Annotated in this window: 209 protein-coding genes, 3 tRNA genes, 3 pseudogenes, 1 CRISPR repeat array and 3 riboswitches (2 of these 219 running past the window's edge); of the genes and pseudogenes, 138 read left to right on the top strand and 77 right to left on the bottom strand. The window is 58.7% G+C overall.

Annotated elements, in window-relative coordinates; translation table 11 throughout:
* On the bottom strand, positions 1–1,338 hold the 5' portion of the coding sequence (locus ACR2R1_RS05490) for a sigma 54-interacting transcriptional regulator (RefSeq protein WP_077732159.1). Its footprint begins 579 nt before the window's first position; 1,338 of the gene's 1,917 nt are visible here — the first part of the coding sequence; it begins with the start codon at positions 1,336–1,338; its stop codon lies off the left edge, out of view.
* 417 nt (positions 1,339–1,755) lie between these two features.
* Here ACR2R1_RS05490 and ACR2R1_RS05485 point away from each other — a divergent pair, with 417 nt between their 5' ends.
* The 8 genes and pseudogenes from ACR2R1_RS05485 to ACR2R1_RS05450 all read left to right on the top strand — a co-directional run bounded on the left by ACR2R1_RS05485 (position 1,756) and on the right by ACR2R1_RS05450 (position 7,756).
* The gene (locus tag ACR2R1_RS05485; RefSeq protein WP_240502631.1) at positions 1,756–2,955 is read left to right on the top strand and encodes a lactonase family protein; all 1,200 of its coding nucleotides are present in this window, start codon (positions 1,756–1,758) and stop codon (positions 2,953–2,955) included.
* Between the two features lie 112 nt (positions 2,956–3,067).
* Complete coding sequence (locus ACR2R1_RS05480; RefSeq protein WP_077732158.1) at positions 3,068–3,613, top strand: cytochrome P460 family protein; 546 nt, start codon at positions 3,068–3,070, stop codon at positions 3,611–3,613.
* 36 nt (positions 3,614–3,649) lie between these two features.
* Positions 3,650–3,772: pseudogene (locus ACR2R1_RS05475) on the top strand (protein-methionine-sulfoxide reductase catalytic subunit MsrP); the annotation flags it as partial.
* 43 nt (positions 3,773–3,815) lie between these two features.
* Complete coding sequence (locus ACR2R1_RS05470; protein WP_205780863.1) at positions 3,816–3,980, top strand: hypothetical protein; 165 nt, start codon at positions 3,816–3,818, stop codon at positions 3,978–3,980.
* Entirely contained in the window at positions 3,977–4,324 is a 348-nt protein-coding gene (locus ACR2R1_RS05465; protein WP_077732157.1) for a ferric reductase-like transmembrane domain-containing protein, read from the top strand. Before ACR2R1_RS05470 ends, ACR2R1_RS05465 begins: the two co-directional genes overlap by 4 nt.
* 456 nt (positions 4,325–4,780) lie before the next feature.
* Positions 4,781–5,689: a spondin domain-containing protein gene (locus ACR2R1_RS05460; protein ID WP_434113014.1), complete on the top strand. Its 909-nt coding sequence runs from the start codon at positions 4,781–4,783 to the stop codon at positions 5,687–5,689.
* 67 nt (positions 5,690–5,756) lie between these two features.
* On the top strand, positions 5,757–7,397 hold the full coding sequence (locus ACR2R1_RS05455) for a CRTAC1 family protein (RefSeq protein WP_434113012.1): 1,641 nt from the start codon (positions 5,757–5,759) through the stop codon (positions 7,395–7,397).
* Between the two features lie 32 nt (positions 7,398–7,429).
* Entirely contained in the window at positions 7,430–7,756 is a 327-nt protein-coding gene (locus ACR2R1_RS05450; protein ID WP_086132892.1) for a hypothetical protein, read from the top strand.
* Positions 7,757–7,791: 35 nt separating this feature from the next.
* Here ACR2R1_RS05450 and ACR2R1_RS05445 read toward each other — a convergent pair whose 3' ends face one another.
* The 10 genes from ACR2R1_RS05445 to ACR2R1_RS05400 form a co-directional block, all read right to left on the bottom strand.
* Positions 7,792–8,667, bottom strand: a complete 876-nt coding sequence (locus ACR2R1_RS05445) for a transposase (RefSeq protein ID WP_434113010.1) — start codon at positions 8,665–8,667, stop codon at positions 7,792–7,794.
* A gap of 122 nt (positions 8,668–8,789) precedes the next feature.
* Complete coding sequence (locus tag ACR2R1_RS05440) at positions 8,790–10,490, bottom strand: c-type cytochrome (protein WP_434113008.1); 1,701 nt, start codon at positions 10,488–10,490, stop codon at positions 8,790–8,792.
* Entirely contained in the window at positions 10,490–11,101 is a 612-nt protein-coding gene (locus tag ACR2R1_RS05435; RefSeq protein ID WP_434113006.1) for an SCO family protein, read from the bottom strand. Before ACR2R1_RS05435 ends, ACR2R1_RS05440 begins: the two co-directional genes overlap by 1 nt.
* A gap of 13 nt (positions 11,102–11,114) precedes the next feature.
* Positions 11,115–13,346 (bottom strand): Ig-like domain-containing protein, encoded by a 2,232-nt coding sequence (locus ACR2R1_RS05430; RefSeq protein WP_434113004.1) that lies wholly within the window; start codon positions 13,344–13,346, stop codon positions 11,115–11,117.
* 5 nt (positions 13,347–13,351) lie between these two features.
* Entirely contained in the window at positions 13,352–13,855 is a 504-nt protein-coding gene (locus tag ACR2R1_RS05425; RefSeq protein ID WP_139840968.1) for a hypothetical protein, read from the bottom strand.
* Positions 13,856–13,879: 24 nt separating this feature from the next.
* Positions 13,880–15,763 (bottom strand): Ig-like domain-containing protein, encoded by a 1,884-nt coding sequence (locus ACR2R1_RS05420; RefSeq protein ID WP_434113002.1) that lies wholly within the window; start codon positions 15,761–15,763, stop codon positions 13,880–13,882.
* A gap of 16 nt (positions 15,764–15,779) precedes the next feature.
* The gene (locus tag ACR2R1_RS05415; protein ID WP_086132898.1) at positions 15,780–17,093 is read right to left on the bottom strand and encodes a multicopper oxidase domain-containing protein; all 1,314 of its coding nucleotides are present in this window, start codon (positions 17,091–17,093) and stop codon (positions 15,780–15,782) included.
* 10 nt (positions 17,094–17,103) lie between these two features.
* On the bottom strand, positions 17,104–18,327 hold the full coding sequence (locus ACR2R1_RS05410; RefSeq protein ID WP_168183691.1) for a multicopper oxidase domain-containing protein: 1,224 nt from the start codon (positions 18,325–18,327) through the stop codon (positions 17,104–17,106).
* Between the two features lie 66 nt (positions 18,328–18,393).
* On the bottom strand, positions 18,394–23,391 hold the full coding sequence (locus ACR2R1_RS05405; RefSeq protein ID WP_434112999.1) for a hypothetical protein: 4,998 nt from the start codon (positions 23,389–23,391) through the stop codon (positions 18,394–18,396).
* A 367-nt stretch (positions 23,392–23,758) separates the two neighbouring features.
* On the bottom strand, positions 23,759–24,145 hold the full coding sequence (locus ACR2R1_RS05400; protein ID WP_168183692.1) for a response regulator: 387 nt from the start codon (positions 24,143–24,145) through the stop codon (positions 23,759–23,761).
* Between the two features lie 201 nt (positions 24,146–24,346).
* On the opposite strand from ACR2R1_RS05400, the gene ACR2R1_RS05395 reads away from it, so the two are divergent.
* The gene (locus ACR2R1_RS05395; protein ID WP_077732144.1) at positions 24,347–25,006 is read left to right on the top strand and encodes a response regulator; all 660 of its coding nucleotides are present in this window, start codon (positions 24,347–24,349) and stop codon (positions 25,004–25,006) included.
* 67 nt (positions 25,007–25,073) lie between these two features.
* On the opposite strand, the gene ACR2R1_RS05390 is transcribed toward ACR2R1_RS05395, so the two are convergent.
* The 4 genes and pseudogenes from ACR2R1_RS05390 to tnpA form a co-directional block, all read right to left on the bottom strand.
* A complete protein-coding gene (locus ACR2R1_RS05390) occupies positions 25,074–26,291 on the bottom strand; it encodes a PAS domain-containing sensor histidine kinase (RefSeq protein WP_434112996.1) in 1,218 nt (405 codons plus the stop codon).
* A 315-nt stretch (positions 26,292–26,606) separates the two neighbouring features.
* Positions 26,607–27,821, bottom strand: a pseudogene (tnpC, locus tag ACR2R1_RS05385) (IS66 family transposase); the annotation flags it as partial.
* Between the two features lie 23 nt (positions 27,822–27,844).
* On the bottom strand, positions 27,845–28,189 hold the full coding sequence (tnpB, locus tag ACR2R1_RS05380; RefSeq protein WP_077732713.1) for an IS66 family insertion sequence element accessory protein TnpB: 345 nt from the start codon (positions 28,187–28,189) through the stop codon (positions 27,845–27,847).
* Positions 28,186–28,584 (bottom strand): IS66-like element accessory protein TnpA, encoded by a 399-nt coding sequence (tnpA, locus tag ACR2R1_RS05375; RefSeq protein WP_077732813.1) that lies wholly within the window; start codon positions 28,582–28,584, stop codon positions 28,186–28,188. Before tnpA ends, tnpB begins: the two co-directional genes overlap by 4 nt.
* Positions 28,585–28,780: 196 nt before the next feature.
* Between tnpA and ACR2R1_RS05370 the strand changes: the two genes are divergently transcribed.
* Positions 28,781–29,629 (top strand): class I SAM-dependent methyltransferase, encoded by an 849-nt coding sequence (locus ACR2R1_RS05370; RefSeq protein WP_434112994.1) that lies wholly within the window; start codon positions 28,781–28,783, stop codon positions 29,627–29,629.
* Between the two features lie 169 nt (positions 29,630–29,798).
* On the opposite strand, the gene ACR2R1_RS05365 is transcribed toward ACR2R1_RS05370, so the two are convergent.
* Positions 29,799–30,434: a ParA family protein gene (locus ACR2R1_RS05365; protein ID WP_434112992.1), complete on the bottom strand. Its 636-nt coding sequence runs from the start codon at positions 30,432–30,434 to the stop codon at positions 29,799–29,801.
* Positions 30,435–30,745: 311 nt separating this feature from the next.
* Between ACR2R1_RS05365 and ACR2R1_RS05360 the strand changes: the two genes are divergently transcribed.
* The 12 genes from ACR2R1_RS05360 (at position 30,746) to ACR2R1_RS05305 (ending at position 40,767) form a co-directional block, all read left to right on the top strand.
* Positions 30,746–31,951 carry a tyrosine-type recombinase/integrase gene (locus tag ACR2R1_RS05360; protein ID WP_434112990.1) on the top strand — a complete coding sequence of 402 codons (1,206 nt, stop codon included), beginning with the start codon at positions 30,746–30,748 and terminating at the stop codon, positions 31,949–31,951.
* Positions 31,948–32,385, top strand: coding sequence for a hypothetical protein (locus ACR2R1_RS05355; RefSeq protein WP_434112988.1), 438 nt, complete (start codon positions 31,948–31,950; stop codon positions 32,383–32,385). The genes ACR2R1_RS05360 and ACR2R1_RS05355 overlap by 4 nt, the downstream gene beginning before the upstream one ends.
* 84 nt (positions 32,386–32,469) lie before the next feature.
* Positions 32,470–32,721 carry a helix-turn-helix domain-containing protein gene (locus ACR2R1_RS05350; RefSeq protein WP_434112986.1) on the top strand — a complete coding sequence of 84 codons (252 nt, stop codon included), beginning with the start codon at positions 32,470–32,472 and terminating at the stop codon, positions 32,719–32,721.
* 77 nt (positions 32,722–32,798) lie between these two features.
* Positions 32,799–33,221 carry a hypothetical protein gene (locus ACR2R1_RS05345; protein ID WP_434112984.1) on the top strand — a complete coding sequence of 141 codons (423 nt, stop codon included), beginning with the start codon at positions 32,799–32,801 and terminating at the stop codon, positions 33,219–33,221.
* Positions 33,206–34,414: an AAA family ATPase gene (locus tag ACR2R1_RS05340; protein WP_434112981.1), complete on the top strand. Its 1,209-nt coding sequence runs from the start codon at positions 33,206–33,208 to the stop codon at positions 34,412–34,414. The genes ACR2R1_RS05345 and ACR2R1_RS05340 overlap by 16 nt, the downstream gene beginning before the upstream one ends.
* Positions 34,411–34,689, top strand: a complete 279-nt coding sequence (locus tag ACR2R1_RS05335) for a hypothetical protein (protein ID WP_434112978.1) — start codon at positions 34,411–34,413, stop codon at positions 34,687–34,689. Before ACR2R1_RS05340 ends, ACR2R1_RS05335 begins: the two co-directional genes overlap by 4 nt.
* Before the next feature lie 146 nt (positions 34,690–34,835).
* Positions 34,836–35,161: direct repeats of the CRISPR family, unit length 23 nt; unit sequence ACGGCACCCACACGCGCGCGGGG.
* Between the two features lie 87 nt (positions 35,162–35,248).
* Positions 35,249–35,527 (top strand): hypothetical protein, encoded by a 279-nt coding sequence (locus ACR2R1_RS05330; RefSeq protein WP_347258978.1) that lies wholly within the window; start codon positions 35,249–35,251, stop codon positions 35,525–35,527.
* A gap of 159 nt (positions 35,528–35,686) precedes the next feature.
* On the top strand, positions 35,687–37,111 hold the full coding sequence (locus ACR2R1_RS05325) for a phage major capsid protein (protein ID WP_434112976.1): 1,425 nt from the start codon (positions 35,687–35,689) through the stop codon (positions 37,109–37,111).
* Between the two features lie 230 nt (positions 37,112–37,341).
* Positions 37,342–37,614, top strand: a complete 273-nt coding sequence (locus ACR2R1_RS05320; RefSeq protein WP_434112974.1) for a hypothetical protein — start codon at positions 37,342–37,344, stop codon at positions 37,612–37,614.
* 399 nt (positions 37,615–38,013) lie between these two features.
* Positions 38,014–39,990 (top strand): tape measure protein, encoded by a 1,977-nt coding sequence (locus tag ACR2R1_RS05315; protein ID WP_434112972.1) that lies wholly within the window; start codon positions 38,014–38,016, stop codon positions 39,988–39,990.
* A gap of 260 nt (positions 39,991–40,250) precedes the next feature.
* A complete protein-coding gene (locus ACR2R1_RS05310) occupies positions 40,251–40,538 on the top strand; it encodes a hypothetical protein (RefSeq protein WP_086132729.1) in 288 nt (95 codons plus the stop codon).
* Positions 40,531–40,767: a hypothetical protein gene (locus ACR2R1_RS05305; protein ID WP_156881965.1), complete on the top strand. Its 237-nt coding sequence runs from the start codon at positions 40,531–40,533 to the stop codon at positions 40,765–40,767. The genes ACR2R1_RS05310 and ACR2R1_RS05305 overlap by 8 nt, the downstream gene beginning before the upstream one ends.
* A gap of 110 nt (positions 40,768–40,877) precedes the next feature.
* On the opposite strand, the gene ACR2R1_RS05300 is transcribed toward ACR2R1_RS05305, so the two are convergent.
* Positions 40,878–40,953, bottom strand: a tRNA-Thr gene (locus ACR2R1_RS05300).
* A 283-nt stretch (positions 40,954–41,236) separates the two neighbouring features.
* On the opposite strand from ACR2R1_RS05300, the gene ACR2R1_RS05295 reads away from it, so the two are divergent.
* Both ACR2R1_RS05295 and ACR2R1_RS05290 read left to right on the top strand, forming a co-directional pair.
* Positions 41,237–41,422: a hypothetical protein gene (locus tag ACR2R1_RS05295; protein ID WP_139840956.1), complete on the top strand. Its 186-nt coding sequence runs from the start codon at positions 41,237–41,239 to the stop codon at positions 41,420–41,422.
* A 134-nt stretch (positions 41,423–41,556) separates the two neighbouring features.
* Positions 41,557–42,735, top strand: a complete 1,179-nt coding sequence (locus tag ACR2R1_RS05290; protein ID WP_347258760.1) for a glycoside hydrolase family 57 — start codon at positions 41,557–41,559, stop codon at positions 42,733–42,735.
* Between the two features lie 173 nt (positions 42,736–42,908).
* Here ACR2R1_RS05290 and ACR2R1_RS05285 read toward each other — a convergent pair whose 3' ends face one another.
* Genes ACR2R1_RS05285 through glyQ form a run of 4 tightly spaced genes read right to left on the bottom strand, consistent with a single transcriptional unit; the run spans position 42,909 to position 47,225 of the window.
* A complete protein-coding gene (locus ACR2R1_RS05285) occupies positions 42,909–43,661 on the bottom strand; it encodes a lysophospholipid acyltransferase family protein (protein WP_434101677.1) in 753 nt (250 codons plus the stop codon).
* A gap of 7 nt (positions 43,662–43,668) precedes the next feature.
* A complete protein-coding gene (gene gmhB / locus ACR2R1_RS05280; protein WP_156881967.1) occupies positions 43,669–44,211 on the bottom strand; it encodes a D-glycero-beta-D-manno-heptose 1,7-bisphosphate 7-phosphatase in 543 nt (180 codons plus the stop codon).
* 13 nt (positions 44,212–44,224) lie between these two features.
* Complete coding sequence (glyS, locus tag ACR2R1_RS05275) at positions 44,225–46,300, bottom strand: glycine--tRNA ligase subunit beta (RefSeq protein ID WP_434112968.1); 2,076 nt, start codon at positions 46,298–46,300, stop codon at positions 44,225–44,227.
* Positions 46,293–47,225 (bottom strand): glycine--tRNA ligase subunit alpha, encoded by a 933-nt coding sequence (gene glyQ / locus ACR2R1_RS05270; protein WP_434112966.1) that lies wholly within the window; start codon positions 47,223–47,225, stop codon positions 46,293–46,295. Before glyQ ends, glyS begins: the two co-directional genes overlap by 8 nt.
* Positions 47,226–47,370: 145 nt before the next feature.
* Here glyQ and ACR2R1_RS05265 point away from each other — a divergent pair, with 145 nt between their 5' ends.
* The 8 genes from ACR2R1_RS05265 (at position 47,371) to ACR2R1_RS05230 (ending at position 56,320) form a co-directional block, all read left to right on the top strand.
* On the top strand, positions 47,371–47,745 hold the full coding sequence (locus ACR2R1_RS05265; protein WP_077732723.1) for a VOC family protein: 375 nt from the start codon (positions 47,371–47,373) through the stop codon (positions 47,743–47,745).
* 278 nt (positions 47,746–48,023) lie between these two features.
* Complete coding sequence (locus ACR2R1_RS05260) at positions 48,024–49,022, top strand: UbiA family prenyltransferase (protein WP_434112964.1); 999 nt, start codon at positions 48,024–48,026, stop codon at positions 49,020–49,022.
* A 12-nt stretch (positions 49,023–49,034) separates the two neighbouring features.
* Entirely contained in the window at positions 49,035–49,685 is a 651-nt protein-coding gene (locus tag ACR2R1_RS05255; RefSeq protein ID WP_077732726.1) for a hypothetical protein, read from the top strand.
* Positions 49,686–50,150: 465 nt separating this feature from the next.
* Positions 50,151–52,913: an endonuclease/exonuclease/phosphatase family protein gene (locus ACR2R1_RS05250; RefSeq protein WP_434112962.1), complete on the top strand. Its 2,763-nt coding sequence runs from the start codon at positions 50,151–50,153 to the stop codon at positions 52,911–52,913.
* Positions 52,914–53,143: 230 nt separating this feature from the next.
* Positions 53,144–53,707 carry a DUF1566 domain-containing protein gene (locus tag ACR2R1_RS05245; RefSeq protein ID WP_210024166.1) on the top strand — a complete coding sequence of 188 codons (564 nt, stop codon included), beginning with the start codon at positions 53,144–53,146 and terminating at the stop codon, positions 53,705–53,707.
* An 11-nt stretch (positions 53,708–53,718) separates the two neighbouring features.
* Positions 53,719–54,510, top strand: a complete 792-nt coding sequence (locus ACR2R1_RS05240; RefSeq protein WP_434112960.1) for a diguanylate cyclase domain-containing protein — start codon at positions 53,719–53,721, stop codon at positions 54,508–54,510.
* Between the two features lie 347 nt (positions 54,511–54,857).
* A complete protein-coding gene (locus tag ACR2R1_RS05235; RefSeq protein WP_077732730.1) occupies positions 54,858–55,361 on the top strand; it encodes a hypothetical protein in 504 nt (167 codons plus the stop codon).
* 164 nt (positions 55,362–55,525) lie between these two features.
* Positions 55,526–56,320, top strand: a complete 795-nt coding sequence (locus ACR2R1_RS05230; protein ID WP_086132738.1) for a PEP-CTERM sorting domain-containing protein — start codon at positions 55,526–55,528, stop codon at positions 56,318–56,320.
* Positions 56,321–56,641: 321 nt separating this feature from the next.
* On the opposite strand, the gene ACR2R1_RS05225 is transcribed toward ACR2R1_RS05230, so the two are convergent.
* The 4 genes from ACR2R1_RS05225 to ACR2R1_RS05210 all read right to left on the bottom strand — a co-directional run bounded on the left by ACR2R1_RS05225 (position 56,642) and on the right by ACR2R1_RS05210 (position 62,459).
* Positions 56,642–57,559 (bottom strand): TorF family putative porin, encoded by a 918-nt coding sequence (locus ACR2R1_RS05225; protein WP_434112957.1) that lies wholly within the window; start codon positions 57,557–57,559, stop codon positions 56,642–56,644.
* Positions 57,560–57,678: 119 nt separating this feature from the next.
* On the bottom strand, positions 57,679–60,504 hold the full coding sequence (locus tag ACR2R1_RS05220) for an ATP-binding protein (RefSeq protein WP_347258693.1): 2,826 nt from the start codon (positions 60,502–60,504) through the stop codon (positions 57,679–57,681).
* Positions 60,505–60,558: 54 nt separating this feature from the next.
* Positions 60,559–61,278 carry a response regulator gene (locus ACR2R1_RS05215; protein WP_347258694.1) on the bottom strand — a complete coding sequence of 240 codons (720 nt, stop codon included), beginning with the start codon at positions 61,276–61,278 and terminating at the stop codon, positions 60,559–60,561.
* Positions 61,279–61,625: 347 nt separating this feature from the next.
* On the bottom strand, positions 61,626–62,459 hold the full coding sequence (locus ACR2R1_RS05210) for a DUF5765 domain-containing protein (protein WP_434112954.1): 834 nt from the start codon (positions 62,457–62,459) through the stop codon (positions 61,626–61,628).
* A gap of 955 nt (positions 62,460–63,414) precedes the next feature.
* Between ACR2R1_RS05210 and ACR2R1_RS05205 the strand changes: the two genes are divergently transcribed.
* A complete protein-coding gene (locus tag ACR2R1_RS05205; protein ID WP_434112952.1) occupies positions 63,415–64,425 on the top strand; it encodes a zinc-dependent alcohol dehydrogenase family protein in 1,011 nt (336 codons plus the stop codon).
* 14 nt (positions 64,426–64,439) lie between these two features.
* Positions 64,440–65,132 (top strand): type 1 glutamine amidotransferase domain-containing protein, encoded by a 693-nt coding sequence (locus ACR2R1_RS05200; protein WP_434112950.1) that lies wholly within the window; start codon positions 64,440–64,442, stop codon positions 65,130–65,132.
* 99 nt (positions 65,133–65,231) lie between these two features.
* Here the strand turns inward: ACR2R1_RS05200 and ACR2R1_RS05195 are convergent, their stop codons facing one another.
* The 3 genes from ACR2R1_RS05195 to ACR2R1_RS05185 form a co-directional block, all read right to left on the bottom strand.
* Positions 65,232–65,390 carry a hypothetical protein gene (locus ACR2R1_RS05195; RefSeq protein WP_166642704.1) on the bottom strand — a complete coding sequence of 53 codons (159 nt, stop codon included), beginning with the start codon at positions 65,388–65,390 and terminating at the stop codon, positions 65,232–65,234.
* Between the two features lie 165 nt (positions 65,391–65,555).
* Entirely contained in the window at positions 65,556–66,239 is a 684-nt protein-coding gene (locus ACR2R1_RS05190; RefSeq protein WP_434112948.1) for a hypothetical protein, read from the bottom strand.
* Between the two features lie 188 nt (positions 66,240–66,427).
* Positions 66,428–66,841 (bottom strand): DUF1326 domain-containing protein, encoded by a 414-nt coding sequence (locus ACR2R1_RS05185; protein WP_434112946.1) that lies wholly within the window; start codon positions 66,839–66,841, stop codon positions 66,428–66,430.
* 371 nt (positions 66,842–67,212) lie between these two features.
* On the opposite strand from ACR2R1_RS05185, the gene ACR2R1_RS05180 reads away from it, so the two are divergent.
* From ACR2R1_RS05180 to ACR2R1_RS05165, 4 genes are all read left to right on the top strand, one after another.
* Entirely contained in the window at positions 67,213–67,824 is a 612-nt protein-coding gene (locus ACR2R1_RS05180) for a DUF308 domain-containing protein (protein WP_086132746.1), read from the top strand.
* Between the two features lie 44 nt (positions 67,825–67,868).
* Positions 67,869–68,189 carry a hypothetical protein gene (locus ACR2R1_RS05175; protein WP_434112944.1) on the top strand — a complete coding sequence of 107 codons (321 nt, stop codon included), beginning with the start codon at positions 67,869–67,871 and terminating at the stop codon, positions 68,187–68,189.
* Between the two features lie 581 nt (positions 68,190–68,770).
* Positions 68,771–69,118, top strand: coding sequence for a hypothetical protein (locus ACR2R1_RS05170; RefSeq protein WP_434112943.1), 348 nt, complete (start codon positions 68,771–68,773; stop codon positions 69,116–69,118).
* A gap of 16 nt (positions 69,119–69,134) precedes the next feature.
* On the top strand, positions 69,135–69,266 hold the full coding sequence (locus ACR2R1_RS05165; protein WP_276205407.1) for a hypothetical protein: 132 nt from the start codon (positions 69,135–69,137) through the stop codon (positions 69,264–69,266).
* Here the strand turns inward: ACR2R1_RS05165 and ACR2R1_RS05160 are convergent.
* On the bottom strand, positions 69,239–69,463 hold the full coding sequence (locus tag ACR2R1_RS05160) for a hypothetical protein (protein WP_077731397.1): 225 nt from the start codon (positions 69,461–69,463) through the stop codon (positions 69,239–69,241). The genes ACR2R1_RS05165 and ACR2R1_RS05160 overlap by 28 nt on opposite strands.
* A gap of 204 nt (positions 69,464–69,667) precedes the next feature.
* Here ACR2R1_RS05160 and ACR2R1_RS05155 point away from each other — a divergent pair, with 204 nt between their 5' ends.
* Positions 69,668–70,087, top strand: a complete 420-nt coding sequence (locus ACR2R1_RS05155) for a hypothetical protein (RefSeq protein WP_434112941.1) — start codon at positions 69,668–69,670, stop codon at positions 70,085–70,087.
* Positions 70,088–70,156: 69 nt separating this feature from the next.
* On the opposite strand, the gene ACR2R1_RS05150 is transcribed toward ACR2R1_RS05155, so the two are convergent.
* On the bottom strand, positions 70,157–70,291 hold the full coding sequence (locus tag ACR2R1_RS05150) for a hypothetical protein (RefSeq protein ID WP_276205406.1): 135 nt from the start codon (positions 70,289–70,291) through the stop codon (positions 70,157–70,159).
* A 257-nt stretch (positions 70,292–70,548) separates the two neighbouring features.
* Between ACR2R1_RS05150 and ACR2R1_RS05145 the strand changes: the two genes are divergently transcribed.
* Together ACR2R1_RS05145 and ACR2R1_RS05140 are read left to right on the top strand one after the other, a co-directional pair.
* Positions 70,549–70,764 (top strand): hypothetical protein, encoded by a 216-nt coding sequence (locus tag ACR2R1_RS05145; protein ID WP_434112939.1) that lies wholly within the window; start codon positions 70,549–70,551, stop codon positions 70,762–70,764.
* An 11-nt stretch (positions 70,765–70,775) separates the two neighbouring features.
* Positions 70,776–70,937 (top strand): hypothetical protein, encoded by a 162-nt coding sequence (locus tag ACR2R1_RS05140; protein ID WP_156881934.1) that lies wholly within the window; start codon positions 70,776–70,778, stop codon positions 70,935–70,937.
* Positions 70,938–71,399: 462 nt separating this feature from the next.
* Here ACR2R1_RS05140 and ACR2R1_RS05135 read toward each other — a convergent pair.
* Positions 71,400–71,474: transfer RNA gene (locus ACR2R1_RS05135), tRNA-Val, on the bottom strand.
* A gap of 238 nt (positions 71,475–71,712) precedes the next feature.
* On the opposite strand from ACR2R1_RS05135, the gene ACR2R1_RS05130 reads away from it, so the two are divergent.
* The 19 genes from ACR2R1_RS05130 to ACR2R1_RS05040 all read left to right on the top strand — a co-directional run bounded on the left by ACR2R1_RS05130 (position 71,713) and on the right by ACR2R1_RS05040 (position 89,365).
* Positions 71,713–72,507, top strand: a complete 795-nt coding sequence (locus ACR2R1_RS05130) for a DNA/RNA non-specific endonuclease (protein ID WP_077731379.1) — start codon at positions 71,713–71,715, stop codon at positions 72,505–72,507.
* 266 nt (positions 72,508–72,773) lie between these two features.
* Positions 72,774–72,998: riboswitch (cobalamin riboswitch) on the top strand.
* A gap of 247 nt (positions 72,999–73,245) precedes the next feature.
* Positions 73,246–75,105 (top strand): TonB-dependent vitamin B12 receptor, encoded by a 1,860-nt coding sequence (gene btuB / locus ACR2R1_RS05125; protein WP_434112937.1) that lies wholly within the window; start codon positions 73,246–73,248, stop codon positions 75,103–75,105.
* A gap of 194 nt (positions 75,106–75,299) precedes the next feature.
* Positions 75,300–75,887: a hypothetical protein gene (locus tag ACR2R1_RS05120; protein WP_434112935.1), complete on the top strand. Its 588-nt coding sequence runs from the start codon at positions 75,300–75,302 to the stop codon at positions 75,885–75,887.
* Between the two features lie 12 nt (positions 75,888–75,899).
* The gene (cobO, locus tag ACR2R1_RS05115; RefSeq protein ID WP_077731376.1) at positions 75,900–76,505 is read left to right on the top strand and encodes a cob(I)yrinic acid a,c-diamide adenosyltransferase; all 606 of its coding nucleotides are present in this window, start codon (positions 75,900–75,902) and stop codon (positions 76,503–76,505) included.
* Positions 76,506–76,518: 13 nt separating this feature from the next.
* Entirely contained in the window at positions 76,519–77,259 is a 741-nt protein-coding gene (gene bluB / locus ACR2R1_RS05110; protein WP_347259104.1) for a 5,6-dimethylbenzimidazole synthase, read from the top strand.
* Between the two features lie 66 nt (positions 77,260–77,325).
* Entirely contained in the window at positions 77,326–78,612 is a 1,287-nt protein-coding gene (locus tag ACR2R1_RS05105; protein ID WP_434112932.1) for a cobyrinate a,c-diamide synthase, read from the top strand.
* Positions 78,609–79,415 (top strand): cobalamin-binding protein, encoded by an 807-nt coding sequence (locus tag ACR2R1_RS05100; RefSeq protein ID WP_434112929.1) that lies wholly within the window; start codon positions 78,609–78,611, stop codon positions 79,413–79,415. Before ACR2R1_RS05105 ends, ACR2R1_RS05100 begins: the two co-directional genes overlap by 4 nt.
* Positions 79,412–80,329 (top strand): adenosylcobinamide-phosphate synthase CbiB, encoded by a 918-nt coding sequence (gene cbiB, locus ACR2R1_RS05095; protein ID WP_434112928.1) that lies wholly within the window; start codon positions 79,412–79,414, stop codon positions 80,327–80,329. The genes ACR2R1_RS05100 and cbiB overlap by 4 nt, the downstream gene beginning before the upstream one ends.
* The gene (cobD, locus tag ACR2R1_RS05090; RefSeq protein WP_434112927.1) at positions 80,322–81,305 is read left to right on the top strand and encodes a threonine-phosphate decarboxylase CobD; all 984 of its coding nucleotides are present in this window, start codon (positions 80,322–80,324) and stop codon (positions 81,303–81,305) included. Before cbiB ends, cobD begins: the two co-directional genes overlap by 8 nt.
* A gap of 5 nt (positions 81,306–81,310) precedes the next feature.
* Entirely contained in the window at positions 81,311–81,982 is a 672-nt protein-coding gene (locus ACR2R1_RS05085) for an adenosylcobinamide amidohydrolase (protein ID WP_434112925.1), read from the top strand.
* Positions 81,979–83,454, top strand: coding sequence for a cobyric acid synthase (locus ACR2R1_RS05080; RefSeq protein WP_434112923.1), 1,476 nt, complete (start codon positions 81,979–81,981; stop codon positions 83,452–83,454). Before ACR2R1_RS05085 ends, ACR2R1_RS05080 begins: the two co-directional genes overlap by 4 nt.
* Positions 83,451–83,972 (top strand): bifunctional adenosylcobinamide kinase/adenosylcobinamide-phosphate guanylyltransferase, encoded by a 522-nt coding sequence (cobU, locus tag ACR2R1_RS05075; RefSeq protein ID WP_434112921.1) that lies wholly within the window; start codon positions 83,451–83,453, stop codon positions 83,970–83,972. The genes ACR2R1_RS05080 and cobU overlap by 4 nt, the downstream gene beginning before the upstream one ends.
* A complete protein-coding gene (gene cobT, locus ACR2R1_RS05070) occupies positions 83,969–85,030 on the top strand; it encodes a nicotinate-nucleotide--dimethylbenzimidazole phosphoribosyltransferase (RefSeq protein WP_434112919.1) in 1,062 nt (353 codons plus the stop codon). Before cobU ends, cobT begins: the two co-directional genes overlap by 4 nt.
* Positions 85,027–85,614 (top strand): histidine phosphatase family protein, encoded by a 588-nt coding sequence (locus ACR2R1_RS05065; RefSeq protein WP_077731366.1) that lies wholly within the window; start codon positions 85,027–85,029, stop codon positions 85,612–85,614. Before cobT ends, ACR2R1_RS05065 begins: the two co-directional genes overlap by 4 nt.
* Entirely contained in the window at positions 85,611–86,357 is a 747-nt protein-coding gene (locus tag ACR2R1_RS05060) for an adenosylcobinamide-GDP ribazoletransferase (protein WP_347258907.1), read from the top strand. Before ACR2R1_RS05065 ends, ACR2R1_RS05060 begins: the two co-directional genes overlap by 4 nt.
* Positions 86,358–86,456: 99 nt before the next feature.
* Positions 86,457–87,686, top strand: a complete 1,230-nt coding sequence (locus ACR2R1_RS05055; protein WP_434112917.1) for a PQQ-dependent sugar dehydrogenase — start codon at positions 86,457–86,459, stop codon at positions 87,684–87,686.
* 262 nt (positions 87,687–87,948) lie between these two features.
* Positions 87,949–88,224, top strand: a complete 276-nt coding sequence (locus ACR2R1_RS05050) for a cupin domain-containing protein (protein WP_240506759.1) — start codon at positions 87,949–87,951, stop codon at positions 88,222–88,224.
* 118 nt (positions 88,225–88,342) lie between these two features.
* Positions 88,343–88,543, top strand: a complete 201-nt coding sequence (locus ACR2R1_RS05045) for a glycosyl hydrolase family 65 protein (RefSeq protein ID WP_086132992.1) — start codon at positions 88,343–88,345, stop codon at positions 88,541–88,543.
* 81 nt (positions 88,544–88,624) lie between these two features.
* Positions 88,625–89,365: a hypothetical protein gene (locus ACR2R1_RS05040; protein ID WP_156881889.1), complete on the top strand. Its 741-nt coding sequence runs from the start codon at positions 88,625–88,627 to the stop codon at positions 89,363–89,365.
* A gap of 11 nt (positions 89,366–89,376) precedes the next feature.
* Here ACR2R1_RS05040 and ACR2R1_RS05035 read toward each other — a convergent pair whose 3' ends face one another.
* Positions 89,377–90,399 carry an HlyD family secretion protein gene (locus tag ACR2R1_RS05035; protein ID WP_086132990.1) on the bottom strand — a complete coding sequence of 341 codons (1,023 nt, stop codon included), beginning with the start codon at positions 90,397–90,399 and terminating at the stop codon, positions 89,377–89,379.
* An 80-nt stretch (positions 90,400–90,479) separates the two neighbouring features.
* Here ACR2R1_RS05035 and ACR2R1_RS05030 point away from each other — a divergent pair, with 80 nt between their 5' ends.
* The 5 genes from ACR2R1_RS05030 to ACR2R1_RS05010 are packed head-to-tail and all read left to right on the top strand — an operon-like array spanning position 90,480 to position 97,443.
* The gene (locus ACR2R1_RS05030; protein ID WP_077731361.1) at positions 90,480–91,088 is read left to right on the top strand and encodes a TetR/AcrR family transcriptional regulator; all 609 of its coding nucleotides are present in this window, start codon (positions 90,480–90,482) and stop codon (positions 91,086–91,088) included.
* Positions 91,078–92,514, top strand: a complete 1,437-nt coding sequence (locus ACR2R1_RS05025; protein ID WP_434112914.1) for an efflux transporter outer membrane subunit — start codon at positions 91,078–91,080, stop codon at positions 92,512–92,514. Before ACR2R1_RS05030 ends, ACR2R1_RS05025 begins: the two co-directional genes overlap by 11 nt.
* A complete protein-coding gene (locus tag ACR2R1_RS05020; protein ID WP_077731359.1) occupies positions 92,511–93,572 on the top strand; it encodes an HlyD family secretion protein in 1,062 nt (353 codons plus the stop codon). Before ACR2R1_RS05025 ends, ACR2R1_RS05020 begins: the two co-directional genes overlap by 4 nt.
* Positions 93,569–96,316: a ribosome-associated ATPase/putative transporter RbbA gene (rbbA, locus tag ACR2R1_RS05015; RefSeq protein WP_077731358.1), complete on the top strand. Its 2,748-nt coding sequence runs from the start codon at positions 93,569–93,571 to the stop codon at positions 96,314–96,316. Before ACR2R1_RS05020 ends, rbbA begins: the two co-directional genes overlap by 4 nt.
* 2 nt (positions 96,317–96,318) lie before the next feature.
* Complete coding sequence (locus tag ACR2R1_RS05010) at positions 96,319–97,443, top strand: ABC transporter permease (protein WP_077731357.1); 1,125 nt, start codon at positions 96,319–96,321, stop codon at positions 97,441–97,443.
* A gap of 175 nt (positions 97,444–97,618) precedes the next feature.
* Here ACR2R1_RS05010 and ACR2R1_RS05005 read toward each other — a convergent pair whose 3' ends face one another.
* Positions 97,619–98,128: a hypothetical protein gene (locus ACR2R1_RS05005; protein WP_077731356.1), complete on the bottom strand. Its 510-nt coding sequence runs from the start codon at positions 98,126–98,128 to the stop codon at positions 97,619–97,621.
* A 154-nt stretch (positions 98,129–98,282) separates the two neighbouring features.
* Complete coding sequence (locus ACR2R1_RS05000; RefSeq protein ID WP_240502578.1) at positions 98,283–99,485, bottom strand: patatin-like phospholipase family protein; 1,203 nt, start codon at positions 99,483–99,485, stop codon at positions 98,283–98,285.
* Between the two features lie 949 nt (positions 99,486–100,434).
* Between ACR2R1_RS05000 and ACR2R1_RS04995 the strand changes: the two genes are divergently transcribed.
* The gene (locus tag ACR2R1_RS04995; RefSeq protein ID WP_166642705.1) at positions 100,435–100,788 is read left to right on the top strand and encodes a TRL domain-containing protein; all 354 of its coding nucleotides are present in this window, start codon (positions 100,435–100,437) and stop codon (positions 100,786–100,788) included.
* 69 nt (positions 100,789–100,857) lie between these two features.
* Here ACR2R1_RS04995 and ACR2R1_RS04990 read toward each other — a convergent pair whose 3' ends face one another.
* From ACR2R1_RS04990 to ACR2R1_RS04965, 6 genes are all read right to left on the bottom strand, one after another.
* On the bottom strand, positions 100,858–101,922 hold the full coding sequence (locus tag ACR2R1_RS04990) for a tetratricopeptide repeat protein (protein ID WP_086134597.1): 1,065 nt from the start codon (positions 101,920–101,922) through the stop codon (positions 100,858–100,860).
* Positions 101,923–102,076: 154 nt separating this feature from the next.
* Positions 102,077–102,436: a hypothetical protein gene (locus ACR2R1_RS04985; RefSeq protein ID WP_133718976.1), complete on the bottom strand. Its 360-nt coding sequence runs from the start codon at positions 102,434–102,436 to the stop codon at positions 102,077–102,079.
* Between the two features lie 318 nt (positions 102,437–102,754).
* Positions 102,755–103,072: a hypothetical protein gene (locus tag ACR2R1_RS04980; RefSeq protein ID WP_133718977.1), complete on the bottom strand. Its 318-nt coding sequence runs from the start codon at positions 103,070–103,072 to the stop codon at positions 102,755–102,757.
* A gap of 250 nt (positions 103,073–103,322) precedes the next feature.
* Positions 103,323–104,741 carry a PhoH family protein gene (locus ACR2R1_RS04975; RefSeq protein ID WP_077731351.1) on the bottom strand — a complete coding sequence of 473 codons (1,419 nt, stop codon included), beginning with the start codon at positions 104,739–104,741 and terminating at the stop codon, positions 103,323–103,325.
* A gap of 46 nt (positions 104,742–104,787) precedes the next feature.
* Positions 104,788–105,264 (bottom strand): peroxiredoxin, encoded by a 477-nt coding sequence (locus tag ACR2R1_RS04970; protein WP_347257945.1) that lies wholly within the window; start codon positions 105,262–105,264, stop codon positions 104,788–104,790.
* A 13-nt stretch (positions 105,265–105,277) separates the two neighbouring features.
* Positions 105,278–105,826 (bottom strand): glycine cleavage system protein R, encoded by a 549-nt coding sequence (locus ACR2R1_RS04965; protein WP_240502577.1) that lies wholly within the window; start codon positions 105,824–105,826, stop codon positions 105,278–105,280.
* A gap of 158 nt (positions 105,827–105,984) precedes the next feature.
* Here ACR2R1_RS04965 and dapA point away from each other — a divergent pair, with 158 nt between their 5' ends.
* From dapA to ACR2R1_RS04945, 4 genes are all read left to right on the top strand, one after another.
* Complete coding sequence (gene dapA / locus ACR2R1_RS04960; RefSeq protein ID WP_077731349.1) at positions 105,985–106,860, top strand: 4-hydroxy-tetrahydrodipicolinate synthase; 876 nt, start codon at positions 105,985–105,987, stop codon at positions 106,858–106,860.
* Positions 106,861–106,873: 13 nt separating this feature from the next.
* Positions 106,874–107,548: an outer membrane protein assembly factor BamC gene (gene bamC / locus ACR2R1_RS04955; protein WP_077731348.1), complete on the top strand. Its 675-nt coding sequence runs from the start codon at positions 106,874–106,876 to the stop codon at positions 107,546–107,548.
* 63 nt (positions 107,549–107,611) lie between these two features.
* Positions 107,612–111,490, top strand: a complete 3,879-nt coding sequence (purL, locus tag ACR2R1_RS04950; protein WP_434112909.1) for a phosphoribosylformylglycinamidine synthase — start codon at positions 107,612–107,614, stop codon at positions 111,488–111,490.
* A 75-nt stretch (positions 111,491–111,565) separates the two neighbouring features.
* Complete coding sequence (locus tag ACR2R1_RS04945) at positions 111,566–112,006, top strand: Hsp20/alpha crystallin family protein (RefSeq protein WP_086134600.1); 441 nt, start codon at positions 111,566–111,568, stop codon at positions 112,004–112,006.
* A 226-nt stretch (positions 112,007–112,232) separates the two neighbouring features.
* Here ACR2R1_RS04945 and ACR2R1_RS04940 read toward each other — a convergent pair whose 3' ends face one another.
* The 5 genes from ACR2R1_RS04940 to ACR2R1_RS04920 all read right to left on the bottom strand — a co-directional run bounded on the left by ACR2R1_RS04940 (position 112,233) and on the right by ACR2R1_RS04920 (position 115,144).
* Positions 112,233–112,658 (bottom strand): hypothetical protein, encoded by a 426-nt coding sequence (locus tag ACR2R1_RS04940; protein WP_434112907.1) that lies wholly within the window; start codon positions 112,656–112,658, stop codon positions 112,233–112,235.
* Positions 112,655–112,810 carry a hypothetical protein gene (locus ACR2R1_RS04935; protein WP_156881766.1) on the bottom strand — a complete coding sequence of 52 codons (156 nt, stop codon included), beginning with the start codon at positions 112,808–112,810 and terminating at the stop codon, positions 112,655–112,657. The genes ACR2R1_RS04940 and ACR2R1_RS04935 overlap by 4 nt, the downstream gene beginning before the upstream one ends.
* 83 nt (positions 112,811–112,893) lie before the next feature.
* Positions 112,894–113,145: a hypothetical protein gene (locus ACR2R1_RS04930; RefSeq protein WP_077731344.1), complete on the bottom strand. Its 252-nt coding sequence runs from the start codon at positions 113,143–113,145 to the stop codon at positions 112,894–112,896.
* Positions 113,146–113,229: 84 nt separating this feature from the next.
* On the bottom strand, positions 113,230–113,490 hold the full coding sequence (locus ACR2R1_RS04925; RefSeq protein ID WP_077731343.1) for a hypothetical protein: 261 nt from the start codon (positions 113,488–113,490) through the stop codon (positions 113,230–113,232).
* 304 nt (positions 113,491–113,794) lie between these two features.
* The gene (locus ACR2R1_RS04920; protein ID WP_434112904.1) at positions 113,795–115,144 is read right to left on the bottom strand and encodes a GH1 family beta-glucosidase; all 1,350 of its coding nucleotides are present in this window, start codon (positions 115,142–115,144) and stop codon (positions 113,795–113,797) included.
* Between the two features lie 220 nt (positions 115,145–115,364).
* On the opposite strand from ACR2R1_RS04920, the gene ACR2R1_RS04915 reads away from it, so the two are divergent.
* From ACR2R1_RS04915 to ACR2R1_RS04870, 10 genes are all read left to right on the top strand, one after another.
* Positions 115,365–116,315, top strand: coding sequence for an IS1595 family transposase (locus ACR2R1_RS04915; protein WP_434112902.1), 951 nt, complete (start codon positions 115,365–115,367; stop codon positions 116,313–116,315).
* 137 nt (positions 116,316–116,452) lie between these two features.
* Positions 116,453–116,851, top strand: coding sequence for a F0F1 ATP synthase subunit epsilon (locus ACR2R1_RS04910; protein WP_077731342.1), 399 nt, complete (start codon positions 116,453–116,455; stop codon positions 116,849–116,851).
* A gap of 1 nt (position 116,852) precedes the next feature.
* Entirely contained in the window at positions 116,853–117,125 is a 273-nt protein-coding gene (locus ACR2R1_RS04905; protein ID WP_077731341.1) for an AtpZ/AtpI family protein, read from the top strand.
* Between the two features lie 2 nt (positions 117,126–117,127).
* Entirely contained in the window at positions 117,128–117,808 is a 681-nt protein-coding gene (locus tag ACR2R1_RS04900) for a F0F1 ATP synthase subunit A (protein ID WP_077731340.1), read from the top strand.
* 3 nt (positions 117,809–117,811) lie between these two features.
* The gene (locus ACR2R1_RS04895; RefSeq protein WP_077731339.1) at positions 117,812–118,078 is read left to right on the top strand and encodes a F0F1 ATP synthase subunit C; all 267 of its coding nucleotides are present in this window, start codon (positions 117,812–117,814) and stop codon (positions 118,076–118,078) included.
* Positions 118,079–118,087: 9 nt separating this feature from the next.
* Entirely contained in the window at positions 118,088–118,834 is a 747-nt protein-coding gene (locus ACR2R1_RS04890; protein WP_086134603.1) for a F0F1 ATP synthase subunit delta, read from the top strand.
* Positions 118,809–120,296, top strand: a complete 1,488-nt coding sequence (locus ACR2R1_RS04885; protein WP_434112899.1) for a F0F1 ATP synthase subunit alpha — start codon at positions 118,809–118,811, stop codon at positions 120,294–120,296. Before ACR2R1_RS04890 ends, ACR2R1_RS04885 begins: the two co-directional genes overlap by 26 nt.
* Before the next feature lie 4 nt (positions 120,297–120,300).
* Positions 120,301–121,140 carry a F0F1 ATP synthase subunit gamma gene (locus ACR2R1_RS04880; RefSeq protein ID WP_347258867.1) on the top strand — a complete coding sequence of 280 codons (840 nt, stop codon included), beginning with the start codon at positions 120,301–120,303 and terminating at the stop codon, positions 121,138–121,140.
* Between the two features lie 36 nt (positions 121,141–121,176).
* A complete protein-coding gene (locus tag ACR2R1_RS04875; RefSeq protein WP_077731335.1) occupies positions 121,177–122,010 on the top strand; it encodes an SDR family oxidoreductase in 834 nt (277 codons plus the stop codon).
* 70 nt (positions 122,011–122,080) lie between these two features.
* Entirely contained in the window at positions 122,081–122,515 is a 435-nt protein-coding gene (locus ACR2R1_RS04870) for a bis(5'-nucleosyl)-tetraphosphatase (RefSeq protein ID WP_086134606.1), read from the top strand.
* A gap of 18 nt (positions 122,516–122,533) precedes the next feature.
* Here the strand turns inward: ACR2R1_RS04870 and cysG are convergent, their stop codons facing one another.
* Complete coding sequence (gene cysG, locus ACR2R1_RS04865) at positions 122,534–123,928, bottom strand: siroheme synthase CysG (protein ID WP_434112897.1); 1,395 nt, start codon at positions 123,926–123,928, stop codon at positions 122,534–122,536.
* A gap of 59 nt (positions 123,929–123,987) precedes the next feature.
* Here cysG and ACR2R1_RS04860 point away from each other — a divergent pair, with 59 nt between their 5' ends.
* Positions 123,988–124,218, top strand: a complete 231-nt coding sequence (locus tag ACR2R1_RS04860; protein WP_077731333.1) for a sulfurtransferase TusA family protein — start codon at positions 123,988–123,990, stop codon at positions 124,216–124,218.
* Here ACR2R1_RS04860 and ACR2R1_RS04855 read toward each other — a convergent pair.
* On the bottom strand, positions 124,197–124,916 hold the full coding sequence (locus tag ACR2R1_RS04855) for an HAD family hydrolase (RefSeq protein WP_077731332.1): 720 nt from the start codon (positions 124,914–124,916) through the stop codon (positions 124,197–124,199). The two genes, ACR2R1_RS04860 and ACR2R1_RS04855, sit on opposite strands and share 22 nt — an antisense overlap.
* Positions 124,917–125,088: 172 nt before the next feature.
* On the opposite strand from ACR2R1_RS04855, the gene ACR2R1_RS04850 reads away from it, so the two are divergent.
* From ACR2R1_RS04850 to ACR2R1_RS04840, 3 genes are read left to right on the top strand one after another with little or no spacing between them, the layout of a single operon-like run.
* The gene (locus tag ACR2R1_RS04850; protein ID WP_077731331.1) at positions 125,089–125,613 is read left to right on the top strand and encodes an RNA pyrophosphohydrolase; all 525 of its coding nucleotides are present in this window, start codon (positions 125,089–125,091) and stop codon (positions 125,611–125,613) included.
* Between the two features lie 17 nt (positions 125,614–125,630).
* Positions 125,631–126,095, top strand: a complete 465-nt coding sequence (locus tag ACR2R1_RS04845; RefSeq protein WP_086134609.1) for a hypothetical protein — start codon at positions 125,631–125,633, stop codon at positions 126,093–126,095.
* On the top strand, positions 126,092–127,285 hold the full coding sequence (locus ACR2R1_RS04840; protein ID WP_208110240.1) for a hypothetical protein: 1,194 nt from the start codon (positions 126,092–126,094) through the stop codon (positions 127,283–127,285). Before ACR2R1_RS04845 ends, ACR2R1_RS04840 begins: the two co-directional genes overlap by 4 nt.
* Before the next feature lie 26 nt (positions 127,286–127,311).
* Here the strand turns inward: ACR2R1_RS04840 and cpdA are convergent, their stop codons facing one another.
* From cpdA to ACR2R1_RS04795, 9 genes are all read right to left on the bottom strand, one after another.
* Positions 127,312–128,154, bottom strand: coding sequence for a 3',5'-cyclic-AMP phosphodiesterase (cpdA, locus tag ACR2R1_RS04835; protein ID WP_133718987.1), 843 nt, complete (start codon positions 128,152–128,154; stop codon positions 127,312–127,314).
* A 144-nt stretch (positions 128,155–128,298) separates the two neighbouring features.
* Positions 128,299–128,814 carry an adenine phosphoribosyltransferase gene (locus ACR2R1_RS04830; RefSeq protein ID WP_434112895.1) on the bottom strand — a complete coding sequence of 172 codons (516 nt, stop codon included), beginning with the start codon at positions 128,812–128,814 and terminating at the stop codon, positions 128,299–128,301.
* 1 nt (position 128,815) lies between these two features.
* Positions 128,816–130,735, bottom strand: a complete 1,920-nt coding sequence (dxs, locus tag ACR2R1_RS04825; RefSeq protein ID WP_156881760.1) for a 1-deoxy-D-xylulose-5-phosphate synthase — start codon at positions 130,733–130,735, stop codon at positions 128,816–128,818.
* Between the two features lie 160 nt (positions 130,736–130,895).
* Positions 130,896–131,798, bottom strand: a complete 903-nt coding sequence (gene ispA / locus ACR2R1_RS04820; protein WP_077731326.1) for a (2E,6E)-farnesyl diphosphate synthase — start codon at positions 131,796–131,798, stop codon at positions 130,896–130,898.
* Complete coding sequence (locus ACR2R1_RS04815) at positions 131,788–132,018, bottom strand: exodeoxyribonuclease VII small subunit (protein ID WP_086134612.1); 231 nt, start codon at positions 132,016–132,018, stop codon at positions 131,788–131,790. Before ACR2R1_RS04815 ends, ispA begins: the two co-directional genes overlap by 11 nt.
* A 182-nt stretch (positions 132,019–132,200) precedes the next feature.
* Positions 132,201–133,055 carry a 3-mercaptopyruvate sulfurtransferase gene (gene sseA / locus ACR2R1_RS04810; protein WP_156881759.1) on the bottom strand — a complete coding sequence of 285 codons (855 nt, stop codon included), beginning with the start codon at positions 133,053–133,055 and terminating at the stop codon, positions 132,201–132,203.
* 17 nt (positions 133,056–133,072) lie between these two features.
* Positions 133,073–134,203 (bottom strand): succinyl-diaminopimelate desuccinylase, encoded by a 1,131-nt coding sequence (gene dapE, locus ACR2R1_RS04805; protein ID WP_156881758.1) that lies wholly within the window; start codon positions 134,201–134,203, stop codon positions 133,073–133,075.
* Positions 134,200–134,541 carry an ArsC family reductase gene (locus tag ACR2R1_RS04800; RefSeq protein ID WP_077731322.1) on the bottom strand — a complete coding sequence of 114 codons (342 nt, stop codon included), beginning with the start codon at positions 134,539–134,541 and terminating at the stop codon, positions 134,200–134,202. The genes dapE and ACR2R1_RS04800 overlap by 4 nt, the downstream gene beginning before the upstream one ends.
* Positions 134,538–135,116, bottom strand: coding sequence for a DUF2726 domain-containing protein (locus ACR2R1_RS04795; RefSeq protein ID WP_086134614.1), 579 nt, complete (start codon positions 135,114–135,116; stop codon positions 134,538–134,540). The genes ACR2R1_RS04800 and ACR2R1_RS04795 overlap by 4 nt, the downstream gene beginning before the upstream one ends.
* A 636-nt stretch (positions 135,117–135,752) precedes the next feature.
* Between ACR2R1_RS04795 and ACR2R1_RS04790 the strand changes: the two genes are divergently transcribed.
* Positions 135,753–136,295: a hypothetical protein gene (locus tag ACR2R1_RS04790; RefSeq protein ID WP_434112891.1), complete on the top strand. Its 543-nt coding sequence runs from the start codon at positions 135,753–135,755 to the stop codon at positions 136,293–136,295.
* Between the two features lie 478 nt (positions 136,296–136,773).
* Here the strand turns inward: ACR2R1_RS04790 and ACR2R1_RS04785 are convergent, their stop codons facing one another.
* The 4 genes from ACR2R1_RS04785 to ACR2R1_RS04770 form a co-directional block, all read right to left on the bottom strand.
* Positions 136,774–137,547, bottom strand: a complete 774-nt coding sequence (locus ACR2R1_RS04785; protein WP_240502682.1) for a CpsD/CapB family tyrosine-protein kinase — start codon at positions 137,545–137,547, stop codon at positions 136,774–136,776.
* A 32-nt stretch (positions 137,548–137,579) separates the two neighbouring features.
* A complete protein-coding gene (locus tag ACR2R1_RS04780) occupies positions 137,580–139,331 on the bottom strand; it encodes a GumC family protein (RefSeq protein ID WP_434111408.1) in 1,752 nt (583 codons plus the stop codon).
* A 17-nt stretch (positions 139,332–139,348) separates the two neighbouring features.
* On the bottom strand, positions 139,349–140,608 hold the full coding sequence (locus tag ACR2R1_RS04775; protein ID WP_086135646.1) for a hypothetical protein: 1,260 nt from the start codon (positions 140,606–140,608) through the stop codon (positions 139,349–139,351).
* 61 nt (positions 140,609–140,669) lie between these two features.
* Positions 140,670–141,245, bottom strand: a complete 576-nt coding sequence (locus ACR2R1_RS04770) for a polysaccharide biosynthesis/export family protein (RefSeq protein ID WP_434101670.1) — start codon at positions 141,243–141,245, stop codon at positions 140,670–140,672.
* Positions 141,246–141,359: 114 nt separating this feature from the next.
* On the opposite strand from ACR2R1_RS04770, the gene ACR2R1_RS04765 reads away from it, so the two are divergent.
* Entirely contained in the window at positions 141,360–143,750 is a 2,391-nt protein-coding gene (locus tag ACR2R1_RS04765) for a tetratricopeptide repeat protein (protein WP_434112889.1), read from the top strand.
* Positions 143,747–145,276 carry a sulfotransferase family protein gene (locus ACR2R1_RS04760; RefSeq protein WP_240506874.1) on the top strand — a complete coding sequence of 510 codons (1,530 nt, stop codon included), beginning with the start codon at positions 143,747–143,749 and terminating at the stop codon, positions 145,274–145,276. The genes ACR2R1_RS04765 and ACR2R1_RS04760 overlap by 4 nt, the downstream gene beginning before the upstream one ends.
* A gap of 339 nt (positions 145,277–145,615) precedes the next feature.
* On the opposite strand, the gene ACR2R1_RS04755 is transcribed toward ACR2R1_RS04760, so the two are convergent.
* The 3 genes from ACR2R1_RS04755 to ACR2R1_RS04745 form a co-directional block, all read right to left on the bottom strand.
* A complete protein-coding gene (locus ACR2R1_RS04755; RefSeq protein WP_434112887.1) occupies positions 145,616–146,383 on the bottom strand; it encodes a VPLPA-CTERM sorting domain-containing protein in 768 nt (255 codons plus the stop codon).
* 98 nt (positions 146,384–146,481) lie between these two features.
* Positions 146,482–148,737 (bottom strand): cytochrome c peroxidase, encoded by a 2,256-nt coding sequence (locus ACR2R1_RS04750; protein WP_434112885.1) that lies wholly within the window; start codon positions 148,735–148,737, stop codon positions 146,482–146,484.
* 207 nt (positions 148,738–148,944) lie between these two features.
* Complete coding sequence (locus ACR2R1_RS04745) at positions 148,945–149,703, bottom strand: VPLPA-CTERM sorting domain-containing protein (RefSeq protein ID WP_434112883.1); 759 nt, start codon at positions 149,701–149,703, stop codon at positions 148,945–148,947.
* Between the two features lie 586 nt (positions 149,704–150,289).
* On the opposite strand from ACR2R1_RS04745, the gene ACR2R1_RS04740 reads away from it, so the two are divergent.
* The 22 genes from ACR2R1_RS04740 to ACR2R1_RS04635 all read left to right on the top strand — a co-directional run bounded on the left by ACR2R1_RS04740 (position 150,290) and on the right by ACR2R1_RS04635 (position 181,381).
* Complete coding sequence (locus ACR2R1_RS04740; protein WP_133716216.1) at positions 150,290–150,781, top strand: TlpA disulfide reductase family protein; 492 nt, start codon at positions 150,290–150,292, stop codon at positions 150,779–150,781.
* Position 150,782: 1 nt separating this feature from the next.
* On the top strand, positions 150,783–151,022 hold the full coding sequence (locus tag ACR2R1_RS04735) for a DUF4266 domain-containing protein (RefSeq protein WP_077731886.1): 240 nt from the start codon (positions 150,783–150,785) through the stop codon (positions 151,020–151,022).
* 502 nt (positions 151,023–151,524) lie between these two features.
* A complete protein-coding gene (locus ACR2R1_RS04730) occupies positions 151,525–154,776 on the top strand; it encodes a DUF3570 domain-containing protein (protein ID WP_434112881.1) in 3,252 nt (1,083 codons plus the stop codon).
* A gap of 262 nt (positions 154,777–155,038) precedes the next feature.
* Complete coding sequence (locus ACR2R1_RS04725) at positions 155,039–155,992, top strand: FAD:protein FMN transferase (protein ID WP_208110031.1); 954 nt, start codon at positions 155,039–155,041, stop codon at positions 155,990–155,992.
* A gap of 635 nt (positions 155,993–156,627) precedes the next feature.
* Positions 156,628–157,488, top strand: coding sequence for a VPLPA-CTERM sorting domain-containing protein (locus ACR2R1_RS04720; protein ID WP_434112878.1), 861 nt, complete (start codon positions 156,628–156,630; stop codon positions 157,486–157,488).
* Positions 157,485–157,613 (top strand): hypothetical protein, encoded by a 129-nt coding sequence (locus tag ACR2R1_RS04715; RefSeq protein ID WP_276205413.1) that lies wholly within the window; start codon positions 157,485–157,487, stop codon positions 157,611–157,613. Before ACR2R1_RS04720 ends, ACR2R1_RS04715 begins: the two co-directional genes overlap by 4 nt.
* A 265-nt stretch (positions 157,614–157,878) precedes the next feature.
* A riboswitch (cyclic di-GMP riboswitch) is annotated at positions 157,879–157,964 on the top strand.
* 112 nt (positions 157,965–158,076) lie between these two features.
* Positions 158,077–158,985: a hypothetical protein gene (locus tag ACR2R1_RS04710; RefSeq protein ID WP_133716213.1), complete on the top strand. Its 909-nt coding sequence runs from the start codon at positions 158,077–158,079 to the stop codon at positions 158,983–158,985.
* Between the two features lie 286 nt (positions 158,986–159,271).
* Positions 159,272–159,360, top strand: a riboswitch (cyclic di-GMP riboswitch).
* 114 nt (positions 159,361–159,474) lie between these two features.
* A complete protein-coding gene (locus ACR2R1_RS04705) occupies positions 159,475–160,371 on the top strand; it encodes a hypothetical protein (protein ID WP_434112877.1) in 897 nt (298 codons plus the stop codon).
* Between the two features lie 363 nt (positions 160,372–160,734).
* On the top strand, positions 160,735–162,894 hold the full coding sequence (locus ACR2R1_RS04700; protein ID WP_434112875.1) for a hypothetical protein: 2,160 nt from the start codon (positions 160,735–160,737) through the stop codon (positions 162,892–162,894).
* A gap of 980 nt (positions 162,895–163,874) precedes the next feature.
* Positions 163,875–164,963, top strand: a complete 1,089-nt coding sequence (gene gmd, locus ACR2R1_RS04695; RefSeq protein WP_077731879.1) for a GDP-mannose 4,6-dehydratase — start codon at positions 163,875–163,877, stop codon at positions 164,961–164,963.
* Positions 164,956–165,897 (top strand): GDP-L-fucose synthase, encoded by a 942-nt coding sequence (gene fcl / locus ACR2R1_RS04690; RefSeq protein ID WP_156881273.1) that lies wholly within the window; start codon positions 164,956–164,958, stop codon positions 165,895–165,897. Before gmd ends, fcl begins: the two co-directional genes overlap by 8 nt.
* A gap of 526 nt (positions 165,898–166,423) precedes the next feature.
* On the top strand, positions 166,424–167,254 hold the full coding sequence (locus ACR2R1_RS04685; RefSeq protein ID WP_434112874.1) for an FkbM family methyltransferase: 831 nt from the start codon (positions 166,424–166,426) through the stop codon (positions 167,252–167,254).
* Positions 167,255–167,623: 369 nt separating this feature from the next.
* Entirely contained in the window at positions 167,624–169,297 is a 1,674-nt protein-coding gene (locus ACR2R1_RS04680; protein ID WP_086133784.1) for a hypothetical protein, read from the top strand.
* Positions 169,298–169,310: 13 nt separating this feature from the next.
* Complete coding sequence (locus tag ACR2R1_RS04675; RefSeq protein WP_086133785.1) at positions 169,311–170,633, top strand: oligosaccharide flippase family protein; 1,323 nt, start codon at positions 169,311–169,313, stop codon at positions 170,631–170,633.
* Positions 170,634–171,002: 369 nt separating this feature from the next.
* Positions 171,003–172,091 (top strand): glycosyltransferase, encoded by a 1,089-nt coding sequence (locus tag ACR2R1_RS04670; protein ID WP_168183775.1) that lies wholly within the window; start codon positions 171,003–171,005, stop codon positions 172,089–172,091.
* Positions 172,088–173,584 carry an O-antigen ligase family protein gene (locus ACR2R1_RS04665; RefSeq protein WP_086133787.1) on the top strand — a complete coding sequence of 499 codons (1,497 nt, stop codon included), beginning with the start codon at positions 172,088–172,090 and terminating at the stop codon, positions 173,582–173,584. The genes ACR2R1_RS04670 and ACR2R1_RS04665 overlap by 4 nt, the downstream gene beginning before the upstream one ends.
* Entirely contained in the window at positions 173,581–174,723 is a 1,143-nt protein-coding gene (locus tag ACR2R1_RS04660; RefSeq protein ID WP_086133788.1) for a glycosyltransferase, read from the top strand. Before ACR2R1_RS04665 ends, ACR2R1_RS04660 begins: the two co-directional genes overlap by 4 nt.
* Positions 174,724–175,033: 310 nt before the next feature.
* Complete coding sequence (locus ACR2R1_RS04655) at positions 175,034–175,363, top strand: putative colanic acid biosynthesis acetyltransferase (RefSeq protein ID WP_240506877.1); 330 nt, start codon at positions 175,034–175,036, stop codon at positions 175,361–175,363.
* Between the two features lie 156 nt (positions 175,364–175,519).
* Entirely contained in the window at positions 175,520–176,788 is a 1,269-nt protein-coding gene (locus tag ACR2R1_RS04650; RefSeq protein WP_434112870.1) for a glycosyltransferase family 4 protein, read from the top strand.
* A gap of 114 nt (positions 176,789–176,902) precedes the next feature.
* Complete coding sequence (locus ACR2R1_RS04645) at positions 176,903–177,457, top strand: YdcF family protein (protein WP_168175487.1); 555 nt, start codon at positions 176,903–176,905, stop codon at positions 177,455–177,457.
* A 517-nt stretch (positions 177,458–177,974) separates the two neighbouring features.
* Complete coding sequence (gene xrtD / locus ACR2R1_RS04640) at positions 177,975–179,555, top strand: VPLPA-CTERM-specific exosortase XrtD (RefSeq protein WP_156881279.1); 1,581 nt, start codon at positions 177,975–177,977, stop codon at positions 179,553–179,555.
* A 203-nt stretch (positions 179,556–179,758) separates the two neighbouring features.
* Positions 179,759–181,381 (top strand): MraY family glycosyltransferase, encoded by a 1,623-nt coding sequence (locus tag ACR2R1_RS04635; protein ID WP_434112867.1) that lies wholly within the window; start codon positions 179,759–179,761, stop codon positions 181,379–181,381.
* Positions 181,382–181,720: 339 nt separating this feature from the next.
* Here ACR2R1_RS04635 and ACR2R1_RS04630 read toward each other — a convergent pair whose 3' ends face one another.
* Both ACR2R1_RS04630 and ACR2R1_RS04625 read right to left on the bottom strand, forming a co-directional pair.
* Positions 181,721–183,109: a class II fumarate hydratase gene (locus ACR2R1_RS04630; RefSeq protein WP_077731864.1), complete on the bottom strand. Its 1,389-nt coding sequence runs from the start codon at positions 183,107–183,109 to the stop codon at positions 181,721–181,723.
* Positions 183,110–183,172: 63 nt separating this feature from the next.
* On the bottom strand, positions 183,173–183,424 hold the full coding sequence (locus ACR2R1_RS04625) for a glutaredoxin family protein (RefSeq protein WP_077731863.1): 252 nt from the start codon (positions 183,422–183,424) through the stop codon (positions 183,173–183,175).
* Between the two features lie 844 nt (positions 183,425–184,268).
* On the opposite strand from ACR2R1_RS04625, the gene ACR2R1_RS04620 reads away from it, so the two are divergent.
* The gene (locus ACR2R1_RS04620; protein WP_434112865.1) at positions 184,269–187,310 is read left to right on the top strand and encodes an AAA family ATPase; all 3,042 of its coding nucleotides are present in this window, start codon (positions 184,269–184,271) and stop codon (positions 187,308–187,310) included.
* 7 nt (positions 187,311–187,317) lie between these two features.
* On the opposite strand, the gene ACR2R1_RS04615 is transcribed toward ACR2R1_RS04620, so the two are convergent.
* Positions 187,318–189,141 carry a TonB-dependent receptor gene (locus ACR2R1_RS04615; RefSeq protein ID WP_168175485.1) on the bottom strand — a complete coding sequence of 608 codons (1,824 nt, stop codon included), beginning with the start codon at positions 189,139–189,141 and terminating at the stop codon, positions 187,318–187,320.
* A 113-nt stretch (positions 189,142–189,254) separates the two neighbouring features.
* The gene (gene metH, locus ACR2R1_RS04610; protein ID WP_434112862.1) at positions 189,255–192,956 is read right to left on the bottom strand and encodes a methionine synthase; all 3,702 of its coding nucleotides are present in this window, start codon (positions 192,954–192,956) and stop codon (positions 189,255–189,257) included.
* 249 nt (positions 192,957–193,205) lie between these two features.
* On the opposite strand from metH, the gene ACR2R1_RS04605 reads away from it, so the two are divergent.
* The 6 genes from ACR2R1_RS04605 (at position 193,206) to ACR2R1_RS04580 (ending at position 198,815) form a co-directional block, all read left to right on the top strand.
* A complete protein-coding gene (locus ACR2R1_RS04605; protein WP_077731893.1) occupies positions 193,206–193,601 on the top strand; it encodes a hypothetical protein in 396 nt (131 codons plus the stop codon).
* A 16-nt stretch (positions 193,602–193,617) separates the two neighbouring features.
* The gene (locus ACR2R1_RS04600; RefSeq protein ID WP_077731858.1) at positions 193,618–194,046 is read left to right on the top strand and encodes a hypothetical protein; all 429 of its coding nucleotides are present in this window, start codon (positions 193,618–193,620) and stop codon (positions 194,044–194,046) included.
* Between the two features lie 79 nt (positions 194,047–194,125).
* Positions 194,126–194,302, top strand: a complete 177-nt coding sequence (locus ACR2R1_RS04595) for a DUF2970 domain-containing protein (protein ID WP_240502611.1) — start codon at positions 194,126–194,128, stop codon at positions 194,300–194,302.
* A gap of 222 nt (positions 194,303–194,524) precedes the next feature.
* Entirely contained in the window at positions 194,525–196,039 is a 1,515-nt protein-coding gene (locus tag ACR2R1_RS04590; RefSeq protein WP_434112860.1) for an FAD-dependent oxidoreductase, read from the top strand.
* A gap of 354 nt (positions 196,040–196,393) precedes the next feature.
* Positions 196,394–198,049: a peroxidase family protein gene (locus ACR2R1_RS04585; RefSeq protein WP_434112858.1), complete on the top strand. Its 1,656-nt coding sequence runs from the start codon at positions 196,394–196,396 to the stop codon at positions 198,047–198,049.
* 313 nt (positions 198,050–198,362) lie between these two features.
* Positions 198,363–198,815 carry a YaiI/YqxD family protein gene (locus ACR2R1_RS04580; protein ID WP_077731854.1) on the top strand — a complete coding sequence of 151 codons (453 nt, stop codon included), beginning with the start codon at positions 198,363–198,365 and terminating at the stop codon, positions 198,813–198,815.
* Positions 198,816–198,866: 51 nt separating this feature from the next.
* Here ACR2R1_RS04580 and ACR2R1_RS04575 read toward each other — a convergent pair whose 3' ends face one another.
* Entirely contained in the window at positions 198,867–200,528 is a 1,662-nt protein-coding gene (locus tag ACR2R1_RS04575) for a hypothetical protein (RefSeq protein WP_156881285.1), read from the bottom strand.
* Positions 200,529–200,761: 233 nt separating this feature from the next.
* On the opposite strand from ACR2R1_RS04575, the gene ACR2R1_RS04570 reads away from it, so the two are divergent.
* A complete protein-coding gene (locus ACR2R1_RS04570; protein ID WP_434112854.1) occupies positions 200,762–201,604 on the top strand; it encodes a class I SAM-dependent methyltransferase in 843 nt (280 codons plus the stop codon).
* Between the two features lie 32 nt (positions 201,605–201,636).
* Here ACR2R1_RS04570 and ACR2R1_RS04565 read toward each other — a convergent pair whose 3' ends face one another.
* From ACR2R1_RS04565 to ACR2R1_RS04555, 3 genes are all read right to left on the bottom strand, one after another.
* Positions 201,637–201,801, bottom strand: coding sequence for a hypothetical protein (locus ACR2R1_RS04565; RefSeq protein ID WP_166642439.1), 165 nt, complete (start codon positions 201,799–201,801; stop codon positions 201,637–201,639).
* A gap of 212 nt (positions 201,802–202,013) precedes the next feature.
* Positions 202,014–202,745, bottom strand: a complete 732-nt coding sequence (locus tag ACR2R1_RS04560; RefSeq protein ID WP_156881286.1) for an SDR family NAD(P)-dependent oxidoreductase — start codon at positions 202,743–202,745, stop codon at positions 202,014–202,016.
* Between the two features lie 22 nt (positions 202,746–202,767).
* Positions 202,768–203,418 (bottom strand): DUF938 domain-containing protein, encoded by a 651-nt coding sequence (locus ACR2R1_RS04555; protein ID WP_077731851.1) that lies wholly within the window; start codon positions 203,416–203,418, stop codon positions 202,768–202,770.
* Between the two features lie 252 nt (positions 203,419–203,670).
* On the opposite strand from ACR2R1_RS04555, the gene ACR2R1_RS04550 reads away from it, so the two are divergent.
* From ACR2R1_RS04550 to ACR2R1_RS04515, 8 genes are all read left to right on the top strand, one after another.
* Positions 203,671–205,263: a sigma 54-interacting transcriptional regulator gene (locus tag ACR2R1_RS04550; protein WP_210024180.1), complete on the top strand. Its 1,593-nt coding sequence runs from the start codon at positions 203,671–203,673 to the stop codon at positions 205,261–205,263.
* Positions 205,264–205,329: 66 nt separating this feature from the next.
* Positions 205,330–205,938: a DUF1326 domain-containing protein gene (locus ACR2R1_RS04545; protein WP_086133797.1), complete on the top strand. Its 609-nt coding sequence runs from the start codon at positions 205,330–205,332 to the stop codon at positions 205,936–205,938.
* Between the two features lie 45 nt (positions 205,939–205,983).
* Positions 205,984–206,715: a DUF2182 domain-containing protein gene (locus tag ACR2R1_RS04540; RefSeq protein ID WP_166642438.1), complete on the top strand. Its 732-nt coding sequence runs from the start codon at positions 205,984–205,986 to the stop codon at positions 206,713–206,715.
* A 532-nt stretch (positions 206,716–207,247) separates the two neighbouring features.
* Positions 207,248–207,451, top strand: coding sequence for a cytochrome oxidase putative small subunit CydP (gene cydP, locus ACR2R1_RS04535; protein WP_077731847.1), 204 nt, complete (start codon positions 207,248–207,250; stop codon positions 207,449–207,451).
* Positions 207,451–209,019, top strand: coding sequence for a cytochrome ubiquinol oxidase subunit I (locus ACR2R1_RS04530; protein ID WP_086133805.1), 1,569 nt, complete (start codon positions 207,451–207,453; stop codon positions 209,017–209,019). Before cydP ends, ACR2R1_RS04530 begins: the two co-directional genes overlap by 1 nt.
* Positions 209,020–209,035: 16 nt before the next feature.
* Positions 209,036–210,172: a cytochrome d ubiquinol oxidase subunit II gene (gene cydB / locus ACR2R1_RS04525; RefSeq protein ID WP_077731846.1), complete on the top strand. Its 1,137-nt coding sequence runs from the start codon at positions 209,036–209,038 to the stop codon at positions 210,170–210,172.
* A 9-nt stretch (positions 210,173–210,181) separates the two neighbouring features.
* Complete coding sequence (cydX, locus tag ACR2R1_RS04520) at positions 210,182–210,313, top strand: cytochrome bd-I oxidase subunit CydX (protein WP_077731845.1); 132 nt, start codon at positions 210,182–210,184, stop codon at positions 210,311–210,313.
* Positions 210,314–210,358: 45 nt separating this feature from the next.
* Positions 210,359–211,633 (top strand): FAD-dependent oxidoreductase, encoded by a 1,275-nt coding sequence (locus ACR2R1_RS04515; protein ID WP_086133799.1) that lies wholly within the window; start codon positions 210,359–210,361, stop codon positions 211,631–211,633.
* 372 nt (positions 211,634–212,005) lie between these two features.
* Here the strand turns inward: ACR2R1_RS04515 and ACR2R1_RS04510 are convergent, their stop codons facing one another.
* A complete protein-coding gene (locus tag ACR2R1_RS04510; protein ID WP_434112850.1) occupies positions 212,006–212,758 on the bottom strand; it encodes a hypothetical protein in 753 nt (250 codons plus the stop codon).
* Positions 212,759–213,122: 364 nt separating this feature from the next.
* On the opposite strand from ACR2R1_RS04510, the gene ACR2R1_RS04505 reads away from it, so the two are divergent.
* Together ACR2R1_RS04505 and ACR2R1_RS04500 are read left to right on the top strand one after the other, a co-directional pair.
* Positions 213,123–213,198: transfer RNA gene (locus tag ACR2R1_RS04505), tRNA-Lys, on the top strand.
* 483 nt (positions 213,199–213,681) lie between these two features.
* Positions 213,682–213,852, top strand: a pseudogene (locus ACR2R1_RS04500) (hypothetical protein); the annotation flags it as partial.
* 377 nt (positions 213,853–214,229) lie between these two features.
* Here ACR2R1_RS04500 and ACR2R1_RS04495 read toward each other — a convergent pair.
* Complete coding sequence (locus tag ACR2R1_RS04495; RefSeq protein WP_434112848.1) at positions 214,230–214,532, bottom strand: hypothetical protein; 303 nt, start codon at positions 214,530–214,532, stop codon at positions 214,230–214,232.
* Positions 214,533–215,097: 565 nt separating this feature from the next.
* Here ACR2R1_RS04495 and ACR2R1_RS04490 point away from each other — a divergent pair.
* Entirely contained in the window at positions 215,098–215,547 is a 450-nt protein-coding gene (locus ACR2R1_RS04490) for a phosphate-starvation-inducible PsiE family protein (RefSeq protein WP_434112846.1), read from the top strand.
* A gap of 35 nt (positions 215,548–215,582) precedes the next feature.
* On the opposite strand, the gene ACR2R1_RS04485 is transcribed toward ACR2R1_RS04490, so the two are convergent.
* Positions 215,583–215,960: a hypothetical protein gene (locus tag ACR2R1_RS04485; protein WP_133716179.1), complete on the bottom strand. Its 378-nt coding sequence runs from the start codon at positions 215,958–215,960 to the stop codon at positions 215,583–215,585.
* Between the two features lie 899 nt (positions 215,961–216,859).
* Between ACR2R1_RS04485 and ACR2R1_RS04480 the strand changes: the two genes are divergently transcribed.
* Together ACR2R1_RS04480 and ACR2R1_RS04475 are read left to right on the top strand one after the other, a co-directional pair.
* Complete coding sequence (locus tag ACR2R1_RS04480) at positions 216,860–217,108, top strand: WGR domain-containing protein (protein ID WP_434112844.1); 249 nt, start codon at positions 216,860–216,862, stop codon at positions 217,106–217,108.
* Positions 217,109–217,197: 89 nt separating this feature from the next.
* The gene (locus ACR2R1_RS04475; protein ID WP_434114202.1) at positions 217,198–217,368 is read left to right on the top strand and encodes a rubredoxin; all 171 of its coding nucleotides are present in this window, start codon (positions 217,198–217,200) and stop codon (positions 217,366–217,368) included.
* Positions 217,369–218,083: 715 nt separating this feature from the next.
* Here ACR2R1_RS04475 and ACR2R1_RS04470 read toward each other — a convergent pair.
* Entirely contained in the window at positions 218,084–219,178 is a 1,095-nt protein-coding gene (locus ACR2R1_RS04470) for a triose-phosphate isomerase family protein (RefSeq protein WP_168175508.1), read from the bottom strand.
* A 1,109-nt stretch (positions 219,179–220,287) separates the two neighbouring features.
* On the opposite strand from ACR2R1_RS04470, the gene ACR2R1_RS04465 reads away from it, so the two are divergent.
* Positions 220,288–220,818: an HMA2 domain-containing protein gene (locus ACR2R1_RS04465; protein WP_077732092.1), complete on the top strand. Its 531-nt coding sequence runs from the start codon at positions 220,288–220,290 to the stop codon at positions 220,816–220,818.
* Positions 220,819–220,948: 130 nt separating this feature from the next.
* Here ACR2R1_RS04465 and cmoA read toward each other — a convergent pair whose 3' ends face one another.
* Entirely contained in the window at positions 220,949–221,674 is a 726-nt protein-coding gene (gene cmoA, locus ACR2R1_RS04460; protein ID WP_077732139.1) for a carboxy-S-adenosyl-L-methionine synthase CmoA, read from the bottom strand.
* Between the two features lie 5 nt (positions 221,675–221,679).
* Positions 221,680–222,570 (bottom strand): CPBP family intramembrane glutamic endopeptidase, encoded by an 891-nt coding sequence (locus ACR2R1_RS04455; RefSeq protein ID WP_168175509.1) that lies wholly within the window; start codon positions 222,568–222,570, stop codon positions 221,680–221,682.
* Positions 222,571–223,105: 535 nt separating this feature from the next.
* Here ACR2R1_RS04455 and ACR2R1_RS04450 point away from each other — a divergent pair.
* From ACR2R1_RS04450 to ACR2R1_RS04420, 7 genes are all read left to right on the top strand, one after another.
* Positions 223,106–223,606, top strand: coding sequence for an ElyC/SanA/YdcF family protein (locus ACR2R1_RS04450; RefSeq protein ID WP_166642435.1), 501 nt, complete (start codon positions 223,106–223,108; stop codon positions 223,604–223,606).
* 371 nt (positions 223,607–223,977) lie between these two features.
* Entirely contained in the window at positions 223,978–224,829 is an 852-nt protein-coding gene (locus ACR2R1_RS04445) for a hypothetical protein (protein ID WP_434112841.1), read from the top strand.
* A 671-nt stretch (positions 224,830–225,500) separates the two neighbouring features.
* On the top strand, positions 225,501–226,094 hold the full coding sequence (locus ACR2R1_RS04440) for a hypothetical protein (RefSeq protein ID WP_168175510.1): 594 nt from the start codon (positions 225,501–225,503) through the stop codon (positions 226,092–226,094).
* A gap of 23 nt (positions 226,095–226,117) precedes the next feature.
* Entirely contained in the window at positions 226,118–226,252 is a 135-nt protein-coding gene (locus ACR2R1_RS04435; protein WP_276205414.1) for a hypothetical protein, read from the top strand.
* A 26-nt stretch (positions 226,253–226,278) separates the two neighbouring features.
* Entirely contained in the window at positions 226,279–227,376 is a 1,098-nt protein-coding gene (locus ACR2R1_RS04430; protein WP_168183786.1) for a glycosyltransferase, read from the top strand.
* 115 nt (positions 227,377–227,491) lie between these two features.
* Positions 227,492–228,661: a GNAT family N-acetyltransferase gene (locus ACR2R1_RS04425; RefSeq protein ID WP_166642432.1), complete on the top strand. Its 1,170-nt coding sequence runs from the start codon at positions 227,492–227,494 to the stop codon at positions 228,659–228,661.
* A 167-nt stretch (positions 228,662–228,828) separates the two neighbouring features.
* Positions 228,829–228,859 carry the 5' portion of a glycosyltransferase family 2 protein gene (locus tag ACR2R1_RS04420; protein ID WP_133716169.1) on the top strand. Its footprint extends 1,127 nt past the window's final position, so only the first 31 of its 1,158 coding nucleotides appear in the window; it begins with the start codon at positions 228,829–228,831; its stop codon lies beyond the right edge, outside the window.

The raw sequence follows: 228,859 nt of genomic DNA, 5'->3' as shown, positions 1-228,859 counted from the left end.
GAACTCCTGCTCCTGAAGGACTCGCAGCAATTTGACCTGGACTTCCAGCGGGATTTCGCCGATTTCATCCAGAAAAATGGTGCCGCCGTCGGCGAGTTCGAATCGCCCGATGCGCCTGGCGATGGCGCCGGTGAAGGCGCCCTTTTCGTGGCCGAACAACTCGCTCTCCACGAGGCCCGTCGGCAAGGCCGCGCAATTGACTTTGACTAAGGGCTTGTCGCGCCGATGGCTGGCGGAATGAATCGCGCGGGCGATCAGTTCCTTCCCCGTACCCGATTCGCCCTGGATCAGCACCGACGCGTCCGTAGGCGCCACGCGGCGGACGTTGGACAACACCGACTGAATCGCCGCGCTTCTCCCGACGATCTCCTCGAAGTTGTGGTCCGATTTGATTTCCTCCTGCAGATACAGGTTCTGCGCCTTCAGCTGGGCCTGTTCCCGCTCCATCAATACGCGATCAGTGATGTCCAGGAACATGGTACGGGTAAACTGTCCACTGGGGTCCGGCCGCGACCACCACTGAATCCAGATTGGCTGATTGTTGTCCCGACGGCGGAGTTCGAGCACCACGCCGCTGGTATCCGTTCCCCGGCCGATCGACGCGAAGGCCTCTTTCACCCGGCGCTGGGCTTCCGGGGTATTAGGCACGAACGACATACCCAGGGTGCCGGGTACTTGCTCGGGCGTGATGCCGAGTATGCGCATGGCGGTTCGGTTCGCCCGGATGAATCTGGACTGCAAATCTTCGTGGACATAGGCGATCGGCGCTTCATCGAACAGATCGCGGAAACGTTCCTCGCTCTGGCGAAGCTGCTTCAGCAGCCTTATGCGGTCCAGCTCCGCCGCGGCTCTGGCCGCGAAGATCTGGAACGTGAATAACAGCCGTGGTTCCGGCAGCATGGGCCGGTGATCGAAGATCGCCAGATGGCCAAGAATGCCGCCGTCAGCGTCCCGGAGCGGCACACCGAGGTAGCTCTCGACTCCCTCCTCCTTCGGAAACCGTTGCGAGACCCCTGCGGGGTAATGGCATAGCCCACCGCGAAGCACGTCCTCGCAAGGCGTGCCTGCCAGCTCCCATTCTTGGGTTTCGATCCATCGGCCGTTCTTCCAGAATGCCAACGAGCGGACCCGAGTCTCGGAATCGGCGAATTCCGCGACGAAGGCATTGGTGACTCCGGTGGCGAGGCAGAGGTTCCGCACCAGCGCGCGGAAGAACGCCTCCCCCGTGGCATGAGCGGTCCCTTCCACGATGGCGCGCAACGCCGCCAGTTCCAACGCATCGGTCGGTCCTGGCGGTTCTGAGGGGGAGAGTGTCGTAGGCGTGGAATTCTTCGGCATCCGGAAGTAAGGCCCCTGTCATTTCCCAAGGGAGGTACGACCCCAGCTCGATGCGCAGCACCTAAGCCGAGCGACCCAATCTACCTCGCGTAGTACCCGGCTTCAAGGGCCAGTCGATGCCGAAGGCCCAATCATCGCCCGACGGCATCCGGAGCATGCGGATCGCATGTCGATTGGCGAATGAAGACCGCGGTAGCCACCATATCTTGCGACCCCCACCAGATGTTGCGGCTTTCTCTGGAGATCTGCGGCGGTCCTGACCGGTAGCCCTTCTTATCCAGAGCTTTGATTTCTGCGGCTTACACGGGTTAACAGAGGTCGGCACGATTCTTGTGAAGGAAAAAGGGCGATATCCGTTCATCATCCCGATGACGGGAAAGCGCTCGATTCAACCCATTGCAAGAGGAGGGTAGCGACATGTCATTCACAAGATCTATTCGGGCCTGTGGGCTGGGGAGGGCGGTGAAACCCTTCTTATCATCCGACCTGGCCACTGCGTTATTGATGCCACAGCTTACGCTCATCATGCTCTGTTTCACATCGTTCATCCCGGCCATCGGCTTGGCCGATTCGGACGAGCGCCCCGACCATGAACGGAACGATGCCCAGGAAACAGTGTATACCCTGTCTAACGACGCTATCCAGAATGAAGTGCTCGCCTTTCGGCGCTACGGCAACGGCCACATGGAACCGGCAGGTCGTTTTACCACGGGCGGAACGGGAACCGGTTCCGGCCTAGGCAATCAGGGTGCGCTCGCACTGAGTCACAACGAGCACTATTTGTTTGCTGTAAACGCGGGCAGCAACGACGTTTCGGTGTTCCGGGTGAAACGCGACGGTCTAGTGCTCGTCGACCGCGTTGCCGAGGAAGGATCGACCCCAATCAGCATAACCGTTAACCGCAATCGGGTATATGTGGTCAACGCCGGGGACGATTCCATCTACGGTTTCCGGTTCGATCCCCGCGCCGGGAAGCTGCATCCCTTGCCCGGGTCCCATTGGAATCTCAGCGGGGAGGGCACAGCGCCGGCTCAAATCAGTTTCGGCCAGGAGGGCGACGCCTTGGTTGTCACGGAAAAAGTGACCAACAAAATCACCACATTCTCCCTGAGCGAAGACGGCACACCGGCGAACCGCCATGTTATCGATTCAGCCGGAACCACGCCGTTCGGTTTCGCCTTCGGCAAGCGCGAGCAATTCTTTGTCTCCGAGGCCCAGGGTGGTGCTGTCGGCGGGGCAACGGTCTCCTCTTATCAATTGCTGGAGGATGGAAGGGTGCAAGTGATCGATGGAGAAGTTGCGGTCGGTCAAACCGCCGCTTGCTGGCTGGCCATTACACCCAATGGGCGTGTCGCATTCACTGCGGACACGCCTGCCAATGCCATTTCCGCGTTCGCCTTCGACTCTGCGGGGCGCTTGTCGCTGCTGCAAACGAGAGCGGCCGAAGAAAACCGGCCGACCGACCTCGCTGTTTCTACGGATGGCACGGTGTTGTACACCCTCAGCGGCGGCGATCACAGCATTGGCATTTACCGCATCCGCAGGGGCGGTGCGCTCGAGAAACTGGAAAGCCTCGACTCCCTGCCCGCCGGCGTCACCGGACTAGTCGTTCGCTGAAGTGGTTGCTTTTGGTCAGCAAGCAAGCGCTGGGGCTTTCAACCCAGTGCTTGCCGACAGTTGATGACAACAGATTCGAACGAATGCAAGCCGCTCACTAGAGAGTCACGCCATGAAACACCTGTTTACGATCCCGCTTGCCCTGATGGTCGCCGTTCCGGCAATGGCAGACATGTCCGGAGAGACTTACAGTCGCTGGGTCGACGACAAAGGCGAAACCCGTCTGCCGGAAAATTACCGCACGACCTGGACCCACCTTGGATCCTGGGTGGTCGCCGACGAGAAGGCGCCAGGCAAGGGTTTTCATGATGTCTACACGCAACCAGAAGCCGCCGCCTACTATCGCCAGCACGGTCGCTTCCCGGATGGAGCCGTGTTGGTCAAGGAAATCCGCACACTGCAAACCGGGTTCAAGACCACCGGTCCGGCGCAATGGGCCGGGGAAAACGCAGTCTGGTTTGTCATGATCAAGGACGACAAGCGTCGTTTTAAGAACCACCCGCATTGGGCAGAGGGCTGGGGCTGGGCGATGTACGAAGCGAGCAACCCGGCGCTAAATACGTCAAAGAGCTTCACCGAGACCTGTCAGAGCTGTCATATTCCTGCCAGGGCGACGGACTGGGTGTTCGTCGAAGGTTATCCCACCCTGAAGCCTTGAGCTGATTCGTGGAAATCGGGTCATACACACTGCCGGAAGTACGGCTTCTATGCCAACGTGAATCCCGGAGTGGATCATCCGCGCTGGAGCCGGAGGCGCGAGTGGCGCCTCTTCGAGCTCTTCAAGCGCGAGACGCTGATGTTCAACGCTTGCTCTGAAGTGGCGTCCCTTACACCGGCATGGACCTCGGGATCGACTTCTGATGTCTGCGACGTTCAAGCTCTGGCTTTGGCGGCTCGCCGCATGGACGCTCGCATTCGCCATCCAGTGGACGATCGCCAGTAGGCGCGGGCCCATTTCCGCCGAATTCCTCGAGCACTACACGGGCGACTGGACCCTGCGGCTGCTGCTCGTGACGCTGGGATGACGCCGCTGCGCAGGCTCACGGGGTTGACCGAGCCGATTCGCGTACACCGCGCGCTGGGCCTGTGGGCGTACGCCTACCTGTGCCTGGATTTTCCCATCTACCTCGTCTTCGATCTTGAGTTCTCGCTTCGGCAACTCGGAGATGACTTGATCAAGCGCGCCCCCATCACGCTCGGCTTCGCCGCGTGGCTGATGCTGCTGCCGCTCGCGATCACCTCGATAATGGCTGGCAACGCCGCCTCAAGCACGATTGGAAGCCCTTGCACAAGCCGATCTATCCCGCGGCGCTTCTGGACGCGATCGACTATTTGTGGCTGGTCGAGGCCGATACGCAAACACCGGTGATCTATTTTTTTGGATTCCGCTGGTTTTGCCGGCGGTCCGTCTGCCAAAGGCCAGTGTCTTGCGGGCTGCTGATCCAAAGGCGCGTCCGCGTGATGGCCGGACAAGGGATGGGTAGAAGCTGCCGGCGGGATAATTGCCTACCCACAGCGTCCTTGGGTACCACACGAGTGGTGAAATCTCATGCCTGGATTGCACGCGACTTTCGTCTTTTTCACCTCCGCGAACATCACGTTCTCCTTAACCCTTGGATCTCAGTCCTGGAGGCGTGTCTGCACAAAAGACCACAGGGTTGTAGCCGTGAAGTGGACGACCAGAGTGGCCAATCACGCGGGTTGGTACCCATCACCAAGGCTACGCTGGATATGCCCGATCAGGTCCACGAATAGTTGAGGTTTCCCTGCAAATGGCAGTGGGGACGATGGCCGAGAATTATGGCCGTATCTCCGTGTAGTGCATATGTCATGGATTTTATTGGTTGTTTTTACCCTTATCCAATACTGGCACGTTGATTGTTTTAACAGTTTCACGATCCGCCGGAGTTTGGTTCCGGAAGCGATCGCAGCAACCACAACACATCACTGCACTAGGAGACACACCATGAAATCGACCATGCGCTTCCCTAATTCAGTTCCGGCCCAATCCCGTCATCTGGCCCCCCGCCAGCACATCGGAACCCCTGTGTCCTCGCGGATTTCCGCCATTCGCGGCCAGCGCTGGATCAGCGGCACGGCCCTCGCGGCGGCAGTTCTATCCTGTAGCGCTGCCCATGCGGAACCCGCGCCCGCGCGCTACCAGGTCGCTTTCGAGCGGACTTGGAGTTCCAAGACGCATCCAAAGGATTTCCCGTTGCTCGCGCACTTTTCTCCGGTCATCGGCGTAACTCACAACGCCGATTACTCGCCGTTCAAGGCCGGCGGCACAGCATCGCCGGGCGTTGAGCATCTGTGCGAGGAAGGAAAGCACCAGCCGCTTGATGACGAAATCCGCTCGGCCATTGCGGCCGGTGCCGCCGGGGTATTGATCGAAACGCCGGATCCGATACGGGACGTCCCGGGCAAGGCCGTTGCGAATTTTGAGATCAACCCAAGTCATCCAATGGTGTCGATCGGCGCGATGATCGCGCCCAGCCCGGACTGGTGCGGCTTTGCCGCCGACGTCATGCTGATGGAGAACGGCCAATGGGTCGGCAAAAAGTCCGTCACGCTTTACGCCTGGGACACGGGCACGGACTCGGGCACCAGCTATCGGGCTTTCGATAGCGACGCCGAGCCACGCGGAACTGTCCAGCCGAGCGACGCAGCGTATTTCTTGAAAAAGGACGGCAAGCGTAATCCGGTCGGCCAGGTCACCTTTGTCCGTCAGTAGCGCGGTTAACAATTTTCCACACCTGCCCGCCACGTTCACTGCGGCGGGCTACCTGGAGGATACTACCGTGAAAAATTCACTCAGAATCGCGGCCTGTGTGCTTGCCGGCCTGGCCTTTCCGGGCTGCGTGTGGATCTACCCCAGCGAACCGCTGCGCGCCCTGCCCAAGGGCGTGGCGCTGCCTCGCTACGAGGAGATCGCTGTCGACTTCTCGCATCGCTGGAACCGCGAGACATCCCACCACCTCACGGGAGCCGCCGTGCTGGATTTGGACGGCGACGGCCGCGAGGAGATTTTCGTGGGCGGCGGCGCCGGCCAACCGGACGCGCTGCTTGCGCTGCAAGATGGGCGGCTGGTGGACCGCATCGCCGGCACGGGAATTTCGTCTCCGGACCCGAAACCTGCGACCTACGGGTCCTGCGCAATTGATCTCGACGGCGATGGAGACGTGGACTTGATCGTGGCACGCGATGATGGTGTCACACTCTATGTAAACCAGAACCAAAAATTCCAGCCGCAACCCCTGCCGGTCGCATTACCCATCAATTCAGTCCCGCTGGCGATCGCCGTGTCCGATATCGATCATGACGGTGACGGTGACCTCTACATCAGTGATTTCGTCGACCGCCCTCACTTCGTCTCGGCCACGTTCAACGTGCCCGAGCACGCCAAGACGAACCGCCTGCTGCGCAACGACGGCAATCTCCGATTCACGGACATCACGACACCAGTCACCGCCTCGAAGCAGAACACCTTCACCTCGATTTTCGTCGATCTGGATGGCGACGGTTATCAAGACTTGGTCCTCGCGCAAAACACCGGCCAGGTCGAAATCCTGCGCAACCTCCGCGATGGCCGCTTCGAGGCCGTGCCGCTCGCGTCGGGTTATGGCTTCTGGATGGGCGTCGCGGCGGGCGACATGGACGGCGACGGCGACCAGGATCTCGTGTTCTCCAACGTCGGCGATTCGTTCCCTGCTTTTGCTGCCAAAGGCGACCGCCATGATGACCAGCCTTACGCTGGCGGCTGGTTGTTGCTGCGCAACGAGGGCGGGTTCCGCTTCAGCAATGTCACGAAGGCGGCGGGACTCGGAGGACTTGGTTTTGCCTGGGGACCGGTATTCGAGGACGTCAATTTCGACGGGACGCTGGACCTCCTCGTATCCCAAAACTACGTCAAGTGGCCGGTCCACCACCTGTTCAAGTTTCCCGGGAAAGTGCTCCTCGGTGTCGGCACGACGCCGGATTTCTACCCTGCGCCGGTAGCCGAGAACCCTGCGTTCAGCAACTCGCCCGTCATCGCCGATTTCGACGGTGATGGCCGTCCGGACCTGTTCTGGCTCAACAATGACAGCCCGAGCCGGGCCTACTTGAACCGCAGCGACGACAACCGGGTCACGGTGATCCTGCCGGATACCGTTCGCTCGCTTGGCGCCCGCGCGTCGTTGGAAGGCTCGGGGGCCAAATACACCCGCGAGGTCGCTTCTGCTTCGGGGCTGGGCACCGATCAGACCTCAGCTCTTGTTTTTGGCCTGGGTCGAGGCACGCATGCCGAGCGGCTTGTGATCGCATGGGCAGACGGGAGCCAGACGGTCTTCGATCATCCGCCCGTGAACCGGCCGTTCCGGATTGACGGTCCCGTCACAGGCGCTACCTTGGACTCCGAAACCCACTCCGCTGCCAAATCGGCCAAGGGGCATCCGCACTGAAACGAAATCGACTCTCGATCGGTAGCCTGACGTTGCTGCTGTTCCTGCTGGATCGGCGTTTTCGCATTCTGTACCCTGAAGTCAATCTGGTGCGCGCCAGCTTGGTCGGCCTGACTGGATTTGCGTTTCTCGCTCCGCTCTGGCTGCTGCGCCGCCGCCCGTTCGATCCCTTGACCGGCGCATTATCGATTTTTGCATCGGCCTTCCTGAGCGTGCTGCTTATCCAATCCGGGCTCCTCGTTTCAAGGTCCAATATCTCCGGATTCATCCATGTCTTGATCCTCGCGGGGGCTTTTCTGATTTTGGACCGGATCAGCCGACGATTGCGGATTATCCATCGCAGTGACGGGGTCACGTGAGAAAGGTCGGACAATGACACTCGCTTAAATGCGAATTAAGGGCTGTCCGGCCACTGGTTCAACAGGAACGTGGCAGCCGCGAGGCGGCCGAAGACGTGAACGAGGAGTCCCCGCGAGGAGCGGACTTTGCTGGCCGCCTCGATACCGGTTTTCGCCTGAATCCAGTTAAACAGCGCTTCAATGGGTTGGCGAACCCGCGACACGGCCGTGGAATACAACCGGTCGGCGGCATCGAGATGCGCCTGTCCCGGCGTCTTTCGCACCGGCGTGAAGACCGTGAACGGGAGCGAGGTCTGGCGCGACAGGTATTCGTAAGCCTTATCGGCAAACAGATTTCGATAGCCCAGGCTCGGGGCAATCTGTTCGAGCACCGGGCCGTCGTCCAGGTTCGCCGCCGTCAGAGCGATATAGCGGGGCCGGGGTAAGGTGCCCGGCCGCTCATCGCCGATCACGTGGATTTTCACCCCGTGGTAGTAGAGCTTCTTGGTCGGACAATAGCCACTCGCCGCCAGGTCCTTGGCAACCTTGGCGGTATACCGCCGGGCCTGCTGGGCCAGCACCACCTTGAAGGAATCGGCGACCCCGATCGGGGTGGCGGGCGCGCCAGCTGGACTCCAGCGTTCCAACAGCGCGGGAAACACGTCGGCGAGCCGATTCAGGCGCTGGACGAAGCCGCCGTAGCTGGGCAGATGCGGAAACCAGTCGCGCCAATAGCGGTCGGCATGAGTGTAGAGAGTTTTGATTTCGCGCTGCTTCTGCAGGATGCCAAACAGATAGAGGGTGATGACCTCTTCATCCGTAAAGCGCAGATCGGCATACGGTGCGAAGCGTTGGATATGGATCCAGAGCTCGCGGCGATAGAGATCACACACCGTCAGATACACCGTAATAAGTTGAGTTTGCCAGTCCATGGTCGTGTCTCCAAGGGGTGTTGCAGAACCCTCCTCAAGAGACACCAATGGGCTGGCATCTTCTCTCCGTTAGCTCTTAATTCGCGTTTAAGTGAGCCTGCGTTCGACTACAGAACCTCGGATCAAGGAACGATCCAGCGGCTGACGGGTACCAGTGTCTCGTTCCTTTCCACATCAGGCTCGACCAGATAAGCGCCGTTCGATGCGAAGCGCCGGCCGGTGCCGAGGCTCAAATGCGGGTAAACCGACGTGGCTATGGTCGTATCCACTTCATGTTCGATCTTTTCCACGAAATAGTCACGTGAAAAATGATCGACCATATGCATCAACGCGGCTCCCGCCTTGGTCACGGCAAAATAAGTGTTCGCCTGAACGCGTTCGTCGATGAGCTCGAGCTTCCTACGCTTCAGCCACGCCGTGAGTCGCAACAACCGCCGATCAAGCGCCTCCGGTAATTCGAACGGATAAACGAAGCGAATTTTGGTTCTCGAATCGGCCGCAAGGAAGGAGGACGCTTTGTTCGACAGGGTTGAAGAAAGATAGATCCGGTCGGGGGCCAGTACAGACGCGGCCAGGCTCTCCAGGCCGCTCAAATCCGAATCTCGGAGCCAGAGGACGAGCAGAGCAGGCTGCTCGCGTTTCAGAAAAGTGCGCCAAAAATCCGCGGTCGGTTTGGCGGCTGGGTCGAGACCGACATCCCGGACCCTAGCGTTTCCGTTAGCTTTCATCGCCCTCCGAAAGGCGTCGGCGGGGATTCTGCCGGTTTTGTCGTTGCGGAAAATCTGGACGATAGGACCGGGCAGGGATCTCTCGGATGCTTCGCTGAGATGCCTGGCCAGTACGTCCGCCTCGAGGGTCACGCCGCGAGAAAAGTAGAAAGCGTAATAGCCGTTTTCGGAGAAGACGGGAAAGTCCACGTTCGGGAACAGGCAGGGAACTTCGTGCCGCTCGCAAAAATCATGGACCGGCTGCCAAGCCCCCGCCCCGATCCCGCTGAGCAGCGCAAAGACCGGCTGTGTGCGGTAATAGGCCACGAGTTGAGCGCGCCAGGTTTCCGGACGCCCCGTCAACGTCCACAGGTGTAGCCGCCACTTTCGGTAGGCCTTGTATTCACGCTCCATATCCCATGGGGCACGCTCGGCCCGCAGGGTCTCGCGTCGTGTTTCGGCATTCTTGTTCCGAAAGAAAGCCTCCAAGACATCTAGCATTGCCTTTTGTTTCGTCGGCTCCGCATCCTGGGTCGCTACCGTCGCAAAATGAATCGTTTGATCGTTGACTCCGGGAGATGGGGCCGCCGACAGCGTTTTCAAATAAGCGATCAGAGCGTCGGACTCGGTCCGGGTCAACGTATAACGCGGCATGGGCGGGTTGAGTCGGCGTCCCGTCATGTCGATGCCGGTTCGGAGGGCTGTGGCGAGCGTTTCGTCCGTGTACGCGGGGCGGCTCAGTGCGCTTTGAGACCCGGAGCCATGCATCTTCGGGTGAGGGGGGTACGCAGGGTTATAAAGCGAAGGTCCGGTGATCGGCCGCGCGACGGCTTGTCCCTCGCCGGAGCCGAACCCGCTGCGTCCATGGCAACTGACGCACGCGGCGCGGCTCCCCGTCAGCGTCACATCGTCCTGAACCAAGGCACGCAGGGGACGCCCGGAAGGAAGAACTCCTTCGCGATAGATTCGCTTGCCCCATTCGACCATCCCCAAGTTTATCCCAATGGTCTGCGTTGGTGTGGCAGCCGCAGATGCGACACATGAATGGACCGCAAGAAGCGTCAGCAAGCTTCCTTTCATGGCGTCGATCAGGCGGCGTTGCCGTAGCGTGAACATCACTTGGCCGCGACGTTGTCCGGAGCGAGGGTCAAGAAGTGATGGAGCAGGGTGTCGGCGCTCACCAACCCTTCGAAACGGAGCCATCGCGGGTCGTGGGGAAAGCGCATGAACGTCAACGCAGGGTGATAGGTTTTGCCGCCCCGGTAGGCGTCGAAAGCCTTCTGAACGGCGAGAACGCTGGCCGCATCGCCGGTAAGAAAACGCCAATCCGGACCCGCGCCGAACTCTTGGGCATACTGCCTAAGCGCTTCCGGCGTATCGTGCTCCGGATCGATGGAGATCGAAATCAGGCGGAATTTTGCTCGCTGGCGGGTCAGCTGCGCCTGAAGCTTGGACAGGCGCGCCGTGGATATCGGGCAGACCGTCGTGCAGCTGGTGAAGACGAAATCGAGGACGACCGGCCTATCGATATCGAGCTGGGAAGATAAGGAAACGCGCCGGCCGCCCTGATCGACCAGCGTGATTTCCGGAATCACGTACGATAAGCCGGTCTGAAAGGAAATGGAAGCAGCCCTATCGTAAGAGCCCGCATCGCAGGGAGCAAACGCCGTCCCCGCCGTGAGAAGGAGGCAAACCGAAACGAGGCGGCGACAATCTGTTCCGTTCATGTCCTTTGCCTCCTCACCGGGTGACGTTCACCGTAACGGTAGCCGCATTGGATTCGGCGCCCCGGTTGTCGTTGACCGTGTACCTGAAAACCTCCGTGCCCGTGAAGCGCAGCCTCGGCCTGTAGGTGATCGTGCCATCGCCATTGGCGACGGCAGACCCGCCTTTATCGGGTTTCGCGGAGATCGTTACCGTCGCGGGATCGAGGCTGCCGTCCGGATCGGAATCGTTGGCCAGTACGGCAATGAGCTTGCCGGTGTTTCTGCGCGTGGTTGCCGAGTCGTTCGCCGCCACCGGGGGTTTATTGGCGGCCACGGTGATGGATACCGTCGCCGGCGTGCTCGACGATGTGCCGTCATTGGCTCGATAGGTAAAGCCGTCGGTGCCGGTGAAGCCGACGGCCGGCGTATAACTGAAGCTGCCATTGGCATTCAGGTTCAGGCTTCCATGGGCAACGCCGCCGGCCGGAACAGCGTTGAGCGAGTCGCCGTCGGGGTCGCTATCGTTGCCGAGCACGCCGGGCGCGGCGGTCGAGAGGGTCCCGCCCTCGACCGTGCTGTAGGCATCGTTTGACGCGACGGGCGGATCATTAACGTCGGCCACGTTGATCGTAAAGGTCTGAGTCGTGGATAGCCCGCCGAAATCGGCGACCTTCACGGTCACGTTGTTGGCGCCCACTTGATCGGCGTTCGGAATCCAGGAGATAAGCCCCGTCCCGCCATCGATGCTCATGCCCGTCGGCGCGCTGTCGAGCGAAAAAATCAACGTGTCGCCATCGGGGTCGCTGGCCGTTACGGTATAGGTGTATCGTTGCCCTTGGGTGGCCGTCGTCACCGGGGTCGAGGTAATTGCAGGCGCGTGGCCGCCGCCGGGCGGATGATCGAGCAGGTAATCATGCGCGGCCTTGGCATCAATCAGCCCGTAGCCGTAGCTGTTGTCGGCGCCGGACTCGCCCAGGTCTTGGGCGGATTGCCGCAGGGTCGATTCCAGGACCGCTATGCCCGTATTCGGAAACGCTTCGAGCAGCAAGGCCATCGTGCCCGCGGCATGAGCAGCGGCGTAGGACGTGCCGGAGACGGTGGCGTAAATAGGCAGCCCGCCGAACGACAAATCGCTGGTGTTGACGTCGACACCGGGAGCGCTCAATTGAGGATAGATGCCGCCATCGCAGGCCGAAGCCCCACGGCTGCTGAAATTCGCCACGACCGATGTGTCGTCCACCGCACCGCTCGAAAAGGCTTCGGGATTATTGGCCGGACTCACGCTGCTCGAAGAGATCGGACCTTCGTTCCCGGCCGAGAACACGAGGCCGATACCCGCCTCCCTGAAGACCTGGATGTCGTTCGCGAATTCGAGGACACACCGGTCCGTGGTGCCTTGCAAGCCCCACGAGGCAGCGACGACGTCGGGCGCGTCGGACGTATCCGGGTTGCCGTCCGGATCGAGCAGCCACTGAAAGCTCAGGTGGATATCGCTGAATTGCGCCTGTCCGGCATCGTCGAACAGTTTGGCCGCGATCCATTCGGCCCCTGGAGCGACGCCTATGGCCGTGCCGCCGGCGCTCCCTCCGACCATGATGCCCATGGTCTGGGTGCCGTGTCCGTGGCCATCGTAGGGGGTGGCGTGCTCGCCGTGCGGGTCGTACCAACTGTTCGCGCCGCCCCGCCAGCGACTGCCGAGGTCTGGATGATTCGCATCCACTCCGGTATCCATGTTGGCGACCACGATCCCACGTCCGGTGTGCTGCATCGCCCATAGTTCCGGAACATGGATGACGTTTAGGTTCCATTCGGGAGCGGCCTGAGTGCCGGCGCTTGCCGTCGGCGCTTCCAGCGTCTGGTCGAGACTCATGCGCTCGACCTCCGGCCGCCTGGCCACTTCTAGAACCGCTCTCCCTTTGGCGGCAAACGACATCCCGTTGATCAACCAAAGCTGCCGGACGCGCTGAGCCCCCTGGCTTTGCAAAAAGGCTTTCAGCGATTTCTGGCTTTGGTTCGCCTTGGCCTTGAGCGCTTTGGTGATTTTACTTCTGCGGAGCCGTTTGTCCTTGTCCTTGAAGTCGCCTAACTCGACTCGGTCGGACAGTGTAACGATCACGGCGATGGACTCATTCGGCTTTGCCGTTCGCAAGACCGCATCGAGCCGGGGATCGATGGCGCCGGCGTGCGTGACCGGGCCGGCAAAGGTCGCGAGCAGTAGAATCGAGACGGTGCGATTGACTGGTCTGCGGAGATTTGAAACACGCATCGCGATCACTCCACGACCAGATTTTCTGCTCTGAAGTCACCAATCACCACCGTGACTTTATCGCCGGCTTCGATTTGTCTGCCGGGATTCGCGAACAAGGCGAAGTAGGTTCGGTTCTCCAGGGGAGCTGCGCTGGTCTGGCGCAGAAAGCCGACTGTCGGCGCGGTGGGCACCAAAAGCCGGCTGCCGGTCTTCTGATCCACCACGTAGGGGTTAAGCGTCCGGTCAGCCATCGGAGCGGCCTTTCCGGCATCGATGATACGGTAGCGGAAATCGAGCATATTGCCCGCCGCCGAAAGTCTGATGCCCAAGAGCCGGATGCCCCACCGTTTCTCCAGCTCAGTCGGAATCTCTGCAACCGGTTTGAGCCCCCGACCGGCGACCCCCGGCGCGGAATCGCCCGGCCATCGGGCAGCGATGACGGCGGCACAACTCATGACGACCAGCATTCCCGAAGCGAGATAGCCGATCCGATAGCGACGCACAGAAACACGCCCCTGTGTTCTCATGACACTCCTCCCATGAATCATTTCCTACCGCGTGACATTCACCCGAACCGTCGCGACGTTGGACGTTGTGTCCAGGTTGTCCCTGACCGTGTAGGTAAACGCGTCGGTACCCCTGAAATTGAGTCTCGGCGTGTAGGTCACCGTGCCATTGGCGTTGGGTGTTGCCGTGCCGCGCCGGTTGGGCTGGGTCACGATGGTGACCGTGCTCGGGTTGATACTGCCGTCCGGGTCGGTATCGTTGGCGATGACATTGATAAGCACCGTCGTATTCGTTCTGGTGGTCGCCGTATCGTCGCGCGCCAACGGCGCCTGATTGGGATTGACCGTGATCGAGACGGTCGCCGGGGCGCTCGTGCTGTTGGCGGCCCCGCTGCTGTCCCGCGCCTGATAAGCGAACGTCGCCGTACCCGTGAAAGCGGCGGTCGGGGTGTAGGTAAAACCGCCGTTCGTGTTGCCGGTGACCGTGCCGTTCGACGCCGTGCCGAAATTCACCGCCGTGAGCGTATCGCCCGCATCCGGATCGCTGTCGTTAGCCAGCACCCCGGGGGCCGCGATATTCAGCGTTCCACCCTGAATCATGCTGTACGCGTCGTTCCGCGCCAGCGGCGGATCGTTCACGGGGGTCACGCTGATGCTCACCATCGCTACATTGCTGCTTATGCTCCCGCTGATGGCTTTATAGCTGAAGCTGTCGATGCCCGAGGTATCGGCGGTCGGCGTATAGGTGAACGAGCCGTCGGCCGAGAGGCTCAAAGTGCCCTTGCTGGTGGTGCTCACCAGCGCGGCGGCGAGCGGCGATGGCCCGGTATCGTTGCCCAGTACGCCCGGGGCGGCGATCGAAAGAGGCGTATCCTCATTCGTCGTATAGGGTCCGTCGTTAGCGGCAACCGGCGCGCCCGGCGCAGCCGCGCCCACCGTCAGGTAAGCCAGCATGCCGCCGCCGGGCTGCATGCCGTTGGTCAGATTCAGCCTGCGGTCGTAGATCGCATATTGGCCGTCCTGGCCCGGGGTCGGAGTAAGCATGGCGTCCAGCGTCTTGGCGGCGGGCAGCATCGCCGAGTACTGAGTCTTGACATAAGGGTAAGGATGGCCGTCCTCGGCCACCAGTTGCATGTCGAGTCCCTGGAGTACGGGAACATGCGTCTGCAAGCCGGCGTTCAGGAATCGGATCAGAGTCCTTTCTCCCGCTGCCCCGGCTGAAAACGGCGGCGGGCTGTTCGCGTCGTACGGCTCGCCATTGATCAGGAAGTATTTTGGCTTGTAATCGATCGTGCTGGGATAGGCGGGACCGCCATAGGTGCCGCCGGCAACGGCGGCATGCAGCGCCGGGTCGATTTCGCTGTAGAGCAGCATGATTTCGTTGTCGTAGTCGACGTTGGGATAAGCCCGTCCGCCCGCATCGTCTTTTTTCAGCCCCCCGTACAGCCCCATCTGCACCTGCACCTGTGGGTGGGTGCCGCTGTGATAGAGATAAGTCCCCGGCCTGAGATTGGTCCAGCGATAGGTCTTGGTTTCGCCGGCCGAAGTCTGGTCCGTGAACGAACGGACGCGCGGCCTGCCGTTGGCGTCGTTGACCTTGACCGGCGTCATGCTCGCGATTTGCCCCGGTATGATGATCGAGACCGGCTCGGGCAATCCATCGTTCTTTAAGTGAACGGTGAGGGTGCCATCGCCCGGCGGGACCGTCAGCGTCGGTCCCGGCACGGTCGCGGGGTTGCCCGAATCGAATGTTTCGTTGTCGAGCGCGAATCCCCACATGGGTATCGTCGCACCATCCGGCATCATCACGTCGACCGTGTCCGCTCGCAGCCAGTATTCCGCGCCGAACGCCGAACTCCAGGCGATCGCCAGCACCGATAACGGCGGGAGACGCATACCGGATACCAGTTTCCATTTTTTGCTGCTCATGATTTCGTTCCCTCGATCAAGGAATCGGCACGCCGGGTGGCTCGATGATCACCATGGTCATCATCCCCCCCGGGAATATGTCGTCATTGGTAAGCTCCCGCTCGGTATGGGAGTGCCACATGTGGAAATAGCCGGCATTGAGGTTCTTGCCGCCCGCACCGGGAGGCAATATTCCGAACTGTCCCAGATATGGGCTGCCGCTCCAGAATTCGCCAATCGTCACGGCGAGTTGGGGATCCGGCAACGCGACCGGAAGCGGCTTGCCGTGGTCGGGCGCGTATTCGTTCGGCTGCAGGGGATCGCCCGGCTGGTGCCCGTAAATGTCCCAGCCGAGCCCTTTTCCGGTCCATTCGAAGATCGCGTCGTAGGTTTCCCCGGGCGCCGTCGTAATGGTGTAGTCCGAAACCGCGAGATCGGGCCCCGTCCCGGACGCGCTTTCCAGCAGCCTGCCGTCGCGGGCGATCAACCATGAGTTGTTGCCGTGATGATGGAACGGATGGAGGTCGCGGCCGCCATTGATGATGCGAAGCAAGAGTTTTTCGCCGGGATGCATCCTGGGCAAGCAGTTATAAGGCTGCGTCGGTAGCCAGGGCGTTTCGTTGCCCGCTTTCAGCATCGTGTCGGGATTATTGCGTCCGTTAATGAACCAATGCACCGGGTGGTAAGCCGCGGTGTCGATCTCGGACCGACGGCCGGCCTCGACCAGCCTGTGAATGGTCGGATCCATCTCGCTCAGCAGGAACAGGTATTCCTGATCGAAAGCGCTGTCCGGGTGTCCGTAGGCCTGGTTGTTCGAATTGGGCCGAACGATGAGCGCGCCCATCAGCCCCATCTCGACCTCCAGGTCCATCCTGGTGCCGGCGTGATAGAGATAGGTTCCGGGGCGGGATGCGGTGAAGGTGTAGGTCACGACCGCTTCGTTTTCCGGTGTGGCCGGGTTGTCCGCGATATCGGCCTCACGGGTCAACAATCCCTCCTTTCCGCCGCCGGCCGTGACGCCCTCCTGTCCCGGAAACACGATGGACACCGGCAGGGGCGCGTCGGCGCCATGCGGCGGCAGCGCGTTGTGCAGCGTCACGGTGACGACGTCGCCCTGGTTAACGATCAGAGTCGGTCCCGGATATTGCATGGTCCCGTTCCCGTTGGCGTAGCCCCAGGCGAGGATGGTATTGCCGTCGGCGGTGCTGATGTAGTCTTCCTTGGCGGTGAGGTCGAAGGTCGGCCCGGTAATGCCGTCGATCTGGGCGATCGCCGGATGCCCGAAGATGCCGAGCAATAGCGCCACGGAGGCCACGGAGAGTCGTTCGAGTATGCAAGCTGACTGGTTCATGGTCCTGCTCCTAATTGATCACGATCTCGGTCATCATCCCGCCGTAATCCTCGGTGTTGTTGCTCAAATAATTGAGATTGGTGGTGTAGAGGAAGTAGGTTCCGGGTGCGATTCCGCGAGTATCGATCAGAACGTCAACGGCCTCGCCCCCGCCCAAGGTGATGGAGCTGGTATCGTAGTAGAGCGTCTTGCCGGTCGGACCGCGCAGGATGTGGGCGCCGGTTCCCACCACGGTCATCGGGAGCCCCAGCGCCGCCACGGTGTAGAAATTGGTGACATTGAGATTGGAGATGCGCAGCAGGATGCGTTGCCCGGCGCTCGCCGTGACCAGCGAGGAAACCTTCTGCGACTGATTCCCGTTGTTGGCGCTTTCCCCGGTTTCCGGATCGATGGGCGTCGGCAACTGGGCAGGGTTGACGGTGTCCGGATAGCCGCGCCCGTTGATCATGGGATAGGTGTCCTTCATGTTTGCGAAAGGCAGCGGCTGTATTTTCAGGTGGAGATCGTGGAAGACGGGGTCGAATGAACCGAGTTGCAGCGGAAATTCCACGTCGTACCCGGTCGAGCCGTCGCCGTCGTTGTAGACGAATTTGGTGTAAGTCTTTCCGTCGTAGGTCTTGGAAGTGCCGTCCTGGCTCGGGTGCACGTATAGATTGCCGAGCATCCCCATCTGCATGTGTTCCGCCGCCTCGACGTGACAGTGATAGATGAAGGTGCCGGGTTCCACGATGTTGTAGTAGTAGGTGAGCGATTCGCCCTGGTTGACGGCGATCGAGCCTTCGGGAACGCCGTCGAACACGGACGCGGCATTGGGAAACCCGTGGAAATGGACGGAATGGGGATCGAACAGGTCGGGGCGTATCGCCAGGGCAACGTTGGTGAGCGTGAGGTAAAACTCGTCGCCTTCCCTTAGCGAGATGGTCGGTGCCGGAAAATTTGCCGCCAGCAGCCCGGTATCGATCACTTGGTCGGACGGGACGCCGGTCACGTCGCTGAAGCCGAAAATGTATTGCAGTTTCTCGATGTCGTCGCCCATCCGGATGAAGCCGTCACCGGCCGCGAGATGTTTGCATACGGCGCGAGGATGATTGGGATCGGGATTGTCTATGACCGCGTCGCCGTTGATGTCGCCCGGACACTGGACGTACACGCCCGCGTGGGATGTATGCGTTAGGGCACAGGCGATCGAGGCTGCCAGCAGCCTCACGGGCATGCGAAGATCGGACGTATCCATGATTGCCTCCTCCATGGGGTCTGGGTGTGCCGCCGGGCGTCCGCCCGGCGGGATTGGCGAGCTGAATCAGGGCAGGTGATAGTCCCCGAAGGGTTCGCCCGTGGCCGGATTGAACAGGGTCAGCGGACCGAAGTGCACATCGATGAAGTTGCCGCCTTCGTCGAAGGCCGGTGCCGTGGCCAAGGCCGTCGTGACTTCCGGTTGCTGGATCGTCTGTCCGGGCGAACTGTTGAAGTACGAGGCCAGGAAGCCCGGATTGTTGGTGTTATTGGGAGTGAGGAGACCTCCGGGATAGCTGCATCCCTCCGGTCCGCTGAGCGAGGTCAGCGTGCTGGCCCGCGGATTCAGACAGGCCGTGCTGGCCGTTCCGAGGACCGCCAGATCGTGGAATACCGCCCCGGTGACGCCATCCGCCTCCACCGCCGGTCTCAGGCCGAAGCTGGCCGGGTCGGTGCTATTGTCGATCTCCCAGAAGAACGATCGGTTCCGCCACACGATATTGTTCAGGAGATCCGGATTGGAGAAGACACCGTACTGATTCCTGGTCAGAGCACCGAACGCGGCCGCTAGCGCGGTGCTGTGGGCACGCGAGACGATTCCGGCCGGTTGCGCGTTGGACCGGTTCGGACTGCCCGGACTGAAGGCCTCGCCGGCCGTCGCGGTGCTGTCGTTGTGGGCGATCGTGTTGTGGAAAATTTCGATCCGGGCAGTATCCTGCATCGAAATTCCGCCGCCCGCCAGTCCGGCGATGTTGTCCACGATCCGATTATTTCGGATTTGTATTTGGTACCATCTGCCGGCGTTATTTCTTGCCGCCAGAACATCCGCGCCATTGACGAAAAGGGTCCGGATGCCGCCGCCGTCGCCCGCGCCGGCCATATTGCCCTGGATCAGGTTTTCGTCCACGGTCACGTTACCCGCGCCGGCGCTCAGTTCGCCCGCGGCCAGGGCGGGCAGCCCGCCGATGAAGATGCCGCCGCCGGAAGCGTTCTGTCCCTGATTGAAGGTTTGGTTGAAAACGATGGTGTTCCGGGCGATCAACCCATTATCCACCAGCCTCGAACTGCTGAGTCCCAAATGCGCGATGCCGCCGCCGTCTCCGGTGGAGAAGTTGCCGCACACGAAGTTGTCGGTCACCTCATAGTTTCGCGATCCCGTGGCGACGGTGATTCCACCCGCGCCAAGACCGCCGCTGGCGCCGTTTTCGACCACCTGGTTGTGGTGGATGCGGACGTCATAGTTCTCGTTGTCGGTATAGGTGGTGCCGTTGATTAATTGCGGGTTCCCGATGCGGATTCCGCCGCCGTAGATGCCGTTATTGCCGATGATGCGGTTGTTGCTGATCTCCAGATAGCGGGCATAGCCGTTGACGAATATTCCGCCGCTGTGGTCCGCACCGGTGATGGTGAAGCCGTCGATGCGCGCCCTTTGAGCCGCGGGGCCCGAGGCAAATTCGCCGACGTTGGCCACCACGGTAATGCCCGCGCCTTCCTCGGTGTTGAACAGTATCGGCTCGTTGTCCTGGGGATCCGGCGGACCGGCTTCCTGTCCCGGCAGCAGACTGAACTGGTTCGTGTCGAGAAGCTCGGCGAGCTTGTTTCTCCAGTTTTGCAATTTCTCGGACGGGAACTTGGCCGCGTTGATGATGGTTGACCCGGCTCCCCAGCCCTGGAGGCGAACCTTCTTGTGCATGATCGGCAGTTCGTCGTATTCGCCGGGAGCGACCGTGATCAGCGCGCCGTTCGGGGCCGTGTCGATCGCCGCCTGGATGGACTGTCCGGCGTTCACGACGATCGGGGCCGCCCCGCCGACGGTGACGGTGACGCCGGTCACGGAGAATGCGCCGCCGTTGGCGCGGGTAACGACCAATTCCCCGGTTGTCGTACCTTGCGGGACCCGTACGACGATCTGATCGTCGGTCCAACTGCAAGCCGGCGTACAGTTCGTGAAGGACAGGATCGTGTTGCCGATCCGTACGGAGCCCTGTGCATCGCCGAAACCGTAGTCGCGCACGATGGTTTTCGCGTTGGTGCCGTCATAGGCCGGATTCGGCACTTCGACCAAGCCCATCGAGCGGATGATCAGATACCGTCGGTTATTCCCCGTGTTGCTGATTGGCGTGGGTACGTAAGGGCCGACGTTGGCGGTGCCGGTCACCGAATAGATCATGGGCGTGCGAATGGGCTGCTCGCAATCGAGCGGAAACTTGTCCTGCGAAGCGAACGCGGCGATGGGTAGCACCGGGGTATCCAGATAAGTGGTCTTGCCCGGCATGTACTGGAAGGTGTAGCAGAACTGGCTGTACCTCGGGTTGTAGTAGGGGTCCAATGTGTGTCCGCCGGGATTGTTCGGATCCGGCATGGTTGGCGAGTTCATGCACGCCGTCAGCATGTTCGGCGCCACCCCCGAGGGTATGGGCGGATTGATGGTGAACGTGGAGGGCACCAGGGCGTTGAACCGGCCCCACTGGTCCGCGTGCACGCGGTTGATCTCGCGGCCGGTCCAGTCGCGAATCGAGACCGGAAGGTAGGGTGGGGCATATTTCTCGCCGAACGTTGGCGCGTTCGGGTCGAACTCGTTCGACAGATCATCCAGTATCATGCCGACCATATGCCCCGCAATCGGTACTTCGGTGAACATGAAAAAATCCGCCGCCGCATTCTGGCCCTGAGCGACGCGAACCTGCTTGCGATCACATAGAGGCCGTGTCTGCCCGGCGTAGGCTCCGGGCACGCCCGGAAACAGACTCAGCTCGGCCGGTACCAGGTGCGGGTCGCCGACGCACACCGGCGGCAGAAGCAAGGGGCTGGGCGTGTATTCGTCGCCGAAGTCGACGTTCTTGTCCTCTTCCTTCTGATGCTCGTAGCCGGGCGGAGTGACCGCCTCGATGATATAGGTGCCGGCCGCCAGCTCGGGTTTTCCGGCAGGGCCGCCGAAGGCATAGCCGCCATCGAACAGGGCGGGCCGCACCTGGTTGAAGTTGCGGAGACCGTCGTAGCAGTCGGTCGGCTGGCCTGTGGACGAGAGGAAAATATCGCCCTGGCAGCCGGCAGGCAGGTTGTCGTCCCAGCTGTCGGTGGTGGTGAAATCGACCGCGTCGCCCAAATCGAAAGTCCCGTTGGAATTACGGTCGATGTCTTCAGGCCCTTTGGCCGCGTTGCCTTCACTCCAGCCGAACGGATAGTTGTCTACGTCGGCCAGCACGAAGGTTCCGGGCGCGCCGAGGGCGGAACAGTCGGGCTTATCGATGACGCCGTCGTCGTTGCAGTCCCGGTAGAGATTGACCTGCACCCTCGGAATGCCCGGCTCCCAGTTCTCGGCCGCGGCATAACGCGGATCATCCTCGGCACGAGTGGTCGGATAATGGACAATGCCGCTCACGCCGCCGTTTTCTCCGATCGGATAGACTTGTTTGCCCCAGTCGATCACGCTGGTCTGGCCGAGAAAGCCTTGTATGCCTTCCAGCAGCACCGGTCCGGCTTCCGTGCGCGAGAGATTGTGGCCGGTGTTCGGATTCACGAGTTCGTTGCCTACTGTGCACCCGGTTTCAAAGGCGTCGGCGGCGGTGCAGAACTGCGGTTGAGGATTGAGCTTGCCCCGCGCTTCGGTACTGGCCGGTATCGCTCCTCCGGCGTCGACCGTGACGGTGGCGCCGGTCGCCTTGAAGCGGGCGAAATCCACTTCCGCGACTAGCCAGTTGAAGAAGGGAAAGATTTCCTCGAAGCCGTACGAACCGTCCGCTTTTGTGGGGAAGGACTGGTAAATGCTGCCGTCGCGGAAGCGGAGGTTAACGGCCTGGTCCGGCATGCCGACTTCGCCGTCGTCGCGATAACCGTTGCCGTTGGCGTCGTAGAACACACTGCCTTCCAGTCGGGAAAACCAGTCGAACACCGGCACTTCCACGAGGTCGCAGCTTCCGTCCGGGGTATTGCAGCTACCGTCGCCGTTCACCGTGACGCCGTGCGAAGCGAAGATGATATCCAGAGCCTCGTCCCAGACCACCAACTGATAATTGCCGGGCGGGACATTGGGAATGGAGAAGCTGCTGTCGGCATTGCAGGGTTGAGCGAAGATGGCTTGGCCTTCGCCGACGGCGAGGTCGTTCAGGCCCACCCAGCAGTTGGGAAAGGGGTGTCCGTTGTAGAACGGGAATTCCGGCGGACGCGAGGTGTGCAGATTGACCACCCGACCGCTAATGGTGCTGCCGCCGGTGAGCACCGTCGTATCGTTGATCTTGTTGACGAAGCCGATGAAGACATGGTGCCCCGGCGGCCCGAATTCAGTGAAGAAGGGCGGTTCATTCGCCTTGACCCAGGCATCGATCCCTTTTGTGCCCTCGATCGTGCTTGTCTGGTGCCAGTCGGAACCGGTCGGCGGTATGGCAAAGAGGGTGTACTTGGCGGGCACCAGATTCTTGATGAGGGCCACACCGTTGGCATCGGTCTGGATGACGCCGAGCGGGTTTCCGAACGCATCCTGGGTGACCTCGCCTCCGGACTGGCCATAGGTTCCGCCTGCTTCGTAGACCTTGATCGTGAAGCCGGCCAGTCCCTGTTCTTCGGGCAGGTCGGGGGCGTTGTTGATGGGGCGGTTATCGTTGAAGACGAACACCGAAATCTGCGCGGTGGGTATCGGCGACCGATTGACGTAAACGGTTACCGCGGACTGGCCCGGCGCTATCGGAGCGCCCCCTATGGTGTAACCGGGATTGGTGGCAGCGGAATCCGGGAGTACGGAAACGAAGTAGCGCTTGCTAGGGTTCAGAGGAATGTTCGACGCATTGTCCTGGTTGCCTTTGGCCACCAGCGGCATATAACTGGTATGGAAGCCGAGCGCGAGGCTCGTTCCCGGCTCGGCGGGCACGCCCGGTTGAGAAACCTTGGTGGCGTCCTCCTCGATCAGCCAGCGGAAACTGCCTACCGGACTTCCATCGGAACCGACCACGGTGATGTCGACCGCCTGGACATCGAGATGAACGGAAAGCCCGAGCACCAAAGCAAGAAAAAGCACACAGCGCTTTGCGCTTTTGATCGACGCGTCACGACACGAAACTCGAGCGTTCATAATCCTCCTCCTTGTGAGCGCGATGTCTTTTTTTGGGGGCGAGCGCCAGCGCGACGACCCTTCGCTCGGCGTCCTTACCTGGCGTTGGAACTAGCGTACTGAAAGGAGGATGAGTAAGAACTACAGCGGATACTGTATTCGGTAGCTCGTCGATACTGTAGTCTGAATGAGCAGATAGGGTAGAGGCCGGTGCGGGAGATGCGCCAAGAGCCGAATGACAGGCGACTGCGAGGGCTAGGAACCCGAGATTCTCGTAATCCGGAAGTCAGCGGCCGGTCGTACCGGTTCGCAACGCTGAATCGTTCGATGGGGCGAGTCGCAAATCGTTCTTTGTTTGACCGGACTCGGGGCAGCTACGAGTCAGGGACTAGATCGGCGGCGAAGAACTCGAGCCCGGAAGATAAGACTCGACCAGCCTTGAAACCTCCGCGGCGCTTGCCGCATCCTTGGCCAGGAAATAATCCGCGCCGCACGCCGAGGCGGCTTCACGATACTCGACCGCGTCGTAGCTGGTCAGAATGACGATGGCGGGAGAATAAATTGTCTTTATCTTGCGGGTCAGTACGAGACCGTTTTCGCCGGGCAGCTTGATATCCATGAAAATAAGATCGGGCCGCGCGAGATCGATCGTTCTCATCGCCGATGCGCCATTTTCGGCTTCCGCGATAGCGAAGTGCGCGAACTGGTCGCACAAGAAGGCTTTAAGAGAGCGCCGAAAAGAGGCGTTGTCATCGACAATCAATATTTTGCGCACGGTCGCTGGGTTCCTTGATAAAAGCGGAAAGCATTCATTCCCTTGCGTGACGAAGAGGCATCCGGCCGAATCATCGAACACGCCGCTTACCCGGTTATTTGACCGTACACGCTCGTATTGTTTCAGGCACTAAGGATTTTTGCTTATTTGGTTCGCGCGCCCAGCCGTAGAAGATCAGCAAAAACAAAGTAGCATCGCGCCATGGAAGAAAAAAAACGAATCTGTATCGCCGAGGACCACACGATTTTGCGGGAAGGTTTACGGGTACTGTTGTCGCAAGATCCGGAGTTCGAAGTCGTCTGCGAGGTCCATGATGGCCTGGAACTCATTCGCCGCTGCCGCGACGGCATAGCGGATCTAATCTTGCTCGATCTTTCCATGCCCAGGCTGGGCGGCTTGGAAGCGATCCTGGAAATCAAGAAACGTGTATCGCAGCAGCTGAAAATCCTGGTACTCACTGTGCACGACGTCGAAGAATACATCCTCGCAGCCCTGAGATCCGGGGCAGACGGCTATGTTTTGAAGGATGCCACCCATGCGGAATTACGTATCGCGATTCGCAGCGTGTTAATGGGGAAAATTTATTTAAGTCCGAGTATTTCCGGAAAAATCATAAAAGCCTATCTGCAAATCAAAAGTACGGAAGAACCTCGGTCAACCTGGGGCAGCCTGACCCATCGGGAGCGAGAGCTCCTGAAATTGATCGGTGAAGGCCACAAGAACAAAGAAATCGCGCAATATCTGCATCTCAGCGTGAAAACCGTGGAAACCCACCGCGCGAACTTGATGAAGAAGCTGGATCTCCACAGTGCTGCGGCGCTGACCTCCTATGCGATAGAGAAAGGGCTGGTTCTGCGATAGACAACGACACGCGGGTTGCGCGGGGCGGCTTTCCAATCTGCGCCGCCATGCGGCGGTCACGAGTCTTCTACTCGGCCCAGACCGCGCGAACGATCGTGCCGATGCCGGGCGCGGAATCGATGTAGAAGGCCCCCCCGGAACCCTCGCACCGTTGGCGCATGCTAGCGAGGCCCAGGCCGCGTTGCCGTAATTCTCGTTCCACGGTCTCGCTGACGTCGAATCCCCAGCCGTCGTCGGTGACGATCAACTCGACTGCGGTGTCGATTTTTCTCAGGCGAAGGACGATCCGATCGGCTTTGGCGTGTTTCGCAACGTTGTTCAGTGCTTCCTGAATGATCCGATAGATCGCGGTTTTTAATCCGCCGGGCACATCGCTTTCCTGCAGTTCTATTTGTTTTTCGACCGTGATGCAGGCATAGATGTTCTGAAAAGTGCGGCAGTGCCAGCTCAAGGTCGCAAGAAGCCCCAGATCGTCCAGAATCGCCGGCCTCAAGTCCATCGAGATGCGCCTCACCTCGGAAATGGCCTCCTGGATGACAGGGATAACGGCTCGCAGGGACCTCTGGCCGGATGCGATCTGATTGTCTTCGAGCAGCGCGTTGACGTTGTCCAAACTGAACTTGATGGCGCTGAGGTACTGTCCCACGGTGTCGTGAAGCTCCGAGGCGATCCGCTTGCGCTCTTGCTCCTGAGCGCCGAGAAGCTTTGCGGACAAGAGTCTAAGCTCATGTTTCGACTGCCAAACGACGTCTTTCAGCCGTTTTTTCGGGGTAAGGTCGATGACGTTCCCCAGGATGGCGGGAGATCCGCGATGTGCGATCAAGATCTCGCTCCGTCTGATCCAGATCACCTTGCCATTTTTCCTGATGCCTCTCGCCTCATGCACCGGTGGTATGGCGGCCGGTTTCTGCTGGTACACAACGGCCGCTTTCTGCGAACGCCGATGATCTAACTGAAAAAGTTTCCCGGGTGACATACCGATCAGTTGATCTTTCGGATAGCCGAGGATTTTGGCCAACTTTTCGTTCGCATAGACGACTTCTCCATCCTGAACGATGTAGATGCCGACGAGCAAACAATCGTCGAAGGCATGCTTAACCGCCGCATGCGGCGACGTTTCCGTCGTCTTGCGGGTGTTGGTTATATTCCGTGGATAGTCTTTGGCGCCGAAAATTTGCCGATAGGGGTAGGGGAGGGAGCCGCCAGCGTGCTGAACCAAAAGCCCTTGATGCACGGTCTCGACCATTCGGCGAAACCATTCGACGGCCTTTTTCCTTTCGATCATCCCTGCTCTCCGCTCGAATTCATAAGATATTCTGACAATCAGCGGATTCGGCATTCCGCCAATAGCGCAGTTCCATTAACTCCGGACGACATCCTCTCCGGATCGTTCCAACTGGTGCTCTAGGCGGAATATAAACGAAACTTGGACAATCCGGGTACTCGCATCGGCCGGTCCGATGCCGTTTCCGCCGCGCCCTCCATAGTACCCTTTGCTGTTCCTTATGCTAGAACGCCTCTTCCCATGGCTTGGATAGGACCATGGCCGAATGAATGATCCCGACCATCGAATAGGTTTGCGGGAAATTGCCCCACATTTCGCCGGCCAGCGGGTCAGGGCATAGCGGATCGCCTCGGCTAGCGCCGACTTTTTCGAGACCTGTGTCAGCGTGGTGTGCAGCCAGGTCTGAAGCGCCGCGAGGAGCGGACCCGCGCGGGCTTGCCGCGCTGCGGCACGGGCCTCCGGCGGCTGGCCCCGGATCTCGGCTTCGATCGTATAGAGCGCGCCGATACGCTGGAGCACCTCGGCCGCCAAGGGACTCCTGTGGGCCTTGTGGAGCTCGTAGAACTTGCGCCGGACGTGCGCCCAACAGGCCACTTCCTGCACGCGACCGGTGTCGTACAGCCCGTTGAATCCCGCATAGCCATCCGCCTGCAGGGCGCCTTCGAAGTCCTTGAGATGCGTCCTGGGATGCTGGCCTTGGCGGTCCGGCGCGTAGGCGAACCACACCGCGGGCGGCGTGAGATCACCGGCCGGGCGGTCGTCCCGGACATAGGTCCACAGCCGACCGGTCTTCGTGCGCCCCTGACCGGGCGCGAGCACCGGGACCGGGGTATCGTCGGCATGGAGTTTGTCGCCGGCGAGCACATGCCGGCGGATTGCCGCGACCAAAGGCCGGAGGAGGCCCGCGGCTTCCCCGACCCAATCGGTCAAGGTGGACCGGGACAGGTCCACGCCTTCGCGGGCGTAGATGGCCGACTGGCGGTACAGCGGCAGATGATCGCCGTATTTCGAGACGAGTACATGGGCCAGGAGCCCAGGACCCGCCAAGCCTTGGGCGATGGGCCGGCTCGGCGCCGACGCCTGGACGATGCGGTCGCAGCGGGCGCAGGCACACTTGGGGCGGACGTGGCGGATCACCCGGAAGCGGGCCGGGACGTACTCCAGGATTTCGGCGACCTCCTCGCCCAAGGGCTTCAAGGGACCGCCACAGTCGGGGCACTCGGCCAAGCCGGGGGCATGGACCTGAGTTTCGCGGGGCAGATGATCGGGCAGTGACCGGGGCGTTCTTACCCGGCGCTCGGCTGCGCGCGGTTCGACGATCGCCGCGAGTTCCGCATCGCCCGTTTCGAGTTCCTCCAGCTGAAGTTCCAATTGATCGAGGAGCCCGGCCATTTTTTCGGAGCGGCGCCCGAACTGCTGGCGGCGGAGCTTGGCGACGAGGAGTTTCAGGTGGGCGATTTCGACGCGCTGGGCTTCAATCAGCGTCTTGAGGGCGGGAATCTCATCGGGAAGCACGTCGGGGTTGGTCATGCCCCGATTATACCCGCCCTCCGTCAGGCGGCGTGAGAAGGCGCGGTGCGGATCGGGCGGCGCCAGTCGATGCCTTCCAGCAGCATCGACAACTGGGCGGGGGTGAGGGATACCGTGCCGCCCGTCGCCTGCGGCCAGACGAAGCGGCCCCGCTCCAGCCGCTTGGCGAACAGGCAGAGTCCATCGCCGTCCCACCAGAGCAGTTTGATCCGGTCGCCGCGTCGCCCGCGAAAGGCAAAAATGTGTCCGGAGAAGGGCTCGGCTTGGAGCTGGGTCTGGACCAGGGCGGCCAGGCCATCGAAGCCGCGGCGCAGATCGGTCACCCCGGCAGCGATCCAGATGCGGGTGCCGGACGGAGGCGCGATCATGGGCCCTTGAGACTCGCGAGGACGGTGCGCAAGGTCGCCGCATCGACGGAACCTTTCACCTGAACCCGCGTACCCCCGAGTTCGATGGTGATGGTGCCCGGTGGAGCGGATACCGTAGCTTCGCGCGCTGGCGCGGCCAATGCGGGCGTCATCGCCACCGGTAATAAGGTCGGCCCCGGCGGACCGGCCGGGGCGTTCCGGTCCTTAAGGTAGTGTCGGCGCCATTTGAACAGTTGATTGGCGTTGATCCGATGCGCCAGCGCAATCCCCGCGACCGAGGCGCCCGGCTGTAGGGTCCGCTCCACCAGTTCGCGCTTGAACTCAGGCGCAAACCGCCGCCGGCCCAAGGTATCCATCGCCACCACGCCCGTTGTGAAGTCAGCATCGTGAGTCATCAGTGCGTCCACCTCAAGAGTGCGCGGACACCCCATGCGTCCGCTCGCACCAGTGTCGCCTGAGTCTCTCAACCCGTCGAGACGGTGCTCGGCGGACGCTTACGGACATGTAGTACTATCAGTATTCGCTTATCTACTGAGATGGGCGATTGAACTCGCTTTTTGTCCTTTCGTTGTATTTTCTAGAGAGTGATCTATGGCAGGTTATGAAGGTGATGTCGTCACCCCTTACGATCAGGATCTCGGACCCGTGCTTTTCGAGCACTATGGAGCCGACACCGCACGACGCGTAGCGGAAAGATCAGTCCGTGACGTGCTCGAAATCGCCGCGGGCACGGGAATCGTGACCCGGCACTTGCGTAATGAGCTTGCCAAGGACGTGCGATTGACCGCGATCGATATCAGCGATTCCATGATGGAGGCCGCCCGCAAAAAGTTTCTCCCTCACGAGCAGGTCGCGTTCCAAGTCGCGGATGCCACGGCGCTGCCGTTCGACGATGAGGCGTTCGATGCGGTGGTCTGCCAGTTTGGGGTCATGTTCTTCGATAAAGAGGCGGGGTTTCGCGAGGCATACCGGACATTGAGGCGCGGAGGGCGGTACTTGCTCCGCGTCTGGGACTCGGAGCATTACAATCCATTCGCCAGCTTGAGCTTTGAGGTGCTGAAACAATTCTTTCCGTCGGATACACCTCGTTTCCTCTTCGATCCCGTTGCCTGCCATCAAATCGATCCGATCAAAGAAAAGCTGATTCGCGCCGGCTTTGATCGAATCGTCATCTCGGTCGAGCGAAAGGAACACGATATTCTGGACGTGGCGGCGTTCGCGCGGGCACTTGTGTTCACTCCGGTTATCACAGAAATACGAGATCGCGGCGGTGTCGATCCCGAGGAGATCTCCGAGGCGTTGACGGAGGCGCTGATAAAAGAATATGGCTCAAATCCCACGCGCTATCCGATGCAAGCCATACTGTTCGAAGCGGAAAAGCCGATTGCATCGCCATTTTTGCGAAACCTTTTGGGACATCCAAGTCACCAAAAGGAGTAAAAAAATTGGCGACGAGTATTGCCTTCGGCGGCCCGCGTTCGACCGGTCCCGACCCAATAGTGGGATCGGGACCTGGATCCACAATGACTTGACACGGTGTCGGTTGCCTTATGTTTGATCTCCACCTGCGCTAGCCGCGCAGACTCCGATCAAACATCCGACCCTACGGCTACGCGGAGGCAGGGATCAGCGGTTCGAGCCCGAGGGCGGCGGCGAAACGCCGGGCATCGCGCGAGCGGTCCAGGCGGTAGATGATGCCGCGCAAGGGACCGATGGGGGCGCCGAGAAACGCCATGGGCCGTAGCCGTTCCAGCATGGTGACGGTGCCGCGGACGAACTCGCGGGCCGAGAGGATTTCCGGCGGAATGGGGGAGAGGAGGATATCGGCGGCGGCGACCGCGGCGTCCTGGAGAGGACCGACCGCGCCCTGGGTGTCGATCAGGATGATATCGTACTGGGCAAAGGGGGGACGGCCGAGGAGGTGCTTGAGACGCACCCGCCCGTCGACGGCGTCGCGGATCCAGTCGCGGAGCTTGCCGTCCGGATCGTCGGAATAGACGAGATCGAGCCGCTCGAGGGTGGTCTGGCTGATCACGTCCGCGGTGGCCGCCTCGACCATCAGCCGGGTGAGACCGCCCGGGGCGCGGTGTCGGAGCGGAAAAAAGCTGGAGAGGGTGGGTTGGGGATCGGCGTCGACGAGGAGGGCGGTCTGGCCGAGATCGGCGAGATAGGCGCCGAGATTGGCGGTCAGCGTGGTCTTGTCGACGCCGCCCTTGGTGCTGGTGATGGTGATACAGATGGCCATGGCGCCCTTCTCCGGCATGTTACCCGGGGATGGAGTCCCGGGGGACGATGATGAACCGAAGGAAGTGAAAACAGAGCGCCAGCGCCTAAAAGGCGTTGGAGCCGGTGATAGGATTTGAACCTACGACCCGCACATTACGAATGGGTGAGTCCGGTATTTCCCGCACATTCACGAAGTTTAACGAACCTTTACAAATCAATGCTATTAGCCTAACCTTGGGTTAACGGGGACACACGAAATTTAACCGAATTTAATCGTTTTTGTGTCCCCGCTGTGTCCCCGATCTTGTTTTGTGTCCCCGAGGTTAGGCCATGTCCAACAAACTCAATTTCACCAAGAGCGCCCTTGACGCGATTCCTCTACCGGACCCCGGCAAGCGCGCGGAATATTGGGACGCCAAAATTCACGGCTTACAGGTTCGAGTTACGTCGACCGGCTCAAAGAGTTTCTATGTCAAGCGGCGTGCGAGTTCTGGCCAAGTCGAGCGCGTCAAGCTCGGCAGCTACCCGAGCATGACAATTGAGCAAGCCCGAAAAGCGGCTGAAACGATTAACGCCGAGATTGCACGAGGGGAAAGCCCGGCAGGAAAACGGCGCGAGCATAAGGCGGAAATGACCTTTGCCGAGTTCTGGAAGGAGTACATAGAACGGTACGCCAGAATCCGCAAGAAACCCCGCACCGTGGAAGAAGACGAAAAGACCTTTCGCAATTACCTGTTCGACCTAGCCGGTCGGAAACTTTCGAAGATCACAAAGGGCGATTGCCAGCGACTACACCACGATCTTGCCAAGCGGACATCCGGCGCGACCGCTAACCGGGCGCTGGCCGTTCTTAGCGGCGCGTTGAGTGTGGCCCACGATTGGGGCTATCTGCGCGGCGAGAATCCAGCGAAAGGCATTAAGAAGTTCAAGGAGCATGGTCGAGACCGGTTTGTACAGTCCGACGAATTGCCCCGTTTCTGGCAAGCCTTACTTGATGAGCCTAACCGCGACCTGGCGGACGTTTTCATGGTGGCGTTATTGACCGGCGTAAGACGCTCGAACGTGCTAGCCATGCGGTGGGAGGATATTTCGCTTGATCGGGCCGAGTGGCGCATACCGGAGACCAAGAACGGCGAACCGCTGACTGTGCCCTTAGTGCCTGAAATGGTGAACCTGCTACGGGAACGGCGGCGACTCGCGACCGGCGGCGAATGGGTGTTTCTCGGCGACGGCAAGACCGGACATTTGGTTGAGCCAAAGAAGGCATGGAAGCGTGTCTTACAGCGGGCCGGAATCGAGAATCTGCGGATTCACGACCTACGGCGCACCCTTGGGTCACATATGGCGGCGGCGGGCGTGAACACGATTACCACGGCGCGGACCTTGGGGCACAAAACGCTGACGATGGCGCTTCGTTACCAGCACCTGGGGACCGATCCACGGCGGGCAGCGATTGAAGCCGGAGCCGGGGCGATCCTGGCGAACGCCGGAGTCCGAGAAACGGCGGAAGTGGTCAAACTGAAACGGGGCGCATGATGGGCGGCAAATTTAAAAGCTACCTATTGCACGACGACCCATTAGCCAATAACGCCATGCTCGCGGCTGGTATTCTCAAGGTGCGTCTTAAGGACGGGCTTTGGGAACGGCTTATTCCTGATCTGGTGGACGCAATTTCCGAACTACAGGCGGCTGGAGAGTCGCTGCCACCATACGCCATCGAATTCATGGCCGATGCCGCAAAAGGAAAGCTCAAGACGGGGCGGGGTAGACGCTCATTTTCAACGCGTAAGGGCCTAATCAGAATTCACTATGAAAGGCTGCGACGAAATCTATCTTACGAAGATGCGCTTTGTGCGACCGCAGAGCGTTATTCTCTCAGCGAGAAGGCCATCGAAACCATCTTGACTGACTTCAACAAAGCCAAGGCAGCTAGGGCCGCATACCACAAAACAAAGAAAAAATCACCCTGAACAAAACTCCGATTTGTTCAGGTAAAACGTTACCGGGCTTTTCCGCATGATGACCTCCGTACCCAAATGTAACGGAGGTTATCTGTGACTCATCCAGCAACCATCACGCGCGATCCAATCGACCTGGACGCCCTACCTAAATCAACCCTCCTCGACGATCGCCGCGCGGCGGAAAGCCTGGGCGTAAGCCGGGGCACTCTTGCCGTGTGGCGCAGCACGGGCCGGTATAACCTGAACTACATAAAAATCGGCAGGCTCGTTAAATACAAGGTCGGCGACTTAATAGAATTCCGCGAGCGGCGGACGCAGACACACACCGGACGGGGGGCGGCATGAGGCCGGGGGGCACCCACGGCGCGGGCGGGCACCCGCGACCGGGGGGAGTAGGAAAAACAGGGCGCGGTCATAGTAACGTGATTCCGTTCCCGCGCCAAGCCCGGCGGAAATACCCACCTTATGCGGCGCGAGTGGTAGCGATCCGTCGTACAGCCGATGACCGCACCCTGACGATTCTGACCGGCTCCGGCGCGATGCACGAAGCCGAGTGTCGGTATCACGACGACTTGGGCCGGCTAGACGAGTTCGGGCAAATCAGACCTCAAACGCTATGGGCGGCGCTGCCCTACGAGCGCAACCCGAGCGGGTACGAGTGGGATTTTTGTGCCGGGCTCGATGTCGCAATCGTCACTTTTGGCACCCCGGAGACCGACATAAGCCTGTTGCACTTGGCCGGCGTAGTGCTGGCCGCAAGCGCGGCGCATGTAGTCGTCCGACTGGCGGCGCGGATCGAGATATTACGGCGCGATGACGGGGGGGCGGTATGGCGGATGCACTGACTCCCCCGGGAGACCGGATCGATTTATCCGACCTGTCTAAGCTGGCGACGGATATCAAGACCTACACGCTACTGAGCGTGGATGATTTGGCGGCGCTGCCGGCACAACACTACCGCGTCAAATCCACTTTTCCCGAAAACGGGTTTGTCGCTTTTTTCGGGCCTCCCGGCTCTGGTAAGTCGTTTCTGGCGTTCGACATGGCGGGCGCAATCGCCGGGCGAGATGACTGGTTCGGGTATCGCGTCCGGCGTGGTCCGGTCGTCTATCTATTCCTTGAGGGCGAAGCGGGCGCGCGCAATCGGATCGCGGCTTATCGGACAGAATACGGCGGGACGTCATTGGCGAACATGCGATTGATTTTTCAGTCCGTAAATTTACTGTCGACCGATATCGTCGGCCTAATCGCGGCGCTCAGGGACGCGGGCATGGATCGCCCGACAATTTTTGTCGACACGTTGAATCGAGCGGCACCCGGCGCGGACGAGAATAGCTCCGTGGACATGGGGCTCATTATCGAATCCTGTAAGCGCCTACAGGCCGAAACTGATGGGCTTGTCGTTATCGTCCATCACACCGGAAAAGACGGCGCCAAGGGGCTGAGAGGCCATTCCAGCCTGCTCGCGGCGCTGGATGCGGCCATCGAAGTATCGAGCGACGGCGAGACTAGGAAATGGACGCTTACGAAATCAAAAGACGGGCAGGACGGGCTTAGCCATGCGTTTAGGCTCAAGGTCCACGAGCTTGGATTTGATGAGGACGGCGACCCCATAACATCCTGCACCGTCGAACTCTTGGACGACATTCCCGACCGGGACAAAAAACCAAAGGCTCCGACTGGCGGAAACCAAAAGATCGTTTGGGATTACCTGCACGACGTCCTCAAAGACCGTCCGTCTATTCCGACAAGCGAGCTCATCGAGGGTGTACGCGGTCGTTTGGTTTGTGATGAAAAACGCAAACCCGAACGAATCAGGCAAGCGCTCACCGCGATGATTAACGCCGGTTTGGTGACCTGTTATGACGATACCCTTTCGTTTCCCGTTCCCATTCCCGTTCCCGTTCCCCCTAAAGGGGGAAACGGGAAAACGGGAAAATGGGATTCCCGAAACTTCCCGAAAACGGGAATTTCGGGAAGCTGGTATGAAACGGAGAAGGACACCGACAACGAAGTCGCGGGAGGATTCGATTTATGACGGCGGCAACGATCATTTTGCGCTGCCGAGACTTCGGCATTCCGTTATCCGTGAATGGCGACCGGCTGCACGTTGGCGTTGAGTCCGACCGGATACCGGCTGACCTGCTGGCCGAACTCAAGGCGTACAAAACCGAACTGGTGGCGCTTTTGGCGAACCCTTGGGCACCGGGCGGCGAGTATTACGAACGCATTCGTTCCGGCTGGCGATTGTCGCGGACGCCGGACGGCGGCTATATGTGGCTGGAGCCTGGGACATGGGAGGGTGCGTCATGAACCTACCCAATGACCTGCAAAGCATCGTCCAAGCTTTCGAGCGTGGCGAGATTACCCGAGAGCAAGCAACCGAGCGCGTCAAGGCATGGCCGGCTTATCTGCCGTGCGACATGGCGGCGAAGGCGCGAGCACTGCGGGCGATTGCGACGGCACCCACGCGCGCGGGGGAGGGGGGGAAACAAGCGGCAAATTTGCCGCTTGATCACGGCACCCACACGCGCGCGGGGGAGGGGATAAAACGAATAATCGTATTACGATTAATCGTACGGCACCCACACGCGCGCGGGGATAGGGTGGTCAATCGACCACTTGAAAAGAAGTCTCGTACGGCACCCACACGCGCGCGGGGGAGGGCATTGTCAACCGTGGCATTAACACGGTTGACAAACGGCACCCACACGCGCGCGGGGGAGGGACAAATCGGAAAATTTTCCGATTTGTTTTCAGTCACGGCACCCACACGCGCGAGGGAGGGGCCATTCCGTTCTTGCCAGGGCGCAGACCGCGACCGCACGCACTCCTTCGAAATCAGAAACCGTAACAAAGTTAGGAAATCCTTATGAACACCGAGCACACCTTGACCGACTTACCCGAAGAACAGCTTATCCTCCTGGCGCACCAGGCGCTTTTAGAACTGGCACAGCGCGGACTTCGGACGTTACCGCTACCCGAGCAAGCGCGTATTTCCGAGCGGCTTTCCCGAGGCCACACGTTGCGTTGTGGATGGGATTTCGGCAACGCTGCGGGAGCGTTTTACACTGCTTCTGGGAATGAACGGCACCACGTCATGAGCGTCGGGCTTGGCGAATCTGCACCGCCTGGAATGCCGCTGAACTAAGCGCCTACGGGTGAATAAAAAAGCACTGCTTTTTTAAGCAGAGTAGTATAATCGAGCCTAGCCAGTTTCGCGGACTGGCGGGCTCTCCGGTAGCCGGTCGACGTACCGGCTTTTTATTGGGGAGCAACTAAACACTGTTCAATTACTGGAGAACCCGAAATGAATTTGTCACACATTCAAGCGCGTATGCGCGAAATCTGCCCCGTCGCCGGAGTATTTGGGATGGCGGATTATTCCGGCTGGAATAACCGCGCACTGGAAGACCGATTGCTTGATTTGAGCAATGAAGCCAGCGCGATCCGTGCAACGGCTGAGCGGCAAAACCGTGATTTGACCGAAAGCGAGGCGCAAGAGATTGACCGCGTTCTTGCGGCATTCGAGGAAGTGGAAGCCGAGCTAGGTTCGCGTGGCTCGAAAGGCCGGAAGACCGCACCGGGCGCACCGGCTGGCGGCGGCTTGGTGCAGCGCACCAGCATCGAGGACATGATTCGTCCGAACGCGGCGCAGACCATCGCGGCGATGTTCCCGCGAGACACCCACGGTTTCAGGAACCTGGCCGAGTTCATGGCGGCGCTGGCGTCGGAACGGGGCGACTCCCGTTTGCGCGTAGGCACGCCGATCCATGCGGCGGGCATGACCGAAGGCACCGGCTCAAGCGGCGGCTTTCTGGTTCCGCCTCAATTCCTGGCCGAAATTCTGGGGCCGGCATTCGTGGAAAGCGGCATTCTAAGCCGCGTGTCCGTGGTCCCGATGACCAGTTCGGCGGTCATGATTGCCGGCTTCAATAACACCGATTCCCATGCGGGCGGCGCGATTGGCGGTTTGACCATGGAATGGGCGGGCGAAGGCCAACAGCTTTCCAGCCAAACCGGGAAGGTTCGGGCCGTCACCATGCAGGCCAAAAAGGGCGCGGTCATGGTGGAAGTCACCAACGAGCTCTTGTTCGATTCGCCTGCGGCATCTATCCAGCTTCGCGAGATCATGAGCGCGGCGGCGCGGTTCGGGCTGGAAGCGGCGATCTTGACCGGGAACGGCGTGGGCCGTCCGTTGGGCCTTCTGAACGACAATGCCAAGATCGTGATTGGCAAGGAAACGAGCCAAGCGGCGGATACGATCAACTATCAGAACATCATAAAGATGGTCGCCCGGATTCACCCGAGCTTGCTGCCTGGGGCTGTTTGGGTGGCGAACCCGACCACCTTGACGCAGCTCTTGAACATTCAAAGGCCGATCAGCGACGCAGCCGGCACCGATTACGTGGGCGGCGATATCCTGCCGGTTTTTCAAACGGGCGTGGGCGGCACCTTCAGCTTGCTCGGGTTGCCGTTGGTCTTCTCGGAAGCCTTGCCGGTACTCGGCGATGCGGGCGATTTGGTGTTGGCCAGTTTCAGTGAGTATTTGCTTGGTTTGCGGTTGGATGCTCGACTCGATGTGTCGACGGAATTTAGGTTCGATCACGACAAAAGCGTCTTCCGGTTGATTCTCAGGGCCGATGGCTTGAGCCGCTGGGATCAGGCGTTGCAGCCAATGAACGGCAATACGTTGAGCTGGGCAACCACGCTCGAAGAACGGGCCGCCGGTTAACAAGTTCGCCTCGGGTTGGCGCATACGTGCGTACTCCGGCACGTGTCACCACGGTCGACGAGGCAAACGACGGGCCGCTGTCTTTCCCAGAAGGACAGTGGCTTTTTTTTGGCTTGGCCGCCGCCGAGGGGGGGCGTTTCATTCCTTGGCGGAATCGAAGCCTAGAACGGGCGGCTCGTCATTTTTTTACGAACGCGAAATTGGCTAAAAACTCATAGCGGAGAAACCCTGTGTCATCCTGCCTCAAGTGCGGTTCACCGATCGATCACACTCCCGGCGCCAACGGGAGACCGCCGAGCTACTGCGGGGAAGCCTGCCGGCGCTTGGCGGAATACGAAATCCGGCGAATCAATCGGCGGCTTGAGCAACTGGAAGCGAGTCTATCGAACTTGAGGATCAATGGATTCGACCATTTCATGGAGAAAACTCAAGCCGAAATAGCTCTGCAAGAAGCGCGGCTTAGGGCATTACTGGAGGGGGCAGGCGACGATGGCAGCCGTTGAGCCGTCGTTACAAGTCGATTGGGAAGCCTTCGCACAGGAAAGGGCAACTATCAGGGCGATATTGAGCGGACCGTGCCCATGCGACGGGTGCGGCAATCGCTGGTTTTGCAGCACAAATGCCGCGTGTCGCGATTTCGCCGTTTACGTCAACACCGGGAAGGTCGTCACCAAGGACCGGACACCGACGCGGGAGCGATGGCACCGGATTTTTCGGGGCTCGGACGATTAAGCCGCGCGTGGTGGCCGTGGTGGAAAACCACACGCGATAGTCTGGAATGACATTTGCGGTGGAGCTGAACAGCGTTCTTTGAAAGAATCGTGCCAAATAGCAAGCCGCGTCATTACTGGCGTTGAGATTGGCACGGGGAATGTATAGTGGAAAACATGAGGTAATACACCATGGCAACAGCCGGAACATTAACCGTTGATATCGGGGCCAACGTCGCCCGCCTGCAATCCGACATGCGGCGCGTTGAAGGCACCATGCATTCAAGCTTCGGGAAGATCGAAGCCCGCGCCAAACAGATGAGCCGGTTGGTATCCGGCTCCATCACGGGCTTTATTGCCGGATTCGGCATCAAGGAATTCGTCGGCACGCTGGCCGAGTTCGACAAGCTCAACGCGAGTTTGAAGACCGTCACCGGCTCGATTGAAGCGGCGGGCAGGGCCGGCGAGACGCTAAGGCGGTTTTCCGCTCAGACGCCGTTCGAACTCAATGAAGTGACTGCGGCATTCATCCGGCTTAAATCGCTTGGGCTGGATGCTTCGGAAGAGGCGTTGCGCTCGATGGGCAACACGGCGTCGGCAATGAGCAAGCCGTTGATGCAGTTCATCGAAGCCGTAGCCGATGCCGCGACGGGCGAATTTGAGCGGCTGAAAGAGTTCGGCATCAAGGCCAGCAAGGAAGGCGAACGGGTCACATTCACATTCCAAGGAATGCGGACCACGATCCGGAACGATAGCGCGGCGATTCAAAAGTACCTGCTGGACCTGGGCAATACCCAGTTCGCGAGCGGTATGAAAGACCAGATGGACACCATCGGCGGCGCGGCGTCGAACATGAAGGACTCCTTCGCTAATCTGGTCGATTTTATCGGCAATCTCGGGATCAGGGACGCGATCAAGAGCAGTTTCTCGGGCGTGGCCGAGTACATCAACGCGATTACTCAGCAAATGAACGAGGCCTTCGGGAGCGGGCTGGATCGGGACATTGCCGTGACGTTGCGGCGGATCGATGAGGTCAAGAGCAAGATGGAGAATGCCCGTTCGATTTCGTCGGCGACGGGGGGCTTGATGGGCACCGGTGCGGTCGAGGAATCGGCGCGGCAGTTGGACGCCTTGAACTATCGGCTGGAGATCCTGCAAAAGCAAAAGTCGGAGCTGGCCAAGCCGGTCAATATCGCGCCTCCCAAGATCGAAGCATTTCAGGCGACCACGGCGAAGGTTCACGAGGACATGCGGAAAGTCAAAGCGACTGGCGTTGAAATCACCAGTGTCTTTGAAGAGTGGTACGACAAGATTGGCCAGTTTCGGGACGGCATCGGCGGCGTGAATGGGATGCTGGAACAAACCAAGGTGAACGCCGACGAGTTGACCGACGTTTTCGAGGAACTGCGCAACAAGCGGCTGGACGAGGAAGTGATTAACCCCAAGGCGCTTGATGAGACCACCAAAAGCACCGACAAGCTTGACAGCGCGGCGCGGGAACTGGGGCTGACCTTTCAGAGCGCCTTCGAAGACTCGGTTGTGGAAGGCAAGAAGTTCAAGGATGTTTTGAAGGGGATTGAGCAAGACCTGATCCGGATTGCTACCCGAAAGTTTGTCACCGAGCCGTTTATTGATCTCTTGGACGAGTTCATGGGGGGCGGCCAACCGGACAACAACCAACCCAACAAACCCAACAAACAAAAACCGTCTGGCGGCTCGACCGATTGGCTTTACAAAATCGGCGACGTGAGCGGTCAGGCGTGGGACTGGCTGGCAAGCTTTTTCCATAATGGCGGCGTGGTCGGTAGCACTCCCACCTTTTCGCGGCCTATTCCGGCGCTGGCGTTTGCAGGGGCCCCCCGCTATCACTCGGGCGGCATTGCCGGGTTACGACCGGATGAGGTCCCGGCGATCCTCCAGAAAGGCGAGGTCGTGTTACCGCGTGGTGCTGGCGTCAAGAACGGCGGCGGCGGCGGCGTCGATATCCAGATTATCGACCAGCGCGGCTCGGGCGCACCGGTCGAGGCGCAACGCCAGACCGGGCCGGACGGCCGTGAACAAATCAAGCTGTTCGTCCGCGACGAGGTGAAAAGCCTGATCGCGAGCGGCTATCTGGACAAGTCCATGTCGGCAGCCTACGGCGCCAGACGTACGGGCGTCACCCGGTAGACATGAAAAAGCCCGATGGTGTATCGGGCTTATTGTTGCCTTGACGCTCCGAATGGTCCGGCGCATACTGACCGCACTACTACATAACGCGGACCCCGCACCCGTCAGACATGCGGATTTTTTGCGCCCATAGTTTCTATGGTGCGGTCGATACGGTGAGATAAGCCGGGAAACCGGACGAATAAGCCGAGCCGTCGTTATGCGGTAGTTGAGGCCGCACCACCTTCATGATTGTGGTGCTCTTTTTGGGAGTACACACCATGTCAAACAACGACGCTCACGTTATTCAAGACCCGGCAAGCGCGGCTTGTGCGCTGGTCATGGCTGACACCATGCTGGCCGTTGTCTCGGCTGCAATCGATCAATTCGTTGCAACGGCTCAGGCCACGGGGGTCATAGACATTCCAGAGTCCACCAAAGGTCACGGTCTCGCTGAAATCATCGAAGTGGTGCGGCATAGGATTTTGCGAGTCGCCGATTTTCTCGAAGAGACGGAGGACACCATGCGGCTATCCACAAGGCCGCAGGAGGGTAACGACCATGCGTAACCATCTTATCGAGGCAGGCGATATTCTCAGCGAAGCGCAACGGCAAGTTGATTTCCTATCGACGCTTTGCACGTTCGGCGGGACGGATGACAGCGTAGAACTGGATGCGCCAGCGATTAGCGGGCTTTATTACGTAATCCGCGACATCGCGCAGCGAATCCAAAAGGCCGGCGAACTGATCAAGGAGCACCGTGATTCAGACCGGCGGATTATCGGCGGCGGGGACTGAGGTAAACCCTTATCACTCCACAAACCCGGCTTAGGCCGGGTTTTTTGTGTCCCCGGTGTGTCCCCGGTACAAAAGAAAAAGGGCTGCATTGCTGCAACCCCTTGATTTTCTGGAGCCGGTGATAGGATTTGAACCTACGACCCGCACATTACGAATGTGCTGCTCTACCGACTGAGCTACACCGGCGATGAGAGCTGCCCATTATAAGAAAATTTGATGCGCTTACACAAGGCATCGAAGTAACCATGTGCGCATTGGCGCCTCGTGAGCGACGGCGTTAGGATATGAGGAACCTTTTATTTGATCGGGAGGAATTATGAACAAGGAACAGTTCTTGACATTCGCTTCATCGCTCCTACTTATGTGTTCGACGGGACAGGGCACCGCGGCTTACGCGGCCAACGTTTCAAGTTCAACCGTGTCCAGTTCGGTCTCCTCCGTTTCGCTCGGAGGCTCCCACGCGCAGGCCGTGATTAGCGGTCAACAGGGGATCATCTCGATTAACGGCGATCGCGTGGAGGTCAAGGACGGCAGACTGACGTGGAACGGCGTGTCCTACGGCACCGTAGGGAAGAATTCGGTCGTGAAATACATCGCCAACGGCTCCGTCAAGAAGCTGTTCGTCGATGGAGTGGAAAGATCGGCCGATCCTTGAACGCAGCGCTTTAATCCCACTTCGCCCGCCATTCTGAAGCGAAACTCGCCCACGCCCGCGTGTCCCAAACGGACTCGCCAGAAGGCATAATAAGCCTCACGAGTTCGTGATCGAGTTGAACACATCGAGGGATTATGTCTGCCATTCATCACGCCCTGGTATTGAACCTGCATCAGCCGCCCGGCAATCTGGACCATCTCCTTTCCGAACAGCCCTGGGAGGCTCGGGAAATTCTTTATGCCTACGATCGGATTCCGAGATTCCTATGGGATTACGACGACATCGCGCGGGTCCATCTGTCGCTTTCCGGGACGCTCCTCGAAACCTTGTCGAATCCGGAATTCCAGAGCCGCGTTTACGGCATCGTCGATTGCGGGTCGCTGATTTGGCACCTCCAGAACGAGCGGATCATCGACATCCTCGGTACGGGCTATTACCACCCGGTGTTGCCGCTCATCCCCGAGGCGGATCGCGACGAACATCTGGCACGCTGGCAGGCCATTGCCGGCCATCTGTTTTGGCGGAATTCGTTCCAAGGGTTTTGGCCTCCCGAGATGGGATTTTCCATGGAGCTGATTCCGCTGCTCAAGAAATTTGGCTATCGCTATGTAATCGTCGACAGCGAGCACGTGGAGCCGGTGACGCCCATGCAATGGCACGAACTCCGGTATCGGCCCCATATTGCTCGCCATAACGGGTCGGAAATCATCGTCATCGTACGCGACCGGGAGCTTTCGGACGCTCAGGAATCGGGCATGGACTACGTTTGGTTCGCGAAAGAACTGGCTCAGCGAACGCAATGCTGCGATTTCGAACCGCTGGTCACGACCTGCACGGACGGCGAGAACGGGGGTTGGTTCCGGAACACGACCAACGAGGTGAATTTTTGGGGTGCGTTTTACCGGGAATTGTTGGATGAAGCCCGCAAGAAAAGTTTAATTCAACCGGCTTTTATCAAGGATTATTTGGACCGATTCGGCGCGTACGGTGAAGTTACGGTAAGAACCGGAGCCTGGAATACCGGTTGGCATCACGGACGGGATTTTCTGCAATGGACCGGTTCGCAAACGCAAAAAGATTCTCTGGCGCGATTGCAGGCCGTAAGCATGGCGGTACACCAAGCCCGAAATGCCGCTGTAGCCAAGGATTTGACAGAAGAGGAGCAGGGTGAACTGAACGAAGCCTTCTGGCGGCTATTGCGTGCCGAAACGAGCTGCAACTTCTATTGGGGCGAAGACTGGGTGCACCGCTGTCATAACGACCTGGATGAAGCCGAGGCTTGTTTGCAGCGCTACAGAGCACGCGGTTCCTAGCACGCGAGAACCCGGAACGGCTGCCTTCCCTTTGTCCAAGCCCAGTTGTAGGTCGGCAATCCTTTGCCGACAAAGCCCTAACGCGACCGTTTGCCATCGGAGAGACTGGACAGACCGCATTCGTCGGCAAGGGATTTCCGACCTATCAATTCAGCCCGGAAGCCGAAACGGGACTACTGCGATACCGTCGGCGCGCCGCTCGGTGGAAACGTCCCCGCGTACGGGCCGAAGCCGCTGATTTCGGCCATTCGGCTTTCGATCCACTGTTCCGCTTGATGATTGATTTCGCTGGAGCTCAGCGTGGTCGCATCGATCGGCGGTCCGATGCGCACCTGGATAACACCGGGAAATTTGAGAAAAGCCCGCCGTGTCCAGTATTCGCCGGCATTGTGGGCGACGGGGACTACCGGACAGCCGACGCGATGAGCGAGTATTCCGCCGCTAGTCCCGTAGCGTCCTTTCTGTCCGGGCGCGACCCTAGTTCCCTCGGGGAAAATGACGACCCAGCGCCCGTCTTTCAGTCGTTTTTCGCCGTCCCTCAGGATCTGCTTCATGGCGGCGGATTTCGCCTGCCGGTTGATGGCGATCGGTTCCAAGGTAGCCATGGCCCAACCCCATACCGGGATGCGCAGCAATTCGCGCTTCAGAATGAACACCAGGGGCGGGAATATGGCTTGCAAAGCCAGAGTTTCCCAGGCGGATTGATGTTTGCAGAGTATGATGCCGCTTCGCTCCGGGATGTTCTCGAGCCCGCGCACCTCATACTTCAAGCCGCAAACGGTTTCCAACATCCATAAGTTGAACCGTACCCATAGGCCGGCGATGGCATAGCGGGTTTCGAACCGGAGCGGATAGGCCGTCAGCAGCACCGGCCCCAGCAGGAGGGTAGACAAGACCTGGCCGATGAAATAGAGAGTCGAACGCAAACAAACGCTAATCAGCGTTAAAAAGGATATATTGGGCCGCTGCATAGAGATTTGGAAAAATAGGAAGGTCGAGATCCGGATGGCGGGCCAAAGTCCGCATGCCTTTGCCCGTTTCAACCAGGATGGGTTGCGCCCCGGCCGCCTGTGCGGCCTGAACGTCCCGGAAGGAATCGCCCACCGCGGGTACGGACCTCAGATCGACCTGATATTTTTCGGCAAAGGCGCGGAACAAGCCCGGCTCGGGCTTCCGGCAGCCGCAGCCGTCTTCCGGGCCGTGCGGGCAGAAGAAAATCTCCTCGATCCGTCCTCCGGCAGACTCGACGGCATCGCGCATCTTTTGATGGATACCTTCCAGCGTAGCCAGATTGAACAATCCGCGGGCGATGCCGGATTGATTCGTCAGGATGACGACGCGAAAGCCGCCGCGGGTCAGAAGCGAGATCGCTTCGAGGCTGCCGGGAATGGGCACCCATTCGTCGGGCGACTTGATATAGGCGTAGGAGTCCTCGTTGACGACGCCGTCGCGGTCCAGAATGACGAATTTCGACATGCCGCGGGACCGCTTATCCCTGAAGCTTCGAGATGTCGGCGATGTTGAGGAACAGTCCTTCGACGATCGCCAAGAGGCCCAGCCGGTTGCGGCGAAGCTCGGCATCCTCGGTCATCACCATGACGCTGTCGAAGAAGGCGTCCACCGTTTCCCGGAGCTGCGCCAGACGGCACAAGGCCGCCGTATAGTCCCGTTCGTGCAGCAGCGGAAGAATGTCTTCCTTGGCTTGCCGCGCGGCCTCCAACAGATGTTTCTCTTCCGTTTCCGTCAGCACGTGATCGTCGACATTGGCGACGACTTCCTCTTCCGCCTTGCGCAGGATATTGCGTATCCGCTTGTTGGCCGCGGAAAGGCTCTCGGCCTCGGCCAGGCGGCGGAATTCGCGAACGGCTTTCAGGCGCCGGTCAAAGTCCGGCAGGCGGCCGGGCCTGACCGCCAGAACGGCCTCGAACTCGTCGTGGCGGACGCCGCGCTCCAGGCAGTAACCGCGGAGCCGTTCGAGGATGAAGTCGTAAACGTTCGCATGTACCGTTTCGGCGTCGAACGGATGGGGGAACTGCGCCAGGGCTGAATCCAGGAGCTCCGGAAGATCCAGATCCAATTCCCCCTCGAGCAGGATGCGGATGGCGCCCAAGGCGGCGCGGCGCAAAGCGTAGGGGTCTTTGTCGCCGGTCGGTATCAGGCCGGCGCTGAAGATGCCGGTCAAGGTGTCGATCTTTTCGGCCAGAGCCAGCATCAGGCCGGTGCCCGTTCGCGGCACGGGACCGCCCGACACCTTCGGCAGATATTGTTCCTCGATGGCGGCGGCGATCTCCTCCGGCTCACCCTCCGCCAGGGCATAGTAGCGGCCCATGGTGCCCTGCAGCTCGGGAAACTCGCCGACCATCAGGCTCAGCAGATCGGCTTTGGCGAGAAGAGACGCGCGTTCGACCCAGGCGCTTTCCGTGTTCAGACGCTCGGCGATGATCACGGCCAGGCGCTTGACCCGCTCGGTCTTGTCGAGCAGCGACCCCAGGGTCTTTTGGAAGGTGATCTGCGCCAGGTCGGGCACCCGGCTTTCGAGGGTTTGCTTGCGATCCTGGTTCCAGAAGAATTCGGCGTCCGATAGGCGAGGGCGCACGACTCTTTCGTTTCCGGCGCGTACGGTGTCCGGGGAGCGGCTGTCCAGATTGCTGAAGGTGATGAAGTAGGGCAGCAGACCGCCTTCTTTATCCTTCACCGGAAAATACTTCTGATTCGCCTGCATGGTGGTGATCAGCACTTCCGGTGGAAGGGACAGGTAGCGGGCATCGAACCCGCCCAGAATTGGTACCGGCCATTCGACCAGGGATGCGACTTCGTCCAGCAGATCGGCCTCGATGTGCGCGCAACCGTTGACCGTGACCGCGGTGGTTTTGGCCGACTCGCGGATCTTGGCCTTGCGGGTCTCGAAGTCGGCGATGACGAAGCCTTCTTCGAGCAGCTTTTCGGCGTATTCGCCGGGCTCGTTCAGAACCAGGCCGTCGGGATGGTGGAAGCGGTGGCCGTAAGTCACGCGGCCCGCGGGTACGCTCAGGATTTCGGCCTCGATCACTTCGCTGCCGAACAGCAGCACGATCCAATGTACCGGGCGCACGAATTCGGCGGTTCCGGCCCCCCAGCGCATGCGTTTCGCGATGGGCAAGGCGGCCAGCGACTGGCGCAGAATATCAGGGATCAAATCCTCGGTTCGGCCGCCCTTTACCTCCTGGCGGAACCCGATCCACGCGCCCTTATCGGTTTCGATGGTGGTGAGCTGTTCGAGCGTGGCGCCGCAGCTCTTCATGAAGCCTTCCAGAGCCTTGGAGGGCGAACCGTCCGGCTGATAGGCGGCATTGAGCGCAGGGCCCCGCCTTTCGACGGTCTGGTCGGGTTGGGCGGTCGCCAAGCCTTTCACCCGTACCGCAAGCCGCCGCGGCCCCGCATAGGGTACGACGTCATCGAAGTTCAGCGCGGCTCTGGCGAGACCGCTCTCGACGTTGCCTTTCAGTGCCAGGCTTAGCGTAAGCAGGGACTTGGGCGGCAATTCCTCGGTGCCCAGTTCGAACAGAAGATCGCGGGTTTCACTCATCGCCGGCACTCCTCGGGGTCAGCAGCGGAAAACCGAGCTTTTCGCGGCGCTGGTAGTAGGCTTCCGCGACGGATTTGGCCAAGTCGCGGACACGGAGGATATAGCGCTGGCGCTCGGTGACCGATATGGCTCGGCGCGCGTCCAGCAAATTGAAGGAGTGCGAAGCTTTCAACACCATTTCGTAGGCGGGTAAGGGTAAATCCTGCGCGATCAGTTTCTGGCACTCGCGCTCGTAAGTATCGAAGCAGCCGAACAGGAACTCGGTGTCGGCGTGCTCGAAATTGAAAGACGACATTTCCACCTCGTTCTGGTGGTAGACGTCGCCGTAGGTAACCGGCCCATTCGGTCCGCGCGTCCAGACCAGATCGAACACGCTTTCGACCCCTTGCAGGTACATGGCGATGCGTTCCAATCCGTAGGTGATTTCGCCGCTGACCGGGCGGCAGTCCAGCCCCCCCACTTGCTGGAAATACGTGAACTGCGTGACCTCCATGCCGTTCAGCCAGACCTCCCAACCCAGGCCCCAGGCGCCCAGGGTCGGCGATTCCCAATTGTCCTCGACGAAGCGGACGTCGTGCTCTAGCAGATCGAAGCCGAGAAAGCGGAGGGACCCCAGATACAGCTCCTGGATATCGGGCGGATTCGGTTTGAGAATGACCTGAAACTGGTAATAATGCTGGAGCCGGTTGGGGTTCTCGCCGTAGCGGCCGTCGGTGGGCCGGCGGGAGGGTTGCACGTAGGCGGTGTTCCAGGGCTCCGGGCCTATGGCCCGAAGGAATGTCGCGGGGTGGAAAGTGCCTGCCCCTACCTCCATGTCCAGAGGCTGCATGATGACGCAGCCCTGTGCCGCCCAGTACTCCTGCAGCGCCAGAATCAGTCCCTGAAAAGTGGAAACGTCGCGTTTAGCTATGGTTTGACTGGCCACAACGGTTTCGGATGGTTGATCAAAGTCGTCGATTATATCCCGAAATGACGATAGCACCGATCATTGCGGTAACGGATTGTGCGGCCGGGATGTCGGCGACAAAATACCCCGTCTTGAGAATTCGCGAACTTAGTTTAGAGGGCCTATGAAAGTCATCGGTTTTAATCACGCCTCATTGATTGTCAGCGATTTGGATGCCTCGCGGCGGTTCTACGAGGGCGTTCTCGGATTGACGCCCAGCGACAAGCGTCCGCGTATGCCCTTCGACGGGGTTTGGTACGAGATCGGCGCGCAGCAGATCCATTTGCTTCAGGTACCGAATCCCGATGCAGCGGCAGAGCGTCCGGAACACGGCGGACTCGACCGCCACGTGGCTTTGAACGTCGCGGACCTGGCGGCGATCAAACGCGACCTCGAACAAGCAGGGGTGAGCTATAGCGTGAGTAAATCCGGCCGCCCGGCGCTGTTTTGCCGGGATCCGGACAACAATACCTTCGAGCTCATCGAACTACCGGTCTAGATTTCTTATCCCGAGCCGCCAAGAAGGGAGATCGATCTCTTCGGGCGGCTGTCGTTGTCGGGCGCAAGGGTTTGCGCCCAGCGCCCTCCGCCCGAAATAAGTCCGAAACGATCGAGTTACGAACGAAACAAATCTCCCATTTCGGGAAATCCTTCAGAAACGTTCCTCCCCTGAAATAGCGTCGCGTTGCGGGACGCGAGAGCCACCGATCAGCCCGCGACGAACTGACCATCAACCGGGCCGTGCCGAAACGCCGGCTCAAACCGAGGAGGAATTCCATGAACAAGCTCGTCCCGATTTTCGATCTCAGCAGCGTATTTTCGGTACCCGGCCGGGTGTCCGGGGAATATTGGCTGCGTTCAAACATGGCCCGCCTGAGCCGGCTCATGTCTTACGGAGTCGAATGCATGGCGCGTTTGGGACTGGTATTGCCCGCCGGTGCCGCCAGCGCGGTTTCGGTGGTTGCGCTGGCCGGGACCGGGCGGATTTCGACTGCGTTGGCCGCAGCCGTATTTCTGCTGGTCTACGCCAGCTATCTGATCGACCATCTGGCGGATGTCGACCGTTTCGATGATGAACAAGCTTCGAAACGCAGTCTGGCCTTGGGGCGTCGGAAACGATTCTTTTCAGTGCTCGGTGCCGCCGCGCTCGCGGCGGCCGTGACGATTACCGGAATAGCGAGCAGTCCGGCTGCGATGCTGTTGCTCGTCTCGTTCCCTATCGCGGTGATTCTTTACGGAACGCCATGGTTCGGCAGTCTCACCCGCGGACTCTTCCGCTATCGGCGGCTCAAGGACATTCCGGGGTTCAAGGCGTTTTACACGGCCTTTTTCTGGGGCTTGCTAATGGTCTACGCGGACCGTTTCGTCGGCGGAAATCAGCCGTCCCTGGTCCCGTTCTTTTTCGGTTACACGTTTTTGTCGTTCTTGTTGAATACCGTCTATTGCGATTTCAAGGATCTGGAGCGCGACCGCTTCGATGGCGTGGTCACGCTGCCGCTGATGCTCGGCATTCCGAATACCTTGCGGCTGCTCCACATCGTGAATGCCGCGGCTCTCGCTTGGCTGATCGCTTTCGTGGCCGCCGGTTGGATTCCGGTGTGGACGACCGGGTTGGCGCTGGTGCACGGATACGTATCGGCCATTCTTCGCCACGGTGCGAGGGTGATGGCGAGGGGCGGTCTCCCCGGCGATGCCGCCATCGATGCCGAATTCGCGCTATGGCTGCCCTGCGCCTTGCTCGGGTCCTGGATGACGGCGTTCCTCGGCTTGGCTTAAAGGAGGAAAATCATGAGTCCGACGGAACAGCTCGTCTACAACGTTTCCTCGATCGCCTGTCTGGGTTTGTGGGGCGTCGCTTATCTGCTCATCATCCGCCGCGCGTTCAAGGACCGCGCCTACGGCATGCCGTTGCTGCCGCTTTGCACCAATCTCTCCTACGAATTCATCTTCGCCTTTCTTCTGCCCGATGATCCGCCGCTGAACTACGCCAACGGCATCTGGTTTCTAATCGATCTGGTGATTGCTTACCAGTACTTGCGATTCGGCCGAAAGGAGTTTCCGTCCGCGTTGCCGCAACGTTGGTTCCTGCCGGCGTTCGGTCTGGCGCTGGTCACCGCATTCGCGGGCATCCTGGCCATCACTTTCGAATTTCAGGATTGGCACGGCAATTACACCGGATGGGGGGATCAGCTGCTGATCTCGGTTTCTTTTCCGTACCTGCTGGTGCGCAGGCAAAGCGTCAAAGGGCAGTCGGTCTATATCGCGTTGTCGCGAATGATCGGCAGCATCGCGCTGATTCCGGCCCAGTACGTACTGACGCCCGACTCCCTGTTCCTGGCCTACGTCTACATCGCCTTCATTGTTTTCGATCTCCTCTACATCGCCCTTTATCTGCGCCGGTGCCGTTCGGACGGAATCAATCCGTGGCGGCGTCTTTGAGCATAGAAGCGCGAGCAGAGCCGTGGAGTCCAGGGCGATTCTCGGATTGATTCGCGGAATGCGGGAGCGGGTTTTAGAGCACTTTCCGGTTTGGCGCAGAAGTAGGTCGGCGGGGGCATTGTCGGCAAAGGATTGCCGACCTACGAATTTCCCGATTCTCACCGCAAAACCGCGGTAAAAAACGTTCTAGCCCGTACCTAATACTGAGGCCGTTTGCAATCAATCCTTGCGTGCGAATGGAAACGCTTTAGTCTCGCGACGGGCGTCCTTGAGTACGTTGACTGAGCCTGTGGGAAATCGCCGATTTCCAATTCGCCGGGGCTTCGGCGGTTACCCTGACGGGCGAAACAATTGAAACAAATCTCCGCTCCGCCGGAAATATTCGAGATACACGGCCCATTGAAACTGGTTCCCGACCTCGGCGCCTTCGCCGGGGAATTCGACAATCGAAGAGGAGAACCAACCATGAAACCAATCAAATCGCCCTTGCGAGCTATCTGGCGGGCGCTGGTCGCCGCAGTGCTCTGCTCGGGGCAAGCTGTGCTTGCCGACAGTCCCAATAAGCCGAGCCCGGTGGACCAACCGCCGGCCATCAAACTACCGGCGGTCGCGGACCATCCCGAAGTGATCCGGGCCTTGCACTGGAACGTCTGGATGTACCCCGACATCGTCCATCCCGACGCGGCAGGTCTGGACAACGACCACCGGGTACCCCACATCGTCGGGCGCCTGAACAAGCAGAAATACGACATCGTATCGATCAACGAGCTGTTTTCCGGATCGCCGGACCAGAAAGGCCAGTACGACGAGTTCATTTACCTCATGACCGGTATCGATACGGGGGTCTCGGACATAGGCAACACCAATATTTCCTATTCCTACCTGCCCCATGGAGCGCCGCCGGCCCAGTATCCTTACTACGTCTGGTCGCCCGGCTTCCATATGACCACCGTCGGCGACGCCGGCCTGGGCCTGTTCACCCAGTTCCCGCCAGCGCCCCGCAATGATCTCGAGCCCGCCTTCATGGCGCTGCCCGGACAACCCTACCCTCAAGGGATCAGTGTGGACTATTACTGCCTGAATTCGGAGGGCGCGGAAAAACTTGCAAGCTTTCAATTCCTTGCGGGCGGGCCGGCGAGCCCCTTTCCGTGGGTGAAAAGCAAACCTTGGTACAAAACCAATATGAACCAGGCTCCCGGCTGCGCGGCGGCCTATACCTGGTACACGGAAGCGGAGGGAGCGGACGCGGGTGCGGTCAAGGGCATTCTCTGGACTCGAGTGGAGAACACCAAGACCGGCCGTCCCTTGAACATTTTCGTGACCCATACCCAGGCCGATTATCCGGAGGCCAATCCGCCGGAGGAGTATTCCGCGGTCCGCGCCACCCAGTTGCAGCATCTGCGCAGCTTCATCAACTCCATGGCTTCCGCGGACGAGGACGTCATGGTGATGGGCGATCTCAACGTTCTGGGCGACGGCAAGAAGTTCATCGGCGTCAACCCGTCGCAGAACCAGTACGAGTACAAGGATTGGATCACCGACATCTTCGTGGCCCAGGACGGGTTCGAGGACGTCTATCGCGGCCAGATGAAAACCACAGACAACGACGGCGGATTCACCCGGCACCCCATCTGGAACAGCCACGACGCGGCGGACCCGTATCCCCAGCGGCTGGATTACATTCTGTCCCGCTGGAAAAGCGACTGGAACCGGAACGGCTACTGCATGCAGCATGCCCGCGCGCGCCGCGATTTCAACCTCTATTTGGGAGGACCCAATCCGGCCACCGATGCTTCGGACCACTTCCCGGTGGAAATGGCGGTCAGCTTCGACTCCGGCTATTGCGCCCCGCGCAAGGCGCTGGATGCGGGGAACTCGGCCAATCTCAACACCACCAGAGTGCTGACCTTCGACAATCCGGGCGCGGTGCAATGGATACGCGTGCCGGCGGACACCGATCTGGCCATCACCGCCGAAAAACTGACCCATGTGGACGGCAGCAAGTATGAGCTGGATGTCACGGCCTTCCTGTCCACCGATCTGTCGATGCCGGTGGAAACCTTCAACAAGCGGTACCGGCTGGGCTTCGGCAAGCGCGATTTGAAAAAGTCCGTCAAGGTCTCGTTCCCGGTTCCGGCCTATTTGCGGATCACGCCGGCGAGTTACGGCGCCATCGGCACGGCCGAAATCATGATCACCAGGATGGACGGCCTCACGCCGGACACGGCGCTCCTGATCGGCGCGGGCGGCTTCCTGGACGTGGACAAATCCCATGCGCGCTATGGCGAGAACTGGTCCAAGTCCTGGTCCGAACCGACCGACATGCCCGGCACCAGCCTGAACGGGACCCCCGGCCAGAAGGTCAAGTGGTTCGAGTTCAACAATCAGCCCGGCGAGGACGGCAAGGGCAGTTGCTTTGCCTTGCGCATCCTCCAGGGCGGGATTCAGCCGCCGGCGGCATCCGGCAACAGTTCGTTCCGTATCCGCGTGCAGCAGGGCGATGCGGTTTACCAGAACTGGGGAAACTATGTACCGACCAATGCCGGCAGCAGCGCCAAACCCTTCCAGGCGGTGTTCGATTGCGGCGCAAATCCCGGCTTGGCCGTGCCCACCGGAGCGGAAATCAAGCTCGGAATCGAACGCTCGGACAATGCCAACACCGAAACCCTCCGCCTGGCCCTGACCCCGGACGTCCGCTCCTACCGCTTCATCAAGGTGGGGATCGCCCAGCAGGGCGACTGGGGCGCCACCTCGGGCGGCGATGAAGTCGTCGGCGGGTTCGGCCTGGACGACATCGTCGGCTGGTACGTCAAGACCATCGACCGCCACACCGATGTTTCCGGCTGGCATTACCATTTCCCGGTCTGGGGCCAGGGTTCCGCCGGCCTGGTCGACAAGGCGTATTTCCGCACGCACATCGGCTGGGAACTGGGCGAGGAGTCCTGCGATTGCGACGCCGATACCTGGAACCCGAACGAAATCGAATGGTTCAGGGTTTACCAGAACGGCAATCACTTCGGCCGTTCACTGGACTTCCACTCGGTACCCTGGGGCGTCCAGGTGAAATCCGGCAATACCAAGGTGGAAACCCTGGAGTTCAAGCGTCTCTCGGCGTCCAAGGCCTATCGGACCGGATTCTGGGATCCGGACGGCCCGGATGAAGGCGAATACTATCTCAACGTGGAGCTGGGCATGCCGAACGGCTTGCCGGCGGTACCGAACGAGTAATCCATCCCTCACAACCCCATAGAGGGCGGCCGACGGCCGCCCTCTGTTTTGAGCGAGCCTCCGATTTGCGTGATTTGCTGGTTCTCGGCGGTGTTCCCGGCCGAAACAATTGAAATAATTCTCCCGGCTTCCGGAAATCCTTCAGAAACAAACCCGCCTCATAGTGTTTCCCGAGCCCCCGGCATGGGGGCAAGTCATACACGTTATCAACCAACACGGGAGGCAGAACCATGAACAAAAGAACCTTCATCGTCGCCGCACTAGCCGCGGCCGTTTCCGGACAGGCGCAGGCGCTCGATCTGCGCGACTGGGGCAAGAAATACAACTCCGCATCCCAGCGCTTCGTGGTGCTGTCCGAGTTCAGCAATGCGGCGGTGCTGGACAAGGAGACTCAACTGGTCTGGTTCAGGACCTGGCCGAACGCCACGACCGAATGGAACTCCGCCCGCGACTCCTGCGCCAACAGCAGCGTCGGGGGACGCAAGGGCTGGCGGCTGCCTTATCTGCACGAACTGATGAGCCTGATCGATCCCAACGTCGTTCCGGCGGCGAACGGCGACACCAAGCTGCCGCAGGGACATCCCTTCGCGAATTCGGCGCCGCAAAACGGACTGGGCTATGTGCCCTACTGGACCGCCACCTGGGACAAGATTTCCGTGCTCAATGCCACCGGCGCGACGTACGCCCAAGTCTGGCGGGTCGATCTGGAAACCGGCAACACGAGCAAAGGCTCGCCGTATTCCGACTACCGCTTCGTTTGCGTGCGCAGCGGCGCGCCCCTGGCGGAATACTGAGCGGTCGGCGCGTGGGGAGTTCGAGCCTGTGCTCACTCGCGGGCCAGCCCTTCGGCATCCGCCCCGTGCGGGAAGTACTGGCCCGATTATCACAGATCGTGCCACTGCGGGTGGAACTGCCCGTCGAATGTTCTGCCAGCCTTGTCTCGTTGAAATTCTGCGGACTTCCGCTGGCGGAATTCATCGCCCGGCTGCTGGAGGACCGGCCCTATGCCTGGATCGTCGATCCCGAAGGCGGGCATTGCCTCATTCTCCCCGCACCCGCCGCAACCATGGCCCAATGGAGAAAGCTCCCCGTCACCCGCAAACCGCAATCTCGAGTCACCCATGAAACATCGGGCAAAAGTATTCTCGTCTCACGTCGACAAGCGGCCGGAGACCCTCTTCTCTGCCGAGATGTCCCGAGTCTTTCTCCGCGCCAGCGTCGCCTATTCGTCGGCTCAGGCACGGGGAGGGAACGGCTCCGTCCTTCCCTTTTCGATATGGGTGAAAAGGCTGGAAGGACGGTGATGCGCCGAAAGGCCTATAAGCATCACTACGGCCACGCCGGGGGCGACCGCCGCTTGCAGGAGATTGCCCCCGGCCAAGTCCCGGCGCGCCGGGGCGGCGAGGAATTCGCTGTTCCATTGCCGGAAACCGACCCCCAAGGGGCTCCGGAAGTCGCCGAGCAGTCGCGCAACCGGGTTGCTGGCTCGACCTTGCCCCATGCGGCCTTCCGAACCGCACCCATCGCCGCTGTCAGCTCCGCTCCGTATCGTTTGTCCGGAACGGCGCGGAACCTTCCGGAACTCGCCAGTCGCTAGAGCGTTTTCATCGCGCTCGTACGGCAAAACCAGCTTGGCGGACGTCGTTGGCGCCTTCGGCTCGGGTGAATGGATTCAAGCATTCGTAGGTCGGCAATCCTTTGCCGACGAAGCCGCTCGGCCGGGACGTGGCGTCGGGAAAGGATTCCCGACCTACTCGCGAGTGCCTGTACAGTAGATATGAAAATGCTCTAGCTACAACCCAGCCCGTCCGTTACAAATGAAACAAAAAAGACAGATTCGGAAATCAGTCAGAAACACTCTTCCTTCGTAATAAGCACCCATCCGCCGATGCAGAGGCGGATGGACATTCAAGCGTTAAACAAACTTTTGCGGAGGAGACATCCATGAAACTCACATTCAAGACCCTCGTTATGGCTTCCGCCCTGGCGGTCAACCTCGCGGCTTCGGGCAGCACGTACGCTTTCAGCCCGTCCGAGCTGGGAGACCGGCCCTGGGAACTCAATTTCGCCGTGGTCGACGTGCTCGCCGGAGCGCAGTCGGCGCGCTTGAACCTGGTGAACGTCACGGACAGGCCGGTTCAGTACCATGTCGTCGCCGTTTTACAAGATCCCGAAACCGGCCTCCCGCGTCGCCTCTTCGAAACCGACGGAACCGGCTTCCTGGAACCGGGCCAGAGCAAAAAGCAGGACTTCCACTTCCGACCCGGCATGACGCTGGACCGGCGCCAGGTGCGGATCGTGGTTTACACCGGCAATCCGGATGTGGCGAATGAAATAGGCGGGGCAAGCCCGGCGATAGCCGCCTCGATGACCCTGATCGACAGCTCGACCGGCAAGACGAGCGGCGTCTTCCTTCCCGCGGTCCAGCGCACACTGGTCGCTCCCTGAGGAACAAACCGGCATGGACGGCATCGGCTTCGTCGGCAAGGGATTGCCGACCTACTACCTATCCGATCCGCACCGCTAAAACCGCGGTTAAAAATACTTTAACGAGACGCGGATCCCGGTATTCGTCGCATCCACGGCAAAAGATTTCCATTGGAGCTCGTATCATGAACTACGGCAAATGTACCGAATCAGTCAGCTTATTCATCCGCCGGTTATCAGCCCCGGCTCTTCTAAGCGGCGCGATGCTGATTCCAGCGCCGGCGCAGGCTTTGATCATCGACAACTTCGAGCAGGGCGGCTTCAATCTCGTCGCCGACCAAAACAATAATCCCATCAGCATCGAAACTGGTTTGCCCACGTCCGATGTGCTCGGCGGCGTGCGCTGGGCCCAGGTGGTGCAGAACGGCGGGATCGGTACGGTCGGCATTACCCTCGATACCGGCAGTCCCGGCGATGACGGCGTGTATATCGACACGGTGGCGACACCCGACGCCAATCCCGGCGTGAGCGGCTATCTGCAGTTGACCTATGGCGGCGGGGTGGCCCTGCATGAGGACCTTACTGCCGACGGCGGAAGCTCGTTCCTGGTCACCGTGGGTGCCGTGACTCAATCCACAAACCTGGGCATCGCCTTGTATTCGCAGATCGGCTCGTCGATATTCGCCCAGTTCCTCAATCGAACGATAGCGGCCGCCGGCACGTACGATTTCGCCTTTTCCGATTTCAGCGCCGTTCCGGATGCCTTCAAGGACGTCGTGCGCCTGGATTTGTTCATCGGCAATTCGCTCGTGACGGACAAGGCCTTATATTCTCTCCTCGACTTCAGAACCAATGGCGGAGCCATCGAGACGACGGTTCCCGAGCCCGGCGTTCTGCCGCTTGTCGCGCTCGGCGCCGTGGGGATGGTGCTGAACCGGCGTCGCCGAGCCGCGGCTAGTGCATTTTCCGATTCAGTGTAGCGGAGCCAAGGCGTAGGTCGGCAATCCTTTGCCGACACACGACATCGGCAAGGGGCTTCGTCGGAAGGGTCGCGACTAAAGCGACCGTTTGCGATTGGAAGGGTCGCGACTAAAGCGACCGTTTGCGATTGGAAGGGTCGCGACTAAAGCGACCGTTTGCGATTGGAAGGGTCGCGACTAAAGCGACCGTTTGCGATTGGGAAGGGATTGCCGACCTACGTTCTTCCCGCCCGACACGAAGCCGTACGCCGGGATGAAAAACGCTCTAAACAGACGGCGGCTTCGATAGGCCAGCGGAAATCGAAACCGCCTCGGATTGATTCATTCGTAGTACAGACTGATCGACCCGATGATTTCGTTCTCCTGCGCAACGCCGAAGCGGTTGTATCCGCCCAAGATGCCCGTCACGCCCAGGGACACCGGCAGATTGGGAACCAGGTAACTCAATTGCAGAATCACGTGGCCGAAGGTATTGCTGACGGGCAATTTGCCCGGATAGCAGCCGGTCACGTTCATGGCGCTGTCCGGAGGGCAATCGGTCTTCAAATAGGTGTCCCGCGTCCCGTAAAACTTCCCTTCGCGGCGGAAGCTGAACCAGCCGAGGGTGGCGTTGAAGTTCAGATTCCAGGGCAGAACCCGGCGATAGTTGAGAGTCCAGTAGGTGTCGCCCGCGTTGCCCAGAAGGGAATCGTTCATCAGGGTTTGCGAAAACAGGCTGAAGTCGCCGTACCCGATGCCGACCCTGCTTTCCAGGGTCTCGGCGTGGCGGCTGTTGGTGTAAAGATACCCGGTCAATCCCGCTGTGATCGTGAAATCGCCCAGCGGCAGTTGATAGCCGCCGTAAATATCGTGCTCTATCGATTTCTCGTCGTCGAATACGCTGATGCTCCGGTTCGAGTAGGCCTGACCCAGGCGCAGATAGGAATAGTTGATCATGGAGCCGAAGTAGCCCAGATACCATCCGGAAGCGAATTTCAAATCGGCGCCCCATTGCAAGACCGGATCTTCGGATTCCGGCGCATCGGCGGACGCGTTGCCCAAAGGCTCTCCGTTGAAGTAAGTCGTGGTGATGCCGCGAACGACGTAACTGGACACCAGATCGATATGGGCACTCAGGTTGTAGAGCGGGGGCGTGCCGGAGGGAAGGTCGCCTGCGACCGCCGACAGCGCCGGCAGCAGTCCGAGAACAGCAAGACACGCCAGGCGCATTTCCGGACAGGGGGAAATCGAATGAAGCATCGGATGTCTTCTTGTTTTTTTGGATCGAGCGGGTCGAGCCGGTCGTCGGTTGCCCGAGATCGCAGGCCGCTCGCCCCGTGGCTCACCGAAGGGTTTCGAGAGCCTATCGGGATCGGTTCTTATCGGATCGTGCCTCCGCCGTTCTCCACCTGCGCGACCTTCTGACGCACGTCCTTCGGCACGAAGGGTTTTTCGATGACCGGACAGCGGGCGGCGTCCAGGAATACCTGCACGTTAGGGCTCAAGCTGTCGCCGGTGACGAAAATGACCTTCCGCGCCAGTTCCGGCCAGCGCCGCTCGATCTCCCGGTACAGCGCCGGGCCGTCCATCTCCGGCATCCGGAGATCGCTCAGAATCGCCGCATACCCGCCGTTATTGCCCAGCAGGCGCAAGGCCTCCCGACCGCTCGCCGCGACGTCGATGCCGTGTCGGTCGCTCGCCAGGATGTCCGCCAGCAAAGCGCTCACCTCCGGTTCGTCGTCGACGATCAGGATGCGTCCGCGTCCGCTCTCCGGCGGCTCCGGCGCCGCCGTGTCGGCTTCGACCGCATCCGCCGCCTGCACCGGCAGCCGCACGGTGAACACCGCCCCGCCCGCGGGCGGACAGGTGGCGCTCAGGCTCCCGCCATGGGCTTCGACGATGCCGAGACTGACCGCCAAGCCCACCCCGGTGCCGCTGCCGACCGGCTTGGTGGTGAAGTAGGGATCGAAGATCCGCGAGCGAATGGCTTCCGGGATGCCGGGACCGTTGTCCGCCACCTCCACCCACAGGGCGTTCGCCGCCGGGTCGTGGCCCGAGCGGATCCACAGGCGGCGGGGCTCGGGCTGGTCGGCCAGGGCCTGCTGCGCGTTGATGAGGAGGTTGATGAACACCTGGTGCAGCTGGTCGGCATCGGCGGCGATCTCCGGCAGGTCCTTCGCCAGGTCGGTGACGACCTCGACGCCGCCTGTGCGCAGGCTATAGCTCAGGATTTCCAGGGAATCCTCGATAACCCGGTTGAGCCGAACCGCCGTGTGCTGCGGCGTGTGCTGGCGGGCCATCGCGAGAAACGTCTTGACGATGCGGGCGCAGCGCTCGGCGGCGGCGCGGATTTTCCCGGCGGCCGCCACCGTGGTTTCGTTTCCTGCCTCTTCCTCCAGCATGATGGCCCGCCCCACCACGATGGAGAGGGGATTGTTGAGTTCATGCGCCACCCCGGCCAGGAGCGAACCCATCGCCGCGAGCTTTTCCCGCTGATAGAGCGTGTCGCGCTGACGGGCGATCTCGGCTTCCGCCTTGACGGCCTCGGTGATGTCGCGGGCATTGACGACTATTCCTTCCACCGAGGGATTGTCGAGCTGATTGGTGCCCGTGGCTTCGAACACCCGCCACTCGCCGTTGGCATGCCGGACCCGGTATTCGAGGCGCTCGATGGGGGCGCCGGGGTTCTCGATCGCGGCCCGATACGCGTGTTCCACTCCCGCGGCGTCCTCCGGGTGCACGATCTCGAAGATGCTCCTGCCGACGTAATGCGCCGGGGGAAGATTCAACACCGCGGCGACCGAGGGGCTCACGTAACGGATGATGCCCTCGGCATCGACCACGCTGATGATGTCGGCGGCATGCTCGATCAGGGCGCGAAAGCGCTCCTTTTCCCGGCGCACCGCGATGTCCCGCTCCGAGACCTTAGCCACCATGTGATTGAACGCATTGGCCAGTTGACCAATTTCGTTGCGCGGATTTTCCCGCCCGCCCAGGTTCGCGACGGGCGCCTGCCCGGAAGCCACGCTGCGGGTGGCAGCGAGCAGCCGGTTCAGGGGCTGGGCGATTTGGCGGCGCAAAATCGCGGTCAAAATCAGGAGCAGAAACGCGAGCGACGAGATGCCGCTCCAGAACACCCATTGCGCCGAGCGAAACGCCTGGGCGCGGACCAAGGCGCCCGGCAGGGTCGAGGCGAAATACCAGCCGGTGCTGGGCAATCGGCTGATCGCGTAGTATTCGTCAATTTCAGGGGCCAAGCCGGAACGCGGCAGCTCCGCGCTCTCCGTCGCCAAGCGCAAGAGCGCGTTCAGCCGCGGGTCCTGGGCGTCGCGAATGTTGAATCCTTCGAAGCTTTCCGAGATCTGGACCATGTATGACGGATCGATGATCAGCCGTCCGTCGCCGCGGAACACGGTATGGGTGGCGCCGGCAATGTCCGACTGGCGAATGCTGGCCTCCAGTTCGTCGAGAATCTCATCGGTGCCGATGTTGGCGATATGCTCGCCGCCCACGTACACGGGGGTTACCCCCGGCACCAGAATCTTCTTATAGGCCGGCTCATAGTAGGTGCCTCCCCAAACCGTTTTGCGCTCGGGATTGTGCGCCGCATCGGCCAGATAAAAATACTCGCGTTGATCCAGCGCATAGTCCGCCGGCGTGTCGTAGGCCCAGCGCACGTGTCCTGAGCGTTCGGGATCGTCGTAGCCCATGTCGGAGGGTTGGCTGGGATGCATGAAGTAGAAGTTGGCGAATTGACTGGTGAAGGTTCCCTTATATTTTTCGGACAGATCGAAAAACAGCATCCAGCGTCGCTTGAACTCCGTATCGGGCTGCACCCGGCGATGGATCCAGCCGGTGGAATAACGTTCCACGTCGGAGAACTTCTCGCTGTTGCGCATCGCGCCGTCCGGATACCGGCTCATCAGCTCATCGAACCGATGTTCGAAATCGGGGGAGGGCGGTGCGGAATAGCGTTCCACGAAATCCCGGCGCACGACCTCGTGCAATCCCTTGAGAAACGCGAAATGGGATTCGTGATAGCGCGCCCGCTGGACGCCGTAGTCGGTCAGCCGCGCCAGAGCGCTCTGCTCGATTTCCCGGTACAGCAAGTGGTATGTGACCGCCGTGGACAGGGCGATGATGGCTGTCACCCCGGCGGCGATCCGGTACAGCGTAGCCCGAGTAAGCGATGTGGAGATGCCCATGATGTCGATTGATGTCGCTGGAGTGCCGGAGTTGAACGGGAATGGCCGGTCGAATCATTCGCCGTCGGGAACGAAACGGTAACCCACGCCTCGAACCGTTTTGATGAAGCGCGGATGCTCCGGATTCGGTTCTATCTTCTTGCGCACCCGCGTCACGCAAATGTCGACGCTGCGGTCGAAAGGGTCCCACGACCGCCGCTGGGTCAGATCGAGGATCTGATCGCGCGACAGCACTCTATTGGGATGGGTTGCGAAAACCTTCAACAGGTCGAACTCCCCGTTGGTGATCGGCAGTTCCCGGCCGCTCTCGTTCAGCAGGCGATGGCTTTCCAGGTCGAGTTGGCAGCAGCCGAACCGCAAGAGTTGCGCCGGTCTTGCTGCTATGGCCTGATCCGGTTCCGCCGCCGAAGTTATGGTGCGTCGGAGGACGCTTTTGATCCGTGCCAAGAGCTCGCGGGGATCGCACGGTTTGGCGAGGTAGTCGTCGGCCCCGATTTCAAGGCCGACGACTCGATCCGTTACCGAATCGGCAGCAGTGAGCATGATCACGGCCGTCGTCCGGTTTTCCCGAATATGGCGGGCAAGGCTGAGCCCGTCTTCGCCCGGCATCGTGATGTCCAATACCGCGAGATCGATGGCTTCCCTTCGGAGAACTTCGCGCGCCTTCAGGGCCGACTCGGCCTGCCAAACTCGAAACCCGTGCTTGCCGAGATACTCGGCAAGCATCTCGCGAATGCATGGCTCATCGTCCACGACCAAAATATTGGCATTCATATTTTCAACTCCGCTTACCCCCCAGATTCGACGGAGATCGACCATCGGCTGAACTGTCCCGGCGCCGAGAGTTCGTAATAATTATATTAATCAGGTCCGTAAATACGCTCCCGGTATTTACGGGCCGACGCCAAGGCCGGTCGCTTAGGCGTGGCTCGCGCGGCTTGTGGCCGCGCCTGGGCATCCCTGCCCCGGATTAGCCCGGCCTGATTTAGAGGCCGGGTTAATAAAGAGCGTGTCGCATCAAATCCGCTCATGTTAGCGCATAAGCCGACAAGCGATATCAACGATCGATTGGAAAGATACGGCGCTCACTGAATTTGGTCGGCTAGTGTCAATGCCGGAGGTTAAGCCACCCGTTGGTTCCGGTCAGTCATTTTTTGCTTGCGTAGAATTAGCGGCCCGGCCTTTTCATTGTTCGAGGCCGGAGCCGGGATGAGGGTGTCGCGGTTTTCAGCAGAGGGCTTTTCCATACACAGCCGGTATCCGGGCCATCGCTCCACGCGCAGCAGGCGGCGCAGCGGCGTCTTGATCACGGAGACGCACAAGGCGATCGACAGCAGACACCACACGGCGGCATGTTCGTTGGGATGGCGCGTCAGAATGTCGGCCAGCAAAGGACCCACGACGAGATGAAGAGAGACGAATCGCCATGATCCGTAAAGGAAAGGCAGAAAAAAACTCACTGCGAAATAGGAAAAACCGTGCAGGCCGAACTGAAACGGGATGAGGTTATCGGGATAAATCGACATCAGGCCGTTAAGAGGAAGCTGCCAGGCTATGTGCCAGTCGCCGGACAGGGAACACACCTCGGGCCCGCAAAATCCCTCGTATCCTCGGATGCAGGTTCTCGCCCAGGAAAAGGGATACATCTTGAGCAGCATCGCCGCGCTGGCGAGTCCGCACAACGAATAGACCATCCCGCCGATTCGCCGCTTCACCGGGGCAGGAATGAAGTACAGCGCGACCATGTTGACGAAGAAGGGTTGAAACGTGATGTGCAGATAACCCAGCCAGGTCAGCAGCTGGTTCTGCGGGGTATCGCACTGATCGATGTATACGTAGGTCGCGGCCTGCAACAATTCCATGCAGGCAAAATAAGTCAGGGGCAACCACAGTTCCCGTGTTTCCCCTTTGTAGGCCAAGTAGCTTGCCGTCGCAAAACCGCCTGTCGCTAACATGGCCGAAGCTTCGCCGCTCCAACACATGAGGAGATCCCCCCAAACTTGATTCAAAAGCTTGAAAGTGAACACCAAAACGATACGCCAACAGGATTTCGCGCATTCTGTCGACCGGATCATCTATGTTGACGCCGCGGAAAGCGAATGTACGGTTCTTCCCGTTGATGTCAATAGTTTGTGATATTGCGGCGCAGCGCGTCCGTTGATCGGGGATTGGTCCGAATGAGTCGACGGGAAGGCCCGACTCTCTGATTGTCGCCAGTGTTGCTGACACTCGGCCAAAACCGTGGTCAGACCATTAAGAGATGTGCTCGCGCGAACCGGATAAGGTCGGATTCGGCCGGGGCGGGGACACCGACCCTAGATCCTAATTCCGTTCGGCATTCGAGTGAACATTCATCGTAGGATGGGTAGAGCGAAGCGAAACCCATCGATGGCGGGTTAGCCCCTAGAGCGTTTTCATCGCGCTCGTACGGCAAAACCAGCTTGGCGGACGTCGTTGACGCCTTCGGCTCGGGTGAATGGATTCAAGCATTCGTAGGTCGGCAATCCCTTCCCAATCGCAAACGGTCGCTTTAGTCGCGACCCTTCCGACGAAGACGCTCGGCCGGGACGTGGCGTCGGGAAGGGGGGCTTCGGCGCTCCAATCGCAAACGGCCTGGCCGGGAGCGCCGGCCACGCCCTTCCCGAAGACGCCGTTTGCGATTGGGAAGGATTCCCGACCTACTCGCGAGTGCCCGTACAGTAGATATGAAAATGCTTTAGTCTCCGCTCGGGACAGGCTCCGCCTAACCCACCGATGGAAGGCCGCTCGGCGGGTTACGACGCACGCGAAGGGCAGTGATCGGCGGTCGGTCAGTGCTGATGTGCGCCTAACCCACCCTACGACAATGAATTCCGGATTGAAGGCGATTTGGAATAACACCAGGGTATAGTTTGAATCAGGAGACAACTCATGAAGGTCTACGAACTGCAAGGCGGCTTCGGCATCGATTCATTGGCTCTTGTCGAGCGGCCGATGCCTCGGCCCGCCGCGGGGCAGGTGCTTCTGAAAATGAGGGCGTGGTCGCTCAACTACCGCGACCTGATGCTGGTCAACGGAAGCTATAACCCGAATCTCCGTTTGCCGATGACGCCGCTCTCGGACGGCGTCGGCGAGGTGGTCGATGTCGGTCAGGGCGTATCGCGCCTAAAGCCGGGGGAGCGGGTCGCGGGCATCTTCATGCCCAAGTGGCTGGACGGCGAATTGACCGAAGAGAGAGCCAAGAGCGCGCTGGGCGGCGGTGATACCGGCATGGCGGCGGAGTACGTCGTGCTCGACGCGGAAGGCGTCGTTCCGGTTCCGGACCATCTCACGGATGAAGAGGCCGCAACCTTGCCTTGTGCCGCAGTGACCGCCTGGCATGCACTGGTCGCCTCGGGCCGGGTCAAGGCGGGGGATACGGTGCTGACGTTGGGCACCGGCGGCGTCTCATTATTCGCGTTGCAGTTCGCGAAGCTGTCCGGAGCGCGAGTGATCGCCACGTCCAGCAGCGACGAAAAACTTGCGCGAGCGCTCGATCTCGGCGCTTTGGAAGGCATCAACTACAAGAACACGCCCGAATGGGGCCGATTCGTGCGCGAACTCACCGACGGCGTTGGCGTCGATCATGTCGTCGAGGTCGGCGGCGCCGGCACCCTCGGCCAATCGCTCCGAGCCGTGCGCATGGGCGGGCGTATCAGCCTGATCGGCGTTCTGTCCGGCGGCGGCCAGGTCGATCCCACGCCAATTCTGATGAAGAACGTGTGCGTGCAAGGCATCTTCGTCGGCAGTCGAGCGATGTTCGAGGCCATGAACGGGGCCATCGCGCAGCACCGGATGCGGCCCGTGGTGGACCGCGTGTTTCGGTTCGGCGAGTTGCCCGATGCCCTTCGCCACATGGAGCGGGGCGCCCACTTCGGCAAGATCGCCTTGGCCGTAAGCTGAATGGAGAAACGACGATGAACATCCTGATGGTATTGACCTCGCACGATAGGCTCGGCACGACGGGCGAGAGAACCGGATTCTGGCTGGAAGAATTCGCCGCGCCCTACTACGTCTTCAGCGATGCCGGCGCAGACATTACTCTGGCTTCGCCCGAGGGCGGGCAGCCGCCGGTGGACCCCAAAAGCTTTCATCCGGATGCGCAAACCGAGTCGATCATGCGCTTCAACCAGGACCCGGCCGCGAAAGTCGCGCTGGCCCACACCGTCAAGCTGTCGCTAGTCTCGGATGCCGATTACGATGCCGTGTTCTATCCCGGCGGCCACGGCCCCATGTGGGATCTCGCCGAAGATTCGGATTCCATCGCATTGATCGAAGCCGTGTACGCGGCCGGCAAACCCGTGGCCGCGGTGTGCCACGGACCGGGCGTGTTCCGCCATGCAAAGACCGCGGACGGATCTCCCCTGGTGAGAGGAAAGTCGGTCACCGGCTTCGCCAATACCGAGGAGGAAGAAATCGGGCTTACCGAGGTGGTTCCGTTCCTGGTGGAAGATATGTTGCGCGAAAATGGCGGCAACTATTCGAAAGCCGAGAACTGGAAACCACATGTGGTGACCGACGGCCATTTGATTACCGGACAGAACCCGGCCTCATCGGAAGGTGCCGCGCGAGCGCTGTTGAGGCAATTCAAAGCGACGACGCACGGCTGAGCGGCGGGGGCGTGATTCGCCCAAGAAAAAGCCCGGAATCGGTTCCGGGCTTTTGTATTCCGCCTTTTAGGCTTCAGGGTTTTCTCTCAAAAATGCGGCTCAATGTCTCTTCTCGGCGGCGTCGTTCTCGTGTTCAGCCTTCTCTTCCTCGATCTTCTTCAAAATCTCCCGTACCTCTTCGTCGTCGAGTCCGCTCAGTCCCGCGAGTTCGTTCAGCAGAAAGTCTTCGTAACTATTGGTTGGGTCATCCTTAGGCATAAAAAGTCTCCGAAAGGGTTAGCCCTTCCTCTTTGACTTGCGCCAATTCGAAAAGAGCCCGATCCGGCACGCTTTTTTTGACATTTGTTTTGGCCGAGCGACATACGGCCAAAAGAAGAGGAGAAAGAAGCCGGGGTAGGTCGGCAATCCTTTGCCGACGCCCTGCTAGTCTTCCAAGGGGGCTTCCGGAGTTTTCCCGATCACGATGTCAAAACGTGCTGTCAGTCCCCCGATTCGCGAATCGGCGGCCGGCGTGAAATCGACCAGGACCGATTCGCGAGCCGCCTTTTCCCGGATCCCTTTGAGAACGAAGTCCTGTTCGTTCAGCGGATGGCCTTTTACATACAGCTGCGTGGTCAGCATCCGCTGCCCGCCTTTGTTGACGATGACGTGAATGTGCGGCGCGCGCTGGACGCCGGCGGCATAAGGCACGGGTTTGATGGTGCGGAAGTAGTACTCGCCGCCTGGACCGGTCAGGCATCGCCCGAAGCCCTGGAAATTCTCGTCGCGTCGTTCACGATTGGGACTCGCGGTGTGCAAGTAAATGCCCTGATGATCCACCTGCCAGATTTCGACGATGGCATTGGGAACGGGCTCTCCGGCCGGGCCGAGAATCCGTCCCGTGAGATGCGTCACTTCCCCGGCTGCCGGCGTGACGGAGTCGTTCACGATCAGAAGGTCGTTGTCGGTGTCCGGCGGGAGCCGGTTCGGATAAAAAGGACCCTGGGTTTGCCGCGGCGTTCGAGTCGGTTCCGCGGCAAACGCGCCGCCTACGGTAAACATTCCGGCAGTCAAGGCAAGGCATTGCAGCAACAGCCGGCGGGCTAGGCTTGGATGTTCGGCTCTCATGAATCGCCGCCTTAGGAAAGATCGATTGCTTAGGTTTTGGACCGGGTCATCACCCGCGGCGTTCACCGGAAGACTCCGAGTTCAGCGAGATGGGGAAGAGAAACGGATTGCGACGTCTCGTCCTCTCGTTCCCACGCTGCGCCGGCTGGCTGGGGTCCGGCGGAGTCCGAGGGGACCGGAAGAGGGAGCTAGACAGGGCCGGTCCAGTCGAAGGGAATATGCTTGCTCGACTGGCCGGCCCAGTTCCACCTAAAGCCGAAGGCGTCCACTTCGTTATCCGAGGCCCGCGCCCAGGTGGCGATCTGGCCGGGGTCCACCTCCGACCCGGGCGCATTGTGGAGCTGCACCCTAGCGCCAGCGGGCGTGGTCGGACCCGAGAGCGCCTCGGCAAATGCCTTCACCCGCCCGGGAATCTCGGCCTGCCAGTAAGCGAGGTCGTCGAGCCGGACGCTTCCGAAGGCACCTTCACGGATGTGGTAAGCCATGATGCCTTCGCAGTGGTTACCCGTCGGCGCCTGGGCGAAGGTACAAGGACAGGGAACGTTGCAGCTACAGGCGTCGAACCAATCACCCTTCATCCACCAGTTTGGAATCTCCGTCATTTCGATACGCCTCCTTTGATCTCGTAGATAGCCCGTCAGCCGGACCGCCCGGCGTTGAGCCACTGCCCGCCGGAGCCTTCGATATGCGTTTGGACTCTATCCTCTGCGGGCTTGTTCTCTTTCTTCTCAGTGCCGTGATTTCAAGCCTAGTCGGATAGTCAACTTGGCGCTCATAACACCAAAATGCCGCTGGGCTTCCCAAGCCGCCTTTCCTTTCGTCCCTACGGGCAGCGTGGGGACGGCAGTGAGGCGAGCCATCCAGCTCCACGGAGCCCGTAGAAACCGGGAATAGACACAATTTGAACAAAAACGATTCCAGATCGTCATTGTCCATAAATGGGCTTCGATATTTCGATATAAGGACATATCTTATGCGCCTCTCATCCTTACGGTCCTCTTCGACTGCTTCGCGCGCGGGAATGGATGGTGTGCGGGAACATTGGAAGGGGGGTTCTCGTACTTGGCATCGGTTGATCCTTCTAGGCGTGGCTGCGATCTTCTTTCCGTTCGTCGCCACTCTGGCGACGGAACTGACGATCGCCTGGATTCTGGTCTTCTCCGGCATCGGGCAGGGCCTCCATGCCTTTCGCCTGCGACACCGGGTCGGCTTTTGGCCGTCACTCTTAAGTGGTCTGCTCACCCTTGCGGTCGGCCAGTTACTGATCTTGTTCCCCATGAGCGGCATCCCGTCGATCACATTCCTGATCGCGATACTCTTTCTGGCCAACGGCGCTTTTCGTATCGCCCAAGCGCTCCGGCTGCGCCCCTTGGAACATTGGGGTTTGCCGCTCGCCGGAGGAGTCCTCTCGATGCTGCTTGGGCTCCTGGTCATTGCCCAATGGCCGGCCGCTGCCATTTGGTTATTGGGCCTTTTAGTGGGCATCGACCTGATGTTTTCCGGCTGGATGTTGCTTTGGCTGTCGCTGACCGATGGCTTACCGCATCGGCTCTGGCCGATGCGGTGCACGGAGCGCCTAGCCTGAACCACCTGATGACAGAGAAACCCCCTTCCTGATAGAGGCCACAAATGACTTTTGATGAGGACACCATTCAAATCATCTGGGAGAAAGGTCGCGTCATGCAGGATCACGACGCCACCCAATGGCGCAAGGACGAATGCGGTGCCTGGATATACCGAGAGCATTACGGCGTCACGGATACCGAATTCGGCTGGAAAATCGAGAAAGTCATGCCCGATGTGTCGGAGCGCGCAGACAGCTTTCGCCCCTTCCATCACCGCAACAGTTACAACATTGCCAATGGCGCGCCGCATTGCCACGTCACTGCCGATCGAATTGAATTGGCACCGATGGAACATGTCGACAGGCCGCGCAATAGGGAGCTTTAGATCCGAGGCGCGGGCAGCGCCTGCCTGAGGCGGGGTGCGCCCGAAGTCTGCCCAGAAGCGGACGAAGGGGGCGGAAAAGCCCTGGCTCGGGGGCAGAAAGGCCGGACAGACCGGCGGAAAACCCGATTTCCCGCCCGAAAAAAGCCTTCCAGGGATGGGTAAGGGGAAAGATCGGGGAGTTTTTCACCATCCTGTTAGGTGCTATCGGTGTTTACAAGCCGCTCACCAAGCGGCATGAGCTGGCCAATGTCTGGTCTCCAAAAGTCAGCGCAGTGGCCGGCATGTACCGGCCATCAGTTATCCACGGCATAACCACTCGCAACCTTCCACCGCCCGTCGTCATGCGTGTCATGGTTAAGCCAATACGATCAATCCAAATCCCGATTCATCACTTAGGTATCTGACTCGGGCCCTTGAGATTCTCAAGCGCCTGTACAGAGGCTTATGACCAAAACGAGGTTTAAAAATCACCGACCACAAATTTGATGAGCGTATCGCCGAAGCCGAAGCCAGGCACGAAGAAGCAATGAAGGCGCGTCAGGAACACGACGCCATTCTCAAACGAGCGGTTTCGTTCCTCGATGCGTGCCAAGCCGACCTTGACGCAAGTTGAAGGCGCCGTCTATGCGGCGATCAAGGCCGGTGACGAAATCGACCTGCAAAGCCTTGTCGTGCGCCGGCTTGAACTGGCGGCGACCATAGACGCCATGCCTCGGGTGCTGAAGCAGTTGACCGACGAACTGACCCCGCTTGCTCAGGCCGTGGGGTTTGCTGCAAATCGTGTGATCGATCTTCAGGAAGAGAAAGCGCATTGCGAACTCGTTGAAAAAGTGACTGCCCTGAGTGCAGCCGGCGACAGCGACAAAACCATTCGCGAAAAGCTCAATCTCTCGCCGCGCGAATTGGACCTGGCGTTGGGGCGGGCATGACGGGAGGAATTCATCGATGAACCTAAGACAGCGCTTGGCGCGCCTGGAGGCCGCGCGGTCGTTGCAAAACGTCGAGCCGCCGCCCACCGACTGGGATGCGCTGTTCGAGAAATTCATTCGTCATCTGCCGCCGGACGTGGCCGCCTGACATCGTTTATCGCCCTGCCACAGTTCCAACGGTTCGGGTGCGGGCGGGTTGTCGGGCCCCTTGTGAGCTTCACCCATGCGCTGCTCGATGAATGCCTGAATCTCGCCGACCAAGTGCGCCGGCACCCGCATGGTGACCGTCTCGCAGTTCCATTTCCGTTTCCGGCCGGCGCCGGACCGCTTCCCTCCGCGTGTCATGTTCGTACCTTGTGATTTCGTGACGAAATCAGTCTATCCCGACCATTTGATTCTGTCACGGAATCATTCAACCGTGCCGAACCTTGCATTCCACCGATTCTGGCCTAGGCTGAAAGGACCGCCCCTCCGTTGGGTGATAAATTGCAAGCGGTAGCCCGGCTAAGGTGACGGGCGGGATCTATGAAAAAGAAAAGGAGAATGACCATGAGCAGCAACACCAATCCGACAGGATGTGGTTCCATCAACACGCAGGTGTACGAGTTCACCACAAGTGACGCGGGGAAAACGTCGGGCACGGCCTACGGCAATCTGCCGTTGGGCGACCCCAACGGCTCACAGGTGTCGATCAACGGCACCACCGACCTGTCCCAGATCATCGTTGGCAACAACGGGGCGTGTGTCATGTCGATCGTTTACCAGTACTTCGACGGGATCGCCCGCAAGTCGGCCATTTATGTCTTCGGCCAGGGGCCAAAGGGAATGGGGTCAGGGAGTCTCCACATGAGCTTCGTCACGTCGGAGGACACGCACACGTTGTCGCTGACGAGTTCGACCCCGTCGTGCCACGACGACAAATTCGAGGACATGAACGCCATCACGCAGATCACCTGGAAGTCGGATTAACCAGCGGTCCGAGCTGACCATCAACTTCTTGACGGAACAGTGAACTAGGACCTATACGTCGTATAGGTCCTACATGTCCTGAGTCATCATCGCCCGCGCATGTTCGTAGGAGTGGACCGCAAAGCGTGGCGCGCGCTTTTCGCGGCGCAGCTCGGGTGGATGCTCGATGCGACCGCCGATCTTACCGACGTTTGTTGATTTCAAAGGTCTTTTCAGCGGACCTTGACTCCCCCGACCCGCCCGGCGTCTGCTGGACGCACTACTAAACAGAAAGCGGACCCCGCACCCGTAAGCCTTGCGGTTTTTTTGCGCCTTGCGAAAGGCGAGCACCGATTTATGGTGCGGTCGATACGGTGAGATAAGCCGGGAAACCGGACGAATAAGCCGAGCAGTCCGTGTGCTGTAGTTGAGGCCGTGCCACCCTCATTCTGGTGGCACTCGTTCAACTGGAGCAATTCACCATGTCAAACGAATCCCACACCACCCACGACCCCGCAAGCACGGCTGATGCGCTGGAAGAGGCGCGGGCCATGCTCGATTTGTTGCGATCGGCAATTGCATCGTCCGACGGCTGGACGCAGACAACGGTTTTCGGAGCAAACAAGCTGCTCGATGAAGTCGATTCCCGGATCGAGCGGGCCGAAAAGCTGATATTCGAACCGGTGGGATCAGATTGAAGGGGGAACTCATGAAAGCATCGCTCAAATCCGAATGCCAAGCCGTGGCGCACACGCTGGTCATGACAAGTACCATGCTGGCCGTTGTCGGTGCTGCAATAGACGATTATGTTGCACACGCTGAGGCTGAGCGAACCATGGATTTGCCAGACGTTGAAAGGGGCACGGGCTAGCGGAAATCGTTGGAGTGGCGCGAAACAGGTTGTTGGAATCCGCTGATTTCCTGGAGAGCATAAAAGAGCTTTTGCGTGATACGCCAAAACCCGCCGACGATTGATCGAATCATCGGCGCCTGGGGTAACCCCGCTTTAATCGAGTACGCGCCAGCGATTAGCGGACTTTATTACGTAATCCGCGACATCGCGCAGCGAGTCCAAAAGGCCGGCGAACTGATTAAGGAACTCCGGGATTCTGAGCGGGAGCTTGCCGCTTGCCGATCCTGAACGGGAAACCTTCGAGCGACAACCCGGTTCGCGAAAGCGGCCGGGTTTTTTGTTGCCGTGGCGAAATCAAATGGTCGTCACCGTGGCATTTTTGGAGCCTGGGAAGCAGGGGTCTTTAGAAGTGGATTTGAGTACTTTTTGAGTGCTCACCCCTGCCGAGTACCGGGAATCTGATCTAAGTTATTGAATCTATGGTGGGCGGTGCAGGGTTCGAACCTGCGACCCCTGCCGTGTGAAGGCAGTGCTCTCCCGCTGAGCTAACCGCCCGCCGGTCGATCGGTTCCTTGAAAAGATCACAATTTTCGCCGCGGCTGTCAATGCCCGGTAGGGCGTGTCTAAGCCGTTAAAGAAGCTCTGATTAAGTCCTTCGACAGGCCTGTCCTGAGCCGAGTCGAAGGGGCATGAACGGAATCCGCTTGTTCGGAGCTTCCTTAACGGCCCTTTCCAAGAAGGTTCGATCGTTCCACGCGGTTTTGATAGACTCCGCGCTTTTTTGTTCCGAGCCATGAGACGTCTTGCTTTACTGCCCCTGATCTTCTCCGCGGTGCTTGCCGCTTGTACCGGTGTTCCCCGTGGCGGCAGCCCTGAATATCCCGCGCTGCGCGCCGATAAGACGGCCATCCCGCCGACCGAGATTCACCGCGAAGGAAACCTGCTCCGCCTCGACTACGAAGGCTTCACGGTATGGATCGACTGCGAGAAGCGCGGCGCGGTGAAATTCCGCTACAACGCCCAGCGCGACGACGGCAGCGAGCCTCGCGCCGACCACTTCAAGATTGATCCCTACGTGCCGAAGGAATGCCAGCAAACCAGCGCGAAGGGTTACGGCCACGGCTACGACCGCGGGCACCAGGTTCCGGCCAACCATCTCGATACTTCGGCGGTGGCGATCCGGCAGAGCAACTACATGACCAATATCCTGCCGCAGACTTCCCAGATGAATCGCGGTGCATGGAAGCTCACCGAGGAAATCGTCGAGTGCTATCGGGATATCGACGAGCTATTGGTGATCGGCGGGGTGATCTGGGGACACAATCCCGCCGACGACTATTTCGTGAAATCTCACGGCGTGAAAACGCCCGACGCTTTTTGGAAGGTGATCGTGCGCGGGGACGGCCGGGCTATCGCGTGGATCGTGCCGAACACGAAGGATGCGGTCGAAAAGGAACTCGACCGCTATCTCGTGACCGTTGCCGATGTCGAACGCCTGACCCGAGAGAAATTGCCGGTTGCCGGCGACGCACGGACCACGAAGCCGAAAGGGTCATGGGTAGTACCGATCGGGTGCGACAAGGGGTAGGGCGTCCACGGTGCGGCTCATTATATTTCGTCAGCTCCCATGCTCCCGCTTGGGAGCTATATCGGGAAGCTCTGGCTTCCCGAAACCGGACGCGCGCTGAGAAGCAGGAGCTTCTCAAGACGGGTTCCCAAACGGGAGTTTGGGAACCAGCACACCAGATGGATTTCTGGGATTCCTTCGTTGTCCCGGCTTACTTTTGCGACACCCTGCCGTGTGCCGATTGTTATGCCATTCACTTTTTATTGACGCCTTCCCGTCCATCGATTAACCTGCCGACCGCTTCAGGTGTCCCGGCGAGCTCTACGGCCGGGATTAAACGGGAAGCCGGTGCGTTCCTGACTCATGAGGAACAAGGCCGGCGCTGCCCCCGCAACGGTAAGCGAGTTGAGGAACAGCACAATGCCACTGCGCTTTTAGAGCGCGGGAAGGCGCTGTTCCGGGGAGGACCCCCGCTCGCGAGCCCGGAGACCGGCCTGAAGCCAGGTCGGCATCGCGGAGGGCGACGCCTGGATGGCCTTTACCTAGGACAGGACTTATGCATTCAGCTCCTTCTCCAGACGGGAGGGGGAACTCTAAGCGCTTCCGGTAAATCCTGTAGAAATACATCCTTGTATTTCACCCCGCAGGGCAAGCCTCCGGTCGTTCGATCGGCCTCCCGGACTAATGCGTCCGCGGCTTCCTCCGTGTGCTTTGCGCAATCCTATCCCGCGCGGGTGTGCTCGGGGGAAGTCATCGAACATGAAAATCGAAAACCGCTGCCTAGAGGCGGCATTGCTGTTTTTTTGTCTGCCGTCGGTCCGTGCCGACGATGCCTATCTTTCCCGGCTCGAAACCGTTACCGTTACCGCTACTCGAACGGAGCGGAGCGTCGAGGAATCGCTGGCCTCGGTCACCGTCATCGACCGCGACGAAATCGAGCGCCGGCAGGCGCAGTCCGTGCAGGAGGTCCTGCGTGGCGTGCCCGGCCTGTCGATCGCCAACAACGGCGGTCTGGGAAAGTCCACTTCGGTGTTCCTGCGCGGAACCGAATCCGGTCATGTGCTGGTACTGATAGACGGCGTCCGCGCCGGATCGGCCACTACCGGAATCACGGCCTTCCAGGACATCCCCATCGACCAGATCGAACGCATCGAGATCGTCCGTGGGCCGCGCTCCAGCCTGTATGGCTCGGAGGCGATCGGCGGGGTGATCCAGATCTTCACCCGCAAGGGCGGCGAGGGTTTCAAGCCTTACCTGAGCTTCGGCGCGGGCAGCCATTCGATGTACAAGGCTACCGGCGGCGTATCCGGGGGCAACGACCGGGCGTGGTACAGCCTGAACGGTTCGCGTTTGGAAACGCGCGGCTTCAACGCATGCGCCGGGCGGCCTTTCAGCTTGGGCGGCGGGGGCTGCTTCACCCGTCAGCCCGACGACGACGGCTATCGCAACACTTCGGGCAGCGCTCGCGCCGGCTACCGCTTCGACAACGGCCTGGAAATCGAGGGCAATCTGTTGCACGCGGAAGGCGAGAACGAGTTCGACGGCAATTTGCAGAACCGCTCGACCTTCGTGCAGCAAATGGTGGGCGGCCGCCTGAAATATTCGCCGTTTGAATTCTGGACCACGAGCCTCAGGGCAGGCCGCACCCTGGACGAGTCGGACAACTTCAGGGATCGGCGGTTCAGCAGCACTTTCGACACTCAGCGGGTCAACGTCACCTGGCAGAACGATTTCGCGTTGGCCGAGGGGCACCTTTTGACTCTGGGGCTGGACTACTACAACGATCAGGTCGACAGCACGACCGACTATGCCGTGGATTCGCGCGACGACAAGGCCGGTTTTGCCCAGTACCAGCTGACCTTGGGCGGATTCGACGCGGTATTGGGTACGCGCGTCGACGATAACGAACAGTTCGGCGTCTATCCCACCGGCAATGTGGCCTTGGGCTATGGCTTCGACAACGGCATTCGCCTAAGCGCGTCCTGGGGCAAGGCCTTCAAGGCGCCCACCTTCAACGAACTTTATTTCCCCGGTTTCGGCAATCCGATGCTCGAGCCGGAAACCTCGGAGAGCTGGGAAGTCGGAATCAGCGGACAGCACTGGGACGTGGCCTGGGCGCTCAACGGCTATCACACGGAGATCGACGACATGATCGCCACCGTGTGCGGCCAGGTGAGCTGCTTCGCCGAAAACCTGGACCGGGCGCGCATACTCGGCCTCGAAGCCCAGGCCTCGACTCGGCTGTGGGGCTTCGACATCGCGGCCAATTTGAGCCTGATCGATCCCGAAAATCTGTCCGAAGGAGCCAATAATGGCAATCGGCTGCCGCGCCGCGCGCAGACCATGTTCCGGTTCGACCTGGACCGCTCGGTCGGTCCGGTTCGGGTCGGAACGACCGTTTACGGCGAGGGCCGCCGTTTCGACGATGTGGCCAACACCCAGCGGCTGGCCGGTTACGTGACGGTCGATCTGCGCGCCAGCGTGGGTCTGTATCGGGGCTTGTCTCTGGAGGGGCGGGTGGCTAATCTGTTGAACAAGCAGTATCAGACTGCCCGTTTTTTCTATCAGGACGACTTGAATTTCTTCCTGACCGTGCGCTACGCGCCGGATGCCTTGTAATTTCAGCTTTGTAGGGCGGATTAGGCGGTACCCTGCCTTAATCCGCCATTTTCCGGGATCGGCGGGTTACGCGAGGGAGCCTGTCCTGAGCCTGTCGAAGGGCTAACCCGCCCTACATTCCGGGAGCGACTTTTACGACATCCTCGTCGGGGATGAGCGCCCGGCACAACTAACTACAACCATGGAGATCCGACATGCATGACACGACATCGAAGAACGTTTGGTCTATCGCCCTGGGGCTGGCCGTACTCATGGCCGCTACCCGCAGCCACCATTTCGCGAGCATCACTCATTTGCCCGACGCGTCGTGGGCGGTCTTCTTCCTCGCCGGTTTCTATCTGCGCTCGGTCTGGGCTTTCCCGGCCTTGCTCGGGCTGGCTGTGGTCAGCGATTACGTGGCCATTACTTGGTTGGGCGTCAGCGATTTCTGCGTCAGCCCGGCCTACGGATTCCTTTTGCCGGCCTACGCCACATTGTGGCTGGCGGGCCGCTGGTACGCGCGCCGTTACCATTTCCGGTTCTCCACCCTGCCGTTGCTGGCCTTGGCTCTGGTGACCGGTGCCGCAATCTGCGAACTCCTGACCAGCGGCGGTTTTTACTTCTTCTCCGGGCGTTTTGAGGAAACCAGCTTCGCCGAATTCGGCGCACGGCTGGCCCGATACTTCCCGCATGCGCTGGAAGGCATTGCGCTGTACATCACGGCGGCAATCCTGGTTCATCTGGCCTTCGGCTTGGCCAGACCTGGGCGGTCCGCTGAAGACGACGGACGTCAGGCGCACTGACGCAGGTCCCCCATGTCGGATTCGTCGCGAGAGGAACGCCACCGCCGGCGGATGGCGCGCAAGAAGGCGGTCGTCGACAGCGCCATCGCACTAGCCACGCTGGACAAGGGCCTGCTGTTGGTCCTCACCGGCAACGGCAAGGGCAAGTCCTCTTCCGCGTTCGGCATGGTCGCCCGCGCTCTGGGGCACGGCATGAAGGTGGGCGTGTGCCAGTTCATCAAGGGCCGTTCGGATACCGGGGAAGAGGCCTTCTTCCGGCGGCAACCGGACGTGGAATGGCGGGTGCTGGGCGAGGGTTTTACCTGGGAGACGCAGGACCTCGAACGGGATACCGCCGTCGCCCGCGAGGGCTGGGAAACAGCCCGCGCCATGCTCACCGATCCGGGTTATGGACTCGTGGTTCTGGATGAACTCACCTATCCCCTGAAATACGGTTATCTGGACATCGAGAGGGTGCTGATGGATCTTGCTGCGCGCCCGCCCATGCAGCACGTGGTGGTTACCGGGCGCGGCGCGCCGCAAGGGCTGATCGACGCCGCGGACACCGTGACCGAGATGCGCGATGTCAAGCATGCCTATGGGGCCGGCGTGCGGGCGCAAGCCGGCATCGATCTCTAATGACGGAATACCAATGACGGAACATCGCTACCCGGACGACGACCGTGTCGCGATTTACCGGGTCATCCGGGAACGGCGCGACACCCGCCATTTCCGCCCCGGCGCGATCGATCCGGCGGTATTGCAGCGGCTGCTCGAAGCCGCTCGCTTCGCTCCCTCCGTGGGTTACATGCAGCCCTGGCGATTCATACGCATCACCGATCCGTCGCTTCGCCGCGCCATCCATGCTTTGGTAAGGGCGGAATGCGAAGAGACCGCCGCGGCCTGCGGCGAGCGGGCGGAAGCGGTGCGGCGCCTGAAGCTCGAAGGCATCCTGGAGTGCGGCGAACTGCTGGTCGCAGCGCTGACCGAGGGACGCGAACGTTATATTCTGGGCCGGCGCACGCTGCCGGAGATGGATTTGTGTTCGGTCGCCTGCGCCATTCAGAACCTGTGGCTCGCCGCTCGCGCGGAAGGGCTGGGGATGGGCTGGGTCTCGCTGTTCGAACCGGACGAATTGGCCCAATTGCTGAATCTGCCGGAGGGCGCCCGGCCGGTGGCGGTGCTCTGCCTGGGGCATGTGGACGCCTTCTATCCGGAACCCTTGCTGGAAACGGTAGGCTGGGACACGCGCCGCCCGGCGGAAGAGACCGTTTTCGAGAACGGCTGGGGCCGACCCGCGAAGCTGCCTAAGAGGGTGTGTGAGAAGCGTAGCGAGCGGCCCGAGGGCAAGGAGCCCGGAGCGCAGAAACCGGAGTGTACGAGTGGTACATGAGGACTTCGAGCACCGCGCGACGCCGCCATCGGGTCGCGCAGTAGCTTCTCACACACCCTCTAAGCCATGAGCCGCTGTCCCGCTCTCTTGATCTCCGCGCCCGCCTCGGGCCAGGGCAAGACCACCGTCACGGCGGGTCTCGCCCGGCTGTACGCCCGCCAGGGCCGAAGGGTACGGGTGTTCAAGACCGGGCCCGACTTCCTCGACCCGATGGTGTTGGAGAAGGCAAGCGGCGCGCCGGTTTATAACCTCGACCTATGGATGTGCGGCGAATCTCATTGCCGCCGCCTATTGCACGAAGCGGCCGGCGATGCCGATCTGATCCTGGTCGAAGGCGTGATGGGGCTTTACGACGGCACGCCCTCCAGCGCCGATCTCGCGGCTTTGTTCGGCATTCCCGTCCTGGCGGTGATCGACGCTTCCGCGATGGCCCAGACCTTCGCCGCCGTTGCCCACGGTCTTTCCACGTTTAACAAGGATCTGCCGTTCTCGGGCGTGCTGGCCAACCGGGTCGGCAGCGAGGGGCATGCGGAGCTGTTGCGCGCCGGCTTGCCCGATCCTGCCGTCTGGCGCGGGGCCTTGCTGCGCGAGGCGGATTTCTCGTTGCCGGAGCGCCACCTGGGCCTCCACCCTGCGGAAGAAATCGCCGACCTCGAAGCCCGTATCGACGCCGTGGCCGATGCGCTGGAAGGTACGCCGCTGGCCGAATTGCCGCCGCCGGCGGAGTTCTCGTCGATCGAATCCGAAGTTCCGATCGGCCCGCTGGCAGGCGTGACGATCGCGGTGGCGCGCGATGCCGCTTTCTGCTTTCTCTATCCGGCCAATCTCGATACCTTGCGCGCCCTGGGCGCGAACCTGGCGTTCTTTTCGCCGCTGGCGGATAGCGCTTTGCCCGAAGCCGATGCCGTCTGGCTGCCGGGCGGCTACCCGGAACTGCACCTCGACCGGCTGGCCGCCAACCGGGCCATGAAGGAAGCGCTGCGCAGCCACCATTCGGCGGGCAAGCCCATCCTCGCCGAATGCGGGGGCCTTTTGTATCTCCTGGAAACGCTTGCCGATTCCCAAGGGTATCAGGCCGAGATGGCAGGGCTGCTGCCCGGCCGCTCCGTCATGCAGACGCGGCTGGCCAATCTGGGGCTGCACGGGCTGGAGCTGCCTGAAGGTAGCCTGCGCGGTCATACCTTTCATCATGCCCGGGCGGAGGTGGATCTCGCGCCCTTCGCCAACACCTTTGCCGCGAAGGGCCACGGCCAGCCCGAAGCCGTTTACCGGGACAGGCGCTTGATGGCTTCCTTTTTGCATCTTTACTTTCCATCGAATCCCGCCGCCGTGGCGGCTCTTTTTGCGTCATGAATCCGAAACTGCTGCCGGAACGCATTGTCTGCCTGACCGAGGAAACCACGGAGACGCTCTATTTATTGGGCGAGGAACACCGCATCGTCGGCATTTCCGGATTTACCGTGCGGCCGCCGCGAGCGCGCAAGGAAAAGCCCAAGGTTTCCGCCTTCACCAGCGCCAAAATCGACAAGATCTTGGGTTTGCAGCCCGATTTGGTGCTGGGCTTTTCCAATCTGCAGGCGGATATCGCCCGCGACCTGATCAAGGCGGGCGTAACGGTGCACGTGTTCAACCACCGTTCGGTGGACGGGATTCTCGCCATGATCGGCACGCTGGGCGCACTGGTGGGGGTTGAGGACAAGGCGCGGGCCTTGATCGATAGCCTTAGCGCGCACATGGATACCGTACGTCGTGGCGCCGAGTCGCTGCCGGTCCGCCCCAGAGTCTATTTCGAGGAATGGGATCAGCCTCTGATCTCCGGCATTCTGTGGGTGTCCGAACTCATCGCGCTGGCCGGCGGAGAGAATGTCTTCGCCGAACTCGCCGCCCAGCCGCTCGCCGGCAGCCGCATCATCCAAGATCCGCAGGAGGTGGTCCGGCGCGCGCCGGACATCATCGTCGGCTCCTGGTGCGGGAAGAAGTTCCGGCCGGAGCAAGTCGCTGCACGCGCCGGCTGGGAGACAATTCCCGCAGTGCGCGACGGGGAACTCCACGAAATCAAATCCAGCGATATCCTTCAGCCCGGTCCCGCGGCATTGACCGACGGGCTGGACCAACTGGCCGGCATCGTCCGGCGCTGGGCGGAGAATCGGGCATGACCGCGATCCTGGCCGTGGCCGCCGTGCTGCTGGATGGGCTCTTGGGCGAACCCCGCCGTTTTCACCCCCTGGTCGGGTTCGGTCGGCTGGCGGAAGCGCTGGAAGACCGGTGGAATTCCTCGCTGGGACGGCAGGGAATCCGTGCACGATTTTTGGGCGTTATTGCGGTTTTGCTGCTGACGGCTCCGTTCACAGTGTTTGCAGCCTGGCTGGAATCCATTCCCATATTCGGCGCCGCGTTCGGCGTTTTGGCGCTGTACGCGGCATTGGGCCTCAGGAGTCTCGGCGAACACGCGGGGGCTGTGCGGGATGCGCTCGCGGCCGGCGATTTGGCCGAGGCGCGGCGTAGGGTAGGGTATATGGTGAGCCGCGACACCGGCGACATGAAATCCGGCGATGTCGCGCGGGCCGCCGTCGAATCTGTGCTGGAGAACGGCAACGACGCGGTGTTCGGCGCGCTGTTCTGGTTCGCTCTGGCCGGCGCGCCCGGCGCGGTGCTGTACCGGCTGGCGAATACCCTGGACGCCATGTGGGGCTACAAGAGCGAACGCTTTTTTTGCTTCGGCTGGGCAGCGGCGCGGCTGGACGATGCGCTGAATTATGTTCCGGCGAGGCTGGCGGCGCTGACCTACGCACTCTTGGGCGACGCTCGGCAGGCTTTGTATTGCTGGCGCACGCAGGCCGGTGGATGGGATAGCCCCAACGCGGGGCCGGCGATGGCGGCGGGCGCGGGGGCTTTGCGGCTCGCGCTCGGCGGGCCGGCCCGTTATCGTGGCGAGTGGCATGCGCGCCCATCCTTGGGATATGGGTATCAGCCCGGCGCGGCGGACATTCCCCATGCCGTGGCCCTGGTCCGGCGCGGAGCATGGCTATGGCTGGCCTTATTTTTTACGGGAGGATTGCTCGGTGCTTGAACACGGCGGTCGTTTGCGTGCCGCGGCTAGGCGGTATGGTATTCCCCTGTCCGACTGGCTGGACCTATCCACCGGCGTCAATCCCGCCGGGTGGCCCGTGCCCACGGTTCCGGCCGAGGTTTGGGTGCGCCTTCCGGAAGACGATGACGGACTGGAGAGAGCCGCTTCGGCCTATTATGGCTGCGACAGTATTTTTCCCGTGGCGGGCTCCCAGGCGGCGATTCAGGCGCTGCCGGCGCTGCTCCATGCTCAGCGGGTGGGCGTCATCCACCCCGGTTATGCCGAACACGCCCATGCCTGGCGCCGCGCCGGCCACAAGGTGGTCGGGGTTGCGCCGGAAACCATCGCCCGCGGTCCCGGTTCCACGCCCTGGGACGTGCTGGTGGCGATCAATCCCAATAATCCGACCGGCCATCGTTTCGCGCCGGAAATACTTCTGGCCTGGCAGGAGAGGCTTGCAGCGCGCGGCGGCTGGCTGGTGGTGGACGAAGCCTACATGGACCCTACGCCCGAATTCAGTCTCGCCGCCTACTGTCCGCGCCCGGGGCTCATCGTGCTGCGTTCCCTGGGCAAATTCTTCGGACTGGCCGGCATCCGGGTGGGCTTCGTGCTGGCGGAACCGGAGCTGCTCGAACGCTTGGCGGCTCTGCTCGGTCCGTGGGCGGTGGCCGGACCCTCGCGCTGGGTGGCTCGGGAGGCGTTGGCGGATAGCCGCTGGCAGGAAGCCGCCCGGCAACGGTTGCCCGAAAACGCCCGCCAGCTGGCGGATCTGTTGGCCGCCGGCGGCCTCAAGTCCGCCGGCGGCTGCGCCTTGTTTCAATGGTGTCCCGGTATAAAAGCGGCTCGACGTCAGGAGGCGTTGGCCCGGCAAGGCATTCTGACCCGGCGGTTCGCCAATCCTCCGGGCTTGCGTTTGGGGCTGCCGGGGAGCGCCTCGGCCTCGGAGCGCCTGGCGATGGCCTTGCTCGCGAGATAAGCCGAATGAGCGAGGAAACGCGCCGCCAGGAATGTCCTGCTTACCTGGCCGTGCACCCGACGCTGGGGCAACACCGTTACGGCGGCCGACCGCTGCCCTGCCTGATTTGGCGCTTCGGTTCGCACCGACGGGCGATTTCCTCGGCGGTGTCCGGCGGCGGCTTATCGGTTGTGGGGTGGATACTGAACGCGCAAGTGCCATCCGATTACCGCCGGACCGATCCCGCCGCCCACGTGGCCGAGATCGCCGCCGCCTGCGGCCTTGCCGGCTCCGGTGCCGGACTGCTTACCGCCTGCGATGTGCGTGGCTATCGGCGAGCGAGCGATGGCGAGGTCGCCGCCGACGCCACCGTGGGCATCGCTCAGCCGATATGGGCGGCGGCCGATGCGCCGTCGGGCGATTACCGGCCGGGTACCATCAACCTGGTTGTGCAATTGCCGGTTCGCTTGAGCGAGGCCGCCCTGGTCAATGCCGTCGCCACGGCGGCCGAAGCCAAGGCGCAGGCGCTGTGGCAGGCTCGCGTGCCGGGGACCGGCACGGCCACCGACGCGGTGTGCGTGCTCTGTCCTTCGGACGGCCCGGCGGAATCCTTCGCCGGCCCGCGTTCGGTGTGGGGCGGCAGGCTGGCGCGGGCAGTGTACGCGGCGGTGCTGGCCGGCCTGGAGGTGGATCTATGACGGCTCGTACACTGATGGTTCAGGGCACCACGTCCGACGCCGGCAAGAGCACGCTGGTCGCCGCCTTGTGCCGCTTGTTGGCGCGGCGCGGCGTGAGAGTCGCGCCGTTCAAGCCGCAGAACATGGCGCTGAACAGCGCCGTCGCCGAGGACGGCGGCGAGATAGGCCGCGCCCAGGCGGTACAGGCTCGGGCGGCTGGATTGGAACCTCACACCGACATGAACCCGGTGCTCCTGAAACCCAATACCGACACGGGCGCTCAGGTCATCGTCCAGGGCAGGGCCATCGGCAATCTGGACGCTCAGGACTACCACGCCTACAAGCGCATCGCCCGCCGCGCGGTGATGGAGTCCCACGGAAGGCTCGCGGCCCGGTTCGATGCCATCGTCGCGGAAGGCGCGGGCTCGCCGGCGGAAATCAATCTGCGGGAAGGCGACATCGCGAACATGGGTTTCGCGGAAGCCGTGGACTGCCCGGTGATTCTGATCGCCGACATCGACCGGGGTGGCGTGTTCGCCCATCTGGTCGGCACTCTTGCGCTCTTGTCGGAAAGCGAACGGGCACGGGTGGCCGGCTTCGTCATCAACCGCTTCCGCGGCGACATCGCTCTGCTGCAACCGGGGCTGGACTGGCTGGAGCGGGAGACCGGCAAGCCGGTTTTGGGCGTACTGCCTTATCTCCACGGTCTGCATCTGGAGGCGGAAGATGCGATCGAATCCGGACAGAGAGGCGCGAGCGCCGGGGCTCTGCGGGTGGTCGTTCCGGTCACGCCGCAGATCAGCAATCACACCGATTTCGATCCGCTACGCCTGCATATGCAGGTCGACCTTCGCTTCGTATATCCGAGCGAGGCGCCACCTCCCGCGGACCTCGTGATCCTGCCCGGCTCCAAGAGCGTGCGCGCCGACCTATCGTTCCTGCGCACAACCGGCTGGGAGGCTTATCTTCGGCGCCATCTGCGCTATGGCGGTAAACTGCTCGGCATTTGCGGCGGTTTTCAAATGCTCGGACAAGAGATTCACGATCCTTTGGGCCTGGAAGGCGAGACAGGTTCCTGTGCCGGTTTCGGCTGGCTGGACCTGTGCACGGTGCTGGAGCCGGAAAAGCAGCTCCGCAACGTACGAGGCGAATTGACGCTGGAGAACGCGCCGGTGACGGGTTACGAAATTCATGCCGGCGTGACGAAAGGACCGGCGCTGGAACGCCCTTTCGCCCGGCTGACGGACAGAAACGACGGCGCGTGCTCGGAGGACGGGCAGATCATGGGGACCTATCTGCATGGATTGTTCGAGTCGAACGCCGCGACCGATGCCATTCTCCGCTGGGCCGGGCTGGCCGAGCCGGAAACCCCGGATTACGCCGCTATTCGGGAAGCGGAAATCGACCGTCTGGCGGATGCCGTAGGCGCCCACCTGGACATGAATGCGATCGATCGGATGTTGGAGCTGAACCGGCAGGGAGTATACGCGTGAAGGAATTGATTCTGGGCGGGGTTCGCTCCGGGAAAAGCCGATTGGCGGAAAAGCGGGCGGTGGACAGCGGCCTGGCCGTGACCTATATCGCTACGGCACGAGTCGGCGACGAGGGCATGCGGCAACGGGTGGAAGACCATCGGCGGCGGCGCCCGCCCGATTGGGACCTGGTCGAAGAGCCGCTGGAATTGGCCGTAGCCTTGCGCGCCCGCGCGGCGGAAGGGCGCTGCCTGATCGTCGATTGTCTCACCCTATGGCTGACCCAGCTCTTGTGCGAGACCGACGCGGCGAGGCTTGCACGCGAGCGGGACGCTTTGATCGAAGCACTGCCCGGTCTACCGGGACACATCATTCTGATCGGCAACGAAACCAATATGGGCGTGCTGCCGCCGGGGGAACTGAGCCGCCGCTATTGCGACGAGGCCGGCCTGTTGCATCAGGCATTGGCGGGTGTCTGCGACCGGGTGATTCTGACCGTGGCGGGTCTTCCATGGGTGTTGAAGGGGGAAAAACTGTGACCGGGGACATTGCATGGCTGAAAGGACCGGTGGCTCAACCCGACGAGGAAGCCGCGCGCATGGCCGCGGAACGTCAGTCGATGCTCATCAAGCCGCCGGGCGCGCTGGGACGGCTAGAAGCGCTGGCGATCCGGCTCGCCGCCTGGCAGAGAACGTCCAAGCCTTCCGCCGACCGGGTGCGCATCGTCCTGTTCGCCGGGGATCACGGCGTGGCGGAGGAGGGCATATCGGCCTTTCCCCAGTCGGTCACGGCGGCCATGGTGCGCCAGTTCGCACAGGGCGGCGCGGCGGTGAGCGTGCTCGCCCGCACGCTCGGCGCGGATCTGGAGTTGATCGACATGGGCACGGTCGAGAATGCGGGTCCCGTAACCGGCGTGCTGGACCTCCGTCTCGGGCCGGGCACCGCGAATTTCGTGCGCGGACCGGCCATGACCGAACGCCAGTTGGCACAGGCTCTCCGTACGGGCCGTGATGCCGCCGAGCGCGCCCGCTCGGCCGGGGTTCAAATCTTCATCGGCGGCGAGATGGGCATAGGCAACACCACCGCCGCCGCCGCGCTGGCCTCGGCCCTGCTCGGCGAGACGGCCGAATCGCTGGCTGGTCCCGGTGCGGGTCTGGGCACGGAAGGCGTGCGGCACAAAGCCGAGGTGATTCGCCGGGCGCTCGCTCTGCATGGTCCGTATCTGGGCAATCCGCTGGAGGCCTTGCGCCGGCTCGGCGGTTTCGAAATCGCCGCCCTCGCCGGGGCCTTCGTCGCCTGCGCGCAGCAAGGTCTGCCGGTGCTGGTGGACGGATTCATCTGCACTGCGGCGGCTTTGACGGCGGAACGGCTGTGTCCGGGAGCCGCCGGCTGGTTTCTCTACGCCCACACTTCGGCGGAACCGGGGCATAAACGGATTCTGACGGCCCTGGACGGGAAGCCCTTGCTTGATTTGGGAATGCGCCTCGGCGAAGGCAGCGGAGCCGCCGCAGCGCTGCCCTTGCTGCGGCTGGCCTGCGCCCTGCACTCGGGTATGGTGACTTTCGAAGAGGCGGGGATTGCGGGCAAATCGCCGTGAGTGATGGTGTCGTTCATATCGACCTTCTGCGCCACGGCGAAACCGTGGGTGGCACGCGGTTTCGCGGCAGCCTGGACGATCCGCTCACCGACGAGGGTATCCGGCAGATGGAATGCGCCGTGGCCAACGCGGGACCCTGGGATGAGATCGTCACCTCGCCTTTGTCGCGCTGTGCCGCATTCGCCGCAAGCCTGGCCCAAAGATTGAGCATTCCTCTGGAAATCGACGAACGGCTCAGGGAGATCCATTTCGGCGACTGGGAAGGGCGCAGCTATGCCGAGCTGATGGCCACGGCACCGCTCGCGCTGACCCGTTTTCTCGGCGATCCCCTCCGGCACCCGCCGCCTGGTGCGGAGTCGGTGGAGGCATTCCGGGAGCGGACGCTCGATGCTCTTTGGGACCGGCTGACGGCGCACAACCTGGGTCGCCGTCTGCTGCTCGTCACCCATGGCGGTGTGATCCGCGTGATGCTCTGTCATGCGCGGCAATGGCCGCTCGCCCGTTTGCTCGAAATCGACGTGCCGCACGCCTCGCTGCATAGCCTCTGCGGGAGCGGGCAGCGTTGCGAGGAGGTGCGTCCATGAGCGAACTCAGACCCCTTTTGATCGCTCTTCAGTTCCTGACCCGGCTGCCGGTGCGTCTGGATGCGCCGCCGGATGGTTCGGCGCTGGGTCGTTCGCTGCTGTTTTATCCCCTGGTCGGCTTGGGTCTGGGATTGACGCTCGCGGTATTGGCCCAGTTCTTGAGCGAGGTCGGCGGCTGGCTGCCCGCGGCGATCATGCTGACGGTGTGGGTGGCCTTGACCGGAGCCCTGCATCTGGATGGACTCGCGGATAGCGCCGACGCCTGGGCTGGAGGCTTCGGCGACCGGGAGCGCACCCTCGCGATCATGAAGGACCCGCGCAGCGGCCCGGTCGCCGTGGTCGTGGTGGTGCTGGTTCTCCTCCTTAAGGCTGCCGCGCTGGAATCCGTCATGGCCCGGCACGACTGGACAGCCCTCGCGCTGGCGCCGGTGCTGGGTCGCGCCGCACCGCTGCTGCTGTTTCTCAGCACGCCGTATGTACGCCCCGGCGGTCTCGGCTCCGAGCTGGCGCGGCATCTGCCGCGCCGGGGCGGCACACTGGTGTTGTCCGCGACCCTCGTTGGCGTCCTGCTGGCTGTCAGCGTACGCGGTATCTGGCCTTTGCTTGCAACCGGCGCCTTGTTTTGCTGGCTGCGGCTGTCGATGATCCGGCGCATCGGCGGAACTACCGGGGACACCGCCGGAGCGACGATAGAACTCACCGAATGCGCGGTTCTGGTCGGCCTGGCTCTGGCCGGTGGTTAGGGGCGCATAGCGACCGGCGAACGCACCGTTGGAACGGCGCACTTCTTATTGTCTCGCTGGTCTCAAGAATGGAAGCGTCCGGCAAAGGAGGGCCGATCCATGCAGACTTTCCGCACCGCATTCATCTCGATGATCGCTTTGGCTGCCGCGACGGGCAGCGGCGGGGCGCAGACGTCCGGTGGGGCGGGCGCCTGTCCGCCGATCGAGACACGCCCACCCAACGTGCCGAGTCAGCGTCCGGCGTTTCCCGGCCAGACCCGAGCTTGCGCGATCGAATCGAATGTCGCTTTCGACGTCGTCGTGCTCACGAAAGGGCTGGAGAAACCGTGGGCCGTGGAGCCTCTTCCCGGCGGCGACCTGCTGGTCACGGAAAAGCCCGGCCGCATGCGGATCGTCTCGGCCAATGGAGAATTGGGGCAGCCGATTGCCGGCGTGCCGGCGGTCGACGCGCGCGGCCAGGGGGGCCTGCTCGACGTCGTGCTGAGCCCGAACTTCGCGGCCGACCGGACGATCTTCTGGAGCTATACCGAACCGCGGCGGGGCGGCAACGGCACCACCGTCGCCCGCGGCGTACTGTCCCCCGACCGGCGTAGCCTGGACCAGGTTCGGGTGATCTTTCGGGCGCTGCCGACCTACGACGGCGACAAGCACTACGGTTCGCGAATCGCCTTCGGTCCGGACGGCATGCTGTACGTGACGACCGGCGAACGCTGGGACGCGGAGATGCGCAAGTACGCGCAGCAGCTCGACAGCCATCTGGGCAAGGTCCTACGGATCAACCCGGACGGCTCGTCGCCGAAGGACAATCCCTTCGTCGGCCAGCCCAACGCACTGCCCGAGATCTGGACGCTCGGCCATCGCAACATCCAGGCCACGGCCTTCGATCCGGAAGGACAGTTCTGGGTGGTCGAGCACGGCGCTAAGGGCGGCGACGAGCTGAACCTGATCGTCAAGGGCAAGAACTATGGCTGGCCGCTGGTCGCCTACGGCGAGGAATACTCGGGCGAGCCGATCCCCGGCGCGGTGACGGCCCGTCCCGGTTTCGAGCAACCCGTCTATTACTGGGACCCGGTGATCGCGCCGTCCGGCGCGCAGTTCTACACGGGCGATGCCTTTCCGGCGTGGCGCGGCAGTCTTTTTACCGGCAACCTCAAGGACGAGCGGCTGGTGCGCGTCGTCCTCGTGAACGACCGGGTGAAAGGCGAAGAGCATCTCCTGGCCGACCGGCGCCAGCGCGTGCGCGACGTACGGCAGGGTCCGGCCGGGGAATTGTATGTCGTCACCGACGAGAGCAACGGCGAACTGTGGAAGATCGTGCCGAAGCGATAAGGTCGCAGCGAACCACGCAAATCGGCAGACCGCCGCAAAAGGGTACGCTTCGCTGACCCGATCGGGCCAGCGCCAATTCGGACCGCGCCGCTCAATCATTCGGCCGCGGTGTGGCCTGACCTCTCATTGAAGCGTCGTCTCGTTGCAAACATTCGTGGAGGAATCTGATGATCGGATACGTAACCAATATCGAGCAGGATACGCTCGCAAACCAGGGCTACCGGCGCGTGCTCTACACCGGTCGAATACGCAACTGGTGCTGATGACGCTCCAGCCGGGCGAGGAAATCGGGCTCGAGACGCACGCGGGGCACGACCAGTTCATGCGCATCGAATCGGGACCCGGCGTGGCCGTGCTAAACGGCGAGGAGCACCCGTTGAGCGATGGCGTGGCGGTGGTGATTCCGGCGGGCGTCGAACAGAACGTGATCAATACCTCATCCGACCAGCCGCTCGGGCTGTACACGCGCTACAGCCCGCCCGAGCATCCCGACGGCACCGTGCACCGAACGAAGGCCGACGAGTCCGCAGAACACTGAGATCGGCATTCGAGTGCCGAGATGAGCACTGCCGGCCCCATCATCACCCTTTTGCCGGTTATAACCGGCTGCGGACCGATATCGCCGGCCGCGTGTTCGGGGGCGATGTCCTCAGCAATTGCCCGACCAATTGGCGCGCCTCGACCTGCGCATCCGCTATCGAGGCCACACGCTCGATTTGCATCTGACCCGCGACGCTCTAACCGTGCACGGACGCGAGCCCGGTATCGCGCCGATCCGCCTGGCATTCAAGGATGAAGTACACGACTTCCCCGGCGGCAGCACGCACGTTTTCAGGCTCGGCGGCGCGGGACAGTGACGGATAGGCACGCCGTCCGCACTCCGCGGGTAGGAGCGCTTTCAAAGCACAACATGAAGTCCGTGTCACACCGAGCAGTCCATGTTTCGATCAGTTTTCCTACTTTTTGCCGTTGCAATTTTGGCATTTTCGAGCGCCGCTCCTTCTGCGGAGGAGATGCGCGCCGATCCGGATAACTATAAGCGGCAGATTTCCCGCCTAAAACCCGGAGATATTTTGCTTTTCAGCCCGGGCGTTTATCGGCAGGGAATTTTCATCGATGGGCGCAACGGGAGACCCGGAAAGCCGATCACGTTGGCAGGGATCGGAGGGCGCCCGATATTTCTGGCGAGGCCCGGCCAAGACACCGTCGTGCTACACGACTCCAGCTATATCACGCTTCGCAATCTGGAAATCGACGGAAGGGGAGTGATGGTCAACGGCGTTCAGGCTTCGGGAAATTTCGCCCATCACATCGTCCTGGAAGATTTGCTCATCCACAATCTCGGGCGACATCAGCAGTTGGTCGCGATCTCATCGAAATGCCAGGCTTGGGACTGGCAGGTTCGCCGCAATATCGTGATCGGTGCCGGGACCGGCATGTACTTCGGAAATTCGGATGGGAATCATCCTTTTTGGGGCGGCCTGATCGAAAACAATCTCATCATGAACACGATCGGCTACAACCTGCAGATCAAGCATCAGAACCCGAGGCCCAGGCTTCCCGGAATGCCGCTGGAATGGCCGGTTCCGCGGCGCATACTCGGCCGCGGGACGCAATCCGCGCTGGAGCCCTGCGCTCGAACTCAGGACGCCGGTGCGGTAAATTCCGGCCGTGCCTGACGGGGCAAGCGCTAGCGCACTTTGACCTTGACCACGGTGGAAAGGCCCGGCCTCAGCCGGCTCAGGTCGGTGCCGGGCCGGAACAGAATTTTTACCGGTATGCGCCTAACGATCTTGGTGAAGTTGCCGGTGGCGTTTTCCGACGGCAGCAGGCTGAATTCCGACCCGGAAGCCGGCGCGAAACTATCCACCGTCCCTTCGAACCGAATGTCGGGGTAGGCATCGACTTGGATGTCCACCGGTTGCCCCGGTTGCATGTGTCCGATTTGGGTTTCCTTGAAGTTGGCTTCCACGAAGAGCCCGTCGACCGGAACCAGATAGCCGAGTACGGTGCCGGGCTTCACGAGCTGGCCGACCTGCACGCTGCGATTGCCGATGATTCCGGCGAAAGGCGCCGTAATATGGGTGTTGGCAAGATCGATACGGGCCAGGTCCAGCGCGGCTTGAGCCGCCTGCAATCTGGCCCGGGTTTCGCCGATCTGGGCGTCCAGGGAGGCCAACTGGCTTTCCGCTTCCAGCCGTGACGAACGGTATTTCTCCCGTTGCGCGGCGGCCTGCTTATAGGCGGCTTCGGCAACATCGCGGGTTTGGGCCGACACCGCGCCGTCCGCCGCCAAATGGCCGAATCGCTTCAAGTCCTTTCCGGTCCGTTCCAGGTCGGCTTCAGCGGCGGCGATGTTGGCTTCTTCCTGACGGATCTTGGCGCTCTGTGCGCGCATGTCGGTTTCCAGGGTCTGGATGCGAGCCGTTTCCACCATGACTTGGGCTTCCGCCTGGGCAACCCTGGCGCGGAAGTCGTGGTCGTCGATCACGACGAGAAGATCGCCCGGCATCACCTTCTGGTTGTCCTGGAACAAGACTTCCTTGACGTAGCCCGTCTCTTTGGGACTGATCAGGCTGATGTGCGCCTTGAGATAGGTGTTGTCGGTAGTCTCGAACGGATGGATCGCCTCGAGCCAATACACGATGCCGGCCGCAGTCGAAACGATGAGTGTCAGGAGGACGAGGATGGTTTTTGAAGAGGGGAGGCGCATGGGCTTCGATTGCTGTACTACACGGTGTAGTTTAGTCTAGTCGCCGGTTCCACTTCAAAGCAATTCGTCCGAGCAGGATCATGACTACAATCCCCAATCCAAAACGACAGGCCATACTAGATGCGGCCAAGCGCACGTTTCTCGCAAGCGGCTACAGCGGTGCCAGCATGGAAGCCATCGCCGAGGCCGCGCCGGTATCGAAGCCGACGCTCTACAGTCATTTCCACAGCAAACAGGAATTGTTCGCCGCCGTGATCGGCGAACAATGCGAAGCCTTGCTGAGCACCCTTTCCCGTGCTCAGACCGAGTCGCTCGGTCCGGCAGCCGGCCTGAAAGCCATCGCCGGCGCTTTCGTCGATCTCATCTATTCCAACGAGGCCTTAAATCTCTATCGCCTGATCATCGCCGAGCAGCAGCATTTTCCGGAACTGGGCGAGTTGGTATACCGCTCCGGCCCGGAACCGATATTGCAACGGCTCTCGGTTTATCTCGGCGAACTGCGCGGACGCGCCGCTTTGCAAATCCTCGATGTGAACAGATCGAGCCGATCGCTATTAGGAATGCTGCAAGGCGATGAACATTTACGCTGCCTTTTGGGTTTGCAGCCGGGCTTGAGCGAGGCCGAAAAGGAACACCTTATCGAGGCCGCCGTTTCGCTGTTCCTCAAGGGACATGGTTATGACGCCTAAGCTGGGCTGGCTATGCGTGCTGATCGGCTTGGCCGGATGTACCGTCGGACCCGATTACCGGAAACCCGTGCCGGCCGTCCCGGATCGCTGGCAGGCCGGAAAGGAGGCGACCGCCGATCTGAAGCCGATCGACCCGGAGACTTTGAAAACCTGGTGGAAGAGCTTCGACGATGCGCGGCTGAGCCGTTTGATGGAACAGGCCTTGGGGGGCAACCTGGACCTCAAGATGGCGCTGGCCCGCATCGGCCAGGCCAGGGCCGAACGACGCGGCACCCGCGCGGAATTGTTCCCGACCGTCGATGCCGCGGCGGGCGCCCAGCGCGCCGACAATCCCTTCCCCGGCCTTGCGCCCGGTATCCGTTACAACTTGTTCGAGCTGGGGTTCGACGCTCTGTGGGAAATCGATCTATTCGGCCGTCAGCGGCGGCGGCTGGAAGCGGCATCCGCCGACCTGGAGGCGGCGCAGGAGCAACACGCCCAAGCTCTGGTGACGCTGACGGCCGACCTGGCGCGCAGCTATATCGAATACCGCAGCCTGCAAAACCAGCTGGGCATCACCCGCGCCAATCTCGATGCGCAGCGGCATACGCTGAAGCTGACGAAGCGGCTGTTCGACGAAGGCGTGGGGACACGGCATGACGTGGTGCGGGCACGGGCTCAGACCGAGACCACCGAGGCGCAGATTCCCGCCCTGGAGGGAGAGTTGACTGCCGTTCTTCGGCAACTGGAACTGCTGGTGGGGCAGCAGCCTGGTTCCCTGGCGGCCGAGTTGAACGAGGGTGGGGCCGTCCCCGTGGCGCCGGGGCGGGCGATCCTGGCTTCCCCTGCGGAGACGATCCGCCATCGCCCCGATCTCCGCATCGCCGAACGCCAACTGGCCTCCGCCACTGCCATGCAAGGCGCCGCGATCGCGGAGCTGTTTCCGAAAATCTCGCTATCGGCTTTTTTAGGGCTGCGTAATACCGACATCGAAAACCTGTTTAAATCGGCGGCTTTCTCCTACAGTACAGGCGCCAATCTTTTGCAGCCGCTGCTCAACTTCGGACGCATCCGTGCCGGTATCGATTTGGCCGAAGCGCAGCAACAAGAAGCCTATTTCGCCTTTGAAAAGGCGGTGCTCGAAGCGCTTCGGGAAACGGAAACCGCGCTGACCCGGTACCTCAAGGAGGAGGCGCGGCGGCAGACCTTGGCACGTTCGGTGGCGGACCTGCGCGAATCGGTTCGGTTGTCCCAGTTACGCTATAACGTCGGCGTCATCTCGTTTTTGGACGTCCTGGATGCTCAGCGCGCTCTTTATGTCGCCGAAATCGAGCTGGCCCGGTCCGAAGCGGGGGCTTCCACGAATCTGATCGCGGTGTATAAAGCCTTGGGTGGCGGCGCAAACCCTAGGCCGCTACAGCCGGAAACCATTCAGGGAAAATCATGAGCAAAAGGACGAACTGGGCGCTGATCCTCGTCGGCGCCGGCGTCGCAGTTGCCGCGCTATGGTGGGTCTTGCGCCCGGAGGGGTTGCCCGAGGGTATCGCCGCCGGCAACGGCCGCATCGAAGCGACCGAGATCGATATCGCCACCAAGATTCCGGGCCGCGTCGTCGAAATCCTGGCACGGGAAGGCGATTTCGTGGAGGCCGGCGAGGTGCTCGCGCGTATGGACACGGACGTGCTGCGTGCCCAGCAAGCCGAAGCGCGGGCCCAGGTTCGCCAGGCCGAGAACGCTTACCTTACGGCGCAATCCATGGTCGCTCAGCGTGAGAACGAACAGGCCGCCGCGGAGGCGGTCGTCGCCCAGCGCCGCGCCGAACTCGATGCCGCCGAGAAGCGCCTGCGCCGTTCGCTGGCGCTCGTCGACGAAGGCGCCGTTCCGCTACAGCAACTCGACGATGACCGTGCCCGGTTGCTGGCCGCGCGGGCCACGGTCAACGCGGCCCAGGCCCAAGTTGCGGCGGCGCGGGCCGGCATCGACGCGGCGAAGTCGCAGGTGGTGGAAGCGCAGTCGGTAATCGCGGCAGCCAAGGCGACAGTCGCTCGCCTGCAGGCCGATATCGACGATGCTGAACTGAAGGCGCCGCGCGACGGCCGCGTGCAGTACCGCGTCGCCGAACCCGGCGAAGTCCTAAGCGCCGGCGGGCGCGTGCTCAACATGGTGGATCTTTCCGACGTCTACATGACCTTCTTTTTACCTACAGAGGCGGCGGGTAGGGTCGCGCTCGGCAGCGACGTCCATCTGGTTCTCGACGCCGCGCCGAACTACGTGATCCCGGCCAAGGCCAGCTTCGTCTCCAGCGTCGCCCAGTTCACCCCGAAAACCGTGGAGACCGAAACCGAACGCCTCAAGTTGATGTTCCGCGTGCGCGCCCATATCGATCGCGAACTCCTGAAGCGGCATCTCGAGCAGGTCAAGACCGGCTTGCCGGGCATGGCCTACGTCAAGCTCGACCCGGATGCCGCATGGCCTCCCGAGCTCCAGATAAAACTGTCGAGATGAATACCGCTACGCCCGCCGCGCCGGTCGTCCGCATTCGGGGCGTCAGTCTCCGCTACGGGGGAAATCCGGCTCTCGACAATCTGAGTCTGGATATTCCTGGCAACTGTATGGTGGGTTTGATCGGGCCCGATGGCGTGGGCAAGTCGAGCCTGATGTCGCTGCTTACCGGCGCCCGGAAAATGCAGCTGGGGCGGATCGAGGTGCTGGGCGGCGATATCGCGGATGCCGTCCACCGCCGCGAGCTGTACCCGCGCATCGCTTACATGCCGCAGGGGCTGGGCAAGAATCTCTATCACACCTTATCGGTGTTCGAGAACGTCGATTTCTTCGGCCGGCTGTTCGGCCAAGGGGAAGCCGAGCGCAGCGGGCGAATAGAGGAACTGCTCGAAAGCACCGGTCTCGCACCCTTCCGGGACCGCCCCGCGGGCAAGCTGTCGGGCGGCATGAAGCAAAAGCTGGGGCTTTGCTGTGCGCTGATCCACGACCCGGACCTCCTGGTGCTTGACGAGCCGACCACCGGCGTCGATCCATTGTCGCGCGCCCAGTTTTGGGAATTGATCGCCCGTCTGCGTCGGCGCCATGCCGGCATGAGCGTGTTGGTCTCGACCGCCTACATGGAGGAAGCGGAGCGCTTCGATTGGCTGGTGGCGATGGACGCCGGAAAAATTCTCGCGACCGGCACCGCGTCCGAACTGCGCGAACGCACCGGCGCCGATAAGCTGGAAGTGGCGTTCATTCGGCTGCTGCCGGAGGAAAAGCGCACAGGCTACACGGAAGTCGTCATTCCGCCCCGCGAGGTCGGCGGCACACCGGAAATCGCCATCGAAGCGCGTGATCTCACCATGCGTTTCGGCGATTTCGTCGCCGTCGATCATGTCAATCTACGCATCGAACGCGGCGAGATTTTCGGCTTTCTCGGCTCCAACGGCAGCGGCAAGACGACCACGATGAAAATGCTCACCGGACTCTTGCCGCCCAGCGAAGGCGAGGCGCGCCTGTTCGGCCGGGTGGTCGATGCGCGAAATCTCGAAACCCGGAAGCGCGTCGGCTACATGTCGCAGGCGTTTTCACTGTATTCCGAGCTGACCGTGCGGCAAAACCTGGAATTGCACGCCAAGCTGTTTCACCTGACTCCCGCCGATATTCCGGCCCGGGTCGACGAAGTGGCGAAGCGTTTCCTTTTGGCCGCGGTTATGGACACACTGCCCGACGCCCTGCCTTTGGGTCTGCGCCAGCGCTTGTCGCTGGCGGTGGCGGTCATCCACCGGCCGGATCTCCTGATTCTCGACGAACCGACCTCCGGCGTCGACCCGGTGGCGCGCGATATGTTCTGGCAGCTGATGATTGATCTCGCGCGCCGCGACCGGGTCACCATCTTCATTTCCACCCACTTCATGAATGAGGCCGAGCGCTGCGATCGCATCTCTCTGATGCACGCCGGCAAGGTGCTCGCCAGCGACACCCCCGCCGCACTCGTCGAGCGCAGCGGCACGGCCACGCTGGAGGACGCCTTCATCGCCTATTTGAAAGGCGCGAGCGGCCAGGACGAGGTGCCGGCGGCGGAGATGTCGCCTCCGGCGGCCCGGACCGCTGCCGTGGCGCACGCGCCCGCCGCCCGCTTCAGCCTGTTGCGGTTGTTCAGCTACAGCTGGCGCGAAGCGCTGGAATTGCGCCGCGATCCGCTCCGGGGGGTCATATCGCTATTCGGTACGGTGCTTCTCATGTTCATCATGGGCTACGGCATCAGCATGGACGTCGAGGATCTGCGCTTTGCCGTGCTCGATCGCGATCAGACCACGCTCAGCCACAATTACACGCTCGACCTCGCAGGCTCGCGTTATTTTATCGAACAGCCACCGATCGCCGATTACGACGAAATCGACCGCCGCATGCGCAGCGGCGAACTGAGCCTGGCGCTGGAGATTCCGCCCGATTTCGCGCGCGACGCGGCGCGTGGCAACCATGTCGAGATCGGCGCCTGGATCGACGGCGCCATGCCCACGCGCGCCGAGAACGTGCGCGGCTACGTACAGGCCATGCACCAGGGCTGGCTAATGGAGCAGGCGCGCCGGCGTGACACGGGACGCCTTCCCGCCGGGTTGATCTCGATCGAGACGCGCTATCGCTACAACCCGGACGTCAAGAGTCTGCCGGCCATGGTGCCGGCGGTGATTCCGCTGCTGCTGATGCTGATCCCGGCCATGCTCAGTGCGCTCAGCGTGGTGCGCGAGAAGGAACTCGGTTCCATCCTCAACTTGTACGTCACCCCGGTAAGCAAGACCGAGTTCCTGATCGGCAAGCAACTGCCTTATATCGCTTTGGCGATGCTCAATTTTTTTCTACTGTCGGTGCTGGCCGTGTTCGCCTTCGGCGTTCCGCACAAGGGCGACTTCCTGCTGCTGACCGTGGCCGCGCTGCTCTACGTGACGGCCGCCACCGGCCTTGGCCTCCTGATCTCGGCCTTCACCCGCACCCAGATCGCCGCTATTTTCGCCACCATGATCGCGACCATGCTTCCGGCCTCGCAATTTTCCGGCATGCTCGACCCCGTGTCCTCGCTGGAAGGCGGGGCGCGCGTGATCGGCGAGATTTACCCGACCACCCATTTCCTGACCATCAGCCGGGGCACTTTTTCGAAGGCATTGGGTTTCGCCGACCTCAGTTCCCGGCTGGTGCCGCTTGTCCTTGCCATTCCGGTGATCCTGGCTTTGAGCATCGCGTTGCTGAAGAAACAGGAGCAGTAGCCATGCACGCCTTGCTCAACATCTTCCATCTCGGGATCAAGGAACTGCGCGGCCTAGGGCGCGACACCCTGATGCTGGTGCTGATCGCGTACTCCTTCTCCTTTCAAGTGTACATAGCCGCGACCGGGCTTCCCGAGTCGCTGCACAATGCGCCTGTCGCCATCGTCGACGAAGACCGCTCACAATTGTCGACGCGCATCATCAATGCTTTTTATCCGCCTCACTTCCTGCCCCCGGCGATCATCGATCTCAGTGCCGTCGATCCGGCCATGGATGAAGGCCTCTACACTTTCGTCCTCGACATCCCGCCCGATTTTCAGCGCGACGTGCTGGCCGGGCGCCAGCCGGCGGTTCAGCTCAACGTCGACGCCACCCGCATGTCGCAGGCCTTCATCGGCAATAGCTACATCCAAAACATCGTCAACGGCGAGGTGGCGGCCTTCGTCCAAGGCCATAGCGCGCTCGCCGCCCTGCCGGTCGAGCTCGAAGTGCGTATGCGCTTCAATCCGAACCTGACCGCGGCCTGGTTCGGCTCGGTGATGCAGGTCATCAACAGCGTCACCATGCTGTCCATCATTCTCACCGGTGCCGCCCTGATCCGCGAACGCGAGCATGGCACCGTCGAACACCTCTTGGTGATGCCGCTGACGCCGTTCGAGATCATGATGAGCAAGGTGTGGTCGATGGGATTGGTGGTGGTCGTCGTGGCGACGGCATCGGTCGTTTTCGTCGTGCAGGGCGCGCTCGAAGTGCCGATCGAAGGCTCGATCGCGCTGTTCGTCCTGGGAACGACACTGCATTTGTTCGCCACCACCTCCATGGGTATTTTTCTGGGCACGGTGGCTCGCTCGATGCCGCAGATGGGCCTGTTGATGATCATTGTTCTGCTGCCTTTGCAGATGCTGTCCGGCAGCACCACTCCGCGCGAGAGCATGCCCGAGTTGGTGCAGAGCATCATGCTGGCGGCGCCGACTACCCATTTCGTCTCGCTCGCCCAGGCCATTCTTTACCGCGGAGCGGGTTTTGGCATCGTCTGGCCACAGTTCCTCGCGCTGATCGCGATCGGCGGCGTGTTTTTCGTCCTCGCCCTGGCACGCTTCCGCAAGACCATCGGTTCGATGGCTTAATGGCGCTTCGATAAAGCACCGCCAGCGCAGAGGACGTGCGGACGCGAGACTCTGGTTCGCTCGGTGGCGGATTTGCAGGAATCGATAGGCTGCCGCGTTCATTGACAGCAAGACCTTCGATGCCGGCCTCGGCTCGCCGGTTTCGCTCGATTATTTCGAGCGACGGAAGGAAGTGCTATGCGTTCGCCTTGGCTGGCGCGCCGAAAAACAAAGCCGTGAACTCGCGTTCGCCGATCGCCCGGACCAATTCCCTGAGTGCGCAGTACACGAACAACAATACCAGTAACCACATTTGGACCAGCCAGAAATGCGGCCAGACGATCTCTTCCACGAGATGACGATTGGCCTCTGCGATCTGTCCGAACTTCGACAGGAAAGGCGCCAAGTGCTCCAGGTACCGAACCAGCAACGTGGCGAGAAAATAGATACTTACTTTCCACGTTACATTGTAGATCAACGGCTTGTCAGGAAAACGGTTGACGAACCGAAAATGATCCGCAACCAGGACGACCTTGCCGACGATCAGTGCTCCGATCGCCGCATTGGCAAAGCCGGTGCTTGGAATATGGTACTCGCGCAAAACCAACTGCTTGGTCAGGATGAGCAGACAGAAGGTCACGAAAAAGAACAGCGTGGGTGGAAGAATCGAAAAAAATTCGTGTTTGATCGTTTCAAGGATTTTCACGGGTGATCTCCTGTCTCTTGAGGGCTAGTTCATCCCCGTTGGGAACGGACGGATAGATCATTTTCAACCGTCGCGGGCGTGGCCTCGCCGACGTCCGGCTCGTCCGCCGAGGACACCATTTGGTTGATCATGAAATCGCATGTGGTCCTCGCCCTCACAATCCCGGCGGCAGCTTTTCCCAGGGATAGCCCTTGGCGGCGAGGTCGTATCCGGTCTGGAACAGCTTCCGCATATAGTCGGTATCGAAGTCTTCCTTGTGCGGGGCGTAAAAACTCTTGGGGATGTAGGCGAGATTGAAGTCGATGCCGTCCCGCTGGGTCTCGGCGTAGATCTTGTACAAATCCCCTACGCCCTGGGTCTGGATCAGAGAGTCGATGGCGCGGCGGGCGATGCTCAGCGTGCGGCGCTCCACCGCCGCCCAGTCGGGGTCGAGGCGGGCATTGCGGACGACATAGAGCCGGCGCTCGCGGATGATGCCCCGCTGCCTGCTGATCTCGGCCACCCTGATAGCGGGCGGATAGAGAAACACCTGGGCCGTTGCGCCGCCGTCCACGTGCATTTCCTGATAGCGCTGGCCATTCGCTTCCACGTCGATCATGACCGGCGGAAATGCGCCCGGAATGGCGGCCGAGGCCAGCATGATCTTGTGGAATAACTCCGGCGCGTCCGCATGGCCGCTGGCGGCGAGTTTGCCCATGTTCCAGATCACCGCCTGGCGAGTGTCCAGGTTGGTTGTGGCCATCAACAAAAGGCGGCCCTTCTCATGCTCCCGGGCGATCTCCTTCAGCATGTCTTCCGTCACATATTTCTTCAGAAGCCGTCCCAGCGGCGCGTTGTCGGCCAGGGCGTCTTCGAAGATCGCCGCCAGAAAATAGCGTGCCTCCAGAATATCCTTGGGCGCGCTGCGCGTGTAGACCTCTTCTAGGGGCGCGTCGTATTTGGGCCCCAGAAATGCGAACGGCGCGATCAAGGCGCCGGTGCTGATGCCGGTGACGCCTTTGAATACCGGCCGGGTACCCCCCGCGGTCCAGCCGCACAAGAGCCCGGCGCCGAAGGCCCCATTATCGCCCCCTCCCGAAAGGGCCAGGAAGTTGGCCGGGGGAAGCGTGTCCGCCTGGTTCTGTGGGGTAAGGTAGGCGCGCTCCCGGTAGAAGGTTTCCATCGCATCTTGGGCAAATTCCGGCATCTCGGTGCGAACCACGTAACGGATTCCGGGCAAACAGACGACTTGGGCTTTTTCTGACCAGGCTTGCGGGACTGCGGGTCGCCGCGTGGGCAGCAAACAGGCGGAAAGGCAGACAATGGCGGCGAGCAGGAGCAAGCCGAACGAGTGGTCGTGCGAAATTATTCCATTCATGGGCCCACTCCGGGAGAGCAGCGATGACCAGCCGCATCGTTATTTATCACGGGAAAACCCCCGGCTCTGCCGCAATGCCATTAAGTTAAGCCGTCACCCCGGCAGGGATTGCTCACCCCATCCCTGGGGTTCGTCCTACGGACCGTGCTGCGCACGTCCAAATTTGCTCCTGGCAAATTTGTGCCGGACAAATCGGCAGGGCGAGGCGCAATGCGGCGAGCGGGTAGGCCAGGGAAGGACTGCCCAGGACTCGCGAGCGAAGCGGGACGGCGTAGCGTGGCGAGGCCGGTTTGCACGCATCGCGCCCGAAGGGTGCCGGGCAGGATCGCCCGGCATGAATCCAGTTCACAGGGATTGTGAACGGTCGAAACCATCCGTGGTCACTGGACCCCGGCACTCCAATCGCAAACGGGCCTTTAGTCGGCCCCTTCCCTGCCGGGGTGACGACATGGCTTTTGCCCGATGGCGGTCAGGCCCCTTTGAGGGGCCAGCCGTCGAAAGCCACCGGCTTTGCCGGTGGATCGTTTCTTAAACATCTGAAAACGTCCGACCATGGAGTTCTGCCGCGGAAACCGCGGATTGTCTCGATCTCGCGGATCCGCGACGGAGCCGGAGAGCGTCGGGTCGTGCCGCAAAGTGGGTCATTCAACGCAACGCCGAAGCGACCGGAAATTGGTAAATCTACGTATGCCGCAGGGCGGGAGCATGGGCTCGAAGGCACCGGTTTCCCATGAACCAAGCCTAAGCGCGGAACATTCTCCCTTGCGCAAGATCGAAAATTGCATTGAGACCTCAATCCGATCACTCCGGTGCGCAGGCCCTGTTGTAATCGACGTCGAAGCTGCCAAGGCTTCGGCAGTGATTGAGGCCTCACGGCATTGGGAGTTGTTGCCTCGATTGATAAGGTAAGCTTCCTGGGACGCCTCAAACTCTAATGACGGAGGGAATTATGAAGTCAACACGGAATGTTGTAAGAATCGGGTTCTCGTCTATCGCCATGCTTTTTTTGGCCGGATGCGTATCCGGCCCCAACATGACCTGGTTGCCGGCAGGCGCCATCTCCACCGATATGATTCTCCCCGTTCAAGTCGCCGCCGGCTCGGAAGGCGCCAGGGGACCGGGTCTGAAGCAGGGCACGGCGAGCTGTAAGGCGGTGCTGTTCATCGCGGGTTGGGGGGATTGCAGTGTTCAAGCGGCGGCGGCCGCTGGCGGCATAACCAATATCAGGACTGTCGACTGGCGGTACGAGAGCTATGTCGCACCTATTTTTTATCGATACACGCTGATCGTGTCCGGAGACTGACCGATTTCGCGACGGGCGGATCGGGTTATGGGAAGACCGTGCGAGGTTCGTGCGCGTAAGGTGGTCATCTCAGGCGAAAAACTGGCGGATCATGTCGCGAATGCGCTGTTGTTCCGGAGATAGCAGTTCCGGGGCGCTATCCTGGAGCCAGCTCAAATATTGTTGAATGACATGTCCGGCTGCCGCGTGATCGGAACTCTGGGTCAAGGTCAGAAAGAGATTCCAGGCCGCGGCCGTCGTGTCGGGGTGCCGATCGCCCAACACGTACCGGCGGACGTCCAATACCTGCTGATGCAGCACTTTCGCCTCGTCGAGATTGCCTAGCGCCCAGAACATCTCCGCCAGGTTGCACAGGGCGGTTAAGGTGTCCGGATGTTCTTTTCCCAGCGTCCGGCAGCATGCGTCGAGCGCCATTTCCTGCAATATTCGAGCTTTGATAAAGTCGCCTGCGAGCCAGAGCGATTCGGCCTCTCGCTGTAGTGTCATTACGTTCTTGAGATCGTCGGACTTCGGAGCCCTGTTTAGGAACGTTTGTACACTGGGTTCGCCGATACGGTTTCCCTGGAATGTACCGAATAAGAGTGGCGGGATGCTGGCACGGACGGCCTTCGCGATCGGCTCGGTTGTGCGCGCAGCCGAATCGTGTTCACCCGGGGAAGGTGGGGGCGAAGCATCGCTATTCTGTTGCGATGCCGCTATTCCCGTCGCCGTGGTGATCAGGCGTGCCAGCTCGACGAGCTGCGATTCGTTTTCCGTTCCCGTCCAATGGAACGGATTATATATGGCGAATTCACGTGATGTAGGTGTGCCGCCATACAGGATGGGAATAAGCGTTTTGCCGCTGTTCAGCGATAGCTCGTGCAGAAGGAGGTCGGAATAGGGAATGTCGGTGTCTGAGGAAGAGGCGGCTTTGGCTTTGTTGCTCCCGTCACCAGTGATCAAGAACAGAATCACCCGGGATTGACGGATATAATCCTTTAGCTGCTCGATACGAGAGCTTTCCGGGCGAGCGTCCCAGTGTTCGACGACGATTCGTTCCGGATGAAAATAGCGGCGCAGGTACCGATAAAGGGCCAATGCCGGAGTGGCTGCGGAGACGTGGTCGTAGCAGATAAAGATATCGCAATGAGGCACAGCCTACTCCGCCTGATTAGTGGATCGGCCTATGCTTACGGTGCTTTCCTCGCAGAAGCTTCCCGGTGCCGATGCTCGCATCCGTGGGCCATCCCTGACCCTCGATATCCTAGTGAGATTAGAGGCGCAAACAACTCGCGCGTCTGTGAAATATTCACATTCCGGAGCTGGCGTCTTTTGACAAACGGCCTACGGCCGTTTGCGCTTCGGTTTTTGCTTGCAGTACCGCATTTTCGATCAGCAGTCGGGCAGTCGCCGCGCTCAAACCATTTCGAGTTCCGGCGGTTTCAAGCCCCGATTCATGCCAGGCCATTTCTTCGACCGCCAGTTGTCGTGCCCCGCTCCAAGCCGCATGCGCCATGAGCGGAGACAGCTTGCCGTCCGGATCGAACCGCTTTATCACATAGTCCGCGATTGAATCCGGGGTGGCCGTGTCCCCGAGTAAACAAATCCCATCCCAAATCAGAGCTCGCACGACGGAGCTCATCTCTTTTTCGTCATATTGTGTCGTCATTCTCGTTATCTCAGATGTCAACGCTGCCCGCCCTGCAGCCGAGGCAGAAACGCATTCATGTTTCGCTTCGAGTCGATGAGCGTGATGCTTCGCTCGGACGGCTCCGCTAAATGCCAAGAAGTCCGGGCGAGCCTTCAAGCAGAAGGCGGTTTGATGGATTTAGCCTGGGAAATAGACCGCATTCGAGGGCTGACCGTCAAGTCGAGTCAGCGGTGTTTGAGCAGTGTCTGAAGCGCCGGTGCTCAAACCGGCCCCATCGCGGGTCGGCGATTCCAACACTAAAACATAGACTTATCGGCAACAACGCGCATCGGCGCGTCAGGTTCGATTCGGTTCTTCGCCAAAGATCAGGGAAAGTCGGCGGAGGGGCGGCGGTGCGTGGGGTTCCGCAGAATAGGCTTTTATCAAGACGCGAACATGGGGCAGAGACTCGGGCGTGAAATAGACGAAGTAAGCCGTTTCATCATCGGACTCGGTTCCATACATGGCCATTCCCTTTGGCCCGTTCCGGGCAATGTAGATGCGCCGGAACGTGCCCCGGATGACGGCTACTTCTCCGCCTTCGTATTCGTCGCGTGTCAGCCGGATGCGATACCAGGTTTCAGATTCCCGCCCGGCTGGGGTTTTTTCGTCCAAGGATCTTTACTCTATCCGTAATGTCCTTTTATTAGACCTTGCCTGGTCCGCCGGATTCTCATGCGTCGTAGCGAGTTGTCGCCGGCCCTATCTATCTCTTATAGGACTTACGCAAAACGGCTTTTGGTACCCTCTCCCTCAGGGAGAGGGTTAGGGTGAGGGGATTAAAAAATAAGGAATTCTCTCTTCTAGATCCCCTCATCCCAACCTTCTCCCGGAGGGAGAAGGGGCAAAATGCGTAAGTCCTGTCTTATAGAGTATCCGCGGCAAAATCCGCCAGGCGGGAGCGCTCGCCCCGCTTCAAGGTGATGTGGGCCGCATGGGGCCAGTCCTTGAACCGATCGACCACGTAGGTAAGCCCCGACGTCGTGCCGGTCAGGTAAGGGGTATCGATCTGGGCGATGTTGCCGAGACAGACGATCTTGCTGCCGGGACCGGCCCGGGTAATCAGCGTCTTCATCTGCTTCGACGTCAGGTTTTGCGCCTCGTCGAGAATGATGAAGCGATTCAGGAAAGTGCGTCCGCGCATGAAGTTGAGAGAACGCATCTTGACGCGGTTCAACAGCAAGGTGTTGGTGGCCTGCCGCTCCCAAGTGGAGCCGTTTTCATGGCTGCTCAACAACTCCAGATTATCGAGCAGCGCACCCATCCAGGGCGTCATCTTTTCCTCCTCGGTGCCGGGCAGAAATCCGATGTCTTCGCCCAAAGGGATCGTTTCCCGTGTCATCACGATTTCTCGGTAGATTTTCTGCTCGAGCGTCATGGCAAGACCAGCCGCCAGAGTCAGCAATGTCTTGCCGGTTCCGGCGGTGCCCAGCAGGGTGACGAAGTCGATCTCCGGATCAAGCAGCACATTGAAGGCAAAATTCTGCTCCCGGTTGCGCGCCTGAATGCCCCACACCGCGTGCTGCGGGGTTCGGTAGTCGCGGGCCAGTTCGATGATGGCACTGCCGCTCTCCTTGCTGCGGACGATGGCTTCGAAATTCGATTCGTCGGGAAGGTAAAGAAACTGATTGGGATACCAGTCTTTCAACGATGGACCGGAGACGCGGTAAAAGGTACGGCCCTGTTGGTCCTGCCAGGAGTCCATCTTGCTGCCGTGGGTTTCCCAGAAATCGAGCGGGAGCTCGAACGCTCCGCTGTATAGCAGATTGATGTCGTCCAGTACCTGATCGCTGTGGTAGTCCTCGGCCCGTATTCCGAGCACCGAGGCCTTGATCCGCATATTGATGTCTTTCGACACCAGCACCACCTGGGTTTCCGGTTGTTCTTCCGACAAGGCCAGCATGGTGGCGAGTATGGAATTGTCCGGCAAATCGCCGGGCAGGCTTTCCGGAAGCACCGAGTCCATGCGCCGAACCTGAAAAAACAAGCGTCCGCTGCATTTTTCGTCGATTCGGGACGCGTATTGCAGTTGATTTAGAGGAATACCGTTGCTGATCGCATGGATATCGGCGTGTTGGATCAATTCGTCCAGAAAGCGGCTGGCCTGACGGGCATTGCGGGCGACGTCCGACAGGCCCTTTTTCGAATGGTCCAATTCTTCCAGCACGATCATGGGGATGTATATGTCGTGCTCCTGAAAGCGGAACAGCGAGGCCGGATCGTGCATCAGCACGTTGGTATCGAGTATGAAAAGCTTGCGCTCTGGGGTTTGATCTTGGGTCATATTGTATTGCGGTTGGAATACGGGGATCGCGGACTGAAAGGGCGCGTTAGCGGCCGATCAATTCCCGGATTTTTCCCAGAACCTCTGTTGCATGGCCTTTGACGCTGACTTTCCGCCATTCGGCGGCAATCGCGCCGGCCGGGTCGACGAGAAAGGTGCTGCGCTCGATGCCTCGGACCTGCTTGCCGTACATGTTTTTCATCTTGATGACGTCATACAGCTTACAGATCGTTTCGTCCTGGTCGGAAATCAGTTCGAACGGAAATTCGAACTTGCATTTGAAGTTTTCGTGGGACTTTACTGTGTCGCGCGAGATGCCCAGAATCTCGGCATTCAAATCCTGAAATTCGGCGTACAGATCGCGAAAATCTTGTCCTTCCTGCGTACAGCCGGGCGTGTTGTCTTTGGGATAGAAGTAAAGGACGACGTACTTATCTCGATAATCCTGAAGCGTGATGGTCTTGCCCGAAGTGCCCGGAGCCGAAAAATTCGGCGCGGCATGGCCCGGAGAGGTTGTGGTCATGATGATTCCGATTTTAGCGTTTTACGGGTTCGAGTATGGCATCCAGGTTCTGCTGATCGCAGAAGTCCAGGAATTCGTCGCGCAGCGAGACGATGCGCATTCCGGTCGGGATTTTGACGACCATATGCGCGAGAAACAATGGGGTACCGCTGAAGGGAGCCGGATAGCGGCTGGTGCTGAGATCCAGAATTTTGATGTTGCGGCTGGCAAGAAACACGCTGAGCTCGTGAATGCTGTTGATTTGATCGGTGGCGAAGATGTCGATCGCATAGGGCAGGGTATTGTCTTCTCTATCTTCCGGCTCACGTCCGCGCAGCGTGTTGATCTTCATCGCAAAGCGGTTGGCCAGATTTTCGAATGCGCTTTCCAGCCGCACGATATGATTCCAATTGCCTTCGACCAATAAATGGCCGGCGAATTCATGCCCCAGCTCGGTCATGCGGCTTTCGAGAATCGTGCATTTGCAGTCCTTGATGGCGCGGGTGATTTCCACGATCAGATCCGGGCGATCTTCGCCAAGGACGGTGATGACGAGCTGCATAGACGTGTTGTTTCTCTTCATGAAAAAATGCGAAAAGTGTATCACTTTCATCCAGTTGGTGCCGCAGCCGGCGGAGCTTCGATTCCCGCCGGGTTTCCCGCGGTTACACGGCTTACGCGGTTGTCAGATGCCGGCGGCGCACGGTAACATGTTCTTTTTATTGAACCGAGTTAAGTTGCATGATTCAAGGTAGCATCGTCGCGTTGGTGACCCCGATGAAACGGGACGGCACACTGGACGACGAAAGTTTGAGCCGTTTGATCGAATTTCATATCGAACAGGGAACCGATGCCATCGTTGCCGTGGGAACCACCGGAGAATCGGCGACTCTCGATGAGGCGGAGCACTGCCGCGTTATTCAATTTGTAGTGGACCGGGTCGGCGGCAGGATTCCCGTAATTGCCGGCACCGGCGCCAATTCCACCACCGAAGCGATCAACCTGACGGCGCGAGCCAAGGACGCGGGGGCGGATGCCTGTCTGTTGGTGACGCCTTATTACAATAAGCCCACGCAGGAAGGACTTTATCTTCACTATAAAGCCGTTGCCGAGGCGGTGGACATCCCTCAGATTCTTTATAACGTTCCCGGCCGAACCGCGTGCGACATGCTGCCTGCAACGGTCGCGCGTCTTGCCCAAATTCCCAATATTGTCGGCATCAAAGAGGCCACTGGCAATTTGGATCGGGAGAGAGAGATTATGCGCTTGTGCGGTCCGGATTTCCTCCTTTATTCGGGCGATGATGCAACCGCGTGCGAGTTCTGTCTCCTCGGAGGAAAAGGGGTGATTTCGGTAACGGCCAACGTGGCGCCCAAGCTGATGCACGAGATGTGCGCCGCGGCGATCGCCGGCGATGCGGAGACCGCCCGCGCCATCGATGCCAAGCTGGCCGCTCTCCATCGCGATTTGTTCATCGAATCGAATCCCATCCCGGCCAAATGGGCGGTGCACGAACTGGGACTTATCGACGCAGGCATTCGCCTGCCGCTGACTTGGCTGTCGGAAAGCTGCCGTGAGCCGGTGCGCAGCGCGATGCGCCAAGCCGGTGTGATCTAACGTTTAATGCAACATGAATCGATTCGTTCCCAGAGCGGTTATTTTGGCCTCAAGCGTTTTCGTCTTGAGCGGTTGCAGTTTCGTTGCCGGGCTGTTTCCCGATAAGCAGAAACAATATAAGTACAGCTCAGAGATTCCCGCCTTGGAAATCCCGCCGGATTTGCAGGCATCGACCATCGAAGGGGGCGACGAGCGACCCGCGGCGGGTGAAAACAGGGATCGCTCGGATCGGTACAGTCCGGCCGCGGAGACACAAACCAAGGCCGACGATCAGCCGAGTGGATCACAGGCCACGTTAGCGCAAAATTCCGAAGACATTCCGCTGATCGAGCTCGAAGCGCCCTATGCCGAGGCCTGGAACGATGTGGGCAAGGCGCTTGGCCGGCTCAGGCTGGAAGTCAGCGATCAAAACCGGTCGGACGGAGTCTATTATGTCTATTTCAGCGGTGACGATAAGCCTTACGAAGACCGCGGGTTCCTGGGCGACATCGGCTCCTTCTTCACGGGTTCCGAAACGCCCGCGAAGGAATATCGCATCAAGTTGGAGGACAGGCGGGACGTAGTCGTGATCTATGTTCTCGACCAAGAAGGCAAGCCTCAGAGCGAAGGGCCGGGATTCGAGCTGCTCAAGCGGTTGCACCAAACCCTGCAGTCGCTCGGAGAACCCCAGGAACCGGAAAAGGAATAACTTTTCCGCGTTGTTTCCAACAAGCGATAGGTGTTATCGCTGACCATAGTTAAAAGTCAGACCATGTTTGCCAAGTTTCCCGGCCCTCCCGCCCTCTCAGCATTTCGCTTGCAAAAGCTGTTGACCGATCTTCAGAGCGTCGAGCCGTCCATCATCGAAGTCTCGGCCGCTTACGTGCATTTTGCCGAGATCAAGCGCGCGTTGAATGGGTTGGAGAAACGTACCCTGGAAAGCGTATTGGCTTACGGGCCGGCGCACGATTCACGCAGCGCCGCGGGCGACTATTTTTTGGTGGTGCCGCGACTCGGCACGATCTCCCCTTGGTCCAGCAAGGCGACCGATATCGTGCGGCGTAGCAATCTGGCCGCCGTTCTGCGTGTGGAAAGGGGAATCGAATACCGCATCCGCAGCGCCAACGAAATTAAGCTCTCCAATCGAGATGCCATAAAGGCTTTGATCCATGACCGGATGACCCAAACGGTGCTCACGCGGGGACAGGAGGAACTGCTGTTCCAACACCATGCTCCGGCGCCGATGGAATATATTCCTTTGCTCGAAGAGGGGAAATGGGCGCTGATCAAGGCAAACCGCAGGCTTGGGTTGGCTTTGTCCGAGGATGAATTGGATTATTTGGTCGAAAGCTTCACGGCGCTTCGACGGAATCCGTCCGACGTCGAACTGATGATGTTTGCCCAGGCCAACTCCGAACATTGCCGGCACAAAATTTTCAACGCCAACTGGCGCATCGACGGCGAGACTCGAAGCGAAACCCTGTTCGGCATGATCAGAAACACGACCGAGCAGTCTCCGGAAGGAGTTCTATCCGCATACCGGGATAATGCCGCCGTCGTTCGGGGCAGCACCGCGAACGTGTTTCTGCGCGACACGGAAACGCTGGAATACAGTTATCGAGAGGAACCGGTACATATTCTGATGAAGGTGGAGACCCATAATCATCCGACCGCCGTTTCTCCTCATCCCGGTGCCGCGACCGGTTCCGGAGGTGAAATTCGCGATGAGGCGGCTACCGGACGGGGGTCGCAAACCAAAGCCGGACTCACCGGCTTTTCCGTATCCCACCTTCGCATCCCGGGATTCGAGCAGCCGTGGGAACGGGATCACGGCAAGCCGGACCGGATCGCCTCCGCCCTCGAAATCATGCTGCAAGGACCGATCGGCGGGGCGGCGTTCAACAATGAATTCGGCCGCCCTAACTTGTGCGGCTATTTCCGCACATTCGAACAGCCGGCTCCGGACGGTTCAGGGCTGCATGGCTATCACAAGCCGATCATGATCGCCGGCGGAATGGGAAATATCCGGCCGCAGCATCTCGCCAAGGAAACGATCCCGCCCGGCGCGCCCATCGTGGTACTCGGCGGCCCCGCCATGCTCATCGGTCTTGGCGGTGGAGCCGCATCTTCCGTGGCATCGGGGGAGAGCGCCGAGGATTTGGACTTCGCGTCCGTCCAGCGGGAAAACCCCGAGATGCAGCGGCGCTGCCAGGAAGTGATCAACCGCTGCACCGCGTTGGGCGAGGACAACCCAATCTTGTCCATCCACGATGTCGGCGCCGGCGGGTTGTCGAATGCAGTGCCCGAGGTCATTCACGACTCGGGTCGGGGCGGGCGTTTCGAACTGCGGAACATACTCATCGACGAGCCGGGCATGTCACCGATGCAGATTTGGTGCAACGAATCGCAGGAACGATACGTGCTCGCGCTCAAACCGGAGGCAGTGGACCGATTTCGGGCCTTCTGCGAGCGCGAGCGCTGTCCCTATGCCGTGATCGGCTACGCGACGGAAGAAGAGCGCCTGGTCCTCAGCGACAGTCAATTCGGTACCCACCCGATCGATATTCCCATGGCGCTGCTATTCGGCAAGCCGCCGAAGATGCGGCGCGATGTCACGAGAAATCGTGGCGCGCAATCTCCCATTTGCCGTGATGGCATAGCAATCCGCGAGGCGGCTCGGCGAGTATTGAATTTTCCTGCCGTAGCGGATAAGCGTTTTTTGATCACGATCGGGGATCGTTCGGTCGGTGGTTTGGTGGCGCGCGATCAAATGGTCGGACCATGGCAGGTACCGGTCGCGGACGTAGCGGTGACGGTCTCGGGTTTTCGGGCGTATACCGGCGAAGCGATGGCCATGGGGGAGCGTACGCCCTTGGCGGTCATCGATGCCCCGGCATCCGGCCGCATGGCTGTCGGAGAGGCTTTGACCAATATCGCAGCCGCCAGTATCGGCTCCTTAAGCCAGGTGAAGCTTTCCGCCAACTGGATGGCGGCAGCCGGCGCGTCCGGTGAAGACGCCAAGCTGTTCGATACGGTAAAAGCTGTTGGTCTGGACCTGTGTCCCGCCCTGGGCATCGCCATTCCGGTTGGGAAAGATTCGCTGTCCATGAAAACGGTATGGCGGCAGAACGAACGCGATGTCGTCATGACGTCGCCGCTGTCGCTGATCATTTCAGCATTCGCGCCGGTCATCGACGTTCGCCGCACCTTGACGCCGGAGCTACGGCTCGACTGCGGTCCGACGCGCCTGATTCTGATCGATCTCGGCCAGGGCAGGAATCGATTGGGCGGTTCCGCCCTGGCTCAAGTCTACGGACAAATGGGGGGCGAATCCCCGGATCTCGACGATCCGGCGTTGTTCAAATCCTTTTTCGCCGCAATCCAATCCTTGAACGAGGACGGCCGGTTGCTGGCTTATCATGACCGGTCCGACGGCGGGTTGTTCGCGACGCTCTCCGAAATGGCTTTCGCGGCACGTTGCGGCCTCGAAATCGACATTTCCGCTCTTGGCGAAGACGCGGTTGCTGCGCTGTTTTGCGAAGAATTGGGGGCCGTGGTGCAGGTTCGCGAGACAGACTTGAGCGCGGTCACGGAGCTGCTCGATCGGTCGGGGCTCCACGGGATCAGCCATGTTATCGGCATGCCCAATACCGACAAGCAAATCGCGTTCTGGCGGGGCGATGAGATCTTGCTGTCGCAGTCCCGCGCCGAACTGCAGCGGACTTGGGCGGAAACCAGCTATCGCATGCAGGCCTTGCGCGATAATCCGGACTGCGCACGGCAGGAATTCGAAGCCATCGTGGACGAGAACGACCCCGGCCTTAGCGCCGAGCTGAGCTTCGATCCCGACGGCGATGTCGCTGCGCCTTTTATTGCTAAAGGTCGTCCGCGCGTGGCGATACTCCGGGAACAGGGCGTGAATGGCCATGTGGAGATGGCGGCGGCGTTCGACCGCGCCGGCTTCACGGCGGTAGATGTGCATATGAGCGATATCCTGTCGGGACACGCGAGCCTTCGCGATTTCGTCGGTTTGGCCGCTTGCGGTGGATTTTCTTATGGCGACGTCTTGGGCGCCGGGGGCGGTTGGGCGAAATCGATATTGCTCAATAGCCGTGGCCGCGACGAATTCCAGGCGTTCTTCGAACGGCAGGATACATTCGGTCTGGGCGTTTGCAACGGCTGCCAGATGATGTCACATCTCGCTGGGTTGATTCGCGGCGCCGTGCACTGGCCACGCTTCGTCCGCAACGAGTCGGAGCAATTCGAAGCGCGCGTCGCATTGGTGGAAGTCCAGCGGTCGCCGTCCATCTTGTTTGCCGGCATGGAAGGATCGCGCATCCCGGTTGTCGTCTCGCACGGCGAAGGGCGGGCCGAATTTCACGACGATACGCGCAAGGCGCTCAGCCTCGGCGTAGTCTCGCTCTGTTACACGGATACTTACGGAAAAATTACCGAGGCATTTCCACATAATCCGAACGGCTCGCCGCTGGGGATTACCGGTTTGACTACCCTTGACGGTCGTTTCACCATCATGATGCCGCATCCGGAACGGTGCTTCCGTACCGTGCAGAATTCCTGGCATCCGAGGACATGGGGCGAGTACGGTCCGTGGATGCGTCTGTTTCGAAATGCAAGGGTCTGGGTCGGCTGATTCGCGAGTACTTGAAAAACCAGGTCTCACCTCCATATTGGGTTTAGAGCAGAAACTCTTCCAACAAAGGAGATCATCACGATGACTCGATATGAGCCCTGGAGTCTTTTGAATCAGCTCCAAAGAGAGTTGGAGCGTTCATTCGAAGGCGCCCGCCCCGGTACCGACACCGCGGCCACCGCGGAATGGACTCCCGCCGTGGACATCAAAGAGGAGCCGGACCGCTATATCCTCTGGGCCGATCTTCCCGGCGTAAGCTCGGACAGCATCGATATCATGATGGAGAACGGCATACTGACGCTGAAAGGCGAGCGGCAAACCGAGGCTACAGTCCGCCGCGAAGGGCTGAAACGCGTCGAGCGGGTTTATGGGTCTTTTCATCGCCGCTTCTCGCTGCCGGATACGGCCGATGCAGAAGGCATCACGGCGCGCTGCAAAAACGGTGTACTGGAAATTTCCATACCGAAGAAAGCCGCCATACAGCCGAAGAAGATCAACGTGGTCGGCGAGAGTTAAAGAGTTAAGAAGAGGAGGGCAGCGCGGTTTCCGTTTTAGAGAAAAATCGTCGCCAAGCCATCCTCGCTTTCCGCAATTCGCGCTGGAGATGAGAGCGGAGCCTCACCGCATCCGTTCGGTTCTCGAAATGATAAACCTGACGGGGACGAGTTCCCGTCAGGTGTTCCCGAGTCCTTCGTCGAGCGTCACGCAGCCTGTGTCGCTAATCATCAAATGACTCCCGGTCCTATTGGGGATTTTTCGAGGCGCTTTGCCGGCTCCTCTGCGGTTTCGCTTGTGCCTTCTGCGAATCGCTCCCTCTTTGTGTAGTCCGTCTTGCCGGACTTCTCGGTTTTTCTTTTGTGGTTGCCGATGCTGCTGCAATGTTTTCGGCAACGGCCGCTCCGGTAGTTGGGACGTGCTTTTCGGTTAAATCCAAACTGCTCTCAGGCCGATCCGCGACGCGAGACAAGCGTTCGCCAAATGCAAAAATAAAATAAACCAGTATCGAGAGTAGCAAGAGCGACAGCAGAACGGGAGGCTCGACTAGGAGAAGAAAGGCAAACGTAACGATAAAGAGACTGGTTTGGATAGGATGATCCAATATGATGGCGAGCGATTTCTGCCAGTCAATGATGCGGGTTCCAGACTCAGGTTCCTTTACGGTATTCATGTCCGCACTCCGTTGACTGAGTTAGCGGCACTGGCACCAGCGAACATGATTTCGGCGTAGCGGTGGTACGGCTCCATCATCGAGCCGTTACAAGCGGTCTTGTTGTCGCCGCACGATAGTGCGACGACCAAGCAATCGGTGATTTTTCCCATCGTCTTCTCCTCTTCAGTGAAAGAAGAACTTATTGAAGTAAGGTTAGGGTTGTTGCTCTAACTGGTGGAGCCCCAACTTTCGGTCAAGGCTGTTTTTCAGCGCTGGAGCCGGATACGAACGATTTTGCGCTGAAGAACATTGCCAGATAAACCAAGCCTGCGAGCAGCAAGAATCGGAGCAGCAGGGGCTCTCGTCCGAAGCTCAACAAAGCAAAATCCGTCACGAACAGGCTGGTCAGCAGCGGATAATTCAAAAAAACCTCTCCGTTCAGACGCTCGAAAATCGTCTTCAGGCTGACGCCTGACTTCGACCTAGGGGACGACAAATCGGACATATGTTTCTCCCGAAAATTAGCGATCCAAATACGGTTTGCATCGGGACCAACGGTGTATTCCAAAGTACTCGAATGTTATCGAGCCTACTTCTTGACGAATTCAGGGTTCTGATAAATGACCGTTGGAGTGAAGCTGGAACCCGGATACTTGGGATCTGCGTGGGTATCGGAGTGGCTATCGGCGGAAGAGTTTGAGTCTGTTTGGGCGATCAATTGGTGATCCTGATAAATCACCGAGGGTTTGAAGTGGTGCGCAGGATAACGAGAGTCCTCGTCGGAGAGGGCGCAGGGCGCCACGGTTATGAGTAGACTCGTACTCAAAACTAAGGTGCTGATTTTTCGCATGTGCAGTTCCTCCTCGAAATTTTTCTTATGTGTCAAAACTGAATGTTACCCTCAGCCGAGGGTAGTACTTCGGGTTTTGCATGGCCGCGCATTATAGCAACCAGGTGAATAGTGTGTTGCGCGCAATTGAAGATTATCTTGTAAGCACCGAATGATAACAACGTTGTTTTTAGATCGAATTACGATGCGAAAGTGTTGGTGAGCCGTTTCGATGCCTATTCGCGTCGTAGAGCGCGTTCAACCTTCGCGTCGGCGGCCACGACTGAACCGGACTCATGGTGGACATGTCTTCAAGCGGTCGCGCTCAATCCCAGATCGCTGCCCCGTTGCTCTCTATAACCTGCCGGAAAAACGATGCGCTGGCTTTGGGAGTCCTCTTCTGAGTGCGGTAATCGACATGTACTAAGCCGAACCGCTTGGAAAAACCGCAGGCCCATTCGAAATTGTCGAGCAGAGACCAGGCGAAATAGCCTTTCAAATTAGCGCCCTCCCGAATGGCTTCATGCGCCGCGCGGAGATGGGTCCGAAAATAGTCGATTCGGCGCAGGTCTTCTAGATATCCTTTCGCCGGTGCCGGATCGGCGAAAGCGGCCCCGTTTTCGGTGATATACAGCGGGATATCGCCGTACCGCCTTTTCACCCAGAGCAGGCAGGATTTCAACCCGGCCGGAAATACCTCCCAATTCATTTCCGTATGTTCGGCGTTCGTTTGCGGTACTGGCGCGGCATAGAAAGGCGGCGAGGACGGGTCGCTGCGGACTACCGACCGGGTGTAGTAATTGATGCCGAGAAAATCGATGGGTTCCCGTATCAGCTTTAGATCGCTTTCAGGAAAACGGGGCCAATCGCGTCCGAATATATCGGAAAGTTCGTCGGGATACGCGCCGAGGAAAACGGGGTCGAGAAATTGCCGGTTCATATAGGCATGGGTTCTCGCCATGGCGGCCGCATCCTCGGGATCGTTCGAGGCGGCATACTTGGGCTCAAGGTTTACCACCAAACCGATTTGGCCTTTGCCGTCTGCGCGAAAGGCTTGTACCGCTTGAGCATGACCGCGCAGCAGATTGTGAGCCGCCAGCGGCGTTTTTTCGAGCGACTTGAGACCCGGCGGATGGACGCCGTGCATGTAACCGGCATCTACGATCACCCAGGGTTCGTTGAGCGTGGTCCAATGCCGAACCCTGTCTTCCAAGGCTTGGAACATCAGATGAGCGTAGTCGGCGAACCAATGAGCCGCGTCCCGGTTGGCCCATCCGCCGAGATCATCCAGCGCCGTCGGGAGGTCCCAGTGATGCAGCGTCACGAACGGCTCGATGCCGTTTGCGATCAGCGCGTCCGCGAGATTACGGTAGAAGTCCAAACCTTTCTCATTCGGTTTTCCGCGTCCGTTCGGCAGTACGCGGCTCCAGGCGATACTGAAGCGGTAAGCCTTGAGGCCCAGTTCCTTCATGAGCTTCACGTCGTCCGCCCAGCGCCGATAGTGGTCGCAAGCGAGGTCGCCGGTGTCCCCGTTGAGAATTGCCCCCGGTACACGGCAAAAACGATGCCAGTTGCTGGGGCCTGCGCCGTCAGCCAAAGGCGAGCCTTCGATCTGATAGGCGGAGGTGGCTGCACCCCAGATAAAATCGGCGGGAAACTGAAGGTTATCCATCATGTCTTCTCAATGAATTAGCGTTTCGGCGGCGGCTTTCTCGTTTTGGTTGCGCTCCATCCTTGAAAATAGCTGTTATTTCCACCCGATTCGCTGCTAGGCCGCCTTATCAAAGGGTCATAGTCTAAGGATTTCCTGATTAGCGACGAAGTTCAGTACAGGCTCACATAGTGAGCCGCTAGGGTCCTTAGACTATGGGCATCTATCACAAGCGGGGTGTCCCATGCCTATGAACCGGGTGCAATTTCAAAAGGGTTTGTCGTTGGCCGAGTTTCTGACGCAATACGGCAGTGAAGCGCAGTGCGAAGCGGCACTGGAGGCCCTGCGCTGGCCGGACGGTTTCCGCTGTCCGGTCTGCGGCGGCGCGCGCCACACGGTGTTCGAACGGACCGGGCGGAAATACTGGCAATGCGGACACTGCCGGAGCCAAACGACGCTGATCGCCGGGACGATCTTCCAAGCGACCAAGCTGCCGCTGACCACCTGGTTTCTGGCCATGTATCTCCTGACCCAGGCCAAGAACAATGTCTCGGCACTGGAACTGATGCGCCATCTCGGGGTGTGTTATCGCACGGCATGGCTGGTGAAGCACAAGTTGATCCGGGTGATGGCGGAACGGGAAACGGATCGGCAGCTGGCCGGGCGGGTCGAGATCGACGATGCCTACCTGGGCGGTGAGCGGCCGGGGAAACCGGGGCGTGGCTCCGAAAACAAGTTGGCCTTTGTGATGGCGGTACAAACCACGGACGACGGGCGTCCGTTGTTCCTGCGCGTCGATCCCCTGCCGTTCACGCAGCAGGCTATCGCGGACTGGGCCCAACGCGCCTTGGCCCCGTCGACCTACGCACTCACCGATGGCCTGAGCGGGTTTCGGAGGCTGCACCAGGTCGTCGCTTGCCATCATCGCCTGATCCTGGGCTCTGGGCGGCAGTCGGCGCAACATCCGGAGTTCCATTGGGTAAATACGATGTTGAGCAACCTGAAGACAGCCATTTCCGGCACCTATCACGCGTTCAAATTCGAGAAATACGCCCAGCGGTACCTGGCCGAGTTCCAATACCGCTTCAATCGGCGTTTCAATCTCAAAACCCTGCTTCAACGGCTGGCGCGCGCCGCGGCGTTCGCTAAGCCTCGACCCGAGTGGCAAATTCGCTTGGCTGAAGTTCATCGCTAATCAGGAAGGATTTTACAGAAGATGAGCTTTAAGAAAGCTATGAAACAATCGCGCTCCGCGCTTTTCGCATATTTCGACCATTGTTCAGGAGCGCGTGTTTACAAAGTTTTCGGGAATATCGAAGATACCCCGGTAACATGAGCACCTTTATTCTGAACTTACAGAGTTCCGATCAGTTCGAGCGTATCGAAGACGTGGAAAGCTTCGTCGCAGAGGACGCTACCGGCAGCTTCGGGTTGCGTGCCCATCACGAGCGCTTCATGACCGCCCTTGTGTTCGGTCTCGCCCGCTACCGGTGCGAGGGCGGGCCCTGGCAGTATTTGGCGCTGCCGGGCGCCTTGGCCTACTTCGTCGATAATCAGCTTTTCATCAATACCAGGCGCTACATCCGCGATTCCGATTACAATCGCATCACCGAAGCGCTAACGGAACAACTGTTGAAAGAAGAAGAAACACTTGCGGGCCTTAAACAAAGCCTGCGCCGGTTGGAAGAGGAAATGCTGAAGCGTTTGCTGGAAATCGAGCGGGGGCGATGATATGGATGAGCAGGAAAAATTGCGCCGTTCGATCGAACGGCAGGCGAAGCGTATGGAGCAGGCCGAGCGGGACCGTTCGACGCTATTATCCCAGACGGCCTTTCTCGGCGTGTTGGCACTGCTGCTGGTCATACCCGTAATTTTGGGCGCTTATCTGGGGCGGTGGCTGGATAGCCTATCCAAGGGTTATTCCATTCATTGGACGGTCAGTCTCATCATTATCGGGGTGATTGTCGGCATTTTTAACGTGTATCTGTTCGTACGCGAGCATTGACTGTGGAGCAAGCTGAGCTCATTGCATTATTGTCGTTCGATGTCGGTCCAGTCCATATCGGCCCGACTGTAATCACCACATGGTTGTTGATGCTTTTTTTGGGCGTTTTTTCCTGGCTTGCCACCCGCAGACTGAGCGTCGATAAGCCGTCCGGGCTGCAAGCGATGCTGGAAGGCGTGATCGGCTTGATGGAGCAGGCTATTCAGGCGGTGACGCCCGCCCACGGAGTGGAACTGCTGCCGTTCATCGGCACGCTCTGGATCTATCTTGTAGTAGCCAACCTTGCCGGTTTAATTCCGGGGCTCGGTTCTCCCACGGCCAACTTGTCCCAGACGGCAGCTCTGGCGTTTTTGGTGTTTTTTTCCGTGCATTGGTACGGGGTGAAAACCAGCGGCTGGAGATATTTGCGTCATTATCTCGCGCCCACGCCGCTAATGTTGCCGTTTCACCTTTTGAGCGAGATTTCCCGAACAATCGCGCTAGCCGTGCGTTTATTCGGCAATATCATGAGTATTGAACTTGCGGTGCTTTTGGTACTGTTGGTGGCCGGTTTCTTGGCGCCCGTACCCTTGCTCTTGTTGCACATCGTGGAAGCACTCGTGCAGGCGTATATTTTCGGAATGCTGGCACTGATTTACATTGCCGGCGCGCTTCAAACACAGCAGCTACAAGAGAAGGAGTAATGCATGAGCGATATGACTTGGTTTGTCGTCTTGTCCACAGTCGGCGCGGCGCTGGCCATCGGTTTGGGCGTAGTAGCTCCGGGTATCGCGATGGGCAAGGCGATTTCCCAAGCGCTCGAGGCACTGGCACGACAGCCGGAGGCGGAGAAAGCGATTACCCGCACGCTATTTATCGGGCTTGCCATGATCGAATCTTTGGCTATCTACGTGCTGGTCGTGGTATTGATCATTTTGTTCCGCAACCCGCTGCTGGAATATTTACTGAGATAAGGCCGTCTAATGAGCTTCGATTGGACGACCTTCGTACTGGAATTCGTCAATTTCATCGTTCTGGTATGGATACTTCGACGTTTTCTCTATCGCCCCGTCAGAGATGTCATCCAAGCCCGTCAACGGAAGATAGAGGAGCAGCTGAGACTTGCGGATCAGGCGCGTCTGGAGGCGCTGGCGGCCAAGGAGGCCTGCGAACGCAACATCGCGAATTGGGAAAAGGAAAAGGACTTGGCGAGAAGCGAATTGGAGAAAGAGATCGCTGCGGAACGCCAGCGTCTTTTAGAGAAGCTCGCAGAGGAGCAATCGGATCGGCGCGCGAAGGAGCGAGCTCAAGAAGAACGGGAACGACAAGAGTGGATGCGGACGACGGAGCAGCAGGCGGTCGAGTTGGGTAGTCGATTTGCAGTGAAGCTTCTGGAGCGCTTGGCTTCGGCGGAATTGGAAGCAAGGCTCATATCCATGGCTTTGAGCGATCTTAGGAAACTGCCGAAAGCAGAGCTCGAAAAATTAAGGGCGGCGATGGCGGACGATGCTCTCGAGGTATCGAGCGCATATCCGCTGGACCCGGATCGACAAATGGCTTTAGCGGAAGCGATCGGACAAACCGCCGGAACCGGGGTCAAACCGATCTTCAAAGAGGACCCCTCATTGTTGGCGGGGGTTCGTATACATGCCGGTTCATGGATCTTATCCGCCAATCTCCGTGACGAGCTGAAATTCTTCCAAGATGTCTCTACCCGCCACGCTGCGTAACGGCTTGTTACTCGCACGTTTGACCGAGGAAGTCGACCGCTACCGATTCGGTCTGCGCCTCGAAGAATACGGGCGGGTGCTCTCGGTCGGCGACGGCATCGCCTGGATCAGCGGTTTGCCGTCCGCTGCGATGGATGAGCTTTTGTTGTTCGAGGACGGCAGCCGCGGTTTGGTTTTTCATCTCGGCAATCAGCGGCTGGGCGCGATTCTGCTGGAACAAACGGTCCGCCTGGCCTCAGGGTCGCCGGTCTATCTCACGGGGCAGCGCCTATCTCTGAGAGTCGGCGACGGCCTGGTCGGCAGGGTAATCGATCCTTTGGGGAAACCTCTGGATGGTCAGCCGGCCCCGGAACTTAATCTATGCCGGGAGCTCGATGTCTCTTCACCGCCGATCATCGCGAGAGATTTCGTCGATCGGCCGCTTTATACGGGCACCAAGATTATCGATGCCATGATTCCCCTGGGACGCGGACAGCGGCAATTGATCATCGGCGATAACGGAGTCGGAAAAACGTCACTGGCGCTGGACGTCGTGCTCAACCAGCGCGATCAGGACGTATTGTGCGTTTACGTGCTTATTGGCCAGAAGCGGTCCGATGCCATCAGCTCCATCGATTTGTTGCGGCGCTACGGTGCGCTGGCCTACACCACGGTGGTTGTGGCGGAGGCCAGCGATTCCCCGGGGTTGAAATACCTGGCACCGTTTGCCGGCTGTGCCGTGGCCGAGCATTGGATGTGGCACGGCCGGGACACTTTGGTTGTCTATGACGATCTTTCCACCCATGCGCGTGCCTACCGCGAGCTGTCCTTGCTGCTGCGCCGACCCCCCGGCCGGGAAGCGTATCCGGGCGATATTTTCTTTCTGCACTCGCGCTTGTTGGAGCGCTCGACCTGTCTTGCACCGACCCATGGCGGGGGCAGCATGACCGCCTTGCCTATCGTCGAAACCGAGCAGGGGGAAATTGCCGCTTACATCCCGACCAATCTGATCTCGATCACGGATGGCCAGATTTATCTGGATCGTCGCTTATTCGGCAGCGGATTTCTTCCGGCCATCGATATCACCCGGTCGGTTTCCCGCATCGGAGGACGTGCGCAGCATCCGCGCATCAAGGAAGAGGCTGCGCACATGAAACTCGACTATCTACAGTTTCTGGAACTCGAGACGTTCACGCGGTTCGGGTCCAAGCTCGAGGCGTCCATGGAAGAGAAAATTCGGCGCGGGCAGGTGCTGCGCGAGGTTTTGAAGCAAGAGCGGTTGGTACCGTTATCGCCGGAGTTCCAGCTGGCTTGGATGATGGCGTATAACACGGGGCGACTCGACAATCCGGATTCAGTTTCGGTTCGACAAAAACTGGAGGACTTGGCAAATGGGTTGCAGCGCTTTCCCATCGATTTGTCGGCCAGCCGGGAAGAGTGGCATCAATGGCTGGATCGTCGCCTGAGCGGATCGGGTAATTGAACGGATGAGTCGGCGAGCGGAAATCGAACACCGTTTACGGCGGCTGGACGAGATCTCGGACATTATGACCGCCATGAAAACGCTGGCGTTGATCGAGACTCGCAAGTTCAATCGGTTCATGGGGCATCAGCGGCGTTTGATCCAGAGTATCGAGGCCGCCAGCTCGGATTTCCTGGCTTTTCATCCGGCCTTTCGGAGCGGCGTCAGGCAAAGGGAAGGCGAGTCGCATGTGCTTATACTGATCGGATCGGAACGCGGGTTTTGTGGCGATTTCAATGAGGCGATTATGGCTGCCTTGGCCGCATTGCCGCCGATTCGGCCGCGGTTGGTGGTGGTCGGGCGGCGACTTGCGAGCAAGCTGCAAGCGCGCCGCGACCTTGAAGCATGGCTGGATGGGCCCAATGTTGCCGAGGAAGTGCGCGCGGTCCTGAACGAGTTGATGACGACGTTACATCGGCTATGGGCGGAGTCGGCGCAGTGGAAGCGATTGAGCGTTCTTTCCCACGACTCCGAAGGCGGCGTCGCTTCCCATGTTCTTTTGCCGATAATGCCGGCCGAAGAACCGGTATTCGCTTATCCGCCACGGCTAAATCTCGATCCGGCCCTGTTTTTTGCCGAATTGACCGAACATTATCTGTTCGCCAAGCTCCCGGGCTTGTTCTACGCCTCGCTGATGGCGGAGAACCGTCAGCGCTTGGAGCATATGGAAAACGCCTTGCGCCGGATGGATACCAAAATCCAGGATCTTCGCCGCAAGAGCAACGCGCTGCGCCAGGAAGAGATCGTCGAGGAAATCGAAATTATTTTACTGAGCGCCGAATCGCTGCTAAGCAATCAGATCTGAAAAAAGCTTCGGTTTTCCATAACCGTTTTTGTCACGATGCACAATAACAAGACGATTTTGATTACTGGCTGTTCCTCCGGTATTGGGCTGTGCGCCGCCCGAGGACTGCGGCAACGCGGTTATCGAGTATTTGCCACCGCCCGGAAGGAAAGCGACGTGAAACAATTGTGCGCCGAGGGCTTCGAAGCGTTCCGGCTCGATCTTGCGGATTCCCGTTCCATCGGGTTAGCCTTGGAGCAGGTGCTACGGAGTACGGGCGGCTATCTGTATGCGGTGTTCAACAACGGCGCCTACGGCCAGCCGGGGGCGGTGGAGGACTTGAGCCGCGAGGCGCTGCGAGAGCAATTCGAAACCAATCTGTTCGGGACGCACGAACTGACCGCGCTGGTGTTGCCGGTGATGCGGAAGCAGGGATATGGGCGCATCATCCAGAACAGCTCCGTGCTCGGGTTCGCCGCCATGGCGTACCGGGGCGCCTACAACTCGAGCAAGTATGCTTTGGAGGGACTATCGGATACGCTGCGCTTGGAGCTGGCGGGTACCGGGATTTTCGTTTCCCTGGTCGAACCCGGACCGATTGTGAGCCGATTTCGGGACAACGCTCTGGCCATGTACAAGAAAAACATCGACAGCGCGCGGAGCGTTCATCGTGAGAAATACTTGGCCATGGAGTCGCGGTTGGCCAAGGAAGGGCCTGCCGTGCCGTTTACCCTCGGACCGGAAGCCGTACTCAAAGCCGTCATCCACGCGCTTGAAGCAAAAAGACCGAAAGCCCGTTATTACGTCACGTTTCCCACTTATTTGTTCGGATTTCTGAAAAGAATTTTGCCGGATCGATCGCTCGACTGGGTGTTGCGGCGAGCAGGTTGAATCCGCCGTCGGCGCATGCCGGGCGTGAGTCCAACTACCGTTTTCGTTTCCTTGCCGGAGTAGCTTGCTCATGATGAAAACCTATATTTTGTCGGCGGGTGTCGTAATCGTGCGCATCTATCCCGCAGAGCCGCGTTATCTGTTGCTCCGCGCGTTCCAATATTGGGATTTCCCGAAAGGCGTGGTGGAAGAGGGCGAAGACCCTTTGGCCGCGGCGCAGCGCGAAGTATTCGAGGAAACGGCCTTGACAGAACTGAACTTCCGCTGGGGCAAGGGTTATCTGGAAACACCGCCTTACGGTGCCGGCAAGATCGCTCGATACTATCTGGCCGAATCTCCCGGCGGAGAGGTGCATTTACCCGTCAATCCGCTACTGGGCAAACCGGAGCATGACGAGTTTCGATGGGTGACATTCGAAGAAGCGGATAAGCTGCTCGGACCTCGTCTCAGGCCGATTTTGAACTGGGCCGATTGGCTCGTCACGCGCGAAAGGCAGGACGGCTAATCATTTTTGGGCTAAACATTACGGTCGGAACCAGGCGAGTTTCTCCCGTAACCTGACGACGCTTCCGATGATGAGCAGCGTCGGGGCCTTGACGCCGGAGCGACTCACGATTTCCGGCAAGGTTTTCAAGGTTCCGGTAAAAACCGACTGATGCTGAGTGGTCCCTTGTTGGATGAGAGCGGCAGGAAGGTCGGCCGGACACCCATGTTGAATCAAACGCGAGCAAATCTCCGGCAATCCTTGAAGACCCATGTAAAAGACCAGCGTCTGTCCTGGTCGGGACAACTGGTTCCACTCGATGTCGATGAGTCGGCCGTCTTTCATATGGCCGGTCAGGAAAGTACAGGATTGGGCGTGATCGCGATGGGTCAGCGGTATACCCGCATAGGCGGCGCAGCCGGAAGCGGCCGTAATTCCCGGGGTTACTTGGAATGGTACCCCTTCGTTCATCAGGGTTTCGATTTCCTCTCCACCGCGTCCGAAAATGAACGGATCTCCGCCTTTGAGACGGACGACCCGTTTGCCCGCTTTTGCGAGATCGGTTAGGAGCTTATTAATTTCGGCCTGAGGGAGCGTGTGCCGGTTGCGCTGTTTGCCCGCGTAAATCTTTTCGGCGTCGCGCCGGACAAGCTGAAGAATTTCGGGGGAAACGAGGCGATCGTAAACCACTACGTCGGCTTCCTGCATCAGGCGCAGCGCCCGGATGGTTAATAAATCCGGGTCGCCCGGTCCGGCACCGACCAAGTAGACCATACCGGAATGCGCGCTTTCGTTGCCTGAAGTCTCGGCTGTAATGGCTTGTTCCAGGTGTTCGGTCGCTTGTTCGTCCCTTCCGGCGAAAACCAGTTCGGCGATCGGGCCGGAGAGAACGTTCTCCCAAAACCTGCGGCGTATTTGCGGATCCTTGATCGCTTGCTTGACACGGGTCCGGAAATCAGCTGCGATCCTGGCCAAGCGGCCGTAGGCCGGCGGTATCAGCGATTCGATTCGCATTCGGAGAATCCGAGCCAGGACGGGCGAGGCGCCACCCGAGGACACCGCGGCAATGATCGGGGAGCGGTCGATAATAGCCGGGAAGATAAACGTGCAGAGAGAAGGTTGGTCGACGACGTTTACGAGAATGTTGTGTGTCCTTGCCGCCTCGGCGACCTGTGCGTTGAGAATGGCATCGTCGGTCGCCGCCACGATTAGCCTAAAGCCGCGTACGTCCTGAGGTTGGAATACCTTGGGAATTAGAGTTACGCATCCGGAGTCCCGCAGTTTTAGCACCAAATCGTGAAATGTTGGAGCCAACACGCTGACTTGCCCGCCGGCTTGAAACAGAGTTTCGGCCTTGCGGGCGGCGACCGGCCCGCCTCCCACAATCAGACAAGGTTCATTCTTAAGATTGAGAAATATGGGCAAATAATCCATGTCGTGTGGTTTTGCTAAAATGGCCCGGTTCTCACGGGCTTTCGAACGGGTATCGGTGAATGGTGCAAGTCGATTTTGAAATAGACACCTCAGGATTGATGTGTCCTCTGCCGCTCTTACGATTAAAAAAAGCTTTGCAGTCGATGGAAACCGGTCAGGTAATCCGAGTCCTGGCCACCGATCCGGCCTCTGTTCTGGACTTTGGAGTTTTTCTGGAGCAGGCTGGACATCAAATGTTGGACCAGAGGGAGGAAACCGGCGTTTTCTTTTACTTGATCCGCAAGGCTTGATGCGTTCTTTTCAGTCGCCTGGCATGGTCTTCCGGACAGGAACCGTTGCGGAGACTTATAACCGGCCAGCTGTTCCGGGCGGCAAATGTCTCAAGCTTCTCATCAGGATCCACGGCAACGGGGAAGCCTACGAGCGAAAGCAGCGGCAGATCGTTGTGTGAGTCGCTGTAAAACCAGCTATTCGCCAGGTCGTGATCGTTCTCCCCTAACCATTCTTTCAAACGTTGCACCTTGCCTTCACGAAAACACGGAGTGCCCACGAATCGGCCGGTGTAATGGCCGTTCTCGAGTTCCGGTGTCGTAGCGATGAGATGTTCGACGCCGTAAAGCCGGGCGATCGGCTCGGTCACGAAGCGATTGGTAGCGGTGATAATGATCGGGACATCGCCCGCGCGGCGGTGTTTTTCAATGAGTGCCGTGGCAGCCGGCAATAATATCGGTCTGATTTTCTCTTCAATAAAGGCGGCACGCCATCCGTGCAGAGCATCAAGCTGATTGTCGGCCAAAGGGCTTAAGGCGAACTCCAGAAACTCGACGATATCGAGCGTACCGTTCTTGTAATCCTCGTAAAACCGGGCATTGGCCTCTTCGTAATGCTTTCGGTCCACGATTCCCTTCTCGACCAGAAATTGCCCCCACAGATAGTCGCTATCGCCACCTAAAAGGGTGTTATCAAGGTCAAATATTGCCAGACTCACGCGTTTCCTTTAAATTCGATTCGAATGCTTGCGCAGAAAGTAAAAAGCTAAAAAGGATCAACTGAGTGCTGCAAAGCCGTAAGCAAGTCTCAACGGCGACGCTCGGATATCGGTCAGATCCAGCAGGCTGGGATTATATCACCGAGGACAGTAGTAGGATTTAACTCTAACCATGATCGACGCGGATGGTTATCGCCTAAACGTGGGTATCGTTTTGTGTAATAACGATGGCCGTGTGTTCTGGGCAAGGCGGGTCGGCATGCGTTCCTGGCAGTTTCCCCAAGGCGGTATAAAATTAAATGAAGCGCCGGAAGCTGCAATGTACAGAGAATTGTATGAGGAAGTCGGGCTGAAGAAGCACGATGTGCAACTCATCGGACGAACCCGAGATTGGTTGCGTTACGATCTTCCTGAACGTTATATCCGAAAACATTCATTTCCGCTTTGCATAGGGCAGAAGCAGCTCTGGTATATCCTGCGGTTGTCCAGCGAGGAGTCCAAGATTCGCTTGGATTGTAGCGAAAGACCGGAATTTGATGCGTGGTGTTGGGTTGATTATTGGTACCCGGTGAGTGATGTAGTGTATTTCAAACGACAAGTCTATCGTCAAGCATTAACGGAACTGGGAAATTATCTGACGCCGGGAACAGTTTCAACCAGTCCTGCTGATTCGTTGGCCGCTGGCCGAAAAACCTAGCGCCGCGAAAACCGATTTTGAACTTCCCGCTTTTGGAGTCTACGCGCTATTTTCCGTTTGTCGCGCGTTTCATCACGCTAGCCATTTTTCTATTCACTTCCAAAACGGCGGCTTCACAAGCCGTAGTTGTACACCCGAATGCTCCCGTTTCCGAAATCAGCCAACAGGAGGCTAGGGCATTATTCACAATGTCACAGCGTTCATGGCGGGACGGAACTCCTGTAGTCGTGTTCGTACTGCCGGACAGCAGCCCAATCCACAAAGAGTTTTGCAAGAAACATCTAGGAATGTTTGCACACCAGCTCAGACAAACCTGGGATCGCAAAGTGTTTTCCGGTACCGGACAAGCTCCCGAAACTGTATCAACTGTCGAGGAAATGCGCACGTTGATTTCGAAGACACCCGGAGCAATTGGCTACCTACCCGATGCGGAAATCGACCGCAGTGTACGCTCGATTACCATTCGTGAAGGCACCCAATGACAAGTTTATTCCGTCCCAAGAAGGTCCGGTTTACGGTCGTTTCGCTAATTTTTTGTAGCTGCCATAACGCGTTTGCCGATTGGAAAGATACTTTCCAATACCACGGCTTTATTAGCCAAAACTTTGTTTTGACCTCCGAAAATAATTTTTACGGAGACAGTAAAGACGGAAGTTTGGACTTTACCGAGGCTGGGTTTAACGTCTCATTGCGTCCATTGAGCCGCTTGGGTTTGGCGGCCCAAGTGTTATACCGTCGCGCCGGAGAGTTGGAAGATGAAGAGGTGCGGTTGGATTACGGCGTACTTGATTTTACGGCTTTCGAAACTGCAGAGACCCGCGCTGGACTGCGTTTGGGGCGGGTAAAAAACCCGCTTGGATTATATAACGAGACTCGTGACGTAGCTTTTACTCGTCCTTCCATCTTTTTGCCGCAGAGTATTTATTTCGACCGTACTCGCAACTTTGCACTTTCGTCGGACGGAGGCCAAGCATACGGTGAGTATGAAAGTCCTATCGGCGCATTTTCATTACGGATGAATGTCGGAGTGCCGACGGTCGACAAGTCTCTGGAGGCATCGATGCTTGGCAGGAATAGGCCAGGTGAATTCAACGGAAATCTATCTTATCTCGGTCAGCTTCTCTACGAATACCAGAGCGGTCTCATTCGTCTCGCATTTACCGCTGCCTCGGCACGTGCGGGCTACGACTCGGGCCAAAACGATTTTTTTTCCAATGGGGATGTTCGGTTTCAGCCGTATGTCTTTTCGGCACAGTACAATGGCGAGCGTCTATCGTTAACTGGTGAATATGCATTACGCAATACCCGCCTGAAACATTTTGGCCCATTGCTTCCGAACACGGCTGCGACGGGAGAAAGTTACTATGTTCAGGGCACATATCGCCTCACCGACGAAATCGAGATGATGGTTCGTTATGATGTACTTTATCAAGATATCAACGATCGTTACGGCGAAAAGTACGAACAGCGAACCGGTAGGCCAGGCTCCAGTCGCTTCGCTAAGGATTGGACGGTCGGTCTGCGTTGGGACATTACCCCAAACTGGATGGCGCGGGCGGAGTATCATCGTGTACACGGCACCGGCTGGCTTGCGGACACGGAGAATCCGGATCCACAAAAACTCGACCCGGACTGGGATTTATTCGCGCTGGAACTTTCCTTTCGCTTTTAGCAGTTCAATGCAAACCAGTAATGCCGTCAATATCCTTTTGACGTGAACTCCAGACCTGCCGGCATCTCAGCGAGCCGCTCCACGCCGGTATCTATCGTTCCGTCGGCGTAAAGCTCAATCCATCGGTAGCCTGGAGGAGCCCGGTCGACGGCAAAATCCGGACTTAGGGGTTTGAACTGAAAGCACGTTGAAGGGGAGGCGAGTAGACGCAGCCGTCCGTATACCTCGTCCATCGCTTGATGTACGTGGCCGAATACGACGACTCGAGCGTGAGGGTATTTCTGAGTTATCGTCAAAAACTCGTCCGCATTTTCCAGCACCATGGTATCCATCCACAGGCTGCCGCTGGGGATAGGGTGATGGTGAAGCGCGATAAGGGCATAACGGTCGGAGTGTTCGGTCAGCGAAATTTCGAGTAAGCGAAGCTGTTCATCTGACAAGCGCCCGTTAGGCTTGCCGCTGATGGTGCTGTCCAGACAAATGATCTGCCATTTGTCCAGGAGTATCTGCGGGCTGACATGAACATTCTCGGACGGCAAAAGTTCTGACATGAGCCGAGGATCGTCATGATTACCCGGAAGGCAGTAGCAGTGGACATCCAAGGCGGTAAGCCGTTGTTTAAGCCGTTGATAACTTGAAACACACGGGTCCTGAACCAGGTCGCCCGTCAGGAGAGCCAGATCCGGTCGCCAAGGGGTCTGGTTGGCGCGTTCGACAACAGCCGCAAAACTCAGCTCGGTTTCCACCCCAAGCAATGTTTGGCCTTGTTCGGCAAGAAAGTGAAAGTCGGTGATGTGGAGGATACGCGCGACCACCGTTTTTCGGCTTGACGGCGCATCCGTGCTCCCGATGTGCCCGGCGCTGCTCATCTGAATCTCGGCCGCTTGGGCACGCCGTTGGGTACGGACGCAGGCACTATTTTCACTGATAAGAATGAAGCCACGGCATTGTCGGACAGAAGAAATGCGCCGTACGAAGTATGCTCACCGGTTAATGACAGCGTTGTTGCGCAATTAATAGTGTAAGAGTGAATGGACGGAGTATCGTTCCAATTTATCCCGTCCTTTCAGCTCATCGAGCTCCACGACAAACGCGCAACCGACGATTTCCGCGCCCAAAGACTCGACCAGCTCGCAGCTGGCTTTAGCCGTGCCACCGGTAGCCAACAGATCGTCTACCAAGAGAACCTTGTCTTCGGGACCCAACGCATCGATATGCACCTCGAGCGCAGCGGATCCATATTCGAGGTCGTAACTAATGGTTTGCACGTCATAAGGGAGTTTTCCGGGTTTTCGAAGAGGGATGAACCCTACGCCCAACTCCCAGGCGACCAACGAGCCAAAAATAAAGCCGCGCGCTTCCATGCCGGCGACCGCAGTGATTTCCCGGCCGAGGTATGGGTGCAACAAATGGTGCGCCGCCAACCTCAATGTGACCGGATCCTTGACTAGAGGCGTGATGTCCTTGAAGAGAATGCCCGGCTTTGGAAAATCCGGAATATCCCGGATGGCCGCTTTGAGCTTTTCCATATCATAGGCCTCGCGTGGCCACCGTAACACGGGGCGAAGCCGGCTTCAGGGCATCGAGGTTTCCCACGTACTGCTCGATGGTTTCCGTGATGCCATCGGAATCCAGGCCGCAAAGCGTCAGTAATTCTTCGCGACTGCCCTGATCGAGAAATTGGTCCGGCAGACCGACATTGAGTACGGGAACATAACATTGGCGAGATTGCAGTAGTTCATTGACGCCGCTGCCGGCCCCTCCGGCGATGGCGTTGTCTTCGACCGTCACGAATATTTCATGAGTCTTCGCCAATTCCAGAATCAGCGCTTCGTCCAGCGGTTTCACGAAACGCATGTTAACCACGGTAGCGTCAATCCTTTCTCCGGCTTCGATCGAGGGGGCGAGCAAAGTCCCGAACGCGAGTATCGCGATCCTTTTGCCGCGACGCCGGATTTCACCTTTACCTATCGGAAGAGCGGTCATCTCAGCGACAACCGAAACGCCGGGACCTTTGCCTCGGGGATAACGGACAGCAGCGGGACCATTATGCTGGAATCCGGTGAAAAGCATCTGCCGGCACTCGTTTTCGTCGGCCGGCGCCATGATCACCATATTCGGAATGCAGCGCATGAAGCTTATGTCGAAACTTCCGGCGTGAGTCGGTCCATCGGGGCCAACCAGCCCGGCGCGATCGATGGCGAACAGGACAGGCAAATTCTGAAGCGCTACGTCGTGTATGAGTTGATCATAGGCACGCTGCAAGAAGGTCGAATAAATCGCGACCACGGGCTTGTAACCTTCGCAGGCCTGGCCGGCTGCCAAGGTTACTGCGTGTTGCTCGGCGATTCCGACATCGAAATAACGGTCCGGAAACCGAGTCGAGAATTCCACGAGCCCGGAGCCCTCCCGCATGGCAGGCGTGATACCGAGCAGGCGATTATCCCTTGCAGCTATGTCGCACAGCCATTGTCCGAATACTTCGGTGAAGCTCGGGCTTCCCGGTTTGGACTTCGGCAGATGATCTTTGCTGAGATCGAAGGAGGAAACACCGTGGTAAGCGACCGGGTCTTTCTCGGCCGGTAAATACCCTTTGCCCTTCTTGGTGACGACGTGTAAAAACCGGGGACCGGGCAAATCCCGCAAATTACGCAAGGTCGGAATCAACGTATCGAGATTATGGCCATCGACCGGTCCGATATAGTTGAAACCCAATTCTTCGAACAAGGTCCCAGGGGCGACCATGCCTTTGACGTGCTCTTCGGCGCGGCGCGCGAGCTCCCATACGCTGGGCATGCTTCGCATCAGAATCTGCTTGCTGCCCTGCCGCACCGTCGAATAGAACTTGCTGGAGAGAAGCCTTGCCAGATAATTATTGAGCGCTCCAACATTGGGCGATATGGACATCTCGTTGTCGTTGAGGACGACGAGTAGATTGGCGTCTAGCACGCCGGCATGGTTAAGCGCTTCGAACGCCATGCCGCCCGTCAAGCCGCCATCGCCGATGATAGCAACGGCATGAGTGTCGCGCTTACGAAGCGACGCGGCAATCGCCATTCCGAGCGCCGCGCTGATCGATGTGCTCGAGTGACCGACGCCGAAACAGTCGTAAGGGCTTTCATCCCGATTCGGAAATGCGGAGAGTCCGTTCTTCTTGCGAATGGAAAGCAACCTTTCGCGGCGGCCGGTCAAGATCTTGTGGGGATAAGCCTGGTGGCCCACATCCCAAACCAGCTTGTCTTCAGGCGTGTCGAAGACATAGTGCAACGCGATGGTGAGTTCGACCGCACCCAATCCGGCTGCCAAATGACCGCCCGACTGACTTACGCTGTCCAGCAAAAAAGCGCGCAGCTCCTCAGCGAGTTGAGGTAATTGATCTTCGGGTAGGGCGCGTAAGTCCGCGGGACTGCCGACGGTTTGTAGGAGAGGGTATTCGTTCGCTTTATTCATTGATGTTGTGAGGCTTCAAACCAGGCTTATTCGCGGGTAAAAGATGATCCTGAATCAGGCATGAGCCGACCAATTATGAAACTCGAAGTTTTAGCTTTCAAGGATAGTTTGTTCTGCGGATGCTGTTTCAAGGAAGCGATATAGCTTTCGCCGTAAGGGCTTAGGCGCGCCGTTCGATAATGAAAAGCGACAGCGCACGCAGGATTTCGCCCTCGGCACCAAGACCGGATAACGTGTCCAAAGCCTCTTCATGGAGCTCGCGCGCCTTTTGCTTTGCGCCCGCCAATCCCAAAAGTGCGGGGTAATTGGGCTTGTTATTGTCCCGATCTTTGCCTTGGGTCTTGCCCAAAGTCTGGGTATCGCTTTCTTCATCCAAGACGTCGTCCTGAATTTGGAATGCCAGGCCGATGCACTTGGCGTAATGGTCCAGTTTTTCGGCGATGTCACCATCGAGCGACGGATTCGCCAGAGTCGCCAGTTTGACGCTGGCGCGAATCAGGGCTCCCGTCTTTCGAATGTGCATATTCTCCAAGCTCGGCAGATCCAGAGTTTTTCCAACCGAATCGAGGTCTATGGCTTGACCGCCGACCATGCCGAACGATCCGCTCGCCGTTGCTAAGGTCTCGATCATCGCAAGCCGGCTACCGGCAGGCACCGCAATGGACGGATCGTGGGACAGAACGTGAAAAGCCAGCGCTTGCAGGGCATCTCCGGCCAGGATCGCCGTTGCTTCATCGAATGCGATGTGGCAGGTCGGTTTGCCGCGCCTCAGATCGTCATCGTCCATGGCGGGCAAATCGTCGTGGATCAGCGAATAGACGTGGATGAATTCCACGGCGCAGGCGGGGCCATCGAGGCATTCCCAGGGAACGCCGACGGCTTGCCCGGTCGCATACGTCAACAAAGGACGCAGTCTTTTTCCGCCTCCCAAGACGGAATAGCGCATCGCTTGATGCAAACGCTCGGGCATTCGGCTTGCCGCCGGCAGCCTGAGATCCAAGGCCGATTCTGCCCGTGCCTGGCAGATCTGCATGAAGTGATTCAAATCGGTTTCAAGATTCATCGGCAAAGGGCTTTAAGGTAGGTTCTCCGTTTTCTTCCAGCAAAATCTGGACCTTTTGTTCAGCTTCTTTCAAGGCTTTTTGGCAGAAACGGGTCAATCGAACCCCGCGCTCGAACAGCTTTAGCGATTCCTCCAAGGGAAGGCTGCCTTGTTCCATACGCTCGATCAATTGCTCCAGTTCGGCCAGGGCCTCTTCGAAATTCAGGTTCTTTTTGGCCATATCGGCGTATCCGACGGACGATTCCAACGCTTCGATTGAGAGCGAACGGCCATTATCTCAGATGTTGGAACTTGATAAAAATAGTCGGATTTTCGTTCTATCGCTCGACTGATTCGCATAGAGTGACGAAAGGGAGGTCAAAAAACGTCCTATCGATCCGAATTGGCCGCTTTCGAGACTACTTAGCCGACGCTTACAGGGGTGTCGCTTAGACCGCCCCATTCGGTCCATGAACCATCGTAGACGGCGACGGATTCACGACCGAGACAATACAAGCCGAGAGCGAGTACCGATGCGGTTACGCCTGTTCCGCATGTGGTGACGATCGGCTTCTCGAAATCGGTGTCGGCATCCTCGAACTCTTTTCGGATCTCGGCAGCGGGCTTCAAACACTGCGTCGACTCGTCGACCAGCCTCTTGAAGAAAAGGTTCTTGCTTCCGGGAATATGGCCCGACCGAATGCCGGGACGAGGTTCGGGTTCCCTACCGGCGAATCGCCCAGGCGAGCGGGCATCGATTATTTGCGTCGCGGTGCTGCCGATCAGTGCTTTCATTTCGTCGAGATTCCGGACCAAGCTAGGGTCGAACGTGGTCTTGAACGGTCGGGTTTCGGCGGTGACGCGGCTTGTATCGACGGGGAATCCCTTCGCTTTCCAGTTTTCCAGTCCGCCATCCAGAACCGACACTCGATCATGGCCGAACACGCGGAAGGTCCACCAGACTCGGGCCGAAGCCATGAAGCTGTTGTTGTCGTAAATGACGACATGGGTCTGATTAGCGATGCCCAGTTGACCGACCGATGCGGCAAAGAACTCGGGGGAGGGCAGCATGTGCGGCAGCGAATTGCCTTGGTCGGCAACGGCGTCGATATCGAAGAATCGGGCTCCCGGAATATGCGCAGCGAAATATTCCTGCTCTGCATCGCGCCCTTGGTTGGGAAGGAAAAATGTGGCATCGAGTATGACGATGTCGGAGGTATGAAGGTGCTTAGCGAGCCACTCCGCACTGACCAGGGGAGATTGCAGGTCTTTTTCCATGATTGGGTCTCTATCCTCTAAGAAGCAAGCAGGTTAACGAGCACCTGCTCGTAAACCTTTGAAAGCTTGTCGATATCCTCGATACGTACGTGTTCGTTGACTTTGTGAATGCTGCCGTTGATCGGTCCCAGTTCGACGACCTGTGCTCCCGTCGGCGCGACGAAACGCCCGTCGGAGGTGCCGCCGCCGGTGTCCGGACTTGCGCGTCGCATAAGAACTGTTTCAAGCGCCTTTTGCGTGGCCTCGATCAGTTCCGGTTGGGGCGTCAGGAAGGGCGCGCCGGATAGCCGCCAGTTCAGCTCGTACCGCAAACCGTGTTTGTCCAAGATGGCGTGAACGCGCTGTTTTATCTGATCCTCCGTCAATGCCGTCGAAAAACGGAAGTTGAACAGGACCTCGAGCCGTCCCGGAATCACGTTTTCGGCGCCGGTTCCGGCCTGAATATTAGATATCTGGAAACTGGTGGGCGGAAAATACTCGTTGCCTTGGTCCCAGACCTCGCTGGTCAACTCCGACAAGGCGGGCGCGAATCGATGAATCGGATTTTCCGCTTTGTCCGGGTAAGCCACGTGGCCTTGCACGCCGAATATGCGCAGGACGCCGCATAGCGATCCGCGGCGACCGATACGGATCACGTCCCCTAGCGAAACGAAACTGGAGGGCTCGCCGATGAGACACCAGTCGATTTTTTCATCCCGATTCTTCAACGTTTCGATGACTTTGACCACACCGTTCGTCGCCGCGCCTTCCTCGTCACTGGTGAGAAGCAGGGCAACCGAGCCTTTATGATTGGGGTACCTGCTGACGAATCGCGTCAGCGCCGTGGTCATGGCGGCGATGCCGCTTTTCATATCCGCCGCGCCTCTTCCGTAGAGCTGACCGTCGCGAATAGTGGGTTCGAAGGGCGGCGAGTTCCAGTCCTCCGAAGGACCCGCGGGCACTACATCGGTATGGCCCAGAAAACAGAGCAAGGGTTCCGATTCGCCTCGCCTCAGCCAGATGTTTCTTGTATCGGCGAAATTGAGCCACTCGGTTTTGAAACCGTAGGGTTCCAGCTTGGCAGCGATCAAATCCATGCAGCCTGCATCGTCGGGCGTAACCGAAGGGCGCCGAATCAGCTCGACGGTCAAATCCAAGGTATCGCTCATAGTGTCTTTTCGTACTGCTCCGGCGAAAATCCGCTCAAAATTTTATTGTTTGCTTTCAATACCGGCCGCTTGATCAGTGTCGGGAGCCGAACCATCAATTGCAGCGCTTTTTCGCGGTTTAGATCCAGCCGGTCGGCATCGGAGAGTTGGCGCCAAGTTGTGCTCCGTCGGTTAAGGAGCAATTCCCACCCGAGAGCGCGTTCGATGTCTTCGAGGACGGATAACTCCAATCCGTCCTCCCGGAAATCGTGGAAACGGTAGATTAGGCCGCGCGCATCTAGCCAGGCGCGCGCCTTCTTGCATGTATCGCAGTTTCGAATGCCGTAGAGAACAATCATGGGTCGAACTCGATGTCTTCGATACTGGAAATTCGAGGCTCCTTACGGCCGTCCGATTCGACCAGATACAAGGGCTCCTTGCGGACAGCCGAAGCAATGTTTTGTTTGATTTCCATTGCGTCGTAAAACGGTCCGGCTTCGATTCGCACCAAAGGCAGACCAGCGGCGTCGCAGACCGCTCTTAAGGGATCAGCCGGTGTTGCGGCGGTTCGCTTTCCGGATACGGAATGTTCGTAAAGTTCCAAAGCGCAAGCGACGGATAGATCGGTTTTACCGCACAGGACAAAATCGAAACATCGGTCGCCAACTTGCTCGAAGGCTTTTCTTGCGCCATCGCTTGCACCTTCGTCGCGTTGGGAAATGAGCTCGATTACGGGAATTTTGCCAAAAATTTCATAGTCGTCGCCGACGGCCTGTTTTAGGGCGAAAAAGAAAACCCGTTCTTCGGACGAAAACAGAAAATCCTCTCTGCGATATGCGGATTTTCGTGCCTTTTCGGACGATCTCGACGAGCTTCGGACGAACAGCAGCAAGGCAGCAAGAGCGGCGATCCCGACAAGAATCAACCAATTCATTCATTTTCTCCAAAACGCCGTGTTCCCCAAGAGCGGATCTCGTCGGAAAAGCGCCGGGCACCCATCCATCGAAAAGAGCAGCAAATGCTGGAAAGGACAACTCGGCTCGAATATTTACCAGGGAGCTGGTAGACGATGATTGTTTAGTTTGCCGCGCATTATACCGAAAGCGGTTACCTCGTGTGACAGGTCGAAACAGGCAGCGATCCTGCTTGTCGAAGCAGAAGATCTCGATGCGGTGGAAAGAGCTGCAGTCGACCCGTCCTTATCCTTTGCGACTCGCACGAGCTACCGGCCGGGGCGCGAAAAAATAAGTTTCAAAGGATTTTTGCGAAACTTGACGGAATCGAGGCGGGAATTCTGTCTATATAGGCAAGAGAGACTTTCTACGTGAAGCCGCGCGGGTTTTATGGAACTGTTCCGGCAAAAAGAGACCCGACATTTCTGCCGGGTCTCTTGCCGCATGCACTGATGTTGGAGGCACAGTTAGAGCGGCAATAGCAGGGTAGCGCATAAGAGGAATTTTACGCAAGCCGTGCAAATACCCTGAAAGTCGAAAGTCTCTCATGCCTATTGGAACTCGGTTTGAGCGGCGTCGTTTTTTGTGCTCTGTAAGCCGGGTCACGAGGCCGAAGATTGAGCTTATTGGCTTTTTTCGATCCGCGCATTCTGCTCATAAAAGAGGATGGATGCTCTCAGTTCAAAATCAAAGAGCGATTGTCTAGTCGAGACACATCGTTTGCGCTCGGTGCCGCCGGGATATTTCCTACGCCCGACGGACGTCTCTCTCAATCCAAGCGAAAGGAGGCAATAATGGCGTATCGAACACTGGTAGTTCTCGCGAGTGTTGTAACGCTTTCCGCGAGCGTTGCAGTCACGGAGGCTCAGGAGCGGAGCCAGCAACGTTCGCAAACACAGGAACAAATCTATGGCAAGCAATTGATGACAGAGCAAGAGCGTGCCGAATATCGCGATAGAATGCGCGGCGCTAAGACGGCTGAAGAGCGCGAGCAAATTCGCAAGGAGCACCATGAGCGTATGAAGGAGCGCGCCAAGGAGCGCGGAGTGACCATTCCCGACGAGCCTCCGGCCGGAAGAGGTGGCGGTATGGGGCCTGGCGGAGGAGGAATGGGCCCTGGCGGAGGAGGAATGGGCCCTGGGGGTGGCCGTAACCGCTAGCGATAGTTCGCGTAGAAATTATCCTGCACCGGCCCCGCTCAAGGGGCCGGGGGATTGCGACAATCTCTCGAAGACGCAGGAGGCGACGATCGAGGGCTGTTCCGCGCGAATAGGGCATTAGCGGACGGGGCGCGGCGCTACTGCGACCCTTCAAATCGGAAACCGTGTCTCGGAGAGCGCCGGCGCCGCTCTTTCAATCGCAAACGAGCCTTTCTGCTGGCGCCCAAGCTCCTGCTTGGTGCCTTATCGCCTTATCCGAGAAGCTCTAGCTTTTTCCCGTAGCCGCTGCTAATCGAGACGCAGGGGCTTGTCAACATGGGTTCTCCAACGGTCGTTTAGGAACCAGCGCACAGCACTTGAATCGTGTATCTTCTCGACGCCTGGAATATGGCGTGGCCACCTTTTTCCTCGCGGTGGAAACCCGGCCGGATGACCGGACATCACTGAGGCCGGGCATCCTTTCCCGCCGGTGGGGCCGTCAGCTGCCCGGTCCGGGTTCGGCCTTGTTGAGGAGGGTGCCGAGGAGGGGGGTGGTGTTGAGGTGGGCGAGGGCCTCTTCGAGTTCGGCGTGGGTGGTGCGGCCGGCCTCGAGCACCAGCAGGGCGGCGTCGACATGGGGGGCGAAGGCGAGGGCGTCGGCGGTGGTCAAGTGGGGCAGGTCGAACACCACGATGCGGCTCGGATAGCGGTGCTTCAATTCGTCCACCAGGCGCGCCATCTTCGGCGAGGCGAGGAGTTCCGAGGCATCGGGCAAGGGCCGGTGGCCCGGCAGGACGACGAAGCGGCCGATGCCCTTGGGGTTGATCAGCAGGCGCTCGATCGGCACATCGTCGAGGAGATAATCGCTGAGCCCGTACTGGGGGGTGAAGCCGAACGCGGTGTGGACGCTCGGATGGCGGAGATTGGCATCGACCAGGAGGACGGTCTGGCTGACGTCGAGGGCGAGGCTCAGGGCCAGGTTGATCGCGGCGACGGTCTTGCCCGCCTGGGGGGTGGGGCTGGTGACGGCGAGCGCGTTCCAGCCGCGCTCGCGGAGGATCTGCAAGACCTTGGTGCGGAGCACCTTATAGGCATCCACATAGGGGCCGGGCGGGTAGCCGGCGATGAGACGCTGGCGGCGCAGCACCTCGCGGCGGACCTCGATCGAGCGGGTGGTCGTGTACTCGATCCGCTCGGCGGGCGCCGGGGCCGCGGGCGATCCGCCGCGCGGACCGGGGGTGGGGGTTGCGAACGAAGGGGCAATCGATTCCATCACGGGCACTCCGGGTAAAAAGAGAGACAGGGTTAGCCGAGGGCGGTGTCGAGCTTCCGAAGACCCCGGAACCAGAGCACATCCAGCGGGGTCCAGAACCAATGGATCAGGCACACGGTCAGGAGCAGGGCGCCGAACCCGAGGCCGGCCAGGATCAGGCGCTGGCGGCTCTGATCGATTGCGAGCTCATCGGTCGTGAGATACGGGACCACCGCGAGCGGGGCGGTGCCGACCAGGGCGGCGACGGCCCGGGCGGTGCGGACGGTCTGATCGAAGGTGGTGCGCAGCGCGATCGTGCCGACCGCGGCGGCGAGGCCCAACAGCAGGCCGAGGATGACGATCGCCGGGCGGTTCGGCTTGATCGGCTTTTCCGGCAACAGGGGCGGCTCGATGATGGAAAAGCGCTCGCCCTTGCTTTTGCGCTCCAGCTGCTCCCCGATCTGGGCCTCCATCTGCTTCGCCCTCAATTCCCGATAGCGGTTGGCGGCGTTCTCGTAATCCCGCATCAGGGCCAGATACTGGCGCTCGGTGTCCGGCGTGCGCTGCAGCCGGTCCTGGTAATCGGCCAGCTTCGCCGCGAGCTCGAGCCGGCGCTGTTTGAGCGCCTCGATCTCCTGGCGGGTGCTGGCTTTCTGGGCGGACAGATTCACATAGGCCGGATTGTCCGGCTGGCGGGCGGCGATCGCCCGCGCCGTCGTCTCGGCCGAAGGCTCGGCCAGGGCCTTTTCGTAAGCGGCGATCTTGGCCGTGACGGCGACGACATCGGGGTGATCGGGCGCATGGGTGTCCTCGAGCACCGCCAACTCCCCCTTCAGATGCGCGAGCGTCTTGACCGTGTCGAGCGCGTGATCGACCGGCCCGAGTTCGCGCTCCAAGGCCTCGATCTCGCGCCGCGCCTTCACGACATCCGGGTGCTTATCGGCATACCGGCTGGTCAGGGCGACCAACTCGGTCTCAAGGTGCTTCAACCGGTCCTGCTTGCTCAGAATGCGCTCCCCGGTGCCCGATACGATCGGCGTCTCCGGGGCGATTTGCGAGAGCTCCGCGTCCAGATAAAGGGCGCGCTCCTGGAGCGTCCTAAGCTGCAGATCGAGCGACTGAAGCTCCTGCTCGGTCTGCTGCAGGAACTGCAAATTCAGCGCCTTCTGCTCCGGCAGGGCGTACAGATGGGCTTCCTTGAACTGCGCCAGCGTCTGTTCCAGCTCGGTGACGTAGGCCCCGATCTGCTCGACCTCCTCGGTGAGGAAACCGGAGGCTTCCTGGGTCTTCTGGGTGCGCGTCTTCAGATTCTCCTCGAGATAGAGCGAGGTGATCTCGTTGGCCACCCGCTGCACGGTATCGGGATGGCGGCCGTCGTAGGACAGGCTGAAGGCGATGGTGGCCTTGGTCGGATGGCCGGAGCGGGGATCGATGACCTCCGCGCTGATCGGCTGGAAGGCGATATCCTCGCGCATCTTTTCGACGATCTCGTCGGTGGTCTTCTTCTGGCGCTCATTCGCATAGAGATCGAATTTCTCGACGATCGCGAGGAGATGCGCGCGGGTCATCACCCGCTGGCTGATCATCTGCAGCCGCTCGGCGGCATAACTCGTGATGGTGGAGCGGACCAGGTCGGACGGGATCTCCTGCTCCTCGATCAGAATCGTCGCGGTCGAGCGGTAGGTCGGGGGCAACAGCAGCGCGGTCAGGACGCCGAGCGTGAACAATCCGCCCAGAATCGCGCCGAAGGCGGCGCGATGGCGGCGAAAGGTGGCGAGATAATCGCTGAGTGCTTTTTCTTCCATTGATCGGTCTCTCAAACTCAAAACTGGAATGGGTCGAAGTCGTACTTGAGCGTCACAAAGACGGCATGGGCCTCCTGACGGCCGGAAAACAAACCGCCGCGCTCCCCGAGATCGCGGAGGGTGTACTGATACGACGCGCCGAGGCGCCAGCGCTCGGTCACGGCATAAGACAGATCGCCGCCGATCCGGTAATACGCCTGGGTCAGGCGATCGCCGTTCGCATCGGGCAGCGACTGATCGGTGTAGGACAGATTCAGGGCGGCGTTCAGGCGCTCCGACACCTGCCGGCGGGCCGTGACCGTCACCCGATCCGACTCGAACAGGGTGCCGTTGATCGAAGGGCTGATCTGATGGGCGTAATTCAGCTCGACGTCCCCGGTGTCGAAGCGCTGCCGCGCGCTCGCGGTGACCAAGGGGCCGAACTGGCGGTCCTTGAGCGTGACCGTCTCCCGGACCGTGACCGGCACCAGCAGCAGCGGGTCCAGGCTGACGATCTGAAAACCGTCGAGGCGCAAGGTTTCCAATTGAGTCTCCGAATCGCTGAACTGACCGCCGCCGGAGACGCCGACCTCGAGCGTCTCGGTCAGGGCGTACTGAAAGCCCGCCAGGGCGTTGAGATAATCGATCGCGCGCCGGTCGGCGCGATAGGCGGTATAAGCCAGCGTCCCCGAGAGCAACAAGCGTTCGGTCAGCTGATGCTCGAGTCCGGACGACGCCGTATGCGCGGTCGAACTGACAAAGGCGAACCCAGCCCGGGCCTCGTAATCCGAGGCCTGATACGCATAGCCCAGGGTCAGCCGGGTGCGCTCGTCCAGCGCATAGGTCCAGGACGGGGCGACGGTGGTTTCAGCCCGCTGCACGCGGGTCAACACGATTCCGACCAGGACATCGGACTGCGACGACAGCAGGGCGTCATCGGTATGGTTCACCGTGAGCGCCCAGCGCGACCGCTCGGTCGCATAATGGGCATCGAGGTCCAGATACTGATTCTGGGTGTCGATGGCGTCGATCGGCGTATAAAAAAGATTTTGCAGGCGCGCCCGGCTCTTCACCTGCCAGTGAGGCTCCGCCGCGACGAGCTGGGTGGTGAAGCCGAGATCGGTGCCGAAGACCGCCTGAGGATCGAGCCGGTCCGGCAACAGCTGGATATTGGAATGATACTGCTGGCTCACGCTGGCCGCCGCCTCGAGGTGCCAGTCCACGCCGAAGCTCGGGCGGGCGACGGCCATACCGAGCCCCACGCCGGCCCAGGCCAGCCGCTGAATCGTCCCCCGCATGCTCAGCCGCCTCGCGCGCGCCTGGGGCCGGCCGGATCGCGCCTCACGCGGACCCGGCGCCTCAACGGACAACCACGACGTCGCCGTTCATCAGCAGAATGTTCTGCTCCAGGTCCTCGCCGGCGGCCACGGCATCGTAATCGAACGGCAGGGGCGTGGTCTGATCGCCCCGTTGGCGAAGGATGGTGATGTCGTCGCGGTCGGCGAACGGGTTGAGCCCGCCGGCGAGCGCCAGGGCGTGCATCACGGTGACCCGGCCGGGGGTGACGAACTCGCCGGGTTTATTGACCTTGCCGACCACATAAATCTTCTGGCTGGTGGTGATCACCGACACCGAGACGACCGGGTCGGCGAGGTACTCGCTCAAGCGTTCGGTGACGGTGGCGCGGACGTCCTCGACGGTGAGGCCGCCGGCCGCGAGGTCGCCGACCAGGGGGAAGGAGAGGCCGCCGTCGGCGCGGACCAGGACCTGTTTGGTAAGGCCCTCCTCGCGCCACACCGAAATCTCCAGCACGTCTCCGGGGACAATGCGGTAGTCCTGTGGCATTTGCAGTAGTGGTGCGGGATTTGCCGCATCCGCCGAGACGCTGCCGGCGGCGATGAACAGTACGATGAGCGTGAATAGTTGTCGATACATGCTTGTTTTACTGGCATAGAGAACGCAACTTACGTGCAAATTAGGGGCCAAGATGGATCGGCATCAAATTTGTAAGCAGGCTCACTCTCACTGTTGTATTCCACGGAGTTTGTTATGAAGTTCAGATTGACTCGGTCCGTTCCGGCCTGGGTGATGGTGGCCTGGGTGTTGACCGCGTGCGGCGGGGCGGAGGAGCGCAAGGCCGCGCACCTGGCGCGCGGCCTCCAGTATGTCGAGGCGCAGAATCTGGACAAGGCCAAGGTCGAGTTCAAGAACGTCCTGCAGATCGACCCCAAGGCCGCGAGCCCCTATTTCTACCTGGGCCGGATCGAAGAGGACCAGAAGCACTGGCGCGAGGCGTTCGCCCTCTATCAAAAGGCGGTCGAACTCGACCCGACCCACCGCGACGCCCAGCTCAAACTGGCGAAGTTCTACCTGCTGGCGAAGGACGCCGCGAAAGCCCAGGAACTCCTGGGGCCGGTGGCCGAGGAACGGCCCTCGGACCTCGAAGTGCGGATGCTGAAGGCGGCGATCGCGAACCTCCAGGGGGACAGCGCGTCGATGCGGGCGCAACTGGAGGCGATCGTGGCGGAGCAGCCGGCCCGGCCCGACCCCTATCTGGTGCTGGCCCTCCATTGGGCCCAGCAAGGACAGCCGGCCGAAGCGATCGGGGTGCTCGAAACCGGGCTCAAGGTCCAGCCGAACCAGCCGGCGCTGCTGATGGCGCTGGCGAGGCTGCACCAGCAACAGGGCCAGGCGGAGGCGGCGGAAGAGACCCTCAAGGCCCTGATCGCGGCCCAACCCGACCGCCTCGAACACCGGGGGCTGCTGACCGAACTTTACCTCAAGCAGCGTCGCTTCGACGCCGCGGAAGCAACGCTCCGCACCGCCCAGAAGGATTTCCCCGACGACCCGAGAGCACCGCTGTGGCTCGCCGAGTTTTTCGTGAAGCGCGGCGACGGGGCGCGCGCGGTCAGCGAACTGACCGCGGTCATCGCGGCCCGCCCGACGCACACCGCCCTGCGTTTCGGCCTTGCCCAGGTGCACCAACAGCTCGGCGAAGCCGATCAGGCGGAAAGCGTCTACCGCGCCCTGATCGCCGACCACGAAAACCAGCCGGACGGCTTCAAGGCCATGACGCAGCTGGCGGAGCTTTTGGCGAAGCGCGGGCGGAGCGACGAGGCGCGGGACCTGGTGAAACAGGTGCTGGCGGAAAACCCCAAAGACCATCCGGCGCTATCGCTTGAAGGCCGGCTGGCGCTGGCGCGGCGGGAAGCCCAGGACGCCATCGCCGCGTTCCGGGCCTTGTTGAAAGATCAGCCGGAGTCGACCGAGGTGCTGACCCGGCTGGCCCAGGCCTATCTCCTGGACGGCAAGCCCGCCCTGGCCCAGGAACAGCTGGACAAGGCGGTGGCCGTGAATCCCGCGGACTACCGGCTGAGGAAACTGCTGGTCGAATTCCTGGTCGGGCAGAAAAACCCCAGCCTGGCCCTCGACAAGCTCAACGAATTCCTCAAGCAACAGCCGAAGCACCTCGACGGGCTCAACCTCAAGGCGGACCTGCTGGTGGCGAGCCAGCAGACGGACGCCCTGGAGCCGCTCCTCAAGGAGATCAAGGACCGCTTCCCCGATAAAGCCGTCGGGCCGTTCCGCCTGGGCCAACTCTACCAAAGCCGGAAACAGCCCGAGGCGGCGCTGGCGGAATACGAAACGGCGCTTTCCCGCGCCCAAAACGACTACGAGCCCTTGAAGGCCATCGTCGGGCTCCACCTCGCCGCGCAGCAGCCGGAGAAGGCGCTGGCGCGGATCCGGAAAGCCCTGAAGGACGATCCGAAGCACCCGACCGCCCACCAGTTACTGGGGCTCTACCATCTGGCGCGGAAACAGGAGACGGAGGCCATCCAAGCCTTTGAGCGGGCGATCGAGATCCATCCCCAATGGCGGCTGCCGTACCACAACCTTGCCGCGGTCCATGAGCAGAAAAAGGACCTGAAGGGCGCGGCGGCGGCCTACCGGCGGGCGCTGGCGGCGGCGCCCGAGGACCGCGCGGCGCGGATGGGACTGGCCAGGGTCCTGGAGCGCAGCAAGGACTGGGCGGGGGCCATGGCGGAATATGAGGCGGTCCTGGCCCGCAACCCGAATGACGCGCTGGCGCGCAACAACCTGGCCGCCCTGCTCAGCCTGGATGCGGCCGACCGCGACAAACTCCAGCGGGCGCTGGCGTTGGCCCAGCGGTTCGAGACGGCGACCGAGCCCGCGTTCCTCGACACGCTCGGCTGGATTTACCGGCAGTTGGGCGAGTTGACGACGGCGCGGGGGCTGTTGGAAAAGGCCGTGGCGCAGGCGCCCGAGGTACCCATTTTCCAGTATCACCTCGGCATGGTGTACCTCCAGGCGGGCGATAAGGCCCAGGCCAAGGAGCGCCTGGAAAAGGCCGTGGTCAAGGACAGCGATTACCTGGGCCTCGAGGAAGCGAAACAGGCCCTTGCAGGCGTTTCCGAATGACAAGCTTCATACAGCGCGGTTATGCCGCCATCCAATCCCGAAACACGGCAGAAGCCGCCACGTGGTTCGAAAAGGCGGTGGCGGAAAATCCGAAAGACGCGCAGGCCAAGGCTTGCTTGGGACAAGCCTTATGCTGGCTGGGCAGACGCGATCAAGGCATCGTCCATTTGCGCCAGTCCGGTCAGTTATTGCTGAAAAAGGCGCGCAAGAGCCGGGACATCGGTTTGCTGCTCGGGCTTACCGAGCAGCTGCAATTCTGGAACGATTATCGGGGATCGCTGGAATTGGCGAAACAGGCGGTGCAGATCGATAGTTCGCAGGTTCGCGGTTTTCAACTGCTGACGCTTGCCCACTCGAGGTTGAATCAGAACAAATCGGCATTGGCGGCTTGCCGGCAGGCGGTCAAACGGGCGCCGCATAGCGCTATGCTGCAAATTTTATTGGCGAGCCTGGAAACGGCCGACGGGAGTTGCGACGAAGCAAAACAAAGGCTCGAAAACGTTTTGAAAGGTTTTCCGACGCCTGAAGAAAGATTCCGGGCGCATAAGGAATTGGCGCGGATACACGACAAGCTCAAGGCATACGACCAGGTGTTCGGCCATTTGCACGCTGCCGCGGATGCGTCCGCCTTGCTGCCGGAAGTCAGAAAGCAGGATGCCGCTCTAGTTCCGAATTTGATCAGAACCAACACCGCCGGTTTTACTCGGGAACTGCTGGCTCGCTGGTCGGAAACCGCGCTTCCGCAGGATCATCGAGCGCCCCCGGTGTTCCTCGTGGGGTTCATGCGCTCGGGGACTACGCTCACTCAGGAAGTTCTGGATGCCCACCCGGATGTTTTCGTTGCCGACGAAGCGGACTTGATTTTCGCCTTGGGAAAGGAACTGGACCGCATGTCCGGGTCGACCGGGACGACGCCCGAACAGCTTGGGAAGCTCGATCTGGCCGGCGTGACGCATTTGCGCCGGTTCTACTGGAACCGGGCGCGGGAACGGTTCGGAGACAAGATCGACACACGGATTTTCGTGGACAAGACTACGATGAATACCATCGATTTGGGACTCATCAATTGCATTTTTCCGGAGGCCAAGCTTGTTTTCGTCATGCGCGATCCGCGCGATGTGTGCTTGAGCTGTTTCATGCAGACCATGATTCCGAACCCCTCTACCGTCCAACTGCTGAGCTGGAAGGGAACGGCGGCCTTTTACGCGCAGGTCATGGAGTGGTGGATGTGCATGAAAACGCGGATGACGCTGGATTTCGTCGAGTTCCGATACGAGGATGCCGTATCCGGATTCGAGACGACCTTCCGCGAAGTGTTCGCCTTTCTCGGGCTTTCCTGGGATCCGGCGGTTGCCGATTTTCACAAGCGGGCGGCGGGAAAATACATCAATAGCCCCAGTTTCAACCAGGTGGCGCAGCCGCTTTACGCCTCGTCGGTCGGGCGCTGGCGATATTACGAACCGGAGTTTGCGCCGGTGTCCGAGATCCTCATGCCGTTCGTCGCCGGCTTTGGATACGATCCCTGAGGATTTGAGACATATTCGTTTAGAGCATTTTCCGGCTAGGCTAGCGCCCCCAAGGCGCAGTAGGTCGGCAATCCTTTGCCGACACGACGAGACATCTTTGTCGGCAAAGGATTGCCGACCCACGATTATAGTGTTGGCGTGGAAGCTGGCTTCAGCCGACGATAACTCCAAATCGCTTTCAATCCGGTATTCATTTTTGCCGGGCGGGTGAGGCCGCGAGACCGTAACCCACCGAGCGGCCTTGAATCGGTGGGTTACGCTCCGCTAACCCACCCTACGATTCATGTTCACTCGAATGTCGAATGGAATAAGTAGGTCGGAAATCCGTTTCCGACGGAATCAGGCCATCGCTTTCCGTTTTCTCATGCTCGAAAACGTCAAAAGGCCCGTGATAAAGAACCAAACGGCCGCAGGAAGGGGAACCGGCGAAGCCTGCAGATTGCCGTTGATCCACACGTCGGCGTGAAGACCTTCCGAGGCATTCGGGCCTAGGCTGAAAAGCAACGGCCCCGATGAGCCTGACGTTGCCGCATTATCCAGACCGTATACCGAGGCATTCACGAAACCAAAGCCCAGACTGGGAGAAACATTGGTGAAGCCCGGAAGGAAACTGTCGGAACTGCTGGTCCTGAAGTAGTCGAGAAATATATCGGTGTCCGCAGACTGCCCGCTGGCGGTAGCAGTCAATTCGAAATCCAGAGCAAGTTCGATGGCATAGCTGTCGCTGCCGAGGTTGTTGAAATCCAGGCGGAACCACCCCAGGTGGGAAGAGGCTACCGTACCATCGGTTACATTGCCGCCTACTGCGAATGTCCGACTGAAACTGGTTTCGACGCTAACCGGGCCCACGGTTGGATTGTCGGCTGCGATTGCGCCGTCACCGGTGGTCGCCACATAGGAATCGGGAGCGCCCGCCTGCTCGAAATAACCGAGAATTTGGAGTCCCGACAAGTCACCCGGATTGCTGAGGTTGGTGATGTTAGTGATGGTATAGGTCAGTGTCGCGTCGCTGCTGAACGCACTGGCCGCCAGTGTCGTTTGGGCGCTCGACAAACCCATTACCACCAAGGTGGCTAGTACTTTGTAGTTTTTAGTAAGCGGTTTCATGCATATCTCCTAAAAATAGAGGCCGGTGCGAATGAAAGCCGGGCACTCATTGATTGCCCGGCTTACCCTCCGCAGCACCCGGATCCATTTCGGCCTGACTACGGTTCCAAATAATTTTCGAACGGCAGAATCGGATCGGTCGCGCCGTTCGCCCCAACCGCCGGAATCGTCAAGGTGTCCTCTGTAGCCAAATTCGGATCCAGCGGATTGCCCGCCGCTACGGATTGGCTATCTCCGGTATGCCCGTTGGGAACGATGATCTCCGGATGATCGAACGGCGCCTTTTCATAACGTACCCGGTCGTCGGTAAAGGTTTTCAGGAAGGCGATCAGATGGGCGCGCTGATCGGGGTTGTCGGCCAATGCCGCACTGTCCATCAAGGAATGCTTATTTGGATTGTTGACGTTGCCGAACCTCGAGTAGAACTCGATAACCTCTTCCAGCGTGGCCATGCTGCCGTTGTGCATGTAGGGTCCCGTCAGTTCGATATTCCGTAATCCCGGAATTTTGAACACCGCTTTCTTGGCCACGGCGAGCTTGGCCGGTGCCGAAGCGAGAGCGGCATTCGCGGCCGCAACGGTCGGAATGTATTTGCGAAGCGAGTTCAGGCAGTTTTGGTCGCGCAATACGCCCTCTCTGCTGCCGTCGATTTCGATGCCGTCGGGCTGGGTGAATACCGTGGGGAGCGAGGTCGCGACATTACTCGCCAAAGGCGTCAGAAAATCGCAACTGCGGACGTTGTCGACGCCCGGATCGAGAATCCCTGAATCATTGCCGAGCAAATATTGAACGTACTGATCGGAAAAGGACAGGGGATTGCCGAAATCGTCGGCACCTCCCACTCCCGGATCGGCATCCGGATCGCCGACGCCGGTGTTGGCGAAGCCCATGTCCACCAACTGTTGACCGCCCATGACGAGATCGCGGGTCACGACATTGACATAGCGGTTGATGCCGGCAGCCTTCGCTCCGTTCAAGGGACCCAGCGCATTGGGGCCGTACTCGATCAAGCTATGATCCGGACCGAAATACATACCCGGCGTGGGTGTCACCAAAGTGCTGTTCGTGACCATGGCGGCGGTGGTCATGGTCGGGCCGGCATGACACAGGTTGCAGTGATTGTCCACGAAGGTCTGGAATCCATCCGTCAACACGTCGATTTCTTCCTGAGTCTTGCCCATGCCCTGCCAGGTTGGCCTGTGCGTCTGCGGATCGCGAGGCGACAAGTCGATGGGGGCTTGATCGGATACCAGCGTGGACTGATAAAGCTGAAGCGCTATGCCGAAAAACATGGAAAAGTTGGCTTCCATCTGGCTGTAAGGCGTTTGCCCGGAAGGCGCGCCGAACGGACCAAGGCCGCCGTAAGACCAGTACTTCGGATTGAATGCCTGAGTGATCATGTTCTTGTAGGTCGTGCTCAGTCCGGGTTTCAGACTCCCCGGCGAACTCAGGCTGAATGGTCCCAGTACACTGTCTTCATGATGGACCTTCTGATGCTGCAAGGGCTGGCGCAGCAGCAGCTTTCTGCCGATGGCCGGCCACGTGCGCTGCCTGCAACTCATTTCCGAGTCGCTCAAGGGCGGCCCCATGGCCTGAGAGGCGAGCGAGGAGTTTTCCAGATGCAAGCGCTGCTTGACCACGCTTCGGGCATTGATTTTTACCCAGACGCCGGCATCGGGATCGCGGTCGCCCCAGGGACTGCTGCCGTTGAAGATGTTGTTGGCTCGGCCGTCCCAGAAATTGCGGTGGTTGAATACGGCGTTGATGACGGTGGGCGTGTTCCTGGGCTCGACCCGTCTCGTGCCGACATGATTGACGTGAAACACGGGATCGGCGCTGCGGGCACATTGATCGCTCGTGCCGGTGAATTTCGAAGCGCCAGTAAAGTCTCCGCTGAACGTGCCGGATGAGGAAACGACGTCGTCGGTCGAGAAAGCGATTCCGCTTTCCTGATGCAAGGGATCGTTGAACCGGAAAGTCGGGAAGTCGTTGCGGGTCAGTGTGTGGTTGGCTCCCCCGGAGCCCGACGGCAGCGCTTCGAAAGTGTGGCCGCTCGGGTTGCTGCTCTTTTCCCCCGGATTCAGCTGATTCTTGACGCGCCGGTCCGCTCCGGCATGGTAATGGCAGGAGGCGCAGGCCATGCCGTCGCTGCCGACGTTCATGTCCCAAAACAGAGCCTTGCCCAGGGCGATGGCCATGTTCTTGTTGACGACGATGGGATCGGAGCCGTCCAAGAGACCCGGAACGGGAGGAATGGGCACTTTCTGCAAGGGCACGGGTTCGGGGCCATGAGCAAGTGCCGACTGCGCGATCAGCAGGCACCCCCCCAACACAATGTAATTGATAGACCGCATCTTTCACCTCGAAATAAGCGGCCTAGGAACCTCTCCCCCGAGGCCCTGCCGCTCAAAATGCTTATCCGTGTTCGTAAAAATGCGGGGCAGGGATGATGGTCCCTAGCCCCAGTCAGCGTAGCCCGGATGCAGTGAAGCGGAATCCGGGAGCATCTCCCCCGGATTCCGGTTTGCAGCCTTAATCCAGGGTACTCGCCACTTGTGAAATCAAGCGACGGTCAGATGCGCTTTCTTTCTGCCGAGCGATACCAAGCCCATCAAACCGGTGCCGAACAGCCAGACGGCGGCAGGAATGGGCACGGCACTGACGACGGGTGCGCCAAGCACGACGTTGTCGAGTTCCATGCCGAACTGCTTGCCGTCCGCCGGGGTTTGCGGATACCCCTTGTAATGGATCCAGAAGGCGCTGATGTTGTTAAACGCCTCGTCCAGCGTCAGCGCGCCGCTGAAGCCGTTGGCGACCGTTTGATAGGCCACCCGGGTCAGGTAATTGGTGCCGTCGCCGGTGTCGAGGCCGGGATTCTCGGCGGTGCTGAAGCCCAGGATCTCCCAGACGTCGTTGGCGCCGGCATCCGGGTTCTCGTCGTTGATCGGCGCGTGAAAATCCATGGACTTGAGGCTGAACGCGGTGCTGTCCTGAGCGCGCACGTAGATGCCGGTGGAATCGGAATGGTAGCCGAGCAGGCGGTTGCTGGCGCCGCCGTTGCGGTGCAGGTGGGCGATCGGGTTGGAGGTGTCCTCGACGATGCCGAGCGCGATGCCGTCCTCGTAATAACAGCCGTTCCCGCCGGTGCCGGCGCAGTTGCCGCCGGCCACGGGCGCCAGGTTGGGCTTGCCGGCATAGGAGGAGAAGGTCATCCCCTGAAAGTCGATCGTCACGTCGCTTACGATCGCGGCGCTGGCGCTGCCAGTAGTCAAGGTCAGCGCGGAAAATATCATTCCGGCGATTGTCTTCGATTTGTTCATCTAAAAATCTCCATAGCGTATGAATCCGGTATCCCCATTCGTCCAGGACAGATATGGCCCGGCGAAATAAAGAATTCCGCGACAAAGGACCGGGCGTGCGATGCCGACGACCGGCCGGTGAAACGCTGACCCAGCCGGTTCCCGGCTAAATCAGGAGGGTGCGGCCGCTGCGTTACTATCCTGCGACAAGGACCATTCCCCCGCGGCAGTAACGAGCAAAATACATACCACGCCCAATTCGTCTGAAGGCCGTTACTGCCGTTCCGGGCAAAACCCGCTCACCCGCTTTAAACCACACCTGCGTGATGGATATTCCATCAGATCGGACTTGGGGGAAGCGTTCGAGTCGAGTGTGGGATTTGAAGCCTCTATCTGCGTCATATGCCTCATGGCCGAGGAGCGGCGGTCCGCTTCCGGGGCGGGCCGAGGACGTGCCCTGAGGTCGCGATCCAGGCTCTAGCGTACGTCCGGCGGCGGAGGCAAGTACGTGGCGCTGTCGGCGCCGCGATCTCGTAACCGATGGCACAGCCTGTGCTACCTAGGGCGGTGGTTAACAGCCTGTCACCTCGGATTTACATGCAGAACAATGAAAACATTTCTTCTATCGGCTCTTCTGCTGCTCGGCTGCAGCGCTTCGGTTTATGCCGTTCAAGAGGGATCGTCGGTACCCGGGTGCCCCGCGGCATTACCCGGCAATAACGAAAAACTGGACTTCGGGGCTTATAAAGGCAAAGTCGTGCTTGTCGACTTTTGGGCCACTTGGTGCCCGCCGTGCAAGAAATCCATGCCTTTTATTAACGGATTGCGCAACGAACGTCTGAAGGACGGATTCGAAGTCGTCGCCATCAACGTGGACGAAAACACCGAGGACGCTCTGCGATACCTCGAAGCCCACCCGGTGGATTACGTCACGGCGTTCGATGCCTCGGGCGAGTGCCCGCGCGTTTTCGAGGTGAAGGCCATGCCGTCGTCTTATCTTGTCGACAAACAAGGCAAGGTGCGCGCGATTCATCTCGGCTACCGCGACGATGATCAGGACGCTATCCGCAAAAAAGTAGACGCGCTCTTGGGGGAATGAGATGACATTCTTCCGAAAGCTTCGACTGGCGCGTTTGCGGCAGCCGATTCTGCTCTGCGCCCTCGTGATTTGCCAGGGCTGCACCAGCGTCGCGCCGTGGGAAAGGGGCACTCTGGCCAAGCCGGAGATGTCCATTACGCCCGATCCCAGCCTGACCGGCTTGCGCGACCACATTTTCTCCAGCAAGGAAGGCTCGCAAGGCGGACATGGCGGCACCGGGGGCGGCTGTGGCTGCAACTGATCCGCATTCATCGCGTCTCTGCCGATTTGCTCGCCGCGCCGCGTCGGCGGGTCAATCCTTCAGCGGAGAATGGGCCTTTCCACTCCGCCTTTCGCGCCGGCTTTGTTCAGGCGGCGTCCGGAAGGGATTCCAGACCTACTCACAGTACGTCCGCTGGCGACTCGATGTAGGTCGGCAATCCTTTGCCAACTTCTCGGCATGGGTTCCCAAACAGGAGTTTGGGAACCAGCGTAAGGGATTCCCGGCCTACGGCCCGGCGGCTCGACGTAGGTCGGCAATCCCTTGCCGACGGCTCGCTTGGCGCGGTCGGTGTCGGGAAGGGATTCCCGACCTACGGCCCGGCGGCTCGACATGGTTCGGCAATCCCTTGCCGACGGCTCGCTTGGCGCGGTCGGCGTCGGTAAGGGGTTCCCGACCTACGGCCCGGCGGCTCGACGTAGGTCGGCAATCCCTTACCGACGACGATGTTAGCGCCGTCCTCGCGAAGAAGGGGGCGTGAGAAATGCCGGTCAAATCGGAAAAGCCCAAGGCGCTTCTCGCCTTAACGACCGCCGCCCTCGCCCTGCCGGGCATGGATGTCTCGGCCGCGGTTCCGGTCGCGCAAGCGCAAGGTAATGTCCACTTCGGTTATTACGAGGAAAGCGATGACCGAATGCAGGTCGAGGTTTCCCACGGCGATTTCATTGTTCCGGTTTCCGACCGGCTCGAATTCACCTTCAGCATCGACCGCGATACTTACAGCGGCGCCACGCCGGCGTTCAGCATTCCGGAGACCATGGCGGATCAGCTCAAGTACAAGCAAAAGGCGGACGGAACGCCCGCCAGCGAGCTGACTCCGGCGGACGTGGTTTCGGCGGCTTCCGGGGGCGTGACCGCTGCCGGATTGACGATACTCGGCGGACTCAACGCCTACAAAAAGTTCATAGATGCCGGGCAGGCCGCGGACGCGCAGACCAACACGGCGATAGATCAGTGGAGGGCCGAGAATCCCGAGCCTCCCTCTCCGCCATCGCCGCCGACCATTCCCGGCGGCGTGACAATCGATTTTCAGGGGATGACCTTCTCCTCCTATGCCGGCAAGGCCAACCTGGCGCCCGTGGCCGGCGGCAACTGTCCTGGCCTTGCCTCTGCCGGGTGTTATTACGAGGACGGCATGGCGATCGGCATCGTCGAGGACACCTCCAACCCGATCGCCCACCTGCACCGCAACGGCGGCGCCAGCAACCGCCTGCTCGGCTACCATTCCGATTCCACCGGCATCTACGTGCGCGCTGTGAACGGTTCAGCCTTCAGTCTCGACTCGATGGATTTTCTCGCGCCGCTGGGCGACGAGAACCCCGATGCCGGCGCCAACGACGCCTGGGAGATCCTGGGCTTCAGTACCGCCGAGAATCCCGGCCTCGACACCGGCGACGGCACCAATTATGCGACTCGGGTCGCTTATCAGATCGTAGCCAACGGCTTCAACGGCGCACTGACGCTGGACGAAGCGTTTAACAACATCAACGCCTTCTGGATCCATTACAAGGGGTATCCGCAAACCCCGGCGGACGGCAAGCAGTTCGGCATGGAACTCGACAACGTCAGACTTTCCGGCGTAACCCCTCCGAGCGGACGAACGCCGGAACAACAGGCGTGGGATGCTGCGCTGGAAAAAGAAATCGCCAGAATTGCACGGCTTGCCGCCATCTCCCAGTTCCGCGCCGTGCTCGACACCATGGTTCCCAAGGGTACGAAAACGGTTCAGCGGTTCCAGACGCAACCCCGCGAAACGCGCACCATGCCGGTGTTCGGCGCCAAGTACTATTTCGACGAAGCCACGCTTGCCGTATCCGGCGGCTACTCGCTCGAACCGGATTTCAAGTCGAGTTTCGGTTCGATCAATCTGAGCCACGAGTTCAATGAGAAACACACTACGGTTTCGGCGGGATACAGCCTAACCAGCAACGATATCACCCGCAGCAGTGCCGACCACGGGAGCCATCACGCAACCGATCCGAATCATAACCCGACCGATTATCCGGAACTCCGCGAAGAGAGCGTTTTTCACGGCTTCAGCACCAGCATCGCGCAGGTGCTGGGCAAGAACACGCTGTTTCAGGCCACGGCCAGCTATACCAATCAGAGCGGGTATCTCACCAATCCGTATAAGTTCGTCTACGTGCGCGGAGAAATCACGCCCGAGGAATACTATTACCTTTGGCAGGCGCCGCCGGGCGAAGTCGACTGGAAATCCGTGACAGATCTCGAAGTCGTCGGGATCGAGCTGTTTCGGGAAAGACGGCCCGACGAGCGCAACCAGTGGGCGTTTTCCGGCCGATTGAACCGGCACATACCGGCGCTGGATGCGTCCCTGCATTTCGATTACCGGTACTACTTCGACGATTGGGGCATCGATTCTCACACCTTCGAGCTGAAGTGGTATCAGCCACTGCCCTTCGGCATCATGGCTGCGCCGAGCATCCGCTATTATTCGCAATCGCAAGCCGACTTCTTCGCTCCATACTTCCTTGCGCCCAGAGCCGACGGCTATTATTCGAGCGATTTTCGCCTGTCCGGCTTCGGCGCCCTGAGCGGCGGCATCACGTTCAGCAAGCAGTTCACCAAGGGCATTCGGCTGGAAGCGGGCTTCGAATATTACAGCCATGCCGGCGATCTGAAGCTGGGCGGGGGCGGCGCGGGGGATTATGCCGACTTCAACTATTTCCTGGCTCACGCCGGGCTTAACGTCAATCTGTCGGCACCCGGCTCATTCTCGGGCGGCCACCACGAACACGGCTCGCACCATCACGGACATAACATGCCCGCCGGCATCATGTTCGGCCATATGATGGACCGGGCCGACAGCCTAATGGCGGGCTATCGCTACATGTACAGCAATCAGGCTGGCGGCATGCTGCACGGTACCAACAGGGTCGGCAGTCAAACGCTGATCGGCAGCGCCTGCGGCGACTCGGGATGTCTCTCCCGGCCGAAGGACATGACCATGCACATGCATATGCTGGACATCATGTATGCGCCGACCGACTGGCTGAACCTGATGCTGATGCCCCAGCTCGTCGACATGGAGATGGAGTCAAAGCCGTTGCCGGGGGCTCCGGAAGACGACGAGCATGGAGGCGGGCACAGCAGCGACGGTTTCGGCGATACCTTGATGGTGGCATTGGTCAAGCTGTTCGACGTGTCCGGGCACCGCCTCAATCTGGGACTGGGGGTTAGCGCGCCCACGGGCGATGTCGACATGACCGTGGATGGCGGGGCTACGGAGGGCGGCGAATTACAGGATTACGGTATGCAGCTCGGTAGCGGCACCTGGGATTTCAAACCCAGCCTGACCTATACCGGACAGGCGGACAAGTGGTTCTGGGGCGCGCAGGTAAGCGGCACCAAGCGGCTCGAAGGCAGAAACAAGTCGGGTTATGCCCTGGGCGACGTATTTCAGACCACCGCCTGGGGCGGCTACAGCCTGACGAACTGGCTGTCGGCTTCGGTGCGCGGCGTTTACACCGTTCAAGGTTCTATCCGTGGCGAATTCAACCGCGAGCATTCGACCACCGCGCCGGTGGACTTCCCGTCCAACTACGGCGGACGCTATTGGGATGTGGGGCTGGGTCTCAATCTTTCAGTACCCAGCGGCGATTTCGCCGGCCACAATCTCAGCGTCGAGTGGTTGCAACCGGTGTCGGACGATGTCAACGGTTATCAGCTGGAGCGTACCGGGACACTGGCCGTTACCTGGAATTATGCGTTTTGATGGGCCGGGTTGGTTTCGGGATCGATTTACGGCCTGTGGGAGCGGGCTTTAGCCCGCGATAGTTCGTAGGTCGGCAATCCGTTGCCGACAAACCCCTGTGCCAAGCTGGGGCGTCGGGAAAGGATTCCCGACCTACTACTCTGTGTTATAGCAACTATGTGGGCTCGGCACACTGGTTCCCAAGCAAGAGCTTGGGAACCAGCGGTAGTAGCGTATAGGATGTGCTGACGAAGGAAGCGCATCACTTAGCAACCCTTCCGGAATGGCCTTGAATTCGAACGACCTGAAGTATTTCCGTTTTGCCTTCAAGGCAATGGGTACCCCATGCGAAATCCAGCTGTTTGCCGAGAGTCACTCGGAGGCCAAGCGGGTATCGGATGCAGCCATGGGCGATGTGCGTCGCTTGGAAGCGCGCTATTCGCGCTATCGCAACGACAGCCTGCTGTCCGCCATCAACAGGGTCGCCGCCGAGGGTGGCCAGGTTGCGGTGGATGACGAAACGGCGGGTTTGCTGAATTATGCGGCGACCTGTTACGAACAGAGCGACGGGCTTTTCGACATCACCTCCGGCATCTTGCGGCGTGCCTGGCGCTTCGAACAAGGCAAATTGCCGGACGACGCGCAAGTGCGCGGTCTGCTCGAGCGGGTCGGCTGGCACAAGCTGAGGTGGGAACCGCCGGTGCTCGAATTTCCGGTAGCCGGCATGGAGCTCGATTTCGGCGGCATCGTCAAGGAGTATGCCGTCGACAGGGCCGCGGCGCTGTGCCGGAACGCGGGCGTTCGACACGGCGTGATCAATCTGGGCGGCGACATCAAGTTGATCGGCTCGCGGGCGGACGGTAGTCCGTGGCGAGTCGGAATTTCTCATCCGCGCCAAGAAGGCTCGATGATCAAGACCCTGGCGTTGCGCGAAGGCGCGGTCGCGAGCAGCGGGGACTACGAGCGCTGCATCGTCGTGGACGGTATCCGATACGGTCATGTGCTGAATCCCAAAACCGGCTGGCCGGTGCGCCATCTCGCCGCCGTCAGCGTGGTGGGGGACTTTTGCGTGGTCGCCGGCAGCGCTTCGACCATCGCCATGCTCAAGGAGGAAAACGGTCCGGCCTGGCTGGACGCCATGGGCTTGCCGCATCTCTGGATCGACGTCGAGGGCAACGTGGGCGGCTCTCTGGCGGAATCGGCAGCTTATTCCAAATCGCGTTCAATCCGGAATTGATTTTCGTAGGGTGGGTGAGGCCGCAAGGCCGTAACCCACCGAGCGGCCTCGGACCTGTCCTGAGCCAAGTCGAAGGGTCGGTGGGTTACGCTGAGCCGAGGGGCTATCCCACCATCGATGGGTTTCGCTTCGCTCTACCCATCCTACGATGAATGTTCATTCGCATGCCGAATGGAATTATTCGTAGGTCGGCAATCCTTTGCCGACTTCGCTTGGCTGTCAACCCGTTACGTCGGGAAAGGATTCCCGACGTAACGAGGCCGCGTCATTGCAATCGGCTCCCCCCTCGCCCGACTTCATCCTCATGCGCGATATGCCGCTGAATGCTGGGGCATATACCTCATTTCCCGGATTCGCGCCTGCTTGTAAAGCCATGGAAGCACCGTAGTGCCGGGATTTGGACACTGGCACGACACTTGTTAAGTATGGGTTGCGCTTAGCTTGCACTTCTTACTCCATTCGGCATGCGAATGAACGTTGCCTAGGGTAGGGTACGGCCACCCTACGAAAATCAATTCCGGATTGGAAGCGATTTGGAATTACACCGTTTTGCGGCGCGGACGGCTGAAGCGAAGGGGTATGAGCAATGCGGGTTAACGGCGTCGTATCTCAACTTCCAACTTGCAGGGATTCATATGAAACAAACCAGATTGGCCAGGGCGATCGCAATGGCGGTTGCCGGCTCGGCCCTTTCTTTAGGGGTTGTTGCCGAGGCATCGGCACACACGATGTACAACACCTATAACGCCGGAACGCCCTATACCGATGCGGGAACCGACGGCTGGGTCTATGGCGGTATAAACAATCCGACCTATCCGACGGTATCGCCGGGTTGGGTCGGAACCGCCAGCCCTACGACGCTGCCGTTCGGCTACACTGGTTATTCGACGCTGAATTGGGCCGCCGAACTCCATAACGCGGGTGATTCGCTCGAAATTTCCAGAGCCGATGCGCAAGCGAGATATGGCGTTGCAGCGGATATCGATACTGCCAGGGGCGCCTGGATCGACACGGAGGCAACCCCGCAAGGCTGGTCGCACGCCACCGATATCGGGTTGTTGAGGTCGCACAGCGATGCTTATGTCACGCTGAATCTCTCCGGCGTCAATTCGGAAATCGCCAACTTCGGGATTACGGTATTTACCGGCATGGACACGGGAACCGGGTATCAGAACCATCAGGCATGGAACAGCCCGCTTCAAGGCTTAGATTTCACCGCGAGCGACCCGTTCGGTACCACCGGCGTAAGCTATTTGACCCACGATTCAACCGTCGACGGGGTCAACGGTCTGACCTTCCTGGCGGAGGCCGGTCAGATTTATTCCATTTATCTGGGCGGTAGCGGCGGAGCCTTTTGGAATCAGAACAAAGACTCTTACGTGCTGAACATCACGTCTTCTCCGGTTCCGATACCGGCCGCCATTTGGCTGTTCGGCAGTGCTTTGGCCGGGATGGGATTCGTCGGGCGGCACAGACACAAGGCCGTCGCCGCATGATGCGGGACAAGGCGGTCGAGCTTGCCTTCGAGGCTGGGCGCACCATGTGGCATGCGCCGGTGTCGGCGATATCCGGCCGTTTCATCGCCTCGGCCTCAGCCGATCGCCGCTTTGAAACGGTGTAGTGAAAGAGCTGGCTGACTGACCCTCCGGATGATTTGGGTCGCCACATGCTGGAATACCCGCACGAAAAACGTGGGATATCCCGCAGCTTCCGTTAGGTTCGTCATAGAAATAGCGCTATATCAACGGTTTACCTCAGGCGCGCTTATTGCTCTTGGGGTAACGGCCGGTTCGACCGAATTCCGGTTCGAACGCGCTTTGTGCTACGGAAAACCCGAAAACCATTGCCGGGGAAGGGGAGCGTAGACCGTAGCGGGGCGGAGTCCCTTTTGCACCTGCCACTCCCGCCGCGAGGCGGGTTCGGAAAGCCACGGGTCTTGTGAGTTTGATCCCAAGACGGCCGGGCCGCCTCCCTCGGTGATGGGGAGATCGGAGCGCCTTCCGCTTTTGACGGGAGCGCTGCGGACATCGCTGCCTATGTGAAAACAAAGACCAACTCCATAGAACAGCACGAGGTAATTTCCTATGTCCAAAAACAAAAACAAACTGACCAAAGCGGTGGCCATGGCCCTCGCCGGTACCGTCTTGTCCGTAGGCGCCGTTTCCGGCGCCCAGGCGCATACGATGTACAACACCTTCACCACCACTGAGCTGTCCGCCACCGACGGCTGGAACTATGGGGGTATAGGCAATCCGACCTATCCGACGGTATCGCCGGGTTGGGTCGGAACCGCCAGTGCCACCACGCTACCTTTCGGCTATGCCGGTACGTCTCATCTGAACTGGGCGGCCGAGCTTCACTCCGCGGGCAACACGCTCGAAATCTCGAAAGCAGATGCAGTAACGCGTTACGGCTTCGCCGCGGAAATCGATACCGGCGCCGGGGCCTGGCAGGACGCAGGCGTCAATGGCAGCGGAGTTCCGACGGCCAACGGGCCGACCGGCTGGAGACATCAGACCGATATTGGCTTGATCAAGGCCGAAGAAACTATGTGGGTAACACTGAATCCCGTGGTGGTTACGGGAACCGGCTACGACATTCAGAACTTTGGCATCACCGTCTTCACCGGCATGGACTCCGGTACCGGCAGTTACTCTCATCACGGCTCCTGGAACTGCCCCGGATGCACACCCGCGAAACCTTACGAAGCCGATAACCCGTTCGGCACCGTAGGACTGAGCTACTTGACTCACGATGGCACCGTCGACGGTGTAGACGGTTTGACCTTTCTGGCCCTGGCCGGTCAGGTTTATTCCATCTACCTGGGCGGCGCCGGCGTGGGGAACTGGAGTCAGAACATCGCGGAGTACAGCTTGAATATCAGCACCGCACCGGTCCCGGTCCCCGCGGCGGTTTGGCTGTTCGGCAGCGCCCTCGCGAGTTTGGTCACGCTGGGACAGCGCCGCAAGAACGTCATGGCCGTTCCCGCCTGAAACAAGACCTCGACGTATGTACACGCCTTCCTTTCCGCGCTCTAAGCGGGGAACTTTTGTGTGGAATCACCCATGAGACTGCGTGATTTGCCACGTCGGCGGCGTTTGCATGCGATTTATCTGTTTGATTAGCAATGATTATTTAGTGGCATATTTATTGTTTCAGCAAAGGCCGGGTCCGCCGCTTAGGGGGCTCGTAAAAAGACGCGATACACACGGATTCGCAAGGAATCGGCTGGCAGGGATCGCCCGAGGGATCTTTGTCGGGATGGACCGCCGTTAGGTCTGTCCGAATCGCCACACCCGCCGCGAGGCGGGGCCGGAAAGCTTCGGGTCTCGATGCTATGGAGTATTCGAGACGGCCGAGCCGCCTCCTAATGTGATGGGGAGGACCGCGGCGCAGCTCCATTGGGTACGGTGAAGCGCCGCGGACATCACTGTTAACGAGCTTTTGGACGACCACTAACAGTGACGAGGACGAATCATAGTATGAAAACCACGGCAACAATACTGGCCCTCGCGGGAATGCTCGGGGGAACATTGGTCGCTGCGCCCGAGGCGCACGCGCACGCCACGTTCAACATCGCCGGTTACGGCGACGGCACCGGCGGCAGCATCAACGGCGCCGACGGAATGCCGGGCACCGACGCGAGCGGCGTTTGGACCAACGGCGGTGTCGGCTATACCGGGAGTCTGCCCGTCATGTGGTATGCGGGCATGCACAGCGCGGCGCCGGCCGGCCGCACCATCGAGACCGGCACGCCCACATCCACCAACGGCAGCAGCCTGCAGCGGCAGATTGCCAACTATAACAACAATAACGATCCCGACCTTCCCACGGATCGAATGCTGCGGGTCGGCGGCCTTTCCTGGTCCGATCCCGACAACGGCGGACAGGGTTGGGGCCATGGAGCGGACTTCGGCCTGATCCATTGGTCCTGCGGCGGCAGCGCCCAGGGCTGCGTGGATGCCGGAGTATCGCAATTCAAAATCACTCTGGCGGACGACCTTGCCGACGGCGGCGCCAACCTCAAACTCGGCTACGCGCTTTATGGCGGCTGGGATACCGGTGCCGGCGCTTCTAGGCACGATACCTTCTTTACCGATCCGACCCCGGTAAACAATCCGCTGGGCTCCGACGATCTCACCCTGCTCGGTTGGGGCGTGGCATCCTCGGTCGGCGAGACCTTGTCGCAGGTATTCGACCTCGACACCACTTATGGGGGCGAATACACGATCATCATAGGTGCCTTGGGCGGCGTAGCCGGCAATTATCAATTGACAGTCCAGCCGGTTCCGATTCCCGCTGCCGTATGGCTGTTCGGCAGTGCCTTGGTTGGCGTATTTACCATCGGCCGCCGGACTTCGAAACCGACTCCGGCATAACTTGGCAACCAGAGAGGCAAGAGTGCCCGGGTGGAACGATCTCCCGGGCTCATCCGATCGATCTGGCCATAGAGCATTGATATGTCCCGGCTCATCCGAACACGGCAGACGCGTGCTCAAAGCGATGCCGGAGGCCTTGGGGTTGATGACCGGTTTCGGCGGGTGCCGTAACCATTCGTTTAACAATAATTTCAACGTAGTGACAGGGCCGTCCAATGCGGGCGGTGTCCGACACCTCCTCGCGACCAAGGTTTCGCAACGGCCGAGCAAGGCTCAGCGGTTCGCGCGTTGGTCGTCCATAGGAGTGGGATCGCCGTCTGTATAGCTACGTTCTTCCAATAAATCCGATCCTGGTACGAGTCCGTGAATAAAAATACGTTTCCACTTTTGGCGGCGCTGGCGCTCATGCTTGGGGGTACGGTCGCCTACCTGCTGCTTACCGATACCGAAGTTTCCAAGTCGGAGCTGGTCACAGGCCACGGCGATGTCGAAACCCTGAAGAACGCGTACAGCCGCTGGAAAACCGCTTATGAAGCTGACGGCGGCGATCGTTTTCTGACCATCCCGCTCGGTTATTCGAAAGCCTTATCCGGAGAATTCAGCCGGGCGCAGGGACGCATGCGGCTCGACCTGCTGGAGGGATGGGTGACGGTCGAAGTCAGCGGACTCGATGCGGGAGGCTACGAGGTTTGGCTGGTCGATAATAAAACCGGCTGGCACAAGGCGGGCGGACAGGAGAAGGCCAACGCCATGCAGAGGCTCGGCCGTCTCGAACCGAACAGTGAAGGGAAACGGATCTTGAAGACCCGTCTCGACGGCTTGGCCATGAGCGGATTTACCCTGGATCTGGTTGCCATTACCCGAGAGGAAGGGAATCCTGAAGAGGGGGGCATACTGTTCGGTACGCCGGGCTTCATGCAGAGACTTTATTACGGCGACAAGCCCTGGACCGTGACCCGTGTGGGCAACTTGCCGAGCACTCCCCAGCAGCATAGCGGTGGCGCGGCGAAGCCGTTCGACTTCATGCTGCCCAAGCTCGCTCACGCCGATGCCAGAGAGCGGAACGATCTCGATGCGGTTCTCGGCGCGGAGATTGCCCGAGGGCGGGAGATTTTTCTGAACGAAACCTTCGGCGGCAACGGACGCACCTGCGCCACCTGCCATCGGCCGGACAACAATCACACCATCGACCCGAAATACATCGTCAAGCTTCCGAAGGACGATCCCCTGTTCGTGGCCGAATACGACCCTGCGCTCAAGGACTTGGAAAAGCCGCAATTGCTGCGTCAACTCGGCCTGGTCCTTGCCAATGTGGACGGCTTCGACCGGCCCGGCGTCATGCGCAGCGTGCCTCATACCTTGGCCCTGGCGGCGTCGATCGGCACGGAAACTCTGGCGGACGGCGGCGAGTTCGAGGAAGACGCGAAATTTGCCAACGCCATTGGCTGGTCGGGGGACGGCGCGCCGGGAGACGGCTCTCTGCGGCTGTTCGCGCAAGGCGCCATCGCCCAGCATATGACCCGAACGCTCAATCGGGTTCCGGGTGTCGATTTTCGTCTGGCCACCGACGAGGAATTGGACGCCCTGGTCGCCTATATGCTGTCCCTGGGGCGCAGCGAGGACATCGTGCTGGCTGACCTGACGTTCACCTCTCCGTTGGTGGAGCGCGGCAAGCAGCTGTTCGACACCAAGGAAAATCCCGTCGACGGCAGCGGCAATCCGATCTTCGGTCAGACGGCCAATTGCAATGGCTGCCACCAAAATGCCGGTGCCAACAGTTCGACCACCAAGAAGAATCCGACGCGTGACAGCGGCGTGGAAAACATGCGGGATCAACCGGCGCGCCTGGTCGATGCCAGCATTCCTTATGATGGGGGATTCGGCAAAGAGGAGCACCACGCAAGAATCGACTGCGGTCCCGACTACGACCAGCCCTGCTACGGAGACGGGCGGTTCAACACCCCGTCATTGGTCGAAGCTGCGGATACGGCGCCTTTCTTCCACAACAATAGCGTCAGCACGATCGAGGAAGCGGTGGCCTATTACAACACCGATGCGTTCAATAATTCGCCCGGCTCATTGACGTCGTCCGGCAAGAACCGGCACGTCAAGCTCGACTCGTCCCAGGTCGTCGCCGTCGCGATGTTCCTGCGAACCATCAACGCGCTCGAAAACATACGGAGTTCCAATCGGATGGATCTGCAAGCGCAGAGCCTGAGCGACCGGAGCGCGACAGACATCATCCGATTGGCGGCGGCCGACACGAAGGATGCCATCGAGGTTCTGACGGAGGGTACTTTGATCGTATATCCTGAGGCCCTGACGCATCTCCGTCAGGCGCTGAAGCTTGAGAGGAACGCCGCTTCCGGCCGCGCCAAGGGCCAACGCAATGAGCTGCTGGCTAGAGCCGTCCAGCTCAAGGAAAAAGCGCGCGACTCGATGGTAGCCGGACCGCAAGAAGCTTTTCCGGTTCCGGAGACGGATCGTGGTCCCTCCAGGGGGAAGGGGTCGAGAAAGAAGTAGACGAGAGGATGCCGAAGGACGATCCGTCGAGGTTGCCGGGCGACCGGGCTAACCCTGGGGACTCGTCCTTTCGGGCGTAGGTTGCTTATCCCTAAGTACATTCCGCAAATATTTGCGGAATCTCGACAGATTGGCTTGATTGGCGGGGTTGTCCTGCAGGTTGCCTATGCCGCAAGACTTCCCTGAATGTACTTAGAGCGTTTTCCATCCCGGTGTACGGATTCGTTCCAGGAGGGGAGAGCGTAGGTCGGCAATCCCTTCCCAATCGCAAACGGCATCTCTGGGAGCGCCAGAGCTGCCCTTCCGACAAAGCCCACCGGCAAAGGATTGCCGACCTACAGGGTGCTACAGTCGTAGGTCGGTAACCCTTTGCCGGTGGGCTTTGTGTCGGAAATCGTCGCCTTGGTGTTCCCGGAGACGCCGTTTGCGATTGGGAGGGATTCCCGACCTACTCGCGAGTGCCCGTACAGTCGGTATGAGAATGCCCTAGGTAAATCCATAAGCCGATGAGCCAACGTATGCAGATCCTTTGCTTTCGAGTTATTCAGCCCCGAATCACGGGGACACGCTTCGCAGAACGAAGTTTCTCCCGAGCTATTTATCCGACGGGAGCTAAGACATGGTCAGGAAGTGCCGTATCTCGGACCCTAGGTTCCGGGAATAGGAATGTAACAAAAATGTTCGATTTGATGTGTTACAAGGCTGATCGCTTAGCAGAAGTTTTTATCGCGGACATTCAAGCGTCGAAGGAAAAGAACATTAATCGCAGAGTGGGTTAATGCCTCGCAGCCTAACCGACCTGACAAAAATCGAAACCGTATTGAAGGCCATTTGGAATAAGTGCCTATCCCAGTAGGCTCAAGTAACCCTTCGACGGGCCTGTCCTGAGCCCTTCGACTTAGCTCAGGACAGGCCCGTCGAAGGGCTCAGGGCGAACGGCCTGCTGGGATAGGCTCTAAGAACCTAAAGAAGAGTTCACAGTGAAAAAAGTAGCGCTGATCACCGGGACGACGGGGCAGGACGGGGCCTATCTGGCGGAATTTCTGCTGGAGAAAGGCTACGAGGTGCACGGGCTCAAACGCCGGGCGTCCCTCTTCAACACCGACCGGGTCGATCATTTGTATCAGGACCCGCACGTCGAGGACCGCCGTTTCATCCTCCACTACGGCGATCTGACCGATGCGACCAATCTGATCCGCGTCGTGCAACAGGTCCAGCCCGACGAGATCTATAACCTCGGCGCGCAAAGCCATGTTCAGGTATCGTTCGAAACTCCGGCCTACACCGCCGACACCGACGCTCTCGGATCGCTGAGGCTATTGGAGGCGATTCGCATTCTGGGGCTGGAGAAGAAGACGAGGTTCTACCAGGCTTCAACGTCCGAACTCTACGGCAAGGTTCAAGAGATCCCCCAGACCGAAACCACGCCGTTTTATCCGCGCTCGCCCTACGCCGTGGCCAAGCTCTACGCGTACTGGATCACGGTGAACTACCGCGAGGCGTATGGGCTTTACGCCTGCAACGGCATCCTCTTTAACCACGAGTCGCCGTTGCGGGGCGAAACCTTCGTCAGCCGCAAGATCACCCGTGGTCTGTGCCGGATCAAGCTGGGCCTCCAGGACTGCCTTTACCTCGGCAACCTGGATGCGAAGCGCGACTGGGGGCACGCCAGGGACTACGTCGAAATGCAATGGCTGATGCTGCAACAGGACGCGCCCGACGACTACGTCATCGCGACCGGCGTCCAGTACAGCGTGCGCGAGTTCGTGACCCTTGCCGCTGGGGAACTTGGGATCGAGCTCCACTGGGAAGGGACGGGCCTTGCCGAGCGGGGATACGATGCCGCTACCCGCCGATGCATCGTCGCGGTGGACCCCCGCTATTTCCGTCCGACCGAAGTCGACACCCTGCTGGGCGACCCTAGCAAGGCGCGGGCGAAGCTCGGCTGGGCCCCACGCATCAGTTTTCAGAGCCTGGTCAAGGAAATGGTCGAAGAGGATCTGAAAGCGGCGGAGCGCGACGCCCTGTGCCATCAAGCCGGCTACCGGGTGTTCGACTACCATGAATAAAGACGCCAAGATCTACGTCGCCGGCCATCGCGGTCTGGTCGGCTCGGCCCTGGTCCGTAGTCTCGAACGGCAGGGATATACCCATATCCTGACGCGGACCCGAGAAGCGCTCGATCTCACCGATCATGCGGAGGTGAAGCGCTTTTTCGAAACGGAGCGGCCCGAAATCGTCCTCGATGCGGCCGCCAAAGTCGGCGGCATCCGGGCCAACGACACCTACCCGGCGGACTTTATCCGCGACAACCTGTTGATCCAAACCCATTTGATCGACTGCGCCTATCGGAGCGGTGCGAAAAAGTTCGTCTTTCTCGGCTCCTCCTGCATTTACCCCAAACACGCGCCGCAGCCTTTGAAGGAAGACTATCTGCTGACGGGTCCCTTGGAGCCGACCAACGAATGGTACGCGGTGGCCAAGATCGCCGGCATCAAACTGTGCCAGGCGTACCGGCGCCAATACGGCTTCGACGCCATTGCCCTGATGCCGACCAATCTCTACGGACCGGGCGACAATTTCAGCCTGGAAAACTCGCATGTGTTGCCGGCCCTCATCCGCAAGTTCCACGACGCCAAGGTGGCGTGGGCGAAATCGGTGACCGTCTGGGGCACGGGCACGCCGCGGCGGGAATTCCTGCACGTGGATGACCTGGCCGATGCCGCGGTGTTTCTGATGGAGACTTACTCGGACGAAGCCATCATCAATATCGGTGTGGGCGAAGACCTCAGCATTCGCGAGTTGGCCGAGATGATCCGGAAAGTCGTAGGTTTCGAGGGCGACTTGGTGTTCGATCCGGAAAAACCGGACGGCACGCCGCGAAAGTTGCTGGACGTGTCGAGGCTCCACGCCCTCGGGTGGCGGGAGCGGATACCGTTGAGGCAAGGGATCGAAGAAACCTATCGCTGGTTCCTGGCTCACCAACACGAGTTGCGCTGGTAGGGATGTGGAAAGAGCTAGGGTGTTTTGACGGTAAATAACCTTTTGTTGGACGAGTTTCCCTAAAGCTGTAACAGCAGCCTGTTACGGTATCGAAACAATCCGGGGTTTTACTAAGAGCCTATCTCAGTAGGCCGTTCGCCCTGAGCCCTTCGACTCCGCTCAGGACAGGCCGGTCGAAGGGTCTTGGAGACCTACTGGGATAGGCTCTAAATAGAAAGAAAAGAAGGCCACATCCTCTGGGAGAGGGCAGGGGTTAGGGTAATCGAAGGAAGGCTTCTTTTCTTACAAACAGAACTTGTGAATCGATGCAAGATCCAGAAAAAGGGACAAGAACAAGAATTCTGGTATTGGTCACCGACGCGTTCGGCGGTCATGGGGAAATCTCCCGATTCAATAAGGATTTTCTTGGCGCATTGTGCAGCCACCCAATTTACGTTGTGTCCTAAGGCAATCGGAACAGTGTTAGATGTCACTACTTAGCACATTGAGCTTTATTGTTAATCATCCACTTAACTCGGAACGGCGATTGGCGTCGATCAAGCGTTTCGTGACTTGGCAGATTGGCAGCCGACTTGTTCCGGGGGCGGTAGCCGTTCCTTTTGTTAACGAGACTCGTCTTTTAACTCGGCCGGGCATGACAGGGGCGACCGGTAATCTTTATTGCGGCTTGCATGAATTCGAAGACATGGCGTTTGTTCTCCATTTTCTTCGCGAGGAGGATTTATTCGTAGATGTGGGTGCGAATATTGGCAGTTACACCGTTCTCGCAGCCGGAGCAGTTGGGGCGAGGACAATTTCCATAGAGCCAATAGAGGCGACATTTTCTAGTTTGCTCGACAACGTCCGCATTAACGGCCTTGACGATCGAGTTCGAGCAATGAATCTCGGTGTCGGAGGTGAATCGGGAACACTACGATTTACACAAGCTTCGGACACCACGAACCACGTAGTGAGCTCAGCAGATTCTGAAGGGGATACGATTGACGTGAGAATCGAGTCGCTCGACAGCGTACTCGCGGGTGAATCGCCAAGGCTTATTAAGGTCGATGTTGAAGGATTCGAAACAGAGGTTATCGGAGGCGCAGAGCAGACTTTTTCCAACCCGGCACTGATCGCAGCGCTCATGGAGCTAAACGGCAGCGGCGATCGTTACGGATTTGACGAAGATAAGCTTCACCAGATGGTGTTGGAATATGGCTTCGAATCATATTCCTACGTTCCGCTTGAACGGCGTTTAGTTAGTTTAAACGGCAAGAAGAATTTATCCGGGAATACGCTGTATATCCGTGATGTTGGGACGGTAGCGAAACGCTTACGGGAAGCACCGAAGTACAGTGTATTGGAGACCAAGATCTAAGGAAGCTTGGGTTAGTGCATGCCTCGACTCAGTTGCGTATTTGTTTGCTAACAACCGAATTCTCTGAGGGAGTGTCTTGTTAATGAGCAACGTTAGGGTTTTTATCTTCCATCGTATCAACTTGACCGGTTTGTTTGGGTTTTCCGTTTGAAAGCAGGGAAAATGGCTTCAAAGTTACAGGTGCTGGTTTTACTTACGGTTGCCTTCGGAGGATATAGAGGAATATCCAGACTTAACGGGAATTTTCTCGTGGGCTTGGGCTCACACCGTAGCTTCAAAGCCATAAGTGGGTTTTCTCGACCCACGCGTGTCCCGGTCAGCAACGATTGGTCGGCCCAACTCGAATTTATCAATCAGCGGACAACCGACATGGCGATATACAGTACGGCTACGTTATCGGGAGTTGGTACTGACTGCCGTGCACTCCGTTATCGGTTCTGGCTTTGCGTGTTCACGCTGATTCTGCTGTCGGCGACTTCGAAATACGTGCTAGCCGGTATCGCTGAAACAGTGGCCGAAGAGATTCGTTATGAAGCCACTTTGCCAAATAACAGTCCGATTGGTCGGCCATTGCCGTTAGCGGCTAGTTGGAATACCGGTGTTAGGCCAAATGCCTTAGATCCCGACTATCAATTAGCCATGATCGAAAAGGGCCATTTTTTGCTGCCTTGGTTTCAGTTGGATATGCCTAAAGGGCGGAAGGATGTCAAAAATTCAAGCGTTTATTACCAAAATGCTTTGACACGCAGTGGCGAACTCGGCCTCCCTATATCTTTCATTAGTACCCAATGGGAGAGGCCGCTATCAGATGATGCGCATTATCTGACACTGCCACGAGCTTTGAATCCTAACGTGATAAAAGCGGATGGCTCCGTCGCGCCTATGGTGTCGCCCTTCGGGCCAGTTCAGCCTTGGACCGATGTTGGCTACCAATGGACTGCTGCCAGCGTAGTCAGACGACTGCAAAATTGGTATCCGAACCCTCCGCTCGTCGTCTTCGTGTCGAACAACGAACATCCCAAGCTGAAATGGCAAGATGCCGATTTGGACGTACGCTACCTCACATTTAACAACTCCAAAACCGACGAAGCCAAGCGGAAAAGCGCAGGGCAGGGTTGGATCGATCGTTACCGCGCTCTTCAGGCAGGCATGCGTAGTGGGTTGAGAAATAGCGCTTGGAAGCAGAACGCAATCTTTGTTGGTTATAACGCCTTTGGAGGACTTGCCTTTGGCCGTTGGGGGCGTTGGATCAACTATTCACTGGCGATCACTGAACGGATCGAGCCTTGGCCTCTCGCTTGGGATGGCGCATCGCCGTCTTTTTATGTTCATGATTGGGACAACTCTACTGATTTTACAGCTATGAGCCCCCTAATCGGCTCCATGAACTGGGTATTCATGTTGGAGGATGCCTATCGCCTGAACCCAAACTTCTGGCTCGAATTATCAGTTTGGGATGGGCATCGGCCAAGAAGTAAAACCAGCAAAAGAGCCTATTACGCCAGGCTTGGCCAATCATATAGCCCGGATCGCTATGCGGGCATGGTCAAGTTCGGCATGTGGTTACTCCGTCCCAGAGTTATTCGTGAATTTCGCTTTCCGGAGGAAACTCGGAATGCCATAAATCCTTATTTTACCGAATTGATCCGAGCTGTTGATAATATCCATCACGACCCGGTACTCAAAGAGTTTTGGAGAAATGGGATATTGCTTCCGAATAAGAAACGCAAACATCCTTATCAGGAGCACATACCAGCCGAGTATGCGATGAAGGATCGGTGGTTCCTGCTTGATACCGATTTGGATCCGAAAAGACCATGGAATTTGTCCACGGAAATCCCGGTATTTACCTTGGCTTTGGAAAAAGGCGTGGCGCCTGATCGGGAATGGTTGATCGTAATTCATTCTCCGCTAGGTGATAGGGCGGATGTTGAAGTGACGGTGCCGGGATATGGAGGGGTCCGTGTGAGTGCGGCACCAAAAGGTAGCTATTACCACCTATATGAGGTGGACGGGAAAATCGAAATAGTTGGTAGGTTGTAGTTGAATCGAACATATGGCTTCGACTGTCCTGAATACTAAGATGCGCCGAGGCCAACCATTAGGCCTTCGCCAGCGTGTGTTATCCGGTGCGTTATGGGTTACGATCGCAAACGTAGCTTATCGGGGTATGTTGATGTTGGCCATGATGATGGTGGCCAGGATTTTAGGCAAAGAGGAATATGGCCAGCTCGGGATAATCCAAAGCAGTATCACCATGTTCGAGGCGATCGCTGCATTAGGGATGGGAATTACTGCAACGAAACATATTGCTGAATATCGGAATAGCGATAAATACAAAGTTTCCAGAGTGATCACGCTGACCAGAGTGACGACTTTTGTCACCGGGGTGTTTTTCGGGGTTGTCATATACCTGATTGCCCCACAGATGTCTACCACTATGCTGGGTTCTGGCGAGTTGACCGAGTTCGTAAGAATCAGCGCACTGATACTATTCTTTAATGCTATATCCGGTGGACGGGTGGGTATTCTGGCGGGTTTTGAAGCCTATCGCGCAATGGCACTTATCAATAGCCTCACGGGAACCATGACCGTGTTGCTGGTAGCCGGAGGGGCTCGTTTTTACGGCGTCGACGGCGCCCTTTGGGGCCTTGTCGGGGTGTCGTCGATAAACGCACTCTTGAATCATATTCTTAGTATCAGAGTTATGCGCAAAGAGGGGATTCCTCGGGCACCAAAGCTGACCCGTAGCGAATGGTATTTGTTATGGCGTTTCAGTGTGCCGGCTATGATGGCGGGGATTTTATATGCCCCAGTTAACTGGATTGGCGGGGCCTATCTTGTGAGGACCGACGGATTCGGCGAAATGGGCTTATTTGCTGCTGCCAATCAGTGGTTTTCTGTTCTGCTATTTATTCCGGGAGTAATCACCAGCGTGTTCCTGCCAGTCTTCGCGGATCACGGGGGACGAGGCCGGGAACACAACTTGCGCGGGCTTCTAGGAAAAGCATTGAAAGCTACCGTATTGGTATCGTTACCCCTTGTCGCCGCTGTTGCACTTTCAAGCTCCTGGATCATGCGTCTTTATGGGGAAGGATACTTCGAAGCGGCCACACTGCTCGTAATGATTGCGCTGGCCGCATTTGTGGCATCGACTCAAAATATATTGGGCAATGCCTTGGCGACTATTAACCGGATGTGGATCCATTTTGCATCGAATATGGTTTGGGCAGTCGTGTACCTGATGACGGTCATTATCCTGGTAGAACTCGGCTACAAAGCGATGGGATTATGTTTGGCAATATTGCTTGCCTATTTCGTAAAACTGCTTTTCTCTGGTGTTATGGTTCGTATGTATATTTCGAACGGTACTCGTTAGATTGATATGACACGCCCTGAAACTGCCGCCCGATGGAAAATTGATTGGATTATCATCCAAGATGGAGTCTGGACTGGGGCAGAATCCGTTGTTATCGGTGGAGGCCGGATTGGTGAAAACAGTCTAATTGGGGCTGGTTCTGTGGTCGTAACCGATATTCCGGATCGAGTCATTGCGGTAGCAAACCCATGTAGCTCAATCAAACGGTGGGAGAGCACGTTGAATGTTATGGGCGCCAATCGGAAGCGTTTGCGTGCCCGTCGCGTCCCTATTTGAGCTTGAAACCATAAAAGTAAATTAATGCCGAATCGCAATATCGTTTTTTGGCAAAGAAACCCAAGCCCTCACCAGTCCGCTTACATACGGGCTATGGCCGAGCTTCCAGGTATCGTAAATGTGCAGGGGGTTTTTATAAAGGATCTTGACGTATGGCGCAGGGAAATGGGGTGGTCAAGGCCGGACTTCGGATCTGTTGATATCAGTGTTGCTCCTAACAATGAAGCGTTCGATGCCCTTTTGGAGGCAGGGGGGGCAGAATGTACTCACGTGGTGTCAGGGATTATTGCCGAGCCTAGGCTCAGGAGAGTCCTTTCACATGCTAGAAACAAACAGACGTTAATTGGATTGTTGTCGGAAGGACGCGATTGGCGAGGGTCTAAAGGACTATTGCGCAGCTTGCATAGTTTCGGATGTGAAAGACGTTACACCGACGATGTTGATTTCGTATTGGCTATTGGGCACCTGGCAAGTAAATGGTATAGGAATATTGGATTTTCACCAGATAAGATATTTGACTTCTGTTATGTCGTGGAAGAAAAGAATGACGACACTGTCGATATCGCTTGTAGTAACTCTGATGGAATTCTGAAGATTCTTTTTGTAGGGCAATTGATTTCGCGAAAACGCGTCACCGTTTTATTGGAGGCGTTGAGGAAACTCAAAGGCGCCCCCTGGAAACTTTCGATCATTGGAGATGGCGTTGAAAAGCCAGTGCTAGTTTCCTTGGCGAAAGAACTTGGCATTTCAGCGTCTGTTGAGTTTTTCGGTTTTCAAGATAATGCTTCCGTACGCAGAGCTATTTCAAATGCTGATCTTCTGGTATTGCCTAGCCACTGGGATGGTTGGGGTGCCGTCGTCAATGAAGCGCTGATGGCGGGAACGCGAGTTGTATGCAGCGACTTCTGCGGTGCGGCAGATCTGGTACGAGATACTCCTTACGGAGGCGTCTTCGCCTGTGATTCGGTTGACGGTTTGGCGCATCAATTGAGCGCTCAGATTGCACGGGGCACTGTTAGTGCCGAAGAACGAGGGGCAATTCGGCGATATAGCGAGACCATAACCGGACCGGTGGTTGCCCAGTATTTAAGGGAAATTATCGAGCACGTATCCGGTAAAAATCCAATCCGGCCTATTCCTCCTTGGAAGCGTCCATTGAAGGAAATGGAGACGCAGCCATGAATGCATTGGCGTTGCGACATCAGGCCAGGCTGGTATCGGTTAAACAGCTTTTTCTGATTGTGGGCATTCTGGGCTGCCTGACACTAGGCGACGGAGTGGTGGCGGGAGCCCATGTCATGCTCGGCTTGTGGTTGTTATTGGGCATCCCGCAAACGATACAGGCTTTATCTCTGGCTGTTGTCATTAAATATCTGAATCCGGTTTTGTACACATACCCCGAGGGAGTGGGAGTGATGGGGTGGGGTGTAATCGTGCTGGGAGGTATACGGTTGCTATTTGGCACGAGAATACGCAATGTAAAAATTATTCTGCCTTTGGTTGGCTTTTCACTTGTCGTCGCCGCGTTATTCGTGGTGCAGGACAACAAAGCTCCGGGTGTGTCGGTCATGAAATTGATCATGTTTACCTACGTGTCGTGTGCCATCGTTCTTGGCTGCGCATCGCTGAGCGAGGAGCAAGCGCGGGAATTGGGTACATGGTTCAATTCGCTGATCGCTGCCGTCGTGTTGTTGTCGCTGCCGGTGTTCGCATTTGCCGAGGTCGCTTATGCGAGAAACGGGCAGGGGTTCCAGGGAATATTGAACCATCCTCAAGCTTTCGGTCCTATCTTGGCGCCCGCAGCCAGTGCATTACTTGCCAGCATTTTTTTCGGCAAGCCGAAGAGCTTTCTACGTTTTCTTGCCATCGTTTTGGGACTGATAGCCTTGATAATCGTGTCACAGGCAAGGACTGCATTGGCTGCTGTGATGCTGAGCATGGCCGCCACGACGGCCGTGGTCTTTTTCAAGAAAAGGAAATTTATGCAGTTTCGCATGGGACGCTTCATCAAGATTTCTACGTTGGCACTTGTCGCGTTAATGCTGGCTGTGGCTTCTTCATCTGTCCTGCAAGAAAAGCTGATGGGTTATGTCTATAAGCGAGGTTCGACGAATATCGAATCGGCGCTTTCATCGCGCAGTGGCGGTATTGAGTCGCAATGGAACTACTTTCTGGAAAATCCTCTGACCGGGTGCGGCTTCGGCGTCTATCCATGGGGCCTAGGACGTCTGGGAGCGGTCGAGTTCATGGGATTGCCGATATCGGCTCCAGTGGAGAAGGGTTTCTTGCCGACCGCAATATTGGAGGAAACCGGGCTACTTGGGGGGATAAGCTTTCTCGGTGTGCTGATCTATCTGAGCCGGCGTGTGATTGCGCAGCGAAATACCCAGTGGATGGCCATGTTTTTTGCCTGCATTTTTGTGAACGTGGGGGAGATGGTTATTTTCTCGGTGGGGGGTGTCGGTTTGTTGTATTGGCTGATGATCGGCGTAGCGACACGTGTTCCGCCGGACCAGGGCACTGAAAATAGCGAGCCACAAAAAAATCGGAGTATCGCAATAAGGTCACACCTAAGAACCGATTCGGCAACGGCAATGGCTGGCTTTACTAGATCAGCTTCGAGCAAAGACTTGAGAAACGAGGTTCGAAGCCAAACGGGTGTCTCACTCTTATGAAGATAATTCAAGTTGTTTCGGGAATCGATAATCTGGCGGGGGGGCCTTCGTATACGGTGCCGAGGCTATGTGAGACCTTGGGAGAAAGGAATTGTCATGTAGAGCTTCACACGCTAGAACCGTTACCTAAGTCAGCCAGTAAAACCGGTTACGACATCCAGGCGTATCCAAAAACCGGGTTGCCGCTAATGAGTCGATTCGGCTTATCGCCTGCGATGATATCTGGGTTGACGGGTGCGGCAGGTTCGGCAGATATCATTCATAACCATGGCTTATGGCTTTTGCCGAATTTGTACGCTTACCAGGCAGCCTGCAATCAACGGGTCCGTTTTGTGGTTTCTCCCCGCGGGATGCTGTCGTCATGGGCGTTGGCGCACTCGAAATGGAAAAAGCGCTTGGTCTGGCACTGGAAGCAGAAACGTGCGCTGGAAGCGGCCGCATGTTTTCACGCCACTGCGGAAAGCGAACTGGAGGATATTCGCCGCTTGGGTTTTTCATCGCCGGTAGCGGTGATACCGAACGGCATGGACGTGCCCAGAGAGGAGCGGAAGTCTTTGCCAGGCTCGCGAAGGTTGTTGTTTCTCGCCCGAATCCACAAGATAAAAGGCGTCGACATCCTGCTGAAGGCCTGGGGTCGCCTGGAAGAGCGTCATTCGGACTGGGAATTGACCGTAGCCGGTCCTGACGACGGGGGCTATTTAGACGATATAAAACGGTTGGCAGCAGCCCTGCAGCTCAGGAAGGTGGATTTTACCGGTCCGGTGTATGGTGAGCATAAACGCAACTTGCTGCTTTCTTCGGACCTCTATGTGTTGCCGACGCACTCCGAAAATTTTGGAATGACCGTCGCCGAGGCATTGGCGCACGGCGTTCCCGCGGTAGTCACCAAGGGCGCGCCCTGGCGGGGACTTGAGGACCACCGGTGCGGTTGGTGGATTGAATTAAGCGAAGATTCCCTTACCGCCTGCCTTGATCAGGCAATGATGAAAGGAGATACGGAGCTGCGCGCCATGGGGGAACGCGGGAGAAACTGGATGCTGCGGCAATATTCCTGGTCGTCTGTTGCCGAGAAAATGGAGCACACCTATTCGTGGCTGCTCCACGGGGGGGAGCGCCCCGCGTGGATCAGTTGCACGTAAACCCGTGGTGTTCAAACTCAGTCAAGTTGAATCGTTTCCGTATTGGTATTCATTGCAACCCATCGCTTTTTCAGCGGCACCATTCATTATGTCGAGCTCTGTTACCTTTTCTCGCAGTTCTAGCCCCCACTCGCTGAAGAACCGGGCACTACGGGCGCTATGGGGTTGGGCATGGCTGCTGTTGTTCCGTCCAAGTCCCCGAACGTTCCACGCGTGGCGGCGGGCTTTATTGAGGCTATTCGGAGCTCGTATCGGCAAAGGGGTTTATGTGTATCCCTCCTCGAAAATTTGGGCGCCGTGGAACCTGGAGATGGAAGACCACAGCTGCTTGGGGGATCACGTGGATTGCTATTGCGTGGACAAGATTCACCTCGGCGCTCACGCCACGGTCAGCCAATACAGCTATTTGTGCAGTGCCAGCCACGATTACACGCGCGCCGACCTACCTCTGATAACAGCGCCCATATCGGTCGGGGCAGGGGCTTGGGTAACGGCGGACGCTTTCGTGGGACCGGGCGTCGTCATTGGCGAAGGCGCGATCGTCGGAGTCAGGTCTACGGTGTTGAAGGACGTTGAGCCGTGGACAGTGGTGGCGGGGACCCCGGCTCGGAAAATCAAAGATCGAGTGATGCAGGAATGACGTTTTACCCTCATTGGGCGATGACGTTTCGCCGCCGCAGGCGAATTTTGCGACGGCAATGCGCGCGAGCGGTTTTTCGTGTTCAACATCGAAGAACCGCATTGCCGAACATGGAGTGTCTTCACCTAATGGAAAACGTGTGATTAGGAATTCGGAATGGCTAACCATAAGATCATTTTCGTCAACCGGTACTTTTACCCGGACCATTCGGCGACCAGCCAAATGCTGAGCGATCTAGCGTTCGACCTGGCGTGCGAGGGTTATCCAGTGAACGTCGTCACCAGCCGCCAGCTTTACGACCGGCCTACTGCCGAACTGACCAAGGCGGAGGATATACGCGGCGTTCGCATCTTCCGGATTTGGACCACGCGGTTCGGTCGGGCCGGATTGCTCGGCCGGGCTTTGGATTATGCGAGTTTTTATCTGTCCGCATTTTTGGTGTTGTTGCGGTTGACGGCCAAGGGCGATGTGATTGTCGCCAAGACCGATCCGCCGCTGATATCGGTGATCTGTGGGCTGGTCGCGGTCCTTCGGGGCGCTGCTTTGGTGAACTGGATTCAGGATCTGTTCCCCGAGGTGGCGACGGAACTCGATATGAAAGCGATCGGTCCGGCCATGCCTTTGGCCCGGAGCCTACGGAACTGGTCTTTGCGTAGAGCGGCCTGCAACGTGGTATTGGGCGAGTTGATGGCGCAAAAGCTCTCGGAACAGAGGGTCGATGCGGAGAGTGTTCGGGTGATCCCGAATTGGGCGGACGGCGACCATATCAAGCCCTTGGCGCCGGAAAACAACGAATTGCGCCGCGAATGGAGACTCAAAGATAAGTTCGTCGTGGGTTATTCCGGGAATCTCGGGCGGGCTCACGAGTTCTTTACCATCCTTCGAGCGGCGGAGATCCTCCGGGACCGGGATGAGAGGGTGATGTTCCTGTTTATCGGCAGCGGCGCGCAGCGTGTTGCGCTGGAGCAATGGATCGAAGCGCACGCCTTAACGAACGTGTTGTTTCGGCCGTACCAACCAAAAGAAAAGCTCGGACTCAGCTTGAGCGTTCCGGATGCGCATCTCGTTTGTCTCAAACCGGGTCTCGAAGGGTTGATCGTCCCCAGCAAGTTCTACGGTATCGCGGCGGCCGGTCGGCCGACGCTGTTCGTGGGCGACCCGGACGGCGAAATCCCGAGAGTCTTGAATGCGGTGAACTGCGGGTACGCCGTTTCCGCTGGAGATCCGGAAGGACTGGTTCGGTATATAGAGGCCTTGAAGTCCGATCCGGATGCTTGCCGGCAAATGGGGCTGAGAGCACGGACCGAGTTCGAGCGGCGATTCAGTCGTCCGCGGGCCGTCGCGGCCTGGAAGGACCTGCTGGATTCCTTCGGGTCGGAGAAAGCAGCCGAGAGCTCGGATTCGAGCTATTCAAGGACTTTCTAATTCTTTCGGGCGATGAATTTGAGGACGGGGCGGTATCTTGAGTCGGTGTCGGTTGTCACTCGTGTGTCGGCATCTTTCGTTGCGTGGCGTGTCGCATGGTGCGCAGTGATTTCGGTGTTTGCCATTGCATTGCTGCTTGGCAGCCGTGCGGGCGATTTTTTGGCTATCGAGTCCAATAATCCTCGGCAGGCCGACTTGGTCGTGATTCTGGGCGGCGGGTGGGAAACGCGAGTGGCGACGGGCGGATCTTTGATGCGCGACGGGTGGGCTGAGCATGTTCTTTTAACCGGAGTACAGAAAGCGCACGATCGGAATGGGGAACCGTCGAACGATCCGAGATATAGCTATCTCCGGTCGTTGGGAGTGTCGAGTGAAACAATTCTGCTGGACAGTTCCGCCAAAAGCACATGGGAAGAAGCGCACGTTATAAGGGATTTGGTTAAGAAAAACGGCTGGAGCAGCGTCCTTATCGTTTCCGATCCGCCACATTTCCGGCGGCTCGGATGGGTTTGCGAGCGGGTATTGGGTGTCTCGAATATCGATTATCGTTTGATCGCGAGCCGGCCGCGTTGGTGGAATCCAAGTCTGTGGTGGGAAAACAAAATCTCGGCTTCCTTTGTACTTAAAGAATTCATAAAGCTTTTTTATTACCGCGTTAAGTATGTTTGAGTTTAGATATCTTGGGTAATAGGAGGCTATTCCAGTTGACCCTAGAAACCCTTCGACTTTGCTCAGGACAGGCCCTTCGACTTTGCTCAGGGCGAACGGCCTATTGGACCAGTGCCGTTAAGGTAAGCTGCCATGCCACGTAGGGAAGGTCCCGCGACTAAAGCGATGTTTGCGCCTTGCGCTGGTTGTGCTGGTTCCCAAACTCCCGTTTGGGAACCCAGTTTGGGAAGCTCCCGCTTCTCGATTCGCGTGCGGTTTCTGGAAGCTAGAGCTTCTCGGGTAGGGCGCCCAAACGGGAGCTTGGGCGCCAGCGGAATGGGCTGTTTGCGATTGGAATGACGGGGTAGGACTTATTCCAAATTGCTTTCAGTCAGGAATTCATTTTGTAGGATGGGTTTCGCTTCGCTCTACCCATCCTACGATGAATGTTCGCTCGAATGCCGAATGGAGTTAAGCGGATGATATCGCCTTATTTGGGGCAGGCACTAAGAATAGAAATAGAGAAAGGCCGGACATAATGGTTGCAACAGATTCGAAAACTGAATTGTGGGATATCGGACTTAAGTTTTGGGGGTGGTTCAGCCTTTTGATAGGGATATCGGTATTTACATTTTTTGACGGCCTCAAATTCGTCTTCGGATACTGGACGACAAGCGAGGAATACAGCCACGGTCTTCTGATTCCGTTCATCACCGCTTTCCTGATCTGGCAGAAAAAAAACGAACTGGCCCGGTTGCCGTTCGAAGGCTCCTGGGCCGGTGTAGGTGTCGTCGGCTTGGGGTTGGGACTTTATTTTCTGGGCGAATTGGCGACGCTCTACATCATCGTCCAGTATGCCTTCCTGGTCGTCGTGTTCGGCCTGGTTCTCGCGGTGACCGGGTTCAAGATATTCAAGCAGATTTGGATACCGCTGTTCTTTTTGTTTTTTGCAATTCCTTTGCCCAATTTCCTTTATCAGGGCCTGTCGGGCAAGCTCCAGCTCCTTTCCTCGGCACTCGGCGTCTCTTTCATTCGGGCCTGCGATATCAGCGTTTATCTCGAAGGCAATGTCATCGACCTCGGCTCGTACAAGCTTCAGGTGGTGGAAGCCTGCAACGGGCTGCGTTATCTCTTTCCCCTGATGAGCCTCTCGTTCATGTGCGCCTATTTCTTCAAGGTGGCATTGTGGAAACGGGCCGTAATTTTTCTCTCCAGCATTCCGATCACGATTCTGATGAACAGCTTTCGCATCGGCATCATCGGGGTAATGGTCGAGTACTGGGGAAAATCGATGGCGGAAGGATTCCTGCACGATTTCGAGGGCTGGGCAATCTTCATGGCCTGCACCGGCCTACTGGTGGGGGAAATGTGGCTGCTGGCCAGGATCGGGCGGGAGCCGCGGCCGTTGCTGGAAGTGTTTGGTTTGGCGTTTCCGGAACCGTCGCCGAAGGATGCGTTGTTTCGGGAGCGCACCTTGCCGCGCCAATACTGGCCGGTGCTGGGGCTTTCGGTCGTGGCATTGGGGGGTGCTCAACTCCTGCAGCATCGGGAAGAATTCGTTCCTCCTCGTGCCGAGTTCGTCGATTTCCCCATGCAACTGGCCGATTGGACGGGGCGGCGCGAGACGATGGAGCAGCAATACATCGATGCGCTCAAATTCGATGACTACATTCTGGCTAACTATGTCCGCGACGGGGTCATGCCGGTCAATTTTTATTCCGCCTATTACGCCTCCCAGCGCAAGGGCGAGTCGATACATTCGCCCCGCTCCTGCATTCCGGGCGGCGGTTGGGAAATCAAATCGCTGGAGACCGTGAATGCCGATCTTCCCGGCGAGGAAGGCGATCCGCTTAGGATCAACCGCCTGGTCATTCAGAAAGGCGAGGATCGCCAGCTCGTTTACTACTGGTTTCAGCAGCGCGGGCGCAATCTGACCAACGAATATGCCGTGAAGTGGTATCTGTTCTGGGATGCGCTGACGCTTAATCGTACCGACGGCGCCCTAGTGCGGCTCACGACCTATCTTCCCCGCGGAGAGGAGCTCGCGACGGGCGAGGCGCGGCTCAACGAGTTCCTGCGTGTCTTGAAGCCGCAATTGAATCGTTATATCGCGGATTAGACGCATGCGCTTAATTTTGCCGAAGTTGTACGCCAAAGCCGTTAAGTCAAGCTGTCATACCGGCAGGGAGTGCCGGTATCCAGAGCACGGGGATGTGATCCAGGCTGATGCTATCCCTGGCTTCTGGGTTCCGGCATTCCCTGCCGGAACGACGGTATGGAGCTTAATTTAGCGGTATTGGCAGGTACGGATAAGGATTTTCTATGCAGCTTTTTGTGCTGTTCTTGACCACCCTGTTTCTGGCCATGGTGCTGGTGGCCGCACTGATCCGATTTTCTGCGCCGCTCGGCCTGGTGGATGTTCCCGATGCGCGGAAGGTCCATGTTTCGGCGATTCCACGGGTGGGCGGGATCGGCATGGTCATTGCGACCATCGTGGCGCTGCTCCTGGAGTTCGATCTCGATTCCGGATTCCGGATCTGCCTGCTCGGCGTCGGCATTCTAAGCGTGTTCGGCTTACTCGACGATCGCTACGACCTGAACTACAAGATCAAGTTTTTCGGTCAGTTCGTGGCGGTGCTGGTGGTGGTCGTTTTCGGCGACATCGTGATCCGCCGCTTGTGTTTTTGGGACTGCGGAACGCTGCCCGATGCCGTCGCTTACCCGCTGACGGTATTCTTTTTGCTCGGCGTGACGAATGCGATGAATCTGGCCGACGGTTTGGACGGACTGGCGGCGGGACTCAGCATTCTGAGTCTGGCTTGCATTGCGTTTCTAGCCGATTTGGCCGACGGCTATCAAACAATAGCGACTGCTGTTGCCATCCTGGGCGCCATCTTGGGATTTCTGCGCTACAACACCCACCCGGCCATCGTGTTCATGGGCGATACGGGCAGCCAGTTTCTGGGCTTCTCGGCGGGCGTTCTTGCCGTGTTGCTTACGCAAAAGGTCAATACGGCGCTGAGCGGTTCTTTGCCGCTGCTGATCTTGGGATTGCCGATCATCGACACTTTGCTGGTCATGGGGCATCGGATACTTCGCGGCGTGTCGCCGTTCAAGCCGGACCGGAACCATTTTCACCATAAGCTCCTGTCTCTGGGTTTCGACCATTATGAGGCAGTGCTGACGACGTACGTGGTCCAGGCGTCCTGCATTCTTCTCGCGTATTTTCTCCGTTACGAGTCCGACCTATTGGTTCTGGCGATCTATCTGGCCCTGTTCGCCGTGGTCGGAGCATTCTTCCCGCTCGCACAGGCGTTCCGTTGGCGCCTACACGGAGTCGACCGTGGCCAGGCGTCGTTTCTCACCCGAAAATTGAATTTGATTCTGGAGAAAGCCTGGCTGGACAAAACGGCTTTTCAATCCGTCCGTCTCGCCGTGCCGTTGTTCCTGGTTGCAACCGCTCTTGCGACGAAGAAGGAAGAACTGGACGACATCGCGGTGTTTGCCGCGGGAATTCTGGTGACCTGGCTGGCTTGGGTAGGGGCTCGTCTTCCCGGGGCGGGCTTCATCGAGCGCGTGGCCGTTTACTCGAGCGTGATCCTGGTGGTTTATCTCGCCCAGACCGCCGGTTTCGAGTACTCGGAGGCGGAGCGCTGGTTCAATTACGCTATCGCCTTGCTGGCCGTCATCGTGGGCGTGGGCGTGCGGTTTTCGGGGCGCTACTTCACCCTGACGCCGTCGGACTTCCTGGTGATGTTCGTGCTGTTGGTCGCGGCGAACTTACCGGTTTTTAGTCAAGTCAACTACGCCAAGATCGCCGTCCAATCGGCGATCCTGCTGTACGGCGTCGAATACGTCCTGCGCCGCGGGAGCGGAACCGTCTGGGCGGTGCGGAGCGGTGGGATGCTGGCTCTGATCGCGCTGGCTCGCTGGATGGTTCTTTGAGCCGGGTTCTCCGTACACTCGAACGCGGCCCGAGATCAGCGGAGCGTTTCATCCCAAAAACGGGGGGGGCGCCGTGGTAGGTGCGAATTTATTCGCACAGTCAACGGCTTATTCCGTTCGGCATTCGAATGGACATTCATCGTAGGATGGGTAGAGCGAAGCGAAACCCATCGATGGTGGGTTAGCGCAGCGTAACCCACCGATTCGCGGTCGCTCGGTGGGTTACGGCCTCGCGGCCTAACCCACCCTACAAAAAATTGATTCCTTGTCGGGAATGGATTCCCGACCTACGACCCGGCGGTTCGACGTAGGTCGGCAATCCCTTGCCGACGAATCCCTTCAGCCCTGAATGCCTCCTTCCGTCAGCTTCGCGGGATCCAGAAGCTCGGACAATTCCTCGCGCGGAATCCCGGTCATTTCGGCGGCCACGTCGATGATCGGCCGTTGCTGCTTGTAGGCCGCTTTGGCGATTTCCGCCGCTTTGAGATAGCCGATGACGGGATTCAGCGCGGTAACCAGAATGGGATTGAGTGCCAACGCTTTCTTTAAATTGTCTTCACGAACGACGAAATCGGCGATGGCCTTATCCGCCAATTGACGCGAGACGTTCGCCAGCAGGTCGATGCTTTGCAGCAGATTGTATGCGACGACCGGCAGCATGACGTTGAGCTGGAACGATCCGGACTGGCCGGCGACAGTAATCGTGGCATCGTTGCCGATGACTTGTGCGGCGACCATGCAAACAGCCTCCGGAATCACCGGATTGACTTTGCCCGGCATGATGGAACTGCCGGGCTGTAGCGCCGGCAGTTCGATTTCACCTAGACCCGCCAGGGGGCCGGAATTCATCCAGCGGAGATCATTGGCGATTTTCATGAGGCTGACCGCCACGGTCTTCAGTTGGCCCGACAATTCCACGGCCGCGTCCTGGCAACTCAGGCTTTCGAAAAACGAGGCATTGGGCGCGAACGGCAGGCCCGTGGCGTCGGAAAGCGCCTCCGCCATTTTCGCCGCGAACTCCGGATGGGCGTTGATGCCCGTACCTACGGCCGTGCCGCCCTGGGCGAGTTTGTAGATACGCGGTAATGAGGCGCGCAGACGCTCAACGCCGTTTTGGATTTGCAACGCCCAGCCGGAGAGTTCCTGGCTCAGGGTGACGGGCATGGCGTCCATGAGATGGGTGCGTCCGGTCTTGACCACGTGCTCGATCGATTGCGCCTTGTAGACGATCGTGGTCTGCAAATGCTCCAGTGCGGGGATGAGCTGTGCGTTGACGGCGAGCGCAGCGCTGACGTGGATCGCCGTCGGAATGACGTCATTGCTGCTTTGCCCCATGTTGACGTGGTCGTTGGCGCTCACGCTTTGTCCGCAGGCACGGGAGGCAAGCGTGGCGATGACTTCGTTGACGTTCATGTTGGTGCTGGTGCCGGAACCGGTTTGGAATACGTCGACCGGAAACTGGTTGCCGTAACGTCCGTCGATTATGTCCTGCGTTGCCCGCTCGATGGCCTCGGCAAAGCCGCAGTCCAAAACGCCCAAGTCTCTATTTACGCGGGCGGCGCACTGCTTGATCAAGGCTACGGCCGCGATAAAGGCCGGCGGCATCTTGAGTCCGCTGATCGGGAAATTTTCCACCGCGCGCTGAGTTTGGGCGGCATAAAGGGCATCGGCCGGCACCTGCAATTGGCCCATGCTGTCTTTTTCGATGCGGAAAGCGTTTTGGTTCATGACATTGAAAATCGGTTAAGTGTTAACGGATTAGTTAGGCCGCATGATGTTTGATAAGCCGGACTAGGACAGGCTATGGAGAAACTCGCCTAACCGTTCTTCGTCGAAGGGCCAGCCGAGTTCGGCACCCGATGCGGAATCGCGCACGACCGGAATCCGTACGCCATAGCGGTGTTCCAACTCGAGTTTCTCGGCGATATCTACTATCTCGACGGGAATCTCGGCGCCTTTCGCTTGAATCGCTTTAGACAGCAGAAATTCCGCGTCTTCGCACAAATGACAACCGTGTGTGCCGTAAAGTATTAGTCGAATCAATCTTGCTCGTCCTCGCTGGATACGGCCGGAAGTTTGCGCATCGTCGTCCGGTTCCGGAGCGCGGCAATCTGGCCTCGGTGATAGGGGCAGTGACGGATGTCACGGGGACATCGCTCGCGAGCGGCTAAGCTTATCAGATTAGAGGGGAAACATGCCGAACGAAGATTGTTCGACCGCTCCACAAGTGGGGGGCCTTACGGATAGAGGTACTCAAGCAGCGGCGATGTCGTTTTTCTGGCGAGGACAAAAGAGAAAACGCCCGTTTCATGTCGCATCGGATAATGTCGGGCGTGGTTTCATCACGACGTCCGAAGTGTGGGCACTTATGGCAGGTATTCGTCGACAGCGCGCCTGTTCCATCGTTTCCAGCTTGGAAACGATGCGGGGTAATCGATCCCGGTCGCCAAACGGTCGCCGGAACCGCTATGCTTAGCCCTCCGTTTAGCGAGCAGCGGGCGCGTGCGTTGTTCGCACGGAAAATCGCCAGACGGTTGGGCATTCTCCGCGTTCTGAATTACCGAAATGACCGCCGGCCGAATCTGTTGATTGTCAACGAGGTAATTTGTCACAGACGGCGAAATGAATTTACTTGCAGACTGGCAATTCGCCCGGTTTGCCTTATCGAGGAAGCGCTCTGCGCGGCAAGCTCCATCGAAATCCTGAAGGGAGAGACGCTACGATGATAACGTCTTTGATCCGCACCACCCGGCGTGCCAATTTGCTGATGAGGGTTGGATTTTGATTTGTAAAGGTTCGAAAGTCGTCAGAAAACGGTCAGTTTTTGGTCAAATATGGTTTGTTCCGCCAACTGCAATGCTAACCACGAATGCCGGAGCCTGTAGGTATGGAGATCGGTAAGAGTTTGCTATTCGGCCCTTTTCGGCTAGACGCCGGAAACGCCGTCTTGTGGCGAGGGTCGGAGGTGGTGGGCTTGCCGCCGAAAGCCTTTGCGCTTTTGCACTACTTGCTTATGAATCCCGGCCGGCTGTTAACCAAGGACGCTTTGCTCGATGCGGTCTGGCATCGCCGCTTTGTCAGCGAGTCGGTTCTTAAAGGATGCGTCAACGAATTGCGCAAAGCTCTGGCGGATGATCCGAAGTCACCCACTTACATCGAAACGGTGGCGAAACACGGCTATCGCTTCATTGCCGAGGTAATGCAGGCAGACAGCCGGGAAGTTCGTGCGCCGGCACTGTCGCCAATAGCGGCCAATCGCGCAGCCCATGATGTGAATTCGATGTATTGGGTAGGGCGGCGGAGCGAGTTGGAATGGCTGGAAGCACGCTTCGAACGGGTAAGGCGTGGTGAGCGTCAGATAGTCTTCTTCACCGGCGAGGCCGGGATAGGCAAGACCACCCTAATCGATATGTTTCTGGCTCGCGCCAACGGCACGAATCTGGGGCTGCTACGCGCCCGATGCGTCGAACAGTGCGGTGCGGGAGAGGCGTTTATGCCTTTGATCGAGGCTTTGGAGAACGAATGCCGCGGAGCTGGCGCGCAGCAATTGGTCGACCGGCTGCACCGACATGCACCGACCTGGCTGATGCAAATGAACTCGGTCTTGACGCCCGCGGATAAGGACAAGCTCAGCCAGCAGGTCCTGGGCGCAACGAATGCCCGAATGCTCAGAGAGGCGGCGGAGTTTTTCGAGAGCATCAGCTCCGAATTTCCCTTGGTCCTGGTGATCGACGATTTGCATTGGGGCGATTATGCGACGGTCGATCTTATCTCTCTATTAGGGCGTCGAAGTTCACCGGCTCAGTTATTCGTCATCGCGACATACCGACCGGTCGACGTAAGCTTGACGCAACACCCGATCAAGCGGATCAGGCACGAATTGCAGGCGCGTGGTTTATGCGCCGAGCTGGCCTTGTGCGGCCTGGGCGAGGATGAAATCAAGGAATATTTGGTATCGCGCTATCCCGAAGAGGCGGGGCATGAGACTTTATCGTCGTCCATTTACCGATGGACCGAGGGCCATCCCTTTTTCATGGTAAATCTGGTCGAACATCTGGTCGATTTGGGGCGCCTCACATCGAGTTCCTACGATACGGGCTCGAAGCTGGCGATACCCGACAATCTCTTGGAAATGATAGACGCGCAAATCGATCGCCTGAGCGCTTCCGAGCGGCGCTTGCTCGAAATGGCGAGCGTATTCGGCGTCGAATGGTCTGCGGCACTGCTGGCAGCCGTATCCGGCGAAGATTTGGCGACGATCGAACTGTGTTGCGATGAACTCCGCCGGCGCGGCCAGATGTTGAAGTCATGCGGTGCCGACGAGTGGGCGGACGGGATAATGGCCGGACGCTATGGTTTTCGGCATTCCCTCTATCGCGAAATCCTTTATCGCCGCCTTGCGCCCGGGCGCCGGATGCAGTTGCACCGGTCCACCGGAGAATGCTTGGAAAATGGATACGGCGAGAAATCCAAAACGATCGCGGCGGAATTGGCCAATCATTTCGAGCAAGGCAAACAGCTGTCTAAGGCAATCATGTATCTGCGTCTGGCGTCGGAGAACGCCGTGAGCCGCTATGCCAACCGAGAAGCGATAGACTACATCAGCCACGCGCTACGCCTGTCCGAGTCGCTTCCGGAGGCGGAACGCGAGGCCTTAATCATGGAATTGCTGTTCAGACGCGGTGTCGTAAAGCGTTCTATGGACGACACCGATGGCGCCATGGAAGACTTTTCGGCTATTCGCAAGCTTGCGGTCAGCGCGGGTCTTCCGCTTTGGGAGCTCAAAGCCTTGATTGAACAAGGCAGGGTTTGTTATTGGATGGATCGGCCCCGCTGCCTCGCGTTAGTGACCGAGGCGGTAGAACGCGCTCTGGATTTAAAGGACGAGATGATCGAAATCCTGGTTCGAGGCTCCTGGGCTGGATGGCATAACACTTTGCAGGGATGGAGCGAGCACTACATCCGGGATTGTCGAAAGGCCATGGATATGGCCCGCGCAACGCGGAATCGCGAATTGCTTAACGCCAGCCTCACCTTGCATTCCAGTTTCGAATACGCCAGGGCCGACTATCGGTCGGCGATCGCTCTCGCACGCGAGGCAATGGAGATCGCTCAGAACCGGGGCGACGCATTGCAATACATGGTTTGCGAGGCCCTTTGCATAAGGTCGATGCTGCACATCGGAGAGTGGGGGGAAGCCCGGCGCCATATCGCCAAAGCATTAGAGATGGCCGAAAGGAACGGCAATGTCTTTGCAATCATCCATTTCACTCTGCTCATGAGCTGGTTACACGAGCAGGCCTTGGATTACGAAGGTGCACGGAGTCTGTGCCAGGCCGCGATGGAAAAAATGCACGACCAGCGGGATTCCTCGAATGCCTTTTTCGGACTGATCCGGTCGGGCGCGGCCCATTTGGGTTTGAGGCAACACGCCGAAGCCTTCGAGAGTTTCGCCAAAGCCGATCAGCTGCTGGATGCCTGTCAGGGACTGATGGATTGGTACCTGCGGCCGCTCTTTCATTTGGGCCTGGGTGAATACTGGCTGACGCAAGGCCAGTGGGAAAAAGCCGAAGAGCAGGCCAACAAGGTTTGCGAGCTCTCGGCCTTGCCTCCCGATCCGGCTTATCTGGCGCTGGGACATCGGCTGTTGGCCGAAGTGGCCATGGGCCGAAAGGCATTGGATACGGCTGGGGCGGAAGTCGAACAGGCGTTGTCCCATCTCGGTACGATCGAGGCCGCACTCGCGGCATGGCGGGTGTACGCAACCGCTGCGGAGCTGGATAGCCGAAGGGGACGCCTCCCTGAAGCGGAAACCTACCGCCATCGCAGCGCAGCGATACTTCGAGGCTTGGCCGAATCCATGGACGAGGCGGATTGCCTGCGTCAGTCGCTGCTGCGACATCCGCTGTTAACCGGCATTTGCGAGTAATTCCAAATCAAAACTTCGCGTGAATTCCGCCGAATACCGTGGTTCCGGGAGTGTAGCGGGCGTAGATGCCGCCGGTTCGGTTGTTGGTAATATTGTCACCGCGCACATAAAGATCGAGTTGCGGCAACACGCGATAGGTGGCTATGAGATCGACACGGACGGTGTCGTCCGTGGCCAAAGTCGCCGCGCTATCGTTCCATTGCGAGCCTTGGTATGTTGCATTCGCGCGGAGGCTCAGCGGCAAGGCATCCAGGTTCCACTGCGTCCAGATGCGGCCGGATTTTTCCGGATGCACCGGCAAAGGCCGGTCGTTGTCCAGATTGCGGCTGTACTGATAAGTGAAGTCCAGACCGCTGCGGAGCTGTTCGGACCAGAGAACTTCCAACGAAGCCTCTGCTCCGGCGATGCGGGCCCGCGGCGTGTTGCCGAGGCGAACAAAGCGTCCCAAGCTGATTTCTGAAGTGATCAGGTCGTTATAGCGACCGTAGTAGCCGGTTACGGAGATGTATAGATTGCGGATCGGCACCCAATCGAATCCGGCATCTGCCGTCAAGCCTTTCTCCGGTTTGAGAATGGGACTGCCCAAGAGCGGCATATACAGTTCGCCGTAGCTGGGGGCGCGGAATGCGGTGCCCGCGTTGGCCCGGAGGCTCAAGGATGACGAAACGTCCCAGCGAGACCCGAAATGCAGTAGCGTGTGTTTGCCGTAGTCGTCGTGGCTTTCCACCCGGACGCCCGCTTCTTGGTACCATTTCCCCAAATCGGCCTGCAGCTCGGCAAATCCGATCACGGTCTTTCGCTCGTCGTGGAATTGCGACGATTGCAAGGGATGTTCACTTTCCCCATGCTCGTGACGCACCTGCCCACCCCACACCAGTCGCCAGGATCGCTGGCGCGTCTGATCGTTTAAAAGTGCGTGACTGTTGCGCCAATCGGCGAACATCAAATGGCTGCTGAAACTGAACGGTAGACGGCCGGCTCGAGCGGCGACGTCGTTCTCGGTGTAGGCCAGCTGCAACCGACTGGTCCAGTCATCGGTCAGATGCGCTGAGGCGGTATTTTGGGTCAGCCACAGTTTTTCGTGAAAATCCGTGGTCGCACTGTCGACGAAGGTGGGAAGACCGGCCGGAGTCACCCCCGGTAGATCGGCGTCCTGCCATGAGTCTTTGTAGAGGACGCTGCCGTCCACGGCCAAATCCGGCGTGAACCGCGCGCCGTATCGCGCTATCCCTAAGGTGCTGCCGAAGCGGTCCCGCTCCGGATTGCCCCGGTCGGGTATGGCGTCGTACGCGCCGTCGAATTGGTTCACCCGACTTCCGGTGACGGAAATGTCGGCATGCTCGGCCAGCAAGCCGCCGCTCAGTGTCGTGCGGAAGGTTCCGAAACTTCCCCCTTCCGCGTGAACCAAACCATAATCTTCCGTGGTCCGTTTGGAACTCAGCTGAATGCTGCCGCCCAAAGCTTGGCTGGTGTAGTAGGCATGGTTGGAACCGAGAACCACGGTAGCTCCGCCCAAGGCTTCGGCGGGAATGGTATCGAGCCAGCTCAGTGCCGGCAGTGCCGTCAGTAACGGTACGCCATCGAATGTCACCATGCCTTGGGTGTAAGTCACGCCGCGTACCCTCAGTCCCACGGCGCGGCCCTCGCTGCCCCGGAGCACGAAAACGCCCGGCGTTCCGCGCAGGAAATCGTTGATATTGCTGTACTGCGAACTTTCGACGTCATTCCGTGACCGAAAAGTGGCATTGTTCGTAAGCGCTCGTGAGAGATTGTCGGCGGTTTGGGGCAGACCGTCCGTGGGAATCACGGTCACCGGAGGCAGTTCCGTCATATCCGCTCGCAATGAAGCCGGTGCACACTGCGCAATCAGTAAGACCGCGGCCGGACCGGCCAGACCCCGTTTGCCCACCTTGACCATGAATCGTGTTTAGCGATTATCGAAGGCTAATCCGGTTCGTAAGCCAGGATCGGCGCCAGCCACCGTTCGGCTTCCCTAAGCGTCACGCCTTTCCGTTTCGCGTAATCCTCGACCTGGTCGCGGCCGATCTTGCCGACGTTGAAATATTTCGCCGCCGGATGTGCCAGATACCATCCGCTGACGGAGGAAGCGGGGTACATCGCGAAAGACTCCGTCAAGCGGATGCCGCTGTTCTGTTCGGCTGCCAGCAGTTCGAACAGCGCGGCCTTTTCGGTGTGGTCCGGACAGGCGGGATAGCCGGGGGCAGGGCGGATGCCCCGATACGCCTCGGCGATCAGTTGCTGGTTGCTGAGCTGCTCGTCCGGCGCGTAGCCCCAGAACTCGCGGCGAACCCGCCGGTGCATCAGTTCGGCGAGGGCTTCCGCCAGACGATCGGCCAGGGCCTTGAGCATGATGCTGCTGTAGTCGTCGTGGTTGGCGGCGAAGCGGTCGAGATGTTTTTCGATGCCGTGGCCGGCGGTAACGGCGAAGCCCCCGATATAGTCGGGCACGCCGCTCTCTTTCGGCGCCACGAAATCGGACAGGCAGTAATTGGGCTGGCCGGGCGGTTTCACCGCCTGCTGGCGCAGATGGCGAAGGACGGTCAGCGTTTCCTTCCGGGTATCGTCGGCATACAGCAGGATATCGTCGGCAGATGCGTTAGCCGGGAAGAATCCGACCACCGCGCGGGCGGTCAGCCACTCTTCCGCGACCAAGGTTTCGAGCATGGCCTTAGCGTCCTTGAACAAGGTGCGCGCATGCTCTCCGACCACTTCGTCGTCGAGAATTTTCGGGTAGCTGCCCGCCAGCTCCCAGGTATGGAAAAAAGGCGACCAGTCGATGTAATCGACAATTTCCCGCAACGGGTAATGGTCGAATACCCGTAGACCCAAGAAAGTCGGATGCGGCGGCACGTAATGCTGCCAATCGCCATGGAAGGCGTTGGCGCGCGCCGCGGCGATCTCGTGCAGCGGGTTTTGTGCCTTGCGTCCCGCGTGGCGTTGGCGCACCTCTTCGTATTCGCGCCGCGTTTGCGAGATGAAATCGTCCCGCAAATCTTCGCTTAAAAGACTCCCGGCGATTCCGACACTTCGCGAGGCATCGGTCACGTAAACCGCCGGGCCGCTGTAGTTCGGCTCGATCTTGACGGCGGTATGGGCGCGCGAGGTGGTTGCGCCTCCGATCAGGAGCGGCAGAGTGAAGCTCAGTCTTTCCATTTCCTTGGCGACATGGACCATTTCGTCCAGGGAAGGCGTGATCAGACCGGAGAGTCCGATGATATGGACGTCGTGCTCGCGCGCCGCTTCGAGGATCTTCTCGCAGGGCACCATGACGCCCAGATCGATCACTTCGAAGCCGTTGCATTGCAGCACGACGCCGACGATGTTCTTGCCGATGTCGTGCACGTCGCCTTTGACCGTGGCCAGCAGGATTCTGCCGTTCGATTGAATCGTACCGCCGGCTTTTTCCACTTCCATGAAGGGCATCAGATAGGCCACCGATTTCTTCATGACCCGGGCGGATTTGACCACCTGCGGCAGGAACATCTTGCCGGCGCCGAACAGGTCGCCGACCACGTTCATGCCCTGCATGAGCGGACCTTCGATGACGTGCAAGGGGCGCGCGTATTGCTGGCGGGCCTCCTCGGTGTCTTGCTCGATAAATTCGTCGATACCCTTGACCAGCGCATGTTCCAGGCGCTTCTCGACCGGCCAGTGGCGCCACGCGAGGTCTTCCTTCTTTTCGACGGTTCCGCCTTCGTCCCGGTATTTCTCGGCGATGGACAGAAGCTGTTCGGTGGCGTCCGGATGGCGCGCGAGGATCACATCCTCGATGGCATCCCGAAGTTCCGCCGGAATGTCTTCGTAAATCGCGAGCTGTCCGGCGTTGACGATACCCATGTCCATGCCGGCACGGATCGCATGGTAAAGAAAGACGGCGTGGATGGCTTCGCGCACCGGATTGTTGCCGCGAAAAGAGAAAGACACGTTGGAAACGCCGCCCGAGACCAGGGCATGGGGCAGGGTTTCCTTGATCTGGTGCACGGCTTCGATGTAATCGAAGCCGTAGCGGTTGTGCTCCTCGATGCCGGTGGCGACGGCAAAGATATTCGGGTCGAAGATGATGTCTTCGGCCGGGAGTCCGCCCCGTTCGGTGAGAATCTTGTAAGCGCGGGCGCAGATTTCCACCTTGCGCTCGCGGGTGTCCGCCTGGCCCTGCTCGTCGAAGGCCATGACGATGACCGCGGCGCCGTAGCGGCGGACCAGCTTGGCGTGGCGGATGAACGCGTCTTCGCCTTCCTTGAGCGAAATCGAGTTGACGATGCCCTTGCCCTGAAGACATTTCAGTCCGGCTTCCAGGATGTCCCATTTGGACGAGTCCAGCATCACCGGCACGCGCGCGATGTCGGGTTCAGAGGCGATCAGGTTCAGGAAACGGACCATGGCGGCCTGCGAGTCGAGCATGCCTTCGTCCATGTTGACGTCGATGATCTGCGCGCCGTTCTCTACCTGCTGGCGGGCGACGTCGATGGCCTGCTCGTACTTCTCCTCGCGGATCAGGCGGCGAAAGGCCGCCGAGCCGGTGACGTTGGTGCGCTCGCCCACGTTGACGAACAAGGATTCGGGGCCGATGTTCAGGGGCTCGAGCCCGGCCAGGCGGCACTTCGGTTCGATAGCCGGCAGATGTCGCGGCGGGAAATGCTCCACGGCGTCGCGAATGGCTTTGATATGGGGCGGGCGAGTGCCGCAGCAGCCGCCTACGATGTTCAGAAATCCCTGCTCCGCCCATTCCGCGATTTCCTTGGCCATGGCTTCCGGCGATTCGTCGTATTCGCCGAATTCGTTGGGAAGTCCGGCGTTGGGGTGGGCCGAGACATGGGTGTCGGCGATGTGCGAAAGCTCTTCGATGTACTGCCGGAGCTGCTTGGCGCCCAGCGCGCAGTTGAAGCCGATGGAAATGGGTTGCGCGTGGCGCAGCGAATTCCAGAAAGCCTCCACGGTTTGCCCGGACAGGGTGCGGCCAGAGGCGTCGGTGATCGTGCCCGAGATCATGACCGGCAAGCGGAGTCCGCGGTCGTCGCAGTACTGTTCCACGGCGAAGACGGCGGCCTTGGCGTTCAGAGTGTCGAAGATCGTTTCGATGAGAATGATGTCCGCGCCGCCGTCGACCAGGCCTTGGGTGGCTTCGTAATAAGCGCTGACGAGATCGTCGAAACTGACGTTGCGAAAGCCGGGGTCGTTGACGTTGGGCGAAATCGAGGCGGTGCGGTTGGTCGGGCCCAATACGCCGGCGACGAACCGCGGCCGGTCGGGAGTCTTCTCGGACATGGCGTCGACCGCTTGCCGCACCAGCCGGGTCGCTTCCACGTTGAGTTCATAAGCCAGTTCCTCCATGCCGTAATCGGCGAGGCTGACCCGATTGGCGTTGAAGGTGTTGGTTTCAATGATGTCCGCACCCGCTTCCAGATAAGCGTCGTGAATCGCCCGGATGATCTGCGGCTGAGTGAGGCAGAGCAGGTCGTTGTTGCCCTTGAGATCTTTCGGCCAGTTCGCGAAACGCTCTCCGCGATAATCCTTTTCCTCGAGCCGGTAGCTTTGGATCATGGTGCCCATCGCGCCGTCCAGGAAGAGAATCCTTTCGGAAAGAAGTTGTCTCAATAGTGCGGTGCGGGCGTTCAAATCGGTCATCGTGGGATATTCCGGGGTAAGGGAGAATTCGAACCGGCGTTTTGACGGCAAAGAGTTCTATTTTAGAGACAGACGGTCCGGCAATAAACCGGTTCATGCGCGGCAAGCCGGTGTATTCCTTGCCATAAGGAAATGAATGATGTCAAAATTCGGCTCGCTTTCAAGAATAGCAAGCTGTTCCGCCCCACGGATGCCTCTTTTTTTGCGGGGAAGAGCAACCGCTACAATAAACGTTCCGGGGAGATTTCTATGAATTTTCGAGCTTTCGGCGCAGCCGGCCTGATTTGGCTTGTTGGAGCCATGGGGACGACCGCTTTGGGAGAAGTCCCGCTAAAAGACAACAGCGAAATTGTGGGTACGTGGCGCCTCGAGTCGGTGGCTCCGGCACTTAATAAACCCAAGATCGAGGAAAATAGGACCTGGGAATTCAAATCTGACGGTACCATCGTCACTTCGGGTTACAACCGGCATTTCAAAGCGGAAGATCGGCACGAGTGGAAGTACAAGGTCGTGGACGGCAAGATCGTGGCGGATGATCCGGGGCGGCCGGGAAAAACGATCGATTACATGGTCTACGAAAAAACGCCCGACCGAATGATCCTGAAAGGCGGTATCGAAGGATTTTATTTCTTTAAAAAACAATAATTAGAGGAAACCGGATATGAATAAGTTTTTTCAGTTCAATAAAGATGACCGAACGATGTGGCTGGGCATGTTGGGAATTAGCGCGATCTTCATCGTGCTGATGTCGTTGTTTACGACCACGTCCCCTTTCTATTACGCGAAACGGATTCTGATCACGATCTTTATCATGTTTTTGCCGGGCTACGCGATTACCAAGCTGTTCTTCGATCATATGGAGTTCACGGAATACAGGGCGCTCGATAAATTCTTGGTTTCGTTCTTCTTTTCCATAGCCACGGTGCAAACCTTGTACTTCATCGCGACCTACGTGCGGACTTACGCCTTAAACGTGGATGAAGATGTCATCAGCAGTAACGCGATCTCGATATCGATTGCTCTCTTGGTTACCGCAGTTGCCTTTGGCGTCAAATTTTATTTGAACAAAAAGAAAACGATCGCATCTTAAAAATAGGCTTTGTTCGGCAGATTTGATGACAACTATGAGTTCCGGTGATTCTAATTCAAAAAGACCTACGGTATTTCAGGTGATTGCCAGTGTCGTCGCGGCGGCTTTCGGCGTTCAAAGCTCGGCTAACCGGGAGCGCGATTTCGCCTTTGGCTCAGCCAAGGCTTATATCATCGGCGGCATCATTTTTACGGTGCTGTTCGTGGTGGCCGTCATTGCCGTGGTGAATCTGGTGATCAAATCCGCCGGGACGTAGGAACGCTTGAACGGTGACGCCGTCAAAAACCCCGCAGGTTTGCCGCGGGGTTTTTCTTTGCACAGAATTTCGGCGTGTCGCTTGTCGAGGAGATCGGTTGACGAATTCTGGAGGCGACGATTAATCTTCCCTGAAGCGGTGCCCATGCCGCTTCGTTTCGCGACATAACGCTTACGTTTAGTAAGCGATTCAGGGATACCTAAGGACTAAACGGAGGCTAGGATGGCCGATATTCCCACCAAACATGTCTCGTACTGGATCGATTCCACGCCGGAAACGGGCTATCCGGAACTTCCGGGCGATCTTTCCGTCGATGTAGCCGTTGTCGGTGCCGGTATCGTGGGCCTTACCACGGCGCTTCTGCTGAAACGGGCTGGGCGCAGCGTGGCGGTGATCGACTCGCGGAAGATCGTCGGGCAGGTCACGGGGCGAACCACCGCCAAATTGACCTCGCTCCACGGTCTTATCTATTCCTATCTGATCAAAACTTTCGGCGAAGACGGCGCTCGCGCCTATGCCGAGTCGAATCAAGCCGCGATCGAGATAGTCGACACCATACGGACGCAACTCGGCAGCGACTGCGATTTCGAGCGTCAGTCGGCATTTACCGTTACCGAGTCGGAGGAGCAGGTGCCGGCATTGGAAGCCGAGATGGAAGCTGCCGCGAAGCTTGGATTGCCGGTCGATTTCGTCACCGAAACGACCTTGCCTTTTCCGATTGCCGGCGCGGTACGCTTCGATCACCAGGCGCGTTTCCACCCTCGGAAATACCTGCTGTCGGTCGCACAGGCGGTGAGCGGCGACGGCTGTGCGGTTTTCGAGAATACTCGAGTGCTGGACGTCGAAGAGGGTACCCCGTGCCGGGTGCTGACCGATAAAGGGAAAGTCGAGGCGCGAGACGTGGTCATCGCCACCAATATTCCCATTCTGGATAAAGGCGGATTCTTCGCCAAAGTGTTTCCGAGACAACATGTCGTCGTCGGGATTCGAGTTGCCCCGGAGCAAGTCCCCGACGGCATGTTTCTGTCGGTGGGAGAGCCCAAATATTCGGTTCGCGTCCATCCGACGGATAAAGGGCCGTTGCTGATCGTTTCGGGACAGGGCTATCGGACGGGGCACGCCGACACGGCGCAGAAGTCGAGAGAGCTCAGGTGGTTCGTCCAAAACCGCTTTCAGGTCACCTCTATCGAATACGAGTGGATCAATCAGGATTACGACGCTGCCGACCGAGTGCCTTATATCGGTCATCTCACGCCCGGCTCGAAGCACCTTTATACGGCAACCGGATTCAATGCCTGGGGTTTAACCAACGGCACGGTGGCCGCTACGATCATTTCCGACGAGATTATCGGCAACCATAACCGCTGGGCGGAGCTCTACCGGGCCACACGCGTGAATCTCAAGGCATCGGGCGGAAAGTTGCTGAAGGAGAACGTCCATGTCGGGGAAATGTGGCTAAGGGACAAATTGGCGTCCGGTCATAGAAAAACGGTGGAGACGGTTGCGCCCGGGGAAGGAGAGATCATCGATCTCCACGGCAAAAAAACCGCCGTGTATCGAAACGAGGAAGGCCGAATTCACGCCGTATCCGCCGTTTGCACGCATCTCGGCTGTATCGTTCACTGGAACAAAGCGGATAAGTCATGGGATTGTCCTTGCCACGGCTCGCGCTTCGATGCCGAAGGAAAGGTGATATCGGGGCCGACGCGAAAGGAACTCGAGCCTGTATCGTTGTAACCGGCCACAGGAGACGGTAAAGAAAATTCAGCCGTGAAACATCGTCGCAAACTTCCCTGGATTCGCCGCTAAGCTTGGGCGGTTGTCCCAGAATTCTTGATCGGTAATCATCCTGATTATTTTTCGTGTCGCATTTGAGTAATTATTTGTTCAAGTCGCGATACTTTTTGTTTTTCCGGAGATGCATCTTTAGTCAGGGCTCGGTTCATTGATTAACGGTCGAGCAGGTGCGCTCGCGGGCGTCGTGCGACCGGTTTGACTCGGTGGCCGTATTAAACGGATTTGGACATTAGGAGAAATGCTTAACGCCCGGTAAAACGTCTTTTTACAGTAGCGCACAGGGACGTAAACGCTATGCAATCCGACGAACACCCCGCCGATTTACGGCAGACTCCTGAAAGAGGTGGCACCGCGCTTTGGACTGCGGTGGCGCTAACCGTTTATTCCGTGTTGGGAGCCGTTCATGCAAAGGACTACCGAAGCATCGACGGTTACGGAAATAACATCGCCCATCCGACATGGGGTATGGCCGGTGCTTACCTGCTGCGCAGCGCGAGCGGAGCTCACTATGCGGACGGCATTTCCTTGCCGGCTGGGGCCTCGCGTCCGAGTCCCCGCGAAATCAGCAATGCCGTTTTCGCCCAAAATGACGATCTGATTCCCGCGAAAGGCCGCCAGAGCGATTTCATGTGGACCTGGGGGCAATTTTTGGACCACGATATGGGACTCACCCAAGGAACGGCCGAAAGCTTTCCGATCAAGATTCCAGCGGGAGATCCGTTTTTCGATCCACGGGGAACAGGCACAAAGACGATGCCTTTCTCGCGCGCCATCTTCGATCCGGCCACCGGGACGAGCACCGGCAACCCGCGCGAGCAGATCAATGAAATTACCGCTTACATCGACGGCTCCATGATTTACGGGTCCGACGAGGCTCGTGCCCGCTGGCTTCGGACCGGGCCGTATCTGAAAGGTTCGTCCGGCAATCTGCTCCCGTACAACGACGGGACCCAACCCAATGCGGGTTCGCCCGAGCAACCGAATTTTTCGTCGGCTCTATTCGTCGCGGGCGACATCCGGGCCAACGAGCAGCCCACGCTTGCGGCCATGCATACGCTGTTCATGCGCGAACACAATTACCAGGTCGACCGAATTCGCGAGGCAAATCCGGATCTCGACGACGAAGAACTGTATCAGCGCGCCAGGGAAATCGTCATCGCCGAAATTCAGCATGTTACGTACGAGGAATATCTGCCGGCGCTTTTGGGGCGAGGCGGTCTTCATATGAGATCGAGTTACGATGCCGAGATCAATCCGGGGCTCAGCTCGCTTTTTTCGACAGCCGCCTTTCGGCTCGGGCATACCATGCTCAGCCCGTCAATTTTGCGTCTCAACGAAGACGGCTCGCCGATCAGGGAGGGCGCGCTTTCATTGCGGGAAGCATTCTTCGAGGCCACGCCTCCCATGCTGGCCGGCCGTGGCATCGATCCTCTCATCCGCGGTGTGGCGGTGCAGCGCATGCAGGAGCTGGATGAAAAAATCGTTGATGATGTTCGCAATTTTCTGTTCGGTGCGCCGGAGGCCGGCGGGTTGGATCTGGTTGCGTTCAATATCCAGCGCGGCCGTGACATGGGATTGCCCGATTTCAATACCGCGCGTGCGGATCTTGGCTTACCCCGCAGATCCAGTTTCTCCGAGATCACCTCGGATCGGGCTATGGCAACGAGCTTGGAGCGCCTTTACGGCAACGTCGACGACATCGATATGTTCGTGGGTCTTCTCTGCGAGGACGACATGCCCGGCACGATGTTGGGCGAAACGCTGAGAGCCATACTGATGGATCAGTTCCACCGCACTCGTTCCGGAGATCGCTACTGGTATACGCGGACCCTGAAGGGGAAGGATCTCGCTATGGTGCGCCAAACGCGCTTGTCCGACCTCATTCGCCGCAATACGTCGATACGGAAGATTCAGAAAAACGTGTTTTTTGCACCGAATCACGATCGCTGAGGCAGGGGCCAGAGTACCCGATGGCGATTAGGCGGAGGCTTATCGCGGTTCGGTCGATGTCACCGTGAAAGAGCAATGATGGCACTGACGGTTGACTTAATTGTGGCACTCCGTGCCTATCACCGGGACAATCTGCGAACGTTCCGCTCGCGCCAAACGACGGTATAAGCGTCCTTTGGTACCATTCGTATTACAATCGGCTGAACCACGGGCATGGATTGAAGATGGGCAGGATAGCTCAATTCGATGATTCACCGGTGGCTGTGGCGGATGGATTTACTTGGTGCAGCCTTAACCAGTCAAGAAACTTGTCATGCAAATCTGGGTCGATGCCGATGCCTGTCCGAACGTCATCAAAGAGATTCTCTATCGTGCGGCGGAAAAACGGCAAATTTCGCTGACTCTCGTCGCTAACCAGCCCCTTCGAACGCCGCCGTCGCGTTATATCCAGGCCATTCAGGTGCCCGCCGGGTTCGATGTGGCCGACAACAAAATCGTTCAGGCAATTCAGCCCGGCGATCTCGCGGTTACCGCGGATATCCCGTTAGCCGCCGAAGTCGTCGAGAAGGGTGGTTATGCGCTCAACCCGAGGGGGCAGTTCTACACGAAAGACAATATCCGCGAACAACTGACGTTGCGAAACTTCATGACGGAGCTGCGCAATAGCGGGGTCGAAATGGGTGGCCCCTCGTCGTTGAGCCAGGGCGACCGCCAGGCGTTCGCGAATCAGCTGGATCGTTTCTTATCCCGACAAGGCAGGAACTGACCAGAGCTTCACGTCCACCGTGACCCTATTCGATCGCCGTGCCTCAGCCCGTCAATAGCGCTCGAAGCCGGTCGCGGCGGCCGGTTCGGGTTTCGGTTCCGCCAACAGCGAGCGCTTGACGAAGAAGATAGCCGCCATCGGCATCGCCAGTCCGACGATGGCGACGGTGATGAACAGCGCGCCGAGTTCGCTGTAATCGGCTGGAATTTCTACGGCTCCGGTGCTGGCATTTCTGACCTCGCGCGTGACGGTGAATATCTGGTTCAGATATTTGGTGCCGAGTTGCGAGAGCGATAGCGCCAGATTGGTAAAGGCGGCCATGACCGCGAAATAGGTTGCCTTGAGCCTTTCCGGAGCCGAGTTGGCGATCCACGCGAGCATCGGGATCATCGCGATCTGGCCCAGGGGCGACTCGAGCGCCGTGTCGATCAGGGCGATGAACCGGGCATCGACGACGCCGCCGGTGCGGGCGGCGGTCCAATGGTGAAATCCGTAGAACATCGCGATATTGGGCAAGAAAAGGACGGCGCCGGCAATGGTCAAGAAGGCAATGATATAGGTGATCGGACGCTCGGCCATGAAGCGGCGGAAGATGAACATGCCGAACAGCGTCAATGCGCTGGCGACCAGCGAAAGCTGAGATAGAAACTGTTGATCGAAACCGAGCTCGTCGATCATCCACCAGGTCGAACCGGCGCCGGTCGTGGGGATCGCGCGGAATGCGAAAATCACGATAGCCGTGGCGTAGAGTTCGTGTCGCGCGCGATCGGGAAGGTCTCGGGTCAATTGCCGCATCAGGAACAATACGATGCCGAGAGAACCCGCGAAGATGATTTCCTCGTTGAGTGGCACGGCGGCCAAGCCCATGCTGGCCGAGAACAGGACGAACACCAGGCCGCCGCCCAGAATCCACCAGTTGGCCTCGGGCAATTCGTCCATGGGTCTTCCCAGGAACCGCTCGATCTGGTCCATCTCGAAGCCTTGGGCGGCTAGCCGCTGTACGTCGCGCCAGCGCAAAGCGGCGGCCAACGCCACGCCAAGAACGGAAACGGCCGGAATGATCAGCGCCAGGCGGTAAATCTGAAGATAAACCGCCGCTTTCTCCAATTCGCCAAGGTTTTCGACGCCGCTGAAAAGGTATACGTTGACGGCGGCGACCAGAACGGTGCCGCCGATGATCGCGACTCGCCCCAGGGTCTGCATGGTGGTGTGGGCCAGGCGAAGCTGTTCCTCGCCGACCGGGCGGCCTTCACGATCCACCCGCGGGACGGCCTCGACGGTCATGGCGTCCGCCACCGTGTCCTGCAATACGTAACCGACCGGCGCCAGCAGGGCGGAAAGAACGTACCAGGTTTCGATCGGCATAAGCTCGCGCATGGCGTCCGGTTTGTCGAGCAGACCGATCATGATCAAGAGGCTGGCGGAAATCAGCCCGGCACCGAGAATGATGAGGCCGGACTTGTGGCGCCAGATCAAGTCGACCAGATGCCCCATCGGCATCTTCAAGGTCCAGGGCAGCATCATCCAAAAGCTGAGGGCGGCCAGGAACTCCGCGGACAGGCCCAGATATTCCTTGACGAAAAAGGTGCCGACGATGCCGGTCAGTCCGGAAATTCCGGCCGCCATGTAGACCATGAGGGGCGGAAGATAGCTCAGGCGCATTTGGCGGCCGAGGTCGAGAACGTTGCGGTCTAGCCATTCTCTCCAATGCATGGGAATCTCTCTCCTTGGTTGAATATTCCAAACGATTGTAGAACAAGCGATCGAGCGGTCCGAGCTTTTTGGTTGCAAGTCAGTTCGGAACGATCGTCTCCTTCAGGGGCTTGGTTTACCTCGGCTGGCGATTTTGATAGAACCGGGCGGGTGAATACGGATACGGCGCGGTTGCTTCTGCGCCGGAAGCAAAAGAGAACGTCACATTATTCCCGAAAAGCATGGAGACCAGCATGAAATTGCATTCCTTGGCACAGATGTTCAAGACCCTTTTGTTCGGTGCGCTGATCAGCGGAATCGTCTCGGCGCCGGAGTTGGCGGAGAGCGCTACGCTCGACCAATCGCTGGATCGGGCGCTTCAAGGCGATCACCGGGACCCCGGAAATCGTGAGCGGGACAAATACAGGCATCCCAAGGAAACCCTGCAATTTTTCGGACTGCGGCCGGATATGACGGTAGTCGAAATATCGCCCGGACGCGGCTGGTATACGGAGATTCTGGCTCCTGTCCTGCGTGACGAGGGAAAGCTCTACGCGGCCGGCTTCGGCCCGGTTCGGCCGGGCATGCCCGATTACGCCGTCAAGATACAGAAAGCATACGAAGCCAAGCTCAAGGTGCGCCCGGACGTCTACGACCGGGTTGTGCCGACTTCGATGCAGAATCCGAAGGATGCCGATTTTGCACCGCCGGGCACGGCCGATCTGGTGTTGACCTTCCGGAACGTGCACAACTGGATGGCGGACGGTACGGCGGACGAGATGTTCAAAGCCATGTACCGGGTTTTGAAACCCGGCGGTACGCTGGGCGTGGTCGAACATCGCGCGAAGCCCGGCACTTCGCTCGAGGATATGAAGAAAAGCGGCTATGTGACCGAGGATTATGTGATTGCTTTGGCCGAAAAAGCCGGTTTCAAGCTGGCCGACAAATCGGAAATCAACGCCAATCCCAAAGACGGCAAAGATCATCCGGAAGGCGTATGGACTCTGCCGCCGACCTTGCGGATGGGCGAAAAAGATCGGGCACGCTACCTTGCGATCGGGGAGAGCGACCGGATGACTCTCAAGTTCACCAAATAGGCGTTCGGACGGACGGCTACCCGAATCAGACGCTAACGTCGCCGGGTTCGATCATCGCTTTGCTTGAGTTGCAGCCACCGGGCTATGAGCAGTGCGGTCAAGATCAGCCAGCCGTAAGGGTAGGGGATGGCCCCGACGAAGAATGCGCTGAGCACGGCGACGAGCAGCGCTCCCAATGTCAAAAGATAGGTATCCATGGCGGCGAGTCTCCGAAAATCGCGGACTGTCCGCATGTTAGACCGCTTGGAATGGCCGGGGTAGCCGCTCGATGAAAAGAAGCGTGGAAACGGGCGTCGGCAAAGGATGGCCGACCTACGAACTTGTGTTGTCCAGTAGGTCGGGAATCCTTTCCCGACATTTATGTTTCCGCAAACGGAGCCCTCTCCATTTAGAGGCAAAGGAAACGAGATCAAAACGGCTCCTTGAACGGGCGCAGGTCCAATTCGTGCGTCCAGGCGCTTCGGTGCTGATTGTGCAACTGCCAGTAGGTATCGGCAATCGCGTCGAGATCGAGGAGTCCGTCGGCGCCTTTTTGGGCGACGAATTCGGGAAATGCGTTTCGGGCCCGCTCGCCGTCAATGACGCCGTCGATGATGGCATGCACCACGTGGATGCCCTGCGGTCCGAACTCCCTGGCCATGCCCTGAGCCAGCGCCCGTAGAGCGCTTTTTGCCGCGGCGAAGGCGGTGAACGGAGGACGGGCGCGTAGCGAAGCGCTGGCGCCCGTGAAGAACAAGGTCCCGTGCCTTTGATCAGCCATCAGCCGCGCGGCTTCCCGTCCCACCAGAAATGCGGCGTAGGCGTTCTGCAGCCAAAGCTGTCTGAACATGTCGCCGCTGGTTTCGAGCAGCGGTGCCCGGCGATTGCTGTCCACGTTGCAGGCGACAATGTCCAGCTCGCCGGGATCGCCCGAAACCGTTTCGAACAAGGATATGACGTCGCCTTCGACGGTGGCGTCGGTTACGACGGGAACCGCCCGGCCGCCGGCCATTCGGATTTCCCCGGCGACGCGCTCCAGTTTTTCGGCAGTGCGGCCTCCGACATAAACCCTGAGCCCCTCGCGCGCGAAGCGGCGGGCGAGGGCGGCCCCGAAACCCTTGCTAGGCCCAACCCCGATGACGACAGCTTTATGGTCGTTCATATCATGGTACCCGTTCGGTTCGCTAACTTCGGCTAAAGATCAAGCCGAAATTATTGGCCGGCATATCTATCTTCTCGCTCAACCCCAGGGCATAAGCGCTCGCCGCTTTTTCCAAATCGGCGATGTCCTTCAGGCCCCACTCGGAAACCCCGGCTGAGTGGATCATCTGATCGAACTCATGATTCGATGCGGTGGTGTATCGGCCGTGGTCCTTGAAGGGACCGTAGACAAACAGAAAGCCGTCCTCGTTCAGCAATTGCGAGGCGCACTTCATCATGCCGTCCGCGACGGAAATCGGAGCCACCTGGAAGATATTGATGACAAAAATGACGTCGAAGCGCCGCTCGTCCGGGTTCGGCCAGGTCTCATCGCGCGTCAGATCGAGCTGGCTCGGCCGTGCGACGTTCTGCACTCGGTTTTCCCAGGTAACCCGCATGATGTTTTCCAGGGCGTGCTCGTTCAGGTCGGTCGGATGGAACGTCAGATGCGGGAAATATGGCGCGAAATAGTTGATGTGCATGCCGCTCCCGCTGGCGAACTCCAGGACGTTGCCCGGTGTCGACGGGAATTTCTGCTTGAAAACCTCCAGGATCGGATCGCGGTTGCGGTGTCCCGCCCAGGAAACATACGGACTTAAGGGATGCGGATCGAGCGGCGGTCTTTCTTGAGACATAAAAGTTATCCTCGTGGAATGTTCTTTTTGTAATGTTGTAATCAGATTGCGCCAGTGTCCTAAAGTGGGACGTGCTTTTGCAGCAGCTTGTATGCCAGGATTATTTAACGAAAAAAGCCAATAAAATCAGTATTGTAGTAAATAGCTATTCGATATGTTTATGAAATGTTATTTCAGTTGATGAAAAATGATTTCTTAATTCGAAAATCAGGTTTAGGCTATTAAGTCCATGATGTAGCACGAGCGCCCTTTATGAACCAGGCAAGCTTTTCGCAATTGACGCCGATTGGATTTCTCCAGACCTTCGTCATCGAACTGATGGATCTGTGCGAGGAGGCGGGCACGGCGCAGGCGGAGCAGATCATCGAGCGAATCGCCCGTAGCGCGGGCCGGTTTTTCGAGGAGACGTTCCGCGCCGAATACGGCCTCGATGAGGCTCTCGATCGAGAGCGCTACGCGGACTTGATCATTGGACTCAAGAATAAGATCGGCGGCCATTTTTCATTGGTTTCCAGCGATGCCGAGTGCATTCGTGTGGCCAGCAGTTGCTGCCCGTTCGGCGAGGGGGTGAAGAACTCACCGGAATTGTGCCGAATGACGTCCAGCGTGTTCGGCGCCATCGCGGCGCGCAACTTCGGCTACGCCAAGGTCGTGCTGGAGCGGCGTATCGCGCTCGGCCATGACGGCTGTCAAGTGGGGGTCTATCTGAATCCCGAGACCGCCGCAGGGTTGTCGGGGGTCGAATATCGAAACCAACCGGAGTCTAAGCCGGATCAGACGCTTGCCGGCGACTTACAAGCCCGCATCGAAGAGCGTATGCATCGGATATGGTGCCAAATGAGCGGCCGCTGTCCCACGCTCCCGGGCGTCGAACGGCCGGTCATCGTGGCACAGTCGCCCGCCATGCAGCAGGTATTGCGAGCGATCGAAATCGTGGCGCCTACCCCGGCCACGGTGTTGATCCGCGGCGAGACGGGGGTAGGCAAGGAGTTGGTCGCGCGTGCTATCCATGCCATGAGCGAGCGCAGCGAAAAACCCTTCATCGCCGTGAACTGCGGGGCGATTCCGGAAGGTTTGGTGGAGAGCGTGCTGTTCGGCCACGAGAAGGGGGCATTTACGGGTGCCATCGAGGTTCACCGGGGTTATTTCGAGCGGGCCGATGGCGGAACCTTGTTCTTGGACGAGGTGGATTCACTGACGCCGGCGGTGCAGACCAAGCTGCTCCGGGTATTGCAGGAGGGCGAGTTGGAGCGGGTAGGGGGGCACCGCACTTTGAGTGTCGACACGCGGATCATTGCCGCCACAAACTGCGATTTGGAAAAGGCAGTAGCCGACGGGAGTTTCCGCAAGGATCTGTACTACCGTATCAACGTCGTGAAATTGGAGATCCCGCCGCTCTCCGAACGACCGGAAGACATCCCTCATCTGGTCGACCTGATCTTGAAGCGTCTGGCCGTTCGCTACCGGAAGCAAATCCATGGCGTGACGGCCGAACTCATGGACAGGCTACGGGCATACTCGTGGCCCGGCAACGTTCGAGAGCTGGAAAACGTCCTGGAACGGGCGGTGCTGTTCACTCAAGGTAACTTCATTAAAGACGCCGAACTCGGGCCGAATCGCGCCGCTCCTTTGGAAAGCGGCTGGAAGGCAATCCGTAAACACGTCTTGGACCGAGCGGAACGCGAATACCTCGAGCAAGCGCTGAAGCGTTTTCAGGGCGACGTCAACCAGGTGGCGGAATGGATGGAGCTGACGCCGCGCGCGGTATATCTGAAACTGAGCGAGCTCGACATCGATCCGTCGCTGTTTCGCCCTCAAAGGTCCAAGACAGCCAAGGATCGATAACCCGGTTTTAGACCGGAATTTATCCAAAAACGCCGATTCATCGAGCATATCTAACGGAGTCGACTTATGAGTACATCCAATTCCTGGCATCTGGAAGGCAACTATTTCGAAGCGTGCAACTGCGAAACGGCCTGCCCGTGCGTGTGGTTCAATCCCCCTAGCGAAGGAGATTGCAAGCTGCTCGTCGCCTGGCATATCGATAAAGGTCGTTCGGAAGGCGTTACGCTGGACGGGCTCAATGTGGTTTTGGCGTGTTATGCGCCGGGACACATGAAGGAGGGCAACTGGCAGGCGGCGCTTTATCTCGATGAACGGGCGGATAGTGCCCAGTCGGACGCTCTGGTCCGAATCTTTTCCGGCCAGTCCGGCGGACATCCAGCCGTACTGGCGGGGTTCGTCGGCCAGGTACTCGGTGTGAAGCACGTGCCCATGACCTACGAGGCTCTCGGCAAGGAGCGGCGTCTTCTGATGTCCGATCTCGCGGAAGTGAGTATCCGCGCCATCGACGGCATAGCCGGCGGCGAGGCCACGATTGCCAATCCGCCTCTGTGCGTGGTGCCGTCTCACCCTTCCGTGGTGGCAAAGTCGGAGTCTTACCGTTATCGGGATTATGGCTTCGATTGGGAGTTTTCCGGGCGCAACGGCTATTTCTCCCCTTTCGTATATCACTCCTAGGCCATGGCCGTTTCGGCGAGAATTTCTAAGAGTACGATCCAGGGCTTGCTGATTGCCGCGGGACTGGGCGCCGCCACGATCGCCGCGTGGTGGGCGCTCTATCAGCAGCAAGTGGCGATGAACAGCTTGCCCATGGACCGGATGTGGATGCCGCCGACCGGTACCTGGCGTTGGTCTTTGACCGATTTCGGGCTGACCGCGTCGATGTGGCTGATCATGATGCTGGCCATGATGCTGCCGGTGGTTGCGCCCATGACGATGCTGATCGTGCGTATCGACCGAGGGCGACGGGCGGAAACGCGGATTAATCTGCCGACATTTCTACTGGGTTATTTCGTGCTGTGGGTAGGGTTCGGGATCATCGCCACTTTGCTTCAGTGGCAGTTCCACGGCTTGAGATGGCTGACCCCGATGATGGATAGCCGCAGCTCCATGGTGTCCGGGTCCATTCTGATTATGAGCGGCCTTTATCAATTCACGCCATGGAAAACGGCTTGTCTGAGCCACTGCCGCGCACCCATGGGATTTCTTCTCAGTCATGGACGGCCCGGCTGGCGCGGCGGATTGCGACTGGGCTTGCATCACGGTCTTTATTGCGTGGGCTGCTGTTGGGCGGAGATGCTGGTGATGTTCGCCGTGGGCATCATGAACGTCCTGTGGATGGGATTGATTACCCTTGCGATCTTGGCGGAGCGCTACGTTCCCGGCGCAGGGGAAAGCACACGAAAACTGATCGGCTTCGGGTTGATTGCCTGGGGTTGCGTGCAGTGGCTGTGACGCGAAGGACTACGCCTGAGACGCGGGGATCGGGACTCAGGTTTCACCCAAGGTTCTCCATCGGACGAGTTTCGAGCTCCGTCTTCTGTCGACCGAAGTTTTTTGCCGGCCCCCCGTCGCCTGTACCGAATTGAACTTTGCAGCGGCGCAAGGGCAAGGTCTTGCCTTGACGAGGGCTGCCAGCGCTCGGATGTATTTTAAGTTTCATTTTGTTTCAGGATATACCGCGCCGTTTCAATGCCGTTTCAGGTGAAACGTCGAAATCGCGGTGCAGCCGATTCCTGGCCTGCTAGGGAAGGGTTATACGGCTTGGCACGGAGCTTGTTAATACATTAGCAAACTGTGATATAGGGCTAATCCCTCCGGAAACGATGACGGGCTGCATCCGCCGTCATCAGCGAGCATGCGGGACCAACCCTAAAGAACGGCGTTTCCCCCCCTGGCCAGGGACGGCTTTTTCTTTCGTGAGACCGGATAACAATGGGTAACGCAGCGCCGTGGCCCACGAATTAATAACATCCGGAAACTCGATATGAATAACGTCACTTCAGATTTCTCAAAGGGACGCGACCATTTCCGGTGGGAAATTGCCTTGGCTCTGGTCCTCAAGATTGTCCTGCTGAGTGTCTTGTGGTTCGCGTTCTTCCGGCATGATCCAAACGTCCCGAAACCCGCCGTCGCGGATCTGTTTTCATCAGACCGCACGCCTCTTGTCCGCCAGGAGAGCATCAAATGATATCCGGTGAAGAAATCGTCAACCTGTCGAGGCTGCAATTCGGCCTCACGGCCATGTATCACTTTCTGTTCGTGCCCCTGACCCTGGGGCTGGCCTTCATTCTGGCCATCATGGAGTCGGTGTACGTGATGACCGGGAAGGTAGTCTATAAAGACATGACGAAGTTTTGGGGCAAGCTGTTCGCCATCAACTTCGCGATGGGCGTGACCACCGGCATCACCCTGGAATTCCAGTTCGGAACCAACTGGGCCTATTATTCCCACTACGTCGGCGACATCTTCGGCCCTATCCTCGCCAGCGAAGGCTGGATGGCCTTCTTCCTGGAATCCACTTTGGTGGGCCTGTTTTTCTTCGGCTGGGACAGACTGACCAAGGTTCAGCACCTGGCGGTCACCTGGCTGGTCGCCTTCGGAACCAGCTTCTCGGCCTTGTGGATTCTCATCGCCAACGGCTGGATGCAGTACCCGGTCGGGTCCGCGTTCAACTACGAGACCCTGCGCATGGAGATGGCGTCGTTCGCGGACGTGTTCTTCAATCCGGTGGCGCAGGTCAAGTTCGTGCATACCGTTGCCGCTGGGTATGTCACCGGTTCCATGTTCGTGCTGGGCATCAGCGCCTGGTACCTGATCCGGCGGCGCGATCTCGGCTTCGCCCGCCGTTCGTTCTCCATCGCGGCAGCGTTCGGTTTGGCTTCGGTGCTGTCGGTGATCGTTCTCGGCGACGAAAGCGGTTATACCTCGGGCGAGGTACAGAAGATCAAGCTCGCGGCCATCGAAGCGGAATGGGACACCCACGAGCCGCCGGCCAGTTTCACCATAATCGGATTCCCGGACCAGGAAGCGGAAAAGACCCATTTCGCCATCAAGGTGCCCTACGTACTGGGACTCATCGCCACGCGCTCCGTCGACGAGGATGTCAAGGGCTTAAAGGACCTCCGGGCCGAGAGCGCCAAGCGCATCCGAAGCGGCATGATCGCCTACGGTCAGTTGCAGAAAATTCGGGCAGGGGACAAGAGCGAGCCGACCAAGACTTTGTTCGACCAGCACGTCACCGACCTCGGGTATGGCCTGTTGCTGAAGAAGTACACCGCCGATCCGGCCAGCGCTTCCGAGGAGATGATTCAACAGGCGGCCAACGACACGATTCCGCGGGTGGCTCCCTTGTTCTGGACTTTCCGCCTGATGGTCGCGGCCGGGTTCACCATGCTGTTCGTGTTCGCCATGGCCTTCTATTTCTGCGCGACGCGCGTAGCCGACCAAAAGAAATGGCTGCTCAGGCTCGCCACCTGGTGCATCCCGCTGCCGTGGATCGCTTCGGAGGCCGGCTGGTTCGTGGCGGAATACGGCCGTCAGCCCTGGACCATCTCGGGCGTGCTGCCGACCCATCTGTCCGCGTCCAACATCAGTTCCGACCAGCTCTGGTTCAGCATCGGCGGATTCGTGTTCTTCTATACCGCTCTGCTGATCATCGAGATGTTCCTCATGATCAAGTACGTGCGTCTGGGGCCGAGCAGTCTGCATACCGGGAAGTATCACTTCGAGACGAATCCGGCGGCTTCAGTGCCGTAATACCGGGAGAAAAACCATGTTCGATTACGAGACTCTAAGAATCATTTGGTGGCTGTTCACCGGGGTGGTCATCATCGCCTTTGTCCTGACTTCCGGATTCGATTTCGGCATCTGCGCGCTCCTGCCGTTTGTCGGCCGCAACGACCTCGAACGCCGCGCCGTCATCAATACCGTCGGTGGAACCTGGGAAGGCAATCAGGTGTGGCTGGTCCTTTTAGGAGGTGCCTTGTTCGCCGTGTGGCCGTTGGTCTATGCGACTCTGTTCTCGGGGTTGTACGTGGCCATGCTGCTGGTGTTGTTCGCCTTGTTCTTCCGACCGGCGGGGTTCGATTATCGAAGCAAGCTGGAGAATCCCGCCTGGCGCAATGCCTGGGATTGGGGGCTGTTTATCGGAGGAGCGGTGCCGCCGATCCTCTTGGGCGTTCTGGTGGGAAATCTGGTTCAGGGCGTGCCGTTCCATTTCGATGCCGATCTCCGGCCGTATTACGACGGCAGCTTCTTCGCCCTGCTCAATCCCTTCGCGCTGTTCTGCGGCGTGCTCGGCCTGCTCATCAGCCTTTTTCACGGTGCGATTTACCTCAAGTGGCGCACCGAAGGCGTGCTCTACCGTCGAGCACTGGCGGTGGTGCGGGTCCTGGGGCCCGTGGTAATCGGCGCTGTGACCCTGGCGGCTCTATGGGTTGTCTTCGGGATGAATCTTCCGGAGATCACAGCCATGCCGGGTACGGATGCCCCGTCCAACCCGCTCAACAAGACGGTGGCCATGACGTCCGGCTGGCTGCGTCAGTTCATGTCCCATCCCTGGATGCTAGTCGCGCCCGCGCTCGGTTTCGGGGGGTTGCTCCTGGCTTGGCGTTCGGCCCTGGAACACACGTCCGTCGGAGCTTTTTTGTTCAGTTCGCTGGGCATCACCGGGGTGCTGCTATCGCTTGGCTTCGGGCTGTTTCCGTATCTCGTGATTTCGTCGACCGATCCGAATCACAGCCTGACTATCTGGGACGCGAGTTCCAGCCATTTCACCCTGGCTTTGGCCTTTTGGATCACGGTGATCTTCCTGCCCATCGTTCTGGCTTATACCCGCTGGGTGTATAGGGTGTTGTGGGGTAGCGTTACCCCGGAGAAAGTGCTGAAGGATCAGCATTCTTTATATTGAGGTAGAAACATGTGGTATTTCGCTTGGATATTGGGTGTCGGTTTCGCTTGCGCATTCGGCATCATCAACGCGATGTGGCTGGAGGCAGAATGCAATATGGACGCCGGCGAGATCGGCGCGTCGCGTAGTTCGTCAAAGTAGTTCGACCAAAAGTCTGATTAACAACTAGAACGGAGGAGGCTGATCATGGCCCGCATCGTTATATTAGGCGCCGGCATAGGCGGCGTTCCGATGGCTCTCGAAATGAAACACCTGGCCCGGAAAGAAGACGAGGTCTGTGTCATTTCGGACAGCCCGACTTTTCACTTCGTCCCGTCGAACCCTTGGGTGGCCGTCAAGTGGCGAAAGCCGGACGACATCAAGGTCGAACTGGCGCCGATGTTCAAGAGAAAAGGGATTAACTTCATCAACCAGAAAGTGACTCGGGTTCATCCCGACCGAAACCAGGTCGAGCTGGCCGATGGCAGCAATGTCGACTACGACTACCTGGTCATCGCCACGGGGCCCAAGCTGGCGTTCGAGGAAGTGCCGGGATTCGGTCCGCACGGGCATACGCAGTCCGTCTGCCACGTCGATCACGCCGCCGAAGCCGGCGAATTCTGGGACGAGTTCGTGAAGGACCCGGGCCCGATCATCGTCGGTTCAGTTCAGGGTGCATCCTGTTTCGGGCCGGCCTACGAGTACGCCTTCATCGCCGATTCGGATCTCCGCAAGCGCGAGATCCGCGACAAAGTGCCGATCACTTTCGTCACCTCCGAACCCTATATCGGCCATCTCGGCTTGGGCGGCGTGGGCGACACCAAGGGTCTTTTGGAAGGCGAACTGCGCCAGCATCACATCAAGGCCATCACCAACGCCAAGGTGGACCGCATCGAGAAGGGCGTGATGCATGTAACCGAGGTGGACGAGAAGGGACAGGAAAAACAGAAGCACGAACTGCCGTTCAAACACGCCATGATGATTCCCGCCTTCAGGGGCGTCGATGCCGTGGCCGGAATCGAAGGGCTGGTCAATCCCCGCGGTTTCGTAATGATCGACGAGTATCAGCGCAACCCGACTTTCAAGAACATCTACTCGGTCGGCGTATGCGTGGCCATTCCGCCGGTGGAAGCCACGCCCGTACCCACGGGATCGCCCAAGACCGGCTATATGATCGAATCCATGGTGACCGCTACCGCGCACAATATCCGCGAGCAGCTGGACGGCAAGGAGCCCTCGCATAAGGCGACCTGGAATGCCCTTTGCCTGGCCGATCTCGGCGATACCGGCGTAGCCTTCATAGCTCGCCCCCAGATTCCGCCGCGCAACGTCACCTGGGCCAGCAAGGGGCGCTGGGTACACTTGGCCAAGATCGCATTCGAGAAGTATTTCATCCGCAAGATTCGTAAAGGTATCAGCGAACCCTTCTACGAACGCTTGGGTTTGAGGCTGATGGGTATCGTGCGGTTAAAAAAGAGCTAATGATTCGTGGTCCGGGCCTTACAACAGGTCGATTGCAGGACCGAATAGAGCCGAAAAAAAAACGCCGCCCGTCCTTAGTCCAATTGGCGAAGACGGGCGGCGCGGGGATTCGTAAATGACGCGGCCGATGCGTTTATTCAACCAGAGCGCTGACATTTACACCTGCCGCGTATTTAACGAACTACTGAATTACTTGAAGCGAGAAATCAATATGCCGAACATCGTTCCAAGTGCCAGTACTAACGTCGTAGCTTCTAATACGGCCATAACAACCTCCGGTCTTAACTTAAAAAACCAAGGAAAACACTTGGTATTTGCTGTAATGACCGTGAGACAGGTTGAAGGTTCCCTGGTGATTCTTACCGACAAATCTCAACCGGGACCGCTCAGTTGGATGAGCTTTCGGTAATCGATGGCGATCTTCAAGCCTACAAAGCGGCTGGACATTCTTACCAATTCGTCCGTAACCGGATTGAAATAAAGTCTGGCTACGGCAATCCGCCTATTTTCGCCTTCTTCACCCAGCGGAACGGCGTCGGCCTTGAATCGGTAAACATAGAGCGTCATACCGTCCTTCAGCGATTCTTCCGCCGGGGGGCCCAACACTTCCAAAATTTTTCGCCGGTTTGGAGGGGCTGCCGAAACCCTCGGCAGGTCTTCCGCATCGACCTTCAACTGTCGACGACCCTCGTCAACCTTGCCTTTGCCGAGAGACCTGATCGATGCCTCAAGAAACGTCGCGGGGGCCATTTCCAGAAAAACCGGCGAGAAATCCCAGCCGGAGAGTTTGTCTTTCCCGTTGAACGTCATGCGGAAAACGATGGTTTTTCCCGGCTGAGCAGGGCTATCCATTTGGTGGAAATCCAGGTACCACCGGTACCCCTGTGGCAATTTTTCGATTCGGCTGGGATGGAGTTTGGTTAGATAGCGGAAATCCTCGCTCAATAGCACCGGGTGCAAGAAATCAAGGTGAAAATGGTCATCGGTCACCTGAACCCGGAAATTCCGTTCGAAGTCGGCCAGTTGATTTTTTGCTTCCAGCAGCCGGAAATAAACACATCCGCTCAGGGCGAAAAGAAAAAAGGATAAAAGCAGCGTATTGAAAAGACTTCTTGTGAATCTCATAGCTCGGCGCAGTTTCGGTAATGGCGGTAATCGCAGATCACCACATTGATTCATGCGACGACCGGAAAAGACCGGTCGATAGCCGATAGTTTGGTAGATTTAGTAATTGTCAGGCAGGTTAGGATAACGCAATGTTACGCGCGCGGGGATTTCAGGCGCGCCATGGATATCTGGAAAGACAGTGAGACAGAGTGGGGCCGGCGGTGCAAGCGGGAGAAGCCGTGATTATCCCTTCCATCGAAGGCACACGAAAGCCCAGAGATTATGAATGCTCATTCCGATCTTCGATCCGTCGCGGATTGCAAAGAGCATTTGTAATGGACTTGAAGAACAAGAAATCAGTCATTATAATTTCCGCTTCTTTGGGCCGTTAGCTCAGTCGGTAGAGCATTGCACTTTTAATGCAGTGGTCGCTGGTTCGAATCCAGCACGGCCCACCAGGAATATCAAAGGCTTGCAGCGATGCAGGCCTTTTTTATTTTGGCGTGCTGCCCAAATTTTGCGCAAAAGTTTTTTGAGGTCGCGCGGCCAATCCGGCGGCGCGGCAGCGGGTGGTCGATCGGGTTCAACGTGAGTGCCTGGCCGGAGTTCGGGAACCGTGCGACTGGGCAGATTTTGAGGACGGGGCGGCCGGTGTGCATTCGTTACCGTGGCCTTGAGAGTTCGGCGCATCCGCCCGCAGCGCCTCTAAGTCAGCTTTCTTCCTGAGTAGTAGCCGTCTTTCTTTCCCCAAAATGCGTGCATTCGAAGGCGTCCAGCCGGATCCTTCACGCAACTCCCTTCCCGCCTTGAAAGTCTCCTTAATCAGGCAAGCGCCGCATGGAAACATTTCCGAGTGGTGACGAATCGTGGCCTTCATAACTGTTCCTAGATGACCCGTTACCTCAGGCCTATGCCCAGTTCGGCCAAGGCGTGGCTGGGTAGGGGATGTGAATGGCGATGGCAAACCCGATGTTCTGATAGGGGCGTCCGCGCAAGACGTGGGCGTCATAGACCATATCCGCGGCAACGATACGGTCAACGGCGGCCCTCACGCCGACCGTGACGTCTGTGCAGCCGATCAGGGCGATACCGTTCTCAACTGTAATCCGTAATGCAGGCCAAGCATTTTTTGGCTGAGAGACGGTGGTAGCCGGAAACCTGAACCCGGGTGCCGCTGGCCGCCATCGGTTTGCCTTGCCGGATTATCGCCGCCGTAGTGGAAAGTTACGTAGTGCCGGATCACTAGATCGTCGCCGGACGAGTGAAAACGCTTTTCCCTAATTCCAAGCAAAGACGGGCTGAGCTTATGGCTTTCCATCCAAATCGAAGGGATTGGGAAGATGCTGGAAGTACCGGGCGGTCGATTTCTGAATCATTTCAAAATTCTGGATAGAACGCTTACGACTGCCATCATCCGACTCGCAACCGTAAAGACGTACGTTGCTAACGGAGGGCGCTGGCGTTCATTGCTCGACCGATGTCCTGTAGTTCAGAGCGTTCGTTTCCGGCCGCGCTTCATTTCATCCAGCAGCCGCTCGTTGACGCTTCGCGCGTGCTCGATATCCCAGATCCGGATGGCTTCATCGAGCTCGACTTTACCTTCGTCGACCATTTTGCAGAGCCCGATTCGTAGGGCATAAAGCTTGATGATTAGCGGATCTTCCGGGGTGTCGGCGAGGTTCTTTTCCCATTCGGCCGTTTTTTGCGGATCTTTGCAGTAATTGACCGGACGCTCTTCGGCATGGAGGCAGAGCGGTAGGGTGAATGTCAAAAACAAGGGCCAGTATTTCATGAGGTTTTCTCTACGGGTATCTGGGGTTGTCCGCTATTTGGCCCGTCTCGGTGAAAATCAATAAAAATGGGGAAAGCGACAGAGCACCGTAAACGGAAGACATCATAAGGGCGGTCTGTCGTTATCGTAATCATTCCGGGAGTCGAAAACCGGCATCCGGAAGGCAACGGAGTGTTGCCTGCTTATTTCCGCCTTGAATTGTAAACCCGTGAGACCCATCCAGAATTGGCGCGGGAGACGCTTGCATGCCACTCCGCAATTCTTGCGTCGAATGGCGGATTGGGGCAGCGAATGTACAGCCGAAGATATCGTTTAAAACGTTTACGCGCAGTTGCGCGCTAAGTACATTCCGCAAATATTTGCGGAATCTCGACTGATTGGCTTGATTGGCGGGGTTGTCCTGCAGGTTGCCTATGCCGCAAGACTTCCCTGAATGTACTTAGAGCATTTTCATACCTACTGTACGGGCACTCGCGAGTAGGTCGGGAATCCCTTCCCGACGATGCAGTTGGGCCAACGGGTTCGTCGGCAAAGGATTGCCGACCTACTAAAGCTTGAGTCGATAATGCAGATCTCTAACAGGTGGAAAGCGACGAAGGAGGAATGGGCGATCCTTTCCTATTACCAGCGTTTCGAGAGTCTGGTTGCGTTTGTCCTGACGATCGTGATCGGATTGACCATTCTGGTAGCGCTGTATCAGCTTACGACCGATGTCGTACTGGGCCTGGTGCGTGGCGTGCTGGATCCGTTCAATCACGACGTGTTTCAAAAAATCTTCGGCGAAATCATGACACTTTTGATTGCGCTGGAGTTCAATCACACCCTTCAATACGTGGTCAGAAGAGAGCAGAGCATCGTTCAGACCAAAGTAGTCGTGCTGATTGCCCTTTTGGCCGTAGTTCGCAAGTTCATTATTCTCGAAGTTCAAGACGTGAGTGCCGGTCATCTGCTGGGGTTGGCAGCGATTACCCTGGTTTTGGGTCTGACTTACTGGCTAATCCGAGAGGCGGTATAAGACGGAGAGGAAGTCCGGGATTTTATTCGGTCTTTTTATGGCGGGCTAAGCACCAGGATAGGCCAGTAGGTATCGGTAGGATAACAATGCCAAATGACCGATTCTTCTTGAAACTTGGCGAACAGCTGTTCCTCGGCATATACCACGCCGTCCACACATGAAACATAAGCAAACGGTCCGAACCACTCCGATGGTTCGCCAGTGGCATTCTCAAACGAGATTCGCACCGGCTCTTTGCAGTCGTATCGCGTAAAGTGTCGGCCTTGAGTTTCCCAAAAATGATTGCGATAGGCTGCCACGATGCTTCCTTGCGGCCCTTGGCGAATGGCGTTGCCGCCGACGCGAAACCAGGGCGCCGGTCCGATCTGTTCGGGCCGACCTCCCGCGCCGCTGTCGAATGTCAATCGAATCATAAGCTTTCTTCTATCGAGCTTTCATAATATAGGCATCGGACGTGGGCCAAAGTTTTTGCTGACAATCACGCCTTGAACGTTTCTTTATCATGGAGTATCGACGTGGCTGCTGTGCGATTTTCAGCGTGCTGCGGTTTGGACGCGTTGCGCAGGTTGCTGAATCATGCGTCAAAGTGCTCCCCGCTCGAGCGCAGATATAACGCCTGACCGGTGCTGACGATAGCGCATCTCCTCGGCATCCGCTGCTCTCAATCTGTCCTCTTTGATCAGCCTCGAAGCATCGCCTTGGAGTTTCGGGCCTGCTTTATTGCGGTCCTCGATTTCTGTTATTTTATGAAATGTGAGCTTCATTTTTTCAGCCTAATTGATGCCGGACAGGCGTGATCTTCGATGAACTCCACTCACTTGGAGTGATCTCATAAATTGACTGTGAAACCAATTAGGGATTACCCATATGAAACCAGGTGCCATAGTTAATGCTACATTCAATAACTGTCATTGTATTGCCAGAATTACTGGTGTTGGCAAAAAGTATGGAGAACCCTTCTTTCATATTATATTAATCTCGCCATGTGTCATGGATACCGGAACTATACCGGCGGGAACCAGGACCTGGGTATGGCCAGAGATGGTTACGCTCGGAGTAAATGATGCCAATTAGGTTTTATCTTTTCCGGTTATGAACAAAGTGGCGATGGGCAAAGCAGCTGCCGATCAGACAAACGGGTTGGCGGTAGCATTGCCCATCGCCGGCGGTATCCGGACTTTTGATGTTCAAGAGACGTGTCGAATGCGTCACAACGCGCGACAAATCGGGCCACCCGCTGTACTCGGTTGGTCATTCGGGCGCTATGTGTTAGGGTGCGATCCATTCTTCTCGATATTCCGTTGCATACTCCATGACTGACGAGTCATCCGAAACGGCACCTGTTCGACTGCGTTGGGAGAAGGAATCCCGGTATTACGAGATTCATCTACAACAGGACCTGTGGGGCGATTGGGTACTGACCCGAATCTGGGAGCGTCGTGGGTCGCCTATGGGCCGGATGAAACATATGCCGTGCCCGTCATACGACGATGCGGTCGCGAAGTTGTCGAACGTTCGCAATCAGCGTAAGCGGCGAGGATATGAGCCGGTGTCGGTATGACTCGCTTCATCGCGCGCGAATCGATATTGCTTGAGTGGCTCATCCTTCTTTTCTGTATCCTGAAACCTTTATTGGAACTGAGAGCTTTTATGTCGGATTTCAAGAAATACCATTGTTTGGAATGCGAACACATCTATGATGAAGCACAAGGCGATCCCGACAGTGGTATTGCGCCGGGCACTCGTTGGGAAGACATTCCCGATGATTGGGAATGCCCGATATGCGGAGCGCCGAAAAGCTTTTTCAAATTGATCGAGTGATCTTCCGTGAACGATTCGCGAGATTCTACCGAGCGGTTCGAGGGGAAGGCTGGCTTCTTGATCGAAGCTGGTATAAAAGAAAGAGCCGATCCGCTACAAGAAGACCCGCAACGGGATTACTCTTTATAGATCATGGTCGTTCTGTCGCGAGCCTTGATCTACCATTTAGATTCAAACTTTCAATTCGAGCTTGATATTTTCTGGTCAAACGCGAAGGCATAGCATGCTAAGACTACGCCAGGCAACGACAGAAGGCCCGCAATACCAGGTATAGGCTTCACGAATATACTAAGCGCTATACTCCCACGGTCCGATGTAATTTCCCAGTTTATCGGGAGCCAGGGGATTATTGGAAGGCAAATATTGTTCCGGCAGTTAATTGGAATCCTGTTTTGTGCGGCTTTCCGATTTTCCAAGGGTAGCCTGTGTAGGATGGGCTGAGCGAAGTGACAAATCGGCAGGATCGCCGATTTGCACGGCAGCGCCGCCCGCAGGGGGGCCGCGCAGGGATGGCGTGGCATGAGCCCCATCGATCGCGAACGATGCCTGTCCTGAGCTCAGTCGAAGGGCCTGTCCTGAGCCCGGTCGAAGGGGGCTTCCCGATGATCAGTACATCCTACGGACTGCATTTGTCGAAAATCGCGCTTTGTGCCGAAGCAATTACTCGGCACCGATATGAGAACTGCCGGGACTGAGTGAGCCGCGACAGCGGGGCTCAATAACAGGGACATTCCAAGCCAAACCGGATGATTTGCGCGAAATCCCATGCTTTTAGACTCGCTCCGCCCACCAAGGCGCCGTCTACCCCTGCAATACTCATGATCTCGGCGATATTGTCGGGTTTCACGTTTCCGCCATACAGAATTCTGATCGTCGATGCGATTTGCTCGCCGTACAGGTCCATGATCAAATTCCTGATAAAGTCGTGCACTTCGCTGATCTGTTCCAGTTTTGCGGGTTTTGCGCCCTCTCCGACGGCCCAGACGGGTTCGTAGGCAATCACGACTTCGCTCGCGGTCCTCGGCGAGACGACCTCAAACGCCAGCCTTAACTGCCGATCCAGCAGATTGAAGGTCTCATGGGTTTCTCTGGCTTCCTTGTTTTCGCCGACGCAGAGAATCACCTGAAGTCCGTGGGCCAAGGAAGCCTGAACCTTTTTCTGTATGACTTCGTCGCTTTCGCCGGCCCGCTCGATCAGCTCTTCTTCCAGAAACCGCTGTATTCCCGTCAAAACGTCTTGGTTTGCTTCCGAAGCCAAGTGTTCGAGGGCCGCGAGAATTTGCCGGTCGCCGTCGTCCTTGGTCCTGAGCAGCTCCAATTCCTGCAAGAGAAAACTTTTGGACAACCGTTTTGCGATACTGGGTCCGAATCCGAAATATTTGCCGAGATTGGTCCGGCGATCCGAATGTCCGATGATGACGCGGTCGACGCCGATCGACGCGAGCATTTCGGCTGAGATCTCTCCGGTAAATGCGCCTTTGGATTCGAAGAACGTGTCCTGTGCCAGCAGGAAGACGTTCCGCCCAAGACCGTATTCCGTCCGGAGAAAATCCGGCTTGATGTAATCGGCTAGCGTAGAGAGTCCGGTGAAGGGAGGAGCTAAGCCGATATCGACGTCTTTTACGCCTTTGCAAAGATCGAAGATTCTCGCGGCGAGCGCGACGCCGGACCGTGGGATCACGTTCATTTTCCAATTGCCGGCCAGGAACGGCCGGATCGCTCCGGGATCGCCGATCTCCGCCTCGATCTTCTGCCATTGATTTGCCGTTCTTTGGCGATAATAGTTCCGATATACGCTTGCCGTTTTCATGATTTGTTTTTCCTTCTGATCCGGTGTCGCGGTCTCATCCGCCATCCGCGTGATGGGGCGCCGCCGTTCGATTTATCATGGGGACTGTGCGCGCATAATACAACTCGAGCTTTATTGTAGCGTCCGGTCGCATACCGATAAGTTGCTCGAGCGTCCGGCCTGCCGAATCGACAGCGCACTCGCATGACTTACTCCACATTTTTTTCCTTGCGTCTCGCTTTTTCGGCTTTTTTCTCGAAGTTATCCACTGTCAAGACTTGACATGCGCATTCTGTGTCAGTCGTCACTTACAAGCAGCCCATAAGTACTTGATTTGAAGTTGGCGCCTTAAAAAAATGCGTAATATCAATGAGATATATCAATAAGTCATAATGGTGCGCCGTCCTGTAAAGAACTTGGTCAGGTTAATGCGAAGGCTTGAGCGGCCGATATCGGCAAGCTTTGTCCACGGACTTATCCACAGGGTTGTCCACGGAAATTGTGGATGACGATTGTGTCGCCATTTTTTGCAAAACCTTTTGGGACTTCCGAGTCACCAAAAGGAGCAAAAACTTGGCGACAAGTTATTGCCTGCGGCGCCCCGGACGCCCTGCGTTCGACCGGTCCCGACCCGACAAGGGGTCGGAACCTGGCTCCACAATGGCTCGACGCCCGGTCGCGATGCCTTGTGGATGGCCTACGACCGTTGCTAACGCAACGACCTTCGGCCATCCACCCGGCGCTCGGGCTTCCGGGGACTACTCGACTCGCTCGCATTCGCATCGCTCCATGTCTCGCAGCGGCGGAAGGCAACTGAAGCCCGTACCGATGCTCGAGATTGCTGTGGGGCGAACCGCCTTAATCGATACGCATGCGGGTCGGGGTCCCCGGCGCTGTTGCCGCGATGATCCGGACGATGGAATTGACCCTGCCGATAACTTCGGAATCTGTGCGTTTCGGTCTGCCGGAATAGGTTCGGCATGGCACTAAAGTGATTGGCAACGAGCGTTTTGAGGCTCTGCGGCGGACCTCTCTCTGTCGATCGAGGACTAGGTGGGGAGCGGGAGATTGCCATTAGGAATCACTGTCTCAATGGTATTGGGCACGATCCGATTGGAGACAACGGCCTCATGAACTCACCCGCAACTCATCAAGCCCGGATCGTCAGCGCCGTGCCGGGCCGGCTGCGAATAAAATCTCGCGGTACCTATCGCAACCCGGCATTACTGAATCGAATAAAGGGCGATTTGGAAGCAAAGCGCGAGATTTCCGGAGTGTACGTCAATCCGACCACCGGAAGCGTTACGGTCCATTACGATTCCGGCCGCTGCGATAGAGCCGGGATACTCAAGTGGCTTCAGGATATCGATGTCCTCGCGGAAGACCTGATGCGTGCACGTTCCGCAGTTCCGGCAACTGCGGAACCCTTGACCGTGATTGAAGCGATCGATGATTTGAATACGCGTATGAGCCGCTGGACAGGGCTTCCGATCGATCTTCGGACGGTGTTGCCGCTGGCGCTTGCCGGAGCCGGGCTCTGGTCCATTGTTCGGAACGGGCTCATGATCGAAAAGGTGCCCGGCTGGCTATTGCTCTGGATGGGGTTCGACCTGTTCGTCAAAACCCGGCCGCACGACCGGGCACGGTCGCCGAGACGTTGAGCGTATTCCGGGCCGGAGGCATTCGGGCTAGTCGTCCCGGTCGGCTGCTCGAGGGAAGTCGCATTGCGGCTGGAAAGCAGACCGCTGCGTACTCGGAACGTCGGCGATCGTCGCGCCGGCGAATCGGAAATCATTTCAATGCCAGCATCCCGCAGAAGTTGTACCAGCGGAAAAAGACGTCGCACGATTTGAAGCCATTCCGCAGCAATAGCTCGCGATTTTCCTCGAGATGGTAGGGAATCAGGACGTTTTCCAATGCTTCCCGCTTTTGGGAAATTTCGAGCTCGCTGTAGCCGTTGCGCTTCTTGAACTCGTAATAATGCTTGATAAACAGACGGTTGATGGTCGAGTCCTGACTGAGCACTTTTTCGACCAGAATGAGGCAGCCGCCGTCGTTCAATCCGTGAGCGATGCTCGAAATAACGCGGTCACGGTTGAGCGGACGGACGAATTGCAGCGTCAAGTTCAGGATGACCACAGAGGCGTTCAGAATGGGAACGCCGTCGTCCAGGCTCAGGCAGATCAGCTCGTAAGTGTGTGAAATACTGTTTTCTTGCAGCTTTTTCCGCGCCTTTTTCAACATATCGGGCGAGGAGTCCACGCCGATAAAGGCAACTTCTGCCGGAACGACCGGATCGAGCCCGATGAACGTCGTGCCGGTCGAACAGCCCAGGTCGTAAAGATTGGTTCCGGGGACGGCAAAATCTCCCGCGATCTCTCCGATCATGCGTTGAATTTCCGCATAGAAGGGGACCGAGCGATCCAGCATGTCGTCGAAAACCTCGGCGGTATCCTTTCCGAAATCGAAATCCGTCACCATTGGACGCTTTTCTTTGAATAAATCGTCTTTAGTCATCGTATTCAAATGGGCTCTTTCGCTAATCTGCCCGGCGACCGCCGATCCTTTTCAGGGCCGGACCGGCGGCGGATGCGGATCACGAGCAGCACGATCAGGGCGCTCATCCAGGCAGCGGTGAGATAACCGATCATCCCGTCGTAAGACCCGGTCAAAAACGACCAGTATCCGTTCGGAACGCCGTTCGTTGCCGCTTTGGTGGTCTTGATGACGCAGACCCACCCGGCATGTATGCCGATGCAGTAGCCCAAGCCCAAGGGAAAAGCCACCCGAATCCAGGCGAGAAAGACTGCCGCGAGGAATAACGCGAGAAAAGAGGAGGGATCCAGGGTTGGAAGAGTGGCCAGGGCATCCCCTACGATTCGAAAACCTGTAGTCCAGTCGACATCGGCCGCTGCGGGTTTCAAGTCGCTGCGCAAGAAATGGAGTAGGGCGAAATAAAAGGAACTGATGGCGACGGCCGATAGGGTTCCGGCCGCTTTTCGAAGTGCGGCGAACAGAACGCCGCGGAAAATCGTTTCTTCTATGATTGCCACGACCAATCCTATGCCGAGTGCCTTAAGTGCGGTCATTCCGAGGCGATGGGCGTTCGACCAGGCATCCATATCGATCTCGCGAACGTCCAGGGCGATCAACGCCAAGGCATGAAGGGCGAGCATGGCGGCTCCCAACGGAACACCGACCGCGACCTGGCGAGACAGCTCGGACTTGGTTCCCACCCCGATGTCCGGACGGCGCAGGCTGAAGAATTTCGCCGCCGGAATGATGCTGAGAAGGAGAAGCAAATGACCGCTGCGGTTTACCAGGGTATGAAACCCGATGGCACCATCCGTGATCCAAAAGATCGGGTAGGCGAAAAACGCGGCGAGCGAGGCGCAAAGAAGTATGACCAACAAAGGTGCCAGCACCGCTGAACTAACGATTCTTAGGGAAAGCATGACAAAGGATTTGAAACATTGATGCGCTAAAGCCGATGGCGCGTTAAATGGTCGAAAGTCTATCTCATATGGCGCATGGTGGGTAAAACGGCACCGTTCGGTGGGAAGCCGAGCGTTTCCGAACCCCCTGCTGGGTACAAATGCACGAGCCTGCGAGGCGGCGCTCCTTATGTCGCATCGGGCTTGAGCGACGATTCACCAAAGCAGTATTAATCGCGCCGTCTCCACCTCCGGTGCGGGCGGCCTCGATCGATATCTCTGTGCCTGCACAAGGGTGCCTTTAGGAATGGACATGCAAGAAACGGATTTTACGCGGCGTAGGCTATGTCTTGGTCTGATTCACCGACGTTCATGTTGGTTGCCTACCGCTCACGGTTGGATGGTTCTTTTTCTCGTTTCCTTGAGTTCCGCCGCTTTCATCGTTGGTAGGATCCATCCTTTTTTATCGATCAGCGACCCGATTTCCGGGGGCGGCCTTGTGGCAGAGGGATGGATGCCGGATTACGCGATGGAGCAAGTGATTGCCGAATTCGAACGCGGTCGATACACCCGGCTCTACGTCACCGGCGGCCCTATCGAGAGAGGACGGTTGCTCCAGAAATACGGAACGTCCGCCGAGGCCGGCGCCGCCATGTTGGTCGAACTGGGGCTGGATGCGGATGTAGTCCAGCCGGTTCCGGCGCCGCGGAGCAGGACGGATCGGACGTACATATCCGCTATCGCTCTACGAAACTGGTTTGCTCGGAACGGGATTGAGGAACGCTCGCTGACCGTTGTGTCGCTCGGGGTTCACGCCCGCCGAAGCCGCCTGTTGTTCCAGACGGCTATCGGGCGGTCTATCCCCGTTGGTGTCATCGCCGTCGAGGATGAAAGTCACGACCCGATGCGCTGGTGGCGGTCCAGCGAGGGATTTCGAACCGTAACGGACGAGGCGATCGCTTATCTTTACACTACCCTGATTTTTTATCCTGGAAGGGAGATCATGGCTCGGTAGTGTGACTTGCCGTCTCTACCCCGATCGCTCGAGGTCTTTCCCGTTATGAAGCCTCGATGTGGCGTTCGCTCGTCGCTCTCCACATTGCAAAAAGACGTTCCGTTGGTCTCTTACGGTTTTAAAGAGGGCGGCTCTTGTTTAGAATCGATCAAAAAAGGAGTGTCATGAATAAACAGGATGTTTTGAGGTACTGCCTAGTCAGTATCGTTTTGGGAGCATGTTGCGGTTGCTCTTGGGTTGGCGCCGCGACGCCGCGAGCAGTTGATGATCCGACCGCTCTGCGCGCCAGAGGAACGAAAACAACTAATCCATCTCCGGCAACTACGCGCTATGTTCGTCCGTTCGGCCCGAACGCGCCCTGGAACCGACCGGTGGACGGGCTGCCGCGCCATCCCCAGTCCGATGCCTTGACCAATCGCCTGTGGCAATATTCGCCGTCGCGGGTCGGCAATTTCAATCTGTCCTTCAGCGGGTATACCTATCCGGTGTACATGGCCGGCACCGCGAAAGGCTCTTACCCAGTCCGAGCGCCATCATGGAACAAACTCAACGGTACCAAGATCCCCTGGAGCCCGGATTGGAAGCCCGCGACCGGCTCCGATAGCCAGGTGATCATCCTCGACCCGGACAGCGGGCGCGAATGGGATTTGTGGCAGGCGAGTTTCGATGGGGCCGCCGTCCATGTTTCGAACGGCAATCTGGTGCCGGGCTCGTACTTGACCAAGGAAGACGGCTTCAAGCCCTCGCGCGGCTGCGGCATTCCCTACCTCGCCATGCTGGTGAGACCGGAGGAGATTGCCCAGGGCAAGATCGAGCACGCGCTGTCGATGCCGAGCCGGAACACCGCGAAGACCTTCGTGGCGCCGGCCACCAAGTCGGACGGCCGAGCTACCGACAATGGACTGCCCATGGGCACCCGGTTTGCGCTGAACATCACCGATGCCGAGATCGACGAGTGGGTGAACGCCCTACCGAGCCAATTGACCGGCCAGACCCGTCGGGCGGCGCGGATCATCGCCGTGGCCCTTAGGGATTACGGCTGGTTCATCTCCGACACGGCCGGCGGCGCGCACTTCCAGTTCGAGGACAACGCCACCGCCAAAGCCAAATGGGAGGCGCTGGGCTTGGGGGAGAAATCGATTGGCTGGAAAAACTACCCTACCGATCTGCTCGATGGCTTGCTGACCAAACAGCGTATCTACGCAATCGTTCCTAGTAACTGATACAAGATGTACCGACCGCAGGCTCGGTTGTGGCTGGTGCTCGGACGAAAGAAAGAGAAGGGGAAGCGACGGCCGAGTGTAACACCTGAGGACACGCTGACTCGTGTAAGTAGCCTTTCTTAGGTAGTTGTTCGAGTTTTATATCAGTGGTTTAACCAGCACAATGCACCTACGTATTCGGGTGCACAGGGATGTTTCAAATGGCCGAAAAAGTGACCGGTCTAGACTCTGATCCAGTCGGTATCTCAGTTTATGCTCAAACTCGTTAAGTTGAGCTTTGCATATTGGTTTTGTTTTTAAGGAGCCTTTAGTGGGCTTCTTAGTTTCGAAATAGGTTGTTTTAGCCGCAACCCTCGCCAGGTAGCTTGATAGGTTAACTCAACGAGTAGGGTTATGCCGGAGTCTGCTGTTGGCAACGACGCTTTGGATTTTTCCCAAGGCAAGGAACGTCGGATAGATGCTGTAACCACCCAACACAGAAACAATAAGAAACACCCGTGGGAGTCAGTAATTTGGTACGACTACATTCGGCTTTGAAGGCAGCCTCGTTGTGGGCTATGAGTTATGCGTCCGGGGTGCACACGCAATATACCCGATTTGCGCTTATCGGGCATGCACGCACGGGTTCAAACCTCTTGTTGGACGTATTCCGGTCCAGCTCTGAGGTCGAGATGTTCCATGAGATATTTAGCTCGGATAACCGGATTATCGGGCAAGGTTTTAATGAAGGTATATCTCGTCTATATAACGAATATGCACGCTGCGTCCGCGCGGTCGGGTGCAAGATTTTTTATAACCACTTGACCAACCAAGAATGGACTGAATTCCAGAAATTGAAGGAATTCAAGATCATCCACTTGATGCGCCGTAATCGCTTGAGGACACTGGTGTCCCTGGCCATCGCATTCAAAACCGATATTTGGCTGCAGAGGAATTTGCGGAAAAAAGTTCCGGTTGACCGAAAGAAAGTCCACCTGGAACCGGGAAATTTAGTTGCGCAAATAATGCAGATCCAAAATTGGGAATCCCAAACACGTGGTCGATTCGCAGACCACGATATGCTCGAAATTTATTATGAAGATTTGGTGGACGACTTCGATAACATAGCCTCGAAGGCAATAAACTTCGTAGGCGCCAAACAATGGAATTCAAATAGGATCGCGTATAGGAAGCAGAATCCGGAGCCGCTCCATCAGCTTATTTCGAACTTCGACGAAGTTAGGGGGGCGTTGAAGAATACGCCATGGGAAAGATACCTTGAATGAGTTTTCCGAACGAGGGAGTGACCATGGATATCGTAAAAATTTCGCAGAAGCTGCTGACTGAAATTGGAGCTCAACTCGATATACATCGCTCGGAGAAAGATATTTTGCCGATTTTAGGTCAAAGGAATTTTAGAGCTAATTCGTCAACAGCTTTTTGAAGGCCATGCTTCGAAATGACCCTATTTTGATTGTCGATTTAGCGAAATACTACGGAGGCGTGGATGTACGCGTTACCGCCTTAGCGCGAATGCTTCACGGCGAACGTCCTTACGCCGTCGCGACTTTGAAGGGCTCGGCATTGCATCATCGCCTGGAAGCCGCTGATTTAGTCTCGTTCCCCGTGCCGTTTTCACGGGGCGATCCGAGAATATTGCTCTATTTGTATCGCCTAATTCGAAAAGGCGGATATAAGGTAGTGGATACTCATAATCCGCAATCCCAGTTTTGGGGGGGATTGGCCGCAACATGGGCAGGTGCAAGAAGTATTTGCACTGTTCACAGTGCGTATGGGCTGGAATACGCCAACACTCTGAAAGGGCGGCTATACGAGCTGGTTTTGCAGTTGAGCTATCGGCTCGGTTTTCACTTTATCGCCGTATCGGAATCGGTACACCAATATCTCGCCGAACTAGGCATTCCATCGACACGAATTTCGCTAATCCACAACGCCATAGAATATACCGAGGAAACATCGGCCGGGCGGGCTGCTCCATTCTTCAAGGAGCTAGGATGGAGTTCCGACGTGTTCGTAGTCACGGTAGTCGGCCGGCTCGAATCCGTAAAAGGTCACAGGTTCTTGTTCGAGGCATTGGCACGCCTGGCGAAGTCCAGGCCTCGGCTACGGTGCCTGGTCGTGGGAGACGGCTATCTGCGCAGCGAATATGAAGAACTGGTAAGGAAGGCGGATCTCGAACAGATTGTCCACTTTGCAGGCTTTCGCAACGATGTCTCCGTCCTCTTAAGCGGCAGTGACGTGTTTTGTTTGCCTTCTCTTTCCGAAGGTCTGCCGTATGCGGTCCTGGAGGCATGCAATCATCGTCTCCCCTTGCTTTTGAGCGGAGTGGGAGGGCTAGCCGAGCTATTCGACCACGGAAAAACCGCGTTTCTTGTTCCGCCAGCGGATGTGGATGCACTGGCGAGAGGAATCTGTTGGCTCATGGATTATCCGGTCGAGGCAAACGGTTTAGGCGAAGCCGCTTTTCACGCTGTCAAGCAGAAGTCCGGTACTAGGCAGATGTACGGGAAGACCTTGGAAATTTATCAATCTGGTTTACCTCTATAGGCACTGAGATATTTCGAGTTAAACCGGTGACTACGAAACGATCGAAATATCACGGGTTTTGCACCATTAACCAATGGAACGGCTAACCGTAAGAACAAGGGCAAGGGATTGCATAATGCGCAGTATTTCGGAAAAGGTAACTATCAAAACATTCCGAGGGATATCCGGTCTCGAGGAAATCGCAACGGAGTGGGAGTTCATAACGAAGGTCATGGATGGCAAGCGATTTTTTCACCTCGCGGACTGGTACCGTTGTTATCTAAATGCTCTGGAAGACCAGCCCGATACGGTGTTATTCACGGTGGTATATGTAAGCGACAATCCGGAAGCCATTTTCCCACTGAAGATATCATCGCAACGAATATTCGGGCTGAAGATGAGGGTGCTGCAACTCCCGAGCCATCCGCACATGTGCCTCAATGATTTTGTGGTTGCTAAACCTGAACGCGTAAAAACTTACGTGCCTCTCGTTTTAAAACATCTGAAAGAAGTGCCAGGCCTTTCCTGGGACTATATTTATCTCCCGCGTGTCCTTGAAGAATCAGCCGCAGTCACTGCACTAGCTGAACAGTCTAATATCTGGAATGTTCGAAGATCCTGTGGGCAATGCGACTATTTAGTTATGCGTCCTTATAATCTAATGTTTCAAGGGTTTTCGAAAACTTTCAGAAATAATATGAGACGAGCAAAAAAGCGTGCCGAAGATTTAGGAAACATAACCTACACGTCTGCATCAAAGCATCCGGAACTCGGCATGGCTTACGAGGCTTTTTTAGATGTTGAAGCCTCTGGTTGGAAAGGGAGAAAAGGATCTGGTACAGCCATAAAACTAGACAAAAAGCTCGAGTCCTTTTATAGGCTGATAATGGAACACTACTCCCGATCAGGCGGATGCGAAATTCATATTATGTGGCATGATAAAAAGCCTATATCTGTGGAGTTCAGTCTTATTACGGATAGTACCCTTTATACCGTAAAGATCGGTTATGATGAAAACTATTCATTCTGTAGTCCAGGTCATCTGCTTCGCGAATATCTTATGAATTATTATGAGAATAAGGGTGGAATTAGTTTTAATAATTTGATTACGGATGCATCATGGCATAGTGGATGGAAGCCACAATTTTACAACGTATTTCACTACTATCTATGTAGGCCGACCGTGCGAGGATGGATTGCTTACGTATATCAAAAAGCACTTCTTGAAATTCGCCCGGTATGGTTGGTGTTGAAGCCGAAGTTGAGGAATTTGAATATCATACCCGGGCGATTTGCTCGTGCTTGACTAATAGGCAAAGGAGTCGCAATTCGTTGAGTAAATACGTAGCAAGTGAAACTTCATGTGTCGTATTAGCAAGGTTGTTTAGAGTGGCCGATAGTTCGATGATTTAGGCCATTCATGAACCTTTCGACACTGTCATCAATGCCGTTAGACAAAGACATCAAGGGATTATGATGTTATCAATTTTTTGGTTATGTCTAG

This window comes from Methylocaldum sp. GT1TLB, assembly GCF_051027445.1.
Taxonomy (GTDB): domain Bacteria; phylum Pseudomonadota; class Gammaproteobacteria; order Methylococcales; family Methylococcaceae; genus Methylocaldum.
The sequence above is the reverse complement of the archived record's forward strand: the minus strand, read 5'-3'. Positions and strand labels throughout refer to the sequence as shown.

What these genes read in the sequence shown, in the direction of transcription:
- ACR2R1_RS04760 (WP_240506874.1), top strand. Translation starts at nt 143,747, where the DNA reads ATGACAAGCTTCATACAGCGCGGTTATGCCGCCATCCAATCCCGAAAC.
- ACR2R1_RS04710 (WP_133716213.1), top strand. Translation starts at nt 158,077, where the DNA reads ATGTCCAAAAACAAAAACAAACTGACCAAAGCGGTGGCCATGGCCCTC.
- tnpB (WP_077732713.1), bottom strand. Translation starts at nt 28,189, where the DNA reads ATGATCGCGCCTCCGTCCGGCACCCGCATCTGGATCGCTGCCGGGGTG.
- ACR2R1_RS04765 (WP_434112889.1), top strand. Translation starts at nt 141,360, where the DNA reads ATGAAGTTCAGATTGACTCGGTCCGTTCCGGCCTGGGTGATGGTGGCC.
- ACR2R1_RS05420 (WP_434113002.1), bottom strand. Translation starts at nt 15,763, where the DNA reads ATGAGCAGCAAAAAATGGAAACTGGTATCCGGTATGCGTCTCCCGCCG.
- ACR2R1_RS05410 (WP_168183691.1), bottom strand. Translation starts at nt 18,327, where the DNA reads ATGGATACGTCCGATCTTCGCATGCCCGTGAGGCTGCTGGCAGCCTCG.
- ACR2R1_RS04930 (WP_077731344.1), bottom strand. Translation starts at nt 113,145, where the DNA reads ATGTCCGATTTGTCGTCCCCTAGGTCGAAGTCAGGCGTCAGCCTGAAG.
- tnpA (WP_077732813.1), bottom strand. Translation starts at nt 28,584, where the DNA reads ATGACTCACGATGCTGACTTCACAACGGGCGTGGTGGCGATGGATACC.
- ACR2R1_RS04755 (WP_434112887.1), bottom strand. Translation starts at nt 146,383, where the DNA reads ATGAAACCGCTTACTAAAAACTACAAAGTACTAGCCACCTTGGTGGTA.
- xrtD (WP_156881279.1), top strand. Translation starts at nt 177,975, where the DNA reads ATGGTTGCAACAGATTCGAAAACTGAATTGTGGGATATCGGACTTAAG.
- ACR2R1_RS05480 (WP_077732158.1), top strand. Translation starts at nt 3,068, where the DNA reads ATGAAACACCTGTTTACGATCCCGCTTGCCCTGATGGTCGCCGTTCCG.
- ACR2R1_RS04680 (WP_086133784.1), top strand. Translation starts at nt 167,624, where the DNA reads ATGGCGATATACAGTACGGCTACGTTATCGGGAGTTGGTACTGACTGC.
- ACR2R1_RS04875 (WP_077731335.1), top strand. Translation starts at nt 121,177, where the DNA reads ATGCACAATAACAAGACGATTTTGATTACTGGCTGTTCCTCCGGTATT.
- ACR2R1_RS05025 (WP_434112914.1), top strand. Translation starts at nt 91,078, where the DNA reads ATGACGCCTAAGCTGGGCTGGCTATGCGTGCTGATCGGCTTGGCCGGA.
- ACR2R1_RS04920 (WP_434112904.1), bottom strand. Translation starts at nt 115,144, where the DNA reads ATGATGGATAACCTTCAGTTTCCCGCCGATTTTATCTGGGGTGCAGCC.
- ACR2R1_RS04605 (WP_077731893.1), top strand. Translation starts at nt 193,206, where the DNA reads ATGAATTTTCGAGCTTTCGGCGCAGCCGGCCTGATTTGGCTTGTTGGA.
- ACR2R1_RS04995 (WP_166642705.1), top strand. Translation starts at nt 100,435, where the DNA reads ATGAAGTCAACACGGAATGTTGTAAGAATCGGGTTCTCGTCTATCGCC.
- ACR2R1_RS05130 (WP_077731379.1), top strand. Translation starts at nt 71,713, where the DNA reads ATGAGACGTCTTGCTTTACTGCCCCTGATCTTCTCCGCGGTGCTTGCC.
- dxs (WP_156881760.1), bottom strand. Translation starts at nt 130,735, where the DNA reads ATGAATAAAGCGAACGAATACCCTCTCCTACAAACCGTCGGCAGTCCC.
- ACR2R1_RS05245 (WP_210024166.1), top strand. Translation starts at nt 53,144, where the DNA reads ATGAACAAAAGAACCTTCATCGTCGCCGCACTAGCCGCGGCCGTTTCC.
- ACR2R1_RS04795 (WP_086134614.1), bottom strand. Translation starts at nt 135,116, where the DNA reads ATGAATTGGTTGATTCTTGTCGGGATCGCCGCTCTTGCTGCCTTGCTG.
- ACR2R1_RS04585 (WP_434112858.1), top strand. Translation starts at nt 196,394, where the DNA reads ATGCAATCCGACGAACACCCCGCCGATTTACGGCAGACTCCTGAAAGA.
- ACR2R1_RS05180 (WP_086132746.1), top strand. Translation starts at nt 67,213, where the DNA reads ATGCGCCTCTCATCCTTACGGTCCTCTTCGACTGCTTCGCGCGCGGGA.
- ACR2R1_RS05260 (WP_434112964.1), top strand. Translation starts at nt 48,024, where the DNA reads ATGAACAAGCTCGTCCCGATTTTCGATCTCAGCAGCGTATTTTCGGTA.
- ACR2R1_RS05055 (WP_434112917.1), top strand. Translation starts at nt 86,457, where the DNA reads ATGCAGACTTTCCGCACCGCATTCATCTCGATGATCGCTTTGGCTGCC.
- ACR2R1_RS05165 (WP_276205407.1), top strand. Translation starts at nt 69,135, where the DNA reads ATGAACCTAAGACAGCGCTTGGCGCGCCTGGAGGCCGCGCGGTCGTTG.
- ACR2R1_RS05355 (WP_434112988.1), top strand. Translation starts at nt 31,948, where the DNA reads ATGATGGGCGGCAAATTTAAAAGCTACCTATTGCACGACGACCCATTA.
- ACR2R1_RS05330 (WP_347258978.1), top strand. Translation starts at nt 35,249, where the DNA reads ATGAACACCGAGCACACCTTGACCGACTTACCCGAAGAACAGCTTATC.
- fcl (WP_156881273.1), top strand. Translation starts at nt 164,956, where the DNA reads ATGAATAAAGACGCCAAGATCTACGTCGCCGGCCATCGCGGTCTGGTC.
- ACR2R1_RS05035 (WP_086132990.1), bottom strand. Translation starts at nt 90,399, where the DNA reads ATGCGCCTCCCCTCTTCAAAAACCATCCTCGTCCTCCTGACACTCATC.
- ACR2R1_RS05405 (WP_434112999.1), bottom strand. Translation starts at nt 23,391, where the DNA reads ATGAACGCTCGAGTTTCGTGTCGTGACGCGTCGATCAAAAGCGCAAAG.
- ACR2R1_RS05210 (WP_434112954.1), bottom strand. Translation starts at nt 62,459, where the DNA reads ATGTTAGCGACAGGCGGTTTTGCGACGGCAAGCTACTTGGCCTACAAA.
- ACR2R1_RS05340 (WP_434112981.1), top strand. Translation starts at nt 33,206, where the DNA reads ATGGCGGATGCACTGACTCCCCCGGGAGACCGGATCGATTTATCCGAC.
- cydX (WP_077731845.1), top strand. Translation starts at nt 210,182, where the DNA reads ATGTGGTATTTCGCTTGGATATTGGGTGTCGGTTTCGCTTGCGCATTC.
- ACR2R1_RS05485 (WP_240502631.1), top strand. Translation starts at nt 1,756, where the DNA reads ATGTCATTCACAAGATCTATTCGGGCCTGTGGGCTGGGGAGGGCGGTG.
- ACR2R1_RS04750 (WP_434112885.1), bottom strand. Translation starts at nt 148,737, where the DNA reads ATGCGGTCTATCAATTACATTGTGTTGGGGGGGTGCCTGCTGATCGCG.
- ACR2R1_RS04495 (WP_434112848.1), bottom strand. Translation starts at nt 214,532, where the DNA reads ATGAAATACTGGCCCTTGTTTTTGACATTCACCCTACCGCTCTGCCTC.
- ACR2R1_RS04770 (WP_434101670.1), bottom strand. Translation starts at nt 141,245, where the DNA reads ATGTATCGACAACTATTCACGCTCATCGTACTGTTCATCGCCGCCGGC.
- ACR2R1_RS04815 (WP_086134612.1), bottom strand. Translation starts at nt 132,018, where the DNA reads ATGGCCAAAAAGAACCTGAATTTCGAAGAGGCCCTGGCCGAACTGGAG.
- ACR2R1_RS05415 (WP_086132898.1), bottom strand. Translation starts at nt 17,093, where the DNA reads ATGAACCAGTCAGCTTGCATACTCGAACGACTCTCCGTGGCCTCCGTG.
- ACR2R1_RS05020 (WP_077731359.1), top strand. Translation starts at nt 92,511, where the DNA reads ATGAGCAAAAGGACGAACTGGGCGCTGATCCTCGTCGGCGCCGGCGTC.
- ACR2R1_RS04590 (WP_434112860.1), top strand. Translation starts at nt 194,525, where the DNA reads ATGGCCGATATTCCCACCAAACATGTCTCGTACTGGATCGATTCCACG.
- ACR2R1_RS05360 (WP_434112990.1), top strand. Translation starts at nt 30,746, where the DNA reads ATGTCCAACAAACTCAATTTCACCAAGAGCGCCCTTGACGCGATTCCT.
- cysG (WP_434112897.1), bottom strand. Translation starts at nt 123,928, where the DNA reads ATGGATTATTTGCCCATATTTCTCAATCTTAAGAATGAACCTTGTCTG.
- ACR2R1_RS05010 (WP_077731357.1), top strand. Translation starts at nt 96,319, where the DNA reads ATGCACGCCTTGCTCAACATCTTCCATCTCGGGATCAAGGAACTGCGC.
- ACR2R1_RS05335 (WP_434112978.1), top strand. Translation starts at nt 34,411, where the DNA reads ATGACGGCGGCAACGATCATTTTGCGCTGCCGAGACTTCGGCATTCCG.
- ACR2R1_RS04570 (WP_434112854.1), top strand. Translation starts at nt 200,762, where the DNA reads ATGAAATTGCATTCCTTGGCACAGATGTTCAAGACCCTTTTGTTCGGT.
- ACR2R1_RS04450 (WP_166642435.1), top strand. Translation starts at nt 223,106, where the DNA reads ATGCCGGATTACGCGATGGAGCAAGTGATTGCCGAATTCGAACGCGGT.
- ACR2R1_RS04550 (WP_210024180.1), top strand. Translation starts at nt 203,671, where the DNA reads ATGAACCAGGCAAGCTTTTCGCAATTGACGCCGATTGGATTTCTCCAG.
- ACR2R1_RS04915 (WP_434112902.1), top strand. Translation starts at nt 115,365, where the DNA reads ATGCCTATGAACCGGGTGCAATTTCAAAAGGGTTTGTCGTTGGCCGAG.
- cydP (WP_077731847.1), top strand. Translation starts at nt 207,248, where the DNA reads ATGAATAACGTCACTTCAGATTTCTCAAAGGGACGCGACCATTTCCGG.
- sseA (WP_156881759.1), bottom strand. Translation starts at nt 133,055, where the DNA reads ATGGAAAAAGACCTGCAATCTCCCCTGGTCAGTGCGGAGTGGCTCGCT.
- rbbA (WP_077731358.1), top strand. Translation starts at nt 93,569, where the DNA reads ATGAATACCGCTACGCCCGCCGCGCCGGTCGTCCGCATTCGGGGCGTC.
- ACR2R1_RS05325 (WP_434112976.1), top strand. Translation starts at nt 35,687, where the DNA reads ATGAATTTGTCACACATTCAAGCGCGTATGCGCGAAATCTGCCCCGTC.
- ACR2R1_RS04910 (WP_077731342.1), top strand. Translation starts at nt 116,453, where the DNA reads ATGAGCACCTTTATTCTGAACTTACAGAGTTCCGATCAGTTCGAGCGT.
- ACR2R1_RS05215 (WP_347258694.1), bottom strand. Translation starts at nt 61,278, where the DNA reads ATGAATGCCAATATTTTGGTCGTGGACGATGAGCCATGCATTCGCGAG.
- ACR2R1_RS05315 (WP_434112972.1), top strand. Translation starts at nt 38,014, where the DNA reads ATGGCAACAGCCGGAACATTAACCGTTGATATCGGGGCCAACGTCGCC.
- cbiB (WP_434112928.1), top strand. Translation starts at nt 79,412, where the DNA reads ATGACCGCGATCCTGGCCGTGGCCGCCGTGCTGCTGGATGGGCTCTTG.
- ACR2R1_RS05440 (WP_434113008.1), bottom strand. Translation starts at nt 10,490, where the DNA reads ATGTTCACGCTACGGCAACGCCGCCTGATCGACGCCATGAAAGGAAGC.
- ACR2R1_RS05365 (WP_434112992.1), bottom strand. Translation starts at nt 30,434, where the DNA reads ATGGCCATCTGTATCACCATCACCAGCACCAAGGGCGGCGTCGACAAG.
- ACR2R1_RS05255 (WP_077732726.1), top strand. Translation starts at nt 49,035, where the DNA reads ATGAGTCCGACGGAACAGCTCGTCTACAACGTTTCCTCGATCGCCTGT.
- ACR2R1_RS05470 (WP_205780863.1), top strand. Translation starts at nt 3,816, where the DNA reads ATGTCTGCGACGTTCAAGCTCTGGCTTTGGCGGCTCGCCGCATGGACG.
- ACR2R1_RS04620 (WP_434112865.1), top strand. Translation starts at nt 184,269, where the DNA reads ATGGAGATCGGTAAGAGTTTGCTATTCGGCCCTTTTCGGCTAGACGCC.
- ACR2R1_RS04670 (WP_168183775.1), top strand. Translation starts at nt 171,003, where the DNA reads ATGGCCGAGCTTCCAGGTATCGTAAATGTGCAGGGGGTTTTTATAAAG.
- ACR2R1_RS05225 (WP_434112957.1), bottom strand. Translation starts at nt 57,559, where the DNA reads ATGCTTCATTCGATTTCCCCCTGTCCGGAAATGCGCCTGGCGTGTCTT.
- ACR2R1_RS04890 (WP_086134603.1), top strand. Translation starts at nt 118,088, where the DNA reads ATGAGCTTCGATTGGACGACCTTCGTACTGGAATTCGTCAATTTCATC.
- cobO (WP_077731376.1), top strand. Translation starts at nt 75,900, where the DNA reads ATGTCGGATTCGTCGCGAGAGGAACGCCACCGCCGGCGGATGGCGCGC.
- ACR2R1_RS04475 (WP_434114202.1), top strand. Translation starts at nt 217,198, where the DNA reads ATGTCGGATTTCAAGAAATACCATTGTTTGGAATGCGAACACATCTAT.
- ACR2R1_RS04675 (WP_086133785.1), top strand. Translation starts at nt 169,311, where the DNA reads ATGGCTTCGACTGTCCTGAATACTAAGATGCGCCGAGGCCAACCATTA.
- ACR2R1_RS05190 (WP_434112948.1), bottom strand. Translation starts at nt 66,239, where the DNA reads ATGAGAGCCGAACATCCAAGCCTAGCCCGCCGGCTGTTGCTGCAATGC.
- ACR2R1_RS05080 (WP_434112923.1), top strand. Translation starts at nt 81,979, where the DNA reads ATGACGGCTCGTACACTGATGGTTCAGGGCACCACGTCCGACGCCGGC.
- ACR2R1_RS04830 (WP_434112895.1), bottom strand. Translation starts at nt 128,814, where the DNA reads ATGGAAAAGCTCAAAGCGGCCATCCGGGATATTCCGGATTTTCCAAAG.
- ACR2R1_RS05195 (WP_166642704.1), bottom strand. Translation starts at nt 65,390, where the DNA reads ATGCCTAAGGATGACCCAACCAATAGTTACGAAGACTTTCTGCTGAAC.
- glyS (WP_434112968.1), bottom strand. Translation starts at nt 46,300, where the DNA reads ATGAGTGAAACCCGCGATCTTCTGTTCGAACTGGGCACCGAGGAATTG.
- ACR2R1_RS04800 (WP_077731322.1), bottom strand. Translation starts at nt 134,541, where the DNA reads ATGATTGTTCTCTACGGCATTCGAAACTGCGATACATGCAAGAAGGCG.
- ACR2R1_RS04735 (WP_077731886.1), top strand. Translation starts at nt 150,783, where the DNA reads ATGACATTCTTCCGAAAGCTTCGACTGGCGCGTTTGCGGCAGCCGATT.
- ACR2R1_RS04720 (WP_434112878.1), top strand. Translation starts at nt 156,628, where the DNA reads ATGAAACAAACCAGATTGGCCAGGGCGATCGCAATGGCGGTTGCCGGC.
- ACR2R1_RS04515 (WP_086133799.1), top strand. Translation starts at nt 210,359, where the DNA reads ATGGCCCGCATCGTTATATTAGGCGCCGGCATAGGCGGCGTTCCGATG.
- ACR2R1_RS05060 (WP_347258907.1), top strand. Translation starts at nt 85,611, where the DNA reads ATGAGCGAACTCAGACCCCTTTTGATCGCTCTTCAGTTCCTGACCCGG.
- bamC (WP_077731348.1), top strand. Translation starts at nt 106,874, where the DNA reads ATGAATCGATTCGTTCCCAGAGCGGTTATTTTGGCCTCAAGCGTTTTC.
- ACR2R1_RS04580 (WP_077731854.1), top strand. Translation starts at nt 198,363, where the DNA reads ATGCAAATCTGGGTCGATGCCGATGCCTGTCCGAACGTCATCAAAGAG.
- ACR2R1_RS04655 (WP_240506877.1), top strand. Translation starts at nt 175,034, where the DNA reads ATGGAAGACCACAGCTGCTTGGGGGATCACGTGGATTGCTATTGCGTG.
- ACR2R1_RS04465 (WP_077732092.1), top strand. Translation starts at nt 220,288, where the DNA reads ATGAACTCACCCGCAACTCATCAAGCCCGGATCGTCAGCGCCGTGCCG.
- ACR2R1_RS05030 (WP_077731361.1), top strand. Translation starts at nt 90,480, where the DNA reads ATGACTACAATCCCCAATCCAAAACGACAGGCCATACTAGATGCGGCC.
- ACR2R1_RS05465 (WP_077732157.1), top strand. Translation starts at nt 3,977, where the DNA reads ATGACGCCGCTGCGCAGGCTCACGGGGTTGACCGAGCCGATTCGCGTA.
- ACR2R1_RS04600 (WP_077731858.1), top strand. Translation starts at nt 193,618, where the DNA reads ATGAATAAGTTTTTTCAGTTCAATAAAGATGACCGAACGATGTGGCTG.
- ACR2R1_RS04425 (WP_166642432.1), top strand. Translation starts at nt 227,492, where the DNA reads ATGCGCAGTATTTCGGAAAAGGTAACTATCAAAACATTCCGAGGGATA.
- ACR2R1_RS04545 (WP_086133797.1), top strand. Translation starts at nt 205,330, where the DNA reads ATGAGTACATCCAATTCCTGGCATCTGGAAGGCAACTATTTCGAAGCG.
- ACR2R1_RS05120 (WP_434112935.1), top strand. Translation starts at nt 75,300, where the DNA reads ATGCATGACACGACATCGAAGAACGTTTGGTCTATCGCCCTGGGGCTG.
- ACR2R1_RS04440 (WP_168175510.1), top strand. Translation starts at nt 225,501, where the DNA reads ATGTTCCATGAGATATTTAGCTCGGATAACCGGATTATCGGGCAAGGT.
- ACR2R1_RS04435 (WP_276205414.1), top strand. Translation starts at nt 226,118, where the DNA reads ATGGATATCGTAAAAATTTCGCAGAAGCTGCTGACTGAAATTGGAGCT.
- metH (WP_434112862.1), bottom strand. Translation starts at nt 192,956, where the DNA reads ATGACCGATTTGAACGCCCGCACCGCACTATTGAGACAACTTCTTTCC.
- ACR2R1_RS04650 (WP_434112870.1), top strand. Translation starts at nt 175,520, where the DNA reads ATGGCTAACCATAAGATCATTTTCGTCAACCGGTACTTTTACCCGGAC.
- ACR2R1_RS04840 (WP_208110240.1), top strand. Translation starts at nt 126,092, where the DNA reads ATGACAAGTTTATTCCGTCCCAAGAAGGTCCGGTTTACGGTCGTTTCG.
- cmoA (WP_077732139.1), bottom strand. Translation starts at nt 221,674, where the DNA reads ATGACTAAAGACGATTTATTCAAAGAAAAGCGTCCAATGGTGACGGAT.
- ACR2R1_RS04660 (WP_086133788.1), top strand. Translation starts at nt 173,581, where the DNA reads ATGAAGATAATTCAAGTTGTTTCGGGAATCGATAATCTGGCGGGGGGG.
- ACR2R1_RS04880 (WP_347258867.1), top strand. Translation starts at nt 120,301, where the DNA reads ATGAGTCGGCGAGCGGAAATCGAACACCGTTTACGGCGGCTGGACGAG.
- ACR2R1_RS04895 (WP_077731339.1), top strand. Translation starts at nt 117,812, where the DNA reads ATGAGCGATATGACTTGGTTTGTCGTCTTGTCCACAGTCGGCGCGGCG.
- ACR2R1_RS05425 (WP_139840968.1), bottom strand. Translation starts at nt 13,855, where the DNA reads ATGAGAACACAGGGGCGTGTTTCTGTGCGTCGCTATCGGATCGGCTAT.
- ACR2R1_RS04745 (WP_434112883.1), bottom strand. Translation starts at nt 149,703, where the DNA reads ATGAACAAATCGAAGACAATCGCCGGAATGATATTTTCCGCGCTGACC.
- ACR2R1_RS05175 (WP_434112944.1), top strand. Translation starts at nt 67,869, where the DNA reads ATGACTTTTGATGAGGACACCATTCAAATCATCTGGGAGAAAGGTCGC.
- ACR2R1_RS04780 (WP_434111408.1), bottom strand. Translation starts at nt 139,331, where the DNA reads ATGGAAGAAAAAGCACTCAGCGATTATCTCGCCACCTTTCGCCGCCAT.
- ACR2R1_RS05050 (WP_240506759.1), top strand. Translation starts at nt 87,949, where the DNA reads ATGACGCTCCAGCCGGGCGAGGAAATCGGGCTCGAGACGCACGCGGGG.
- ACR2R1_RS05265 (WP_077732723.1), top strand. Translation starts at nt 47,371, where the DNA reads ATGAAAGTCATCGGTTTTAATCACGCCTCATTGATTGTCAGCGATTTG.
- ACR2R1_RS04485 (WP_133716179.1), bottom strand. Translation starts at nt 215,960, where the DNA reads ATGATTCGATTGACATTCGACAGCGGCGCGGGAGGTCGGCCCGAACAG.
- ACR2R1_RS05140 (WP_156881934.1), top strand. Translation starts at nt 70,776, where the DNA reads ATGAAAGCATCGCTCAAATCCGAATGCCAAGCCGTGGCGCACACGCTG.
- ACR2R1_RS04630 (WP_077731864.1), bottom strand. Translation starts at nt 183,109, where the DNA reads ATGAACCAAAACGCTTTCCGCATCGAAAAAGACAGCATGGGCCAATTG.
- ACR2R1_RS04615 (WP_168175485.1), bottom strand. Translation starts at nt 189,141, where the DNA reads ATGACGGAACTGCCTCCGGTGACCGTGATTCCCACGGACGGTCTGCCC.
- ACR2R1_RS04740 (WP_133716216.1), top strand. Translation starts at nt 150,290, where the DNA reads ATGAAAACATTTCTTCTATCGGCTCTTCTGCTGCTCGGCTGCAGCGCT.
- ACR2R1_RS04905 (WP_077731341.1), top strand. Translation starts at nt 116,853, where the DNA reads ATGGATGAGCAGGAAAAATTGCGCCGTTCGATCGAACGGCAGGCGAAG.
- ACR2R1_RS04480 (WP_434112844.1), top strand. Translation starts at nt 216,860, where the DNA reads ATGACTGACGAGTCATCCGAAACGGCACCTGTTCGACTGCGTTGGGAG.
- ACR2R1_RS05230 (WP_086132738.1), top strand. Translation starts at nt 55,526, where the DNA reads ATGAACTACGGCAAATGTACCGAATCAGTCAGCTTATTCATCCGCCGG.
- cpdA (WP_133718987.1), bottom strand. Translation starts at nt 128,154, where the DNA reads ATGAGCAGCGCCGGGCACATCGGGAGCACGGATGCGCCGTCAAGCCGA.
- ACR2R1_RS05460 (WP_434113014.1), top strand. Translation starts at nt 4,781, where the DNA reads ATGTCATGGATTTTATTGGTTGTTTTTACCCTTATCCAATACTGGCAC.
- ACR2R1_RS04870 (WP_086134606.1), top strand. Translation starts at nt 122,081, where the DNA reads ATGATGAAAACCTATATTTTGTCGGCGGGTGTCGTAATCGTGCGCATC.
- ACR2R1_RS04975 (WP_077731351.1), bottom strand. Translation starts at nt 104,741, where the DNA reads ATGACCCAAGATCAAACCCCAGAGCGCAAGCTTTTCATACTCGATACC.
- ACR2R1_RS04885 (WP_434112899.1), top strand. Translation starts at nt 118,809, where the DNA reads ATGTCTCTACCCGCCACGCTGCGTAACGGCTTGTTACTCGCACGTTTG.
- ACR2R1_RS05395 (WP_077732144.1), top strand. Translation starts at nt 24,347, where the DNA reads ATGGAAGAAAAAAAACGAATCTGTATCGCCGAGGACCACACGATTTTG.
- dapE (WP_156881758.1), bottom strand. Translation starts at nt 134,203, where the DNA reads ATGAGCGATACCTTGGATTTGACCGTCGAGCTGATTCGGCGCCCTTCG.
- ACR2R1_RS04730 (WP_434112881.1), top strand. Translation starts at nt 151,525, where the DNA reads ATGCCGGTCAAATCGGAAAAGCCCAAGGCGCTTCTCGCCTTAACGACC.
- bluB (WP_347259104.1), top strand. Translation starts at nt 76,519, where the DNA reads ATGACGGAACATCGCTACCCGGACGACGACCGTGTCGCGATTTACCGG.
- ACR2R1_RS05000 (WP_240502578.1), bottom strand. Translation starts at nt 99,485, where the DNA reads ATGAATGGAATAATTTCGCACGACCACTCGTTCGGCTTGCTCCTGCTC.
- ACR2R1_RS05145 (WP_434112939.1), top strand. Translation starts at nt 70,549, where the DNA reads ATGTCAAACGAATCCCACACCACCCACGACCCCGCAAGCACGGCTGAT.
- ACR2R1_RS04635 (WP_434112867.1), top strand. Translation starts at nt 179,759, where the DNA reads ATGCAGCTTTTTGTGCTGTTCTTGACCACCCTGTTTCTGGCCATGGTG.
- ACR2R1_RS04510 (WP_434112850.1), bottom strand. Translation starts at nt 212,758, where the DNA reads ATGAGATTCACAAGAAGTCTTTTCAATACGCTGCTTTTATCCTTTTTT.
- ACR2R1_RS05205 (WP_434112952.1), top strand. Translation starts at nt 63,415, where the DNA reads ATGAAGGTCTACGAACTGCAAGGCGGCTTCGGCATCGATTCATTGGCT.
- ACR2R1_RS04925 (WP_077731343.1), bottom strand. Translation starts at nt 113,490, where the DNA reads ATGCGAAAAATCAGCACCTTAGTTTTGAGTACGAGTCTACTCATAACC.
- ACR2R1_RS04555 (WP_077731851.1), bottom strand. Translation starts at nt 203,418, where the DNA reads ATGTCTCAAGAAAGACCGCCGCTCGATCCGCATCCCTTAAGTCCGTAT.
- ACR2R1_RS05250 (WP_434112962.1), top strand. Translation starts at nt 50,151, where the DNA reads ATGAAACCAATCAAATCGCCCTTGCGAGCTATCTGGCGGGCGCTGGTC.
- ACR2R1_RS05390 (WP_434112996.1), bottom strand. Translation starts at nt 26,291, where the DNA reads ATGATCGAAAGGAAAAAGGCCGTCGAATGGTTTCGCCGAATGGTCGAG.
- ACR2R1_RS05105 (WP_434112932.1), top strand. Translation starts at nt 77,326, where the DNA reads ATGAGCCGCTGTCCCGCTCTCTTGATCTCCGCGCCCGCCTCGGGCCAG.
- ACR2R1_RS04940 (WP_434112907.1), bottom strand. Translation starts at nt 112,658, where the DNA reads ATGAATACCGTAAAGGAACCTGAGTCTGGAACCCGCATCATTGACTGG.
- ACR2R1_RS05185 (WP_434112946.1), bottom strand. Translation starts at nt 66,841, where the DNA reads ATGACGGAGATTCCAAACTGGTGGATGAAGGGTGATTGGTTCGACGCC.
- ACR2R1_RS04970 (WP_347257945.1), bottom strand. Translation starts at nt 105,264, where the DNA reads ATGACCACAACCTCTCCGGGCCATGCCGCGCCGAATTTTTCGGCTCCG.
- ACR2R1_RS05160 (WP_077731397.1), bottom strand. Translation starts at nt 69,463, where the DNA reads ATGACACGCGGAGGGAAGCGGTCCGGCGCCGGCCGGAAACGGAAATGG.
- ACR2R1_RS05445 (WP_434113010.1), bottom strand. Translation starts at nt 8,667, where the DNA reads ATGGACTGGCAAACTCAACTTATTACGGTGTATCTGACGGTGTGTGAT.
- ACR2R1_RS04935 (WP_156881766.1), bottom strand. Translation starts at nt 112,810, where the DNA reads ATGGGAAAAATCACCGATTGCTTGGTCGTCGCACTATCGTGCGGCGAC.
- ACR2R1_RS05235 (WP_077732730.1), top strand. Translation starts at nt 54,858, where the DNA reads ATGAAACTCACATTCAAGACCCTCGTTATGGCTTCCGCCCTGGCGGTC.
- ACR2R1_RS04985 (WP_133718976.1), bottom strand. Translation starts at nt 102,436, where the DNA reads ATGACGACACAATATGACGAAAAAGAGATGAGCTCCGTCGTGCGAGCT.
- ACR2R1_RS05290 (WP_347258760.1), top strand. Translation starts at nt 41,557, where the DNA reads ATGTCTGCCATTCATCACGCCCTGGTATTGAACCTGCATCAGCCGCCC.
- ACR2R1_RS05310 (WP_086132729.1), top strand. Translation starts at nt 40,251, where the DNA reads ATGTCAAACAACGACGCTCACGTTATTCAAGACCCGGCAAGCGCGGCT.
- gmhB (WP_156881967.1), bottom strand. Translation starts at nt 44,211, where the DNA reads ATGTCGAAATTCGTCATTCTGGACCGCGACGGCGTCGTCAACGAGGAC.
- ispA (WP_077731326.1), bottom strand. Translation starts at nt 131,798, where the DNA reads ATGAATCTTGAAACCGATTTGAATCACTTCATGCAGATCTGCCAGGCA.
- ACR2R1_RS04715 (WP_276205413.1), top strand. Translation starts at nt 157,485, where the DNA reads ATGATGCGGGACAAGGCGGTCGAGCTTGCCTTCGAGGCTGGGCGCACC.
- ACR2R1_RS04665 (WP_086133787.1), top strand. Translation starts at nt 172,088, where the DNA reads ATGAATGCATTGGCGTTGCGACATCAGGCCAGGCTGGTATCGGTTAAA.
- ACR2R1_RS05170 (WP_434112943.1), top strand. Translation starts at nt 68,771, where the DNA reads ATGCGTGCCAAGCCGACCTTGACGCAAGTTGAAGGCGCCGTCTATGCG.
- ACR2R1_RS04775 (WP_086135646.1), bottom strand. Translation starts at nt 140,608, where the DNA reads ATGCGGGGGACGATTCAGCGGCTGGCCTGGGCCGGCGTGGGGCTCGGT.
- ACR2R1_RS04490 (WP_434112846.1), top strand. Translation starts at nt 215,098, where the DNA reads ATGCAGATCTCTAACAGGTGGAAAGCGACGAAGGAGGAATGGGCGATC.
- ACR2R1_RS05370 (WP_434112994.1), top strand. Translation starts at nt 28,781, where the DNA reads ATGGCAGGTTATGAAGGTGATGTCGTCACCCCTTACGATCAGGATCTC.
- btuB (WP_434112937.1), top strand. Translation starts at nt 73,246, where the DNA reads ATGAAAATCGAAAACCGCTGCCTAGAGGCGGCATTGCTGTTTTTTTGT.
- ACR2R1_RS05430 (WP_434113004.1), bottom strand. Translation starts at nt 13,346, where the DNA reads ATGCGTGTTTCAAATCTCCGCAGACCAGTCAATCGCACCGTCTCGATT.
- ACR2R1_RS04965 (WP_240502577.1), bottom strand. Translation starts at nt 105,826, where the DNA reads ATGAAGAGAAACAACACGTCTATGCAGCTCGTCATCACCGTCCTTGGC.
- ACR2R1_RS04705 (WP_434112877.1), top strand. Translation starts at nt 159,475, where the DNA reads ATGAAAACCACGGCAACAATACTGGCCCTCGCGGGAATGCTCGGGGGA.
- cydB (WP_077731846.1), top strand. Translation starts at nt 209,036, where the DNA reads ATGTTCGATTACGAGACTCTAAGAATCATTTGGTGGCTGTTCACCGGG.
- ACR2R1_RS04725 (WP_208110031.1), top strand. Translation starts at nt 155,039, where the DNA reads ATGGCCTTGAATTCGAACGACCTGAAGTATTTCCGTTTTGCCTTCAAG.
- ACR2R1_RS05305 (WP_156881965.1), top strand. Translation starts at nt 40,531, where the DNA reads ATGCGTAACCATCTTATCGAGGCAGGCGATATTCTCAGCGAAGCGCAA.
- dapA (WP_077731349.1), top strand. Translation starts at nt 105,985, where the DNA reads ATGATTCAAGGTAGCATCGTCGCGTTGGTGACCCCGATGAAACGGGAC.
- ACR2R1_RS04575 (WP_156881285.1), bottom strand. Translation starts at nt 200,528, where the DNA reads ATGCATTGGAGAGAATGGCTAGACCGCAACGTTCTCGACCTCGGCCGC.
- ACR2R1_RS05085 (WP_434112925.1), top strand. Translation starts at nt 81,311, where the DNA reads ATGAGCGAGGAAACGCGCCGCCAGGAATGTCCTGCTTACCTGGCCGTG.
- ACR2R1_RS05040 (WP_156881889.1), top strand. Translation starts at nt 88,625, where the DNA reads ATGTTTCGATCAGTTTTCCTACTTTTTGCCGTTGCAATTTTGGCATTT.
- ACR2R1_RS04565 (WP_166642439.1), bottom strand. Translation starts at nt 201,801, where the DNA reads ATGGATACCTATCTTTTGACATTGGGAGCGCTGCTCGTCGCCGTGCTC.
- ACR2R1_RS05435 (WP_434113006.1), bottom strand. Translation starts at nt 11,101, where the DNA reads ATGAACGGAACAGATTGTCGCCGCCTCGTTTCGGTTTGCCTCCTTCTC.
- purL (WP_434112909.1), top strand. Translation starts at nt 107,612, where the DNA reads ATGTTTGCCAAGTTTCCCGGCCCTCCCGCCCTCTCAGCATTTCGCTTG.
- ACR2R1_RS04470 (WP_168175508.1), bottom strand. Translation starts at nt 219,178, where the DNA reads ATGAAAACGGCAAGCGTATATCGGAACTATTATCGCCAAAGAACGGCA.
- ACR2R1_RS05200 (WP_434112950.1), top strand. Translation starts at nt 64,440, where the DNA reads ATGAACATCCTGATGGTATTGACCTCGCACGATAGGCTCGGCACGACG.
- ACR2R1_RS05100 (WP_434112929.1), top strand. Translation starts at nt 78,609, where the DNA reads ATGAATCCGAAACTGCTGCCGGAACGCATTGTCTGCCTGACCGAGGAA.
- ACR2R1_RS04860 (WP_077731333.1), top strand. Translation starts at nt 123,988, where the DNA reads ATGGTGCAAGTCGATTTTGAAATAGACACCTCAGGATTGATGTGTCCT.
- ACR2R1_RS04850 (WP_077731331.1), top strand. Translation starts at nt 125,089, where the DNA reads ATGATCGACGCGGATGGTTATCGCCTAAACGTGGGTATCGTTTTGTGT.
- ACR2R1_RS04785 (WP_240502682.1), bottom strand. Translation starts at nt 137,547, where the DNA reads ATGGAATCGATTGCCCCTTCGTTCGCAACCCCCACCCCCGGTCCGCGC.
- ACR2R1_RS05220 (WP_347258693.1), bottom strand. Translation starts at nt 60,504, where the DNA reads ATGGGCATCTCCACATCGCTTACTCGGGCTACGCTGTACCGGATCGCC.
- ACR2R1_RS05155 (WP_434112941.1), top strand. Translation starts at nt 69,668, where the DNA reads ATGAGCAGCAACACCAATCCGACAGGATGTGGTTCCATCAACACGCAG.
- ACR2R1_RS04560 (WP_156881286.1), bottom strand. Translation starts at nt 202,745, where the DNA reads ATGAACGACCATAAAGCTGTCGTCATCGGGGTTGGGCCTAGCAAGGGT.